The following is a 167,827-nucleotide window of genomic DNA, read 5'->3' as shown; positions in this document are numbered from 1 at the left end:
GGGTTTGGGATCCTCTCAACCCCCCCCCGGCGCCCCCCGGGCGCGGGCCCACCCCTTCCCCCGGCACGGGGGGGCCCCCAAACCCGGGAGGGGGCCCCCGCGCCGTAAACGACAAGGAGTTGACGATGGACAGCATGTCGCAACCCGCTGACGAACCGGCCGGCGACCGCCCGGCCCGGCTCAACGTCGGTGACCCAGACCTGCGCAAAACCCGCCTGCTCGCCCGCGAGTGCGCCACCTGCATCTTCAAGCCCGGCAACCCGATGCACCTCGACCCCGGCCGGCTCAAGCACATGGTGACCGCGGCGCGCGGCGACGCCGGCTACATCATCTGCCACTCGACCCTGCCGTACGCCGGCAGCCCGGTCCCGCCCGCGGTCTGCCGCGGCTTCGCCGACCGCTACCGCACCTGGCAACTCCAGGTCATGGAACGACTCTGGGGCTTCGTCGAAGTCGAACCACCTGACCCGGACCCCACCCGTAGTCCCGAGTGACCAGGAGACACCCACCATGCCCAACATCGACGACGTCCTCCGACGCCAAGAACAGATCATCGACACCATCGGCTGGGCCGTCACGCACGTCCTGCCCACCGACGACGACCTCGACACCTCCACCGCGTTCGCCTACACCGTCGGACTCACCGCCCACCACTACCCCGAACTGCTCACCGCCGGGCTACCCCCCGAGGTCGCCCACTGCCTGCTCAACGACCTCGCCCGCCGGGTCTACGACAGGGCCGAAAGGTTCAGCCACGGGCAGCGCATCAACGACCTCATCGCCGGCTACGACGCGATCATCATCGACGGGCCACCCACCCATGACCTGCTGCCCGGGATGGCGATCGCGCGCTACGGCCGTCACCAGATCCGCCTCCAGCAGCTCGTCTGGCCGGACCAGCAGGGCCGGTTCCCCTGGGACAGTGGGTACAACTTCGAACCTCAGGCACAGCCACTGATCGCCCAGATGTAGCGACCAGGCGGCACCACCCGGGCTCCGGACGCCTCAGGTGCCGGATCCCGGGCATGGCCGCACCGCTGGCCCACAAAGGTGGCAGCACCAGCGAGGGCAGCTGTCGGCGTACGGATCGGAGTACAGGGGTAATTACGCCGTTACGTACAAAGATCCACATCACGACGGAGCCCAGACGGTCGGTCCGAGTTTCCCTCGTCACTCAGGCGGAGTCACTCCGTCCGGCTACGCTTGGTTACCCCATCGCAGACGCATGCGCGCCCGGAACGCGGCATGAGCGGACGTCAGCGGCCCGCCAACTCATGGCTTGACGCTCGGCGGTTGCCGGTGCGTACCACCGTTGAACGACCGTCAAAGGTTGTGCCCATCCGGGATCTGGCGTCCGAGTCTCGCTGAAGGGCGCTATCCGGGCGCGTCCGGAGCTGCTCGGACGAACTGGGCGCCGGGACCACGCACGATCAGCTGGACGCCTCTGCGCCCGGCATCGCCGCCCGCCGGGTCCGGGACGTACAGGCCGACGGCGGCATCGGCGGCCAGCACATCGTCCACGGCCAGGCACTCCTCGTCGACGAGCAGCTCAGCTGTGGTGGCCGTACCGTCCGCGGCGGCGTCCAATGAGCGAGCGGCCTCCTCTTCGACGCCGTCGGCAAGGTGCCGCCATCTAATCGGCTCGCCCGCGAAATCATCGCCGCTACGGCCGGTCCACAGTGAGGCGACGGCGCGCGCGAGGTCGGCACATAATGCTGGCGAAACGACCCTCACGCCCGCAGCGTGAGGGCTTCCTGCCGTCGCGCCGACCCACCCGTCGCCGGTGACGACGCCGACGAGTTGTCCGGGCCCCCTGTCCCACAACAGCAGGCTGGCACCGCTGCCCGTGATGCGGGTCCGCAGCAACTCCCGGCCGCGGCGAGCGTCGGCGCCGTAACCGATGCGGTTTGCGACGGCGGTCAGGGCGGCAGGGCCCCCGTCGGTGGAGCCGACCAGCAGGTCCACGCGGACGCCCCGCGTCACGGCGTCGGCGCAGCTAGCGGCCAGCGCCTCGAACACGTCCGTCCCGTCGAGATGGGGAATGGCCAAAGCGACGCTGGTCCGTGCCGATTGGAGCGCCTGGGCCAGAGCGGAGGCGTGCGCCTGCTCGCCGCGCAGTACGTCGTCGGCGGCGAGCAGCACGGTGGTGCCGCGCCGGTGTACCCGGTCTTCGTCGGTCACGCCCAGGAAGCGGCGCCGCGCGGGAGGGGCCGCCCCGCGAGACGTTGCAAGCGCGCGGGGGGAACCGTCGGCCGCGGCGGCGGCCGCGGCCAGGGCCGGGGCTGTAAGGGCGTGGCGCCAGGGCGGCGGCAGGCCGAGCACCTGCTTGGCGTCAAAATCAACGTCGAGAGGGAGCCAGTGCGCGTCGCGGCTGATCTCCTCGATTCGGCCGATCCGGCGCACCCATTCACCGGCTTCGCGGTGCAGGAGCTTCTGGACCTGCGCCTCGTCCACAGAGTCGCGCACGACCCTCGTACCAATCCTGGGGGCGGTGTCCCAGACCTCGGTCAGGTCGTCACGGCGGTAGGACCGAGCCTCGGACTGCCGGGCGACCTGGCCGGAGTGACGCTCCATGACCACGATGCCGGGACGGGCGGTCTCGACAATCACCGACACGGGCTCACGGTCTCCGCTGACAGCCTCGTGCCCAGCCCCGGTGAGCACGAACGACGCTTGCGGCCCTCCTTGGACGGCGACCCAGCCAGCGTTGACGAGCGTCACGACGGCCTGAACGAGAAGCCTGTCGTGCACGCGAAAAGCCTCGCCCAGCGACCGCAGGGTCGCGCCGCCGTCGGCGACGGCGTTGAGCACCATGTGCTCAAGCCGGCTGTACGGCTTACCGCGGGCGAGGTCATATGGGACGCGAAACCGGCTCACTGGCAACAGGACGATCATGAAAGACCACCAAGGTCGGCGCCGAGCCGAACGGCACGGCCAGAGGCGAACCAATCGCTTAGGTCGGTGACAATCCGCTTGAGGTGCCACAGGGCGTTTGCGGTGTCGTCGAGCTCGACGGTGCGGACCTGCTCCTGGAAGAAGTCCCAGGATCCGACGAGCACGAGCAGCCGCTCGGCACGGGACAGCAGCACATTGAGCCGGCTCGCCTCGTCCAGGAAGCCCAGGCCGTGTCCCGGGTCGTGAAGGTTGTTGCGCACCAGGCTCACCGCGATGACGTCGGCCTGGTTACCCTGGAAGGAGTCGACGGTGTGGACGCCGCTGACGCCGCCGGGAGCGCCAGGGCGGGCGTTGAGGGTGGGCTTTAGCTCGATCCCCTCAGGGAGGGCCGCCTTCCTCATCCGGCGTCGCAGCAGAGACGCCTGCTGGTTGTACGGCGACAGGACGGCGAGCTCCGCGGCGCCAGGCGCCTCTCGCCGCAGCGACGCCAGGAAATTTGACAGGGCCGTGACCTCGGCATCGTTGGTGTAGCGCGGTCGGCCCTGGGCCGGCCCGGCCTCGGCGGTCCTGGGGTCGTCGCGGCACCACGGGACGTCGAGCCAGACGATCGCCTTCCCGCGGATATCGAGCGGCTCGGCAAAGCCGTGCAATACGCGGGCAATGGGCCTACCTTTTTGGACAGTTCTGTTTACGAGCCGATCGCCGTAGTACGCGCGCGAGATCAGCTCGCCGATATCGGGGTGCATGCGGTGCTGCTCGATGAGCACGCCCGCTGCGGCACCACCCGCCGAATCGTCGGTCAAGCGCTGCCCGGCGTCGCCTTGGCCAACGGCGACCTGGCAGTGCTCGAACGTACGCTTGAAGGTCTTGAGCCAGTCCTTGGCGTAGCCCTGGAAGGCGGCGCGTTCTTCGGTGGTCTTGTCCTTCCACGACGAGACCCACTCCCAGTCCAGGAAGCCAGGCCCGGTATCGGGCAGCGCTTGCAGTGCCTCAACAACCGCATCGAGGGCGTCGACGCCGCGCAGGTAGTCCTCGTACCGATACGGTGGAAGCTGGTTGTGGTCGCCGATCAGCAGCCACCGGTGGCCAGCCTGCAGGGGCAGCGCGAGGTCGAAGCCGTGCGCCTTCCCGGCTTCCTCCACGATGGACCAGTCAAAGGACTGGTCGCCGGCAATGGCCTCAAGCTCGCCGGCGCTGGTCGTGCAGTAAGTCAGGTTCGCGCCGCGCTTGACTAGTTCGACAAAGTCTGCGGCGCCGGTCCCTCGTGCCTCGTGGCTGGCAAGCTCGTCGGCCATCGCCGTGGCGTGGTCGAGCCAACCCTGCTGGGCGGGCGTGCGGTCAGACAGGTCGGCGAGGGCGCTGCTGCTATCGCGCAGGACCTGTAGGGCGACGTCCTCGACGGTGTCTTGGGCGGTGTCGTCGTCCCTGCGGGATCCGAGCCGGACCGCGAGGGGCCGGCGCTCCGGTGCGACGCCCTCGAATGCCTCAGTTACCCGTGCCCGGAGGACGTCGACGGCGCCATGTGCCTGGGCCGTGACCAAGACCTGCGCGACCGGGTCGTCGTGGAGGATCTCGCGCAGAAGCCAGGCGACCAGCGTGGTCTTCCCAGTGCCGGGCGGGCCCTGCAGAGCGTAGATGGGCCGGACCCGCAGGATGTCCTCGATCGCGCGTCGTTTGGCTTCATCGACGGTCTCTGGAGCGAGCCGGACAGGCAGGTCGGCCGCGCCGGTGTCGATGTACACCTGGCCGGGCGCGGCCAGGCTGCGCAGCAGATAGCTGTGGCGGTCGAGAGCGTCGATGGCCTGCTTGCGGCGTCGGATGAGCTTGAGTTGGCCAGGCATGCCCGCGCCGCGCAGGTATCCGCAGTCGGGCGGCGGCGGACGGTCGGGGTCGAAAGCCGGGCGCGTGAGTGTCGCGGTCCGCGCGGCGTCGTCCACGGCGTGGACGCGCCACTGGTTGTCTTTACCACCTGCGGGCAGTGCCAGGGCGTTCCCGTGCTCGCCGGACAGGATGACGCTGCCGCTGTCAGGCTTGCCGGCCTCGAGTTCGCGCTGAAGGAAACCGGCGAGGTCGTCGTTGTGCAGGAACGCGAGGACCTGCCTGTTCTCAGGGCGTAGCCGCTCACGAACGGTGATTTCCTCGAAGCCGGGGTCGTCGGCGGGGTCTGGCCCGGCGACCAGCTCGATGGGGAAGATCGTCGCGTCGAGCATAAGCAGCTCGATCTGGTGAGTGGCGCGGACGAACTGGTGGAATTGGGCGAGGTCACGCGCCATGTCGGCGCCGCGATCGATGCGGGGCAGCACCGTGTCCCATGTCGCGGACGCCAGGGCCAGGCCGCGGTCGTTGTGGGCGGCCCTTGTCGACCGGACCGCGAGGCGGCCAGCCGGCAGTCGCACGCGGGCCGACCCTCCCTCACTGTTCGTGAGCTGGGCTGGGCCTATACAGAACGCGGTCTGCCACGTGGGCGCCTCTCCGCGGTCGGAGTATTTGCGGAGCCGGACCACGGTGCGCCGGCCAACCAGTAGAACGGTCTCCTGTTTCGGCACGGCGTACAAGGATCCGCCGTCAAGGTCGCGGCGCAGAAACACCGCCAAGCCGTCGGTGTGGGCGACGTCACGCGGGTCGTAGGGCTGGCCGTCGTCTAGGCCGAGGTGCTCCCGTAGCCCTCGCTCGAGCAGGTAGTCGTAGAGCCGGGCCTGCTTTGGGTCGACGATGAGCGTAAAAGGCCGATCGTCCGCGCGGGCTGCCGGTGGGGCCGCGAGCAGCGCGACGATCCCACGAATGGAGAGCTGGACGTCGTGCGGGCGGGTCATCCGCTCGAGCGGGTTCGGGTCGATCAGGCGGAGAAGCAGTGCCCGTTCGGGCTCGGTGAGCGTGGTCGTGGCGGCCTCGATGGCCTTGACCACACGAGCGTACCGGTCGGCCGGGGCATTGTTCGCGTACCGCTCGAGGTTGAGCACCAGGCGCGCGCACAGCATGCCGAAGCCAAACCAGTCGTCGTCGGGGCGCCAGGCCGCTGTGTCGCCGGCAAGCCGCTCGGGCGGCGAGGACCAGCTGACGGGCGGGTCGGCGTCCAGCGGGCGGCCGAGCCGGACCGACCACTCAAAGCCGCCGAGCCGGATGGACTCGGTGGGCTCGTCGGGTAGGTACAGCAGGGCTGCCGCACCGACGTCACGGTGCAAGACGTCCTGGGAGTGCAGCACGGCCAGGCCGGCGGCGACGCGGCCAGCGGCTCGCCAAAGCTCCCGCCGATCGGCGGGGTCGCGGGAGGAGAGCCAGCCGTGTTCAGCTCGAGCAGCGAGGGCCTCCGCGACGCTGCCGTAGCCGGGCGCCTGCAGGACCATGACGAAGGACTTCGCGTCGCGGTCGAGACCGGCGTCCTTGAGAACGGCCAGGGTGTCATCGGCGCCCGGGCTGCTGCCGACCTTGTAGAGAGTGCGCATCTCGGCGTCCCAGAGTGCCCGCTGGACGGGGTCGGGCTCGTCGCCGTCGTAGGCCCACGTGCGAGCAAGGTATTGCAGGCCGTCCTCGTCGTAAGCGGTCCACGCTTCGGCGTCTCCGGCGGCCGACCTGCGCGTGCCTAGCTCGTAGCGTCCTCGCAGGAGGGTTGTACCCTCGTCCAGCGGCATGTGCCTCCTTCGTCGGCGCAGAAACCCTACCTACGAGCACCCGGGCAGCGCTAGATGTGGGTCAGCGGCACCGACACCGTGCACGCCGTCGAGGGCAAACTGCTCGCCCAGGTCGACGCCCACCACGAGCCGTTTACGCACCTCGCGCACGACGAGTCCGGCACCGGCCAGACAAACGCCACCCGAACGACTGGACCTTCCAGGGCGCCCCACGCACCCAAGCCGCTCATCGGCCAAAGGCGGATGCCGCGTGGAGATGTCGACTGGGAGCCCGTCACGCAACGTCATCGACCGGACATACCGGTCAGTCGCACAACCGTCAAGGCAGCCGACCATCATAAAGTCGCCTGCCCCGGTGCAGCCCTGTACGTCAAGCCGTACCTGTCTCTGCACTGGAGCCCGGTACGCCGACAGCAGCCTGATACCGCTGAGCAGCAACGAAATCCGTCGCCTGTTCGCTTACCTCGTTTCGGCCATCCCTCACAGAGGGCCACATCCTGCACTGGTCTCACGTCCGCGGTGTTAGCCCACCTGCGGGTTCTCGAGGAGGAAGTGCAGCTCTTCCCTCGTTTGTCGGGCGGGCGTGGTGCCTGTTGGCGTCACTCGCTGTGGCTCGCGTTTCGGGCGGGGTCGGGCTAGCGTCCGGTCCGTCGCCTGGCGATTCCCGGTCGGCGGGGGTAGTCCGGCGGCAGGTATCGGTAGACCGATCGCAGTGACTTGCCGATTCTCTCAGCGAGCAGTTCAGGGTCCAGGTTCGGCTCCTTGCGCAGCCAGTAGGCCACTGCCTGCGCGGTTCCCCGGGGCACTTCCGAGTCCTCGTCGTCGTTGGTGTCGTCGGCGGCTGCATCCGGATCGCCGTCGTCCGTCTCCTCGTCGGCGTTCGCGCCGAGGATGTCCTTGTCGTCCACCGCCTTGTCTGTCGGTCCCGCGTCGGCCGGGGACTGAGCTTCAGGCGTGCCGGCGTCGCGGCTCTCGGCACTCTGCTGGTGGCCGCCCGGGGCCGGCGGAGGGTTCTCCGCTGGCTCTGTAATTGGCTCCTGCCGGTCATCGCGAGGCGTGTCCGCCACCGCGGTGGGCGCTTGCGGCGCGGAGGGGGCGGGCTCAGGTGCCGGTGGTGCGTCGGCGAGGCGCATTCGCCTGAGCCAGCGACGGCGGTGACGGGAGCTGTGGGCCGTCATGATCCGCTCTGGGGCGAGGTCAGCGGCCAGGAGCGTGGTCAGCCCGTTGTAGTCGGCGGTGGCCGCGAGGCGTGCGGCGATCTCGTCCAGGTCGTAGACGTGCACGGCGATGTCGGCGGTGGTGGGGTCCACGGCGGCTTTGATCTTGCGATGGAGCACCTTGGCGATCGCGGTGTCGCGCTGTCGGCGGGCGATCGCGTCGCGGGCCGCGGTCAGAGACTCATACAGGCCGAGGCCGTCAGCTTTGGCGATGGACCGCGCTCGTAAGGTGACGGCGGGGTGGCAGATCCAGTGCCCGAACGCCTCGTAGGCGGGTGGTGTGGGCGGCAGGCCCCGGGTGACGCGCATGCGGTCGCGGCGCTGGTTGCCGGCGTGCATCAGCCAGACGAGGTATCCGAGGGCGGACATGCCCGTGTAGAAGCCGCCGGCTAGGTGGTCGGGGTGGGCGGCCCAGTTGAAGGTGACGGCTCCGGCGGCGATCGCGGCGGACAGTAGGCGTGCTCCGATTGCCCGCTCGCCGAGGCGGCGTCGCACGTCGGCGTTGGCCATCACGACCACGCCGCCCAGTTCGAGCGTCGCGACGGCCGGGACCGCGACGACCAGCGGGACGCCGAGTGTTTGGACGGCGCCGGTGACTTGTCCAACGAGGGCGACCAGCAGCACCAGGACGTAGAAGACCTGGCGTATCCAGGCGGCGTGCCGGACTGCTGTGGCCAGGTCGGCGTCCGCCGCGTCGAGGGTCGTCGGGGACGAAGCGTGCCGATGGGTCGACCCGCCCTGAGGGCTGCGGGCGGGCCCAGGGTGGCCGGTGAGGACGGCTGCTCGCAGGGGCCATTCGGTGCCGTTGCGGTCCCGGTTCGTCGCCTGCGGGCCGTCGCCACCGGAGGTTGGCTGATCGTGCGGGCTGCCACGACGTGCGTCGGGTGCCGCCGAAGGGTCCGGCGTCATGGGTGAAGTCCGCTGTTGTGAGAGTCCGTCTTCCCGGTTGGCTTCTGCCGGCGCAGGTCGGCGATGAGCCGGTCGGCGAGTCTGAGGGTGTCCTCGCTGGGTTCGGCGTCGATCTCGTCGAGCCGGCGGGTGAGGGCTCGGCGTAGGGAGCGGATCTGCTCGAGGTGTCCGAGTGCGGCGTGGGCGCGCATCGCTTGCTGGTAGGTGGCTTCGGCGTACGGGTCGTGGCGTATCGCGGCTTCGAGGACGGCCAGGGCTTGTGTCGGGTCGGTGGTCGCGGCGGCGAGGGCGAGGTGGGCGTCGAGGGCTTGGCGGCGGATGCCCTCGCGGTATGCCTCGATCCATTCGTAGTCAAAGCCGTCGGCGAGTGTGCCGTCGTAGGCGTCGACGGCGCGCTGCAGTGCGGCGGCGCGGTCGGCGTCGGTGGTGGCGAGGGCGGCATCGCGCAGCGCGGCGCGCATGCGCCACAGGTCGGTGTCGAGAACGTCCCGGTTGAGGGCGTAGCGGCGCGACGGGTGGGTTAAGTAGGTGGCGGATCCTCCGGTGAGGACAAGGGTTTTGCGTAGTGCGGATACGTAGGTGTGCATGCGGTGCGGTGCCTTCGACGTAGGGGCGTCGGGCAGCAGGTCGTCGAGGATGTTGTCCTGTGCGGCGTCGCCGTCCTGAACGACGAGGTAGACCAGCAGCTCGAAGGCTTTCGCGCGCAGCGGCGTGGTCGTGTCCATGTCCACGATGCGGGCCCCGCCGAGCACTCGAACGTCGACGCGTCCGCCGGTACGGGAAGACCGGTCGTCGCCCGCCGGAAGCGGTTCATCCCCGGCGTGATCGCGGCGCTCGGGCAGGTGTGCGGCGGCGGAATTTTCGGGTGCGGGGTTCGGCTCGTTGGCGACGCCGACCAGTCTGTCGGGGTAGCCCATATCGGTGTGATCGGGCAGGCCGGTGATGGCGCCGCTGGCTGCGGCCGGTCGTGCTCCCTGACCGGTGGCAGGGCGTGGCGGTGCGGTCGGTGCCGGTGCGCGGGGCTCGCTGGGTTGCACTTCGGCGGGAAGGTCGACTCCCTGGGCCGGAGTAAGGACGTTGAGGCGACCAGCGTTGGCGGGGCGCGGGCCGGGCTGCGGGACAGCCTCTTTGTCGCTCGGGGATGTTGGACTGCTGTTGGGGTCGAGGTGCCTGACGGTTGCGGGTAGTGGTGTGCGCTGCGCGGGGGCTGGCGGTTGAGGCTCGCCGGTATGGGACTCGGCGAGGAGCCGCAGCAGTTCGGTGGTCTCGTTGCGGTTGATGACGCTCAGGCGGCCGACGGCTGTACAGCTGTGTTGTTTCGCGTCGTGCTTAATGTTGCTGGTGGAGCCGTCTTTGGCGACGAGGATGGTGTCGCCATCGGGCCAGGCGCCGAGCAGGACGCCGTGGATGTCGAGTCGGTGCCCTTGCGTGAGCAGCGCGGCGATGCGGGTGCGCTCATGAGCAGCGGTGGGGGCGGCGATCAGCACCGTCGGCGGCACGGGCTCGGCGGTCGGGTCCCGGTCGCGCAGGTCGGCGATCGTGTCGACCTCGTAGTCGCCGCACATGCGCGCGCGGTGCAGCGTCTGCTCCTCGATCAGCGTCAGAGCGTCCCTGAGTCCGCTGGTAATGGTCATCCGCGGGGTGTCCGCTGTGGTTGTGGTGGTGCCTAACAGCGTGGCGAGGGTGTCCGAGGCGATGACAACGTGGTGGCGACTATCGGGGTCATCCGGTCCCCCGGCGGCAAGGGCGGACACCAGCACGCCTCGAGCCGCTGCCTCGGCTCCGGGCCCGATCAGACCGAGTCCCGTAGACGGCCACACCTCGATCAGCGGGCGGGTCGGCGCGGGTATAGGCGGCTGCGACTCGTGCGCCGTGAGCTTGGAGGTTTCGTCGTCGGCCGCGTCTGCCGGGTCCGAGTCAGCGTCCACGACGGGTTCGTCGGGCGGAGGTTCGAGGTCGGGGCGGGGCACAGAAATCGTCTTCGCGCTCGGTGTCAGGGCCCGTAGGCCGCGACGGATCCGGGTGACCACCGCCGGCATCGCCTCGACACTCGGGTCGTCGAGGCGTGGGCGCGCGGTGGGTCGCTGGGGGATGTAGCGGCGACGGCGGTGTGCCCAAACGAGGGCGACCGCGGCGAGGACTGCGGCGGCGAGTCCCATGTCGAGCCAGCTACCCGTACCGAGCGACACACCGGGCTGAGGTCGCGGCGTTGGGGTGGTTCGGTCGTCGGCGGTGCGAGTGGTGGGCGTGGCGGCCGGTCCCGACGCCGAAGCATGGTCGGCTGGCGCAGTTGTGGGCGCTGGGGCGGACTCCACGAGGCCGTCGTCGGTGTCCGTTCCGGTCGGGCTGCTGGGCGATGCTGACGGAGCTGATGTCATGGGCGTTGGGGCGGGCGCCGGTTGGGGCGACGGGCGTGGTGCTTTGACCGTGGGAGGTAGTCGTAGTGTCCAGCCCGGGTAGATGAGGTCAGGGTCGCGGAGTGTCCCACCGGTGTGGGTGAAGCGGGTGCCGCGGTTGGCGGTGAAGATTTCGGGCCAGCGGTCTACGTCGCCGAGGTGGTCCTGGGCGATGCGGGACAGCGTGTCGCCGCGCCGCACCGTGTAGGTGTTCTTGGCCTGGTCCCTGCCGTTGCCTGGTGAGGTGGTGTGGTCGTCGGCGTGGGGACGCGCGGTGGCTGCTGGGCCCTGCGGTGGATGGGTTGTCTCCGCGGCGGTGGTGGTGGTCGCGGTGGCGTGGGCGGGTGTCGCGGTCGCCGCCGTGCTGACGGCGGTCGCTCCCAGGACTGCCGCCGTGATGCTCCGCAGCGGCCCGGGCATGTGCAGCCGTGGCAGTCGCCGTGATATCCGGGCGGCCTGGGTGTACAGGCGGGCCGTGATGGCGGCGGCGAGCATTGCCCACAGCAGCCACGCCGCGAGGTAGGCGATGCCGGCGAGGAAGCCGCCGCTGAGGGGCTCCTCGACCCAGCCGCGGAGCAGGGTCGTCCACGAGCCCTGCGGGTGTGGCCACCTGCCGACGCGGACGAGCGTGACCGGCACAGCGACGACCAGCAGCGTGACCGCCGACGTGTGAGCGACCGTAGACCTCATCGCCCCTCCCTTGCTGCCGTGTGTGGGGCCCCGGACGCCGACCGGCACCGAGCCGGCTTGGCGGCGCCGTGAAACGTTGGCCACGAATCGACCGTAGGGCGCGCGGCAGAGGACGATGCGGTTCCGTTGGCTGACAGGACCTCACACGACCTCACACGACCTCACAACCCCAGCTCAGAGGCAGTCGATTGGAGACGAGACGGTGCGACGGGCGGCGTCTGCTGCGGCCAGGACGCGCCTTTGTCAGCAGGACGAGCTGGCTGTCTGGGACCGAGTACGGGGAAGCCGGAGGCGGAAACGGAGCCGGAAACGCAGGGGTAGCACAGTTCGGGCTTTCCCGAAGTGGGTTGCCCGTGCGCTCGGAGCGGGCGGCGTTACCGGGTGCGGATGGCGGGCTGGTCCCTGAGGGTGGCTGTCGTGAGGGCCGTGTTGGTGGGAAGGATGCCCGTTGCGGCGAGACGACGGGCGTAATCCTTCCGCAGATGGTCCGCCGCGTCGTGGTCGCCGAGGGTGATGAGTGCGGTGACCGCGCGGGTGTGCAGGTCGGCGTTGTAGGGGTCGATGCGGATGCCGGCCTGCAGCCATGCCAGGGCCTGACGGGCGTCAGGGCTGGCGCTGGCGAGAGCCGCGTGCGCGTCGATGACGTGCCGGCGGGTGGCCTCGCGGATCGGGTCGAGCCAGGGCCAGGTCCGTCGGGCGGCGAGGTCACCGGGGTAGGCGTCGATGACGGCCTTCCAGGTCTTCGGGTCGGTGGTGACGGTGGTGATGGCGTCGCGGACCGCGTGGTGGAAGTGCCACAGGTCGACGGTGACGGCGGTGGGGTCGAGGCGGTACCGGTCGTCGCTGTGTTCGAGGAGGGTCTCCCCTGCCGTGGACCGGATGGTGGCGCGGAGGTCGCTGAGGGTGGTGTAGAGGCGGCCGGTGAGAGAGCGGCGGGGCAGGCCCGGCCAGATGGCGTCGGTCAGCTGTCGGGTGTCGGCTCCGTCGGGGTGGGCAGCGAGGAACACGAGGATCTGGAGCGCGGCGGTACGCCGGATCTCCACAGGGTGGCCGTCCAGCAGCAGTGTCGGTTCGCCCAGCACGCGCAGCTGAAGGCGTCGTGTGTCGGTGCCGGAGCGGGCGGGGTGGTCCTGGATAGTGGCCTCCCACTGCGGGGACCGGCGTGCCAGGGCGGGGTTGCGCGACGGGCCGGAGGTGCCAGGCTCTGGCGGTGCCGTGTCGGGGTGGGCGATGACGGTGAGCAGGTCGGTGGTCGTGACCTGGGAAAGGACGCACATCCGTGGTCCGGCTGTCCCGCTGCCGTGCTGGTGGTGGGTGCGCCCGGACGGGTCGACTTGCCATGTCTGGCCGGCCGGCCACCGTCCGAGCACGGCCACCGCGGCGGAGGTAATGGCCAGGCTCGCCAGGGTCTCGGCGTTGTCCGTCGCGGACGCCTCGTCGACGATGAGGGTTGGTCCGGGTGGGCCGCCGCCCTCGTGCGTGTCTCGTTGTGCCGGGTCTCGTCCGCCCAGGCCACGAGCAGGGTGGTCTTCGGAGAAGAACTTCGCTGCCTGCACGAGGTTGTCGATGACGGCTAGCCCTGGCAGGCGCCGGTCCAGCGTTTCGGCGGTGGGGCCGAGCAACCTGGCCAGGACGGGTCGGGTGACGACCACGGACACTGCTGGGTGATGACGCCCAGCTAGGAGGTTGGTGACGAGCAGGCCTCGTGCCGCGTCCTGCGCCCCCAGCCCGGTGAGACCGATCCCAGCTCGGGGGATAGCCCTGCCAACGGTTGGTTGGTCGAGCAGCGACGGGCCCGCCGAGGCGGTGCCGGGTTCGCTGGGCGGTGGCGTCGAGTCGGCGAGGGCGGCTTGTACGGCAGCCACTGTCGGGGGCAGCGGCGTCAGGTCCGTGTCCTCGCGGCTCGGTGGACCGGGCGGGCGGGGCCGGTAGGAGCGGCGGCGACGGAGCCACACCAGCGCCGCCGCGGCGCTGACCTGCTCCGCCACGTCGCTTGGCAGCCAGCCACCGGCGACGCTGATCCCCGCGTCGGCCAGGACGTCGCTGTCTGGTGGCGTCGGGTTGCCGGCTTTATCCGGGGTTCCTGCCGCTACCGGTTGCGTGGGCGGCGGTGGCGGTGCGGCGATCGCGTGGGAGCTGACGCCGAGGACGGCGGCGCCGGCGATGCCACCGGCGGTGGCCTGGAGCGGTGTCGGTAGCGGCATGCGCCGCAGCCACGACACGGTCGCGCGAAGGTGGGTCAGCACCCGGATCGTGACCGTGTAGGCGAGCAGGAGCCACACCAGCCAGGCCGCGATGGTCAGCGCGGCGGTGAGGGTCTGTTCGGTCAGCGGGTTCTGCACCCACTCGCGGGCCTGCGCGGCGGTCGGCCAACCTTGTACGGGTGCTCCGACCAGTGACAGCAGCACTATCGGAGGGCCGGCCAGAAGGGTGAGGACGAACAGCAGCGACATCAGTTGCCGCGGCCACCGCATGTCACCCGCCTCCACCCGGTGACATGTTCGCCCGAACCGGGCCCGTGGGCGGTGCGGTGCGCGCGGGTGGGGTGGGGCGCAGGATTCGGCTCCAGAGCCGAGTGGCCCACCAGGTCGCGACGGCGATGGCGTAGATGACGCCGAGCATGCCGGCGGCCCGTCTACTGACGATCGCCGCGAAGATCACCGCTAGCGGGGCGGCGAGGATGAGGCGGAACATCAGGGGTGTCACCACTGCCATGACGACGGCGACGCCGAGGAGGAGGCCGCCGACGCGGCCGGCGATGTCGATCCACAGGATCCGGTCCGGCCACCGGTCGGCGGTCAGGGAGTACTGGATCAATCCCATGCCGAGGGTGGCGGCGACGATGGAGCCGGTCGGGGCGGCCAGCAACGCCGACCAGCCGCCGTGCGGGGTACGCCACTGCCGGGCGGCGACGAGCGCCATCGCCACGGCCATCACCGACACCGGCGCGATGGGCCACAGCGCCCATTTCAGGTACGGGCCGACGGGCATTCCGAAGTATTGGCTGGTGACCACCGCATACAGGCCAGCGATGGCCGCGCCGAGGGACACCGCGGCGAGGATCCCGACGCTGACCCGTCCCCCTTCGGTGCGGGTGCCGGGGGTGGGACTGCGGGCGGCGATCAGTGAGCCGAGGACCGTGCCCGCGGCCAGGCACGCCAGCAGGGCCATCACGGCCGCCATGGTGAACTCGCCCCAGTTCACACTCACCGAGTAGTACACACCGAGCACCCCGTGCTCCTCGGCGGTCAGGAGGCATTGCCAGATCAGGGCGAGCGACGCGAAGCCGGGCACTGCGATCGCCGCTGCCCGGCGCACGGGCGGCACCGGCACCTCCACCCGCTCGACCGTTCCGGTATCGACGGCGCCGGCGTCAGCGGCGCCCCGGGCCGCGACCAGCCACGGCTCGGGCACGACTATGGGTGCGGCGCCTGTGTGCTCGGCGATCGCCGCCGCTAGGTGCGGTAGCTGGGCGCTGCCGCCCACACAGTAGAGGCCGGCGAGGTCGCCGACCGTGAGTTCGGCGGCGGTGACTGTCTCCTGGGTCAACTGCGCCACGCGCCACGCCACCGGCCGGACGGCCTCGTCGAGCATCGCGCTGTTCGCGACTACCGGCGGCCGGTCCGGGAGCGGAACCGTGACTGCCGGATGGATCACCAACGCTTCCTTGGCCACCCGGACGCTGTCCCCCACCAACGCGCCCTGGGCCTCTCCCGTCGACGCGCCGAGGAGGGCGTCGGCGAGCGCGTGATCGACTGCCGTGCCGCCAGCCGCCGCGTCGGCGAGAGTCGCGAGGACCTCGAACCCGGCCGGCCCGCGGCGCAGCACCGTCACCTCCGCGCCAGCGCCGACATCACACACGACGAGGAACGCACCGACCGGCACCCGCACACCGGTGGTGAGCAGATACTCGGCGACCACCACCGGGGCCTCGACCAGACGCGGTTGCGGCAAGCCCGCCCGGTGCGCGACCTGCCGCATCCAGGTCCGCCGCCGGGGTCCCCACCCCGCCGGGACTACCACCCGCACATCCCGCACCGGCTGACCGACGACCCGCTCGGCTTCGGCGGCGACCCGGCGCAGGGGCGACGCCGCCGCCTCCAGCGCGTCGCCGCCAGCGTCACCTGCCGTCGTGTCCTCCACTGGATGGCGCGGGCCCGGAATGAACGCTGCGGTCTGCCCCGGCGCCTGTCCGCTTGGGGGCAGATACGACGCGCTGTGTAGGGGTGGGTTCCCGTCGAATGACAACACGTGGGCGCTGCCGTCGGCCCACGCCAGGACGGCTTGGGTGCCGGCGCTGCCGCAGTCGATCGACAACCGCGCTTCCCCCGACCCCATGTTCATAGTCAAACATGAGGATCACATTCACGTCACCTGTCAATCACTCACGGCCAGCAGAGGCCAGCCGAAACCGCACCAGCGTCACGAACCGCCGAAGAATCTCCTCGAGGAATCCTCGTGGTGAGGCCGTCTCCCGCCTGCGTGCCTCTTGCCAACGACACCAACACGCATTGGATGGAACCGTGAAGCCATCGAACACACCCGCGCACTCCACCGACGGCATCGCCCGCACATGGACCCGCGCAGTCCTGACAACCGAACCCGCCGACCACGACACCGCCGAAGCCGCAGCTCGCGCCGCCTACCGCACCGCAGGCAAGCCCGAGCCCACAGAGTTCATCTGGTGCCCGTCTCCCTGGGCCGCACTCGAGCTCATCAGGAGGTTCCTCGAAGAAGGGCAGGCTCCACTCGTCAATTCCGTGCGTCGCGCGGTGTTGAACCAGGCGCTGTCCGCGGCCCGCGCCCCACTCATCGATCGGGCCAGCGACACTGAGCGGTTCAGCGCCTTCGGCGAGTTCCACTACCACTTCGAACGCAAGGGGTTCTACGGCGAGCAACGCTACGACGGCATGGACGAGCGGTACGACCTGATGGAGCGCCCCTACCAGTGCCCGCCTGTCCTGCCGTCCGAGCGATCGGCGCTGCGGCCCGTGCTTCACGCCGTGCATCAGACCTACCGGCACGTCCTGAGCCCTGTGTGGTCGGCGATCGACCGCGCGATCAGCGCCGATTACACGCTCCAACCGGCCTGGTACTGGGCCGACGAGCACGGGCTCGTCGACCAGAACGATGAGGCTCGTGCCGTCGTCCGCTACAGCACACCTGAGCTCAACGACCGATTCTTCGACCCGGCCTGGTGCTTCTACCCCGACCTCATGGTCCTGGCGGCCATCGACACCTACCGCAGAGTCTTCGAAACGGACCCCGGCGCCGCCTGGCAAGGCTGCCGCGACGTCGCGCTCACCAGCGGACCCTGGTGGCCCTTCCCGGAAACCGCGGTCATGAGCGAGCGACCCACCCTGCTCACACTCAACGAGCAGGACCGTCTCCATGCCGACGACAGGCCAGCTATTCAATGGCCCGACGGTCACCACGTGTGGGCCCATGACGGCGTTCTCATCGACCCACCTCGCTCGGGGCCGGCAACGAGCAGCGCATGATCCCAGAAGCCCGCAGTGATCATCTGGTTATCCACAGGCACCTGAGTTGTCCACAGCTAATGCGATCAGGCATTGATCGGCTGGACCACCCCTGCTGAAGTACCTGCGCGGGGACGACCCCGTGTCCCATCCAATGACGAAGGAGCGCTGCCATGACCCGGGGTGGACGCAGCCGATCGCGGCGCGCGGACAGGCCGACACCACTGGAGCACCTCGCCGGTGTTACTGGCCTGATCGGCGCGACGGCCGCCCTCGTCGCCGCCGTCGCCGGGCTGCTGACAGCCGCCGCCGCGCTGACGGTGAGTCGCTGATGCCCGCCGTCGAGGCATGGCTGCTCGGCGGACCCGCCGACGGGCGCATCACCCACATTGAGGTTGACGACGACGGGTCCCTGCCGCAGGCCATCGTCCTGCCGCAGAGCGGCGCCTACCTCGGTGCCCGCGATCATCCCAGCCCGGCGGTGCAGCACCGCTACCTCCGCTGCGCCGGCGAGGTCGACCCGCCAACCTTCCGGTACAACGGCCCTGCCCCCCAGGACCAGTGACGTCGGCATGGGCTGCCCACCGGCCAAAGCCCGAGCGGCCCGTGTTCCGACCAGAGAACGACACCACCCCAGCCCGGTCACATCGCTACCCAACATCATCCGCTGATCGAACACTTGTACGATTCGCTGGTGGAGGATGTGGCGGCACGCTGGTGGAACGGGATCTGGGGTCGCCTGGGCCGCCGAGATGTGTGGCTCGTCCGCGAGGTCCGGTGGAAGGTCACCGCCCGCGCCGGCGACACCGAGACCGGCCGGGTGCTCCGGTGGGAGTTCGACACCGAGGACAAGGCTCTCGCCATGGTCAAGCGTCTGCTCGCCGCCGACGCGGGCGGCCAGTGGAGCAAGCAGTCCGGCGACAGCCAGCCGCCACAGCAGACCTAGCACCCGGCTGACGGTCCACGCCCCGAGGCGCAGACCGTCAGCCGGATCGCGCTCAGGAGCTACAGGTGTTGAGCATGCTCTGCAGGGCGGACTTCTCCGACGACTGCAGGGTGAGGCTCCAGTTGTACTTCACGGTGATCCACATCTTGCTGTAGGTGCACCGGTACGACGACAGGGACGGCTGCCAGGTCGACGGGTCCTGGTCGCCCTTGGACTGGTTGACGTTGTCGGTCACCGCGATCAGCTGCGGGCGGGTGAGGTCGTTGGCGAAGCTCTGCCGGCGGCTGGTCGTCCACGAGTTGGCCCCGGAGCGCCATGCCTCGGCCAAGGGGACGACGTGGTCGATGTCGACGTCGGACGCCGCCGTCCACGTGGCGCCGTCGTACGGGCTGTACCAGCGGCCCGAGGTGGCAGCGCAGGCGCTGTCGACGACGACGGAGGTGCCGTCGCGCTTGAGGACCTGCTCGCGGGTGTTGCAGCTCCCGCTGATCGTGATCCAGTGCGGGAACAGGTCACGCGAGTAGCCGCTGGTCGAACCCTGGGTTGCCACGGTCAGAGCGTTGAGCTGCGACTGCGCCGTCGCCTTCGACGGGATACCGGGAGGCGCGGCCGACGCCGGCTGCGCGCTGACGCCGACCAGTCCGGAGCCCGTGAGCGCGGCGAGGACGACCGCGGCGGCGTAGCGCGTGACGCGTGGAAGACGGGCTGAAACGTGGGTTACCCGCATGGGGGCCTCCTCGGCACTGGGTGGACGGCAACCGTCCCTGACGATCATGGCCATCGAAGGGCGTGTTTGTGAAGGGGTAAGGAAGTAGCTACGAAACTTCGAAGCGCTTCCCTGGGGTGCGGGCACGAGCTGGGCGCACCCGGCGGTCCCCGTCCTGCTTCTCGTTCCGCATGCCGCCATCGAGCGTTCGGTATTTTCCAGCGCCATCCCTGCGCGTCCCTCAACCATGAGAGCGGAGGTGAGCAGAATTCGGGCTCGATGTCGTGAGTCGATCCTGCGGTGACCCCGGCCCGCCGGCGTTCCGGCGCCACCACCGAAGGGCTGCTTCCGCCGCTCACGCCGATGCTGGCCAAGGCCGTCGACGCTATCCCTGGGGCATCGAACCTGGCCTACGAGCCGAAGTGGGACGGCTGGCGGGCTCTGGCCTTCCGCCGGCCCGATGGCGTGTACCTGCAGTCCAGAGCCGGCCGGGAGGTCACCACCTACTTCCCCGACATCACCCGAGCCGTCGCCGAAGCCGTCGAGCCGGGTGCCGTCCTCGACGGCGAGCTGGTGGTGTGGGAAGGCGAGCGAACCAACTTCGCCCACCTGCAGCGACGAGTCACCGCCGGCGCGCAGCTCCCGGACATCGCCCGCCGCCACCCCGCGCACTACGTCGTCTTCGACCTGCTCAGCGCCCCACCGGGCCGACCCCTGCTGGACCGTCCTCTGCACGAGCGACGTGCCCTACTCACACAACTGCTCGCCGACGCACCCGGCCAACTCACCGTGTCCCCACAGACCACCGATCTCGACCAGGCCGCCGAATGGTTGACGACCTGGACCGCCGCGGGCATTGAAGGCGTCGTGATCAAAGGGCTCGACGGACGCTACGAACCGGGCCGGCGTGGCTGGCAGAAAGTCCGGGCCTACCGCACCACCGAAGCAATCATCGGCGGCGTCACCCACAGCATGGACAACCCTGAGACCCTCTTGCTGGGTCGCTGCGACCAGCACGGACGGCTTCGCTACACCGGCCGTACCAGCTCCTTACGGCCGGCACAGCGTGCCGAACTGGCGGGCCTGCTCACGCCCGTCGACCCGGAGGGGTCACACCCGTGGCCGCAGCCTCTCCCCGCCTCGTGGACGGGGCAACTCGACCGGCCCCAACCTCTCCCGTACAGCCCCGTGCTCCCCACCATCGTCGCGGAAATCGATGTCGGCACTGCCTACGAACATCACCGGTGGCGACACCACGTCCGCTACCTACGCCTGTGGGGCCGCCCCGTACGTGAAGGACATTCCGATGTACGAGCTATACCAGCGGGTCGCGTCGCACCCGGAGAACTTCCTGCGGCTGCTCGACAAGATTCGGCGAGACGCTGGCGACTGACTTCGACTTCGCCGAGGAGGTCCGTGGGCTTCCAGGTCCCGACCCTGATCATGGCGGCCACGCCGACATGTGCCCACCGAGCCACTTCGTCGAGGTGTTCACGCTGCTCGACGGCGGTCTGCGGGACGGCGGCTGGATGGGCGAGGGGCGCCCCAAGGGTGGGCATGCCCTCGCCATCCTGCCCGGGCTCGCGCATTACAACCTGGTGGACTCGCCGCTGTTCGCGACGACCGCGCTGGCCTTCGTGGATCAGCCCGCCGACACGGACGGGGTCGGTTGATCCGGCAGTGCGCGTGACCGTATGGACCAGGTGTCTCGGCGACTGTGCCAATTGGACGCCCGGCTCTTGAAGACCTCACGGCAGCGGTATGCGATCTACGTGTGCCGATGTCAAGGATTGCCGCCGCGCTGCTGGTCGCGGTGGCCGGACTGCTCGTATCTCCGGCTCCCGCGGCCGCGGAGGAGCGCGTTCCGCCCGTGCTCCGCTCCTGGAGCCCGGCGTCCGCCCGGCCGGCCGTCTGGTCCGGCGGCACGGAGAGCCCGGTCCCAGCGATCGATCTGGGACCGGACAACACTTGTCCGGGTACCGCGCGCGGCTTCACCGACGACGTGCGGGAGCGCCTAGTCAGCCTGGTCTGGTATGCCTGCCCCGAGTCCAAGATGCGCGACTGGACCGCCCGGCTGGACGACGTCCGGTCGGAGGCGCCCATCGAGTGGCGGGCGACCACCGCAGCAGTGAAAGAGGATCACGAGGTGGTGACCCCCGCGGGAGATCGTGGCCATCACCGGTACTGGGTTCAGGGCCGCATGGTTTTGAGGCTGACCACCGTCTGCGTGGACGAAAGCCGGGCCACCTGTCTCGCGATCAGCCGCGACCTGGTCCGTGACCTCTCCGGCCAGCTGCCCGGAGAGCCGGCGAAGATCACCGGAGACCGGCAGCTCCGCATCGTGACCTGGATGCTGAGCGTGATCTTCGCGTTCCTCAGCGGTCTCGGTGTCGTCCAGGGCTGGCGGCGTCTGCGGCAGCACCACTACACGACCCCGCCGCACGCGACCGGCCGGTGGATCTCAGTGGAGCGTGACGCCGCCGGGTTTCGGCGGCGGGCGCGGTTCCGCCGGATCGGGACGTTGCTGCTCGTGCCACAGGTGGTCTTGATCGGCGTCAACCTCCCGGCCGCGATCCGCAGCGGCGTGACCATTGAGGTCGCCGGCGCCATGTTCGCGAACCTGCTGATCACTATCCCGGCCGTGATCATGCTGATCCGGTCCCGGTCGGCCTCCACCGACGCGGACTGGCGCTTGCAGCGCGCCGGTACGCTGCCGTGGCGGCGCCGCATCGGGACCGCCATGCTGTCCGCCACCGCTCTCACCGCGCTCGCTGTCGCGGTGCTGCTCTTCGCCGCCGGGGCCGGGGCGGACCACCTGTTCGTCCTGCCAGCGCAGATCGCCGAGGGCTCGATGGCTCTCCTGCTGTTCGTCGCCGCCCCGGTCACCTGGCGGCTGGCCCGCCGGCTGCACCGCCGGCAGGTCACCGACGCCTGGATCGTCCTGGGACGGCGGCCCGGGACACCGATCCTCTATGTCCGGCTCCCGGGCTCCGAGAACCTGCGGATCCGCGCCTCCCGGCTACTCAAACGCGGCCCCGTCGACACCTTCTTCGAGCTGTTCGCCGGCCAGCGGCGTACCGGGTTCGAGGAGATGTTCATGACGGTGCTGGCCGGTCACGGCCCGGTACGCAGCATCGAGCCGGAGCAGCCACGACTGCCGGCGCTCGGACCGCCAGTCACCCGGGTGGCGGCCGACGCCGGCCGGGGCGTTCTCGACGGGAGTGTCCGGGCCGCACGGTTCGTCGTGGTCAGCGGCGCCACCGCGATGCGGCCCGGGGACGCCCTCGCCACGCTCCAGGCCGTCGGCAGCGGTACCGCGGACAAACCGCTGATGGTGGTCCTGCCACCGGCCGCGCCGCAGGAGATCCAGCGGCTTCTGTCGGAGTGGCGGGCCGCGCTGTCCCCGACCGCCCCGTTCGGCGAACTGAACCAGTTGCCACTGGCCGACGGAGTCCACGTCATGCTGCACCTGCCCGGCCGCGGCTGGCATGCGTGGGGTGCGAGTATTCGGGACCAATGGACGTACCGGCGCGCGCTCCACGACGCGGTCGCGTTCACCTCCGCGCAGGCGGAGTACGACAACCGGCCCGACGGGGACACCGCCACGCCTGCCGACGCGGCGAGGCCGACCATCACTGTCCTGGTCACCGCGGGCGACCGGGACGCCGGATCCGACATCGCGGCCGGTCTCGACAGTCTCGGTGTGACGGCCCGGGTCGCGACGGCCCCGGGCGCGAGTGGCCCCGGCGAGGACCGCGCCACGGTGGTCGTCCTCTCCCCGGAGTCGATCCGCGACGAGGCGTGGCTGGCCGGTGTGAACGACCTGGAGAGCGGTGGCCGGCAGCCGGTCCCGGTGCAGATCGGTACGGTCGACGCGGCCCTAGTCCCGGCGCATCTCGCCGCCATCAACTGGATTCCCTGGCCGGGGCCGGATCGTCTCCGGTCGCTGGCCGATGTCTTCGCCGCGGTCAACGCCGACCCCAGCCGGTATCAACTCCACCGCGACCTGCTCAACCAGGCGCGTACCTGGGCCACCCACGGACGTCAGCCGGCGATGCTGATCACCGATTACGAACGGGCCGAGCAGGCGGCCCGGCACGTCGGCCTAGCGATCGCCGATGGTGTCGCCCGCCCCAATCCACTTCAGCACGAGTTCACCCAGACGTCGCTGAACGCCGCCCGTCGCCGCCGTTCGCGCCGGCGGGTGTCCACGATAACGATCACGGCCGTCGTCGCGGTCACCACCGTCGTCGCCTCCTTCGCCGTCGTGTCACTGCGGTCGCTGGGCAACACCAACCGGTTGACCGGCCTGCTCAGCAGCGTGCCCATCATCGCACCGGACCGGCCGGACTGGGCCGCGCTGCTGGCCGGCGCGGTGGTGATGCAGGGCGGGGAGTTCGAGGCCGACATCGGCCGGCGGGCGCTGCGCACGCTCCTCAACACGACGTGGCGGGAGGCGTTCCTGGGCCCCGGTCATGACGCCCTGATCGCCGACATGGTTCCGCTGGCCGACGGCCGGATCCTCACCGTGGACGCCCTCGGCTCGGTCACCGCCTGGAATCCAGAGGGCGGTCACGTTCTCTGGCGCTATCGCGTCGCGGACACCACGACCAGCATCGACGCCACACCGGACGGGTCCCGGCTGGCCGTCGGCGGCGATCAGCGGGTCACCGTCGTCGCCACGGATCCGTGGCGGGCCGTGACCGTCGATGTTCCGTCCCCGGTGGAGCGTGTCGCGATCTCTCGGGACGGCCGGACCGTCGCGGTGGCCACCGAGAAACACGAGCTCCTGACGATCGACGCGGCCTCCGGGAAGGTCCGGCGGGTGGGTGCGTACGGCGCTCTGCTGGACGTCCGGCGGACCACCGGACCGGACGGGCTCGGCGCGCTGGCCGCGGACGGCGCCGAGGAGGTCACCGTCGTCGACGTCACCACGGGGCGCCCGGTACGGTCGTGGAAGCTGGCGGTGCCGTCGTCCGATCCGGCCGGCGCCCTCGGGGCCGATGGGCGGACGGTGGCGGTGGTCCGCGCGGACCGGCAGCTCATGACGGGTGCGACCCGGCTGACCGCCACCGGGCAGACGGTGGCCGACGGATATCCGTCGCTGGTATTGCTCCCCGGTGGCCGCGTCTACGTCTCCTCCGCCCAGGAGGGCGTCCGAGCTGTCGACACCCGCGCCGGGATCACCACCGCCCGGTTGGGCACCGAGGCCGGGATCCGTCACCTCCGTGCCGCTGACGACGGGAGGACCGTACTCACCACCAGCGGGCTGGGCGTGGCGGTGTGGCACACCCGTGGTCTGACCTCGGTGTCGAGCGATGGCGAGGCGATCCGTACCCGGCCACGGACCGGCGGCCCGGCGGTGCGGCCCGACCCGGACACCGCGGGGTCGGTGCTGGTGAGCGCGTCCGGCGGTGCCGGCGAGCGCCGGCTGCTCGTGGTCGGCGGCACGGTGGTCACCACCGCCGTCAGTGACGACGGACGCAATGCGATCGTCGGCTCGGACCGCGGTGAGGTCGCCGAGATCGACCTGGCGCACGACCTGGTGGTCCGGCGCTGGACCGCACCGACGTCCGCTCCCGTCCAAGAACTCGGCTGGGTCGGCACGCCGGGCTGGCTGGCGGTCCGGACCGCGGACGGGCTCTGGTGGAACGTCCGCGCCTGTGACGGCTGCGGAGCCGACGAGAACCTGCTGGCCGACCTCCGGCAGCGGCTCCGCGGGTGTTACCGGGAGGACAACCTCCAGAACGTCGAACGGGACGCGCGAACCCGCCTGGGCGTCCGTGTCTGTTCGCCGTCTCCCGCTCCGGTGAAGGGCTGACATGCACCACGTCTTCATCTCGTACTCGCGCGCTGACCTGGCCGTCGTGGATCACATCGCGGGCGGACTCGAACGGGCCGGCATCCGGATGTGGATCGACCGGCGTGACATCCCGGTCAGCGTGCCCTGGTGGGCCGAGGTCACCACCGGCATCGGCGCCGCCGACCTGTTCGTGATCTGCGATTCGGCGAACTGGCGGGCGTCCCAGGCGTGCCTGCTGGAGTCGCGGGTCGCCGCCTCGGCGCACAAGTCGGTCCTCACCGTCGACCTGAACAGCGAACCCGCCGGGCAGATCGTCGACCGGATCGTCGCGGCGGTCCGCCACACGCCGCCGACCGTCTGGACGCACACCGAGGTCACCGTCCGCACCGACATGTGGACGCGCAGCGGGCGCGGGCGTCTGGGGCTGGCGAGCGGCGGGCTGTTGCGGCGCATGCGACAGCTCGACCGGGACGGCACGCCGCCCCTGGACGACGACGCCCACGCCTTCCTAGAGGCGAGCAGATCGCGGCACCGCCGGAGACTCGCCACCAGCTGGGGCAGCGCGGTACTGGCCGTCGTCGCGGTATTGACCTGTGGCGTCGGGACGGTTCTGCGCGGCTACGGGCCGGAGTTGCTCGGTCAGTACAACCAGGTGCTGGGCGACCTGGTGCCGGACGACGACGCCGCACCAGCCGACCCGTACCAGACACTCGCCACCCAACGCGACCGAATCCGGGACGGCGCGCTGGGTTACCTCGACCGGATGGTGATGACCCGGGCGCTGGCCGTCCCGGTGCCGGATCACGCCTTCGTCGTGCCGGGCCGGCCGGCCGGGTTTCTCGGCACGGCCACCGGCGACTCCGCCACGGTCGTCGCCGCCGACGGGCGGCGGTACCGCGGCTCGCCCGTCCCTGTCCCCGGCACCGCCGCCCGGTCCGGTCCGCCCCTGCTGGCGGTGGCGTCGGACCATACCGGCCGGGTCCAGGTACGGCGGGAGAAGTCTCGGGTGACAGTGGTCAGCGGCGACCGCACCGTGCTGACTCTGCCACCCGGAGCACCGGCCGTGGTGGCGGCCGAAGGCAGCCGCGCGGTGGCCATGGACCGCGGCCGGATCAGGCTCGCCGATCTGCGTACCGGCGGTGCGGACAGCGTCGCCGCGCCGTCCGGCTGCTGCACCGCGGTGGCGTTCACCGCGGACGCGGTCGCGCTGGGGCACCGGGACGGATCGGTGTGGAGGTGGCGGCCGGGGAGCACACCCACCCGGGTCTGGTCTTGGCCGGGCACCGTTGGCGGTGTCGACCGCATGGTGCCGAGCCCGGACGGAAGTGTCCTGGCGGTGACCCGGACCCGTGACGGGCTGATCCATCTGCTGCGCGGCACCGGCCTCGGTACCGTGCGGACCCTCGCGGTCGCGCGATCCGGGCCGCTGGCATTCAGCCCGGACGGCCGGTTGCTGGCCGCGGCCACCGGGGCGGACGTGGTCGTTTTCGACACCGGCACCGGCACTCAGGTCACCCAGCTCGCCGGGTCGGTCGGTGCCGTACGGCACCTGACGTGGTCGGCCGACAGCCGGCGGGTCTTCGCCGCCACCGAGGCGGACCGGGTGGTCAGGTGGCAGGTCAGACAGGGACGGACCTTGGTTGACGACCCCCGGCGCTGGTTCGTCGCGGTGTCCCGGCCGACGCCGGACGGACGTCTCGTCGCCGCGGACCGGGACGGTGGCCTCACCGTCCTCGACGCCGCCGCCGAGACCGTCGTGGCCGGCCACCGCACGTCCGCCCGCGGGGTCACCGGGATGTCGGTCAGTCCCGACGGCCGGCACGTCGCACTCACCTCCTTCTCGAGTGCGGTGTCGATGTCCTCGCTGGCCGGCGAACCGGAACGGATGCTCGACGCGGCCTGCACCGCGGTCCGCAGCGGCTGGTCGCCGGACAGCCGGAGCCTCTACCTGACCTGTAGTAACGGCGAGGTTCGGATGTTCGAGGCGGCGACCCGCCGCCGGGTCGCCTCAGCCACCCTGAACGGCGGAGGCGCCCCCAGCACGATCGCCGTGGCACCGACCGGAGAGGTCTACGTCGGCAACGTCTACAGCGAGGTCTACCGGTTCGACGCCGCCCTCCGTACCCACAACCGGCTCGTCGAGAGTCCGTGCGGCCTGCCGATGCGGGCGATCACGGTCAGCGCCTCCGGCGACGACGTCGTGATGGCCGGGGACGGCGCCGTCCACATGAGCTGCATGTACGAAGCCCATCGCCGGCCGGACGGCAGCTGGAACCGGGTCCTGGTCCAGCAGCCGGTCGACATCGGCGAACAGGCGCGCGCGGTCGACGTGACCCCGGACGCGACGATGGCCGTCGTCGGTCTCAGCGACGGGCGGGTCCGGCTCTGGCGCCCGGACGAGACCCTCGACCCGATCGGTTCGTTCCGGGAGGGCGGCGGGGAGATCTGGGGTGCCGCCTTCACCCGGGACTCCACGAAGGTCGTCGTGGGCAGCCGGGACGGCATGGTGATCGCGCTGCCGGCCTGCCGTTGGTGCGGCACCGGGCCCGAGCTGGCGGACCAGGCCGACGCGGTTCTCCGCCAGGCTCGTGATCTGGGACTGACTGATCGTTGATGCCATACTCACGCCCGTGAAGCCTTCGAGGATCGTCAGCCGATACCTCAGCACCGAGACCGCTGCCATCGAGGAGGTCCGGCCGTCACTGTGGGGCACGGACAAGCCGGACCGGTACGGCGGGGACGCGGAGAAGTACTACTCCATGATCCTGGAGCAGTACAAGATCTATACCGAGATGGCCGACCGGATCAGCTCCCGGCGCGGTCTCACCAACACGTTCTTCCTGACCCTGAACACCCTGGTCGTCACGACCGTCGGGATGTTCTGGAAGGACCGTCCGGCCGCGTCGGTCTGGTACCTGGCGGTGCCGTTGGCGGCGCTGCTCATCCAGTGCGCCGCCTGGTTCTGGCTGATCCGCTCGTACCGACAGCTCAACTCCGCGAAGTACATCATCATCGGCGCTCTGGAGGAGCGTCTGCCGGCGTCGCCGTACTGGCGTGCGGAGTGGACCGCGCTGGGCCGAGGCGAGAACCCGGCACGCTACTGGCCGCTCACGCACATGGAGCAGTGGGTGCCCTTCTCCTTCGCGATCATCTATCTGGCGGCGTTCCTCGTCGCTCTCGTCGCCTGACAGTCGCGGCACCGGTGTGCGCCGGTTAATAGGCCATGGGGTCTCAGGGCCTACGTGACACTCTGCCGTTCGTAGTACCCCTGAGGCCAGATGCGAAGGCACCGACGGACCTCTACGTCTTCCCGACGGGTCACCAAGGCAGGGCCGGCGGGCTCCAGGATTGGCGGCTTGCTGATAGTTGCTGCCCACTTCGGCGGGTGGACCGTATCGTCGAACTCATACGAGGGCCGATCCGTGGACAGTGGAAGCGGACGGTAGCTGTGAGGACCGCGACGTTCAACGCAAACAACCGCGAGCCACTTCCTACCCAACACCTCATCGCCCGCTCAAGGAGACCGCGCGACCCGTGACACTGCCACTATGAGCGCGTTGGAGCGGCGCATCCTAGACGGCCGACGAGACGGGGATAGCATCCCGGATCGGCCGACAGGGAGCATCTGATCCGCAGTCATAGGGTTAGGGGCGCACATCTACAACTACCGCCCTCTGGTCCTGGCACTTCGCACGATCGTCATCGACGGGCGTTGATGAAAGCGAGGGCTTCCGGCAGCCGATGATATCCGGCTACGTCCCGGTCCATCCACGCCAGTTCCCCGTCGCCCGAGCAGCCACCGATTTACCGCGGCTGGTCAACGTGAGCCAGTTGGCGATGCGCAAGCCATCTGATCGGCTCTCGCCGAGACGCACCGCCCCAGCTCATCCTGACGCGGCGGAACACCAAGCGCACGCGGGAGGTGTGGGAGTGGCTCTGCCGTCCTGATCCTGCCCGTGCTGCAACAACTGCGACTTACTGCGCCGGACACGGAACATTCTGGGCGGCGGCGGGGCCCGCGCGACGTCCACGCGTCGCTCGATGGGATGCCATCGACGCGTTAAGGTGCCCCACCAGATCACAGGCCAGGGGACCCGGAGCGTCGATATTCCCGCCAACGAGTACTAAGTTCACCCCAAATCCGTTGGTATTCATCAAACATCTCTCGGATTTTTGCCACTTCAAGGTCCTCTGGGCGATTCGAGGCGACGTAGTAGGAAAGCTCATCTCGAAGCCGATAAAAGTTGTACTGGGTCTCCTCCATCAGCACCCAGCGGGAGCGCCAGGCGAAGAACGGTTCGACCGTGTTCACGACCGTCGCCACGGCTACCAACGCGAAACCGAGCCCCGCCCAGAAGTCGAGATCCTGCAGGCCGAGGATGATGGTCGAAGCGACGGACAACGCGAGCGAGGCAAGCCGCACAGAGGATGCTCGCCCCATGAAGGCCCGCTTCCGAGTTCTGGCATAGTGATTTCCACGCTCAATCCGGACCATTAGGTCAAGCGCAAGTTCAAGGGGTTCGAGCCCAGGGCGGGGAGGGTCTGACTGTATGGGCTCCTGCGAATCTTTCGTCACGCCGGCCGATAGTAGTACCTGCCATCAATGTTCACCCCTGCCGTGACCGAGCACCAGTTCAGGCAGGCGGATATTGTCGCGCGTTGGCCGATCCCCGCATGGCTGCTCATCGACGCCGGCGGGTGGGCTCCTGCTGAACCATCCCCGTGAGATCCCGCCAAGTGCCGGCCGAGGTTTTCATCATGCGGTCGAGCATCGAGCGGGCAGGGGCGCCCGCGAGCGGGTCCTCAAGCGTGACGGCACCCCCGTCGTCGACAGCTTCTGCGCCGCCACCTCGGGCCGCTGGTACAGCCCCTATGACGGTGCGACCTGGACTGCGGCCTCCAACGTCGACATCGACCACGTCGTGCCCCTCGCGGAGGCGTGGCGCTCCGGCGCCAACTCCTGGACAACCAGCCGCCGGCAGAGCTTCGCCATCGACCTCACCCGCCCGCAGCTGATCGCGGTGACGGACAACGTCAACCAATCCAAAGGCGACCAGGACCCCTCCACCTGGCAACCGTCCCTGTCGTCGTACCGGTGCACCTACAGCAAAATGTGGATCACCGTGAAGTACAACTGGAGCCTCACCCTGCAGTCCACGGAGAAGTCCGCACTACAGAGCATGCTCAACACCTGCGCCTCCTAGCCAGCGCGACCACCGCCGTTCAGCCCGTTCTGCGCGCCGCGGTGGCGGCCTTCCTGGGCCGTCACCGTGGTCAGACTTGCGTGAAGGGACAGTAGACCCTCACTTGGGCTCAGAAGACGAGCGCGTTCTTGCGCTGCGAGGTTCCAGGAACGGCCGGGTCCGTTCCTGGAACCCTGGCTCTCGCGGCTTGCGCGCCAGGCCTTGGAGGGCCCGGCGAGTTAATCGGATCATCGGTCGCGCCGACCGTTCGGCGAGGTAGGTGCGCATAGCCAGTCCCAGCTAACGCCTGGCGCGGAAGCCGGGGCTCTGCGTGTCCGGTCCCCTAAGCTCCCGCTGCGGCTCTGTTGTCAGACGGGAGCCAGGAAACCCCATAGGTTGCCCAGCGTTCTAGTACCGGTCGGTTGATGAGGTAGATGCGGTGCTTGGTGGCGAATTCCTGGGCCGCGCTCGACGCTGTGCGGTTGGTGACGAGCCCGACGATGTCTGCTCCGTGCTCCTGACGGGCGGTGCCGTTGAGTTCGTGGAAATACCTGGGATCCACGGTGTGCCTAACCTTCGTCGAATACTTGCACTGAAGGACTACCCGCAGGCCATTGGGAGTGACCCCGATGACATCGGCTCCCTGATCGTTGGAGCCACCGCGTCTCCGCAAGATCCTGCAACCGTCGCGCTCCAGCAGATGGGCGGTCTGCTCCTCGAAGGAGTCCGGCGAGCACGAGTCGATCTGCGAGAGCGTGACGGAGCCGGGGGTTCCCGCAAAGGAGTTCCGGGCCGTGGCCTCGACCACGAGTCCATCCCTTACAGAAGCCCAGGCGGCGTCAGTTGCTTTCACCCGCCGGTCCGCCCTGATGGCAGCGGCCGGGGACAAATGACTTAACAGCGAACCTCTACACGCACCGCCAACCCCGTGTCGGTTGGCGAGTGAGGCGTCGGTAGATGGGCCCATCAGCGCGGCGATCACTTTGTCACACAAGAGGACATGGGCACGAGCGAGCAAATCTTCCTTGTCGAGTTGGTCCTGGTCGTCACGGATGTACGACAGGGCTTCATCAGCCACTGATGCCCATCCCGAATACTTCGAGATGCTTTCGGACCACTCGTCGTTGGACGCCGAGGAACCAGCGATGGACTTGACCTGCGCCAACCAGCGTTGCCGGACCTTCATCGCGACCTCTAGCTCAGCGTGCCGGAAGACGATCGCTTGCGCGTCGTCGTCCGACAGTCGGGCAACGACCGCGCCGAAGGTCTTGTTCAGTACCTTGTCGTTGAACTTGAGAGGTCGAACCGTACCGTCCATGTTGATCTTCACGGCTCGGGAGCGTAACGCGCCCAACCGACGTTGCTGATCCTGGCCTTCGAAGGTACGCAGGCTGCTCAGCCAACCTCGAACCAGAAGCTCACGACCAAACCCTTGGGGTCTTCAGGCGACGCAACACCCACGGCACAGTTGGGTCGAGCTCAGTGACTCCGCCAGACATGCGCCGTCCCAGTCACTGAAACTATTTCAGCCATGGCTTCGGCGGCGGTCGCTCTGCTCGGCCAGATTTGGACGGGCATGGGCCGCTCGTGCGGCGGGGCCAGGAGCCGTCGAATCGGTATCAATCGCATCCGAGCGGTGACACCGGTCCGAATGCAGGCCCTACGGCTGAGTGCCGTGGTCAACGCGCGGCAGGTGCGGCGAGCCGGAGGAAGACGTAGTCGCTGCCATCTGGACCGGGCCGGCGCTCGCCGTCGGGCTTCCAGCCGAGTTTGCTGTAGAAGGACTGTGCGCGGGTGTTGCGTTCCCAGACCTCGAGCAGCCCTGTCGGCAGGAAAGAGTCAGTGAGGTAGTCGACGAAGCTGGTGTGCAGGCGTGCGCCGATGCCATTGCCCCAATGGCTGGGTATTACGTGGATCTGGTAAAGCTGGCCCACCGTGCGGGCGTCTATGGTCGGCGAGTTTGGGCGTCCCATGCTCAGGATGCCGACGACCTTGCCGTCTTGAGTGGCGCACTTCACCACCCGGTCCGGTGACTGGAGGGCACGGGCCCACCCGTCATGGCGTTGCTGCGTCTGCGCCGGGTCGGCGAGGTCGTCGGCGCTGAGCTCTCCGGCGATGTAATAGGCGGTGCGCGCTTGAGTGTGCACCTCGACTATGCCCTCGACATCTACAAGCGTGGCTTGTCGGATCACCACGGGGATACCCATGCCCGCTGGTCCCATCTGCTGGTCTCGATCTACCCGGCACCGCTGTCCTACCAAAATCTTCGTATCCATCGCCCATCAGGCAGACACGGCCGCCACGAACTGCAAGATCGGGTTGAAAAGGCTCCCTGTGTGGCCCAGCGTTACCGCGGCCTGTGGCCCGTAGGTGACCCGGCGGCTGGCTCCGATTCCCCTGTTTCCGACAGGACTCTGACGCTCGTTCCCGGTGGTGTCTCTCTGGTCAGGGCGTACCAGTAAAACTGGAAGAGGGGCTGCTCCGGACCGCGACCGAGCCGCTTGGCCACCTTGTTGCGCGGGTGGGCGCGCAGCCCGTTCGGCATCTCGACCACTGCTGCGCTTTCCGCAGGATCGAACGTCCAACGGCCCCCGCCGTGACGTACAAGCAACTCGCCGAGGTAAGCCCCCATGCCCATGCTCATGCTCATGCTGTGGTGGTAATCAGGGGAGGATTGCTCGCAAGAAAGGCATCGCAGACGTCGTCCAGCCGTGACGCCTCGGCCGACTCCCACCCGAACGACACGCCGTCCCCGGCCGTTCCTCTCACGAAAGCCTCCGCCAGCCCGCGCATGGCGTCTGCCGTCTCTGCGTCAGTCGGGTCGGCGCGCTTGCGAAAACGGTTCCAGGAAGCCCACGGTGTCCCTCCTCCTCGGGGGCGCGAAGCGTACCAAGCAGGAAGGGCAGGAGGTCTCCTCGTCGGGCAGTCGTAGACCAGCCTCCCGGGACGGCGCCCAGCCGATGTCCATGGCCGCTCCGATAGACGCGCGCCGCCCCGTGACGGCGGACGAGAAGATGTGCGGTCTCGCGATCGCCGGGGGCGGCGCGTGTCACCGGTGGTTGATGCGGTGGCTTCCGCTGCCGCGCCTAGGGACGTCGCCGTCGTGGGCGCCGCGGCCAGGGACGGGGACGACGGTGCTTGGGATGGTGGCGCGCCGGTCGGGTTGGCCGGCTGGTTGCGCCGTTTGAGCGTTGCCAGGCCCGCACACCTAGTGCGTTGAGGATGGCCGACACTCGCCGGAAGCTCGCTCGGGGCTGCACTCTGTCACCGCCTTCTCGCATGATGTATAGATGGCGGGTGCTCCGCGCCAACCCGGCGCACAACCAAGCGGCGCGGAGCACCCTGACCGACCAGCCAGTCAGCAGATCGGCGCGGATCACTTTCCTCGACGCCCCTAATGTCGGGAAAGAGGTCCGGACCAACTCCCGACAACATCAACCGCTGTCGGGCCACCCGCGTGCATCAAGGAACGACCGCATGAGCACCGGCCAGCATCCCGCGCCGCGCCGTAACGCCCGCCCGTACTCCGTTGACGAAGGCACCATCCGCACGCGGTCTGCCAACCCGGACGCCGCCGACTACACCCTCTACGTGCGCGGCCTGATCAATGACTACCTGGGCGTCGGCGGACAGGCGAAGGTCCTCGAGCACGCCCGTAACCGAGGCTTGTACTACCCCGGTCTCAATCGCCAGAAGCTCTCTGAGCAGCTGAGCCGCTACCGGTTGGGTCCAACCTGGGAGATGACCGAGCTGATCATCGCCTGTCTGCCCGACAGCTGCGACACGGCCGGCATCCGGGCCCTCGCCGCCGGTTGGTACCAGTGCGCCCGTGGTCAGCTGCCCGACGGCTACAAGGGTCCGGTCAGCCGCCCTCCGGGCAAGCCCGGCCAGCGCAACGTGCCGGAGAGCGAGCCTGCCATCCCGGTGCTACAACGCCAACTCGCGCGCCTGCAGGAACGGCTTCGGGCGGAGGCCGAGCGCCATGTCAGCAACCTGCGGGCCTCCGAGAACGCCCGCAACCACGCGGTCCGCCAGGCCAACCAGCTTGAGGTTCAGTTCCATGAGGTCAGGGAGGAGCTGCTGCGGGTTCGTAGCATCGCTGCAGAGGTCGCGACGATTCGTGAGGAGTACGCGCGTCAGTGCGTCGCGCTGGAACACGTCGCCGCGCCCGGCCTGCGCACGACACCCATCATCGATTTGCCGGAGCTGCCCGCCGCCCGCCGCCGGATCCGCTTCGGGCTCCTCGTCGCCACGATCGACACGCAGGCGCCACCCGCCCGCCGGGCGCTGGCCCGCTACCTGTGCGTCTACGCCGAATTCGCCGGCATCTCTCCCGCCGAGCTAGCCACCCGGGCAGACATCGCAACCACCGTGACCATGGACATCCTCGCCGGCCGTCATGTGCCCACCGCCGCCCACGCCGCCCGCCTGGCCACCGTCCTCACCTGCGAACCGGACACCCTGCGCCACCTCATCAGCGCGGCCAGCAGCAGCACCGCCCTCGATGAAGACTTCTGGAGCATCGCCCGCTGCCTCGACCCACCACCCTCGCCGGACAGCGCGCCGGGCGCAGGCGGCGTTGTCGGGTCGGATCCCGACAACCCTGTCACGCGTCCACTCCCCGACCCGACAACTGCGCCGCCCAATCCGATCGCCGACCGGCTGCGCCAACTCACCGACGTCTACCAGCAAGGGCTGATCAGCGACGGCGAATACGACGAGCAACGCACACGTATCCTCGGCGAGCTGTAAACGGCGGACACGGCGTCGACGGGGAAGTGCGGATCTAACCCTGTTGCCGACCTGACAGCGGGGGTGGCGACGCGACCTCACGAGCTCGGTCCATCAGCACCCGGACGGCGCGCCTGACCTCATCGAGGTTCGGCCCCCCGCCGACACGCAACTGTGCGCCGACTCGCCGAGCGGCTGGCGCCTCGAACAGGATCACACTCGGCGGTCCGAATGGAATCTCATGGTCCATCTCCGCATCGTCTCCCAGGCAGGCGCGGCTGGGCTACCTTCGCATCCGATGTCGTGGATCTTCACCCCTACCCCTGCCACACTCCCCCACGATTACTGAGGTGAGGACCGTTCACGGTCGGCTCGGGCGGTGAGCCCAGCCCAGCGTCGAGTCGGGCCAGAAGCCGCGCCGGCACTGCGTCGGCCCGTGGCGCCGATGCTCGCGGCGCCCGTGGACGAGGTGCCCGAGGGCGCCGGGTTGGTGTATGAACCGAAGTGGGACGGGTGGCGGGTAATCGCGTTTCGCGATGACGACGGCGTGTACCTCCAGTCGCGGGCCGGGCGGAACCTGAGCACCTACTTCCCCGACATCACCCGGGCGATCCGGGCAGCGGTACCGGTCGGCGCGGTGCTCGACGGTGAGCTGATCGTGTTCGAGCGTGGGAGGACGAGCTTCGCGCAGTTGCAGCGGCGAATCACGGCCGGCCGGGGGCTTCTCCGCCTGGCCCGCGAATGCCCTGCCCACTACGTGCTCTTCGACCTGCTCGCCGACGCGGGCGGCCAACTCCTCTTGAACCTGCCCCTTTCGGAGCGGCGGGCCCGGCTGGAGCGGTTGCTCGTCGACGCACCGCCCCAGCTCACCCTGACGCCACAAACAACGGACATGCGAGAGGTCTGGGACTGGCTGACAAATTGGACCGTCGCCACAGGCATCGAGGGGGTGGTGACCAAACGGTCGACCAGCCGCTACGAACCTGGCAGAAGAGGCTGGTGGAAGTACCGCACCCGGATCACCACCGAGGCGGTCGCCGGTGGGGTGACGGGCAGCCTTCGCGACCCAGCCACCGTGCTGCTCGGCCGGCGCGATCGGCGGGGGCGGCTGCGGTACACCGGCCGTACGCACCCGCTCAGCGGCGCGCAGCGCGAGGAACTCGCCGGGGCGCTGTCGCCCCTGCGGGCGGCGCAACGCCGCGGTGCCCCGGTGCTGCACCCTTGGCCGGAGCCGCTGCCGGCACCCTGGTCCGGCCAGCTGGAGCGGCCGGAGCCGCTGCGATACGTGCAGGTGGAGCCGAACGTGGTCGTGGAGATTGAAGCTGACGTGTCGTTCGAGCACCAGAGGTGGCGCCACCGCGTTCGCTACGTTCGGGCGCTGCCCGGGGTGTCGGTGTACGACGTGCCGTTGCTACTCGGCGAGGAGGAGGGCTACTTCGGCGAGCCGTGAGCGGCTGCGCGATGACCGCCCTCCGAGTGGTGGTAAGGCGCCGTCAATGCGTTAGGGATCGACATGCTTCTCGTACGCGGAGTAAACCGCCAACGCCCTGTAGGGCGATGGTATGTCGATCAGGTCCGCGCTGTGCTGGTTTGGCGGCGGTCAACGGGACGGCGGCAGCAAAGCCTTGATCAACATGTCGATAAGTGTCGGAGTAACCGCCTAGAGTGACATCGACCAATGGCGCACGTCCGGCCTTGGCGGTGATCGACGAAGGTGGTGCAGCCTGTGGGCAGACCGGATCTGGATCATCATGAGGAGGCGGAGCGACTCCAGCAGGTGCTGCGTAGTAGCCACGAAGAGCTTGCCGCGACGGAGTCCGGGACGACCACGTACCGCACGCGGCGGGCGGAAGTTTTCGCCGCCACGACGCAGCTGCTGGACTTTGAGGCGCGGATCCCGGTGTTGATGGATGAGCGGCGCAGGCGGATCAGCAGCCGCGTCGTCTACGTCGGTGGCGCAGTTGCGCTTACGGCGATGCTCGTCATCGGCGGGCTCGTCGTGGACGGCCGGTTCAGTCGTTGGTACCTGGTGCCGATCATCGTGGTGTGTCTGCTGGCCGGTGTCATCACGCTGAGCGAGCCGCGCGCCCAGCGTCCTGGGCACCGTAGTCGGGCCGTCGGCGCGCTCATCTTGGTGGCCGGTGCCGCGTTGGTGGTCGTCGCAGCGCTCCGGGTGATGTCAGCGATCTGGCTGTTGGCACTGTTGCCGGTGCTGGTGGCGGCGTTGGCTTGCTGGCTGCACGACGGCACCGAGGTGGAGGCCACGAAATGACGTACTCCACCTACCCGCAGGCGGATCTGCGGACCTTGTCCGACACGGTGGAACGGCTCAGTCGCCAGGTGTCCACCACGTCCAGTGATGTCGATGAGCTGCAGGAGAAGCACGAGTCCCTCGACGGACAGGTCCGACTGCACGACGAGCGGCTCGACGGGCTCGACCAGGCCACCCAGGAAATGCGCGAGGCGCACGACGGGCTGCGTGAGGAACTGGCCGACGACGTTGCCGAGGTCAAGGCAGCGGTGAAATCGCTGACCGCCACGATCGGGTGGCTCGAACGGCGGGTCCGCGCCGAGCAGAACCTCACCCCTGTGGACATCGACCACGCCGACAGGGCCGTGCGCGACCTCGCCGAGCGCGCGCTGCGCGGCCGGCAATCCGCATCAGTACTTCTTTCGCCCCACGATCGAGCGGTCTACGAGCGCCAGGTCGAGGCACTCGGGCGGCTTAGGCAGCGCATCCGTTCCAGTGGCGAGGACGCGTTGCGACACAGCGCGACGTTGGCCACGACCGCGCGCAACAGCGCTGAGCACCGCCAGGCCGGGGTCGCCTTCCGCGCCGCTCACCAGGGGTGGAGCGCGGCCAGGGCGCAGCTGACCGCCACGACCGAAGCAGCCGAGCAGGCCCGTCAAGCGCTGCAGAAAGACGACGAGCGGCGGGAAGTGCACGGGCCGAACGTGATGACCGGCGAGGCGGCCCGCGCCTCCCTGCAGAGCAAGCTGCGGGATCGCCTGTCCACAGCGATCGCCGACGCAGCGCTTCTACCGTCATGGTTCACGATCGTGCTCGGCCATCAGCCACCCGCCACCGACACCCAGCGCTGGCTCGACACAGCAGTGTCGTTGCTGATGTACCGCATCATCTACGCGGTGAAGGACCCGGTCGTCGCCCTCGGACCCCCACCCGGCGACGACGACGATCGCAAAGCCTGGTACCGCAGCCTCACCGAGGACCTCCGCAAAACCCGGTACTAACGGGGCAATTTTCCAGTGTTGAAAATGACCACGGTGCTGCCAGCGGGTCTGAGGGCCGATCCGGAGCCGGCAAGGCCGGTCTTCCCAGCTCAGTTCGACCCGCGTTCGGCGGCCCCAACCTGACGCGGGTTGGGGGCCGAACCGCATTCGTCGCTCGCCTGACGGTGGGCTGGGCCTAAGTCGCTGCCACCACCGCGGCGGTGACCCGTGCAGTCGCTTGGCGGCTCAATCCCCTGCTAGCAGAGCTTCGGCGTCCGTTCCAAGCCGTTGTTGGCCAGCGCCTGCTGATACTTCCCGAAGCCTGTGTTGGCCCGATCAGCGTAGGCGCGGCGGATGGATGCGTTGCCGTGGAAGCCTCGGCACAGGTAGGTCAGGGCGGAGTCGGGAATGGGGTCGCTCTGGCCGGGTAGACCCTTGCCGGCACCGCACACCAGGTTCTCGAAGTCGATGAAGACTGCGACACGCTCCTGCGCCTGGTAGGTCACGAACGCTGAGACCTGCGCCACCGAGCCAGCGATGAGGACTTACCGTCCAGCTCCTGAGTCATCCCTCACCAGCGCTCCGTCACGCCGATCCCGCATGGCCGGAACCGGCGGTTCATGGGCCCCCTCGCCCGCGCATAACGCCTTGGCGCAGGCGAAGGCAGCCCAGTCCGCGGGGTTGTTCGTCGCCCACGCTCCAGCGCCGGCAGAGTTGACTGGCGCACCCGTGTCTCCGAGATGGATGGCAAGTCTGATCGCGATCGCCTCGGCCAGTACAACCGGCTGGGTAGAGGCGGCATCGCTAACGAGCCTATGAATGGCCCTGTCTCCTTCCTCTACCCCTGCATGAGGAAGCCAATCCACCGGCAGGGGCGAGTAGGTTACGGGACCGCCGACGACCTTGGCGCCGGTCCGATGCATCGCCATGCCGTGTCCATGGTCGGAGTCCTCACCGATCCAGCTCCGCTCCTTCCGCAGCCGTCCACGCCAACCACGCAGGCCGGTCCCTATGCCGATGTAAAGGGCGGCCCCCTGCATGGGATTGACCAACTCCTGCCCGAACCCGGCAGCCACCCAGCAGTACAGACCGACCTCGGTCCCAGCCTCGTCATGGTCATCGCTCTGCGCCGACCAACGGAGGCCGAGCAGCGCGAGACCGTTGCGAAGGGCGGTCGGCGTTGCGAGCCGCAGAGTCACCAGCGACGTTAACGGTGCGGACTCGGCAGCTTCGTCGGCGGCAGTTCGGGGCAGATTCACCAGAACAGTATGCATACGGTGGGCGATTTTCTTGACACAGGCAGCGATCGGTGAGGCTCCTAGTCCTGCCCCGCATCCACGACGATGTACTCGAACGACCGACGGCTGAAAGGAGCTCCGGCAGAGCGCTTGGCCCTCTGCTTGGGCCACCGGTCACGGCCGCATTGTTGGGGAGACGGCGGAGGGCTCGCGGAGTTGTCACTGTGCCGGGTTGTTGAGCCTTTCGAGGCAGGTGAGTGTGTCTGGATCGTGCGCGAAGCGGCTGGCCAGCGTCGTGGCGACGCCTCGGGCTTGCGGTGTGTTGTCGAACCGTAGGTGCAGGTCGACCCAGGCGGGAACGGTGCCTGGGTTGGTGACGTCGGGTCGCAGATGGCGGTATGACGTCCACGCCGCGTCCCACCGGTTTTGGTTGAGCTGAGCGATGATCAGCGCCCAGGCATGATCGTGATTGGTTGGTTCGTCCTTGAGTGCTGCCCGGCAGCACGCCTCTAGGCCCGCCCAGTCGTTTCGCGTGGCTCTGCGCTCAATGAGCCGGCGGTGCAGGGCTGTGCGCTGCTCGGCTGCGAGTTCGCCGGTGGCGAGTAGATCCTTGGCGCACTCGTCGGCGGCGTCGAAGTCGCCCCGGACAGCCAGGATGTTGACCTTTTCCTGGAGCGCTTTCAGCGCCCCGTATGCCGCCCAGATCTCGTCGCACACGGCGAGGGCGGCGTCGTAGCGTCCCGCCTCACGAAGGATCTCGATCAGGATCTCTCCTGCAGCGGGTGACCAGGCAGACCGAAGCAGCGTGAGCGCTCCGTCGATGTCACCGCTCCCAGCGGCGTTGCGTGCGGTGAAAACGACGCGGTCGCCGTCGTCGAGATGCGCCAACGCCTCCACCTGGTCAAGGTCGGTGGCGTCAAGTGCGCCCCTGGAGGCGAGCTGGTTCAGACAGATCCTGGCCGCGAATGCGGTGTCCGCGTTGTCGAGCGCAGTGCGCCACATGGCGACCGTAGCCGTGGCGGGTTGGCTCGGGTCCGCAGCGAGCGCGCGAATCAGTGGCTCCGCGGGTGTGCCGCGCATGGCGTCACCGAACCGAACGGCACGAATGCGGTCATCCAGGGCGATGCTGGCTTGGGCGCCCACGATCGCGACGACGGGGTCGCCCGCTTCTCGGTCGGTTGCCTGACCGCCGAATGCCGTGGGCGTGGCCAGCTCGACGACCGCCTTGAACGCGCCGACGAGCATGCGCTCCTGCACGAGAAGGCGATGCATGGTCTCGCTCGGCCCAGCCCATCGCCGTACGTCGTCGCGGACGGACATGGCGAGCGCTGTCACCTCCTGCTGGTCACGGAATGGCAAGGCCGTTGTCCCACGCAGCATGCGCTCCATGAGCGCCCGGGCCCGGCCGAGTCTGCCACCAGTGTTGGCCGGTTGCCGTTCGCAGACGCGTTCGTATAGGGCCAGAGCTTGGTCGAACTCTCCCCGGCCAAGAGCGCGCTCGGCGAGGAACAACAGGCAGGTGGGTTCCGCGTCGAGCTCGCCATCGGGCCGATCGCGTAGAAGTTTCTCCAGCAGATCCTCTCTGCCCGATTCATCGGCTTCGAGGGCGCAGACGGCGACGTCCATGAGCAGGTTCGTCGTCCCTGCCTGTTGCGGGGCATGGACCGGGCGGAGAAGGCCAGCGGCTCGGCTCCTGTCCCCCACGGTGATGGCCATGATCGCCGCGACACCGCGCAGCCGTAGCTGGTTGTCCGGGTCCCGTTCGGCCGCCAGCGCGAACGCTTCCATCGCCAGGTCCCGGTGGCCGTGGTCGTTGGCGTACGCCCCGACGGTTGCCAGCCGCGCCGCTGTCGCGTGAACCCATCCCCGGCTCGCCTGAACGAGCGGCTCCACGACCGCCCTGGGATCGTCGCGGCCCCCGCTGAGCATCCGCGCGAGACGCCGTGCGCCCTCGGGGTCGACCAGACTGAGAGCCGACAACCCCTCCACGGTGGACGGCGGCAACAGCGGCAGAACCTCCACAACAGGATCCGGGTTGGCTGAGGAAGCGGTGAGCGCGATGTCACGCAGGGTGGCATGCGATGAGGCGTCGAGTACGTTCGCGGACGGCACCTCGATCGACCAGCTGCGGTCGGTCTCGTGCACCGCGTCGGCGGTGATCTGAACCCAGTATCCGACTCGGGTCTTCGGGTCAACGATGACCAGCACCACGGGCATCAGGTTGGCCAGCCAGTACGTGAGGTGCCGAGGCTTTCCGAAAAAGCGCCACCCGTGCCGGGTCCTTCGTTTGAAGAACGTTGACCCGCATTTGATCTGGACGGCGATGTACCGGCCGGTGGGGTTTGTCAGACCGTCGAGCTCGACGTGAGCGTCGATCCCCTGATCCGCTTCGCGTTGCTCCCGAAATGCCCAGTTCAGATTGGTGAACGCGAGTTGCACCTCGGCGACGCCGCGGCGTTCCATCCCGACCGACGACGTCACCCTTTAGCCCCTTTTCACTCCGTTGCCGGCCTGCACGGCCGGCCGGCTGTCACCGTGTGCCTCGCCGACATTGCCCACCCACGTCACGCGGGCGGCCCCGTCACCGTCTCGGTCACCCGGCCACGGCGTCCATCACCGCCCGTACAAACAGCCTGCGGCACCCGGTGCGGCTGAGGTGCAAGCGCTGCAGGCGGGGGTACTGCCGCGCGGCGCGACGCTGACGAGGTATGAGCTTCTTCGGCGTAACCCGCTCCTCCCGCCACCCCTTCGACAGGCGACCGGGGCATTATCCCTGTGCGACAGGCCGAGCCGACTCCGCGACACAAGCTCTGCCGTACCCGCCTGCCTGCTGCCGGTCGCGCTCAGCCGCCCACCCGGCTACACCGGCGGGGGCCCGATCCGGGTGGCCGCCGCCGTGGTGCGCGGCGAGATCACCTGGACCACCGCGTGCACGCTCGTCGTGGCCATCGAGGTCGGCGCCGGCGGCGGCGAAGTCGCCGACCGGGATGCAGGGTGGCTGAGCAGCAGTTCCACGGGTGTGATCGGGCATCCGCTGCGAGAAGTAGTCAACTCCGGGTACACCGCTTCACGACGAATAAGTAGACCGCCACACGGCGTTGCGTGCTTCTGCGCCTGACCGGCGTGTCGTACCGTCGTGCTCGTGCCTCGTTTTTTTGGGCGGAACACTCGCCCAATTGAACGCGACAGAGAAGAGGGGCGGGAAGCAAGCTTCCCACCCCTCGGCGGACATCAGCGACTTCGAGGGCTCTCAAACCATGTCGTCGCCAACTGTCCTAGCACCGCGAGGGCCTTTGCCACCACGGCGAGGTCCTCGCGCTGTTGTTGGGCTGCCACAAAGGCGACCAGCTCCAGCGTGAGGCTCACATAACGCCAGCTCCGCGTGGGTTGCGGGGCTGGCCGCGTTGGCTCCGGCTCCTGCTCTTTGACCACCGTTCCTCCACATCCGTGCTCGCGTCCGGAGCACCCGGGTGGCGCCGGCTATGGAGCGAGCCAGCACAGTGGAGGTTGTGTAGTTGCAGCAGTGCTGGGGACTGACGGTACGGATCAGCTCTGCCACTTCCCAACGACACGCCGAGAGTGCGAGCTTCAGCGGGCCATTTTCCCCGCGTCTCTCCCAGGGACTCATACGCCGTCTCAAACGGAGACGGGAGGAGTCTCAATCGAAGATGCGTTCGACGACGGCGGCCTGTTCGGCGGTGCCGGCTCGGAAGTAGCGGGCGGTGGTGTCGAGCGAGGCGTGCCCGAGCAGCGCTTGGACCTGCGCGGAGTCAGCGCCGCCCTGGCGTAGCCGGGTGGCGTAGGTGTGGCGCAGGCGGTGTGGGCGCAGACCGGGGAGGCCGGCGGCGTCGCCGACGGTGAGCACCACCTGGGTGATGCCGGAGGTGGTGAGCCGGCCGCGTTGCCCGGTCCACAGGGGTCCCGCCTCGCTGCCGCGGTGGCGCACCCATGCGCCGAGTCGTTCGCGTGCCGGTGCGCGAACCGGAACCTGGCGGATCTCGTCGCCCTTGCCGTGCAGGCGGATCGTGCCGGTGCGGGCGGTGAGGGCGAGGTCGTCGACGTCGAGGCGGGCGCACTCTTCCGCCCGGGCGCCGGTGTAGAGCAGCACGGCGACGATGGCGGCGTCGCGGACGCCACGGCGGTCGGCGGCCCGCTCGACCGCGCCTTGTTCCTAGGGGGTGAGCGCGTCGGGTTCACCGGGGCGGGGCACGCTGGCCCGCTTGACCCGCAGCCGGAGACCGGCGCCGATCTCGTAAAGCAGGTCGACGGCGGCCAGTGTCTGGTTGACGCTGGACGGGCCGAGCTTGGTGGCGATGAGCTGCCGGCGCCAGGCGGTGACGGCGGCCTCGGCGCCGACCTGGTCGACGAAGGCGTCCGGGTGCTCGCCGGCGTGCTCGTCGAGCCAGGCGGCGTACGCGCGGGTGCGGGCCCGGTACGCCTTGGTGGTGTTGGCGGCCAGGGCGCACCGGTCGAGGTGGCGGCTCAGCGCCGCGAGGGCCCCGCCGACGACTGCGGTCGGGTCCGCGGGGCGTAACGCGATCACCTTCGCGGTCGCGGTCCGGGCCACGGTGGTCCACCGTCCTTCTTATCCACTGAGTGCCGGCCGGACTTTCGGCCAGGGCTAAACCACGTTATCCGCTGAGATGGTAGCGCTACTCAGCGGATAAGGAAGCGTATCCACTGGGATGATTCGTGGCCACCGCCATGGACCCTCTGATGAGGCCTGAGCACTGACAGGGCGCTCGTCGTGGATCTCAGGTCATGGAGGCATGGTCTAAGCCTGGCGATTCCCGGGAATCGCCAGGCGCGCGCCCTCTGGGGTCAGCCGGCCGCCGGCCGGCATTGGCCGGTGTGACCGTGCGCCGGAGCCACTTTGTTGATCGCCGAGGTCAGGAGACTGGTGTTCGCCGCCTTCGCGGCTGGCCCCAATCAGGAAACGACAGGGTGTTAGTCTGCCCGGCGACATCCTCATCCCGACTTGCGATCTTTAACCCGCCTTCTATGTAGTTGTCAGTGGCGGGGCGCAGGGAGGTCGCCATCTCGAAGATGGAGATTGGCACGCGCGCCTGAGCTGCCAGGGTTCGGGCTGGGTAACCAGCCGCTTCAAGGAGCTCAACGCTCTTCGGTAGCAGCGAAGGCAGCTCAGCGGCGGTCCCCTCGCCAGGCTCCTGGCGGCGCCAGCCGTGTGACGACAATGCCACCATGGCTTTGCGATACGTCGACTCGCTCATCACCTTCAACTGGCGGCATCGCATTAGGAGCGCCTGAAGGCTGACACCCCAGCGTTCCTTAAGCATGAACAGCTGCTGCCAGTCGATCTTCGGGGGTAGCTCATCGATGATCCCGGTCGCAGGCATCAGGAATTCGGCAGCGAAGCGGTGTGCCTGATCTTCGACGAGCTTACTGCCCGGCTCGGAATCGGCGTGCATCACGAGGTGGCCTAGCTCGTGGGCCACATCGAAGCGTTGCCGATAGTAGTCCTCCCTCACCGGGTTCAGCAGGACGATCGGCCGGGCGCCTGCCTCGATCGAGAACGCATCCACAGCGGACGTCTGCGGGAGCGAGAAGACAACCAAGACGCCCTTGTTCTCCAACAGCCGGATGAGGTGTCCGGCGGGGCCGATGCCCCTGCCCCATTCAGCTCGGACGAACGCAGCGGCAGCCTCGGCCTCGCCGGCGGCGACCTCGTCAGGCTGCACCGGCCAGCGAGGAACGTCGCGCGACGGTAGTTCAACGTACTTCTCTAGCGACGCAGCGACATCGGCCACGAGACATCCGTAGGCGTGCGCCTGATCGCGTACGAGCTGCGTCGTGGACCTCAAGGATCTGAAGTGCGGCGTCGGAACGGACGCTTCGGACGAGTCGACACCGATGAAGAACGACGGCTCGACCTTGAGAGTCAGTGCCAGCTGCGCCACCGTGGCGGTGGCAGGCCGCTTGGTGCCGTTTTCATAGCTGGCGACAGCCGTGGGCGTCTTGCCGATTCGATCGGCGAGGCCGTTCTTGCGTAGCCCGGCGACCTGTCGCGCCAAAGTCAATCGGCGGCCGCTGAACAGCCGCGCGGCGTCGGCGAGCCGCGCGGCAGCGGGCGGTGATTCGACGCTCATCGCCCCGAGGACTCCGCGCCCAGCTCCTGACCGGCGATACGGGGCCGCAGCCGCACCGGGGCGTCTGCGATTTCGACGCTATGCGCAACTCCGGTCGACTCTGGCGCACCAGTTCGAATACCCGATCCAGTGCTTCCATCGCCAGGCAATAATGAGCGCAGCCATACCCACGGCTTTCCGCCGCCGGCGTTGAGGCGGGGCCGCCCCACGAACAGCTCGGTGGCGCCGCTGTCAGGATCGAGACTATGCGCAAGCACGATGTTAAGCACCGAGTTGCGCGCGTTCGCGGCGAGCAGTTCGCGCAGGGTCAAGGCGTCCAGCCCCTCACCGACGTGGTCGCCATACGTACCAGGAAGGACGAACTGGTCCAGGCTGTCTGACGCGGTCTGCGCCGCGATCTTGCGCTTCGTGGGGCTCTTCCGTCCCCAGGCGATGTCGTGGACCTTGCCGTACTCGAACGAGCTGAGGAACCACCGGTACTGCCCGAACCGCCACGCGGGTGAGTTGTTCAGGTCCGCACGCTCCACGCCCGCGACGGTGAGCATGGAGTCCTGCTCGGGCGGAAGCAATCCGGCCAGCAGCACGTCCTGGTCGCGGGCGTCCTCGGTGGACATGTACTTTTCCAAGCGGAACGCCCGGTCCTGTCGGTCCACGAGCAGCGTGTGCGCTGCGATACCGAGCACGGTTTGGGTGTGACCCGTCTCCGGGTCGAAGTCTGCCCACGCTCGCGCATGTGCGGACGCCACAGCCCAGCGGAGCGCCCCGACAATGCCTGCCTCGGTCATCTCAGAGACAACCTTCTCGTCCTCGGTCACGCGAGAACACTACCATCTGCACGAAGTTGATGTATAAAAGTGAACCGAGCGGAGCGGTGTCCCGCGAAGTCTTGTGCTCTACATGGGAACTCGGATGGGTGACACGTCAGCCCGGACCTGCGCTCCTGCTCGGCGAACCCGTGAGCAGCGTGGACCGGAATAGGGGACATCAGCAGCCGCGGCACGGCGCTCACGGTCCCCTGTTCAGAAGAGCCATGGTCAGCTAGGGAAGTTCGAGAGCTTCCGCCGCGCTTGCGCTAGCAGTACGAAGGCCACGCAGAGCGCATAGAGCAGCAGCAGAATGCTCCGTTGCACGATCAGCCATAACATTAAGTGCCCGAAGAAGCCGCTCGCGTTCAAGCCTGAACCTTTCCTCACCGGTTCGCTCAAAGTCACTCAGCAGCTGGTCGGCTGCGCTGCAGACAACAGCTACTCTCTTAAAGACTATTCTTCTTTTCGAGGCGATGGGGCGATGTTTCCAGTGGTACAGTTCCAAGCTCTTTTCAACGCGCTCTGCGTCGACAGCCTCAGTCGAAAACTTCTCGCTAACGGAAGGGACGCCAGTTTCGTCGAAAACCAGCAGAGCAACATCGCGAGAATCCATCGGATCTAATAGCATGGGCCGCTCTGTAGCCAGAGGGTCTTCCGGTTTCAAGGCCCTTTGACTGCCAACAACCAGAGGAAAGTGGTCCTGCTTGCCTCCGTCCGAGCCGCCCTCTACATCAACGCGCCGACTGTTGCAAAAAGTGCAAGAGAATCGGTAGTTTTCGAGCACAAAAGCGAGCCACCAATATCCATGATGGGCTTGCTCCTCCGCAACACGCCCCTTTGGGCGGTAGTGATCTACGGGATTGTCCGACCGCTCTTGCCTCACCTCGCAGTACCAACACTTGCCGTCCATGACCTTGGCCAAATAGCGACCGGCCTCACGCCACAGATCAGAATTTGTCTTGATGATCCTAGCTCTCGCCTCCTCGTCCGGTTCCGCTACGAGCTGCGAAGTTATTGTCATGGCTCTGGTAATGATATGGCTCGGCAAAACGGCATCAACCCGATCAGGATCAACAAATCTCACTGATCCCTCCGTCCCTCGACCTCGATCCCGAGAATGTCATCTGCGATATTCCGTGCCGCTTCGCCAGGAGAAAAGTGAGGAATAGGGATGAGTTTGTCATCGGCACCCCCATATCGAGTACGGAGATAGCGAGCGTAATCTGGATCTTGATCCTCGATTAGATACCCTAAGTTGGAAAGCTCTCCGGCCAAGACCGCCAAGTCCGCGCTCTCCCGCTCGGTCAACGTATCCTTTGCTGCCAGAAGCCGCTTCCGGTCAATCTTTTCCAACGTCTCAATATCAAGCGGAGCTCGCAAGCCATAGACATCGCTCATCAAAAGATTGCCAACCCCCATGCCCTGAGGATCCTCTTCAGGCTCGACAGCCCTCACACGCCCGTCCGCGCCCCTCTGCAGGATCCGCACTTCATGACGTTTCAGCGCGCCCACGACGAGCGGATCATGGCTCGCAAGGACGACGTGAGACCGCTCGTCGAGACCTCCGAAACGCTCCAGGAAACGACGATATTGAGCGCTCCACGAAGGATTGAGATGGGTATCGGGCTCGTCCAGAAGAAAGAGCGACTCCTCTTCCCTCGTGAACCTCATGAGGCCGAGGACCAAGAGCAGCTGCTGTTCACCCTCACTTAGCTCGCGGAAAGTTAAGGGAGCGCCAGCCTTCCTCAGTAGGACGCGAATCCGTACATCGAAGATGAGGTCGGAAATATAAGTACTTTCCAGTGCCTTGAAGAAATCTTGATTACTTGAGTACTGTGACCTAAGGTCGCGCACCTCTTCAGCAGATGGCAAGAACAAGTAAATGTGCTCCCGCCGGACCGTACGGCGGCCCCCTGACGTAACCCGCGGAGTGAGTTTCATCGGGGCAAGCGATCGTGCATACAGCGCGTCCAGGAAAGAGGCGACCGTCCCGCGCGCGTTCCAAAAACGGGGATCGCCTGAACGGCTCTTCCATTCCGGGCGCTGCAGCTCGAAGAGAACTGAGTCAAGACTTTCGATCTCTAAGTGGTCCCTCAGGAGCCGCTTAACCTCGGGGTCGTCTTCAAGAAAAAACGCGAGAAGCACGAAGTTCGAGTGCACTGCGCGCGCATAGAAGAGTGGCCTTAGGGGGTTCTCGCGCCCGTTAACTAGTTCTTGGTAAAACCTCTCCTGGTGTTGAGCGAAATGCTGCTCGAGTCGATTGGATGGACCGGAGTAGTAGCCAAAAACAAAGTCGGGGCGCAATTGTCTTCCAGATTCGCCAACGACAACGCGTGATGGAGCAGGATCACCATCAACATTGACCTTATAGTCGCGGCTGCCCGCAGTCCCGATTACGCTGACGTGCCGTCTGCGGCATTCGTACTCGAGGTGAAAGCCTAGAGATGCTGCTTGACCGAGGTCCAAGTCGCGAAAGATTAGGGTGAGCGCCTCAAGAACGTTCGATTTTCCCGTACCGTTGCGCCCGACTAACGCAGAAACGGACGAGCTCGCACTGAAGCTGATCGAAAAGTTGTGCAAATTCTTGAACGAGTCGACTTTGAGCGAATGTAGTCTCATTCGTACACCCTTGCCAGGAGTGACCGCCCCACTCCTGTCGCCGACTCGTGCTTGACCGTTCCTGCTGTGACGGCAGCCCTCAAAGCAATGTAAAAGCTATCTATGCCGCTCTCGCTGAGGCCGAGCCTTGCGTATAAATCTTCCGGGGTGCTCTCCCCGCCTAACCCGTCGAGGGCTTCTAGCAATTCCTCCGTTGACACTACCTGCGCTCCGGAAACCGGAATTGACACGGGCACAGTCTCCTCTCGGCCTGAGGCGTCGATGTCGTCAGACCGCGGACTTCCTGCCTCGTCGTCGACTATCCCCGGTGCGAGGACGTTCGCAACATGAGAATCGGGCAGCGCTTCCGCGTTGTCAATCAGTATGGTTGGAATCCATGAAGCTGACACTGCTCGACGTTGATCCGCGACTTTAGCCGCCGCCTCGCCGTAGGCCAGCGATTGTAATGCGGCACCTTCCAAAGCCGTTGTCCAACCGCGACCGTTGGCAACTGACTGCGATAAGAGATCGGCGCTGCCGACCAGTGCATCCAAGCGGCCTGCGATCTCGCGTTGGATTTCGAGTGGCGGCAGCGGTACCGGTAGACGCCTTACATCACGAAGGTTTAGACCCGGCATATCAATACCACGCATGTGACCCTTAAGCCACGCTTGCGCACTACGGCTGGACAACCAATGTGCAAGGTAGCGCGGATCGATCTCGTCGCCGGCACGAAACCGGGCAGTTCCTTGTGTTATATTTCCACCTTCGAGTTCGGTGGGAACAACTGCAACTCGGGTGTTGCGGATAATTCCGAGCAATACGTCATCCGGCCTCAGTGACGACCGAGAGTATTTAACCGCAACAGTGGGGCTGCAACGGAGGAGGTTCTGGGTGCGGACGAACCATTGCTGGAGATCCTGGCCGCGCACGTAGGGGATTCCGTCCTCAACATGCGGACCCGGTTTGAGGATGCCGTAAACAATAGGAGCGTCAGAATGGACCACGTCACTTGCATCTCGTAGAGGCCAAGGACTCGTTCCAGACTGGCCCTCCGACCAAGTACGCGAGTGATCACCCAGTATCGCTGTGTCAGCGGCGGTTGGTACGATTGCCATTAATGTCTGCTCAACAGACCCAATGACCTCGTTTACGTGATCGAGCAGAATCTGTACGTCACCGCACGTATCAGCGATCTCTCTTTGCAGCTCGAGCGGTGGCAAGGGGAACGGCAATGCCTTAAACCGGCTCAGGCTTAAGTGCGCAATTCCAGTCGTCGCCTTCGAGGACCGGGCGAACACACCTGACTTCTGATACGAGCGAAAGACGTGAAGTGCGTACTCCGGCACTACATGTGGACCCGAACGAAATCGAATAACAGAATTTTGGATTCTTAGGGGGCGCAATTCCCCTCGATATATGGCGGCGCGCCCCACGAGCTCACGGCTCTGCCCTTCACAGAGCAATACGTCGCCATTCTCCAGAACATATCTGCTGTTGTCAGAGAACATCATCTCCTGTACGTCTGTGAGATCCAGAAAACCATCCTGCACGTTGGCGACTCGCAGGTACGGGTAAGCCGCGCCATCCTTATTTCGGGATTTTTGTTGTCCTACAATAACCTCGCCGACATCGCCTACGCGAAATGCGTTCCACCCCACCGGCATACTTGACGGTCCTAGCATCAGGATACATCCCGGTGACGTTCGTTTGATACCAGCTTTGCGATGTCACGAGCCATGGCAAGAGCGCTTTCGAGTTCATCGACCAGAAGTTCAACCATGGCTTCGGGAGTCAACTCGGCAACATTTCCTTTAGACTTAGGACTTGGAATGTCGAGCGTATCCCCCAAGGTACGAATATCCTCACGGCTCACTGAATGGAAAAGGCTCGTCGCCGTCCGGACTGATTCACCTAGCGGGCTTGCACCATATGCAGTTACAAACCCAGAGAGGTCGTGAGTACCTATCTGCCTTTTCTTAGTGAAGGAGGTTCCTCCTGAGCGGAGATCATACGTCCAGATTCTTTCTGTCGGATGCGTGTTTGCAAAGAATAGGACTGACGTCCTGACGCCAGTTGCATAGAAAATCCCTGGCGGGAGCCTGAGGACGGTATGGACGTTAAAATTGTCCAACAGGTGCGTCCTGATTAATCCTGCTATTCCAGTCTCGAATAGCACGTTGTCCGGCAATACTACTGCGGCCCGCCCCCCCTCTACCAAGGAGGCGTAAACATGTTGAAGAAAAGCAAGCTGCTTGTTGGCCGTAGGGAACCTCAAGAGCCGCTGTTGATTGGGTGCCAGTCCTCCACGCACTCCGAAAGGAGGATTGCTTAGACACAAGGTTGCCTGCAGTCGCTTGGGGTCGAGCGACAGCGTGTCGCCAAGGCCAATGTGACCGTCGAGGCCATGCAGGAGAGTGTTCATCAATGCCATCCGATGGACGCTAGGCACTAGCTCCTGCCCTTCGATCTGGGCACCCCTCCTGCCGGACTTGCTAGCGACTGCGGCGGCGATCAAAAAGCCAGCAGTTCCGGCTGCGGGGTCATAAACCAAGTCGTTCGGTGTTGGGTGAGTGACGGCCACCATCGCCTCAACCAGGGCACGTGGGGTAAAGTATTGGCCCGCACCGTATCGAGACTCGGTGGCGTTCTTCTCGATAAGACCTTCATATATGTTGCCGACGACGTTGGCTCCGTCACGATACCAAGAAATCTCAGAAACACCATCAATGAGTCGCCGTAGCGCATGATTCGATTGTATCTTCGTGGATGTCGCGGCGAAGATATGGCTCAACCGCGCGTCACTTGAGCCCTTTGCTATGTCTAGCAATTGATGGTAGTGCCGGATCAGCTCCGAGTCTGGCTGTTGCGCAAAACGCGACCATGACAATTCTTTTCCCAGTCGGGCATCGGAGGACATCTCTTCAGCCAACTTAAGAAACAGCAACGTGCTGAGTTCGTCAAGGTACTCGTGATAGGAAATCCCGTCGTCTCGTAGGGCGTTGCATAGCCCCCAAAGCCTGCGAACTACATCAGCGACGGTGTCCACCTGTCTCCCTTCAACAACTCACGCAGCCTAGTTCAAGGCGGCCGGTTGCCCGGCGCAGGCCGGCGCGGGGCAGGCTCGTCGACCTCGGCAAAGCATTAGGGTGCCTTGCCCGGAGTGGCTACACAAGATCACGTCTGGGCAGATGTCGGCCGACCCCTACGGGCTTCTTGTCTTGTGCTGAGCTCTGCTGATCAAGCTGAGAACGCCGGGCAGCACCGCGAGACAGTCAAAGCCGTCGGCGCAGCGAGCACCCGCCCGTCGTCTCGCCGGTTTCGACTGCTCCGGTGCACGCTGAACTTGCGCAGGCTGCCAACTCGACGCATCGACAGAGGCGGCCCTTGGGTACTGGGGACTATGCAAGAGAGGACTCGCCGACCAGCTTTCAACCCGGCACCGACCCGCGGGTGCTGTCATTGCGCCGGCCCCCGCCGCCCGGCCTCGCGCAACGCCGTGCAGGCGACCTGGATGGGATTCAGTTCCCTGGCCGCGACCTGCACGGCGGCTTCGAGTTCCATACCGGGCCTACCCTCTAGCCCTGACTCAGCAGGTGCAGCTCCGGCTCGTACGACGATCCACTCGCGATAGCCTGTCGGACCTTCGAGCCGGTAGCCTGCGTCGGTGGCAACCGAGGCGCAGGTACGCGGCTATCTCCTTGAGGAAGTCATCGCCTGGCTGTTACGCCGTAGCGGTTACGAGCTTCTGACCGAACAGGTGGCCGGGGACCCGGCGCTGGAGATGACCGGCGCCGGACTTGCGGTACGCGGGCGTAGCGCTCGCCACCAGGCCGACGTGCTGGGCGAGTTCCCGTGGGTTGCGTCCACAGGCGGTGCGGTGGTCGCGCCGAGTCGCCCGTGAGCAACCAGCCAGTTCGACGACCGGACACAACCAGGCCCCGAAGGCACCTGGTCGTGTCGGCGCGGCGTCGATCTGTGGTTGTACTCCATCGTGCTGTAGCCCAGCTGCCGCAGGTGACTGGTGAACGCCTACCCTCGCGCGCCCTGCCTACTTCGGCAGCAAGGGGCCCAGGGCTGGCGCGGGCCGCTGTCCTGCGATGCACCTCACAGGGCCGTCCATGGCCAGAACCGCACTGAGCCTCGCGTGGCAACTGATGTCGGGCGATGAATTCGTCTTAGCCCTGACGTATTGCTCATGCGACGGGCTAGGCACAGCTAGGCGCACCGCTTATAACGGTGCCGGCCAGAGCGACGGCTAACGACAGTGGATCCCGTGCTGCATCTGGCAGGGTCCCCCGACCCAACCCGCTCGATTCGACCAATAGGCCCAGCGACCCCTGCTGCTCAGGGCGGGCGGCTGGGTGGTTGAGGAGATCGCGCGCCGCGTAAGCATCCTCGTCGCGAATCACGTCTGCCGCGAGCCGCTCGATGAGGTCATCTGCGATGTACGGCGGCACGCCGGCGGCAAGGTCCAAAGCCGTGAGACTGAGGCGCACACGGAACACCGAAATTCCTCTGCCCGCTGCGGTGGCCGACGCTCGGTCAATCAGGCCAGCGTAATCAGTTGTGGGGGTGCCTCCGATCGTCGTTGCGTGCCAACTCTGGAGGAGGCCGTGCACCGTTCGCTCCCATGGCTGTTCGATCTTCGTTCGGCTGAGCAGGTCGGCAGCTTCGACGCCGGTGCCCTGCATCAGGTGGGCGACGATCGTGACCTGTCGCCCGTCGAGCAGGGTGGGGCCGATTCCGTCATAGTGCTTCACGTGAGCCAGTGCGTCTGCCCAGCGGCCGGACAGGGTGAGGGCGCGGGTTCCATCGGAGAGCAGGATGCCGCGTAGCCAATTGATGATCTGTTGGATTTCGCCAGGATCAGCGGTGAGCTGCTGGGGATGTATCTCCAGTTCGTCAATGACGGCGTGCCTGCCGCTGACGATCGTCCTGTAAAGGTCGGTGAGCAGGCGGTGTGCGCCGTCGCCGTCGCCGTCTCGGACGCGTAGGCGGGCGAGGTTGACGACTGGTTCGAGGGCGAAGCGGGCGGTATGCCCGTTAAGCGGCGTTCTGCTGAGGTAGAGGTTCGCATGTTGGTGGCACCAGGTGCGGGCGAGTTCGGCGTCTCCGCAGTCGGAGGCGACGAGGGCGGCTCCGTTGAAAACCATGGACGCCCTTTCCGGGTCGTGATCGCGGTGAGCGGTCTCGGCGAGTGCAGCGAGTCGGCTCACTCGTACGTCGAGTGGCTTCGCCGGCGGGCGTTTGCGGGGGACGAGGGGGAAACGGGCGGCGATGGTGGGTGCGAGGGGCAGGGTCATGGTGTCCTCACGTACGGCGGAGGGCGCGTGTTGGCATCGAGGTCTGTTCGGTGGTGCGTGGTGGTTGGCGGTGCCTTGTGCCTGGGGTGGCCGGGGCGGGGTCGGGCACCGCCCCGGCGTTACGTCAGAAGGAGATGGTGAAGATGGTGTCGGGCCGTTGGATGTCGCCGGGCTCGCCAGGTCGCATTCCTGCTGGCTGGGCGGTCACGGTGGGTTGGTTGGGGCGGCCCGCTTCGTCCCATTGGTCGAGCAGGTTGGTGAGTTCGGCGGCGAGCTTGTCGGCGTCTGGCCCGTGTGCGATGGCGCCGATTTCGTGGTGGCCTTCGCTGGTTGGTTGGAAGGCGAGGTAGGCGATGGTGCCGCCGTGGTAGATGGCGGCTCCGGCCCATCGGTAGGCGGGGGTGACCAGTCCGCTGGTGCGGGCGGTGTCGCCGACGCCGAGGCGGCCGAACGGTGTGCTGGTGTGCACGAGTAGCCATAGGTCGAGATGGCCGACGGGGTCCTCGTCGGCGACTTCGATGCCGGTCCAGCGTTCGTGCCGGGGGTGGCGCAGGGCGCGGCTGAGCGCCTGTCGGTCGGGGTGGTCGGCGGCGTCGAGTTTGAGGGCCACGTCGGTGTCGAGGCGTACGTGGTGGTCGGTGTGTTCTGCGGTACCGCGCATGGGGACGAATCCGCAGACCAGCGGTGTCGTGGTGCTGGCGAGTTGATGGGTGTTGGTGCGGTCGAAGGCGAAGCATCGGGTCAGCCCGCTCTCGTGTACGCGCAGGGGTACGACGATGCGGCCGTGGTTGGCGAGTTGGTCCCACCAGGCGGTGGAGATGTCCCATGCTCCGGCGGTGACGATGATCCGGTCGTAGGGCGCGGTGTCGGGGCGGCCGAGGGCTCCGTCGCCGTGGATGACGTCGACGGTGTCGTAGCCAGCGCGGGCGAGGCTGGCGCGGGCGCCGTCGGCGAGGTCTTGGTCGAGTTCGATGGTGACGACCTTGCCGCTGGGAGTGGTTAGCTCGGCCAGCAGGGCTGCGTTGATGCCGGTGGCCGCGCCGATCTCCAGGACGCGATGTCCGGGGTGCGGATCGAGTTGTTCGAGCATGTCCGCGACGAGGCTGGGGCTCGACGCCGAGGACAGCGCGGCACCGCTGGGGTCGCGCTTCGTGACGATCTGGCGGCGGGTGTAGACGGTCTCCACATCGACACCAGGGAGGAACTGCTCGCGGGGCACTCTGCGAAACGCCTGCTCTACGGAAGCCGAGCGGACGTGGCCGCGCTGTTTCAAGGCGCTGACGAGCTGTTCGCGAAGCACGGCTGCGCTGGGACCGTCAGACGAGTGGACCATGTGTGTGCTTCTCTCTGTTGTTTGGGCGAGTTGATGCGTGTCGTAGGCGTCCGTGGACGAGTGGTGGAAGGTGACGTGCGTGGCTGCCGTCGCAAGGAGCCAGGCGTCGGCGGCCGATATGCCGAGCCGATTGAAGAGGAACAGCAGGTGGTGGGTTAGCACCCCGCGCAGGTCGCGGGTGAGTGCGCCGTGCCGGTCGAGGAAGCCGAGGTCTGCGCCTGCCCGCTCGTGGGCTTGCGGCCATTGGGGGGTGGCTGCCAGCGGGCTACGCGGCGCGTCGTCGGCGGCGATGAGCAGCCGCTGTACGGCGGCGATCAGCTGAGGGCTTGGTTCTGGCGCGTTGGATTGGTGGCGGCGGTTAGCGAGGTGTCGCCAGACGTCGCCTTGCTCGGCGAACTCCAGTCCGGCGGCACGCATGAGGCGGGTGGCGAGCACGACACCGAGTTCGCGTCGGTGGGCGCCGCTGGCAGCGAGATGGCCGAGGATGTGGCGGCTGTCGGCGTGGAAGAGGGTATGCGCGACCGTCATTGCTTGGTCGCCGCCGAACGCGTATGTCTCGGGGCGGTAGATGGGCTCGGTGACGCCGCGGATGCGGGCGTCGTTGGTGAGGTCAGCGAGGAGGGCGTAGACCCTGGCTTGCCGGTCGCCGGGCAGGAGCCGCAACCGCCATGTCTCGGTTTTGCGGATGAACCAGAAGGCAGTGATCACACCGCTGTCCTCGGCGCTGGTTAGTGCGGGGGCGAGCCGGGTTGCGGCGTACTTCTCGGCGGTTTGCCAGTCGGCGAAGGTCAGGTTGACCTGACGCCACTGGCTTACCGAAATTGCCTGGATGGGTGGGGCGATGTCAGAGGCGAGGTCGAGGTCCATGGGTGGTCTCCTCGTCTAGTGGATTAGCAGGCTGGTTGCCCAGCGGATGTCGGCGCCGGTGGCCATGGTGTGCAGGGTGAGAGCGACTCCGGCGTGGCCGGCGATCAGGCCGGATCGCGCCGGGGTGGCGTCGACGGCGTGCTGGATTAGCAGGCGCATCACGTGGGGTATGTGGGTATGCAGACTGGTGGTGTGGGCGTCAACGGCGGCGTACCAGACCGTTGCGGCGAGTCCTGCCCAGCCGTGGCACAGCGATGGGTCGACGAGTCGGTTGAGCTGAACGGGGTCGGCCAGGCAGCGGGCCAGGGCGCCTTCCGCTGTCTCCTGCCTAACGAGGTCGCCGAGGGCAATCCCGGCGAGCTGTTGCGCGCGGGCTATGCCGGGGGTGCCGTAGCACCAGGACGGCCGCGCCGGTCCGCGTGTCGCAGGCTTGCCGGCGTGCAGCTCGGCCGCCGTGATCCTCTCTGGCCACCATGGTCCGGTTGGGCTGGTCTGCCGCCAGTCGTCCAACCAGGTGTTGATCCGGCCGATTGCTTCGGCCTGTCCCGGCACCAGGATGTTGTGGCGCATGGCGAGCGCCAGGAGCGCCAAGGGGCCGGTGATGCCGTGCGCCATGCCGAAGTTGGCGTGCCCGCCTGATGCAGGGCTGTCGGGATCGGGCGGGGCGCCACTCCACCAGCCTGGCGCGAGCCGTCCGGCCTCGTCGTCGAGGTCGATCGGGTCGGTGAGCCGCACCAGGTATGTCAGCACCTGCCGGAGCAGTTGTCCGTCTGATTCGCGGCGTAGCAGGTGGGCGCCGAGGCCGGTCAGCCCGCGTACGAGGTCGAACTCCGACAGCGTGGGACGTTCATGCCCCGCGATGCGTGCCTCAGCGGCGGCCAGCCGGCATCTGATCAAATCCGCGACGGCGTGATCGAGCGCGTCGAGGGATGCCGGGTGGGCGTGCGGCGCGGCCGTGGTCAGCGCGTGGGTGATTGCCGGCGCACCGAACCACAGTCCTGCTCCGCTGCCGTTGTTCAGGGTGTCAACGGTCGCGTGTCGCAGCCATTCGTAGGCCAGTTCCCATCCTCCGTGCCCAGTCTGGGCGCGCACGCCGTGCAGGATCGCTACCCCGGCGGCACCTCGCGATAGGGATTGGGCGTGCCAGCGGGTACTTCGTGGCCCGTAGTCATCCGCCGTGAAGTCCGGAGGGGGCGGCTGGGTGAGGGTGTCGGCGATGCACGAGGCCACCGTTTCGGCTGCCCGTAGCAGCGGACTCGCGACGGGCACGGCAGTCATCAGGGCGCTCCTGCGATACGTACACGGCGGCGTACCGTCGCCAGCGCGATGTGGCGAGCGAGCCGATGCGCGACCTGCTCGGCAGGCTCGTCCGGACCGTGAGCGCGAACGAAGTGCAGGTGTAGCAGCGAGGTGAGTACAGAGGTTGGGGTCAGTGGGCCGCGCGAGGCAGACAGTGTGTCGGCGTAGCGGGCTGCGGCCCGGGATCGCTCCTGCCATGCCTGCTGGACCTGATCCGGCAGGCGGGTCGGGTCAAGGGTGACCGCCTGGCGCAGCAGATACCGGTCGATGGTTGTCGGCCCGGCCTGCTCCGGGTGGGCGACCAGCCACTCGCATGCGTCGTTGCGGCTGCCGAGCATCGCGCCTACCAGGTCGATCATGCTCGCGGCGGTAAGGACGTGCCGGTTGACCTGACGCTCGGGTTGCACGCTGAGCTGCACCAAGGCTGCGGTGGAGTCGGCGGCGAACAACTCGTGCACGGCGACCAGCGCCTGGCCGTCTCCGTACCGGCCGGACTCGGGATGGTAGGTGTCCAGGCTCAGGTCTCCGGCAAGGCCCTGCCGCCGAAGGGCGGCGGCCCACCGGCCGACCCGTACGGCCGCGTCGCCGTAGTCGTCGGTGTGCAGCCGTAGCCGCAGGTGCGACGTGGGACGTCGGAGGCGGACGAACCATCGCAGCGGCGGCTCGGGCCAGTCGGCGAGCAGCGCTGGCAGCCCTCGGAGTAAGACCAGCTCCATCATTGGCGGCTCGACGGCCAGCGACGCGGACACGATGCCGCCTGCTCCGGGCATGATCGGCGGGGCCGGAGCAGGCGGCGGCCCCGAGCCTCGTGCGGAGACGACGGCCGGCGCCACGGCGGGCTCGGCCGTGGAGGCGACCGGTACGACGATCTCGTGAGCACGCCCGGACAGCCACCCGAAGTCCTCCGGCCCCGCCGCCTCTACCACGGTGATCGGATCGGTGCTGGCGTCCAGGTGGGCACGGAACAGGGACCGGTCCATGGCCTGATTGAGGTTGAGCCGGAGCCTCTGGTCGCCGCTGCCGACCTGCACCCACCCGGGTAGCCGCAGCCTCGCACGCATCACCTCCCAGGCTGCGAACCATTCGCTGTCGCTCGCGTCCGCAGCGGGCAGGCAGGCCGGGTCGATGCACCACCGGGCGGCCGTGAGCAGAATCCGCCCGTATCGCAGAGCAGGTCGAAAGGGCAGGCAGGAAGCCGCGCCCCAGTCCAATGGTTTCAGCCGGGCGTCCATGGCTCGGGGCAACTCCACGAGAAACCGACCGAGCAGCGGCATCGTGTGCAGGGCGGCGGCATGCGCGACCGTCGGCTCGACCACCCGCCCCCGCGACATCGACACCAACACCAGTCGGTCCCGACCGGCAGCCACACCAAGATCACCAATATTGATGACATCCTCGGTTGCCGGACGGTGCTCAGCCAACGAAATCAGCCACGGAAGGACCAGCGGGGCATTCAATATGTTCTGCGCATGCAGACGGTGTGGCGGGAAGCTCAACTGCGCCGGGATGGCCCCGTCCACCGCGACGGGTAGCCGCGCGAACTCCCTGCACATTCGCTCCCGCTCGGGAGCGGGCAGCACGTCGAGGAAGCGTCCGCTCGTCGCCATCGCCGAGCGACCCATGCCGGTCAGCGCGATCGTGAAGCGCCCTTTCGTCAGTGCGTCCAGCGACGCCGCACGAATCTCTGCCGTGACATCGACGTGAGGACTGCTGTGGCCCTCTTCAGGCGCGGAGCTGGCCAGAACTTTCACGGCAGCGTCATCGAGCTTCACTTCGTGGACACGGTCGATCACTGCCTGCTGGGCCAGTGCCAAGAGCCGTTCGTCACGGCTGGACAACGAGGCTGGGGGTGCTTCGGCCGCGCGGGTGAAGTGCTTCGGGTAGCCCAGCCCAGTCATCGGATCGAGCAGCTCAGCCAGCGGCACTATCGCCGCCATGCCGTAGCGGTTGACGAACCGGGCACGGTACGTGCGCCAATCCGGCCGACCGCCCGGATGGGACGTCAAGCGTCGGAGCACCCCCGCAGCGCTCGCGATCTCGGCAGCGATCTGGATCGGCAGGGTGACCTGATCCGCAAGCCGAAGATCCACCGCGATCGGCTGTGGATCCGCTGCCACCCGACGCATCCGGTCAGCCAGCTCACGAGGATGTGTCGTACCGGCTGCGATGCCACCCAGGTCGACGTGCAACGACCCGAGTGTGGCCGTGACGGGCTGTTGTTCGTTGAGGTGGTCATCGTGCACGGTGTCGAGCTGGTCAAGGATGTGTCGCAGCGGGTCGGTGCAGGTCGACGGCGGTCGGAGGCTGGAGATCAGCACGCCGTGGTCGACCAGATCGGCAACCAGCGCGTCCGCGGACCCACGCGGAGTTCGTGGGAACGCGGCGGTCACCTTGTCGACCAACTCCGTCCACGACACCGGCGCGGTGGCTAGCGACACGGCCAGCCGCACTGCTGCCGTGTTCCTCACCGAAGAGGTACCGTCTGCTGGTAGCGAGGCGTGTGGCCGGCGCTCTACCGCGAGCCGAAGTCCCTGTCCCACCGCCAGGTTGTTTGCCTGAACCCGCAGGTTGCGGCGCACATGCGGGTCGGCTTCGAGTTGCGCGATCAGGGACGCGAGCCAGCCCGCGTCCGGCCGTACCCGGATGGCCGAGTCCTCTGACGGTACGACCGAGGCAGCCCGGTCGAAGCGCAGTACGGCGACCCCCGAGAACAAACCGAAGGGCGTTGCCCGCCGCTGGGCACGCACCAGGTACCGCGCCAGTGCCAGAGCCATCCGCCAGCCGCGGCCGGCATCGAGTGTCCCGCCAGCGCACACCGCCTCGACCCGGGAAGCGAACTCAGGACTGGCAGTCCACACGGCTTCGGCCACACCAGGGCGCTTCCACGTCTCCCGCAGCCAACCGTCAATGCCCGTGTCATCGCCCCGCTGCGGCCACGGCAGGCCGCCGCTTCGCCACGAGTGCGCGGCGATGCGAATCGTGGCGGCATCAACATGCCGGTACAGATTGCTTCTCGCCACCGCGATCTTCTCCTCACAAATAACTTGCTCGGTTTCAGGGGTCGCCGGTTCCGGTGAACGTTCGGGTCGCTCACCGGAACCGGCAAGGACAAGCGATTAGCAGTCGCCGTTCTTCTGGGTGTCGCAGCCGTCGTCCGTGTCGGCCAACAGTGCGGCGGCGACCGGGCCCTCCGTGACGATCTGGACGTCCAGCTGGAACGGGTCGTCGCTGACGGCGAGTAGGTCGTTCATGGTTCCTCCTAGGGAGTTGGGCTGATGGGTGGGCAGGTAGCCCCCGCAGCTACCGGCACGGACTTTGCAGAGCGTCAGGCCGGGGCGGCAGGGGAACGGGGGCACCTCTGCCGCCGGCCGGCACCGGCCGGCGCGCCCACCTCGATGAGCGGCAACCGGTCCGGTAGTCGTCGCACGGCGACTACCCGGGTCGGAAAAAGCTGGTAGGAGGTGGTGGCCACCTGCCGATGGCCCAAGTTCTTGAAGTAGGAGATCGCGGTGAGTTCCGTTGTGCCTGCCACAGGCTCAGTCGGACGGATGGCACCCTGCCCGCGCCCCGCGCGGCGCATGTCATGCGGTCGCCTTACGGGCGTCGACAGCCCTGCGCTCGTAGGAGCCCAGGAGCACATTTGGGTCGGCCATGAGCGTGACGAACCGGTCGAGGTCAGCATCGGTGACCTTGGGTGTCGTCAGGACGGGACGGAGGTGGCCGACCACATCGGCGAGCAAGCTGGCATCCGGGACCGCCCCCGGTCCAAGTACCGGTGGACGCTTGGACGCACACCTGCGCCATGCCCTTGCCGAGAAGCAGGCCAGCGGTGTCGGTCGGGCCCTCCAAGTCCCGGCACCGTCGAGCCCGGCGATGGTGCGGTAGACGCGGCGCATGACGGTGTGGATCAGCCGGATGTCGTCTTCGGTTGCCCAGAAGACTCGTGGCGGGGTGTAAGTGACGTCGGCTAGGACGAGCCAGCCGCCGGGGCTGTAGTTCCCATGCCGGAAGACGACCAGCCGCCTATCTCGCAAGACGTAGCAGAGCGTCTTCTGTGTGACGACCTTTTCGGGCATGACGACCTTCCGCTCGACGTCGGGCCTCAATAGCAGGCCGCGCCCTACAGCGCTGATGCGAGGCATCACCTGCCCGCTCGAACGACGATGGATCTGTCGTCAGCGCCTTACGTCGACCATTAGACAACCATCGACGTTAGGGTTGACATAACCCCGATGCGGACAGAGCACTTGTCCGCATGACGGCCTCGATAGGAGCGACGATGACAGCGGTCGCACGGTCAACGATCCGGAAACGTGGCGCCCGGAGCGCTGGCGTCAATTCCTGGTCATGCCTTCGGCCCCAGCGGGAGGCCGTAATGATCGGCGAAGGTGCGGACAAGGTCCTCAAGTACGGCCTTGCCCTTAGCGGCGGTGGCGTGAGACGGCAGACCGATGACGCCGCTGGCGGTGTATCCACCAATGCCCCGCGTGAGCAGGTGACGTCGGTCGTCTGCGATATGGTCGGCATGCTGGAAGCCATCACGTACGACCTCCGGCGCAACATGCAGGAGTAGCGAAACCTCGAGCTCACCAGCGTGCATGTCCTGGTGGGCGGTGCTGTGCAGACCGGCGGCCAGTCGAGCGTCGTCCCAGTCGGCTCGAGCAGGGAACAGAGTCATCCGCGGTCCGGCGACGTTGGCCTCCTGAACGACGTTGGCAAGCGCGTAGTTCCCGCCGTGCCCGTTGATCACGGCAAGCTGATCGATGCCCGACTCGCGCAGGGAGGCGGCGATGTCAACGACTACGGCGGCGAGGGTGGTGGCGCTGATACTGACCGTTCCGCGCCACGCCGCGTGCTCGTGGGAGCAGGAGATCGTCACGGGCGGTAGCAGGAAGAGTTGGTAGCGCTCGGCGACTGCCTTCGCGATCGCGCATGCCACGATGGTGTCCGTCAGCAGTGGCAGGTGGGCGCCGTGCTGTTCGAAACTCCCGACTGGGAGGACCGCGACGGACGCCGCCCGCTTGGACTCGTCGGTGCTCGTTGCTGTGGTGATCAGGTCCACGGGCTAATGGTTACACGCTTCGAGAGTCGCCTGCCGATAGGCGAGCACGAAGGCCGCCGCCTCAGGAACGGCTGACTGCTGTCGAAGGGCCACCGCCGTGGGGTTCAACCAGCGCAGAGCCCGTGCCGAGGAGGTACCAGCGGCCAAGGCCAGGGCCTGGGTGGCCTCGGTCGCCGCGCGTTCGACATCGCCGCTGTTGATGTAGGCGGTGGACAGGACCGATCGCCACAGGGCCTCGTCGACGCGCCACTGAGCTGGCCAGTGCTGCAGGAGTTGCTCGTAGAGATTGGCTGCAGCCGCCGGCTGGCCGAGCAGCAGACGGCACTGCGCTTCGTGGGCAGCCACGTACACCGGGTTGCAGTGGGCGCCAACATCGACCGGCAGCTCTGCGTCCCCATCAGCGCTGCTGGCGACCCTATGCGCCTTGTCGATGCTGGCTACACAGGCGCTCTGGTCGCCTCCCATCGCGTAAGCCTGGGCTTGGCGGACCAGCAGAAGAGCGCGAATGCGGCTTGGTAGCCGGACCTCGTCCAGCGCCTGACGCGCCAGGACAGCGGCCCTACGCGGGTCGAATCGCTCGAGGGCGCGTTGGCTCTGCCTCATCAGGACGTAGCTTGCCAGCACCGGCGCGTTAGCTGCGACGGCGTGTTGCTGGGCGCGCCTCAGCCATGCGTCCGCCTCAGCGGCATCGCTCTGCTCGTCGATCCAGCTGAGGAACTCGGCCCACAGCGCCTGGGCGATGAGTACCTCTCGACGGTCGGTCGAGCTGCTCCGCCGCCCGACGGTGGCTGCGGCGCTGATCTGCGCATGGGCGGTGGACGCCATCCCCGCATATCCGATGCGATTTCCGGCAGTGGCGAGGGCGACGAGTTGCTCGTGCCACGGTGGGAGCGGGTCAATCTCCTCGAGATGATCCATGACGCCCCTGAGTAGGCCGTCCGCACTGCCAGCAGAGCGGTGGTCGAGGACGGTCAGTCGACGCTCGCGTTCTAGGTCTGGCAGGAAGCGGAGCAGCTCACCACCCGTCTGCAGGGCGGCCTCACATGACTCGACGAGGCGGGCGGACGGCCAACGTTCGGCCTTCTCCACCTTGCCGATGAGGTCCCCACTGACGTGCACCAGCCTGCCTAGAGCGCGCTGAGACAGCCCGCGGCCCTCGCGCCACTGTCGCAGCGCGGCACCGAACCCATGCAGCACTGACCGATGCGGGGTCAGCTGTCGTGGAACCTGAGCCACCGGTACTCCTGGATGCCGTTGCCCGTCGCTGCCGCAGTCAGACAGGCCTGACCATACGTGGTCGGACGCTACTCGGACAGTTGCATGCGGACAACGCCGTATGTCCGCATCACCGCTATCGACTCGTCTGGCCCGGTGCGCAATTCTCGTTGTTGAGATACCCATCCGCGCGCCAGGCGAAATATTAGCAGCGATGCAGACGCCCTTACTGGCGGGCCATTTTGCAAAGTCGTGAAATCAGCCAGGCGTCAACTATTTGAGGAGTCTAATGAGTCTCCAGAATGAGCTGTCCCGATATGGATATCGGCAGGAGTTGAGCCGACGACTGCGGTTCCGGGATCTACTTGCCTACGGCTTGGTGTACATGGTGCCGATCGCACCGATGGCGATCTTCGGCAGCGTGTACGCCGGCTCCGGTGGCATGGTCGCTCTGGCATACGCGATCGGTGTGGTGGCGCTGGTGTTCACGGCGTTCTCGTACGCGCAGATGGTGAAGGCGTTCCCGATGTCGGGCAGCGTCTACAACTACGCCGGCCGGGGCATCAGCGCGCCGGTCGGTTTCCTCGCCGGCTGGGTGATCCTCCTCGACTACGTCCTCGTCCCGGGACTGCTGTACCTGGTGGCGTCGGTTGCCATGCACTCGACGGTCACGTCGGTCCCGGTGTGGCTGTGGCTGGTCGGCTTCGTTGCCGTCAACACCGTCGTCAACTCGGTCGGGATCCGGATGACCGCCGCGGTGACCCGGGTGATGCTGATCGGCGAGCTGATCGTCTTGGCGGTGTTCCTGGCCGTTGCAGGCTGGGCCCTCGCGACCGGCAAGGGTCGGTTCAGTTGGGAGGCGTTCTACAGCGCCGACACGTTCACCTGGTCGCTGGTGGCGGGGGCGGTGTCGATCGCGGTGCTGTCCTTCCTCGGCTTCGACGGGATCGCCATGCTGGCTGAGGAGACCAAGGGCGGCTCCCGTCAGATCGGCCGCGCCATGGCCGCCGTCTTGGTCCTGGCCGGGGTGCTTTTCATCGCGCAGACGTGGCTGGCCGCGATGCTCGTCCCCGACCCCGGCACCCTCCTTGTGGAGGGTGATCCAAACGGCACTGCCTTCTACGACGCCACTGCCGTGGCTGGTGGGGGTTGGCTGGCGACAGTGTGCGCGGTCGCGACGGCGATTGCGTGGGGATTGCCGAACTCGATGGTCGCGCAGGTCGCCACCTCTCGGCTGCTGTACGCGATGGCCCGGGACCGGCAGCTGCCGGCATTCCTGGCGAAGGTGTCGATCCGCCGCAACGTGCCGATCAACGCGACGCTGCTCACCGGGGCGGTGTCCCTGGCGCTGGGCCTGTACATGGCGACCCGTGCGGATGGGATCACCCTGCTGTCGTCGCTGATCAACTTCGGGGCGATGGTCGCGTTCCTGGTCCTGCACGTCTCGGTCGTGGTGCACCACCTCATCCGGGAGCGCAGTGGTAACTGGTGGGCGCACCTGGTCATGCCCGGCATTGGCTTCGCCATTTTGGTGTGGGTGGTGGTCAACGCCAACATCGCCGCTCAGCGTCTCGGCTTGGCCTGGCTCGCCCTCGGGATGGCTGTTCTGGCTGGCCTGTACCTGTCCGGCCGCCGGCCTGCGCTGTCGGGGTTGGCGTCCGCGCAGCCGCAGGCGCGTCACGTGGAGCGGGTGTGACCGGCATGGACACGTTCACCTACCGGCCCGCCCGGGACGAGCTGGCCTACACGTTCGGCGGTCGGATGCCGGTTGCGCATGTGCGCGGCGGTGACGTGTTCACCGTCGTGACGGAGGACTGCTTCGGTGGTCTCGTGAGGGGGCCAGCGGACCTGCCGTCGCAGGTCTGCCGCATGCCGTACCTCAACCCAGTGTCCGGGCCGTTCTTCGTCGAGGACGCCGAGCCCGGCGACACCCTCGCCGTCCACCTCGCCGCCATCACCCCGGCCCGGGACTGGGGTGTGTCCTCGACGTTCCCGCACTTCGGGGCGCTGACCTCCACCTCCCACATGGCCACCCTGCAGCCGCCGCTCGAGGAGCGGGTGTGGGTGTACGGCATCGACCGGCACGCCGGGACCGTACGGTTCGAGGCCACCCGCAGCGACCACTGCGCGGACCTGCCGCTGGACCCGATGATCGGCACGATCGGTGTCGCCCCCGGCGCGTTCGAAGCCCGATCCACACTCGTGCCCGACACACACGGCGGGAACCTCGACACCCCGCACCTGCGCGCCGGCACCACCCTCTACCTAGGTGTGAACGTCCACGGGGCGATGCTGGCCCTCGGCGACGGACACGCCCGCCAGGGCGAGGGCGAGGCCTGCGGCGTCGGCGTGGAGATCGCCACGACCACCACCCTCGCCATCGACGTCATCAAAGGCGTGACCACACGGTGGCCGCGGCTGGAAACCGACCGGGACATCCTGACCATCGGCTGCGCGAGGCCCCTGGAGGATGCCTACCGCATCGCCCAGCACGACCTCGTCGGCTGGACCAGCGCCCTGACCGGCCTGGAAACCCTGGACGCCTACCAACTCGTGTCGCAGGCGGGACGAGCGCCGATCGGCAACGTGTGCGACCCCAACTACACCGTCCTCGCCACCATCGACAAGACCCTGCTCCCCGCCCCCGGACCCGCGTACCGCGGGACACACGAGCGGCTACGGCGACTCACCGCCGGGCTGCGGTAGGAACCCGCCGATGCCCGCGTCGATCCCGCGCCTGCCACTGCGCGATGACCTGTTCCTCCTCGGCCACGACGACGACACCGGACACCCCCACGTACACCAGCAGACCCTCGCCCTCGGACTCGCGGGCGCAGTCCTGATCGACCTGTACCTGGCCGGACGGGTGACCCTCGACCCGAACGACGACACCCGCGCAGCAGGACACCAACGGATACACCCGCACGTCGACCGCCCGACCGGGGACCTGATCGCCGACGCCGCAGCCGCCACCATCCGTGACGCCCACCCGCTGCTACGACGGTGGCTACGGGGGTTCTCCAACGACCTCTACGACCGCACCCGCGCCGGCCTGTTCGCCGGCGGGATCCTGCGCCAGTACACCCGACGGCGCCTCGGCGGCCTCATGCGCGACCACACCTACCTGCCCTCCGACAGCAAATGGGCGGTCATCGCCCGCTCCCGCCTGCGCTACCTCGCCGCCGGCCACGAACAACCCAACGACCACACCGCCGCCCTCGCCGGTCTCGTCGCCGACCTCGGCCTCACCCATCACCTCTACCTCGACGACGACACCCCAGCCATGACCAGCCGGCTGAAGGCCATCGCCGCGCAGCACTACCAGCCGGTGCGCGACATCATCGCCGCCGTAGACGCCGCCGTCGGTGACTTGGCCACCGCCGCCTACCGCTAGCCCTGTCCGCTCATCGCAAGGAAGCCCACCGTGACCAACCAATCCCCCGTGCGACCTCCGACCGGCAAGCCCCGCCCGGTCGGCCGGGGAGCCATGAAGGTTATGGCCGCCGTCTGTGTACTCGGTCTGCTCGCTGCCGCCACCGCTATCCCGACCTGGACGGGCACCGCCGGGCCGGCGCAATCCCCACCCTCGCTGCCAAGCACCGCCGCGTCCCGGCCGACCGTGGCACCGTGTCCGGCGCCCGCCACCCTGACCGCGGCACAGCTCAAGACTCGTGCGCAACAGAAACTCGACCAGGTGCCGACGCGTCTGTCGGCGTCGTCTCCGACCCGGCAGGGCCCCATGACGGTAGGGGCGAGACCGTCAGGCTGTGATGCCATCCCAGGCGGGTTCGCCTACGTCCATCTACTCCAATGGGCCACGGACACCGCGATCGCAGGCAACAGCACGACCACGCGGACCGTGCTGTTCGAAGAGCAACGCTGGCGCGCCGACGACGCCTCCGGACGCGTCATCCGCAGCCGCTACCCCGGCGGCAACCAGCCCACCGACGACAGCACCTACTACCCCGGCCAGCTGGACGGACCCATCGGACCGATGGCCGCCGACCCGACGGCACTCACCGCGCAGATCGACACCACGCAACCCCGATTCCTCGGACCCACCGCCGTCATCCGCGGCCTCGCGAGCCTGCTCGGCTGGCGCACCCCCAACCAAGCCGCCCGCACCGCGATCCTCACCGTCCTGCGCGACACCGCCGGAATCACCTACCACCCATCGGTGACCGACCGGGCAGGCCGAACCGGCATCGGCGTCAGCGCCACCGCCGACGACATCCGCTTCCTGCTGATCCTCAACCCCAGCACCGGCGAACTACTCGCCTACGAAAGAGCCGCACTCACACCGCCAGCCGACAGCGACCGAAACGGCACCTTCGTCGACGACTACCACCTGTTCCTCGTCCACACCCACACCACGAGCAGCGACAACTCCTGACCCCGCCAAACAACTTCAAGGGAAATGCCATGGACACTGTCCCGCGCATCCGCGCCGCCCGCTGGGCAGACAAAGACCACGTCGCCGCACTCATCTCCGACGCCCTCAATCCCAGCCCTCTCGCCACATGGCTAATCCCCGACCCAAGCCCACGGCGCCGGATCCTCACCGACGTCCTCGCCATCTGGATCGAACACGCCATGTTCTACGGCGACATCTACCTCACCGACGACGCCACCGCCGCCACCGTCGGCTTCCACCGATACCGGCCCATCCCACCCCCCGCGAACTACCCCACCCGCCTCAGCGACGCCGCAGGCCCCCACGCCGACCGCTTCGACCTCCTCGACCGACTGCTCGCCAAGGAACGACCCACCGAACCCCATTACCACCTCGCGTTCCTGGCCGTACAACCCACAGCCAGAAGCTCCGGACGCGGCACAGCCTTGCTCAACCACCACCGCAGCCGACTCGACCACGTGAACCTCCTGTCCTGGACCAGCACCACCACCGACGCCCAGAACATGCACATCCGCCACGGCTATACACCACAACCGACCATCAACCTGCCCGAAGGCCCAACCCTGCGCACCATGCGCCGAGACCCGCGCCATCACACCCCTGGCCTACCAAAACCAGTCCCACCACAAGCCAACGAACCCGCGCCATTCCATCCAGTTCCCTGAGCATGCGATCCGCAGGCCAACCGACGACAGAAAGGACGACGACTCCCCCCACCTCCCATCGTGAGCTGCCAGCCCAGTGCTTTGGTGGGAACCAGCGAGGGTTCCCGCAGCCACATCGGCCGATTGCGGAGCACGTTCACGATCGCCGCGCCTTATCGGCGGCGGCCGCCTGGTTGAGATAGTCGGCGGCGTGGTCACCATCGCTGCTGTGTGCGGCTGTCTGGCATACCGCCCTGCAGATCAGCGAGCCCTACACCGTCGCCTGGAAGGAGATCGGGGGCCACTACGTGCACCACCGGCCGATCCGGACCGAGCCTTGCAGGACGGCACCGCCATCACCTACACACTCGCGGCGCTGCACGCGACCGGCTACCGGGTCGACATGGAATTCTGGGATGGCGAGGCCGAGTCCTGCTGTCCGCCGAATCCGCCTCAGCCGGGCACCTAGCAGAGAAGAGACCCGATGCGTAGCGACTGGACCGCTCTGCCGGAGAGAGTCACGGCAGGGATCGCCGAACGGGTCGGCGGAACCTTTGACGTCACCTCGGCTTCCAGTGGCAACCACGCCGAGATCGCCTCGACGGTGACCGGACCCGCCGGGCGGATCTTCGTCAAGGCTGCCTCCGGCGAGCTGAGCGGTCGGTCGCTGCGCTACGAACTCGCGGCCACCCAAGCCATCGATCGACACCCGCCCGCGGTCCTGTGGCAGTTCGAATCCGATGGCTGGCTGGTGGTGGGGACCGAACATCTTGCCGGTCCCCACCCCGACCTGTCACCCGGCAGTAGGGACCTCGATCTGCTCCTCGCCGCGCTGCACTTCAAGAGACACCTGCGCCTGGCGAGATGTGGTTCACCCCGGCAGCCCGGCTCGGGTTCGCGCACCCGGCGATGAATGGCGAGACACTTATCCACTCCGACCTCAACCCAGCCAACTTGATCGTGACGCCACTCGGCCTACGGATCGTCGACTGGGCGTGGGCAACCAAGGCCGCCGCATGGGTCGAACTCGCGCTGCTCGTCCAGTGGCTGATCGGCAGCGGCCACAGCGCGCAACAGGCAGAAGAGTGGCTAACCCAGCTTCCCGCATGGACAGCGACTGACCGTCAAGTCCTGGACCACTTCGCGTCAAAGAACGCAACAAAGTGGGCCGTCAGGTCCCGGCAGAGCGCCGAGCTCTGGGTACACGACCTCGAAATGTGGACCGGCGCATGGGCCAACCATCGGACCTACGACCGCCAGACAACCCATGAGCCATAACCGAGGCCACCCTCTCGCCGCGCGGCACCGGCAACGGTCAGCCCAACTCCTCAACTAGCCAGCAGGCCCGCTCCGGACCGCACATCAAGTCACTCAACCGGACAGGTCCATGGCGGCCCGAACCGAGAACCAGCCGCGCTGCTCCCAATCGGGACTGGATGGAAGTGCCGCCGACATGTCTGGCGAGTACTTATCCGATGAGGGTCGCGACCTGCCGGGCGGTCAGGAACTCGGTGAGCGCCTCGATCTGTTCGGGCTGAACGGCGATCGTGATCAGGCGCTGTGCCCGGGTGACCGCGACGTACCAGCCGCGTAGGGATTCGCCGGTGTCCGGGTCGCCGTTGATCCAGCGGCTACTCGTGTCGTTGTCGGGTATGAGCAGCATGACAGCGGGATGTTCGTCGCCTTTGACCTGATGAATATTGTCGCAGCGAAACGACGCCGTTGCAGCGTCTGCGGCACGTGGCGTCGGTGATTTACCGCTGAGCCGGCCGGTGCCGCGGCTCGGTCGCGCGCCCGGCGGCTGCGGCGCGTTCTTGAGTTCGGCGTTCACGTCGGCGATCCAGCCTGCGTGCAGCTCGGGCAACCCGTACAGGAATCGGTACGCGCGCCGAATGATGCCGGTGAACTCCACACCGGCCGCAGTGCAGCGTGCTTCGACACTGCCGCGGGCGGGAGTGTCCGGGTACCAGTACCGCAGCAGCATTCTGGCGGCGAGCCGGCATGCGTCGTCGACGAGGGCCTCATCAGCGGTCCCGGAACGCACAACGTGCCGGGCGTGGCCAAGCATGGTGGCTTTGTTCCCGGACGGGCGCCGGTTCTTGGTGGGCAGGTAGGTCCGGCTGTGCGCGGTGATCAGGCAGTCCGCTGCCTCGATGCCGTTGGCCTGGGCGTGATCGAGGAACACGTCGATGGCTGGCCGACCGCTCTGGACGTGCTTCGCTGTGCCGCCTCTCGGGAACCGGGTCGGCAGCAGGATCAACGGCGGCTCGAGCTGCGGCGGCCGGACCGCGAAGTCCGGCGGGCGGGCACCGGAGCGCAGGGTCGCGGCGGCCTGGCAGACCGTCCGGGAGCTGCGCCAGTTCCCAGCTAGCTCGACGGTCTGCCCGAGCTCGGCCGCCAGAGCCCGCAGTACCCCGAGTTCGGCGTTGCGCCAGTTGTAGATCATCTGGTCTGGGTCGGCGACGATGACCAGCGGGATCCCGACGCGGTGCAGTGCCGTCATGATTTCCAGGTCGGCCACCGAGCAGTCCTGCGCCTCGTCAACGACGATCTCGGCGAACCGTGAGCGCAGCGGACCGGTGACGCTCTCCCCGTCGGCGAGGTACTTCAGCGCCAGCAGCCGGCTCTCATGCCCGGTGATGTATCCGTCCTGGTAGTGGGCGTTGCGGACGGTGAACGCCTCCTGCGCCCACCGGTCCCACCCGTAGTTGCTGCCATTGATCAGCAGGGTGTGTTCCTGGGCGAGCAGGTCTTGCCGGATGAACTCCTGGCCGGTGCGCGGGTCCCGCACGAACGTGAATCCGTTCAGCGGAATCTGCCGGTCGAGTTTCACTTCGGCCTGCACCCGGTCCCAGCTGTCGATCAGTTGCAACGGCTGGTTCGACGGCAGGTTCGGTGTCACCAGGGCATCCCAGATGAAGGCGTCCAGGGTGCCAATGTAGTGGGGGAAGGCAGTTGCGTCGGGCCGGCCGTCGCGGTGGCAGCGGCGACGCATCTGGGTCGCCGCGGCCCGGGTGAACGACAGCAGCGCCCGCCCGCGGCGCAGCGTGACCGCAGGTCCGCGCAGGTGCCGGGAGACGATCACGTAGGTTTTCCCGGCGCCGGGGCAGGCTCGGACGAACAGCGGCGACTTCGCGGTGATCGCCTGATCCTGCGCCGCGACCGCCTGCTCGAACGCCGTCGTCATTGGGCGCTCGTTGGCCAGATCGGAGGGGAAGCCTCGGCGATGTAGCGAATACCGTCGGAAAGGTTGTCGGGCACAACGAACCCGCATCCGGGAACCAGCCGGTCGGCCAGGGCGTGAGCGAACTCCGGCTTGGAGATGGCCGAGCCTTCAGCTGCCGCATTGTCGTAGCTGGAGATGAACAACATCCGAAACATCTCCGGCCGCTGGTCTACGGGAGCGGCAGCGATTGGCGCCCACCGGTGCTCGGACTTGGGCGCACACTCTAGGAACGCCTGGTGCAGCAGTTCCTCGTTTTGTGGGCACATGAGGGTCGGCTCGAGGGTGCGCGGTGCGACGAACCACTCGATGACCTCAGGCCCGGCCCCGAGTCGTGTGGCCTCCGCGCGAGCGTCGATGACCCGCTTCGGTTCGTCGTTCCCCGCCTTGTCGGAGTCGGTGATCACCGCGATCCGCTGGCCGATCCGGGCACCGTTGACGGCGGTCAGCAGCACCTTGAGGTAAGCGCCGAATCCCACGCCGTCGGCGAGGACGATTGTCGCGCCGTGGAAGCGGTCCATGGCCTCCTGCACGGCCTGGAGGTGCGGTTCGTCGGCGCTGGCTGGCGCGGCCAGCACCAGGTCGCCGAGGGCCGGTAGCAGCAGCGCCTCGGACGGGCCCTCGACCAGGATGATCCGTGCCGCGTAGAGCAGCGCGTTCTTGGTGACGTCGAGGAACCGGTCGAGCTGTTTGATCTGCTTGATCCTGAGGCCCAGGTCGGCGACCGCCACGGCCTGGGCCTGCCATCCGGTGGTTTCTGTGAGCGGGCCGCGGGTCATCACGACGAGATCCTCGACACTGACCGCCGCGGACAGCACCGGTGAGTGGGTGGTCAGCACGACCTGGATGTGCCCGGCGGGCTGGGACGGATCAGTGCCCATACGCTGCCGGGAGGCTGCCGCCCGCCGTTTGAGGTAGCGCAGCAGCAGGGTCTGCAACTGCGGGTGCAGATGGGCTTCCGGCTCCTCGATCAGCAGCAGGGTCAGGTCGGACTCGCGGGCGGTCTCGAGTTCGGCCAGGACGGTGGCGATGTACAGCGCGTTCGCGTAGCCCAGCCCGGAGTTGTCGATCGACGCGGTCAGCGGCAGTTCCGCGTCGCCGAGCAGCATCCGCAGTGCCCGCGAGATCGACGCCAGGTTGGCATCCGTCACCGTGAGACCGGCCTGCTGACGGTGTGCCCCGGAGGTGATCGCCCCGAGTGAGCCGCTGACTGCCGAACCGACGGCTTGAACCGCCTCGTCCTGTGCGAGTGCAGTGAAGTGCCCGGCGGCACGGTCGACGAAGGCGTCGACCTTGTCCTGGCCGCCGAGCAGCGCCTCCAGCATCACCCGGATCCGGGTGCCGCCGGCGACGCCGAGGTCGCGGACGGCATCGCGCAGCGCGGGCAGGTGCACGTGCCGGATCGCGGTGCGCAGCGACGGCTCGCTAGGCGATTCCTTGTCCTCGCCGACCTGCCACGTCGTCGTGCCGCGACGGCGCCCCAGCGGCGGCCGGGTGTAGGTCAAGGCCCACGCCGCCGAGCGTTTGCCGTCGGCGGTCGCGCCGGGAAGAAACGCCGACAGGTAGGCGCCGGCATGGTCCGGGTCGATGTCGGACAGAACGGCCCGCAGCTGCACTTGATCGTCCGGGCCGGCACCGTCGAACATGTCACCGTCGGTCAGTGCCGGGCCGCGCCGTCCGTCGAGAGCATCGGTCAGCTGGCGCAGACTGTCGATCACCGTCGTCTTGCCCGCGTTGTTTTCACCGGCCAGGACAGTGACCTCGGGCCGCAGCCGGACGCTGACCTGCCGGCACGACCGAAAGTTCCTGATCGTGATGTTGGAAACGAACATGACCGTCCCTACGAGTACGAACGTCCATGATCGCAGCGAGCCCGATCATGGACGTCGGACATCAGGTCCGATCCCGGCACCGGACGCACGAGCCGTACTCCGCCACCTGCCGGCAACGATCCGTCTGACGTCTCGCCGACACACAGGCAACGGCAGGCAGCCGAGCGGCGACGGCGCAGCCCGGGCCGAACCCCCGAGCGCACCTGGCAAACCGCCAAGTACAACAAGTCCGCCTCGCCATCCCGCTGGCGGGACAACACATGGACGTCGACACCCCGCCACCGGTTGAACCCTGGTGGCTCACCGCGGGCTGACTTGTGGGAACCCGGCTGCGCCGACAAGCGGTCTACGACGTCGAGGTTTGTCTTGCAACACCGTCCCCGCCCTACTTATCCACCGCGTCCGCCCAGAGTCGGCTCCCTGCTGAAGAGGTCTCGAAGTCGAGATCCGGGCCAACAGCAAGGCGTAGATCTCGGTACCGAGTCTCAAGCTTGACCTCTTTTGCAACACTGAACTCGATGGATCCGCTCAAAGACTTCGGGCGCAATGACCCCTGCTGGTGCGGCGCCCCCCGCAAGTACAAGGCCTGCCACGGATGGCAACACCCTCCGTCTGCACCCGGTCAACCGATCGTCCACCCCGACGACGAAGACCGCGTCTGGCTGTCACCGACCACCTCGATGGCTCGCGGCGCCCTGCGGCAACCGGGCGCAGGCGTCCCCCTGGTCCTGCCGCTCGGGCGGCCCCAGAGCCGCCCTATCGACATCGATGCCGCTGTTCAGGTGCTCCTCGACGCACCCAGGTTCACCACGCAACCGCTACCGGTTCTCGGTAAACACCGCTTCGAGGTTTTCGATCACACGGCGCACGACCGCGATGCCCTCGCCGATGGCGTCGCTGATATCGCCGTTGCTGTTTCTCAAGCTCTTGCTGAACTAAGCCTTCAGCCCGACCCTCCGCCGACGATCCTCTGGAACGACGAGGTCGATGCTGACCGGTTCGTGGGTCAAACTCTGCTGTTCGCCGATCATGTCTGCGTCCCCGACCGGGTCTTCGCCGCCCTCATCGCCGACCAGGACGACGACGCGGTCCGTGATGCGATTGCTGAACAGCGCCGCCTGCGTCCGCTCATAGAAGCCGGCATCGTCGTGCCCGTCCCCGAAGCGCTCGGCATCGCCGCGCGAGCCGGTGCCGTCGACGCGATGACCCAAGGCGACCTGCGGCGCCGCGATCTCACGGACTGGGTTCGCAGCCAACTCATCGTCGAAGGCCCCACCGCCCGCGAAGCCATGTTCATCAGCGCGATCGATGACTTCGACTCACCGCAGATGTGGCTTCTGTCCCGGCGTCTAGTCCTCGACGAGCAGCCCGACCGCAGGGGTGCGTTTACGGCGAGGCTCCTCGCCGCATACGACCCCGCCCACGACTACGAACCTTGGAAGCAGCAGAACCTAGACAAGGCCGTTGGCGAATACCTCAGGCACGCCAACGAACGACTCATCGCCGGTAAGGTCTTCGCCGCCGATTACCTCACCACCTCACCCTTCCGGGCTCGGCTCCTTGCCCGCAAGGGTGCACTGCCCGATCAGCCGATTCACTCCGCGGTCTGGGCTGACATCCCCATCCTGCCCGGCGCCGATCCCGCCACCCTGGCACGCGCTGCCGCTGAAGATGAAGCCGTCGAGGATCTTCGCCAGAAGGTCCGCAACGCTCTGCGCGGAGCCCGTGACCTCGGCACCGGAGCTGACGCCCTCACCGGGCTCGGCGACGAACTCGCCCACGCAAGCCGAAAACTTCAACACGCCGTCCGCACCGAGCGCCGCTGGAAAGTCATTGCCCCCACCCTCGCAGGACTCGGAGCCATCGCGCTGGGTGCGGCGGGCGGTACCGCCGCCATCGTCGGTGGTGTCCTCAGCGCAGTCGGTGGGCTTCTCCCAAACTTGGCTGACAGAGCGACGCGACGACGCGAGGCTGCCTACCTGTTCTACCTGGCCAACCGGACCACTCGACCTCGGCGGTGACCGCCCCGGCGGCGTGCAGCAACTGGTGCCCCCCTCCCCGGGCAAGCAGGTGGAACTGGCCGATGCCGTCCGTCGGCGTACCCGACAGGGCTAGACCCGTACCTGACGCTCTGGGAGGTGGATCTAACGGCACCTCTCTTTGTCAAGGCGTTGGCAGCCGAGAGGTCTCCGTGTCTTTGATCATGTTGCGGTAGACGACGTCGGACAGGCGCCGGTCCGGCAGCGCACGGCCTCCTTGTGGATGTTGCCTGCGGCTCGTTTGCGCTGGCAGTAATCCCGGCCGGGGGTCGCTCGTTTGATTTGGGCCATGGCTCGGCGGCCCGACATGCCGGGCTGCGCTAGGCATGTTGGGAGCAGCGAGAAATGACCACTTCGCACGTCGCTGGGAGGTCACGCCGCACCGCTTGACCTCATCACCGCAGTTCAAGCCCTCGTCTCTGTCCGGCGTCGATGAACACTTCGAGCGCGGTGGCCTCTTCGCCAACCTGCACCCAATCCGTTCCCAGTTGCAAGGCGGCGCCAACCAACGGCTCCTTACCGTCTTGGCCTGCGCACACTCCCCTACCAGCCCGAGCGCCGTCGACCGCTGCTCAGAACCGCGGAGCACTCTGCGGTGAACGAAGCGCTCTTCACAGCAATACTGGGCCACCCGGACGCGCAGTAAGCCGCGCCATCGTGCGCTTGCCCCATCTAAGAGACTCCCAACCGGCCTGACGACCGCAGAGACGTAACGCCCGCACTACTCAACGAGCGGCCGATGCCCGACGGCACCGGCCGCTTCTTCATGCCCGCCGGAGCAACCGGTACACGACCAACTTCCGAAGGACATCTCCCATGACAACCCACCCACCTGCCACGGCGCGAGTCACCGGCGCATCAAGCTACAGCGCCACGATCCCGCCCACCCACGAAGCCGATGCTGGCATCGCCCTACGGGCCGTCCCCTGTCACATTGAGGTGGCTGCGGCCAAGGAGCGAACAATGCACGCCCACCGCCGCAGGTCTCGGCCGGGGCGACCGCCGGACGGAGGCGCATGACGCTGCGGCCCGGCCATCAATCTCAACAACGCAAAGAGCCGAATTCGACCGCGCCCTCCGACGAGCGACTTGACCAGCCCAGCGAAGACAGCGGTTCATGGACGGTCGAGACCGTCGACGGCGGCGCAACGTCCGGGGTCACCAGCGTGGCGGCGCCCGTTCAGCCACCCGAGCTGCACCCCGGCCCCGCTGCCGCCCTACTGAAGCTACTCAGGCACGTGAACGACAGCCGCACGGACAACTCGAACCAGGAGAACCGATGACCACCGCTCAACCGAAACCCTTCGCCTTCTACGGCCGTGTGTCGACGGAGGACAACCAGGACCCCGAATCGTCCCGGAGCTGGCAACTCACCCGGGCAACCACACTCATCCAGCCCCACGGTGGACGCGTCGTCACGGAATATTTCGACGTCGGCCAGAGCCGCTCCCTCCCCTGGCAACGCAGGGTCCAGGCCAGTCTCCTTCTCGCGGCGCTGCGCGATCCACGGCGCGGGTTCTCCGCCGTCGTGGTCGGCGAACCCCACCGCGCCTTTTACGGCAATCAGTTCGGTCTCACTGTGCCGCTGTTCGCCCACTACGGCGTCGAACTTTGGGTGCCCGAGATCGGCGGCCCGATCGACCCCGACAACGAGGCCCACGAACTGGTCATGTCCGTCTTCGGCGGCATGAGCAAGGGCGAACGCAACCGGATCAAACTCCGCGTACGCACCGCCATGGCTGCCCAGACCCTCCTCGAGGGCCGATACCTCGGCGGACGCCCGCCCTACGGCTACACACTCCGCGACCTCGGACCCCACCCCAACCCTTCGAAGGCCGCCGACGGCAAACACCTCAAGGGGCTCATTCCTGACGAGCAGACCGCGCCGATCGTCCGGCAGATCTTCACCGAGTTCCTCGCCGGTATCGGCATGTTCGCCATCGCCGAGGGACTCACCGCAAATCACGTGCCCTGCCCATCAGCCCACGACCGCGCCCGCAACCGGCACCGCAGCGGCATCGCCTGGTCCAAGAGCGCCGTCCGCGTCATCCTCACCAACCCCCGCTACACCGGGCGGCAGGTGTGGAACAAGCAACGCACGGACGAAGTACTGCTCGACGTCGACGACGTGGCAATGGGTCACACCGGCGTCATGCGCTGGAACGCCCGCGACAAATGGGTGGTCTCCAAGGACATCACCCATGAGCCACTCATCGACGACGCGACCTTCGAGCAGGCCCAAGCGATACTGCAACGACGCGGACGGGGAACCGGCGGACAACACGTCCGGCAGCGCACCCGCAACCCGTACGTCTTCCGGGGCATGATCTACTGCGCCGCCTGCGACCGACGAATGCAGGGCCAGTACAACCACGGCGACGCCTACTACCGCTGCCGCTTCCCGCAGGAATACGCCCTCGCCAACCAAGTTGAGCATCCGAGCAACGTGTACCTGCGCGAGGACGCCCTCACCGACCCGATCGACACCTGGCTGGCCTCCGCCTTCGCACCCCACCACATCGAAACAACGATCACCGCGATGACCGAAGCCCAGCCCTTAGATCATCCGGCCGCAACAGGCACAGCAGCCCAGACAATCATCACCGAGTGCGACGCCAAGTTAGAGCGCTACCGGGCCGCCCTCGACGCTGGAGCCGACCCAGCCGTGGTCACCGGCTGGATCGCGCAGACCCAGGCCGAACGCGCCCGCGCGGAAGCAGATCTACGCACAATCGCGGGCACCGCCCCGCGCAGGATGAGCCGAGCAGAGATCACGACCCTGGTGACCGCGCTCGGTGACATCACCACCGTGCTCCGCGACGCCGACCCAGCCGACAAGGCCGAGGTCTACCGGCAACTCGGTCTCCGGCTGAACTACCAGCCCGAAACGCAAACGGTGCGCGCTGCAATCGATCTCAGCGCGCACCGTGGGGTAATGGTTCGTGTCCGAGGGGGGACTTGAACCCCCACACCCTATACGGGTACTAGCACCTCAAGCTAGCGCGTCTGCCATTCCGCCACCCGGACCTACACGTTCAGCCTACCTCGCCGACCAGATGATCTTTCATCCGGTGGTCGGCACAGCGGGCCGCACGGGGAGTTACTGTACACGCCGCTCGTGGATCATGCACATCGCCTTCCGGCGCCTCTCCCCCGGCGATCCTGCCGCTGCTCAAGCCGCCTCAAAACGGCCACACCGACACACCGTCGAGGCGTGTCCGGGTAGCGTCCGGCGGCCCTGTGACGGCAGCATTGCCATGTGTCCCATCCCTCCCCCCTGGCAGCCGCCCAGCACCGAGCCCTCGCCCTACGCGCCGCGGGCGACCTCAGCGCCGCCCGGCAACTGCTCGCGGAGGCCGTCGAATCCGCTCCCCCGCCGTACGGTGACGACCATCCCGAGGTGCTGCACACCGCGCACCTGCTGGCCCGGCTGCACCGGGAGGGGGACGACCCGCTCGCCGCCCGCCGGTTGTTGGAGGAGGCGTTCGCGGCGGGCGAGCGCCGCTGGGAGCACTCCGACCCGCTGATGCTCGCGCTCGCCTTCGAGCTTGCCGAGGTGGCGGAGGAGCTCGGCAACCGACACGAGGCCCGCCGCAACTACACCCGCGTCGCCACCGCCGGGCCCGCCGCACTGGGGGAGAACCACCCGGCGGTACGCGCAGCCCGCGACTACCTCGGCCCACCCCCGTCGACGCCGGGCGAGCAGCACCCCGCGCCGACGCCCGGCCCGGCCCCGGTCGGCCCGGTGACCGAGCCCGGCGCCCGGTCGGCGCTCTCCGGCCCGACCCTGTCGCTGGCGACCCTCGCCGCGATGCGGCCCTCCGCCGGTAGCCCGCCGCCCGCCGTCTCACAGTGGGCGCCGCAACCGCCGGCCACACCCCAAAAAACTTCGCCAGCGGTACGCGCACCAGCCACACCCACGTCGCCTCGCGACGTCACCCCGGCGCCGGTCCCAGCCCCTCGGGCGGCGCCCGTTCAGCCGGCAGCTTCCTCGTTCGCGCCAGCGCAGCCCGGCCCGCCGACGGCCGCACCCAGACCTGCGACGCCGCCCCGCCCGCGCGCCGACGCGCCACCGCCGGCGAATGCGATGCCACCCCGTCAACGCCTCGACGAGCAGGCGTCTGGACCGTCCCGGCCAGCGGTGGGTCCGATGCTCCGACCGAGGGATGGAGGCCCGCCGACGACGCCGACCGGGCAGCGGTCACCAGACCGACCGCCGTCCGGGCCGGTCGTGGCACCACGTCAACGGGTTGGTGGCCACGCCACCCCGCCGGCGGTCGACGTGCCGCCCACGATGTCGACCCCAACCGCCCCGGCATCGACCGCTCCGCCGGCGGTGCCGGGGGTGCCGGAACCTCACTGGGACAACCCCACCATCCAGGTACGACAGATCGAGCCGCTGCTCGCCGAGGAGGCCGCCCGAGCCGCCGCCCGACCAACCGCGCCGAGCGAATCGCACAATGTGTCCGGCGCCGAGGCGACATCATCGGGCGGGCATTCCCCGACCGTTGGCCACCCGGGGCCGGCGTACCCGGTGAGCGGCCCACCGGCCCAGCCCATCAGCGCCCCGCCGGTGACTCCGCCTCCGATCTCCGCGCCCCCCAGCCAGCCGTACCCGGTTTCGGGACCACCGGCCCAGCCATACCCGGTCTCCGGACCACCCGGCCACGGCCAACCCGTCTCCGCACCACCCGGGCACAGCTACCCGGTGTCCGGACCACCCGGCTACGGCCAACCCGTCTCCGCACCACCCGGGCACACCTACCCGGTGTCCGGACCACCCGGCTACGGCCAACCCGTCTCCGCACCACCGGGGCACAGCTACCCGGTGTCCGGACCACCCGGCTACGGCCAACCCGTGTCGGGGCCACCCGGCCACACCTACCCGGTGTCCGCGCCGCCCGGTTTCGGGCCGCCCGTCTCGGGGCCGCCCTACGGACCACCCGTCTCTGCCCCTCCGGTGAGCGCACCACCCGTACCGCCCTGGGGGTTGACCGCACCGCCCTGGAGCAGCAGTGCCCCACCGCAGCCCCTGCCAACTCCAGGTGCCGACTCCGCCGCCCAGACCACGACGCCTACGCGAACCACGACGCCTACGCAGACCACGGCGGCTGCGCAGACCACGGCGGCTGCGCAGGCCGTCACCGCTGGGAGAGACACGCCCGCCGGGCAGACCATGATGGACGCGGGTGGCACCGGTGCGGACGGTGACTCCGGGCTGGGCATCCTCGACGCCCCGGTGGTGCCGACGCAGCGGGCCCGTGGCGCGCTGTCCGACCAGACCGTGGTGTTGCCGTCCGTTCCGGCGCAGGGCGGCCGGGGTGCGGTCGAGGCCAATCTGGGCTGGCCCGCCAGCGCCCAGCCCACCCCGACGGCCCCGCAGACGAACCCCACCGCCGCGCACACGCACGTCACCGCGGCGCAGACGCACCCCGCGGCCGCCCAGACAAACCAGAGCAACACTCAGGCAAGCCCGATTACCGCGGAGCCGAGCCCCGCTGCGCAGCCGGCCTGGTCACCGGCCGTCAGCGCCGACCCGGCGCTGGCACCGCCGGCCGCACCGCCACCGGGCCAGCAGTACCACCACCAGCCGCCTCAGGCGCCGTACCCGACCCAGGACCAGCACCAGGCGCCGTACCCGGGCCAGCAGTACCACCCGGCGCCGGACGCGTACCGGCCGGCGTACGCCGATGACGGTGGGTCGACGGGCCGCAACCGGGCGGCGCTGATCGGCGCGGTAGTGGCGGCCGGGGTGGCCGTCGTGGCGGTGGCGGGCCTGGGTGCGGTGATGTTGACCCGCGACGACCCGCCGCCGACCGGGACCGCGCCGACGGCGGCGGCACCGACGGTAGCCGGGCTTCCGCCGGGCGACCTGGAGCTGCGCGACGATTCGGCCACGATCACGTTGACCTGGACCGACCCGACCGGCGGCGCGGTGCCGTTCATGGTCGCCGCGGGCAGGGCCGGGCAGGCCCTGGGCGTGATCGCCACCGTGGACCCGGGCCGGACCAGCTACACGGTCAACGGGTTGAACTCCCGAGTGGATCACTGTTTCACCGTGTTGGCGGTCTACTCCACTGACAGCTTTGCGACTTCCGGGCAGGTTTGCACCGCGCGGGAACGCGAAGCCACGTCGAGCGGGGAGCCGTCCGGCCGAGCGTCGCCGCGCTGAGCCGAGCCGAAACCACGTGGAGTCGAGCGGGAACCGGGCTGAGCTGGAGGTCCACAACGCACACTCTCGGTATCCACAGGGGTGACGGTGCGGGTTCCCCCGCCACCACCAGCGCCATATGATGGCACCCGGCTCAGGGGAGGGGTCGCCGGAAGGCGCGCCACCTGCCACGACTCAGGGAGGCAGCCGGCTGTGGCCAGCATCGACGACGCCGTACAGACCGAGGCCCCCCGCTCCCGGTCCCGGCTGCGCGGCGGGCTGGTGACCGTCGGCACGGTGGCCGCGCTGTTGGCGGCCATGGGGTTGACCGTCCTCGGGTTGGGCGCGGCGGACAACGCGGTGGCCAACTACGACGCGAGTTCCTGGCTGTGGAGCGCGGCGCGCAGCGAGCTGGCCCGGGTCAACGGGGTCACCGCCCGGGTGGACACCCGCACCGAGATCCCCGGTGCCCGGCAGCATCCGATGCAGATCACCCAGACCGACCGGCTGCTGATCCTGCGGGACCTGCAGACCGGGCAGGTCAGCTCTCTGGATCTGGCCACCCTCCAGCTCAGCGCGACCACCCGGACCACCCCCGGCCTGGGCGTGAGTGTCGCCCTGCACGAGGACGCGGCGTTCGTCGTCGACGCCGTGCAGGGCATCGTCCGGCAGCTCGACCCACGATCGTTGACCCCGGTCGGCGAGCCGGTGCGCTATCCGCCGGGCATCACCGGCGGCACCTTCGACGGTAAGGGTCGACTCTGGATCGCGGTGCCCAGCCAGGGCACCGTCTCGGCGATCACCGCCGCCAAGCTGCCGTCCGCGCCGGCGTCGGCCGCGGGTGCCGGGCTCAGCCCGCAGCGGGTCGAGTCGTACGACGTCGCCGACGCCAGCCACGAGCTGGTGGTCTCCACCCTGGACGACGGGGTGGCGGTGCTCGACCGGACGGCCGGGAAGCTGGTGCGGGTGCAGCACGGTGAGGTGCACCCGACGGCGCTGACGCTGTCCGGCCCGGCGGCGCTGCCCGCGCGCACCAGCGGCCCACGGGTGCCGGTCACGGTGACCGCCGACCGGCGGGTGCTGCTGGTGGGTGACGGTGGGCAGGAGAGCGGGTTCACCGTGCCGGGTGAGGGGGATCGGCTCAGGCCGGCGGTGGCCTGGGCGAATCGGTTCTACTGCGCCGACGAGGCCACCGGCACCATCTACTCCTTCGACGCGGCGGGTCAGCTGGTCGAGACCATCCGTGGGCGGGCCAACGGGCCGCTGGAGCTGGAGGTCCGGGAGAACCACCTGTTCATCAACTCCCCCGACTCGGCGACCGCCCGGGTGGTGGACGACAAGCACCAGGTGCGCGAGGTCAACAAGTACGCCAACGACGTGCTCGGCGGTGACCCGCCGCCGGTTCCCCCGCCGCCGCCTCCGCCGAAGAAGCCGCGGGTGGGCAAGCCGAGTGCGCCGCGCAGCGTCACCGCCGCCGCCGGTAACGCCCAGGCGCGGGTGAGTTGGCGCCCGGCCGCCGCCAACGGCGCCGAGATCATCAAGTACGTGGTGCAGGGCGCCGGGCAGCGCCTGGAGGTGGGCGCCAATCAGCGTGCGGTGGAGGTCAAGGGCCTGACCAACGGCGAGACGTACCGCTTCGCGGTGCACGCCGTCAACGCCAAGGGCGACGGCCCGCCGCGCAACAGCAACCCGGTGACCCCGACCGCCGCGGTCCCCGATCCACCGGCGAGCGTCATCGCGCAGGAGCGACCGGACGGCACGGTCCTGGTCAAGTGGCCGGCGGCGAACGGGCAGGGCAACACCATCGCGAGGTACGCGGTGACGGCCAGTTCGGCGGGGACGAACGCGCCGGCCGGCGAGTCGACCAAGACGGAGCTGGTGGTGCCCGCCGGTGAGTTGGAGTTCGGCACCCAGTACGCGTTCACAGTGGTGGCGGTCAACAGCAAGGGCGCCGGGTCGGCGGCGTCCCCGGTCAGCAACACTGTGGTGCCCTTCGCGGCGCCCGGTCGGCCGCTCAACCTGCGCGCCGGCACGGTCGCCAACCAGCCGGGCGCGGTGATGGTGCAGTGGGCGCCGGCCGAAGCCAACGGTCGGCCGGTGACGAAGTACCTGGTGGACGTCGGTGGGCGGGTCAGCGAGGTGACCGACACCCGCACGACCGTCACCGGGCTGGGCAACGGCCAGAACGTCACGGTGAAGGTGAAGGCGGTCAACGAGGCGGGGCCGGGCCCGGAGGCCACCGCCACCGCCCGCACGGTGGCCGAGCCACGGGTCACGGTGACCGGCTCGTCGTCGACGGCCACCGGGGCGACCGTCACGTTCACGGTGGACGCCGGTGGCGGTCAGGCCACCTGCACGCTGAGCAGGCCGGGCCAGACGCCGAAGGCCGGGGCGTGCTCCAGCATCACGATGACGGGCCTGACCCCGGGCACCGACTACACGTTCACGGTGACGGCGAGCAACGCCGCCGGTAAGGGCACCGCGACGCGGGCCCAGAAGACGCAGCCGCTGTACGGGATCGCGACCTGCCGCAACGGCGCGTCGGGCCCGGAGGCGAGCTACTGCACCCGGGAGATTCCCGGTGAGCGCAACGGTAACGAGATCTTCGAGGTCACTCGGCAGGACAACGACCGGCAGGCCGGCTGGGTGCCCAACGGCCGACGCTTGCAGGCGTACTGCAAGAAGTCGGGCGAAGAGGTCTACGCCTACATCTACAACAATGACAAGCGCAGCACCTGGTGGGTGCAGGTGAACTACGAGGGGAAGAACTACATCCCCTGGGCCTGGCTCAACCTGGAGGGCGGCGACAACATCAACGTCCTGCCCACCTGCTGAGGACACCAGGCGAGGAGCACCACCGACCGTGAACACCCACGAGCCGCTCACCCAGCCGGAGGTGCAGGGCTTCGCCGCCCTGGCCGCCCGGCTGGCCGAGAACGTCAACGCTGTGGTGCTCGGCAAGCCGCAGGTGGTGCGGCTGGCACTGACCGCGCTCTTCGCCCAGGGTCACGTGCTGCTGGAGGACGTGCCCGGGGTCGGTAAGACGACCCTGGCACGGGCCGTCGCCGCCACTGTGAAGGGTGAGTGGCGGCGCATCCAGTTCACCCCCGACCTGCTCCCCTCGGACGTGTCCGGCGTGACGATCTTCAACCAGGCGACCCGGGACTTCGAGTTCCATCCGGGGCCGGTCTTCGCCAACATCGTCATCGCCGACGAGATCAACCGGGCGTCGCCGAAGACCCAGTCGGCGCTGCTCGAGGTGATGGAGGAACGCACTGTCACTGTGGACGGGGTCCGGCACCCGGTGCCGTCGCCGTTCCTGGTGGTCGCCACCCAGAACCCGGTGGAGATGGACGGCACCTACCGGCTGCCTGAGGCGCAGTTGGACCGTTTCCTGGTGAAGCTCTCCGTCGGGTACCCGGACGAGGCAGTCGAGGTCGAGGTGCTGCGCGGCGCGACAGTGCGGTCCCCCGAGGCGCTCGCCCCGGTCACCGACACCGCCACCGTCGGCGAGATGGTCCGGATGGCCCTCCGGGTGCACATCGCCGAGCCGCTCTACGCGTACGCGGTCCGGTTGGCCGCGGCCACCCGCACCCACCCGCAGGTACGCGTCGGGGTCAGCCCCCGGGGCGTGATCGCGTTGACCCGTGCGGCGTGCGCGTACGCGCTGATCGACGGGCGGGGCTGGATCATGCCGGAGGATCTGAAGGCGCTCGTCGAGGCGGTGTTCGCGCACCGGCTGCTGCTCACCCCGGACGCCCAGGTGCGCGGGATGACCCCTGCGGAGGTGCTGCGTCAGGCCGTCGCCTCGGTGCCGGTGCCGCTGCCGTCGGGGCAACCCGCTCCGGTGCAGGGCTGACCGGCAGCAGCGCGATGGGGATCACCGCCCGTGGGGTCGGGCTGCTCGTCGCCGCCGTGGTGCTGTTGGGGGTGGGTTTCCGGTTCGCGTACCCCGAGTTGACGTTGCTCGGCGCGGCGGCCGGCGCGGCCGTCGGCTACGCCGCGCTGGTCGCGGCCTGGCGGCCCCGGCTGACGGTGACCCGCCGCGCCGACCCGGACCGGGTGGCGCGCGGCGAGCCGGCGAGCATGACGCTGACAGTGCGCAACACTGGGCGGCTGCGCTCGGCGAACCTGCTGGCCGAGGACCGGTGCGGGCAGCGGGCCGTGCCGGTGCCGGTGCTGCGCCTGCGGCCCGGTCGGGACACCGAGGTCCGCTACGACGTGCCGACCGACCGTCGTGGGGTGGTGCCGGTCGGTCCGCTGCGGGTGACCCGACGCGACCCGCTGGGGTTGGTGGCGCTGGCCCGCCCGTACGGCGCTGCGGTGCCGGTCTGGGTGCACCCCCGCATCCATCCGCTGACGGCGGTGCCCCGAGGCGCGGGGCGCAGCCTGGACGGCCGGGTGGACGGTGTCCCGCACGGGTCGATCACGTTCGACTCGCTGCGGGAGTACGTGGTCGGCGACGAGCTGCGCCGGGTGCACTGGCGCACCAGCGCCAGGGTGGGTGAGCTGATGGTGCGGGAGAACGTGGACACCAGCCTGCCGCGCCTGGTCGTCCTGCTGGACAACCGCGTCGCCGCGCACCCGCAGCGGGTCGGCGGGGTGGCGGAGTCGTTCGAGTCGGCCTGCGAGGCGGCCGCGTCGGTCGTCACCGCCGCGCACCGCGCCGACCTGCCCGTGCTGTTGCTGGTGGCCGCCGCGGAACCGGCGGAGCCGACAAGGCCGGCGGAGCCGGCGCAGGTCACGGGGCCCGACGGCGAGGCCGACGGCCCGCTCGGGCCGCTGGACCGGCTCGCCGCCGCCGACCTGTCCGCCGACGATGACGCGGTGCGGGCGGCCACCACCAGGCTGCGGCAGGACCGGCTCGGCGACACGTTGATCTTCCTGACCGGGCCGGGGGGCCGCGACGAGCTGGGGCACGTCGGGGCGCTGCGCGGGGCGTACCCGTCGGTGGTGGTCGGGGTGTTCGGCGCGGCCGAGCCGACGCCGCCGGGCACCGCCGGCCTGGTAATCGTCGACGCTGCGGACGGCGCTCAGTTCGCCGCCGAGTGGGACGGGGTACGCCGGTGGTGACGGTCGCCGTGCGGGTGCTGCGAGCGTCGGTCCTTCCGCTGGCGCTGATCGGGCTGACGGCGCTCGCCGGGGTGGTGCTCGGCCGGGTGTACGCCGGTGGTCTGCTGACCTGGCTGGTCGTCGGCGCGGCGGCGGGTTCGGTGCTGGTCAGCGTGGCCGCCCGGCGGCTGCCGTCCTGGCTGGTGGCGCCGGTGTCGGTGGCCGCGATGGCCGGCTGGACACTGTGGTCGCTGCGGCTGGCAGCCACCCGCGCCGAGTTGCCGGGCGACCTGCTGGAGGTCACCGCGGACGCCGCCCGCAACGGCATCCCCCGGCTGCTCACCGCGATGATCCCGGTGGAGCCCACCCCGGACACGGTGCTGGTGCCGGTCGTCGCGGCCTGGCTGGCCGGGCTGACCGGCGCGGAGGTGGCGCTGCGCACCGGCCGGGTGCTGCTGGGTTACCTGCCGGCGGCGGGGCTCTACGCCGCCGCCCTCTACGTGGTCGGCCCGAACGCCGAACCGGCACTGGGGTCGACGCTGGCGTTCGTCGCGGTCGCGGCCCTCGGCCTGGCGACCCCCACCCGGACCGCCGCAGGCGGCGGCGATCCGACCGCCGAGCTGACCCCCCGGGTACGCGCCGCGGTGCGACTGCGGCTGGCCACCAGCGCGGCGCTCGGGGTGGCACTGGTGGTCGGGCTGGTGGCGTTGCTCGGCCCGGTCGTCGCGCAGCAGGTCGACGGCCGGCCGGTGGACCCGCGCCGGTACGTGGAACCGCCGCAGGTGCAGACGCTCGACGAGAACCCGTTGATCCGGATCTCCGGCTGGGCGCTGCACCCGGAGCAGAAGCTCCTCGACGTGAGCACGCAACGCCTCGACGCGCCGCCCGCCGACGCACCGCCCGAGGCCGACCCGGCGGCGGACACCGCGCGCAGTGTGCGGATCCGGTTGGCGGTGCTCAGCGACTACGACGGGGTGACCTGGCGCGTCGGCGCGACGTACCGCAACGCCGGGCGGATCCTGCCCGCCGCGACAGCGGCCCGCGACAGCACGGTGCGGACGGTCCGGCAGCAGATCAGCGTGGCCGAGTTGAGCGGCCGGCTGCTGCCCGCAGTGGCGACACCCCGGGAGGTCAGTGGGGCTCGGGTGGCGTACGACCCGGCGAGCGGGACGCTGATCCGGCCGGAGGGACTGACGCCAGGGCTGCGGTACACGGTGACCTCCGCCGAGGAACGCCCCGACCAGAACCTGTTGGCCAGCGCGAACGTGCCCGCCGGCGACGAGGTGGCCCGGGTGCTGCGGGTCGCCGACGGGGTGCCCGACCCGATGCGCCGGCTGGCCACCCAACTCGCCGAGGAGAACGGCGCGCCGTACGCGCGGGCGTCGGCGATCGAGCAGTTCCTGGCCGAGCACTACCGGGTGGTGGCGGACGCCCCGAGCGGGCACGCGTACCCGAATCTGGGTTTCTTCCTGTTCGGGCCCCGCAACGGCGGCGGGCAGGAAGGCACCTCGGAGCAGTTCGCGGCGGCCTTCGCGGTCCTCGGCCGGCTCTCCGGGCTGCCCACGCGGGTGGTGGTGGGCTTCCGGACCAGCGGGCAGGGGCCGGTGCTGGCCGGTGACGCGTACGCCTGGCCGGAGGTGCTCTTCGACGGGCTGGGCTGGGTCGCCTTCGACCCGCTACCCCGCCCCAACGACGAGCCGCGACCGGTGGAGGAGGATTTCCGCCCGACGCCGGAGGACCCGCCGCCGTCGGAGGCGCCGGCACCAACCGCGGAGCCCAGCGCCGCACCGGAACCGGCGACCGCCGCCGACGCCCCGCCAGGCTCGGACGGGGTCTCCACCCCGGTGCTGGTCGCCGGCGGCAGCGGCGGCCTGCTGCTGGTGGTGGGGGCACTCCTGCTCACCCTGCTGGCGATGCGCCGATCCCTCACCCGCAGCCGACTCGTGCGCGGCGACCCCGGCCAGCGCATCGCCGGCGCCTGGCGGGAGGTCACCGACGCGCTCCGGCTGGCCGGAAGACCGGTCGGGGACGACCTGGCCGCCACCGAGGTCGCCGGGCACGCCCGCCAGACCCTCGCCGACGCCCGAGCGGCCACGATCGGCGACGACACGACCGCCAACTCGGACGCCGTCGCGTCCACCGGCGGCACGGCGGCGGCAGACGCGTCCAGCCCGGCCGTCGACGAGTTGGCGGCCCTGCTCAATCAGGTCGGCTTCGCCCCCGGCGCCGCCACGCCCGAACAGGCGGCTCGCGCCGCCGAAGTGGCCACCGCCTATGTGTCCACCCTGCGCTCCGCCCGCCCCTGGTGGCGCCGCCTCCTCTGGTCCGTGCACCCCACTCCCCTGCGCCGCGCCCGCCGTTCCCCGCGTTGATCAAGAGCTTTGCGTCGACTGCGGGCCCACTTCTGACGCAAACTTCTTGATCACCGACGGCAGGGCAGCGGCGCGAGGGGCGGCGAGCGGGCCGGCGCCCGACGCGGTCTTCGCCGCGGCGTTGGACCTGGCCCGGCTCTACAGCAGCGAGCAGGCGCTGATCAGTGCCAGCGCCCATCTCCTGGCCGTCGGGCACGTTCCGGAGCGGTAGCGGGTCAGGTGGTCAGCCGGCGGATGAGTTTGCGCATGCCGGCCTGCCAGCCGTCCGGGTCCTCGGCGCGGCGGCGCGCGTAGTCGGCGACCTCGGGGTGCGGCAGGATCAGGAACCGTTCCTCGGCCAGCCCGGCGATGGCCGCGTCGGCGACCTGGTCCGGGGTGAGCACCGCACCGGACGCGGCGACCACCCGGGCGCCCAGGTGACCGGCGGCGAGTCCATCGGCGAGCATCGGGGTGTCCACCCCCTGCGGGCACAGCGCGCTGACCCGGATGCCCCGGTCCCGGTAGGTGATGGCCAACCACTCGGCGAACCCCACCGAGGCGTGCTTCGTCGCGGTGTACGCGGCGTCGCCCACAGCGGTCAGCACACCGGCCGCGGAGCAGGTGTGCAGCAGGTGCCCGCCACCCCGGGCGAGCATTCCGGGCAGCACCGCGCGGGCCGAGTAGACGTGGGCCAGCACGTTGACCCGCCAGGAGCGGTCCCAGCCGGCGTCGTCGACCTCCACTCCCCCGCCGGTGGTCACCCCGGCATTGGCGCAGAACAGGTCGATCCGGCCGTACCGCTGCTCGGTGTCGGCGACCAGGTCGCGGACCTGCTCCTCGTCGGTGACGTCGAGGGCGATGGCGTGCGCGACCGGGCCGATGCCCTCGGCCACCGCGCGGGCCGCGTCGGCGTCCAGGTCGGCGACGACCACGGCGGCAGCTCCCTCGGCGGCGAACCGGCGCGACAGCGCCGCGCCGATGCCGCCGGCTCCGCCGGTGACCACCACGATCCGGTCGGTGAGGTTCACGCGGACGCCTCCACGGAGTTGGCGCCCAACCGGGCGATGAGGCCGAGCAGCGCGGTGGCGCCGCCGGCGGTGACCTCGGGGGTGGGCAGCAGCGCGACGATCGGCACGTCCACCCCGTTGTCGGCGTAGCGGCGCACCTCGGCGCGACACCGCTCCGGCGAGCCGTGCAGCACCAGCGCGTCGACCACCTCGTCGGGCACCGCCGCGCTGGCCCCGCGCCGGTCACCGGCGGCCCAGGCCGCCCACATGGGCGCGAGCGTCTCGTCGCGGCCGAGCCAACGGTGGAACTCGGCGTACGCCGGAACGGTGAGGTAGCTGGTGATGAGCCGGCGGCCCAGCGCCCGGGCGTACGCGGCGTCCTCGGTGGGGCAGACGAAGATCCGGGCGGCGACCTCGAACCCGGCGCGGCGCTCGCCCAGCTCGGCGAGGGCGCGCGGCACGTCGTCGGCGCTGAGCCAGTTGAGGATGACCCCGTCGGCTTCCGCGCCGGCCAGCCGGAGCATCCCGGGGCGCAGCGCGGCGAGCAGGATCGGTGGCGGCACCGCCGGCGGTCGTTCCAGCGTGAACCGGCGGACGGTGAACGTGTCGTATGCCTCGTCGACGGTCTCGCCGGCCAGCGCGGCGCGCAGGAAGCGCAGCACGTCGCGGGTGCGGCGGAACGGCTCGTCGAACGGCACCGCGTTCCAGTCCCGCACCAGCACGGGTGAGGACGCGCCGATGCCGAGCGAGAACCGGCCCGGCGCGGCCTCGGCCAGCGCCGCCGCGCTCATCGCCAGCAGCCCGGGGCCCCGGGTGAAGACCGGTGTGATCGCGGTGCCGAGCCGCAGCCCTGGCTGCCAGGCCGCGGCGAGCGCCAGCGGGGTGAACGCGTCGGTCCCGGCGACCTCGGACGACCAGACGTCGGTGAACCCGGCCCGGTCGAGGGCCGCGTAGGCCGCGTCGTGCTGCGCCAGCGCGATTCCGCCCAGCGGCACCGTCATGCCCCATCGATTCGTCACCGGTCGATCGTGCCCGTTGACGCGGGCCCGAGCAAGATCCCCGGGTTGGGCAGAATCGCCGGTTTCCGGCCGTGCGCGCCGGTGGGAGGTGCCGCTGCTGTACCTGCCCGGTGTGATCGCGACCGCGGTCGGAATGGTGGTGCTGGCCGCGGTCGCGGTGGTCGACGCCCGTCGCGCCCACGGCGCCGCACCGGAGGCCGCCGCGCCACCGTTCTGAGACTCGCGCGTCGATGTCGCGTCGGCGTGGACGGTTACTCTCGGCCGGTGACCTTCTCGCTCGTCGCCCGCTCCGCCGACGGCCGCCTGCACGGTGTGGCAGTCGCCAGCAAGTTCCTCGCCGCCGGGGCGTTGGTGCCGGCCGCCGCCGCCGAGGTGGGCGCGCTGGCCACCCAGGCGCACGTCAACCTGGCCTACCGCCCGCAGGGCCTCACCCTGCTGCGCACCGGGGTGGCCGCCGCCGACGTGGTGGCCGGGCTGATCGCCGCGGACCCCGAGCGGGAGCACCGCCAGCTCGGCGTCGTGGGGGCCACCGGCGCGGGCGCCACCTGGACCGGGCCGGCCTGCCACCCGTGGGCCGGCGGGCGGACCGGCGACGGCTGGGCCGCGCAGGGCAACGTGCTCACCGGCCCGGAGGTCGTCGACGCCCTTGGTGAGGCCTGGCTGGCGGGATCGGCGCTGCCGTTCGCCGAGCGGCTGGTCGCCGCGCTGCGGTCCGGTGACGAGGCCGGCGGCGACCGGCGTGGCCGGCAGAGCGCCGGCCTGCTGGTGGTCGAGCGTGGCGGCGGGTACGGCGGCACCAGCGACGTGGTGGTGGACCTGCGTGTGGACGACCACCCGGACCCCGTCGCCGAGCTGGGGCGCCTGCTCACTGTGCACACCATGCTGTTCGGACGGCCCGACCCGGCCACACTGCTCGACCTGAGCGGCGCGGTCGCCGCCGAGGTGGCGGCGTTGCTCGGCGCGCTGGGCCATCCGGTGCACGAGGACGGCACGGAAGCGGCGTTGATCTCCTGGGCCGGGTTGGAGAACCTGGAGGAGCGGCTGGTGCCGGGGCGGATCGACCCGGTGGTGCTGACGCACCTGCGCGGTGTCGCCCCGCACGTCCCCGCACCCCGCGCCGCGAGCTGACCCCGGCCGCCCTGACCCGAGGCGGCTACACCGGCTGGCTCAGCCCTTGACCCGGGGCACCAGCCGGTGCACGACGGTGAGCGCCAACGCCATCACCACCGCCATCGTGCCGGCGATCCCGGCGGCGCTGCCCGCGTACCCGACGAACAGTGGGCGGCGGGCCAGCTCCTCCGGCCCGGTGCCGCGCAGGTCGAGCAACCAGGTCAGGGAGAGTCCGCAGACCACCAGGGCGAGCACACCACCGAGCCCGAGCACGAGTGCCGCGACCCGGTGCGCGTCACCGGGGGCGATCTCGGCCTGCTCCCGCTGGGTGACCAGCAGCAGCAACCCCGCCAACGCCGCCCACACACCCACCACCAGGTACGCGGCGACGGCGTCGCTGGGCCGGTGCCAGCCGGCGGAGAGGGTGGCGACCCCGGCGACGGCGGCGTAGCCGGCACCGATGAAGGCGCCGACGGCCCGCACCTTGCGCGGCAGCACGAGCATCAGCGCGACCGCCACCGAGGCGGCCACCGTGGCGTGCCCGCTCGGGAGGCTGTTGCCCACTGCGGCGCGTTCCGGGTCGACGCCGTAGTCGGGCCGGTTCAGCCCGTACTTGAGAAGCTGGGTGGTGACGTTCGCTCCGGCGATCAGCAGGGTCGCGGTGATCGCCAGGGCGATCCGCCCCCGGATCAGCGCGATGAACCCGATCGTCGCGGTGACGGCCAGCAGCGAGACCACCGACATCGCGTTGAGGATCCGGTCGACCGGGCCGTCGATGGTGTCCTGCCCGATCCGGTTGCCGGTGAGGGCGACCGTGTCCACCCACTGACCGATCTCGAGGTGCACGGCCACCCGCCACACGGCGAGGAAGGCGGCCGCCTGGACGAGGGCCAGTACGACCAACCAGACCGCGGTCCAACCCCGTGCCGTCGCGCGCATCCGCACACCGTAGCGGCAGGTGTCGGCGGTCCGACCGGTGGCCCGCCGCCAATCGCCGGTTAGGTTGTGCCGGAGGCGAGGAGGCGGTGGTGAGTGGAACACCGGAGCGCGACAGCGGCCCGGCCGAACCCGGTCCGGAGCAGCGTGAAGGCGACAATCCGGGGCCGGTGCGGGCCGGCGCCGACGCCGGTCCGGGTGGGCCGGTGCGGGCCGAGTCGCTGACGGATCTGCTGGGCGGGCGACGCGGTGCCATCGACGCCACCCTGCCGCCGCTGGCGTTCGCGGTGGGCTGGTTGCTGGGCGGCGAGTCGCTGTGGGGCGGGGTCGGCGCGGCGCTGGCCGTGGGCGCGGTGGTGGCCGGCGTACGGCTGCGTCGGGGTGACCGGCCGCGCTCGGTGCTGATCGGGCTGCTGGCCGTCTGCGTGGCGGCGTTGATCGCGGTGCGCACCGGCCGGGCCGAGAACTTCTTCCTGATCCAGGTGTTGTCGAACGCCGCGAGTGCTCTGGCGTGGACGGTCAGCATCGTGGTGCGGTGGCCACTGCTCGGTGTGCTGGTCGGCGCGGTGCTGGGCCAACGGGCCCGGTGGCGGCGCGATCCGGCGCTGCTGCGCGGCTACGGCCGGGCCAGTTGGGTGTGGACGGCGACCTACCTGCTGCGGCTCGCCGTGTTCGTGCCGCTCTACCTGGGTGGGCAGGTGCTCGCGCTGGTGGTGGCCCGGGTGGCGCTGACCTGGCCGCTGGTCGCCGCGGCGCTGGCGCTGAGCTGGGTGGTGCTGCGTCGCTCGCTGCCGGCCGGGCACCCGGGGCTGCGTCACCCGGTGGCCCCGCCGCCTCGCTGAAACCGGCCCCGCGCGGCCGGACTCGGGGCCGGGAAGCGGCCGGACTCGGGGCAAAAAGGTGGAGAGGCCGCCACGGGGGGAGCGGCCTCTCCGGTGACGTACGTTACTCCGTCACGGACCTCGGTGTGATCCCGCGAGGGCCCGAATTTCTGGGCTTTTTCGCGGCTGGCTTCAGTCCGGGCGGTGGGGTGGGCCAGCCGATCCGCTGCGTCGGCCAGATGGCCGGCCCACCCCGGCCTGACCGTGGGTGTCAGGCCGTCCCGCCGGCCCCGGTCCGTCGTTCCCCGGACCCGGGCCGGATCCCGGGGTGGGCGGTCCACGCCACCCACCCCGGGTCGTCTCAGCCGTTCGGGAACATGCTGCCGTAGTCGGCGTACGCCATGGCGACGTCAGCCTGCGCCCAGAACCGGTGGTAGTTGAAGCTCGGCTCCGGACCACCGTCCAGGTACGCCTGCACCTTGGGCCACTCCGGGTCGTTCTTGTAGAAGGACCGGATGTCGAGGAAGCTCTTGCCGGCGGCGATGGCGTCGCCGTTCGGCATCGTCCCGGTCCAGCCCGACGGGACGTAGAGGCCCTGCCCGGTGGACGCGTTGTAGACGTCGTCGAAGCGCCGGTAGTCGCCACGCTTCTCGGTGGTGGAGACACCCTTGGCGTCGCTGGCGGCCGACAGCGCGTCGAGCAGCCCCTTGGCGGTGTCCTTCGCCGCCACGTTGCCCGACTTGGCCGCGTACGCGATCAGGATCCGGGCGTAGGCGGCCGTGACACCGACGTCCTGACCCTTGCTGATCACCTCGACGTGCAGGCCGGTGTTGGGCTGCGGGTTGGACGGGTTCCAGGTGGTCGGCTGACCGGTCCACGCCATGTCCGACGGGATCGACCAGTTGGTGCCGAGGGTGGTGTTGGCGATCGCCCAGGGCACCCACTTGTCCAGCAGCGCCTTGGCCTTCGCGTTGCCGGTCTGCTGGTACAGCTCGGCGATGCGCTGCATCGACCAGGCCTGCATACCGAACCACTGGTTCGACGGCGGGTCGTTGTAGACCGGGTCGACGTCGTAGAACATGCCGTAGAAGGTGCTGGTGCCGGCCGGCGGCTGGGCGTAGCTACCGTCCCAGCTGTTGGTGGCGCCACCGGCGATGCCGCCCTCGGCGGACTGCAACCAGGTGTAGAACTCCAGCTGCCGCTCGAAGCTCTTGGTCCAGTCGGCGACAGCTGTCGACGACTGCGGCTTCAGCTCCGGGGTGTTGGTCAGCGCCCAGGCCGCGAACGGGTTCTGGTAGCCGAAGTGGTTGTGGCTGGAGCCGATCCGCCAGGACCAGTTCTGGCTGGCGTCGTACGCGCCGCCCCAGGCGTAGTACCAGGACAGCAGGTAGTGCGCCGAGTCCTTGCCGCTGCCGGCGGGGCAGGTGCTGGCCCCGACGCAGTTGCCGATCTTCTTGAAGTACTTGTCGAACATCGCGTACCGCAGGTAGTCGCCCATCTTCGCGGCCTTGGTGATGGTGGCCGCGACGTCGGCCTGCTTGTTCTGCGCCTTGGACCAGGTCAGCGCCCAGTACGCGGCCTGCACGGCGCGGGCGTCGGCGTCCGGGGCGTTCGTGTACTTCCACTGCTTGGCGGGCGCGCCGGTGTCCTTGACGAACAGGTCGAGGTAGCCGTACTGACCGCCGTGCTCGAAGGTGTCGCAGGAGGGCTGCGGAACGGTCTCCCACACCGACTCCTGGGTGCCCCGCTGGAAGGTGTTGATGTAGGCCGGCTTGGTGGTGCCGTCACCGCAGCGGCCGAAGCCGTAGGTGTTGTCGACGTCCATCAGCCAGTGCATGCCGTAGATGTCGCCGGTGCCGTAGGTGGACTGCAACTCCGAGCGCAGCGGGTCCTGGCCGACCGAGACGTTCGGGTTCAGCGCCGACGGGTACTGGCTGGGCAGGTTGTACTCCGCGGCGTACTGCGGGGTGCCCGCGGAGCCGGCGGTCGGCTGGTCGGCGTGGGTGGGGATGATGTACTTCTCCATCACCGTCCAGGCGTTGTTGAACGGGGCCCAGTTCTGGGTGACCTTGCCGTAGTAGGCCTCCAGCCAGAGCCAGAAGCTGAACGCCTCCGACGTGGTCTCGTGACCGTGGTCGGGCGCCTCGACGATCAGCGTCTCCACCGAGTGGTACGGCACGCCCTCGGGGCTGAAGTAGCCCGAGTTCTTGATCTTGCCGTACTGCTCGAGGAACTTCGCGGTGTAGGCGTTGTCGCCGCCGGGGGTGTCGTTGTCGATCTCGGTGGCGCTGACCGCCAGCGAAGCGAGACCGGTGGCGGAGGCGGTGATGGTGGCGGCGCCGCCGACGGTGTCGGTGTCCTCCGCCGCGGCGACCGTGACGGTGACCCCGGTGTTCCAGTTGCTCGGGGTCAGCGTGGTGGTGGCCGGCGAGACCGTGACGTCGGTGTCACCGGTGCGGGTGAGGGTGACCGGCACGTTGGCCGTCGGGGCGGCGCTGAGCTTCAGGTTGAAGGTGGCGCTGCCACCCTCGGTGACGCTCACAGCGGACGGGGTGGCGACCAGTGTCGGGCCGTTGGCGGCCCCGACGGTGAACGCCTTCTCGTCGACACCGATGCCGTTGGCGTTGTCGTACGCCTTGGCCTGGACGGTGTAGCTGCCGGCCGGCAGGTCCTCCTGCGTGTACGCGTACGGAGCGGAGGTGTCGGTGTTGATCAGCAGGCCGTTGCGGTAGAACTCGACCTTGCTGATCGTCCCGTCCGGGTCGCTGGCGGTGGCCGTTAGCGGCACGTCGGCCGGCGCGGTGAACGGCCCGGCCGGCAGGCCGAGGGAGACCGTCGGCGGCTGGTTGGCCGGGGTGCCGTTGCAGGGAGTGCCGTTGAGCGTGAACGAGGTCGGCTTCGGGTTGCTGCCCGAGTGGGCGCCGTTGAAGCCGATGGTGGTGGAGGCCCCGGTGGCAAGGTTGCCGTTGTACGACTCGTTGGTGGCGGTGACCTCGCTGCCGGTCTGGCTGAATCTGGCCGACCAGCCCTGGGTGACCCGCTGACCGCTGGTCGGGAAGGTCCACTTGAGCGTCCAGTTGCTCACCGCGTCACCCAGGTTCTTGATGGTGACGTTCGCGGTGAAGCCGGTGTTCCAGTCGTTGGTCGCGTAGACCACGTCGCAGGCGGGTGCGGCCTGTGCGGCGCCGGCCGGCAGGGTCACCCCGCCGACGGCGAGCAGCGCGGCGGCGGCGAGCGCCACGCGCCGGCGTATTGCCAGTTGTCTCATGTGCGCGGTGTCTCCTCGGACCAGGCCGGGATGGTCCCCGGCGAGGCGCCTGCCCGCGAGGGTGGTGGTGGTCCGCGGGGATGTCGAGGCGCCGGGAAGGTGGTCTTCCCCGGGCCCGGCCGGGGTAGGGCGTGCGGCCCGCACGGGAAGGGGTCCCGCCGGCTGCGCTCGGGTGACCGTGACCGGAGCTGGTGCTGCCGGCTGCCCTCGGTGGACCCGCACTCACGCGATGTGGCTCCTGTCGCGTCGAATCGACAGTGTGCCATGGAAGCGCTCCCACAACAAGCGCACGGAGCGCCGGATCAGCTCCTTGTTTCGATCTCGTTTTGGGTCTTTCACAAAGGCGTGACGGGCGTTACAGTCGCAACATCGGTCGATGGGAGCGCTTCCATCGACAAGGTTCCAACAAGAAGATCGCTGGGGTCGTTCCTGACGAGCCCAGGGAACCAGACCGAGGGCCGACGACGGGCCAGCCCGGACGCCGTCGTCAGCCATCGTCCCGCCACAGGGAGGGAGGTGGAACCAGAGCCACTCGCGTGGCCCGGCTCCCGCGCGACACGCACGGCAGGACCCAAATTTTGCCCGTGTGTGTGCAGTTACGGTGGGGACGGGGGTTGCCCTCCCCCGTCCCCACACTAAACCCCCGTACACGATAGGAAAAGAGGCCGACGGGACAGGCGCGCCGCGCCGCCCGGACGGCCTCGTTCGCTGCCCGGGGCCACACACCCGCCTCCCACCCGCCAGCGCCGGCCGTCCTGACGGCCGGCAGACCGGCCGGCAGCGTCTGCCCTATCATGGGAGCGCTCCCGAATCTTTCGGCGGTGGCCCCGTATCCATGAGGAGAATCCATGTCGATACCTATCGGGCCCGCCGGCCCGCTGCGCTTCCCGGACAACTTCGGCTGGGGCGCGGCCACCTCCGCCTACCAGATCGAGGGCGCCGCCAAGGAGGACGGGCGCGGCGAATCAGTCTGGGACACCTTCAGCCGCGTCCCAGGGCGCACCCGCAACGGCGACACCGGCGACGTGGCCATCGACCACTACCACCGCTACGCCGAGGACCTCGACCTCATGCGCGACCTCGGGTTGCGCAGCTACCGCTTCTCCATCTCCTGGCCCCGGATCCAGCCCGACGGCACCGGCACGCCCAACCAACGCGGCCTCGACTTCTACCGCCGCCTCCTCGACGGCCTGCACGAGCGCGGAATCACCCCGATGGCCACCCTGTTCCACTGGGACCTCCCGCAGGCGCTCCAGGACGCCGGCGGCTGGGAGTCACGCGACACCGCCCACCGCTTCGCCGACTACGCCGACGTGGTCTTCCGCGCCCTCGGCGACCGGGTACCGGCCTGGCTCACCATCAACGAACCCAAGACCGTGGTGCAGAACGGCTACCTCACCGGCCACCACGCCCCCGGGCGGCAGGACCCGGACGCCGCCTACCTGGTCGCCCACCACCTGCAACTCGCCCACGGGTACGCCGTCGCCGCGCTGCGGGCCACCGGCAGCGACAGCCGCATCGGCCCCGCGCTCAACCTGCACCCCTGCTATCCCGCCGACGACTCCCCGCAGGCTGCCGCGGCCGCCCACCTCTACGACGCCTACGAGAACCGCCTCTACCTCGACTCCCTGCTCAAGGGCAGCTACCCGGAGGACCTGCTGGCCGACCTGGGCCCGCAGAGCCGGATGGTCCAGGGCATCCGCGACGGCGACCTGCAGACCATCTCCGCGCCGATCGACCTGCTGGCCGTGCAGTACTACACCCCGATCTACGTCACCGGCGACGGCGGCACCGCGCACCGCTGGGCGACCTCCGAGGCCGAATGGCAGCAGATCTACCCCGAGGGGATGTACGACCTGCTGACCAGGATCACCCGCGAATACGGGCCGATCCCGCTCACCATCACCGAGAACGGGCTGCCCACACCGGACACCCTCGGCGCGGACGACACCGTCCAGGACGCCGGCCGGATCAGCTTCCTACGCGACCACCTCACCGCCGCGCACCGGGCCATCGCCGACGGCGTGCCGCTGGAGAGCTTCCACGTCTGGTCACTGCTGGACAACTTCGAGTGGGACCAGGGCTACGACCAACGCTGGGGCCTGGTCTACGTGGACTACGCCACCCAGCGTCGGGTGCTCAAGAACTCCGCCACCTGGTACCGCTCCGTCATCGCCGACGGCGGCTTCTGACCGCGCCGCCACCCGGACGGCCGGGCCCGGACGGCTCGGCTCGGGTGAGCCGTGACCGTCCGGGCCTCGGCCGGCTAACTCAGCGGGGCAGCGCCTGCTGCAACTCCGCCCGCAGGGCCGGGGTGAGCATCTCCCCCGCCTGCTTGGCCAACCGGGCCATCTCGTAGCCCACCACGCCGATGTCCGCGTCACCGGCGGCCAGCGTGGCCAGAATCGAACCGTCACGGATCTGCATCACCAGGAAGTAGCCACGGCCCATCTCGACCACCGTCTGCTTGACGACATCGCCGTCGAACATCGATGCCGCGCCCGCGGTGATACTCATCAGCCCGGAGGTCACCGCGGCGAGCTTGTCCGCGTTGTCACGCGGCAGGTGATCGGAGATCGCCACCAGCAGCCCGTCAGAGGAGACCACCACCGCGTGCGCCACACCCGGCACCCGCTCCGCGAACGCGCTCACCAGCCAGCTCAGGTCACGCGCCTCCTGGCTCAACGTCGTCACTGTCGTCGTCCCCCTTCGTCGTGCCCCCCGGACGGTGGCACGGGTATCTCGGTGGTGTCCTCAGCCTCGGCGCGCCGTACTCCGCTGTAGAGCCGCGAGAGCATGCCGCCGACCGCCTCCGGGTCCGGGTCGGTGCGGGTCGGTGCCGTCATCGGTTGTGCCGAACGGGTGACCGCGCTCAACTGCGCCATGGGCACCCGCACCGGCAATCCCCGCTCATTGGTGCCGGCGGTCACCGGGATCGTCGGTGGCGCCGCCGCAGCGGGCACCACCGGCGCGGTCGGGCCCTGCCGCGAATACCAGCCCCCGCCTGTACCGCGAGCAGCGGCGGGGGTCAACACGTCCTCGGCGCGTACCGGCACCGGGCGGCCCTGACGCGGCACGCCGACGCCCGGCGGGCGGCCGGCCACCGGCAGGTCCCGCACCGCGCCGTTCGACAGCGGGCCAGGGCCCTGCCGGGCTGCCCCGGGCTGCGCAACCAGCCCTCGCGCCGCGCTCGCCGCCAGCATCCGCGCCGACGGGGGCGCGTCCAGCTCCACACTGCCCGCCGGCGCCAGCAACACGGCGGGCAGGGCGAGCCGGGCGACCAGGCCGTCCTCGCCGCCCTCCAACCGCACGCGGACGCCCAACCGGGCGGCGAGGTGACTGACCACGAAGAGCCCCATCCGCTCCACCGCCGCGACGTCAGCGGCCGGAGGGCTGGCCAGCACCTCGTTCGCCTGCACCAACGCGGTCGGGCTCATACCCAGACCCCGGTCGACGATCTCGATCAGCGCACCCCCCGCCTCGACCCGGGCGGTCACCACTACGACGGTGTCCGGGCGGGAGAAGGCAGTGGCGTTTTCCAGCAGCTCGGCCAGCAGGTGCACCAACTCGCCGACCGCGTGCCCGACCGCGTGCACATCGGCCACCGACTCGATCCGGACCCGCTGGTACTGCTCGATCTCCGCGGCGGCGGCCAGCAGCACCGCACCGAGCCCGACCGGCCGGTTCCACCGGCGGGTCGAGTCGGTGCCGGCGAGCACCAGCAGGCTCTCGTCGTTACGGCGCATCCGGGCGGCCAGGTGATCGAGCTTGAACAGGTTCTCCAGCTGGTCCGGGTCGCTCTCCTCGCGCTCCAGGTCGTCCAGCAGCTCCAGTTGACGCTCCACCAGCACCTGGCTACGGCGGGCCAGGTTGACGAACATCGCGTTGACGTTGCGCCGCATCAGCGCCTGCTCGACGGCGACGGTGACCGCGCTGCGGTGCACCGCCACGAACGCCTCGGCCAGCTCGCCGATCTCGTCGAGTGAACGGACCACCGCCGGCGCGACATCGATGCGCGGCACCCCACCGGTGACGGTCTTCAGTCGGTCCAGGGCGTCCGGCAACTCGACCTGAGCGATCCGCAGCGCCTGGCTGCGCAGCATCCTCATGGACCGCGCGACCGACCGCCCGATGAGCAACGAGATCAGCAGGGCGGCCAGCAGGACCGTGACCACCCCGCCGACGACCAGCAGGGTCGTCCTCAGCTGATCGTCGCTGGCCTCCTCGGCCTGCCGTACGGCGTCGTCGAGCACACCCGCCTCAAGCTGACGCAGCAACTCCTGACGCTGCTGGCTGGCCGACCACCACTGCTCCGACGGCAGCACCTGCGGCGACGCGGCGCCGGAGGACAGGCTGCGCTCCTCCAACCCGGTGGCGACCAGGAAACTCGGCGACACCGAGGTCTCGTCGTAGCGGCGGATCTGCGCACTGGTCGCTGCCACCCGGAACGCGCCGAGCGCGGTGAGTTGCTGACCGCGCAGGTCGGCGAGGACCACCCGGTCCTCGGTGCCGTACGCACCGGCGCGGGCGGCGGCGTAGAGCTGGCCCCGCACCCGGGAGGAGAGTTCCTTGACCCGGGCCAACTGGACGTAGCGCAGCACCGCGTCGTTCAACGCCGGCTGGTTCTGCCCCGGCGTCGGTTCGGCGAGCAGGTCGAGCAACGCCCCGACGGCCCGGTGGTAGTTGCTCAGGATGGTCTCGGTGCTGAGCACCGCCGGCGGAATCGCCGAGCGGATGTCGACCACCTGGTCGTACGCCTCCAGCGCCTCGGAGAAGGCCACCCGCCAGGACGCGTCCGCGTCCGCCAACGGCTCGGCGGCCCGGCTCAAATCCACGATGGCCTTGTCGGTGGCCGCCTGCAACGGCTTCAGGTCGTTCGCGGCGGCCTGCCGGTCACCACCCTTACGCAGCTCACCCAGCTCGCCCGCCGAACGGTCACGCTCCTGCTGGAGCTGGTGCACCGCCGCGGTGATCTGCCGGCCGATGCCGACCTGACTGGAGAAGTCGTTCAACGCCGTCGTCCGCCCCACCAGGGTGCTGGTCTGCACCCCGGCGAGCAGGAGGAACGCCATCGACGGCACCAGCAGCACGGTGGCGAGCTTCGTGCTCATCCGCCAGTCGCGCAGCCGGAACGGCGACCGCCGTCGATGCGGAACGACTCGGACATCGAAGCGGCGTCGGCGATGGTTCGACACCGCGCCGTTCGCCGGGTCGGGACCTGCCGCCACCCTGCCTCCTCCGTCCTACCGCGTCCACCGCGGTCGGGGGAGCGCAGTCCATCCAACCAGGCTCGGTACCGCTGTCAACGGCCCGGGCGAGGCCGAGGTTCAGGAAGGATACTGCGGGTGGGAACCTCCTGCCGTGGTCGGTAAAACCAGCTCGTCCGTCCGGCCGATGTCGGCGAGCTCGATCGCGTCACCGAAGCGCCCCAGCGCCACCAACGCGGCACCGGTGGCGCCGATCTCCGGGTTGCGTTGATGCGACACCGGTCTCGGTGCCAGCGCGGTCGCGAAGGCCTGCCGCCACCACACCGAGGCGGCCACCGCACCGCCCCCCAGCACCACGCCGACCGGTTTGTCGATCGTGGACTCCAGCACCCCGAGATCCTCGGCGACCAGCTCGCACAACCCCTGCATCAGCCCGGCCAGGATGTCGACCGAGGTGCTGCTGAAACTCAGACCGCGCAGCTCACCGCTGCCCGCCGGCGCCAACCCGGGCGGCCGGTCGCCACCGAAGCGGGGGTCCGCCGGTCGGCCACCACCCGCCGGCACCAGCGCCAGCGCCGCGTCCAGCTCGGCGCCCCGCGGCAACCGCAGCTCCCGGTTCGCCCAGGCGAACAGGTTGCCCCCGTTGGCGTACGCGGCCCCGGTCACCACGTGGTCGTGGTCGACCCGGTACCGCCACAACCGTTCGGGCAGGCGCGGCATCGGCTCGCCCGCCGGGATCCGCTGCATCAACCGTACGGCTGCGGAGGTGCCCACTGTGACGGCGGCCCGGCTCGGGTCGACGCAGCCCGAGCCGACGTTCGACGCCCCACCGTCGCCCACCGGCGGCGACCATCGGGCCTGCGCCAACTGCGGCCACCGACGGGCCAGGTCGGACCGGAGCCGGCCGTGCCAGTCCAGCTCGCCGAGTGGCGGCAGCTCCTCCGGTCGCGCTTCGGCCAGCGTCAGCGCCTCCTCGTCCCAGCTCAGGGTGCGCAGATCCAGCAGACCGGTCCCGGAGGCCTGGGAGATCGACATCGGCGCCGCGTCGAGCAGTTCGCCCAGCACGTACTCGGGCAGACCGACGAACCGGGCGATCTGGGTGCCGGACTGCTCACGCAACCAGGGCAACCGCATCGACCAGTACGACCGGTGCCACCAGCAGCCGGTGCGCTGGTGGAAGCCGTCCGGGTCGGCCGGCCCGGCGGTGCGCCCGACCGGGGCGGGCCGGGTGTCCAGCCAGGTGATCACCGGGCCCATGGGGGCGCCGTCGCGGCCCAGCGGGAGCACCGAGTGCCACTGGGCGGAGATCGCCACCAGGCCGACGTCGTGCAGGTGGCCCGAGTCGGCCAGCTCGTCCAGGCACTCGACCAGGCTCGCCAGATAGTCCCGGGCGGACAGCGTGCCGGTGCCGTCGTCGCCCATGGCGAGGTCGACCTTGCGGCGGGCCAGGGCACCCGGCAGCGGCTGGGTGCCCGCGTCCAGCACCAGCCCGCGTACCGAGGAGGTGCCCAGGTCGAGCGCGAGAATGTTCATCGCCGGTCAAGTTACCCCGTGCCAGCCGGCCGACGGGCGCGTAGGGTGGATCACATGCTCGCGCAGTTGACCAGTTGGTGGCCCGCCGACCCGGCGGCCATCTCCCGCGCGTAGCTCCATCCACGCGGCCGCCATCGAGGCGGTCGCCGGATCTCCCGGCTCCAGGGCCGCCCGACGGCGGCACCCAGCCCGACGGAGACTCCGATGACCCACCTGACCGACCTGCTCGCCGCCGTCGCGCACGGCGTCGACCCCGGCCCCTTCGCGCTGCTGCGCCGCGAGGGCGCGGACGAACTGGACCTGTTCACCGGCCCGATCGACACCGTCGAAGCGCTCACCGACCTCCCGCTGCCGGCGGGCCCGCCCGGGGCACGGACGCTGGCCCTGGTGCCGTACCGGCAGATCACCGAACGCGGCTTCGCCTGCGTCGACGACGGCGCCCCGCTGGAGTTCCTCCAGGTCCGCGAGCACCAACGGATCGCGCTGGCCGACGCCCTCGCCGCGCTGCCCGACGAACCGGTGCACACCACCGACGCCGGCTTCGACGTCAGCGACGAGGAGTACGCGCGGACCGTGCAGCGGGTGCTGTCCGAGGAGATCGGCCGCGGCGAGGGCGCGAACTTCGTCATCCATCGCGCCCTGCACGCCACGGTGCAGGGCCCACCGCTGGGGGCCGCGCTGGCCGCACTGCGCCGGCTGCTGATCGCCGAACGCGGCGCATACTGGACGTTCGTGGTGCACACCGGCACCCGGACGCTGGTCGGCGCCAGCCCGGAGCGCCACGTCAGCGTCGACGACGGACTGGTGATGATGAACCCGATCAGCGGCACCCTCCGCTGCCCCGGTGGCGTCGCGGACCGGGCGGCCCTGCTGCGTTTCCTCGCCGATGAGAAGGAGACCGAAGAGCTGTACATGGTGCTCGACGAGGAGCTGAAGATGATGGCCACCGTCGCCGAGCACGGTGGGCAGGTGATCGGGCCGTACCTGAAGGAGATGTCGCACCTGGCGCACACCGAGTACCTGCTCGCCGGGCGGGGCACCCGTGACGTGCGGGAGGTGCTGCGCGAGACGATGTTCGCCCCCACCGTCACCGGCAGCCCGATCGAGAACGCCTGCCGGGTGATCGCCCGCCACGAACACCGGGGCCGGGGCTACTACGGGGGCGTGCTGGCACTGCTCGGCCAGGACGACGCCGGCCGGCAGACGCTCGACGCCCCGATCCTGATCCGGACCGCCGAGATCTCCCCCACCGGCCGACTGCGGGTGCCGGTCGGCGCGACCCTGGTCCGGCACTCGACGGCGGCCGGCGAGGTGGCCGAGACGCACGCCAAGGCCGCCGGCGTGCTGGCCGCGCTCGGCCTCGGGCCGGCGGCGTCCGTCGGCGACAGCGGGCCGGTCGCGCGGCTGACCGACGACCCGGCGGTACGCGACGCGCTGGCCGCCCGCAACGCACCGCTGGCGCGGTTCTGGCTGGACCAACGCGCACCGGACGCGCCCGGACTGCCCGGACTGGTCGGCCGCCGGGTGTTGATCGTGGACGCCGAGGACACCTTCACCGGAATGCTGGCCCACCAACTGAGCGCGTTGGGTCTCGCGGTGACCACCCGTCCCTGGCACGCGAGCGGCCCGGTCGACGACTACGACCTGGTGGTCGCCGGTCCCGGACCGGGCGACCCGGGCAGCGCGGACGAGCCGAAGATGCTGGCGCTGCGCAAGCTGCTGACCGGACTGCTGACCACCGGCCGTCCCACCCTCGCGGTCTGCCTCGGCCATCAGGTGCTGGCCGGGCTGCTGGGGCTGACGCTGCACCGCCGGGACGCGCCCTACCAGGGGTTGCAGCGGGAGGTGACGCTGTTCGGCCGGGCCCGCCGGGTCGGGTTCTACTCGACGTTCACCGCCCGCGCCGAGGCCGACCGGCTGGCCACCGCGTACGGGCCGGTGGAGCTGGCCCGCGACCCGGACGACGGCGCCGTGCACGCCCTGCGGGGGCACGGCTTCGCCGGCGTGCAGTTCCACGCGGAGTCGGTGCTCAGCCCGGACGGGCTCGCCGTGCTCAGCGAGCTGTTGACCGGGCTGCTGCCCGCGCCGCGCCCGGACGAGCTGTCCGCGACGCGCGGAGGCGCATAGTCGCCCCGGCCCGGGGGTAGGGCTGAATGGACCGGTGGCGCGGACGGACCGAGAGCCTCCGCCCGCGCCGCCGGTCGCCTCGCCCCGTCAGCCGGTCAGCCGGTCAGGCCCGCCTTCAGCGCGGCACCCATCTGTACTGCGCGCCGGGCGGTCAGCGCGCAGGCCCCGAGCGCCACGGCGTCCGGGGCGATCTCCCCGTTGTTGCTGGTGTGCGAGGGGCCGTAGGGGTTACCGGCGATGAACTGACTGGTGTCGGTGTAACCGGGGGTGACCACCACACCGCCCCAGTGGTAGAAGACGTTGAACAGCGAGGTCAGCGTGGTCTCCTGACCCCCGTGCGACGTCGCCGTCGAGGTGAAGGCGGAGTAGACCTTGTTGGCCAGCGCGCCCTGGGCCCAGAGCGGGCCGGTGGTATCGATGAACTGCTTCAGCTGCGCCGCGACCATGCCGTACCGGGTCGGCGCGCCGAGGATCACCACGTCGGCCCAGGCCAGGTCGTCGACCATCGCCTCGGGCACGTCCTGGGTCTCCAGGCGGTGCGCCTGCCAGCCGGAGTTGGAGCGGATCGCCTCGTCGGGCGCCAACTCGCGCACCTTGCGCAGGCGCACGTCGGCACCGGCGTCCCCGGCGGCCTCACACACGGCCTGCGCCATCTGGTACGTGATGCCGGTGGCGCTGTAGTAGATCACCGCTACCTTGGTCTGGGCAGCCATCAGAGTGTCCCCTTCTTTTTTTCGGATCAGCTCCCGCGACTACCCGCTGCGGACGTGCTCTAACGACTGCCCCCGGCGCTGCCGGCTACCGGTCCGTCTGCTCAAGTTTTCCGCAACTTCCCGGTCGTTTCGGCCCGACGTCGCGCGCGGACCGCGATCCTGGTGCCATCGGTGCCGGCGGGATCGAGCCGCCGCCCCGCACCGGGCACCTGAACGGGGGATCGCGCTCCGCCGGCAACGGCGCTGGCGTAGCGCGATCAGGGGACGATCACCGTTCCCACGCCCCGCTCCGGCTCAGTGGACCAGGGCCGCCATCAGCCGGTCCAGCTCGGCCGCCGGGTCGACGGTGAGACCGGTGTGCACCGGCCCCGTCTGGATCATCGTGCTGCGCGGCGCGGCCAGCCAGTGGAACCGCTCACCGAGCCGCATCCGGGTCGCCGGCCCGTCACCGGAGCAGGTCCGGTCCCAGGAGTCGAGCACCGCGGCCACCGCCGGCAGGTCCACGTCGGGCGCCAGCGCGCGAACCCGGTCGGCGTCCAGGTGCGTCCGCGCGGCCAGGAAGTCGCGCTGCTGGCAGTAGAGCAACACCCCGACGTTGATCTGCTCACCGCGCTCGATTCGGGGCACGAGCCGGATCAGCGCGTACTCGAAGGGTTGCCTCATGCCCCGCTCCCCGATGGCAGCCAGTCGGCCGTGCGGGCGACCCGGCGGGACAGGTGATCCAGGTACGCGCGGCGCGCCGCGTCGGCCGTCTCGAAGTCGGCGGCGGTCAACCACTCCCCCGGCACCAGGGCCAGCACCTCGGTGAGCAGCTCCGGGGTGACCTGGGGGGCCAGCTCGGCGTCGGCCTCGGCCAGCCGCGACGCGTACGGGCCCAGCACGTGATCCTCAGCGCGGTAGGCCCGGTGCACAGCGGCCTCGGCGCGCGGCCAGTTGTGGTGGAAGTACAGGCAGGCGCCGTGGTCGATCAGCCACAGCTCCCGGTGCCAGACGAGCAGGTTCGGGTTGCGCCAACTCCGGTCGACGTTTTCCACGAACGCGTCGAACCAGAGCACCCGGGAGGCCAACGCCGGGTCGACGGGGTGCGCCACCGGGTCGAAGCCCAGCGCCCCGGGCAGGAAGTCCATCCCGAGGTTGGCGCCGCCGCTGTTGCGCAGCAGCTCCTGCACCTCCTGGTCGGGCTCGGCCCGCCCGATCACCGGGTCGATGTCGAGGATCACCAGCGGCGGCACCCGCAACCCCAGCCGGCGCGCCAACTCACCGCAGATCACCTCGGCGATCAGCGCCTTGGGCCCCTGACCGGCGCCTCGGAACTTCGCCACGTAGGTGCCCAGGTCGTCGGCCTCCACCACGCCCGGCAGCGACCCACCCTCGCGCAGCGGGGTGACGTAACGGATCGCGGTGACCTGGCGGAGCACGCCGCCCACCCTACTGTGGCCGGCCGGAACGGGTGGCGGGCCGGCCCAGACCGGCACGCGCGGGTCAGTCGAGCTTGTCGCGCAGGTTGTCGACCTGGGTCTGCAGGCGGTCCACCGCGTTCTCGTTGTTGACGAACGTGGTGATGCCCGCGGCCAGACCGAGCCCGATCAGCACGGCCAGGATGCTGAGCACCAGACCGCCGATCGACACGCCACGACCGGTCACCCCGGGTCGGCGCGCCATCTTGAGGCCGACGATGCCGAGGATGATCCCGATGATGCCGAGCACCAACCCCAGCCAGGCGAGGATCGCCGTCAGCACGCTGAACAGAGCGGCCACTCCGAACACCAGGGCGAAGGTCGCCGCGGCACTCGTCTTCGCGCGGGCGTCCCCCCGATGGCCGCGGGACCCGGCCGTTACGCCGGCGCCCCGCGCCGGCTCGCTTGCGGCAGTCATGAGATTCCCTTCCGTACGCGCGGCGCGCGCACTTCCGGCGAGCCGCATTCCCCCGACGACCGCCGTTACGCCTCCCACCAGCAGAAGTGTCGGTGGTCGGCCCTAGGCTGGCCGCCCAGCCACGAAAAGGAGCGCCCGATGCCTGTCGACCTCAGCGCTGCCGACGCGCTGGCGCTGCGGATGACCAGCCTGCTGCTGCGCCCACACCCGAGCACCCGACCCGGCACCGTCGCCGAGGTGGTCGAGTGGTTCGGCGCGATGCAGGCACAGGATCTGGCCAGCGGGCTGTGGTCGCTGGGCGCCCGGCTGCCCGGTCGCGGCGTGGCCGACGTGCAGGCGGCGTTGGAGCGGCGTGAGGCGCTGCGCACCTGGCCGATGCGGGGCACCGTGCACCTCGTCCCGCCCGCCGACGCCCGCTGGATGCTGGAGCTGACCGGCGTACGATCCCTGGCCGGCGTGGCGACCCGACGCGCGCAGCTCGGGCTCACCGAGGCCGACGCGGACCGGGCGGTGGACGTCCTCGGCACCGCGTTGGCCGGCGGCGGTCGACTCACCCGCGCGCAGTGCCTGGCCACCCTGCGGGCGGCCGGCCTGGGCACCGACGGGCAGCGCGGCTACCACCTGCTGTGGTATGCGAGCGTTCGCGGCGTGACGTGCGTGGCGCCGAACGTCGGCACCGAGCAGACCTTCGCCCTGCTCGACGAGTGGGCACCCACGTCCCACCGGCTGGAGCGGGACGAGGCGCTGGCCCTGCTCGCCCACCGCTACGTCCGCGGCCACGGCCCGGTCACCGACCGCGAGTTCGCCGGGTGGAGCGGCCTCACCCTCACCGACGCCCGACGCGGCCTGGCCGCCGCCGACGACGCACTGAGCACGGTACGCGTCGACGGCACTCCGATGTACGTCGACGCGGCAGTGGCCGACGCGCCGCGCACCGCGCCGGACGACGTGTTGGCGCTACCCGGCTTCGACGAGTATCTGCTCGGCTTCCGGGACCGCACGTTGATGCTCGACCCCGCCCACCAGGCGGCCGTCGTGCCGGGCAACAACGGCATCTTCCAGGCCACAGTGGTCCGCGCCGGTCGGGTGGTGGGCGTGTGGAAGCGCCGGATCGGCCGCACCGCGGTGACCGTGACGATCCAGCCGCTCAATACGCTCGACGTCGCGGCGCGGGCCCGGGTGGAGCGGGCGCTCGGGCGCTACGCCGACTTCCTCGGGCTGCCGGCCCGCTTCGACTGGCTGACCTGAGCGGGCCGCGTCACTCGTCGGCGGCCGGCGTCGGGGCCGCCGGTCGTGGGCGGGCGGCGCTGAGCAGGCCGACGATGCGGGCCACCCGGGGGTCGGCGCGGATCTGCGCCACGCTGGCCGGCAGCGGCAGCCGCCAGTTCGGGTACTCGTCCACAGTGCCCGGCATGTTGGGTTGGCGCACCTCGCCCAGCACGTCGTAGAGGGAGACACCGAGCAGCCGGGTTGGGCTGGCCGCGAGCGCGGCGTGCATGGCCACCACCACCTCGCCGTCGTCGGGCGTCGCCGTCGCCTCAGGCAACGCCGGATCGGCATCCGTCCTTTGCTCTGCACCCGCGGAGGCGACAGTCACGGTCGGTAGCTGCGGTGTCGGCTCGGGCAGCAGGTTCTCAGCCCGCAACATCGTGAGCAGCCGGTCCCGGTCGGCGGCGGCGCGGGCCCGCTCCACCGCCACATCGGTGTCGAGCAGCTTCAGCTCGTCGCGCACCCGCACGTGCTCACCGGTCAGGAAGCCCGGCGCGGTGGGCAGGTCGTGGGTGGAGATGGTGGCGAGGGCGTTGCGCGGCCACCGGGCCGGCGGGACGAAGTCACCGGCCTCGTCGCGCGCGAACCACAGCACTGTCGAGCCGAGCATGTTGCGCCCCCGCAACCCTCGGGTCACCGCCGGTTGGACAGTGCCGAGGTCCTCACCGACCACCACCGCGCCGGCCCGGTGCGCCTCCAACGCGAGGATGCCGAGCATCGCCTCGGCGTCGTAGCGCACGTAGGTGCCCTCGGCCGCGCCGCCGCCCGGCGGCACCCACCACAGCCGCCACAGGCCGGCGACGTGGTCGACCCGCAGACCACCGGCGTGCCGCAGGGTGCGGCGCAGCATGTCCCGGTACGCGGCGTAGCCGGTGGCGGCGAGCCGGTCTGGACGCCACGCGGCGAGCCCCCAGTCCTGGCCGAGCTGGTTGAAGTCGTCCGGCGGCGCGCCGACCCGCACACCCTGGGCCAGCACGTCGGCGAGCTGCCACCCGTCCGCGCCGCCCGGGTCGATGCCGACGGCCAGGTCGTGCACGACGCCGACCGGCATCCCGGCCGAGCGGGCCGCCGCCGTGACGGCGTCGAGTTGCTCGTCGCAGAGGTGTTGCAACCAGGCGTGGAAGGCGACCCGGTCGGCGAGGCGCCGACGCTGCTCGGCGACCGCCGGGGCGTCGGGGTGGTGCAGCTCCGCCGGCCAGGCACGCCAGTCATTGCCGTGCCGCTCGGCGAGCGCGCACCAGGTGGCGAAGCTGGCCAGCGCCGGGTCCGCGGCAAGATCCACCGGCTGGGCGTACGGGTGCAGCAACTCCAGGGCGCGCCGCTTGGCGGCCCACACCTCGTCGTAGTCGATCAGCGGCCCCCGGTCGGGACGCAACGCGTCTACCACCGCACGGGTCGCCGGGTCCGCCGCCCGGTACGCGGCGGTGTCGCTGACCCGCAGGTAGAGCGGATTGACGAAGCGTCGACTGGCCGGCGAATACGGTGAGGTGGCCACCGGGTGCGCCGGCCCGACCGCGTGCAGCGGGTTGAGCAGCACCAGCCCCGCCCCGTTGGCACCCGCCCATTCGGTGAACTCGGCGAGGTCACCGAGGTCACCCATGCCCCAGGAGCGCTCCGAGGTGAGCGCGTAGAGCTGGAGCATCCACCCCCAGCTCGACGGCGGCACCGGCAGTCGGCGCGGCACCACCACCACTGTCACCTCGCGGTCGGCGCAGGCCAGCCGGTGCCACCCCAGCGGCAGGTCCGCTGGCAGCTCACCGTCGACCGCGCGACGGCGACCGTCCTCCAGTGTCACCACCCCCGGGCCGGGCAGCGCCCGGCTGCGGCCGTGGGTGAGCACGACCGTCTCCGGCAGGGCGCTCCGGTCGACAGCACGGGCGGCGGCGAGTGCGGCGGCGATCGCCGACGGGCTGGTGGCGTCCACGCCGAGCAACCCCAGCACACCCACCACGGTCTGCGGTGCGACAGCGACGCGGCGGTGCCGCCAATCCTCGTACCAGGTGGAAACACCGTGCGCGTTTGCCAGCGCGGCCAACCGTCGGTTCATCCCGCCCCCGCTCCACGACGAAACCTGCAACCACCCTGCCACGCCCACCCCCACCCCGCAGGACACGGCGGGCCGCTCCGAACCCCCAGCGCCGATCTTGCACTTTCTGTCCCGACAGAAGGGGCAGTCCACCCCATGTCGACAACCGAAAGTGCAAGATCGGCGCGAAATGGACCGTCAGTCGGCGAGCGCTCCGGCGGCCCGGCCCTCGTGCAGGGTCAGGTTGCGGCCGTTTGCCGGGTCGAACAGGTGGATCTTCTCCAGGTTGAACCAGACCCGCCGGGACTGCCCCTCGGCGACGCCGGACTCGGCGGACAGCCGGGTCACCAGGTTGCCGCCGGCGCCGGCGAAGTCGGCGGCGCCGGCGTCGGCGGCCAGCTCCTCCAACTCGGCGGCGCTGGCCTTCTCCCCCTCGACGGTGAAGTAGACGTACTTGTCCGAGCCCATCGACTCGACGATGTCCACCGGCGCCTCGAACTCCATGCCCCGCCGACGGGTGTCGTCGTCGACCAGTTCGGCGTCCTCGAAGTGCTCGGGTCGGATCCCGAGGATCAGCTCGCGGGGCGCGTCGGCCGACTCCAGCTCCCGGCGGACCCGGTCACCGATCGGCACCTTGCCCAGGGCGGTGTGCAGCTCGCCGTCCTGCACCGCGGCGTGCAGGAAGTTCATCGACGGCGAGCCGATGAAGCCGGCCACGAAGAGGTTCTTCGGGTGGTCGTACAGCTCCTGCGGCGGCCCGACCTGCTGCACCGCGCCGCCGCGCATGATCACCACGCGGTCGCCGAGGGTCATCGCCTCGGTCTGGTCGTGGGTGACGTAGACGGTGGTGGTGCCGAGCTGCTTCTGCAGGCGGGACACCACGGTGCGCATCTGCACCCGCAGCTTGGCGTCGAGGTTGGACAGCGGCTCGTCCATCAGGAACGCCTTCGGCTGGCGGACGATCGCCCGGCCCATCGCCACCCGCTGACGCTGGCCACCGGAGAGGTTGGCCGGTTTGCGGTCCAGCAGCGAGGTCAGCTCCAGCACCTTCGCCGCCTCGTCGACCTTGCGGTCGATGGTCTCCTTGTCGAGCTTCGCCAGCCGCAGCGGGAACGCCATGTTCTCCCGCACTGTCATGTTCGGGTACAGCGCGTACGACTGGAACACCATGGCGATGTCCCGGTCCCGGGGTGCCTTGTCGTTGACCCGCTGCCCGGCGATGCGCAGCTCACCGGAGCTGATGTCCTCCAGCCCGGCGATCATGTTGAGGGTGGTGGACTTCCCGCAGCCCGAGGGCCCGACCAGGATCACGAACTCGCCGTCGGCGATCTCCAGGTCGACGTCCTGCACGGCGACGGTCCCGTCCGGGAAGCTCTTGCTCACCTTGTCCAGCACGATGTCAGCCATGACTACCCACCTATCCCTTGACCGCGCCGGAGGTCAGACCGGACACGATGCGACGCTGGAAGAAGAGAACGAACAGGATGATCGGAACGGTGATCACCACGGCGGCGGCGCAGATCGCCCCGGTGGGGTCCTCGAACTGGGACGCGCCGGTGAAGAACGACAACGCGGCCGGCACCGTGCGGGACCGCTCGGTCGAGGTGAGCGAGATGGCGAACAGGAAGTCGTTCCAGCAGAAGATGAAGACCAGGATCGCCGTGGTGAACAGCCCGGGCGCGGCCAGTGGCGCGATCACCCGCCGGAACGCCTGCGCCTGGGTGGCGCCGTCCATCTTCGCTGCCTTCTCCAGGTCCCACGGGATCTGCTTGAAGAACGCCGACAGCGTGTAGATCGCCAGCGGTAGCGCGAAGGTGATGTACGGCAGGATCAGCCCCAGCCAGGTGTCGAAGATCTTGAGCTGACGCTCGATCTCGAACAGCGGCGACACCAGTGACACCTGCGGGAACATCGCGATCAGCAGGGAGACGCCGACCAGCAGCTTCTTACCGGGGAAGTCCAGCCGGCTGATCGCGTACGCGGCCATCGCGCCGAGCACCACAGCGATCAGCGTGGCGATCAGCGCGATGCCGATGGAGTTGACCAGCGCCCGGACGAACTGGTCGGTGTCGAAGATGGTCCGGTAGTTGTCCAGCGTCCACTCCCGGGGGATGAAGTTCCCGTCGGTGAGGGTGGCCGGCGTCTTGAACGACAGCGACGCGATCCACAGCACCGGGACCAGCGCGAAGACGACCACGAGGACGTCGAGCAGGCCCCAGCGCAGCTTTGCCCTGGTAGTGGTTTCGACAGCCATGTCAGCGCCTCTCTCCGTCGTCGCTGCCCGGAGCAGCGGTGCCGAACAGCTTCACGAAGACGAAGGCGATGATCGCCACGGTGATGAAGATCAGCACCGACATCGTCGAACCGATGCCGAGGTTGAGGCCCCGGATCAGGTTGTTGTAGGCGAGCATCGACACCGACGACGTCTCGTTGCCTCCGGCGGTCAACACGAAAATGTTGTCGAAGACCCGGAACGCGTCCAGGGTGCGGAACAGCAACGCGACCAGGATCGCCGGCTTCATCACCGGCAGCATCACCTTGGTGAACTTCTGCCAGGCGGTCGCGCCGTCGGTGGAGGCCGCCTTGAGCAGGTCCTCCGGGACCAGCGCCAGGCCGGCCATCAGCAGCAGCGCCATGAACGGGGTGGTCTTCCAGATCTCCGCCAGCATGATGATCGCCAGGGAGCTGGCCCGTTCGGTGAGCGGCGCGCCGTCGCTGAACAGGTCGGCCAGGTAGCCGGTGCCGGGCGTCCAGGCGTACCGCCAGGAGAACGCGGCGACCACTGTGACGATCCCGTACGGGATCAGCGCCGAGGTCCGGACCAGGCCGCGCCCGACCAGGGTGCGGTGCATGATGATCGCCAGGCCCATGCCGAGCACCAGCTCGACGGCGACGGTGACCACCGTGATCAGCATGGTCACCCCGAACGCGGTCCACCAGAACTCGTTGGTGAGCACAGTGACGTAGTTCTCCAGCCCGATGAACTCACGCTGGTCGGGGAAGCGCAGGTCGAAGCGCTGCAACGACAGCCAGACCGAGTAGATGATCGGGTACGCGGTCACCGCGATCATGACCAGCGCGGCTGGCGCGCAGAGCAGCAGACCGAGCCGGCGTTCGGCCTTCTTGTTCTCGCTCAACGGGGGCTTGCGACGGCCGCCGCGTTGCTTCGGTACGGCGGCGGGCCGGCGGGTCTCCTCAGCGGCGACGTCGGCGCCGGTCGGCGTGGCGTTGACACTCACGGCAGGACCCCCTTGGACTGGAGGGCGTCGGCGATGGCGCCGCGCAGCTCGTCGGCGGTCTGCTGCGGGCTGATCCCGGACGGCGGCGACAGGATCGCCGACATCACTGTGGAGATGCTCTGGTAGGCGGGGGTCAGCGGACGCGTCGCGGGCTCCTTCAGCTCCTCCAGGATGGTGTCCTTCATCGGGTACGCCTCGGTCATCTCCGGGTCGTCGAAGACGGCCTCGATGGTCGGCGGCACACCGTCGTTGATGGCGGAGAACTTCTGATGCTCGGCGCTGCGGATGCACCGGGCCGCCTCGAAGGACTGCTCCGGGTGATTGGAGTAGGAGCTGACCGCCAGGTTGACCCCACCGATGGTGACCTTGCTGGGGGTGCCCTCGTCGATGCCCGGGATCCGAGCCCAGCCGACCTGCTTGGCCAGCTCCGGGTTCGCCTCCTGAAGAGCGGGGTAGACGAACGGCCAGTTCACCTGGAACGCGCCCGCGCCGGACTGGAACTCCAGCCGAACCGGGTCCTCGGTGGCGTTGCTGAACGACGGCGAGGTCACGCCCGACGTGGCGAACGTCTTCAGCTGCTCCAACGCCCGGACCGTGCCCTCGTCCATCACGGCCTTCGTACCGTCGTCGTTGAGGATCTTCCCGCCGGCGCTTTCGGCGAGGGTGTTGTAGAGGACGACCAGACCCTCGTACTGCGCGCCCATGGTGAGCACCTGGTACGGCTTGCCCTGGTCCTTGAGCTGCTGGGCCGCGCTGATCATCTGGTCCCAGGTGGTCGGCGGCTGCGGCACCAGGTCCTTGCGGTACCAGAGCAACTGGACATTGGTGTTCTTCGGCGCCGCGTACAACTTGTCCTCGTACCGGGCGGTGTCCAACGGCCCGGCGAGGGTGCCCTGCTCGACCTCGGCCTTGTCCTGGCCGGTCCACTCGCGGATCCAGTCGGCGCTGGCGAACTCCTGGGTCCACGTGACGTCGAGCCCGAGCAGATCCATCCCGCTGTCCTCGGCGGCCAGCCGGCGCACCATCTGCACCCGCTGGTCGTCGGCCTGCCGGGGCAGCACCCGATAGGCGATCTCGTACCGTCCCTGAGCCTGCGCGTTGCAGTCGTCGACGACCTTCTGCAGGTTCTGCTCCGGCGGGTAGTACAGGTTGATCGTCGGTGGGCCACCGGCGTCGTCCGCGCCACACGCGGCCAGCGGCGCCACGAGTGCCAGCGCGGCAGCCGCCGCGCCCAGCCGAACAACCGGCCGGCGTTGGTGTCGAGCCGTTTCGGGGTCCGTCATCGCCCTCCCCCTCTCCTCGGCGAAAGACCGGGGAGGGCATCCGTGCCCCGGCGCACGGCGAGCCGATTCCGAGTCGGCAAGCTGCGGAAACTCCGGCCCGGATGCTCTGTAGCGGCTACTCTGCCCCACCCGCGAAGTCGCGAAACCTGGCTGTCACACCGAGAGTGCACACAGCGACCGGCCCTCGGTGCCCTGCGCCCCGACCGCGCGTGATCGCGCTGGCAGCGGAGGGTTCGGCAGTAACCGACGGGCGGTGTGAGCATGATCGGCGCGCGGGCGGGTAGCGGCAGCGCACCGACTCCTCGCCAAGTTTGGAAGGCACCCATGCGAACACCGCTGTGTCGAGGTTCGAGACCTACCCGAAGTCGGTCAACCTCGGCCGGGCGGGATCAGGCCGATAGGCACGAGCATTGCCGCTGGCACCCCGACTCGCCGCGCCGCGCCGCACAGGCCCGCTCAGGTGACGTGCAAGACATCGGCGACCCTAGACGCCGATACCCCCCGGGGGTATGTTGGGAGCGAGGAGGCGATCGTGATGTCGCACGACCACCAGCACCACCAGATGAACATCTCCACCCAGGCGATAGACCGGATGAACGGACACGGTGACCACGCCGGTCACTCGAAGGAACCCGGCGGGCGCGATGCCCCCGCAGGAAAGCACGACGCGCACGCCGGGCATGACAAGCACGCCGGGCATGACCCGGAGGCGTTTCGGCGCAAGTTTTGGCTGAGTCTGGCGTTGACGGTGCCGATCGTGGTGACCAGTCACATGGTGATGGACTGGTTCGGCTATCAGTTGGACTTCCCGGGCATCGGGTGGGTGGGTCCGGTGCTGGGCACTGTGGTGTTTGCCTACGGCGGGTGGCCGTTCCTGCAGGGCGCGGTGCGGGAGTTCCGCGACCGGGCGCCGGGAATGATGCTGCTGATCGCGATGGCGATCACCGTCGCTTACGTCGCTTCTCTGGCGACGGCGGTGGGCGCGTTCGACCTGGACTTCTGGTGGGAGCTGGCTGCCCTGGTCACGATCATGCTGCTCGGGCACTGGCAGGAGATGAAGGCCATCGGCCAGGCCCAGGGCGCGCTGTCCGCTTTGGCGGCGCTGCTGCCCGACGACGCCGAACGTCTCGGTGGCGACGGTCAGCCCGAGCAGGTGCGCGTCAGTGACCTGGACGTCGGCGATGTGGTGCTCGTGCGACCAGGCGGGCGGGTGCCGGCCGACGGGCGGATCTCCGACGGCCGGGCGGAGCTTGACGAGTCGATGATCACCGGTGAGTCCCGTCCGGTGCCGCGCGAGGCGGGGGATCGGGTGGTGGCCGGCACGGTGGCCACCGACGCGGCTATCCGGGTCCGGGTCGAGGCCGTCGGTGAGGGCACCGCCCTGGCCGGGATCCAGCGCCTGGTCGCGCAGGCGCAGCAGTCCAGCGGCCGGGCGCAGGTGCTGGCCGACCGGTTCGCCGCCTGGCTGTTCTACATCGCCACCGCCACAGCCGTGGTGACGCTGCTGGCCTGGACGGTGTTCGGCAACCTCGACGAGGCGGTCGTGCGCACGGTGACGGTGCTGGTGATCGCCTGCCCGCACGCGCTCGGCCTGGCCATACCTCTGGTGATCGCTCTGTCCACCGCCGTCGCCGCCAAGGGCGGCATCCTGATCAAGGACCGCCTCGCCCTGGAACGGATGCGCACGGTCGACGCGGTGTTGTTCGACAAGACCGGCACCCTCACCCGCGGCGAACACGCCGTCACCGGCGTCGCCGCCGCCACCGGAAGCAGCGACGCCGACGTCCTGGCGATCGCGGCGGCGGTGGAAGCCGACAGCGAGCATCCCCTCGCCCGGGCCATCGTCACTGCCGCCGCCCAGCAGGGGGCCCGGCGCACCGCGACGGGGTTCCGGTCACTGACCGGGCGCGGGGTACGCGCCGAGGTCGACGGCGTCAGCTACGCCGTCGGCGGGCCCGCGCTGCTGCGCGAACTGCACGCCACGGCGCCGGATGACCTGCGCCGCCAGCACGACGAGTGGTCGGGCCGGGGAGCCGCGGTGCTGCACCTGCTGCGCCTCGACGACGATCAGGCCAGCGTGATCGGCGCCCTCGCCCTCGAAGACCAGGTCCGCCCCGAAGCGCGGCAAGCCATCGCCGAACTACGCCAGCAGGGCATCCGCAAGATCGCCATGATCACCGGTGACGCCCGTCCGGTCGCCGAGGCGGTCGCCGCGGACCTGGGCTTCCGCCCGGGCGAGGATGAGGTGTTCGCCGAGGTGCTGCCGGCGGACAAGGACGACGCCGTGGCCGAACTACAGAAACGCGGACTACGAGTGGCGATGGTCGGCGACGGCGTCAACGACGCCCCCGCGCTGGCCCGCGCCGACGTCGGGATCGCGATCGGCGCCGGCACCGACGTCGCCATCGAGTCCGCCGGGGTGGTCCTCGCCTCCTCCGACCCGCGCGCAGTCGCAGGGGTGATCCGACTGTCGCGCGCCTCCTACCGAAAGATGATCCAGAACCTGGCCTGGGCCGCCGGTTACAACGTGATCGCCCTCCCGTTGGCCGCCGGCGTGCTCGCCTGGGCTGGGGTGACCCTCAGCCCCGCGGTCGGGGCGGTGTTGATGTCCGCCTCCACCATCGTGGTCGCCCTCAACGCCCAACTCCTGCGCCGCGTGCACCTACGCCCCGCCGATGACTGAGGCACGGCGATCGCGGGATCGGCGGGAATGAGCGCCCGGCGGCACGCTAGCGTGGAGCGCATGACCCAGCCAGCAGCACGAACCAGACATCTGGTCCGGTTCGTGCTGCTGGCCTGCACCCTCATCGGGCTGGCCGCCATGCACAGCCTCGGCCACGACCCGTCCTCGATGCAATCCGACGGTGGGCACAGCGGGCACAGCAGCCCCACCACCGCCGTACTGGCCCCGCCCGCCGCCCAAGACGGATGCACCAGCGACACCTGCGACCAGCAAACGGTCACACCGGCCGGCCACGGCAACGGGCACATGCCCGGCTGGCAGGTGTGCCTGGCCGTGGTCACCGCTCTCAGCCTCGCGGTTGTCCTCGGTCTCCTGCTGTTCACGCGCACCAGCCGCGCCCACATTCGCATCCGCTCTGCCTGCCGTGCCACAAGTTGCCGGGCACCGCCCGCGCGCAGGCTCGGACTACACCTGGCCTCGGTGTCGGTGCTGCGCACATAGGGGCACCCGCGTCGCCCGGCGGGTACCTCCGTCGGCTGCGTCGCGCGCCTGTCCCATGCACGCAGTTTTCCTTGACACCGAAAGGCACAACCCGCGATGACTCGCACTCGCCTGCGCCGCGCCGTCATGGCCGCGCTCACCTTCACCGCCGCCGTCATCCTCACCGGATGCGGCGCCGGCGACCACAGCTCCGCCGCGGGCGGGCACAGCTCCACCATGGCCAGCCCGACCGCCACCAGCGGCCAGAACACCAGCCCTGGGGCCGGCCCGGCTGACGTCATGTTCGCCCAGATGATGATCCCGCACCACCAGCAGGCCGTGCAGATGGCCGACCTCGCCGCCACCCGCGCCACCGGCCCCGAGGTCAAGCAACTCGCCGCCCAGATCAAGGCCGCCCAAGGGCCAGAGATCGACACCATGACCCAGTGGCTGGCCGCCTGGGGCACGCCCACACCGACGGCCAACAACACCGGCACGCACCACGGCACGAGCCCCAGCGCCATGCCCGGCATGGACCACAGCATGCCCGGCATGATGACCGACGCCGACATGGCCAAACTCGCCGCCGCCACCGGCACCAAGTTCGACAAGCAGTTCCTCACCATGATGATCGCCCACCACCAGGGCGCTATCACCATGGCCAAGGACGAGACCACAAACGGCGCCAACGCCGACGCCAAGGCCCTCGCCCAGCAGATCATCGATGACCAGCAGGCCGAGATCGCCACCATGAACAAGATCCTCGCCCGGATCTAACGATCGGTTGCCCGGGCGTCTCACGACGCCCGGGCACTCGCCACCTTCTCGCTGGCAGGGCAGGTTGCGCCTGGCCGTGCGCACTTCGACGGCGAGCCGTCGAAGTCGCCCTTCAGAAAACATGCAATCTACGTAAAGACACAGATCAGGGTCATCTCTGAAGCGCTGGCGGTCGGCAGAAGCAACGTCGTTCAGAAAGCCAACGTCGCCGGACCGAGGATGACTCTGTTCCCGCTCGGGCCGACTGGGACGACGCTCGACTGCCCGCCGGCCTGCACAGCCGAGCACACCAGGACATGCACGCTGGTGAACTCGAGGTTTCGCTGCTTCTGCACGTTGCGCCCGAGGTGGTGCGTGATGGCCGCCAGGATGCCGACCACCCGGGTAGCGAGCGCTCCGCGGCATGTCAGTGGACGTGATCTTCGGTTGGCCGATCTGATTCCCGTAGTCGGGACTTTGGTCGGCAGCCCTTCGGAAGCCGACCAAAGACTTCGAGGTCAGGCGGTCAGTTGCCGAAGCATCTCGGCTGAATCGTGCAGGTTCGTCATCTGCACGAATCGACCGTCACTGACTTTGTAAATCGCGTATTCGACGATTTCGAACGAGGCACCGGAAGGAGGAACACCCAGCCACTCCTTCGCCGGAGTGCCGGTGTTGATCGCGCGTACGGCGATTCCGTCGCGGTCGAAGAGCAGTTCCTTTACCTCCCAGTGAATGTCGGGAACGGCATCGACGATTCCCTTCAGGACCGTGACGACGTCGTCCCGGGTGCCAGGCTCGCCGTTCAGCAGGACCTGGTCGTTGATGAACTCGTCCATGCCGTCGAACTCATGGGCGTTGAGCGCTGCGGCGTACCGCATGTACCAGCTACGTAGCTCGTCTTCAGCCATCGGATTGCCCCTTTCGTTGGTGCCGCTCGATGCGAAGCATCTGCGCTCCACAGATTTCGGCACCGATCGGTGCCGAACCTGACACTAGCAGTTCAGCACCGATCGGTGCACAAGCAGTAGAATGCTGTGATGGAGGAGACACGAATGGGCCGGCCGCGAGCGTTCGACGCCGACGCCGCGCTCGAAAAGGCAATGGTGATCTTCTGGGAGCAAGGCTACGAGGGAGCCAGCCTCACTGACCTGACCGAAGCCATGGGCATCTCCCGCAAGAGCATGTACGCGGCCTTCGGCAACAAGGAGCAGCTCTTCCGAAAGGCGTTGCAGCGATACACCGAAGGCCCCGGCGCCTACGTCAGCCAGGCGCTACAAGCACCCACCGCCCGCGAGGTGGCCACGATGTTCCTCGCCGGCTCCATTCGGGCCAACACCCTGCCCGGATGGCCCACCGGATGCCTGGGCGTGCAGGGCGCGCTGGCCGTCGGCAAGACCGGGCGAATCGCGCACGACACCCTGACCGAGTGGCGCGCCCACGGCCAGGCGCACCTACGCGAGCGGTTCCAGCGGGCCGTCGAGGAGAGCGACCTGCCCGCCGACGCCGACCCAGACCTGATCGCCCGCTTCGTCATGACGATCGCGAACGGCATGGCCGTGCAAGCGGCGGGTGGTGCGGAACGCGAGGACCTCCGACGCGTCGCCGACACCGCTCTGCGATGCTGGCCGCCAGCCTGACAAATGCCGCTCACACGATTAGGCGTGGAAGCCGAGTGGCCCTCGGAGCGGTTCGAGGCGGAGCACGCCAAGATCAACACCGCCGTGGAAGCCGAAATGAACGGCGACGACGCCGCTCCCCGCGCCGATGCCGCATGACCTCGGAGCCGCAGCCACCAGGCCGACTGATCCTGGACCGGTCGCCCCTGCTGGGATACGCCGTCCTTCTGCGGGAGTCGGCCTTCTGGCAGCGCAGGACCCGCCGCTTCGACCTGGCGGCGGCCGCCGTGGCGGGCCTGATCCACGACGCCGCGGTGCTCACCGGCGAGGGGCCCTGATACTCCGACGGGGTGCCGCTGATCCACTTTCCGGGATGAACGACGGCGGGCCGAGCGTCAGCTTCGGGCCCTGGCCCAGGAGAGGAAACGCTCGGTCATCCTAGTCGGTGGATGATCCGGGTGGAGTTGGGTGAGCTGGTTCGTCGCCTCGTGCATCAGAGTGCCGAGGTAGATCAGCAGTGCGGTCCGGCTGGTCCGGTACTCCGTCAGCAGGGCGAGCTTGGCCGGTTGGCAGGGCCACTCGGTGCCACAGTTCCGGCACCGCCACAGCGGACGCATGGCGACGTGCGGGACGGGCGGCCGGACCACCATCACCGCCACCGCGCCGAGGGCTGCTGGGTTGTCGGGGTGAGCACATCGACCTCCTCGGGGACGGGCAAGGGGCCGCTCCCGCAAGGGGGAGACGGGAGCGACCCCGGAGGGCAGGGCCCGCCGCCGCCATTCCGGCCACCAGCGGACCCGCCACTGGTGACAGTGTGGTGATGAGGCGACTACCGTCGATACGTGCTCGCGCCGTTTGTGCAGCTCAGCGGTCCAGGTGAGCACCCACGAGGGACGCGCCGGGCCAGACTGAGCGAAGGTTGGGGAATCAATGGGGACCGTCACCGACTACGTGCTGGAGGAACTGCGTCTGTTCCGGGCGGGGTCCGGGCTCAGTCAGGACGACTTCGGCAGGGGCATCGGCTATTCGGGTTCGCACGTCAGCTCGGTGGAGACCGGCGGACGACCGCCCACGAAGGAGTACATGAGGGCGGTCGACAACCACCACCAGACCGGCGGACGCTTCCTCCGCATGCTGGACGGGTTGGCCCGGCTCGACGCCGAGCCGGCCTGGCTGCGCGAGTGGATCGAGTTCGAGCGGGAGGCGACCACGCTGCGCTGGTTCGAGTTGGCGTACGTGCCGGGCCTGCTCCAGACCGAGCGGTACGCCCGCGCGACGCTGGCCGGTGGCCGGTTCGACGCCGAGGATGTGGACCGAATCGTCGCCTCCCGGCTGGAGCGCCAGGCGATCCTGCACCGCCCGCGCCCGCCGCAGCTCATCGCCGTACTGGACGAGGCGGTGCTGCGCCGGCCGGTGCTCGACCAGCCGGGTCTCATGGTCGAGCAGTGCGAGCACCTGGCCCAGTTGGCGACGGCGGAGCATATCCAGGTGCACATCGTGCCGGTGGATGCTGGGATGTATATGGGATTGGCCGGTCAGTTCATCATCGCCGAGATGCCGGACGGTGAGCGGGTGGCTCACGCCGACAACCAGCTCACCGCGCAGTTCGTCGATGCACCGACCGACGTCGCTAAGCTGGCGAAGACGTGGGAGATCGTGCGGAACGAGGCGCTCCCCCGCCGGCAGTCAATCGAGCTGATCAAGGAAGTGGCGAAGTCATGGGCATGCTGACCCCACAGTGGCGGAAGTCGACCCGGTCCGGCGGCAACGGCGGGTCCTGCGTCGAGGTCGCCGACAACCTGCCGAGCGTGGTGCTGGTGCGCGACACCAAGGACCGCGACGGCGGCACCCTGCACGTCGACCCGACCGCCTGGAAGACGTTCGTCGCGTACGCCAAGCAGCACTGAACACGAAACTCGGAGAAGACCCCTCTACCTAGGGCACTCTGAGATCTTGGACAGTTTCCGTTATGACAGAACGGAAACTGTCCAAGATCTACCCTGAAAAGTCCCGCGACCGCCGGCAGTCAGTTCGATGACGAACTACCGCCCCGGCCATCGGACAGCAGCGGCCTGAGCCTCAGCTTGCTATCGCTGCTTCCTGCGTTTCCGGCTGGGTGCCCGGACGGGCGAGCCGGGTCGTGGCACCCGCGAGCACGGCACCGGCGATGGTCAGGGCGAGAATCTGCCAGGCCGGTCCGAACGGGTAGTAGGGGCCGGGTGTGAATGCGCTGTGCACGGTGAAGACCGGACCGACGTCGCCGTGATCTCGGAATGTCCGCAACACGTTGCCGTACAGGGCTACTGCCGGCAGAGCGAGCGCGATCAGAGCGACGGCCCAGAGCCCGGCGGAGGCGCGTCGCCGTTCGGCCGACGCCTCCACGATCCGGTAGGCGAGTGCCGCTGCGAACAGCCACCCGACGACAAGTCCGATCAGGATGCCCATCACGATCAGAGGTAGGAACATGGGCCTGCTCTGCGCCCAACCGTCGAGGTGGACAGAACCGTGGTCGGCGGTGAGGTAGCCCCGCACCTGGAGTGTCAGCCCGTTCGACGTGGCGGTGAACGTTGAGTTGCGCATCGGCAGGTCGACGAAGGATTTGGTGTCGGGATTGAACGCGACCGCTTTGCCGCCGAGCGGCGTGATGTCGGAAACGGACCAGCCGTCAGCGGCGAACCGCTGCCGGGCCTTCTCAGCGTCCCAGGCGCCATCGACTTCGGTAGTCGTCGAGATCGACTCCTCCACCCACGGTGACGCGACACGCAGCTGGCTGGAATCGCTGGCGGCACCGCTGGCCCGCTGGGCCAGGCTGGCGATCGTGGCGTCGTCGGGTAGGTCCGCGAACGTCTGGGAACCTGCCCACGACCCTGCGGCCCCACCGAAAGCGCCCATCGTCAGGGCGAGGAGGACCGCCGCGACAACCGCAAACGGCCGGCGTGCGGGGAGCCGGAGCCGGTGGCGCACGCCGCTGGCGAGCAGGTGCAGGGCTTCCCCGGGCCGAGGGCGGCGCTGCCCGGGGGCCGCCATCTCGAGGAGCGTCGTGATCATCTCGTTGCCGTACCGCTGCCGGTGCCGGCCCGGGTATGCCAGCAGCAGCGTGCGGTAGTGGCGTTCGAGACTGTGGTCGTCGGTCGACCAGGCGGCGGCGGTCATGCGATCACCGTCCCGAAGCCCGGGGCACCACCGAGGCGCTTGCTCAACTGGGTATCGGCCGCCGTGGCGTGCCGACGCAACCGCTCGGCCTGGGTTTGCAGGGCGGCCGCTCCCGCCTCGTTGAGCCGGTAGTAGCGACGCAGCCTCCCGTCGACGACCTCCTCCCGGTCAACCTCGATCAGGTCCTGCTCGACCAGGCGGTCGAGCGCGCCGTAGAGCGTGCCAGGCCGCAGCTTGACGTCACCCGCCGACAACTCCTCCACCGCTTGCACGACTCCATAGCCATGCAACGGCTGCGCGGCCAGAGCGGTGAGGATGAGGAAGGTAGATTCATGCATGAGCGCATAGTACGTGCGGCGTTATATAACGGCAAGGATTCTATTTGGGATCGCTCCGGCCCAGAACCTCTGCCCGGACACGTTCGCCCGGACCAGGCATGCTGGGACGATGATCGCGCGCTTCAAGGACCTCTGTCTCGACGCCACCGACCCGCTCACGCTCGGCGCCTTCTGGGCCCGGATGCTCGACGGTGACGTGGCCGATGCCGGTGACGACGACACCCGGGTGGACCCCCGCTCGGCGCGCTCGAACGCCGAGTCCATCTGGGTGAACAAGGTGCCCGAGCCTCGGGTCGGCAAGACCCGCGTACACCTGGATCTGCGGTTGGCCGGGGCGGACCCGGCGGCGTTGGTCGCGGATGGCGCCCGGCTGGTCCGCGAACCGGGCGGCGAGGCGACCTGGTGGGTGCTCGACGACCCGGAGGGCAACGAGTTCTGCGCGTTCCCGGCCCGCGACGGCACCCGACCGGGCCCCTTCGAGCTGGTCGTCGATTCGACCGACCCGGCGGCGCAGGCGACCTGGTGGGCCGGGGTGGTCGGCGGCACCGTCGAGCACGAGCCGAGCACCTCGTCGGTGGTCGGCGCGTCCGGTTTCCCCTGGGACTACTGGGTGTTCGTCGGGGTGCCCGAGCCCAAGACGGTCAAGAACCGGCTGCACTGGGACGTCGACCTGGTCGACCCGGAGCCGATGGCGCTGATCGCGGCGGGCGCGACGCTGCTGAGTGAGCCGCTCGACGAGGCGCACTGGTGGTGGGTGCTGGCCGACCCGGAGGGCAACGAGTTCTGCGCCTTCACCCCACGCCCCACCGGGTGAACGACCGACTACCGAGCGCGGGCGTCGTCGGCTAGCGTTTTCCTAGCGCCGTAGCCAGCGCGTTCGCCGCCGCCGTCGACACGCCTCCGGCCGACCCATGCCTGCCCGATCGGTTGGTAATCGCGGGAACGTCCCACCGCCGCTCCCCCGGTTCGGCAGGATCGTCCCAACGAGGAGGTGCCGTCGTGCAGGACACCCGCGCTCTCGCCCTGACGTTCGAGGTGAGCGGCCTGCCACCGGTCAAGACCGAAGCGTTGTCCATCTTCGCCGCCGGGCACCGGCAGGCGACGAGGGTCCGCACCCTGCTCCAGGCCGCCCTCGCCGCGGCCCAGCGCACCGGCTGGACGCCGTTGCCCGGGCCGATCGAGGTGGACCTGGTGTTGCGCTGCCCGCCAGGGCACCGTACGTCCGACGCCAGCACCCTTCTCGGCGGCGTCTGTGCGGTGTTGCAGGACAAGAAGCGGGTGTCGAACATCGGCCTCGCCCACCTCGGCGTGCTGGTGGACGTCGCCCTCTACGACGACGACCGGCAGATCCGCCGGCTGTCGTACCACGAGGAGCCGGCGGAGGAGTTCTCGTACCAGGTGCGGGTCGCCGCCGTACCGACCGGGGTTTGACCGACGTCCGCGGTGGGGTATCGCGGACGCCGACGAAGGGAGCACCGATGTCGGAGCCACATGTCACGCTCGACCCCCGCGGGCTCGATCCCGTGCAGCAGAAGCTGCGCGGCCCGCTGGAGGAGCAGCTGACCTCGGCGCTTCAGGCGGCCACCGAGCGGGTCCGCTCCGGCTACGCCGGTGAACCGGTAGAGCAGGTCTGCCAGCGGCTGTTGGAGGAGACCCGCTCCGGGTTGCATCCCGACATCGCTGCCGGGTTCAACCCGGACATGGACGAGTTCTGCCGGGTGGCGGTGGCGATCGTCCGCCGCGAGGCCGGCTGAGCCGCAGCGGCTCTCAGTATCGGCTGAGCTGAGGAGAGATCTGCGCTTCATGCCGCCGTCCTGACAGTCGAACCGGCGCGCGGTCTGCCCCGCTCGCAACGGTCGAACGATTCGCGGGCGGGTCAGGACCGGGTCCGCAACTACCCGGCCCTGACCCTCGGCCGTCCGACAGGGAAGCGGACAGCTCCGGCACCCCGCCGCGCGGGCGTGGCACGACGCCGCGCGCCAGAACGGGGTGAGCCAGCCACTTCGCACTCAGCTCCACGGTGCTCACCCGCCGAACGCCGACGCGCCCCGACACACCCCGAAGGGCCGTGAGCGCCGGACCAGGTTAGGCGCGCTCCGACCGGCCGGACAAGCCGCGTCGGACGACCGGCGGCAGGACTTCTTCCACGCTGAAAATCGGGCAGGTCGGCGTAACGCGACCATGATCCCCGACGCTGTTCGGCGTCGGTACGGTCAGAAGTGGCGCAGCAGGTCCCGGAACGCGGCGAGCCGCAGCACCCCACCGTCTGTCGGGTCCAGCTCGTCGTCCTCCAGCACCCAGGTGTTCGCGTTCGGAATGAACACCGCGTTCAACCCGGCGGCCCGCGCCGGCAGGATGTCGGACTTCGGGGAGTTGCCGATCATCCACGCGCCGTCCGGCGCGAAGCCGTGCTCCCGAGTGAGCCACCGGTACGTGTCGACGTTCTTCTCGGCGACGATGTGCGCGGCGCCGAAGTGGTGCAGCAGACCGCAGGCGTCCAGCTTGCGCTGCTGCTCCTCCCGATCGCCCTTGGTGAGCAGCAGCAACTCGTGCCGGCCGCCCAACTCGTCGAGCGCGTCGGCCACCCCGGGCATCAGCTCCACCTGGTGCTCGACGAGGGCCACCGCCAGCCGGTCGATCTCCTGACGTTCGGAGTCGGTGGCCGGCCGCTCGCGCAGCCGCTCCAGGCACTCCGCCAGGCTGCGCAGAAAGACCTTGCTGCCGTACCCGTGCGCCACCGCGTTGGCCCGCTCGATGTCGTCGAGGACGGCCCGCAGCGCGGCCCGGTCCAGGGTGGGATGGTCCAGCCAGCCCAGGAAGTCGTCGATCACCCGCTCGAAGACGACGTTGTTCTCCCACAACGTGTCGTCCGCATCGAAGATCAACACCTGTGCCTGTCGTCGCGCCGCCACGCCGACCGTCATGCCATCCCCTCCCCGTGCCACCGCCCCCAAGGCCGAGAGACAGGATAGGCGGGAGATCGATTTGAGATCTTCCGGATTTTCGTGAACCGTTCCGGCACGGCCGTCGTCATGCGGAGGCGACATCAGGTTCGGGACGGCTCTTGAGGAGTGCGGCATGTTCACCACGAAGTGGGTCACCGGGGCGGCGATGCTGGCCTGCGCCAGCGCGCTGGTGGCGTGCCAGGGCGGTGCGGCCAAGGCGCCGGGCGCCGCGGCGGGCACGCCGACGCCGTCGGGCGCCGTGACAGGCGCGCCGACACCGACGGCAGCGGGGCCGACCACGTCGTCGGCAGCGGCGACCGACCCACTGCTGTCCGGCAAGCGCGAGGTCACGATCACCCGCGTGCAGGGTTCGGGGCAGCCGTTGGAGATCAGCGGGCGACTCGAGGAGGGCGGCGACACCGGCGGTCGCATCCTGTTCGTGCCGACACCGATCGGCGGCGACCGGTACGTGATCAGGGCATTCGGCACCAGGGACGACCACCCCGTCAATGACGACCCGTCCTGCTGGCAGGTGAACGGCCTGGACATCGAGCCCGAACTGACCATCGGGGCCGTCGTCTGCGACCAGGACGACCCGATCCAGCGGTTCACCATCGTCGCCAAGGGCGACGGCACGTACGCGATCGGCAGCGAGACCCGATTCCTGCAGCACCTCCCCGGCAACGGTCTCGTCCTCAAGGAGTTGGGCAACGCCAAGCTGAACACCACGTTCCGGTTCACCGACAAGGGCCCGGCCGACCGCCAGCCCATCAACTGACCACGATCGGGGGCGTCGGCGGCGGCCCGGTCAGGGCCACCGCAGCAACCGTTGCGCGATCAACGCCTCGCGGTCCTCCTGCCCCTCGGGTCGCAGCCGGCCACCGCGGGTGAGCATCACCACGCCGTGCAGCAGGCTCCAACCCACCTCGGCCAGGGTGTCCGGGTCCCGCCCCTCGGCCAGCGGGGTCAGGGCCGCCCGCAACTCGGCGAAGACCGACCGCGGCGCGGCCGGCACACCATCCACGCCGAGGGCCAGGTCGGGGGTCAGCGCGAGCATGGCGTCATAGACCTCAGGATTCGTGTACGCGAAGTCGAGGTACGCGGTCGCGACCGCCGGCCAAGCCCCGTCGGGGCTGCCGGCGGTCTCCGCGTGCGCCTCGGCGAGGTCGGCGGCCAGATCGGCGAAGGCGCACACCGCGACGGCGGCGATCAGCGCCTCCAGATCGGCGAAGTGCCGATAGATGTCGCCCATGTCGATCTCGGTGCGTTCGGCGAGCCGTCGGGTGGTCACGCCCGCCCAGCCCTCCGTCTCGGCCAGCTCTCGCGCGACGGTGACGATGAGGTCACGCCGGTCCTGTTCAGTGGCCTTCTCGGCAGGTCCGGGCACGCCCACGAGCGTAGAGGCGTACACCTGCCGTAGCGGTCGGGTGACGGATTGGTGACTGTTGTGGTGGGCCGGTTCCCTCGCTCCACGTGCCACAGCCGCCCCCTGGCTCGTTAGGCGAGGAGATCACCGCGACGGGAGGGGCACGTGATCGTGCGGCGACACCGGCGCGTGGCGAGCCCATGAGGAACACCCCCGACAGACTGTTGCGCAGCGAGGCATCCCGCCAGCGGGCCACCTTTCTGGAGCTCTTCCTCGACCTGGTCTTCGTCTTCGCCCTCACCCGGATCTCGGCGCGGCTGATCGCCGACTTCACCGACGGCCAACGGGGCGTGTACGCGGGCCTCGGCCAGGCTCTGCTGCTGTTCCTGGCGCTGTGGGCGGTCTGGTCGGTGACGGTCTGGTCGACCAGTTGGCTTGACCCGGACGCCCCGATCGTCCAGACCGTCATCGTCATGACGCTGGTGGGTGCCATGACGATGGCCGTCGCCGTGCCGCACGGCTTCGGCGCACGGGCCTCCCTCTTCGCCATCACCCTGGTGACCCTCCAGATCGGCCGAGTGGTGTTCTTCCACGTCGCCGGGCACGGCCGGCCGGACCCACACCAGTCGATCCGGATCCTGTTCTGGTTCGGCTTGAGCGCACCGCTCTGGGTCGTCGGCGGGCTGGTCGACGACGGCACGGTTCGTGGGTCACTCTGGACCTTCGCCGTGCTGATCGACTACACCGGGCTGTTCCTCGGCTGGCCGACCCCCCGACTCGGCGCGCAACGGCTCGGCGTGCAGATGATCGCCGCCGAGCACCTGGCCGAGCGGTACCAACAGTTCCTCCTCATCGCTCTCGGCGAGGCGATCTTCGTCATCGGTCTCGCCTTCAGCGGCAGCGAGTTCCACATCGACCAGACGGGTGGGTTCGTCCTGGCGCTGGCGAGCACAGTCCTGCTCTGGCGGATCTACTTCCACGTCGCGGGAGGAATGCTGGGCACCGCCGTCGATCATTCTCGTAACCCGGCCCGACTCGCTACCGACATGGCGTTCGCCCACATGGTCATGATCGCGGGGATCGTGCTCACCGGCGTCGGCTTCGAGCTGTTCATCGCCGAGCCGCTCGGGCACCTCCCGGCGACCTGGCTCATCGCCATCTTCGGCGGCCCGGTGCTCTTCCTCGCCGGACGATCGGCGCTGGAATACCAGGTCTTCGGTCGGGTGTCCCGGTCCCGGCTGGCCGGCCTGCTGGCCTTCGGCCTGCTGATCCCGGCAGCACTGCACCTCCAGCCCTTCACCGCCGGCGCCGTCGCCGCCGTGGTGCTGCTCGGCGTCGCCAGCGCGGACGCGCGACGCTCCCGTCGACACCCATCAGAGACACCCACGCCCCCGTACTAGGCAGTCAACGGCGCAGCGTGGTCTCCCGCCGCATGTGGGACAACTTCTCAGGGTTGCGCACCGCGTAGACCCCACTGATGAGACCGCCGTCGATACGCAACGCGAGGACCGTGTCGACAGCGCCGTCGAGCCGCAGAACCAGCGCCGGGTGACCGTTGACCTGAGCGGGGTGCAGCGACATGGTCGCGACCCTGGCGTGTCTGCTGCACAGCAGGCGGGCCACCTTGTCGGCCCCGGCGACAGGCCGCAGCACGGCCTGCTTGATGCCGCCGCCGTCGCCGAGGAGCACGACATCCGGCGCGAGGACGTCGAGCAAGCCCTGCACGTCGCCGGTCTCGACCGCCAGCCGGAACGCGTCCAACGCCCGCCGGGTGTCCGCCGGGGAGACCATCCCGCGCGGCCGGCGCGCGGCGACATGCGCCCGCGCACGGTGGGCGATCTGACGGACCGCTGCCGAACTCTTGTCGACCGCCTCGGCGATCTCGTCGTATCCAATGTCGAAGACCTCACGGAGGACGAACACCGCCCGCTCGGTCGGCGCCAGCGTCTCCAGCACCAGCAGCATCGCCATCGAGACGCTCTCGGCGAGTTCGACGTCGTCGGCGACGTCGGGCGCTGTCAGCAACGGCTCGGGTAGCCAGGAGCCGACGTAGGACTCCCTGCGCCGGCCGACCGCACGCAGCCGGTTGAGCGACTGGCGGGTGGTGATCCGGACCAGGTAGGCACGCTGGTCCCGAACCGTCGCGTGATCCGCGTCCGCCCACCGCAGCCAGGTCTCCTGGAGTACGTCCTCCGCGTCGGCAGCCGAACCGAGCATCTCGTACGCGACGGTGAAGAGGAGGTTTCTGTGGTTGACGAACGCGTCGACGGTGCCGTCCCCCCGGCCGTCCGCACTCACGATTCCGCCTCCCGCATCCATACGTCCTCCAGTCTCGCCGAACTCGACCGCGTCGCTCACCAGACACCGGCCTCCCGACTTCTGTGACACCGGGCGTCGGTGCTCCTCGTCACTTCACGAGCTGTCACAGCGCACCGGCCGGCGGTGTCTCCTGTGCGACCCGATACGGAGGCAAATCATGAACCTGGCACTGTGGATCGCGGCCGGCCTGTTGGCCACAATTGCCCTGGCCGGCGGCATCACCAAGACGTTCGTACCCAAGCAGAAGTTGTCCGCCGCCAACGGCGGCGGGTGGACCGGCGACGCCAGCGTGGGCTTCGTCAAGACCCTCGGGGTCCTCGAACTCCTGGCCGCTGTCGGCTTCATCCTGCCCGCCGTGCTCGACATCGCACCGGTGCTCGTGCCGGTGACCGCGATCTGCTGGGTTCTGCTGATGGTCGGCGCGATGATCACCCACCTGCGCTACGGCGAGGCGAGGTTCATGGTGCTGAATCTGATCTATCTCGCGCTGGCCGCGTTCGTGGCCTGGGGCCGCCTCGGACCCGAGCCCTTCACCGGCTGAGTTGAGCCCGCTCCCGCCCCGGCTGACCGACGGTGCCCCGCTGTTCTCCGCAGGGTGGCGGCGCGGCCCGCGCGGGGCGGCGCGGCGCTCAGGAGGGTGCGGCGGCGGGGAAACCGTCGGTGAGCGCGCCGATCACCCGCTGGATCCGGTGATCCGCTGACGAGTCGGTGTGGCCGGTCAACGCGACGTGGTGCAGGACGCTGACCACCGCCAGAGCCAGTGCCTCGGCGTCGGCGCCGGCAGGCACCCGCCCACGGGTCTGCTCGGCGGCCAGATAGTCGGCGACCGCGCGTTCGATCCCCCGCAGCCCCGACATCCCACTGCCCAGGACCGCCTCGACGTTCGCCGTCAACTCCGGGCGGAAGGCGGTCAGCCGGGTCAACGCCGTCAGCGTGCCCAACGGCGTGGCCAGGACGGCCCGACGCAGGTTGTCGGCGACAGTGCCGGACCCGGCGCGCTCCGGCAGGCCGGCCACCTCGCCGGAGATCTGGAAGACGCGGTCGACAGCGAACCCGGTCAGGAAGTCGTCGAAGTTCGCGAAGTGCGCGTAGAGCAGGCCGGTCGCGACGCCGGCCTCGCGCGTCACGGCCCGGCCGGTGAGCCTGCTCGGCCCCTCTTCCACTATCAACCGCTCGACGGCAGCGAAGAGCTGCTGTCTGAGCGCTGGGATGGCGACTCCGCGCGGCATGGCTGAAGTCTAGGCGGTGCCGCCGCCGCCGTTTGCGCCGGTATGAACAGTCGCTCATACTGGTTTGAGCAGATGCTCATTCCAGGTGACGGAGGTGCCGGATGAAACGTGCGGTGATCGTGGGTGCGGGGATAGCCGGGCTGGCCACAGCCCTGCGACTCCACCAGGACGGGTGGCAGGTCCTCGCGGCCGAACGAGCCCCGGCCCGGCGCAGCAGCGGCTACATGGTGAACCTGATCGGGCCGGGCTACGACGCCGCCGAACGCCTCGGCCTGCTCCCCGCGCTGACCGCCGCCGACCTCGGGCTGTTCACCACAGTGCTGGTCCACGCCGACGGACGCCCCAAGTTCACAGTGCCGACCGCCATCGCCGAGGCCGCACTCGGCAAGCGGGCCCTCTCGGTGTTCCGCGGCGACCTGGAAGCCAGCCTCTTCGAAGCGGTGCGGGACCGGGTCGACATCCGCTTCGGCACCACCGTCACGTCCATCGACCAGGACACCGATCACGTACGCGTGAAGTTGAGCGACGGCACCATCGAGCAGGCCGACCTGCTGGTCGGTGCCGACGGGGTGCACTCGGCCACCCGTACCGCCGTGTTCGGCCCCGACTTCCGGGTGGACCTCCCGTACCTCGTGGCCGCCTTCCCCGTGACCCACCCGGTGCCCGGCGTGCCCGAGTCGTCAGCCACCACGCACATCGGCCCCGGGCGCACCGCGGCGATGGTCAACCTGGGCCCGGACCGGTCGTCGGCGTTCTTCACCTATCGCAGCGCGCAGCCCGCCGCAGACCTGAGGCGCGGGCCGGTCGACGCGCTGCGGGCCGCGTTCGGAGATCTGGCGGGCGGCGTGCCCGACGCGATCGACCATCTTGCGAAGGACCCGGCCAGCGCCTACTTCGACGCCGTCAGCCAGGTGGTCATGCCGCGCTGGAGCGCCGGTCGCGTCGTCCTGCTCGGAGACGCGGCGTGGTGCGTGACGCTCTTCGCCGGACACGGCGCGGCCCTCGCCCTGGCCGGCGCCGACCACCTCGGCGCCGCCCTGCGACGGCACGCCGACGACCTCCCGGCAGCACTCGCCGAGTGGGAGACCGGACTACGCCCGGAGGTCAACAAACGGCAGGCACTCGCCCGCCGGGGAATGGCCCAGTACGCGCCACCCAGCCGATTCCACGTCTGGATGAGCGATCTGACCATCCGGGCGATCACCCTGCCCGGCGTCAGCGGCCTCGTCCGACGAGGTATCGAACGGGCAAATCGTTGAGCGGTGCCCCGCGTCACATCGGTTGACTTGAAGCGCTTGAAGTTGGGGACGCTTCATCCATGGCAGCGACGAGGGAAGGCCGGGAGCAGGCCGAATGGCCCCTGACCATCCAGGAGATGGCGCAGCGGTCGGGCTTCAGCGAGCCGACTCTGCGCTACTACGAGAAGGTCGGCCTGCTCGGTGCGGTGCCCCGCGACGACAGCAGCGGCCACCGCCGCTACGACACCCCACTCGCCGAGCGGGTCGACGCCCTGGCCTGCCTGCGGTCGTCCGGGATGAGCGTCGCGGACATGCGCCGGTATCTGACGCTGCTCGACGAGGGCGACCGGGCGGCCGCCGCCGAACAACGCGACCTCTTCGCCCGGCACGCCGACCGACTGTCCGCCGAGATCGAGCGGCTACGGGTACGCCAGGCGTACCTGCGCGCCAAGGCAGACATGTGGGATGCCCGGCACCGAGACGACGCCGCTGCCGAAACCCGCGCGGTCGAGCAGGTGGAGCGCGCTCTTCAGGATTTCTGACCAACGATGGGACACACCATGTCAACCGATCTTCAACTTCGCTGCACCGACGACGCCCTGGTGCTGGTGACCGGCGCGACCGGTCACCTCGGCGGGCACTCCGTCGCCCGACTGCTCGACGAGGGCTACCGGGTGCGGATCACCGTCCGTGAGCCGGGCCAGGGCGACGAGGTGCTCGACCGGGTCCGGCAGGCGGGCACGAACCCGGATGGCCGGGTCGAGTTCCGCACCGCAGCCCTCTCCGCCGACGAGGGCTGGGCCGAGGCGGTCGCCGGGGCGCGCTACGTGCTGCACCACGCGTCGCCGTTCCCGTTCACCCCGCCCACTGACGACGACGAGGTGATCCGGCCAGCCCGCGACGGAGCGCTGCGCGTCCTGCGCGCCGCCCGCGAGGCCGGCGTACGGCGGGTGGTGCTGACCTCGTCGTACGCGGCGGTGGGCTACACCGTCAAGCCCGACGGCCAGTACACCGAGGCGGACTGGACGAACGTGGACGACGACATCCCGGCGTACCACCGGTCGAAGACGCTCGCCGAACGCGCCTCCTGGGACTACGTCCGGAACAACGGTGGGGTCGAGCTGAGCGTCGTCAACCCGACCGGCATCTTCGGGCCGCTGCTCGGGTCGCGGGTGTCCGCCTCGACCGGCCTGGTGCAGGCATTCCTGCAGGGGGCGATGCCGGTCGTACCCCGGATGCACTTCGGGGTGGTCGACGTCCGGGACGTGGTCGACCTGCACCTGCGCGCGATGCTGCACCCGGACGCCGCCGGTGAGCGGTTCATCGGGGTCAGTGGCCGGTCGATCAGCTTCCTCGACCTGGCGAAGATGCTCGCCCGACACCTGCCGAGCCTGGCCGACCGGGTGCCGGCCCGCGAGTTGAGCGACGACGAGGTCCGGGAGGCCGCGAAGACCGAGCCGGCGCTCCGTGAGGCCGCCGCCCTCGGTGGTCAGGTCCCGGTGATCAGCAACGACAAGGCCCGCACCGTCCTCGGCTGGCGGCCCCGCCCGGTGGAGACGACCATCACCGACACCGCCGACAGCCTCATCAAGCTCGGCGTGGTCACCACCTGACCGCTGCAGCGTGCTCGGGCTGGTTACGGAGGATCGCACCAAGGCTCGCCGCCGCAGCTACCGGTGCGCCGGTAGCGGGCACGCGCGGCGGCAACACACCACAGCGGCTGCCGGGCGAAGGGGCCCACCCCCAGCGCGAATCATCGAGGCCAAGCAGCAGGCGAGGCCCGGTTCGCCACCACGACACAGGCAGCATAGACAAGTCGACATCAACTGATACCCTCCCCTCGCCTTACCCGCAGAGGAGAGACACCGAATTGAAGAAACTATCGAGCGTCGCGACCGTGCTCGCACTCTCAGTTGGAATCGCTATCGTCCCAGCGGCATCTGCCTACGCTGCTACGGACAGGAGCGGGGCGGAACGGCTGAACATCCCGAACAGCAGTGCGTGCAAGGACGGTCGCACGGTCATGCAAGGCATGGTGGCAGGGCCAGGCGGCCAGCTTTACATCATTTTCACCAAGGCGGCCGGCGCGGAGCCCGTCCTGTCCAGGTGGTTGCGCGACGGCTCAACCTGGGACGGCACCAGCTGGGTCTGCGCCGGGGCACCAAGGTCCATACCCACACTCGGCCACGGTAACGACCTCGCCTACAACGCGAACTATCTGGGCCAGGGCCCGGCCCTGATTGCTACCCAGGGGAGCCAATCCGCGTTTCTGAGCGACAAGGTGACAATCGTGCGCCTGAACGCCGACGGATCTGTTGGCACAACCGGGGAAGTGCGTCTACCGATAGGCAACATCAGCGGTCTCTGCTACAGCGCCACGGCCGCCGGTGGAGCCGGCAAATATGCTGCCCGACGGTTGGGTAGCCTGTGGACACATCCCGGCGCCGGCGCGCTTACGAGCGGATGGACGCTGGTGAAGAGCAACCTGACGAGTCACGATAATCGTTCCGACCAAGGCATTGACTGCTCAGAGAACTATATCTGGAACACCAAGTCGATCAACACCTCAACGCCCGCTACCGGGTGGAATTGGGTGTACCAGTACAACTGGTCTGGAGGCGATGTGGAGAGTGACATCGGAATTCCGGGGAACAACTTGGTCGATGAGATCGAAGATGTCACCCACGTGGGGAGCGAATTCTTCGTCGGCATCAACCGGAACGACGGACTAGCAGACACCGTGAAGGTGCTCACCGAATAGTTCGAGCAGCCCGAGGGTGGTGCTGCCTCCGTCGACCGACATGATCGTGCTCGATCCAGGATCGAGTGGCCTCCCGACGCCGGCGATGCCACTACAACCTGGATCGAGCGCGATCATGCCGACGAGGCGCAGAGGCGGGCGGACTCGGACCCGACCGCAAGGGCGGGGCGAGGGCGGGCGGGGTCAGCGGCGCAGGGTGAGGATCAGGTCGGCTACCAGGGCCGTCCAGCCGGTCTGGTGCCAGGCGCCCAGGCCGGCCCCGTTGTCGCCGTGGAAGTACTCGGGGAAGGCGATCAGGTCGCGCCAGTCCGGGTGGGTCTGGAACATCTGAGCGGCACCGTAGATCGGCCGTCGACCCCAGTCGTCCTGGGTGAAGAGCGAGATCAGCCGGGCGGAGAGGTCGTCGGCGATCTCGTCCAGGGTGTGCTTCACCCCGGAGCGGGTCGGGTACTCCACCTGGAGGTCGTCGCCGAAGAACGCCGCGTAGTCGCGCAGCGCGCTGATCAGCAGGAAGTTCGTCGGCATCCAGATCGGACCGCGCCAGTTCGAGTTGCCCCCGAACAGCCCACTGGTCGACTCGGCCGGCTCGTAGCCGACGGAGAACTCCTGCCCGCCGAGGGTGACCGAGAACGGTTTGTCCAGGTGGGCGCGGGACAGCGTACGAAGACCGAAGTCGGAGAGGAACTCGTCCGGGTCGAGCATCCGGGCGAGCAGGCGGACCACCTGCTCCGGGCCGACCATGGACAGCAGTCGCTGCTGCCGGCCGTCGGGGCCGAGGCGGCGGGTGCCGATCACCTGGGCGTACTCCGGGCGGTTGGTGAGGAACCAACGCAGCCGGGCGCCCAGCTCCGGCAGGCGGTGCAGGGTCCGGGCGGTGAGCCGGGTGGTGGCGGCCAACGGCAGCAGCCCGACGACGGAGCGGACCTTCAGCGGCACCTTCGTGCCGTCGGCGAGGCGCAGCACGTCGTAGAAGAACGCGTCCTCGTCGTCCCACAACCCCTGCTCGTACGCGGCGGCGGCGATGTAGGCGAAGTGCTCGAAGAACTTGGTAGCGGTGTCCACCCAGGTCCGGTCGTGTTCGGCGAGCACGATCGCCATGTCCAGCAGGTTGAGCGCGTACATGCCCATCCAGCCGGTGCCGTCGGACTGCTCCAGCACCCCGGCGACCGGCAGCGCCGCCGAGCGGTCGAACGGCCCGACGTTGTCCAGCCCGAGGAAGCCACCCTCGAAGACGTTGTTGCCGCCGGTGTCCTTGCGGTTGACCCACCAGGTGAAGTTGAGCAGCAGCTTGTGCATCACCCGGGCCAGGAACTCGTAGTCCCGGCCGCCGTCGATCTCGAACACCTTCAGCGCCGCCCACGCGTGCACCGGCGGGTTCACGTCACCGAACGCCCACTCGTACGCCGGGATCTGCCCGTTGGGGTGCAGGTACCACTCGCGGAGCAGGAGCAGGATCTGCTCCTTGGCGAAGCCCGGGTCGACCCGGGCGATACTCACGCAGTGGAAGGCCAGGTCCCAGGCCGCATACCAGGGGTATTCCCACGGGTCGGGCATGGAGATGACGTCGAAGCTGGTCATGTGCCACCAGGCGCTGTTGCGCCCGTGCCGACGCCCGGCCGGCGGCGGTGTCGAGCCCGGGTCGCCTTCGAGCCAGCGCTTGACGTCGAAGTGGTAGAACTGCTTGCCCCACATCAGCCCGGCGATGGCCTGCCGGGCGACCAGCGCCTCGTCGGCTGTGGCGGCCGGTGGGATCACTCCGGCGAAGAACCGGTTCGCCTCGGCCCGCCGCGCCCACACCACGGCCTCGAAGCCGTCGCTGAGGTCGGCCGGGGGCGGCGGCGCGGCGGCCGGCGGCGACGCGGTACGGGTCAGCCGCAGCCGGATCTGGCGCTGCCCGCCGGCCGGCACGTCGAGCACGTAGTGCAGCGCGCCCTTGGTGCCCTCCCGGGCGGGGTTGACGGTGGCCGCGCCGTTGACGACGTGGTCGTTGATGCCGTCCTTCGGGTACGGGGAGCGACCGGGTAGGCCCCAGAGCCGTTCGGCGTTGGTGTCGTTGTCGCAGAGCAGCGGCACCGGGCCGCCGTCGCCTTCCAGCAGCAGTTGGCCGAGCACCCGGTGCTCGCCGACGAGCCGGGTGCCCTGGCCGGTCAGCCGGGGGATCCGGTCGCCGCCGGGCAGGCCCCAGGACCAGGTGTTACGGAACCACAGGGTGGGCAGGACGTGCAGGGTGGCCGCCTGGTCGCCCCGGTTGGCGACTGTCACCACCATGCAGAGGTCGGTCGGGGAGGCCTTGGCGTAGTCGACTGTCACCGCCCAGTACCGGTCGTCGTCGAAGATCCCGGTGTCCACCAGCTCGTACTCGGTGTCGTCGCGGCCGCGCAACGCGTTCACCGCGACGAGTTCGTCGTACGGGAAGGCAGCCTGCGGGTAGTGGTAGCGCCAGCGCATCCAGGAGTGGGTGGGTGTGGAGTCCTCGTACCACCAGTACTCCTTGACGTCCTCGCCGTGGTTCCCGCCGTCGCCGCCGAGGCCGAACATCCGCTCCTTGAGGATCGGGTCCTTGCCGTTCCAGAGGGCCAGGGCGAACGCGAAGGTCTGTCGTTCGTCGCAGACGCCGGCCATCCCGTCTTCATTCCACCGGTAGGCTCTGGACCGCGCGTGGTCATGCGGGAAGTAGTCCCAGGCCGTACCGTGCTCGCTGTAGTCCTCCCGCACCGTCCCCCACGCCCGTTCGGACAGATAGGGACCCCATGCACGCCAGTCCTGCTCCCCCGCGTCAGCCTGGGCGAGCCGGAGCCGCTCAGCGTCGGGTGGCGAGGCGTCGGAGGACGATCGGTCAGTGATCACGTGCACATCTTTGACGTCGCCGCGGTACTTGACCACAGCGGCCATTCTCGTCGTGGCGTGTTACACCCCGCCGCCGGTGGAGGAAAGTTGATCGACATTCACTTCGGCCCGCAGATCTGCGGCGACCTGACCAGCGCGGCCAGCCGGGAGTGGCTGGTCCCCGACGGCCTCGGCGGCTACGCGATGGGCACTGTCGGCGGGCTGCGGACACGTCGCTACCACGGTCTGTTGGTGGTTCCCGGCGAAACGCCGGCGTCCCGCCAGGTGGGACTGGTCAGCCTCGATCCGGCGGTCACCCTGCCGTCCGGCGCGCGGGTGCGCCTCGGCGCGCACGAGTGGGCCTCCGGCGACGTGGACCCGCGAGGCTTCGAGCTGTTGGAGCGCTTCGACCTGGTCGACGGGCTGCCCCGGTGGCGGTGGCGGATCGGCCCTGTGGTGATCGAACGGGAGCTGGCCATGCTGCCCGGCCGCTCCTGCGTCGCGGTGGTGCACCGGCTGGTCGCCGGTGGTCCGGTCCGGCTGGAGCTGTCGGCCGCCTGCACCTGGCGGGACGCGCACGGCGAACGGCGGGCCGACGGCCCGATCCCGCAGGTCGAGGCGGTGGCCGACGGCGCGGTGGTCGAGGGCGCGTACCGGCTCGCCGGCCCGGGTTGGTCGCCCGAGGGGCAGTGGTGGCTGGGCGTGCACCACCGCGAGGAGGCCAACCGGGGCCTCAACGCCGACGAGGACCTCTGGTACGCGGGCCGCTTCTCCGGTGAGTTGGAACGGCCCGGCGACACGGTGTCGGTGCGGGCCTGGGCCGGTCGACTCGACGACGAGCCGCCGCCGGCGGAGGAGATCGTGGCGACCGCGAGGCGGCGCAACCGGCGGGTGGTGGCGACGGCGAAGCCGGCCGACGACGTGGACGCCACCCTGGCGCTGGCCGCCGACGCGTTCGTGGTGCGCACGAACCAGGCGGCGGTGGACGTGGTGGCCGGCTACCCGTGGTTCGGGGCGTGGTCGCGGGACACGATGATCTCGTACGAGGGATTGTTCCTCTGCACGGGTCGCGCCGACGAGGGTCGGGAGCTGCTGCGGGCGTACGCGGCGACGCTGTCCGAGGGAATGCTCGCCAACACGGCCGACACCGGTCGGGTGGAGTACAACACCGTCGACGGCACGCTGTGGTTCCTGCACGCGGTGAGCCGGCACGTAACAGTCACCGGCGACACCGACCTCGGCGACGAACTGCTGCCCGCGCTGCGCGCGGTGATCGACGCCCACACCGCCGGCACCCGCTACGGGATCCGGGTCGACCCGGCCGACGGGCTGCTCACCCAGGGCGCCGCCGGCACCGCGCTGACCTGGATGGACGCCCGGGTGTACGGGGTGCCGGTCACCCCGCGGACCGGCAAGCCGGTCGAGGTCAACGCGTTGTGGATCAACGCGCTGGCCGGGCTCGCGGAGCTGACCGAGCTGGCCGGGCAGGACGCCGACGAGCTGTGGCGACGCCACCGGCAGGCCACCGCCTCGTTCCGGGAGCGGTTCCCGGCCCCGACCGGCTGGCTGCACGACGTGCTGGACGCGCCCGCGCCGGCGTACCCGTTGGGTGGCGCCGCCCTGCACGACGACGACGCGTTGCGCCCCAACCAGTTGCTGGCGTGGTCGCTGCCGTACGCGCCGATGGAGCCGGACGAGGCGACGCTGCGCCGGGTCGGGGGCGGGCTGCTCACCCCGCTCGGGCCGCGCAGTCTGGCCCCGGATTCCGCGGAGTTCGTGGGCCGGCACCGGGGCGGCCCGGCCGACCGGGACGGGGGCTACCACCAGGGCACGGTCTGGCCGTGGTTGCTCGGCCCGTACGTGGACGCCGCACGCCGGGGAAAGATGTCCGTCGATGACGTATTCGTTGGCATTGAGGCTCATTTGGTGGAATATGGGTTAGGCTCGGTGAGCGAGACGGCCGATGGCCTCGCGCCGCACACCGCTACCGGGTGCCCGTTCCAGGCATGGTCGGTGGCCGAGCTGCTGCGGGTGCGGCGAAAGAGCCAGTAGCGCTTTACACGACCGCAACGGTGGTGTCGCCGCTGGTTATCGCGATCCCGGCAGGATTGGCCCCGATCCAGACGCGACGGCGACATCGATTCGGTGTCGGTCGGCGCGCGCCCGGGGACAACTCAAAGGGGGCCGCATGTCACTCGATGCCCACGTGATCGACATCAACCCCGCCCGACAGCTGCGGGTGCTGATGCTCTCCTGGGAGTACCCGCCGGTGCTCGTCGGCGGTCTCGGTCGACACGTGCACGCCCTCTCCGTCGCCCTCGCCGCCGCCGGCCACGAGGTCACCGTCGTCACCCGCCACTCCGACGGCGCACCCCTGGAGGAATACGCCGACGGCGTACGCATCCTGCGCGCCCCCGAGGACCCGGTCACCTTCCCCCTCGCCACCGGCTCCCTGCTGGCCTGGACCATGGCCTTCAACCACACCCTCACCCGCACCGCCCTGCGCGCCACCCAGGCCGGCTCCTACGACGTCATCCACGCCCACGACTGGCTCGTCGCCCACACGGCCGTCACCCTGGCCGAGCACCTGGACCTCCCCCTGGTCACCACCATGCACGCCACCGAGGCCGGACGGCACCAGGGCTGGCTGCCGGAGGAGATGAACCGCACCATCCACGGCGTCGAGCACTGGCTCAGCAGCTCCTCCATCCGGGTGATCACCTGCTCCGGCTACATGCGCGACCAGGTGACCGCGCTGTTCGACGTACCGGCCGCCCAGGTCGACGTGGTGCCCAACGGGGTCGACGACCGGGCCTGGCGGGCCCGCCCAAGAGCGGTCGCGTCGGCCCGGGCACGGTTCGCCGGAGACGGCCCGTTGGTCGGGTACGCCGGGCGGCTGGTCTACGAGAAGGGCGTCCAGCACCTGGTGCACGCCGTGCCCCGGCTGCGCGAACGACACCCGGGGCTGCGCGTGGTGATCGCCGGCGACGGCCCGTACCGCACCGAGTTGGAGGCAGAGGCCCGGCGACTGGCCCTCAGCTCGACCGTCCGGTTCACCGGGTTCCTCGACTCCACCCAACTACCGGCGATGCTCGGCGCCACCGACGCGACAGTGGTGCCCAGCCTCTACGAGCCGTTCGGCATGGTGGCGCTGGAGGCGGCGGCCGCCGGGGCGCCCCTCGCCGTGGCCCGTACCGGCGGCCTCGCCGAGATCGTCGAACCCGGCGTGACCGGGGTGACGTTCCCGCACAGCGACCCGGACGCGCTCGCCGGCGCGGTCGGCCAGCTGCTCGGCGACGAGGTCTTCGCCCGGCGGCTGGCCCGCCGGGCCCGCACGATGGTCGGCGAGCGGTACGGCTGGGCCACCATCGCGGCCCGCACCGCCGCCAGCTACGCCACCGCTCGTCGCGAACACGGCCCCGTGCAGGCCCGACGCGCCGCCGCCCGCCTGAGCGGCGGGCGGACCCGGATCGCCATCCCGGAAGGGAACCTGCTCGCTGCCGCCGCCGACCACGCCGCCTGCTGAGCCGAGTCGGACGACCGATAGGTGACTTCCGATCCGCTGGTTAGGGTGTAGCCCGGACAGCGGCTGAGGAGGAGCGTGCACAGGTGCTGATCGCCGGTCGGTACCGGCTGCTCGACCTGGTGGGTCGCGGGGGCATGGGTCGGGTGTGGCGCGCCCGCGACGAGATGCTGCACCGCGAGGTGGCGGTCAAGGAGATCGTTCCACCGAGTTGGTTGGCCGATCACGAACGGGCCGAGCTGCGCTCACGCACCATGCGGGAGGCGCGCGCCGCGGCCCGGCTCAACCACCCCGCCGTGGTCCGGCTCTACGACGTCGTCGCGGTCGAGGGCAGCCCATGGATCGTCATGGAGTACGTCCCGTCCCGCACCCTGCAGGACGTCGTGGACTCCGAGGGGCCGCTGGAACCGGCCCGCGCGGCCCGGATCGGGCTGGCCGTGCTCGACGCGCTGCAGGCCGCGCACACCGCCGGGGTGCTGCACCGCGACATCAAACCGCAGAACGTGCTCGTGGCGCACGACGGGCGGGTGATGCTCACCGACTTCGGGCTGGCCACCTTCGACGGCGGCGACGGCGCGATGACCCGCCCCGGCATGGTCTTCGGCTCCCCGCAGTACGTGGCCCCCGAGCGGGCCGCCGAGGGGGTGTCCACAGTGGCCGCCGATCTGTGGTCGCTCGGGGCGACCCTGCACGCCGCGGTGGAGGGGCAGTCCCCGTACGCCCGCAGCACCGCGATGGCCACCCTGAGCGCGCTGGCCGCCGGCCCGCCCGACCCTGCCCCGCACGCCGGGGCGCTCGCCCCGGTGCTGGACGGGTTGCTGCGCCGCGACCCGCGCGAGCGCCTCGACCACGACACCGCCCGCCGGTTGCTCAGGACGGCCGCGACCGGCCGCGCCGACCCGCTGTCGGCGACCGACCGCCCCTCGGCCGACCGACCGGCGCCAGGGCTGGTTGGCCAGCCCGCCACGGCGGACGACCCCGACGACCAGGACCCCACAGTTCCACTGCCCGACCCGGCCGTCCCGGCCGCAGCCGGTGACGCCTCCCCCACGCCGGCCCCGGATCGGGCGACCGCCGGACGTACCGCGCGTCGGGTGGCGGTGGTCGCCGTGGCGCTGCTGGTGGCCGTCGTAGCCGGCGTCGGCACCGCGCTGACCCTCGTTGGCGACAAGCCCAGCGACCCCACCGGCTGGTCCTCGCCGCCGCCGAACCGGCCGCCCAACGGCGGGCCGTTCGGCCCCGGCCCGCCACCGAACGGGCGGAACGTCCCCCCGCCCCCGTTCGCCTGTGTCCGCCCGGACGTCGTCGGATCGCCTGTGCGGGCCGGCACGCCGACCTCTGGCGAAGAACTCCGGCCGCCGCCCGGATGGGTCTGGCACGCCGACACCGCCGGCTTCCGGGTCTCCGTACCGGCGACGTGGCTGACCTCCCGCGACGGCACTGTGGCGTGCTTCCAGGACCCGGCGACCGGCCGGGCCTTCAGCGTCGCCGAAGGCGGCGCCGTCGACCCCCTGGAACTCCTGCGGACCGCCCGCGGAACGGCGGCCGGGGCGGGGGCTTTGCCGGGGTACGACGAGATCCGGCTCGCCGCGGGCGACGGCGGAGCCGAGTGGGAGTTGCGCTGGCAGACGCCGCACGGCTCATGGCTGCACGCCCGACAACAGGTCCTCGGCACCGACCGCTGGACGCTGGGTTGGATCACCCGGGACGAGGACTGGGCCGGGGCCGCAGCGGACTGGGAACTGGTCCGAAAGAGTTTCCGACCACCCCGCTGACCTGCACCGTATGGCCATGATCCGAACCACCGTCCGTCGTGGATCGAGGCCGCTCAGTGGATGAGAAAGCCGGCATTGGTGGCTATCGTGGAACCCGGGGTGACCGAGGGGGAGCGACCGTGCATCAGTTGCTGATCGCGGGTCGGTACCGGCTGCTCGACCTGGTCGGCACCGGCGGAATGGGCCGGGTGTGGCTTGCTCGCGACGAGATGCTGCACCGCGACGTGGCGGTGAAGGAGGTCGTGCCGCCGTCCTGGCTGGCCGAGACCGAGCGCGCGGAGTTGCGGCTCCGAACCCTGCGCGAGGCACGCACCGCCGCCCGGCTCAACCACCCCAACGTGGTCCGCATCTACGACGTGGTGCACGACCGGGAGAGCCCCTGGATCGTGATGGAGTACGTGCCGTCGCGATCGGTGCAGCAGATCATCGGCGCCGAGGGGCCGCTGAGCCCGCAGCGCACCGCCCGGATCGGGCTGGCGGTGCTCGCCGCGTTGCGGGCCGCGCACGCCGCCGGGGTGCTGCACCGCGACGTGAAGCCGCCCAACGTGCTGGTGGCCGACGACGGGCGGGTGGTGCTCACCGACTTCGGGCTGGCCACCTTCGACGGCGGCGACGGTGTGATGACCGGGCCCGGCACGGTGCTCGGCTCACCACAGTTCGTCGCCCCCGAGCGGGCCCGCGAAGGGGTGTCCGACGCGCGCACCGACATGTGGTCGCTGGGCGCGACGCTCTACGCGACGGTCGAGGGGCAGTCACCGTACGCACGGTCGAGCGCGATGGCGACGCTCAGCGCGCTGGCCACCGAACCACCGGACCCGATGCGTCGGGCCGGCCCGTTGCGTCCCGTCCTCATCGGCCTGTTGCAGCGCGACCCCTGGCGGCGGTTGACCGCCGCCGAGGCGGAGCCGCTGTTGCGCAGCGCCGCGGCGAGCGACGACGAGCCCGCCGGGTCGGTCCGCTCCTCGGCGGTCGTGGCGGTCCTCAGCGCCGGGCGGGCCATCGCGCCGCACCCCGTCGAACCGGTGGCCCCGTCGGGCGAGCCGGCCACGCCAGCCCCGAGCGCGCGCCCGCGGCGCCCACCCGGCCGGCGACGGCGTCTGATCGCCCTGGGAGGTGTGGCCACCGCTGTGCTCGTCGCGGGTGGCGTCACGCTGGCGCTGGTAAACCGGCACGATGACGGGACCACACCGTCCGGCTCGGGCGGTGGTGCGCCGACCTCCCGGCCGGCGGCGTTCGCCTGCACGTCGTCCCCGCCACCGTCGGCGACCCCGGTGGTGGCGGTGTCACCGCCACCCGGCGTGAAGTACGGGCTGCGCGAGGGCTGGACCTGGTACGACGACCCGACCGGGTTCCGGATCGCCGCGCCGGTCGGGTGGGCGCGCTGGACCGAGGGCTCGGTGACCTGCTTCCGGAAATCCGGCGGGTCGCGGGTGCTCAGCGTCGAGGCGGGGCCGGCCCGCCCGGATCCGGTGGCGCACTGGAAGGCCGAGGAGGCTCGGCTGACCGCGAGTGCCGCGCTGCCGGGCTATCGCAGGGTGGACATCTCCGCGATGGACATCTTCAAGGGCGGCGCGGTGTGGGAGTGCGGCTGGCAGAACGCCCTCGGCGTTCCGGTGCACAGCTTCCGGCTGTTGGCGAACACCTCGGCCGACCGCTCCTACACCGTCTCGTGGTTGACAGAAGAGTTCGACTGGCAGGTCAACGCGGCATACTTGCCGATGATCCGGCAGAGCTTCACCCCCACCCTGTGACACAGTCCGATGTGGACCTTCCGGGTGATGCCCCTGCGGCGCCGACGCTGACTACAGTGGCGTAGTTTTGGGCGCTCAAGATCCCTGGGGAGGGTGAGCCGAGATGATGGGACCGCAACACGCGCTGTCCGGCGCGGCGGTGTGGCTGGCTGGCTCCTGGGCGCTGGAGCAGTTCGCCGACTACCACCAGTCGCCGCTCGCGTTGGCGGTGGGCACCGCTGTGTGCGCCGGTGGCGCGCTCTTTCCCGACCTCGACATGTCGGGCAAGGTGACCAAGAACCAGGGTGGGGCCACCGTGGCCCGTACCTTCGGAGTCTTCTCGCTCTTCGCCGCCGAGGTGATGGAGAAGATCTCTCTCGGGGTCTACTACGCCACCAAGCTCAGCAAGGACCCCCGCCGCAGCAACGGGCACCGGACGCTGACCCACACGCTGCCGTTCACACTGCTGGTCGGCTGGGGCACCACAGCGCTCTGCGCCGCGTACGGCAAGTGGGCGGTCATCACCATCCTGTTCTTCATGTTCGGCCTGGCGCTGCGCGGGCTATTCGACGAGTGGGCCGAGCGGGCCGGGTGGGTGATCATCACTCTCGCGTCGGCCGGGGCGGCCTGGTTCACCTTCGCCCACCTGCCGGGCGGACGCGGCTATCCGCTGATCGGCACCGCGCTGGGCGTGGGCTGCTTCGTGCACATCCTCGGCGACATGATCACCAGAGCGGGCGTGCCGATCCTCTGGCCGATCCCGATCAAGCGGCGCATGTGGATGATGATCGGCCTGCCGAACAGCATCGCCCTGCGCGTCGGCAGCAAGGCCGAAGTGGTCGGCATGCGCATCGCACTGACCGTCGTCTCCGCGCTCGCCACCGTCGGCCTGATCGCGCCCTCGGTGCTGAGCCGTTTCGACATCGACATATGATCGATCCGGCGCCGGCGATCCCACCGGCCGAGGACGAACGCGTACCGGAGTTCTGCCGCGCCCTGGGGTTGCCCGGCCTCGCCGACGTGCACGTGCACTTCCTGCCGCCGCGCCTGCTGCGGCGGGTGTGGGCCTACTTCGACGCCGCCGGGCCGTTGGTCGGCACCGAGTGGCCGATCCGCTACCGGTGGAGCGACGCCGACCGGGTCGCGCACCTGCGCCGGCTCGGTGTGCTGGCGTTCAGCGCCCTGGCGTACGCGCACCGGCCGGGCATGGCGGCGGAACTCAACCGCTGGACGCTGGACTTCGCCCGCGACACCCCCGGGTGCCTGGCCTCGGCCACGTTCTACCCCGAGCCGGAGGCCCCCGGGTACGTCGAGGCGGCCCTCGCCGAAGGCGCCCGAGTGTTCAAGCTGCACCTACAGGTCGGCGGCTTCGCACCGACCGATCCGGCGCTGGACCCGGTCTGGGGGATGCTGTCCGACGCGGATGTGCCGGTGGTGGTGCACGCCGGGCACGCCCCGGTGGGGACCGCCAACACCGGCCCGGAACCGTTCGCCGCCCTGCTCGCGCGCCACCCTCGGCTGACCGCGGTGGTGGCGCACATGGGCGCCCCGGACTACCGGGCCTTCCTGGACCTCGCCGAGACGTACGAGCGGGTCCGGCTGGACACCACAATGGCGTTCACGCCCTTCTTCGACCAGTTCGTGCCCTTCCCCGGCGAGGAGTTGCCCCGGCTGCGCGAGTTGGGGCTGGCCGGCAAGGTGCTGCTGGGCAGCGACTTCCCGAACATCCCGTACCCGTACGCCGACCAGGTGACCGGGCTGGCCCGGCTGGGCCTGGGCGACGACTGGCTACGCGCGGTCTGCTGGACCAGCGCCGCCACCCTCTTCAACCTGCCCTGACCCGCACCGCACCGCACCCGGCCCCTCGGCTCCGCGATCTTGCACTTTCTGCCCCGACAAAAGGTGCGTATCCCTCCATATCGGCAACAGGAACCGCAAGATCGGCGCGGGCCGCTCATGATGCGGGCCCCCTGAATTCTTTTCGACATCGGCTATTGACGTCGCCGTAACAGGTGGCCTAGCGTCCTGTCGAACCGCTTCGTCGAAACGCTTCGACGAAGTTCGGGAGCGGTCCCACCCCAGGCCGGAGGAGGTACGCGGTGGCCACCATGCACGACGTCGCCCGCCTCGCACAGGTCTCGGTGAGCACCGTCTCGTACGTGCTCACCGGCACCCGGCCGATCTCGCAGGCCACCCGCAACAAGGTGCTCGCCGCGATGGCGCAGCTCGACTACCAGCCCAACGCGATGGCCCGCGGGCTGGCCAGTCGCCGCAGCCGAATCCTCGGCCTGCTGATGCCGATGGACGAACGCGGCCTCGGCGCCACCGAGACCGCCTTCGTCACCGGTGCCGCCGCCGCGGCCAGCGTCGCCGGCTACCACCTGGTGCTCTCGCCGGTCGGCGGGGGCAACCTCGACGACCTGCGTCGGCTGGCCAGTCAGCGGATGCTCGACGGGGTCGTGCTGATGGAGGTCCAGCTGGCCGACGAGCGGGTCACGGTGCTCCAGGAGGCGGGGGTGCCGCTGGTGCTGATCGGCCGCACCGGCGACACCAGCACGCTTTCCTACGTCGACATCGACTTCGACCAGACCGTCCGGGAGGCCGTCGCGCACCTGGTCGGCCTCGGGCACCGGCAGATCGTCTACGTCAACCACTCGGCCGCCACGTTGGCCAGCGGCTACGGGCCCGCGCTGCGTACCCGTGACGCCTTCACCGCGGCGATGACCGGGCACGGCCTGGAGCCGGTGATGATCGCGGCCGAGGACAGCGCGGCCGGCGGGCGGGCCGCCCTGGCCGCCGCGTTCGCGCAGGCCCCGGAGCTGACCGCGGTGTTGGCCATGAACGAGACGGCGATCTTCGGCATCCTCGGCGAGCTGACCGGCCGAGGGTTGTCGGTGCCCGACGACGTCTCCGTCGTCTCGATGGTCACCTCGCCGCAGGTCGCCGAACTGGCCACCCCGGCGCTGACCGCTATGACGTCACCCGGTTCGGCGCTCGGCCGGATCGCGATCGAGGCGCTCACGCGCCACCTGGACGGCCCCGCTGACCTTCGTCACCAGCAACTGCTGCCGTGCGCGTTGGAGATCCGGGGGTCGACCGCCGCACCTCGAAGCCGCCAGCCAATGGGGGCCGATCAGTAAATGGCCCGCCGCCGCGCTGCAACGCGACGACGGGCCTCGTGAAGTACCGGCTAGATACTCAACGAGGAGGATGCTAATGCAGCGATTCCGCCGGCTCGTCGCCGCGCTCGCCCTGGCGGCGACCGCGACGACCACCGTGGCCGCCTGCGGCGGTGGTGACAGCGGGGACAACAGCGACGCCAAGACCCTCAAGCTCTGGCACTACGAGAGCGAGAACAGCGCCATGGGGATCGGCTGGGACCGGGCGATCGAGATCTTCAAGTCCGAACACCCGGGCGTCGAGGTGCGCTTCGAGCGCAAGGCGTTCGAGCAGATCCAGCAGAACGCGGGCATGATCATCAACTCGTCCGAAGGCCCGGACATCATGGAGTACAACAAGGGCAACGCGACCGCCGGGCTGCTCTCCTCCCAGGGCCTGCTGGCCGACCTGAGCAGCGAGGCCGACAAGCGCGGCTGGGCCGGCAAGCTCAGCCCCAGCCTGCAGACCACCGCCCGGTACAGCGACAAGGGCGTGATGGGCTCCGGCAAGTGGTTCGGTGTGCCGAACTACGGCGAGTACGTCACTGTCTACTACAACAAGGACCTGTTCCAGAGCAACGGCGTCAAGGTCCCGACCACGATGGCCGAGATGACCGCCGCGATGGACACCTTCGTCGGCAAGGGCATCACCCCGCTGGGCATGGCCGGCGCCGAGTACCCGGCCGGGCAGCTCTTCTACCAGCTCGCCCTCTCCAAGGGCGACCGGCAGTTCGTCGACAACTACCAGCTCTACAAGAACCCTGTCGACTTCAAGGCCGACCCGCTCAAGTACGGCGCGGACACCTTCGCCCAGTGGGTGCAGAAGGGCTACGTCGCGAAGAACTCGGCAAGCCTCAAGGCCGAGGACATGGGCACCGCCTTCATCGGCGGCAAGGTTCCGATGATCGTCTCGGGCAGCTGGTGGTACGGCCGGTTCAAGACCGAGATGAAGGCCAACTGGGACACCTTCCTCTTCCCCGGCAACACCCTGCAGGCCGGCTCCTCCGGCAACCTCTGGGTCGTCCCGGAGAACAGCAAGGCCAAGAGCCTGGCGTACGACTTCATCGACATCACCCTGCGTCCGGAGATCCAGGACCTGATCGGCAACAACGGTGGTGTTCCGGTCGCCGCTGACGCGTCGAAGATCAGCGACCCGAAGGACCGCAAGCTGATCGAGGACTTCAACACGGTCAGCAAGTCCGACGGGCTCGCCTTCTACCCGGACTGGCCGGTCCCCGGCTACTACGACGTGCTGGTCTCCGGCTTCCAGGGCCTGATCAACGGCTCGAAGTCGCCCGACCAGGTTCTCGACACGATCGCCAAGCCGTACGCCGATGGCGTCAAGGAGATCACCGGCAAGTGACACGGCGAGCGGCGGGCGCGACCGGCACGACCGGCGCGCCCGCCCGCCCCGCCGGGAAGGATCTTCCATGGCTGTCTCCGAGACGGTCGCCGCCACACCGCCGGCCGCGACCCCCACCCCGCCCGCGCCCAGCCGCAGACGCCGCGGCCGCAACGCGGCGTACTGGCTCTACCTGCTCCCCGGAGCGGTGCTCTTTCTCCTCGTCATCGGCGCGCCGCTGGTCGGCACCCTCTACCTGTCGCTGACCAAGTGGTCCGGCATCGGCGACCCCCGGTGGGTCGGCCTGGACAACTACCAGCAGTTGCTGCAGGACGACGTGTTCTGGGCGTCGTTCCGCAACACCGTCTGGATGCTCGTCGCGATGGTGGTGGTGCCCACAGTGCTCGGGCTGCTGCTCGCCGCGGTGCTCTTCGACGTCATCGGCCGCCGGTTCAAGCCCCGCACCGCCGCCGCGCTGCGGGCCGCGTTCTACCTCCCGCAGGTGCTGCCCGTCGTGGTGGCCGGCATCGTCTGGGGCTGGATCCTGCGCCCCGACGGCGCGTTCAACAGCCTCCTCGACGCGGTCGGTCTCGGCGCGTTACGCCATGACTGGCTCGGCGACCCGGGCACCGCCCTGCCGGCCGTGATGGCAGTGATGATCTGGGTGCAGATCGGCTACCCGGTGGTCGTCTTCATGGCGGCGTTGCAGCGGGTCGACCCCGAGCTGTACGAGGCGGCCGAGGTCGACGGCGCGAACTGGCTGCACCGGTTCCGGGCGATCACCCTTCCGCAGATCCGCCCGGAGACCTTCGTGGTGGCCCTGACCTGCACGATCGCCGCGTTGAAGGTGTTCGGGCCGATCTTCGCCCTGACCCGGGGTGGTCCGGACAATGCCACGAACGTGCCGTCGTACTTCGCCTACTACACGTTCTTCAAGAAGCTGCAGGTCGGCTACGGCTCCGCGATCTCCATGGTGCTGACACTGATCATCGTGGTGGTGGCCGGGATCTTCATCTGGATGCAGGCCCGCAGCGAGCGCCGGGACCGGGGGTTCTGACATGGCCGTCACGCTCACACCGAGCGCCGCGCCGGTGCCGCCGGCCCGGCCCGTACGCGATCGACACCACCGCGGCGTCAGCCGCTGGGTGGTGCTCGCCCTGCTCACCCTCGGCGCGCTCGTCATGCTGGTGCCGTTCGCGTTCATGCTGCTCAACGCGTTCAAGTCGCCCGGCGACTACTCCTCGGGCGGCCCGCTGAGCTGGCCGACGGAGTTCTACACAAAGGGTCTGCGCACGTACTGGACCACTGTGAACTTCCCGCTGAAGTTCTGGAACTCGGCCGTCATCGCCGGCTCGGTGGCAGTGCTCGGCGTCGCCGTGTCGCTGCTCAACGCGTACGCGCTGGGCATCGGCCGGGTCCGGGGCCGGCTGTGGATCGTCGGTCTCTTCCTGCTGGCCAACATGCTGCCGCAGGAGGCGCTGATCTACCCGCTGTACTACGTGGCGAAGCAGGTCGGCCTCTACAACACCCAGCTCTCCGTGATCATCATCTTCACCGTGATCCAGAGCGCGTTCGGCACGTACCTGCTCGCCTCGGTGATGGGCACGTTCCCGCGCTCGCTGCTGGAGGCAGCCGCGCTGGACGGCGCCGGCAAGTGGACGGTGCTGTGGCGGGTGGTCTTCCCCAACCTGCGGCCCACCCTCGCGGTGCTGCTCATCTTCTTCTTCATCTGGACGTGGAACGAGTTCCTCATCCCACTGGTCATGCTGATCGACAACCAGACGCAGACCATTCCGGTCGCGCTCGCGTCGTTGCAGGGCGACCGGCTGATGGACGCTCCGACCACAAACGCCGGCGCGCTGATCAGCCTCGTGCCGGCCATCCTCTTCTTCCTCATCTTCCAGCGCACTCTGGCGCGCGGCATCACGGCAGGAGCCGAGAAGTGAAGTTCACCGACGGGTACTGGCAGCTGCGCCCCGGCGTCAGCGTCCTGCGGCCCCGCACCGTGGAGTCGATCGAGCCGGACGAGCGCGGCTTCACCGTCTTCGCACCGACCGGTCAGATCACCGGCCGCGGCGACACCCTCAACCGCCCCCTGGTCACGGTCCGCTTCTTCTCCCCCGCCCCCGGCGTCATCGGGGTGACCATCGCCCACCACACCGGAGGGCTGCCCCGCGAGCCGCACTTCGGGCTGAGCACCGACGAGACGCACCCGGTCACCGTCGACGTCACCGGGCTCAGCGCGACGCTGACCACCGGCGAGCTGACCGCGCGGGTCGCGCTCATCGACGAGTGGCGGGTCGACTTCCTGCACGGCGACCGGCTGGTCACCGCGTCCACCGCACGCAGCATCGGCGTCGTCACCGACGCCGAGGGCCGCCGGCACGTACACGAACGGCTCGCCCTCGGCGTCGGTGAGACGGTGTACGGGTTGGGCGAGCGCTTCGGCCCGTTCGTGAAGAACGGGCAGACCGTCGACATCTGGAACGCCGACGGGGGCACCGCCAGCGAGCAGGCGTACAAGAACGTGCCGTTCTACCTGAGCAGCGCCGGCTACGGGGTCTTCGTGGACCACCCGGAGCACGTGTCGTTCGAGGTCGGCTCCGAGGTCGTCGCCCAGACCCAGTTCAGCGTCGAGGGCCAGTCGCTCACCTACTACGTCATCGACGGGCCCCAACCGAAGGACGTGCTGCGCCGGTACACCGCCCTCACCGGCCGTCCGGCCCGGGTCCCCGCCTGGTCGTACGGCCTCTGGTTGTCCACCTCGTTCACCACCTCGTACGACGAGAAGACGGTGACCGAGTTCGTCGACGGGATGGCCGAGCGCGGGCTGCCGCTGTCGGTGTTCCACTTCGACTGTTTCTGGATGCGTCAGTTCCACTGGGTCGACTTCGTCTGGGACCCGGCGACCTTCCCCGACCCGGACGGGATGCTGCGCCGGCTGCACGAACGCGACCTGAAGGTGTGCGTCTGGATCAACCCGTACATCGCGCAGCGCTCGTACCTCTTCGAGGAGGGCCGCGAGGCCGGTTACCTGGTGCGCAACCCGGACGGTTCGGTCTGGCAGTGGGACAAGTGGCAGGCCGGCATGGCGCTCGTCGACTTCACCAACCCGGACGCGGTCCGCTGGTTCACCGGCAAGCTCAAGGCCCTGCTGGACATGGGCGTCGACTGCTTCAAGACCGACTTCGGCGAGCGCATCCCGACCGACGTGGTGTGGCACGACGGCTCGGACCCGCAGCGGATGCACAACTACTACTCGTACCTCTACAACAAGGCGGTCTTCGAGCTGCTGGAGACCGAGCGCGGCGAGGGCGAGGCGGTGCTGTTCGCCCGCTCGGCCACCGCCGGCGGGCAGCAGTTCCCGGTGCACTGGGGCGGCGACTGCGAGTCGACGTTCGTCGCGATGGCCGAGTCGCTGCGCGGTGGGTTGTCCCTGGCGGCGTCCGGCTTCGGCTACTGGAGCCACGACATCGGCGGCTTCGAGGGCACTCCCGACCCGGCGGTGTTCAAGCGGTGGGTCGCCTTCGGGCTGCTCTCCTCGCACTCCCGACTGCACGGGTCCGGCTCGTACCGGGTGCCGTGGGCGTACGACGAGGAGGCCGTGGACGTGCTGCGGCACTTCACCCACCTCAAGCTCGGCCTGATGCCGTACCTGGCGGCCGCCGCCCAGGAGGCACACCGCGACGGGACGCCGGTGATGCGGCCGATGTTCCTGGAGTTCCCGGACGACCCGGCGACGGCGCACCTGGACCGGCAGTACATGCTCGGCCCGGACGTGCTGGTCGCCCCGGTGCTCAGCGCCGACGGCGACGTCACGTACTACGTCCCCGCGGGCACCTGGACGCACCTGGTCACCGGCGCGCAGGTCACCGGCCCGGCCTGGCTGACCGAGAAGCACGACGTCGACAGCCTGCCGGTGCTGGCCCGACCGGGCGCGGTCATCCCGTTCGGCTCGCGCACCGACCGACCGGACTACGAGTGGGCCGACGATGTGCGGCTGCGGGTGTACGCACCGACCGAGGGGCAGCGGACCCGGGTACGGGTACCGTCACCCGGCAACGGTCCGGGCGCCGAGTTCGACGTGCGCTACGAGGGTGGGACGGCCAGCGCCGAACTGGTGGCCGGCACCTCGACGGGCTACATCTGCGAGATCCAGGGGACGGAACGATGACGCAACACCACTTCCCGGAGAGCTTCGTCTGGGGCTCGGCGACCGCCGCGTACCAGATCGAGGGCGCGGCGACCGAGGACGGGCGCGGACCGTCCATCTGGGACACCTACAGCCACACACCGGGTCGGACCCTCAACGGCGACACCGGTGACGTGGCCGCCGACCACTACCACCGGTGGGCCGACGACCTCGGCCACATCGCCGACCTGGGGCTCGGCGCGTACCGGTTCTCCATCTCCTGGCCCCGGGTGCAGCCGGGCGGCTCCGGCCGGTTCAACCAGGCCGGCATCGACTTCTACTCGCGGCTGGTGGACGGGCTGCTGGAGCGGGGCGTCCGCCCGGTGGCCACCATGTACCACTGGGACCTGCCGCAGGAGTTGGAGGACGCTGGCGGGTGGGCGGCGCGGGAGACCGCGTTGCGCTTCCAGGAGTACGCGGCGGGCATCGTCGGCGCGCTGGGTGACCGGGTGCACACCTGGACGACGCTCAACGAGCCGTGGTGCTCCGCGTACCTGGGCTACGCCTCCGGCGTGCACGCGCCGGGTCGGACCGAGCCGGCGGCGGCGCTGGCCGCGGTGCACCACCTCAACCTCGCGCACGGCCTGGCCGGTCGGGTGGTCCGGGAGCTTGCCCCGTCCGCCGAGCTGTCGGTGACGCTGAACCTGCACGTCATCCGGGGCGCGTCCGACTCGGCCGCCGACCAGGACGCGGTCCGGCGGATCGACGCGTTGGCGAACCGGGCGTTCCTCGGCCCGATGCTGGACGGGGAGTACCCGGCCGACCTGCTGGCCGACACCGCCTCCGTCACCGACTGGTCGTTCGTCCGGGAGGGCGACGAGAAGCTGATAGCGGTGCCGCTGGACGTGCTAGGGGTCAACTACTACTCCAGCACCCTGGTCCGGGCCTGGGACGGGGTGTCGGCCCGCTCCGACGCCGACGGGCACGGTGCGTCGACGTCGACGCCGTGGGTCGCCGCGGAGAACGTCGACTTCCTGCCGCAGCCCGGCCCGTACACGGCGATGGGTTGGAACATCGACCCGCCGGCGCTGACCGAGCTGCTGCTGCGCCTCCAGCGTGAATACCCCAGCCAGCCCATGATGATCACCGAGAATGGCGCGGCGTTCGACGATGTGGTGTCGGCCGACGGCCGGATCCACGACGACCGGCGGATCGACTACCTGCGTCGGCACATCGGCGCGATGGCCGACGCCCGCGCGCAGGGCGCGGATGTGCGCGGCTACTTTGTCTGGTCGTTGCTGGACAACTTCGAGTGGGGCTACGGCTACGACCGTCGCTTCGGCATCATCCGGGTCGACTACGACACCCAGGTACGCACCTGGAAGGACAGCGCCCACTGGTACCAGCGCCTCGCCGCCACCGGGCAGCTGGACCAGGCCGCAAAGTAGGCGCACCGCCGGGCGGCCTCGGTAACGGGGCTGCCCGGCGCACATCCACCCTCCCGCGATCTTGCACTTACTGCCCCGACATTCAGGGCATGCCACACGTATCGGCGACAGAAACTGCAAGATCGCGCGGAGCGGCGCTAGACGCCGACGCGCTGTGGCGGGACCGTGAGCCCGTAGAGCTCCATCAGCTCCGGGGTGTCGATCCGGCTGCCGTCGGCAACCGAGTCGCAGGCGATGTCGACGATCTGGTCCTTGTGCGCCAACAGGTACGGCCGGGCGCCCACGTCGGCGCTGGCCAGGGTGGCGATACCGGGCCAGTGCCGGCGACCGAACAGCATCGGATAGCCGCGCAACCCGTCGTAGGTGGCGCAGACCAGCACGTCCGGGTACGGCAGCGCGGCCACCCGGCTGACCGCCGTGGCGGTCAGGCCCGGCATGTCGACCGGGACCACCACCACCGCCTCGATCCCCTCGTCGTCCATGGCGGCCAGGCCGGCCCGGATGGACGAGCCAACTCCGGTGCCCCACGCCTTGTTGATCACAACGGTGGCCTTGCCCAGGTCGGCGGTCTCCCGGACCTGCTCGGCGGCAGCGCCCAGGACGACCACGATCTGCTCGCAGCCCGCCTCGGTCATCGTGTCGATCATCTGATTCACCAGGGGCTTGTCGCCCTGGTGCAGCAGCGCCTCGGGACCACCGATCCGTCGTCCCCCGCCTGCGGCGATGATCATTCCTGCGATCCGGTTCAGCTGCGCCCCCTCCAGCACGGGACGGACCGTGACAGTTCCGTCCCCTCCTACGGACACTGCAACGAGGAGGGCCAGCCGGGGGTGGCGGGGCGAAAAGGAGAAATAGCACAACCGTTACACGACCGGCATCCGCCGACACGCCTACCGGATGATCATCGAGAAGAGTCAGCCATCAACCCGACTCCCCGGACATTGCGACCGCGGTGCCGCCCCAACGCTGGGGCACCCATCGCGCCACCCAGCCGAGGCCGCGTGCGGTGAGCGCGTACAGGACCACCGGAGCAACGATCAGCAGCACGGCGATTCCCGCGACCAGAGGCACGTAGCCGGCGGACACCCCGCTGGCAATCGCCCCGGCCACGGCGTACCCGGCGGCCAGGACGACCGCGACGAGCGCGGCCAGCACCACCACCCGGCCGGTCCCCCGATGCCGGCCGACGGCCTCCCCGACCGCCACAGCCGGCAGGAAGAGCAGGGGAATCAAGACCACGCCGAGCACCGCGGCGATCAAGACGAGCATCGGCCCGGCCAGCGGGCCACCCACACCCGAGCCGGTGGCCAACGCGTACGCGAGCAGACCGAGGTAGCCCAGGACCGCCTCGGCGACGAGGGCCAGGCAGGCGGCGACCATCCCGGCCAGATGACGGATGACTCCGACGACCATGGGGCACCCTCCCATTCCGACGGCGGCACGACCGCATGAGACTAACCGGGGCACCGCCCCGGGGTGTCTCCCGCTTGAGTTGGCCCGCAGGTCAGGCCGCGTCGGCGTAGCAGTCGACGATGGACAGGTCCAGTGGGAACCGGACCGGCGTCGCACCGAAGAGCAACGCGGATGCGCGCTCGCCCGACCGATTGACGGCCTCGGCGACTGCGTCCGCCTGATCGGCGGGCGCGTGCACGACCACCTCGTCGTGCTGGAAGAAGACCAGCTCGGCGTCCGTGCCGGACAGCTCCGTCCGCAGCGTGGCCAGCAACGTGGAGGCCCACTCCGCAGCAGTGGCCTGGATGACGAAGTTGCGGGTGAAGCGCCCCCGGGACCGGGCGGCACGCGCCCTCGGACTGTGCGGGTCACCCGCCCCCTCCGGGTCGGAGGGCTCGTCGTCGAGATCACCGAACCCGGCCGAGCCGGGCGGACAGGTCCGCCCCAACCACGACCGCACCAGCCCACCGTTCTCACCGGTCCGCGCCGCCGCCTCGACGTACCCGAACGCCGTCGGGTAGCTGCGCTTCAGCACCGCCAACGCGGGCACCGCGGCCCCGCCGGTCTGCCCGTACATCGCGCCGAGCAGGGCCACCTTGGCCTTGGCCCGGTCACCGCCGAACGAATCCCGGGCCAGGGCCGCGTAGAGGTCACCGGCACCGCCCGCCGCCGCCAACCGCGCGTCGCCGGAGACCGCGGCCAGCACCCGAGGCTCCAATTGGCCGGCGTCGGCGACCACCAACCGCCAGCCCGGATCGGCCACCACCGCCCGCCGGATCACCTTGGGGATCTGCAACGCGCCACCACCCCGGGTGGCCCATCGGCCGGAGACGACGCCGGCCGGCACGTACTCCGGTTGGAACCGGCCGCCCCGCGCCCACTGATCGAGCCAGGACCAGCCGTGCGCCGTCCAGATCCGGTAGAGCTCCTTGTATTCCAGCACCAGCGGCACCGCCGGATGGTCCACCCCGCGCAGCACCCAGGCCCGGGTGTTGGGCAGCTCCACCCCGACCCGGGCGAACGCCTTCAGCAGCTCCGCCGGAGAGTCGGTGTGCAGGCCGCGTACGCCGAGCGCGTCGGCGATCCGGGCGGCCAGCTCGGCGAGTCGGCGTGGCGGACCACCGACCGGGGACGCCTCGCCCAGCAGCTCGTGCAGGATCTCGTTGTGCACGTCGGCACGCCAGGGCAGCCCGGCGACGCCCATCTCCGCCGCGATCAGCGCGCCGGCCGACTCCGCGGCCACCAGCAACCGGAAGCGGCCGGGGTGCTCGGTCGCGGCGACGCGGGTGAGCTGGTCGGCGTACACCTGGGTCAGTGCCTCGATGCCCGGGCCCGGCGGACCGGGCACCGTGTCGAAGAGCGCGCCCTGCCCGTGCCCGGGCGGTGCGGCGGCGCGCGGCGGCGGGTCGGGCGGCACCGCCGCGCCGGTCAGCCGGGCCCAGGCGGCGGCCAGCGAGCGGGGCTCACCCCAGCGGCCCACGTGCCCGAGCAGCAACGCCTCGGTCAACTCCACGTCGTGACACCGATCGACCCGGACGCCGGCGCGCAGCAGCGTCGGGTAGACCGCCGTGGCGGTCGACCAGACCCAGCGCGGGTGCTCGGCGGCCTCGCGGGCGGCGACCGCGGCGACCAGATCGGTGACGACCTCGGGCGGCCCGGTCGGCCGGCCGGTGGCGTCCAGCGGGCACAGCACTCCCCCACCCCGTTCGTCGGACACCACCGCCACCAGCACGAACGTGATTCTGCCTCTCCCGTCCGACAGAAACGGAGGCGCACCTCACCATGATCGGGTCGGTGGGGTGTCGGGGCCGGTCGGTAGCGTGATCGGGTGCCTCCGCAGATCCCGCATCCCGATCCTGGCACCCCCGACGCCCGCGGTCCGATGCGCTACCTCTGGTGGCTGGTCCGCTGCCAACCCTGGCGGGTGCTGCGCGGCAGCCTGATCGGCACGGCCTGGATGATCGGGCTCTCGGTGCGGCCATACCTGATCGCCCGCGCCGTCGACGACGGGCTGCGCGGACGCGACACCCAGGCCCTGGCGCTCTGGGTCGCGGCGATCGTCGTCGCCGGCGTGGGCCTGTCCTACCTGGGCATCATGCGGCACCGCACGATGACCTTCCTCCGGGAGGACGCCAAGGCTCGCTCGGCGGAGGTTCTGCTGCGCCATCTGTCCCGCATCGGCGCGGTGCTGCCCCGCCGGGTCGGGGCGGGCGAGGTGTCCACCATCGGCGGCTCCGACATCGACTGGACGGCGCAGGTGCTGACGCTGACCGGGCCGGGCGTCGGCGCGGTTGTCGCGTACGGGGTGATCGCCGTGGTGCTCTGGTCGATCTCCCCGATGCTCGCGTTCTGCGTGCTGGTGGGGGTGCCGGTCGTCGGTCTGATCGTGGGGCCGCTGCTGCGCCGCCTGGAGCAGGTCGAGTCGGTCTACCGCCGGCAACAGGGCGCGCTCACCGCCCGCTCCGGTGACATCGTGGCCGGGCTGCGGGTGCTCGCCGGGGTGGGCGGCCGGGACCTGTTCGCCCGGCGGTACGCGGCCCGGTCCCAGGAGCTACGCGCCGAGGGCTACCGGGTCGCCGCTGTCAACAGCTGGATCGACGCGGCGACGGTCGCCATCCCCGGGTTGTTCCTGGCGGCGGTGGTGTGGCTGACGGCCCGGATGGCGGTGACCGGTGACGTCACGATCGGCGAGTTGGTGGCCGTCTACGGCTACGTGGCGACCCTGATCGTGCCGGTCTGGTTTCTGCTGGAGGGCAGTTACCAGCTCATCCGCGGTCGGGTCGCCGCCCGACGGATCACCGACCTGCTCAACGTGACACCGGACGACGTCGGTGGCCCGGGCCGCCGGTGGCCGGGCGCCGTACCCGAGGCACGCCGGCCGGACGAGCTGGCCGCGCCGGACGGCCCGGCCGACCTGCACGACCCGGTGACCGGCCTGACCGTGCGCGCCGGCCAGCTGACCGCGGTGGCGGCAGACGACCCGGCGGCGGCCGTGGCGTTGGCCGACCGGCTCGGCCGGTACGTCGCCAGCGACGTCACCTGGGGCGGCGTGCCGCTGCGCGAGGTCGCCCTGGACGAGGTCCGCGCGCGGATCCTCGTCGCCGACCACGACTCCTACCTCTTCGCCGGCACGCTGCGCGACATCCTGCGCGCCGGCGCCGACGACGACGAACGGATCGACGCCGCCCTGCGGACCGCCTCGGCGCAGGACGTCGTCGACGCCCTGCCCTCCGGGCTGGACACCCCGATCGACGCCCGAGCCCGCACGCTCTCCGGCGGTCAACGCCAACGGCTGCGCCTGGCCCGGGCGCTGAGCAGCGAACCGGAGGTGCTGATCCTCGTCGACCCGACGTCGGCGGTGGACGCGCACACCGAGGCACGGATCGCCGAGCGGCTGCGGGCCGCGCGGGCCGGGCGGACCACAGTGGTGATCGCCACGTCGCCGCTGCTGCTCGGCCGGGCCGACCTGGTCACGCTTCTGAGCGCCGGCCGGATCACCGCCACCGGCAGCCACGCCGACCTGCTCGACGACGACCCGGCCTACCGGCACCTGGTGGCCCGCGGCAGCGAGGAGGCGTACCGGTGAGCCGGCTGCCGGTCGCCGACCGCGGCACCGTACGCCGGGCCCTGCGGGACATGATCAGCCGGCACCGGCGCGCCGTCGGGGTCGTGCTGGCGCTGCACAGCGCCGCCGCGGTCGCCGGGCTCGCCCCGCCGTGGCTGCTGGGCACCATCGTCGACCGGGTCACCGCGGGAGCGGGCGTGGCCACGGTCGACCGACTGGCACTGGCCATCGCCGGCTGCGTCCTGGTCAGCGCCCTGCTCTCCCGGTACGCCCAGTACGCCGGCCACCGATTCGGCGAACGGGCCGTCGCCGAGCTGCGCGAGGAGTTCGTGTCCCGGACTCTCGGGCTGCCCGTCTCGGTCGTCGAGCGTGCCGGCTCCGGGGACCTGGCCACCCGCAGCTCGGTCGACGTGTCGACGGTCGGCACCACCGTCCGGGACGTGGTGCCCACCATCGTCATCGCCGGGGTGCAGTTGACGTTGCTGTTCGGGGCCGTCTTCCTGCTGCACCCGCTGCTCGGGTTGGCCGCGCTGGCCGGGCTCCCGTCGATAGTGGCGGTGACCCGCTGGTACCTGCGCCGGGCCAGCTCCGCGTACCTCACCGAGGGCGCGGCGGCGGCCGAGCTGACCGAGACGCTGACCACCACCGCCGAGGGCGCGCGCACCGTGGAGGCGCTGCGGCTGGCCGACGACCGGATCCGGCACGGCACCACCCGCGTCACAGCGGTCTGGCGGGCCCGTCGGGCGACCCTCGCGCTGCGTACCGTGTTCTTCTCGGTCGTCGAGGCCAGCTATCCGCTGCCGGTCGCCATGGTCCTGCTCGTCGGGGGTTACCTGCTCTCCCGGGACATGGTGTCGCTCGGCGCTGTGGTCGCCGCCGCGCTCTACCTGCAACAGGCGATCGACCCGTTGGACCGGCTGTTGCAGTGGACCGAGCAGGCGCAACGCGGCTTCGCGTCGTACGCGCGGCTGCTCGGCGTCGGCATGGTCCCGCCGGAAGCACCCGGCACTACCGCCTCGTCACGGGGCGAGCGGCTCGTCGTCAGTGGCGCCCGGTTCTCCTACTCCGACGGGCCGGACGTGCTGCACGGCATCGACCTGGAGGTGCAGCCCGGTGAGCGGCTGGCCGTCGTCGGCCCGTCCGGCGCCGGCAAGTCCACCCTGGCCCGGCTACTGGCCGGGATCGACGCGCCGCGCCACGGCGTCGTCAGCATCGGCGGCTGCCCGGTCACCGACCTCGACCCGGCCGAGCGACGCCGACGGATCGCCCTGGTCACCCAGGAGCACCACGTCTTCATCGGCTCGGTACGCGACAACCTCTCCTTCGCCGCGCCCGACGCCTCCGACGAACAGATGCGCGCCGCGCTGCTCACAGTGGGCGCCGATTGGTTTGCCGAGCTACCCGACGACCTGGACACCCAGCTCGGCGACGGGGCCCGTCAACTCGGTGCGGCCGAGGCCCAACAGGTCGCGCTGGCCCGGTTGGTGCTCGCCGACCCGCACACGCTGATCCTGGACGAGGCGACCGCCGCGCTCGATCCGTCCACCGCCCGCCGGACCGAACGCGCGCTGGCCGCCGTGCTGGTCGGGCGGACCGTCATCGCGATCGCGCACCGGCTCAACACCGCCCACGACGCCGACCGGGTCGCCGTGCTCGCCGACGGTCGGATCACCGAGATCGGCAGCCACGACGAGCTGGTCGCGGCCGGCGGGGCGTACGCAGCGCTGTGGCGCTCCTGGCACACCCGCGTCGACGAGCGGTGAGGCGTCCTACTTCACCGCGCCGGAGGTGAGACCGGCCTGGATCTGACGCTGGAACACCGCGTACACGAGGATCATCGGGAGGATGGCGATGGTCAGCGCGGCGAACAGCCCGGACCAGTCCGCCTCGTAGCCGGCGTTGACGGAGATGTCGGCGATGCCCTGGGTGAGCACCCATTTGTCCTTGGCGTTGGAGAGCAGCACCAACGGGAGTTGGTACTGCGCCCACTGACCGATGATGTTGAAGATCGCGACGCTGATCAGGCCCGGCTTCGCCATCGGCATCATCACCTGGAAGAACAGCCGGCTGTGCCCGCAGCCGTCGATCATCCCCGCCTCGGCCACCGACGACGGCAGCGTCTTGAAGAACGCGGCCAGGAAGAACACGGTGAACGGCAACGAGTACGCGGTGTAGACCAGCACCACGCCGGTGTGGGTGTCCAGCAGACCGAGGTTCTTCACCACGAAGAAGAGCGGCACCAGTGCCAGGAAGACGGGGAAGGCCAACCCCGAGACGAAGAGGAAGTAGACCGCCCGGTTGCCCCAGAACTTGTAGCGGGCCAGCACGTACGCGGCCATCGAGCCGAGCAGCATGGTGAGGAACGTGCTGCACGACACGACGATCACGCTGTTGAGGAAGTACCGCCCGACGTGCGCCTTGGTCCAGGCCCGCCCGAAGTTCTCCCAGCGCAGCTCGGCCGGCAGCGTCCAGGGGCTGCTGAAGATCTCGCTGGTGTTCTTGAACGCGGCGAGGAAGGTCCAGAGGATCGGCACGATCACGATCACCGCCCACACGGCGAGCGCGACGTGCCCCAGGCCGGCGAACAGCTTTACCTCCGAGCGGGGGCCCTCGTGCCCCGACCCGCCGGGGGCGGACGGGTCACCGGTCTTCGGCGGCAGCGCCGCCGGCGTCGGCGGCAGCGTCGACTGCGGATTCATCAGTACTCCACGCTTTCCCGCTTGGTGAACCGCAGCGTCAGCGCCGCGAACGTGAGGGTGAGGAAGAACAGCGCCACGCCCATCGCCGAGGCGTAGCCGTACTTCGAGTAGACGAACGCGTTGCGGTAGATCTCCATGGCGAGAACTGTGGTGGCGCCGTCCGGGCCGCCACCGTCCACCGAGAGCACCGCCACGATGGCGAACGCGTCGAACGCCGCGATCCCGAGGTACACCCAGGCCACCTGGAGGGTGTCCCACAGCAGCGGCAGCGTGACCCGGAAGAACAGGGTCACCTTCGTCGCCCCGTCCATCTCGGCGGCCTCGTAGATCTCACCGGGGATGGAGGCCATCCCCGCCGAGAAGAGCACCACGTAGAAGCCGACCGCCTGCCAGACCAGCACCGCGATAATCGACCAGAGGGCCAGGTTCGGCTTGACCAGGAAGAGGATCGGCTCGATGCCGAGCTTCATCAACACGCCGTTGATCAGGCCGGACTCGTTCGGCCGGTACACCATCTGGAACAACACGGCGATGATGGCCACCGCCAGGACCTGGGGGAAGAAGAACACCACCCGGTAGAACTTCGCCCCCCAGACCCCCTGGCGTTGACCACCGCTGCTCTTGCCGCCCACGTTGAGCAGAAAGGCGAAGAACAGGGCGATGGCAATGGTGATCAGCGGCAGGGCAAGCAGCAGTACGCCGTGGTGCTGGACCGCTTTCCAGAAGGCCCCGTCGTCGAGCAACCTCCGGTAGTTGTCGAAGCCCACCCACTGCGGGGCCGACAGCCCCCGCCAGTTGGTCATCGAGATCTGGAACGCCTGCGCGTACGGCCAGATCACGAATGTCACGTACAGCGCGACCGGGGCGAACAGGAACCCGATCACGAATGGATACTTGCCGTGCCGCATGACCCTAGCTCCGATCGATCAGCGCTTGAACTTGGTGACGGAGCTGTCCTTCTTGATGGCGTCGGCGCGCTTCTGGATCCGCTCCACGAAGGCGTCCGCGTTGATCCGGCCGAACATCAGCTCGTTGGTGGCGGTACGCGCCTCCGTGTCGAGCTCCTTGTACCAACCGTCGAAGTACAGGTTGAACACGTCCTGACCGGCCGCCTTGAGCGCAGCCTGCGAGCTGGCCACACCGGGCGGGAAGGCGAAGCCCTCCGAGCCGGCGGTGACCACGGTCGGGGCCTTGACCACCTCGGTGAAGCCCTTCGCGCCCGCCGTCGAGAGCATCTGACGCATGTACTCCAGCCCGCCCTTGGGGTTCTTGCTCTTCGCCGAGACAAAGTAGCCCTCACCGGCGGTGGCGCGCAGCGCGGTGGCCGGCAGCTTGTCCGAGGCGGACAGGCTCGGCACCGGCATGAGCTGGTAGTCGAAGCCGGCCGGCGTGTCCTTCTTCTGCTCGCCCTCCAGCCAGTCACCGCTGGGGTACATGGCCACCTTGTACTGGTTCTGCCGCAGCTGCACGTCGGTGTGCTTGAGCCCCTCGAAGCTCTTGTCGCTGAACTTCGCGCCGACCTCGGCCCACGCCGCGGCGGCCTGCTTGACGGCGTCCTGCTTCCAGGCACCGTCCTCCAGGTTGTCGATGTTCTTCAGCACGTCCGTGCCGCCGATCTTGGCGGCGTGGGTGAGGATCACGTTCCACTGGTAGTAGGCAGCGTTCGCCCCGGCGTAGCCGTACGGGGTGATGCCCTTGGCCTTGATGTTCGTGAGCAGGGCGATAAACTCGTCCCAGTTCTTCGCCGGCGCCCAGCCGTTGTCCTTGAACAGCTTGCCCGAGTACCAGATGCCGAAGACGGTGGAGACGTAGTACAGGACGAACGGCTTGCCGTTGAACGAACCGGCCTCGATGGTGCCCGGCACCACTGTGTCGCGGACCTTCTTGGACGGGTCGTCGACCGACGGCGCGTCCCACAGCTCGGTGAGGTCCTGGAGCTGACCGTCGGCCACGAGCGCGCCGAAGTCCATCAGCTTCTCGCCCGAGTTGTTCACGAACTCCGGCGGGTTACCGGAGGCGAACCGCGGCTGGAGCACTGTGGAGACGGCCTGGGTGGCCTGGTGCTTGACCTCGGCCTTGGGGAACGCCTTCTTGTACAGCGGCTCGTGCACGTCGGTGGCGTACTTCTCGCCGTAGCCACCGTTGAAGATGACCACCTCGATCCCGGCGTCCTCCTTGACGCCCAGCGGGTTCTTCTCGCTCTTGGTGCCGCCGGCAACCTGCTCGTTGTCACCGTCGCTGCCGCTGGTGGCGCAGGCGCCGAGCAGGCCGATGGCCGGAGTGGCGAGCATGCCCACGGCGGCGGCGCGACGCAGCACCGTGCGACGGTCGAGTGCGGCCGGGTGTTCGGGGGTAATCGACATCGTCGTCTCTCCTTGTGGAATTCGGGTCATGCGGTACGCCGGAGACGTCCGGCGGAACCCCCCGCCACGGGGAGGGTTTGGTGGTCCCCCCCCGGGGCCGTTGGGGGGTGGTGTTTATTGGGTTCCACAACCGCCTGGTGG

General features: G+C 69.6%; 131 protein-coding genes, 1 tRNA gene and 5 pseudogenes. 72 read left to right on the top strand and 65 right to left on the bottom strand.

All coding sequences use genetic code 11. The features are described from left to right. The first annotated feature begins 125 nt into the window (after nt 1-125). Nucleotides 126-494: a hypothetical protein gene (locus tag ABZ794_RS00755; RefSeq protein ID WP_357513540.1), complete on the top strand. Its 369-nt coding sequence runs from the start codon at nt 126-128 to the stop codon at nt 492-494. Nucleotides 495-510: 16 nt separating this feature from the next. Then, nucleotides 511-972: a DUF4262 domain-containing protein gene (locus ABZ794_RS00750; protein ID WP_357513538.1), complete on the top strand. Its 462-nt coding sequence runs from the start codon at nt 511-513 to the stop codon at nt 970-972. Nucleotides 973-1,374: 402 nt separating this feature from the next. Here the strand turns inward: ABZ794_RS00750 and ABZ794_RS00745 are convergent, their stop codons facing one another. From ABZ794_RS00745 to ABZ794_RS00715, 7 genes and pseudogenes are all read right to left on the bottom strand, one after another. Continuing rightward, nucleotides 1,375-2,895 carry a hypothetical protein gene (locus ABZ794_RS00745; RefSeq protein ID WP_357513536.1) on the bottom strand — a complete coding sequence of 507 codons (1,521 nt, stop codon included), beginning with the start codon at nt 2,893-2,895 and terminating at the stop codon, nt 1,375-1,377. Further along, nucleotides 2,892-6,524, bottom strand: a complete 3,633-nt coding sequence (locus ABZ794_RS00740) for an AAA domain-containing protein (RefSeq protein WP_357513534.1) — start codon at nt 6,522-6,524, stop codon at nt 2,892-2,894. Before ABZ794_RS00740 ends, ABZ794_RS00745 begins: the two co-directional genes overlap by 4 nt. A 635-nt stretch (nt 6,525-7,159) precedes the next feature. Continuing rightward, nucleotides 7,160-8,650 (bottom strand): hypothetical protein, encoded by a 1,491-nt coding sequence (locus tag ABZ794_RS00735; RefSeq protein ID WP_357513533.1) that lies wholly within the window; start codon nt 8,648-8,650, stop codon nt 7,160-7,162. Next, nucleotides 8,647-10,689, bottom strand: coding sequence for a BTAD domain-containing putative transcriptional regulator (locus ABZ794_RS00730; RefSeq protein WP_357514188.1), 2,043 nt, complete (start codon nt 10,687-10,689; stop codon nt 8,647-8,649). Before ABZ794_RS00730 ends, ABZ794_RS00735 begins: the two co-directional genes overlap by 4 nt. A 405-nt stretch (nt 10,690-11,094) precedes the next feature. Continuing rightward, a pseudogene (locus ABZ794_RS00725) lies at nt 11,095-11,466 on the bottom strand (LysM peptidoglycan-binding domain-containing protein); the annotation flags it as partial. 644 nt (nt 11,467-12,110) lie between these two features. Next, nucleotides 12,111-14,210, bottom strand: coding sequence for a hypothetical protein (locus ABZ794_RS00720; protein WP_357513531.1), 2,100 nt, complete (start codon nt 14,208-14,210; stop codon nt 12,111-12,113). A 1-nt stretch (nt 14,211) separates the two neighbouring features. Next, the gene (locus tag ABZ794_RS00715; RefSeq protein ID WP_357513529.1) at nt 14,212-15,879 is read right to left on the bottom strand and encodes an Hsp70 family protein; all 1,668 of its coding nucleotides are present in this window, start codon (nt 15,877-15,879) and stop codon (nt 14,212-14,214) included. Between the two features lie 380 nt (nt 15,880-16,259). Between ABZ794_RS00715 and ABZ794_RS00710 the strand changes: the two genes are divergently transcribed. The 4 genes from ABZ794_RS00710 to ABZ794_RS00695 all read left to right on the top strand — a co-directional run bounded on the left by ABZ794_RS00710 (nt 16,260) and on the right by ABZ794_RS00695 (nt 18,162). Beyond that, nucleotides 16,260-17,237, top strand: coding sequence for a DUF6745 domain-containing protein (locus tag ABZ794_RS00710; protein ID WP_357513527.1), 978 nt, complete (start codon nt 16,260-16,262; stop codon nt 17,235-17,237). A 152-nt stretch (nt 17,238-17,389) separates the two neighbouring features. After that, complete coding sequence (locus ABZ794_RS00705; RefSeq protein ID WP_357513525.1) at nt 17,390-17,548, top strand: hypothetical protein; 159 nt, start codon at nt 17,390-17,392, stop codon at nt 17,546-17,548. Next, nucleotides 17,548-17,781, top strand: a complete 234-nt coding sequence (locus ABZ794_RS00700; RefSeq protein ID WP_357513523.1) for a hypothetical protein — start codon at nt 17,548-17,550, stop codon at nt 17,779-17,781. Before ABZ794_RS00705 ends, ABZ794_RS00700 begins: the two co-directional genes overlap by 1 nt. A 129-nt stretch (nt 17,782-17,910) precedes the next feature. Next, entirely contained in the window at nt 17,911-18,162 is a 252-nt protein-coding gene (locus tag ABZ794_RS00695; protein ID WP_357513521.1) for a hypothetical protein, read from the top strand. A gap of 52 nt (nt 18,163-18,214) precedes the next feature. Here the strand turns inward: ABZ794_RS00695 and ABZ794_RS00690 are convergent, their stop codons facing one another. Next, nucleotides 18,215-18,889, bottom strand: a complete 675-nt coding sequence (locus tag ABZ794_RS00690) for a DUF1524 domain-containing protein (RefSeq protein ID WP_357513519.1) — start codon at nt 18,887-18,889, stop codon at nt 18,215-18,217. A gap of 342 nt (nt 18,890-19,231) precedes the next feature. Between ABZ794_RS00690 and ABZ794_RS00685 the strand changes: the two are divergent. The 6 genes and pseudogenes from ABZ794_RS00685 to ABZ794_RS00660 all read left to right on the top strand — a co-directional run. Next, nucleotides 19,232-19,780 (top strand): annotated as a pseudogene (locus tag ABZ794_RS00685) (ATP-dependent DNA ligase); the annotation flags it as partial. A gap of 304 nt (nt 19,781-20,084) precedes the next feature. Beyond that, nucleotides 20,085-20,261: a hypothetical protein gene (locus ABZ794_RS00680; RefSeq protein ID WP_357514215.1), complete on the top strand. Its 177-nt coding sequence runs from the start codon at nt 20,085-20,087 to the stop codon at nt 20,259-20,261. 67 nt (nt 20,262-20,328) lie between these two features. Next, nucleotides 20,329-20,541 (top strand): hypothetical protein, encoded by a 213-nt coding sequence (locus tag ABZ794_RS00675; RefSeq protein ID WP_357514213.1) that lies wholly within the window; start codon nt 20,329-20,331, stop codon nt 20,539-20,541. Nucleotides 20,542-20,648: 107 nt separating this feature from the next. Continuing rightward, nucleotides 20,649-24,689, top strand: coding sequence for a PQQ-binding-like beta-propeller repeat protein (locus ABZ794_RS00670; protein WP_357513517.1), 4,041 nt, complete (start codon nt 20,649-20,651; stop codon nt 24,687-24,689). A 1-nt stretch (nt 24,690) separates the two neighbouring features. Continuing rightward, nucleotides 24,691-27,285 (top strand): toll/interleukin-1 receptor domain-containing protein, encoded by a 2,595-nt coding sequence (locus ABZ794_RS00665; protein ID WP_357513515.1) that lies wholly within the window; start codon nt 24,691-24,693, stop codon nt 27,283-27,285. A 16-nt stretch (nt 27,286-27,301) separates the two neighbouring features. Then, nucleotides 27,302-27,859 (top strand): hypothetical protein, encoded by a 558-nt coding sequence (locus tag ABZ794_RS00660; RefSeq protein ID WP_357513513.1) that lies wholly within the window; start codon nt 27,302-27,304, stop codon nt 27,857-27,859. Nucleotides 27,860-28,749: 890 nt separating this feature from the next. Here ABZ794_RS00660 and ABZ794_RS00655 read toward each other — a convergent pair. Continuing rightward, entirely contained in the window at nt 28,750-29,166 is a 417-nt protein-coding gene (locus ABZ794_RS00655) for an SLATT domain-containing protein (RefSeq protein WP_124770902.1), read from the bottom strand. A 295-nt stretch (nt 29,167-29,461) separates the two neighbouring features. Here ABZ794_RS00655 and ABZ794_RS00650 point away from each other — a divergent pair. Next, nucleotides 29,462-29,875: pseudogene (locus ABZ794_RS00650) on the top strand (DUF1524 domain-containing protein); the annotation flags it as partial. Nucleotides 29,876-30,197: 322 nt separating this feature from the next. On the opposite strand, the gene ABZ794_RS00645 reads toward ABZ794_RS00650, so the two are convergent. Beyond that, the gene (locus ABZ794_RS00645; RefSeq protein WP_357513510.1) at nt 30,198-31,184 is read right to left on the bottom strand and encodes a restriction endonuclease; all 987 of its coding nucleotides are present in this window, start codon (nt 31,182-31,184) and stop codon (nt 30,198-30,200) included. Nucleotides 31,185-31,533: 349 nt separating this feature from the next. Then, nucleotides 31,534-32,061: a GNAT family N-acetyltransferase gene (locus ABZ794_RS00640; protein ID WP_357513509.1), complete on the bottom strand. Its 528-nt coding sequence runs from the start codon at nt 32,059-32,061 to the stop codon at nt 31,534-31,536. Between the two features lie 1,270 nt (nt 32,062-33,331). On the opposite strand from ABZ794_RS00640, the gene ABZ794_RS00635 reads away from it, so the two are divergent. From ABZ794_RS00635 to ABZ794_RS00620, 4 genes are all read left to right on the top strand, one after another. Next, complete coding sequence (locus ABZ794_RS00635; RefSeq protein WP_357513507.1) at nt 33,332-34,606, top strand: hypothetical protein; 1,275 nt, start codon at nt 33,332-33,334, stop codon at nt 34,604-34,606. 424 nt (nt 34,607-35,030) lie between these two features. After that, nucleotides 35,031-36,035, top strand: a complete 1,005-nt coding sequence (locus tag ABZ794_RS00630) for an ATP-dependent DNA ligase (protein ID WP_357513505.1) — start codon at nt 35,031-35,033, stop codon at nt 36,033-36,035. A gap of 276 nt (nt 36,036-36,311) precedes the next feature. Beyond that, nucleotides 36,312-36,857, top strand: coding sequence for a hypothetical protein (locus tag ABZ794_RS00625; protein WP_357513503.1), 546 nt, complete (start codon nt 36,312-36,314; stop codon nt 36,855-36,857). After that, nucleotides 36,854-37,837 carry a hypothetical protein gene (locus ABZ794_RS00620; RefSeq protein WP_357513501.1) on the top strand — a complete coding sequence of 328 codons (984 nt, stop codon included), beginning with the start codon at nt 36,854-36,856 and terminating at the stop codon, nt 37,835-37,837. Before ABZ794_RS00625 ends, ABZ794_RS00620 begins: the two co-directional genes overlap by 4 nt. Nucleotides 37,838-38,073: 236 nt before the next feature. Here ABZ794_RS00620 and ABZ794_RS00615 read toward each other — a convergent pair whose 3' ends face one another. The 12 genes and pseudogenes from ABZ794_RS00615 to ABZ794_RS00560 form a co-directional block, all read right to left on the bottom strand. Then, nucleotides 38,074-38,343, bottom strand: a complete 270-nt coding sequence (locus ABZ794_RS00615) for an NYN domain-containing protein (RefSeq protein ID WP_357513499.1) — start codon at nt 38,341-38,343, stop codon at nt 38,074-38,076. Between the two features lie 18 nt (nt 38,344-38,361). Continuing rightward, complete coding sequence (locus ABZ794_RS00610) at nt 38,362-39,075, bottom strand: hypothetical protein (RefSeq protein WP_357513497.1); 714 nt, start codon at nt 39,073-39,075, stop codon at nt 38,362-38,364. Between the two features lie 198 nt (nt 39,076-39,273). Next, nucleotides 39,274-41,535: a DUF4365 domain-containing protein gene (locus ABZ794_RS00605; RefSeq protein WP_357513495.1), complete on the bottom strand. Its 2,262-nt coding sequence runs from the start codon at nt 41,533-41,535 to the stop codon at nt 39,274-39,276. Nucleotides 41,536-41,913: 378 nt separating this feature from the next. After that, nucleotides 41,914-42,069, bottom strand: a complete 156-nt coding sequence (locus ABZ794_RS00600; RefSeq protein WP_357513493.1) for a hypothetical protein — start codon at nt 42,067-42,069, stop codon at nt 41,914-41,916. Nucleotides 42,070-42,712: 643 nt separating this feature from the next. Further along, nucleotides 42,713-43,183 (bottom strand): annotated as a pseudogene (locus ABZ794_RS00595) (tyrosine-type recombinase/integrase); the annotation flags it as partial. A gap of 42 nt (nt 43,184-43,225) precedes the next feature. Continuing rightward, nucleotides 43,226-43,621: a hypothetical protein gene (locus ABZ794_RS00590; RefSeq protein WP_357513491.1), complete on the bottom strand. Its 396-nt coding sequence runs from the start codon at nt 43,619-43,621 to the stop codon at nt 43,226-43,228. A gap of 322 nt (nt 43,622-43,943) precedes the next feature. Continuing rightward, nucleotides 43,944-45,161, bottom strand: coding sequence for an XRE family transcriptional regulator (locus tag ABZ794_RS00585; protein ID WP_357513489.1), 1,218 nt, complete (start codon nt 45,159-45,161; stop codon nt 43,944-43,946). Next, nucleotides 45,158-45,976, bottom strand: coding sequence for a hypothetical protein (locus ABZ794_RS00580; protein WP_357513487.1), 819 nt, complete (start codon nt 45,974-45,976; stop codon nt 45,158-45,160). The genes ABZ794_RS00585 and ABZ794_RS00580 overlap by 4 nt, the downstream gene beginning before the upstream one ends. Before the next feature lie 223 nt (nt 45,977-46,199). Beyond that, nucleotides 46,200-47,051, bottom strand: coding sequence for a hypothetical protein (locus ABZ794_RS00575; RefSeq protein ID WP_357513485.1), 852 nt, complete (start codon nt 47,049-47,051; stop codon nt 46,200-46,202). Further along, on the bottom strand, nt 47,048-48,586 hold the full coding sequence (locus ABZ794_RS00570) for an ATP-binding protein (protein WP_357513483.1): 1,539 nt from the start codon (nt 48,584-48,586) through the stop codon (nt 47,048-47,050). Before ABZ794_RS00570 ends, ABZ794_RS00575 begins: the two co-directional genes overlap by 4 nt. Continuing rightward, nucleotides 48,583-50,226, bottom strand: a complete 1,644-nt coding sequence (locus ABZ794_RS00565) for a restriction endonuclease subunit S (protein WP_357513481.1) — start codon at nt 50,224-50,226, stop codon at nt 48,583-48,585. The genes ABZ794_RS00570 and ABZ794_RS00565 overlap by 4 nt, the downstream gene beginning before the upstream one ends. 23 nt (nt 50,227-50,249) lie before the next feature. Beyond that, nucleotides 50,250-51,614 (bottom strand): N-6 DNA methylase, encoded by a 1,365-nt coding sequence (locus tag ABZ794_RS00560; RefSeq protein ID WP_357513479.1) that lies wholly within the window; start codon nt 51,612-51,614, stop codon nt 50,250-50,252. Nucleotides 51,615-52,232: 618 nt separating this feature from the next. On the opposite strand from ABZ794_RS00560, the gene ABZ794_RS00555 reads away from it, so the two are divergent. Then, on the top strand, nt 52,233-52,469 hold the full coding sequence (locus tag ABZ794_RS00555; protein WP_357513477.1) for a hypothetical protein: 237 nt from the start codon (nt 52,233-52,235) through the stop codon (nt 52,467-52,469). 304 nt (nt 52,470-52,773) lie between these two features. Here ABZ794_RS00555 and ABZ794_RS00550 read toward each other — a convergent pair whose 3' ends face one another. The 8 genes from ABZ794_RS00550 to ABZ794_RS00515 form a co-directional block, all read right to left on the bottom strand. Beyond that, on the bottom strand, nt 52,774-53,871 hold the full coding sequence (locus ABZ794_RS00550) for a hypothetical protein (RefSeq protein ID WP_357513476.1): 1,098 nt from the start codon (nt 53,869-53,871) through the stop codon (nt 52,774-52,776). Between the two features lie 124 nt (nt 53,872-53,995). Next, nucleotides 53,996-56,071, bottom strand: coding sequence for a methyltransferase, FxLD system (fxlM, locus tag ABZ794_RS00545; protein ID WP_357513474.1), 2,076 nt, complete (start codon nt 56,069-56,071; stop codon nt 53,996-53,998). Between the two features lie 15 nt (nt 56,072-56,086). Next, a complete protein-coding gene (locus ABZ794_RS00540) occupies nt 56,087-57,349 on the bottom strand; it encodes a lanthionine synthetase C family protein (protein ID WP_357513472.1) in 1,263 nt (420 codons plus the stop codon). Beyond that, nucleotides 57,349-60,390, bottom strand: coding sequence for a lantibiotic dehydratase (locus ABZ794_RS00535; RefSeq protein WP_357513470.1), 3,042 nt, complete (start codon nt 60,388-60,390; stop codon nt 57,349-57,351). Before ABZ794_RS00535 ends, ABZ794_RS00540 begins: the two co-directional genes overlap by 1 nt. A 96-nt stretch (nt 60,391-60,486) precedes the next feature. Further along, complete coding sequence (locus ABZ794_RS00530) at nt 60,487-60,621, bottom strand: FxLD family lanthipeptide (RefSeq protein ID WP_112584316.1); 135 nt, start codon at nt 60,619-60,621, stop codon at nt 60,487-60,489. A gap of 330 nt (nt 60,622-60,951) precedes the next feature. Further along, on the bottom strand, nt 60,952-61,446 hold the full coding sequence (locus ABZ794_RS00525) for a hypothetical protein (RefSeq protein WP_357513468.1): 495 nt from the start codon (nt 61,444-61,446) through the stop codon (nt 60,952-60,954). Nucleotides 61,447-61,715: 269 nt separating this feature from the next. After that, nucleotides 61,716-62,432, bottom strand: coding sequence for a creatininase family protein (locus ABZ794_RS00520; RefSeq protein WP_357513466.1), 717 nt, complete (start codon nt 62,430-62,432; stop codon nt 61,716-61,718). Nucleotides 62,433-62,435: 3 nt separating this feature from the next. Continuing rightward, the gene (locus ABZ794_RS00515; protein WP_357513464.1) at nt 62,436-63,668 is read right to left on the bottom strand and encodes a helix-turn-helix domain-containing protein; all 1,233 of its coding nucleotides are present in this window, start codon (nt 63,666-63,668) and stop codon (nt 62,436-62,438) included. Nucleotides 63,669-63,936: 268 nt separating this feature from the next. Here ABZ794_RS00515 and ABZ794_RS00510 point away from each other — a divergent pair, with 268 nt between their 5' ends. The 7 genes from ABZ794_RS00510 to ABZ794_RS00480 all read left to right on the top strand — a co-directional run bounded on the left by ABZ794_RS00510 (nt 63,937) and on the right by ABZ794_RS00480 (nt 69,983). Next, nucleotides 63,937-65,343 carry an APC family permease gene (locus ABZ794_RS00510; RefSeq protein ID WP_357513463.1) on the top strand — a complete coding sequence of 469 codons (1,407 nt, stop codon included), beginning with the start codon at nt 63,937-63,939 and terminating at the stop codon, nt 65,341-65,343. Further along, nucleotides 65,340-66,353, top strand: a complete 1,014-nt coding sequence (locus ABZ794_RS00505; RefSeq protein WP_357513461.1) for an acetamidase/formamidase family protein — start codon at nt 65,340-65,342, stop codon at nt 66,351-66,353. The genes ABZ794_RS00510 and ABZ794_RS00505 overlap by 4 nt, the downstream gene beginning before the upstream one ends. 10 nt (nt 66,354-66,363) lie before the next feature. Beyond that, nucleotides 66,364-67,041, top strand: a complete 678-nt coding sequence (locus tag ABZ794_RS00500; RefSeq protein ID WP_357513459.1) for a GPP34 family phosphoprotein — start codon at nt 66,364-66,366, stop codon at nt 67,039-67,041. A 465-nt stretch (nt 67,042-67,506) separates the two neighbouring features. After that, on the top strand, nt 67,507-68,040 hold the full coding sequence (locus tag ABZ794_RS00495) for a hypothetical protein (protein ID WP_357513457.1): 534 nt from the start codon (nt 67,507-67,509) through the stop codon (nt 68,038-68,040). A 29-nt stretch (nt 68,041-68,069) separates the two neighbouring features. Continuing rightward, entirely contained in the window at nt 68,070-68,726 is a 657-nt protein-coding gene (locus ABZ794_RS00490) for a GNAT family N-acetyltransferase (protein ID WP_357513456.1), read from the top strand. Between the two features lie 463 nt (nt 68,727-69,189). Then, on the top strand, nt 69,190-69,618 hold the full coding sequence (locus ABZ794_RS00485; RefSeq protein WP_357513455.1) for a hypothetical protein: 429 nt from the start codon (nt 69,190-69,192) through the stop codon (nt 69,616-69,618). Continuing rightward, on the top strand, nt 69,615-69,983 hold the full coding sequence (locus tag ABZ794_RS00480; RefSeq protein ID WP_357513453.1) for a phosphotransferase: 369 nt from the start codon (nt 69,615-69,617) through the stop codon (nt 69,981-69,983). Before ABZ794_RS00485 ends, ABZ794_RS00480 begins: the two co-directional genes overlap by 4 nt. A 190-nt stretch (nt 69,984-70,173) precedes the next feature. On the opposite strand, the gene ABZ794_RS00475 is transcribed toward ABZ794_RS00480, so the two are convergent. Then, nucleotides 70,174-71,892, bottom strand: coding sequence for a UvrD-helicase domain-containing protein (locus ABZ794_RS00475; protein ID WP_357513451.1), 1,719 nt, complete (start codon nt 71,890-71,892; stop codon nt 70,174-70,176). After that, a complete protein-coding gene (locus ABZ794_RS00470; RefSeq protein WP_357513449.1) occupies nt 71,889-73,760 on the bottom strand; it encodes an AAA family ATPase in 1,872 nt (623 codons plus the stop codon). Before ABZ794_RS00470 ends, ABZ794_RS00475 begins: the two co-directional genes overlap by 4 nt. A 518-nt stretch (nt 73,761-74,278) precedes the next feature. Here ABZ794_RS00470 and ABZ794_RS00465 point away from each other — a divergent pair. The 3 genes from ABZ794_RS00465 to ABZ794_RS00455 all read left to right on the top strand — a co-directional run bounded on the left by ABZ794_RS00465 (nt 74,279) and on the right by ABZ794_RS00455 (nt 78,761). After that, on the top strand, nt 74,279-75,781 hold the full coding sequence (locus ABZ794_RS00465) for an SEC-C domain-containing protein (protein ID WP_357513447.1): 1,503 nt from the start codon (nt 74,279-74,281) through the stop codon (nt 75,779-75,781). Nucleotides 75,782-76,815: 1,034 nt separating this feature from the next. Continuing rightward, a complete protein-coding gene (locus ABZ794_RS00460; protein WP_357513445.1) occupies nt 76,816-77,082 on the top strand; it encodes a hypothetical protein in 267 nt (88 codons plus the stop codon). Further along, complete coding sequence (locus ABZ794_RS00455) at nt 77,079-78,761, top strand: recombinase family protein (protein ID WP_357513443.1); 1,683 nt, start codon at nt 77,079-77,081, stop codon at nt 78,759-78,761. The genes ABZ794_RS00460 and ABZ794_RS00455 overlap by 4 nt, the downstream gene beginning before the upstream one ends. Here the strand turns inward: ABZ794_RS00455 and ABZ794_RS00450 are convergent. After that, a tRNA-Leu gene (locus ABZ794_RS00450) sits at nt 78,743-78,826 on the bottom strand. The genes ABZ794_RS00455 and ABZ794_RS00450 overlap by 19 nt on opposite strands. A 232-nt stretch (nt 78,827-79,058) precedes the next feature. Here ABZ794_RS00450 and ABZ794_RS00445 point away from each other — a divergent pair. From ABZ794_RS00445 to ABZ794_RS00420, 6 genes are all read left to right on the top strand, one after another. After that, nucleotides 79,059-81,971, top strand: coding sequence for a tetratricopeptide repeat protein (locus ABZ794_RS00445; protein WP_357513441.1), 2,913 nt, complete (start codon nt 79,059-79,061; stop codon nt 81,969-81,971). A gap of 192 nt (nt 81,972-82,163) precedes the next feature. Next, nucleotides 82,164-84,785 carry a fibronectin type III domain-containing protein gene (locus tag ABZ794_RS00440; protein WP_357513439.1) on the top strand — a complete coding sequence of 874 codons (2,622 nt, stop codon included), beginning with the start codon at nt 82,164-82,166 and terminating at the stop codon, nt 84,783-84,785. A gap of 28 nt (nt 84,786-84,813) precedes the next feature. Continuing rightward, on the top strand, nt 84,814-85,809 hold the full coding sequence (locus tag ABZ794_RS00435; protein ID WP_357513437.1) for a MoxR family ATPase: 996 nt from the start codon (nt 84,814-84,816) through the stop codon (nt 85,807-85,809). 14 nt (nt 85,810-85,823) lie between these two features. Further along, nucleotides 85,824-87,023, top strand: coding sequence for a DUF58 domain-containing protein (locus ABZ794_RS00430; RefSeq protein ID WP_238688266.1), 1,200 nt, complete (start codon nt 85,824-85,826; stop codon nt 87,021-87,023). Next, the gene (locus ABZ794_RS00425; protein WP_238688265.1) at nt 87,017-89,374 is read left to right on the top strand and encodes a transglutaminase domain-containing protein; all 2,358 of its coding nucleotides are present in this window, start codon (nt 87,017-87,019) and stop codon (nt 89,372-89,374) included. The genes ABZ794_RS00430 and ABZ794_RS00425 overlap by 7 nt, the downstream gene beginning before the upstream one ends. 46 nt (nt 89,375-89,420) lie before the next feature. Continuing rightward, nucleotides 89,421-89,585 (top strand): hypothetical protein, encoded by a 165-nt coding sequence (locus ABZ794_RS00420; protein WP_238688264.1) that lies wholly within the window; start codon nt 89,421-89,423, stop codon nt 89,583-89,585. Between the two features lie 4 nt (nt 89,586-89,589). On the opposite strand, the gene ABZ794_RS00415 is transcribed toward ABZ794_RS00420, so the two are convergent. Together ABZ794_RS00415 and ABZ794_RS00410 are read right to left on the bottom strand one after the other, a co-directional pair. Continuing rightward, nucleotides 89,590-90,381: an SDR family oxidoreductase gene (locus tag ABZ794_RS00415; RefSeq protein WP_238688263.1), complete on the bottom strand. Its 792-nt coding sequence runs from the start codon at nt 90,379-90,381 to the stop codon at nt 89,590-89,592. Further along, nucleotides 90,378-91,361, bottom strand: a complete 984-nt coding sequence (locus tag ABZ794_RS00410; protein WP_238688442.1) for an LLM class F420-dependent oxidoreductase — start codon at nt 91,359-91,361, stop codon at nt 90,378-90,380. The genes ABZ794_RS00415 and ABZ794_RS00410 overlap by 4 nt, the downstream gene beginning before the upstream one ends. A gap of 106 nt (nt 91,362-91,467) precedes the next feature. Here ABZ794_RS00410 and ABZ794_RS00405 point away from each other — a divergent pair, with 106 nt between their 5' ends. Further along, nucleotides 91,468-91,596 (top strand): hypothetical protein, encoded by a 129-nt coding sequence (locus ABZ794_RS00405; protein ID WP_255750003.1) that lies wholly within the window; start codon nt 91,468-91,470, stop codon nt 91,594-91,596. 47 nt (nt 91,597-91,643) lie between these two features. After that, nucleotides 91,644-92,507 (top strand): DUF1028 domain-containing protein, encoded by an 864-nt coding sequence (locus ABZ794_RS00400; RefSeq protein ID WP_238688262.1) that lies wholly within the window; start codon nt 91,644-91,646, stop codon nt 92,505-92,507. Between the two features lie 39 nt (nt 92,508-92,546). Here the strand turns inward: ABZ794_RS00400 and ABZ794_RS00395 are convergent, their stop codons facing one another. After that, a complete protein-coding gene (locus tag ABZ794_RS00395; protein ID WP_210781888.1) occupies nt 92,547-93,434 on the bottom strand; it encodes a phosphatase PAP2 family protein in 888 nt (295 codons plus the stop codon). A gap of 197 nt (nt 93,435-93,631) precedes the next feature. Here ABZ794_RS00395 and ABZ794_RS00390 point away from each other — a divergent pair, with 197 nt between their 5' ends. After that, the gene (locus ABZ794_RS00390; protein WP_210782008.1) at nt 93,632-94,267 is read left to right on the top strand and encodes a DUF3159 domain-containing protein; all 636 of its coding nucleotides are present in this window, start codon (nt 93,632-93,634) and stop codon (nt 94,265-94,267) included. A 340-nt stretch (nt 94,268-94,607) separates the two neighbouring features. Here ABZ794_RS00390 and ABZ794_RS00385 read toward each other — a convergent pair whose 3' ends face one another. Continuing rightward, entirely contained in the window at nt 94,608-97,514 is a 2,907-nt protein-coding gene (locus ABZ794_RS00385) for a glycoside hydrolase family 48 protein (RefSeq protein ID WP_210781889.1), read from the bottom strand. A gap of 848 nt (nt 97,515-98,362) precedes the next feature. Between ABZ794_RS00385 and ABZ794_RS00380 the strand changes: the two genes are divergently transcribed. Continuing rightward, nucleotides 98,363-99,706: a GH1 family beta-glucosidase gene (locus ABZ794_RS00380; RefSeq protein ID WP_210781890.1), complete on the top strand. Its 1,344-nt coding sequence runs from the start codon at nt 98,363-98,365 to the stop codon at nt 99,704-99,706. Between the two features lie 79 nt (nt 99,707-99,785). Here ABZ794_RS00380 and ABZ794_RS00375 read toward each other — a convergent pair whose 3' ends face one another. The 3 genes from ABZ794_RS00375 to ABZ794_RS00365 form a co-directional block, all read right to left on the bottom strand. After that, nucleotides 99,786-100,199 (bottom strand): roadblock/LC7 domain-containing protein, encoded by a 414-nt coding sequence (locus ABZ794_RS00375; protein ID WP_196925059.1) that lies wholly within the window; start codon nt 100,197-100,199, stop codon nt 99,786-99,788. A 5-nt stretch (nt 100,200-100,204) separates the two neighbouring features. Then, nucleotides 100,205-102,742, bottom strand: coding sequence for a nitrate- and nitrite sensing domain-containing protein (locus ABZ794_RS00370; RefSeq protein WP_238688261.1), 2,538 nt, complete (start codon nt 102,740-102,742; stop codon nt 100,205-100,207). A gap of 99 nt (nt 102,743-102,841) precedes the next feature. Further along, the gene (locus ABZ794_RS00365) at nt 102,842-104,254 is read right to left on the bottom strand and encodes an FGGY family carbohydrate kinase (protein WP_238688260.1); all 1,413 of its coding nucleotides are present in this window, start codon (nt 104,252-104,254) and stop codon (nt 102,842-102,844) included. A gap of 204 nt (nt 104,255-104,458) precedes the next feature. On the opposite strand from ABZ794_RS00365, the gene ABZ794_RS00360 reads away from it, so the two are divergent. After that, nucleotides 104,459-106,381, top strand: a complete 1,923-nt coding sequence (locus ABZ794_RS00360) for an anthranilate synthase family protein (RefSeq protein ID WP_210781893.1) — start codon at nt 104,459-104,461, stop codon at nt 106,379-106,381. A gap of 95 nt (nt 106,382-106,476) precedes the next feature. Here the strand turns inward: ABZ794_RS00360 and wrbA are convergent, their stop codons facing one another. The 4 genes from wrbA to ABZ794_RS00340 all read right to left on the bottom strand — a co-directional run bounded on the left by wrbA (nt 106,477) and on the right by ABZ794_RS00340 (nt 108,969). Beyond that, the gene (wrbA, locus tag ABZ794_RS00355) at nt 106,477-107,094 is read right to left on the bottom strand and encodes an NAD(P)H:quinone oxidoreductase (RefSeq protein ID WP_238688259.1); all 618 of its coding nucleotides are present in this window, start codon (nt 107,092-107,094) and stop codon (nt 106,477-106,479) included. A gap of 294 nt (nt 107,095-107,388) precedes the next feature. Further along, a complete protein-coding gene (locus tag ABZ794_RS00350) occupies nt 107,389-107,757 on the bottom strand; it encodes a DUF3037 domain-containing protein (protein ID WP_210781894.1) in 369 nt (122 codons plus the stop codon). Further along, the gene (locus tag ABZ794_RS00345; protein ID WP_238688258.1) at nt 107,754-108,512 is read right to left on the bottom strand and encodes a HipA family kinase; all 759 of its coding nucleotides are present in this window, start codon (nt 108,510-108,512) and stop codon (nt 107,754-107,756) included. The genes ABZ794_RS00350 and ABZ794_RS00345 overlap by 4 nt, the downstream gene beginning before the upstream one ends. A gap of 64 nt (nt 108,513-108,576) precedes the next feature. After that, on the bottom strand, nt 108,577-108,969 hold the full coding sequence (locus tag ABZ794_RS00340) for a hypothetical protein (protein WP_238688257.1): 393 nt from the start codon (nt 108,967-108,969) through the stop codon (nt 108,577-108,579). Between the two features lie 138 nt (nt 108,970-109,107). Between ABZ794_RS00340 and ABZ794_RS00335 the strand changes: the two genes are divergently transcribed. Continuing rightward, nucleotides 109,108-110,217: a winged helix DNA-binding domain-containing protein gene (locus ABZ794_RS00335; RefSeq protein ID WP_238688256.1), complete on the top strand. Its 1,110-nt coding sequence runs from the start codon at nt 109,108-109,110 to the stop codon at nt 110,215-110,217. 10 nt (nt 110,218-110,227) lie between these two features. Here ABZ794_RS00335 and malQ read toward each other — a convergent pair whose 3' ends face one another. The 5 genes from malQ to ABZ794_RS00310 all read right to left on the bottom strand — a co-directional run bounded on the left by malQ (nt 110,228) and on the right by ABZ794_RS00310 (nt 116,786). Next, a complete protein-coding gene (gene malQ / locus ABZ794_RS00330; protein WP_238688255.1) occupies nt 110,228-112,285 on the bottom strand; it encodes a 4-alpha-glucanotransferase in 2,058 nt (685 codons plus the stop codon). A gap of 177 nt (nt 112,286-112,462) precedes the next feature. Continuing rightward, nucleotides 112,463-113,671: a sn-glycerol-3-phosphate ABC transporter ATP-binding protein UgpC gene (gene ugpC / locus ABZ794_RS00325; protein WP_210781905.1), complete on the bottom strand. Its 1,209-nt coding sequence runs from the start codon at nt 113,669-113,671 to the stop codon at nt 112,463-112,465. A 10-nt stretch (nt 113,672-113,681) separates the two neighbouring features. Next, nucleotides 113,682-114,518: a carbohydrate ABC transporter permease gene (locus tag ABZ794_RS00320; protein ID WP_124858597.1), complete on the bottom strand. Its 837-nt coding sequence runs from the start codon at nt 114,516-114,518 to the stop codon at nt 113,682-113,684. 1 nt (nt 114,519) lies between these two features. Beyond that, entirely contained in the window at nt 114,520-115,503 is a 984-nt protein-coding gene (locus tag ABZ794_RS00315; protein WP_308194345.1) for a sugar ABC transporter permease, read from the bottom strand. Next, on the bottom strand, nt 115,500-116,786 hold the full coding sequence (locus tag ABZ794_RS00310; protein ID WP_238688254.1) for an ABC transporter substrate-binding protein: 1,287 nt from the start codon (nt 116,784-116,786) through the stop codon (nt 115,500-115,502). Before ABZ794_RS00310 ends, ABZ794_RS00315 begins: the two co-directional genes overlap by 4 nt. Before the next feature lie 592 nt (nt 116,787-117,378). On the opposite strand from ABZ794_RS00310, the gene ABZ794_RS00305 reads away from it, so the two are divergent. The 4 genes and pseudogenes from ABZ794_RS00305 to ABZ794_RS00290 all read left to right on the top strand — a co-directional run. Then, nucleotides 117,379-119,469 carry a heavy metal translocating P-type ATPase gene (locus ABZ794_RS00305; RefSeq protein ID WP_210782011.1) on the top strand — a complete coding sequence of 697 codons (2,091 nt, stop codon included), beginning with the start codon at nt 117,379-117,381 and terminating at the stop codon, nt 119,467-119,469. Nucleotides 119,470-119,529: 60 nt separating this feature from the next. Beyond that, on the top strand, nt 119,530-119,970 hold the full coding sequence (locus tag ABZ794_RS00300) for a DUF6153 family protein (RefSeq protein ID WP_238688253.1): 441 nt from the start codon (nt 119,530-119,532) through the stop codon (nt 119,968-119,970). 96 nt (nt 119,971-120,066) lie between these two features. Then, nucleotides 120,067-120,726: a DUF305 domain-containing protein gene (locus ABZ794_RS00295; protein WP_238688252.1), complete on the top strand. Its 660-nt coding sequence runs from the start codon at nt 120,067-120,069 to the stop codon at nt 120,724-120,726. A 180-nt stretch (nt 120,727-120,906) separates the two neighbouring features. Then, a pseudogene (locus ABZ794_RS00290) lies at nt 120,907-121,134 on the top strand (creatininase family protein); the annotation flags it as partial. Between the two features lie 89 nt (nt 121,135-121,223). On the opposite strand, the gene ABZ794_RS00285 reads toward ABZ794_RS00290, so the two are convergent. Continuing rightward, nucleotides 121,224-121,616: an ester cyclase gene (locus ABZ794_RS00285; protein ID WP_210781913.1), complete on the bottom strand. Its 393-nt coding sequence runs from the start codon at nt 121,614-121,616 to the stop codon at nt 121,224-121,226. Between the two features lie 129 nt (nt 121,617-121,745). Between ABZ794_RS00285 and ABZ794_RS00280 the strand changes: the two genes are divergently transcribed. Both ABZ794_RS00280 and ABZ794_RS00275 read left to right on the top strand, forming a co-directional pair. After that, complete coding sequence (locus ABZ794_RS00280) at nt 121,746-122,345, top strand: TetR/AcrR family transcriptional regulator (RefSeq protein ID WP_238688251.1); 600 nt, start codon at nt 121,746-121,748, stop codon at nt 122,343-122,345. Between the two features lie 134 nt (nt 122,346-122,479). After that, nucleotides 122,480-122,662, top strand: a complete 183-nt coding sequence (locus ABZ794_RS00275; protein ID WP_210781916.1) for a hypothetical protein — start codon at nt 122,480-122,482, stop codon at nt 122,660-122,662. Between the two features lie 57 nt (nt 122,663-122,719). Here the strand turns inward: ABZ794_RS00275 and ABZ794_RS00270 are convergent, their stop codons facing one another. Beyond that, a complete protein-coding gene (locus ABZ794_RS00270) occupies nt 122,720-122,974 on the bottom strand; it encodes a flavin reductase (protein WP_112602373.1) in 255 nt (84 codons plus the stop codon). A gap of 280 nt (nt 122,975-123,254) precedes the next feature. Between ABZ794_RS00270 and ABZ794_RS00265 the strand changes: the two genes are divergently transcribed. Next, complete coding sequence (locus ABZ794_RS00265; protein ID WP_210781920.1) at nt 123,255-124,055, top strand: helix-turn-helix transcriptional regulator; 801 nt, start codon at nt 123,255-123,257, stop codon at nt 124,053-124,055. Beyond that, nucleotides 124,049-124,231 (top strand): DUF397 domain-containing protein, encoded by a 183-nt coding sequence (locus ABZ794_RS00260; protein ID WP_210782013.1) that lies wholly within the window; start codon nt 124,049-124,051, stop codon nt 124,229-124,231. The genes ABZ794_RS00265 and ABZ794_RS00260 overlap by 7 nt, the downstream gene beginning before the upstream one ends. A gap of 172 nt (nt 124,232-124,403) precedes the next feature. On the opposite strand, the gene ABZ794_RS00255 is transcribed toward ABZ794_RS00260, so the two are convergent. Both ABZ794_RS00255 and ABZ794_RS00250 read right to left on the bottom strand, forming a co-directional pair. Further along, a complete protein-coding gene (locus ABZ794_RS00255; protein WP_238688250.1) occupies nt 124,404-125,477 on the bottom strand; it encodes a hypothetical protein in 1,074 nt (357 codons plus the stop codon). After that, entirely contained in the window at nt 125,474-125,815 is a 342-nt protein-coding gene (locus ABZ794_RS00250) for a PadR family transcriptional regulator (RefSeq protein ID WP_210781926.1), read from the bottom strand. Before ABZ794_RS00250 ends, ABZ794_RS00255 begins: the two co-directional genes overlap by 4 nt. A 109-nt stretch (nt 125,816-125,924) precedes the next feature. Here ABZ794_RS00250 and ABZ794_RS00245 point away from each other — a divergent pair, with 109 nt between their 5' ends. The 3 genes from ABZ794_RS00245 (at nt 125,925) to ABZ794_RS00235 (ending at nt 127,569) form a co-directional block, all read left to right on the top strand. Continuing rightward, nucleotides 125,925-126,629 carry a VOC family protein gene (locus ABZ794_RS00245; RefSeq protein WP_238688249.1) on the top strand — a complete coding sequence of 235 codons (705 nt, stop codon included), beginning with the start codon at nt 125,925-125,927 and terminating at the stop codon, nt 126,627-126,629. Nucleotides 126,630-126,814: 185 nt separating this feature from the next. Further along, nucleotides 126,815-127,246, top strand: coding sequence for a hypothetical protein (locus ABZ794_RS00240; protein WP_210781928.1), 432 nt, complete (start codon nt 126,815-126,817; stop codon nt 127,244-127,246). Between the two features lie 47 nt (nt 127,247-127,293). After that, entirely contained in the window at nt 127,294-127,569 is a 276-nt protein-coding gene (locus ABZ794_RS00235; RefSeq protein WP_210781930.1) for a hypothetical protein, read from the top strand. 459 nt (nt 127,570-128,028) lie between these two features. Here the strand turns inward: ABZ794_RS00235 and ABZ794_RS00230 are convergent, their stop codons facing one another. After that, complete coding sequence (locus ABZ794_RS00230) at nt 128,029-128,739, bottom strand: HAD family hydrolase (protein ID WP_210781932.1); 711 nt, start codon at nt 128,737-128,739, stop codon at nt 128,029-128,031. A 154-nt stretch (nt 128,740-128,893) separates the two neighbouring features. Here ABZ794_RS00230 and ABZ794_RS00225 point away from each other — a divergent pair, with 154 nt between their 5' ends. Further along, nucleotides 128,894-129,538: a hypothetical protein gene (locus tag ABZ794_RS00225; RefSeq protein WP_238688248.1), complete on the top strand. Its 645-nt coding sequence runs from the start codon at nt 128,894-128,896 to the stop codon at nt 129,536-129,538. Between the two features lie 30 nt (nt 129,539-129,568). Here ABZ794_RS00225 and ABZ794_RS00220 read toward each other — a convergent pair whose 3' ends face one another. After that, on the bottom strand, nt 129,569-130,147 hold the full coding sequence (locus ABZ794_RS00220; protein ID WP_238688247.1) for a TetR/AcrR family transcriptional regulator: 579 nt from the start codon (nt 130,145-130,147) through the stop codon (nt 129,569-129,571). 179 nt (nt 130,148-130,326) lie between these two features. Here ABZ794_RS00220 and ABZ794_RS00215 point away from each other — a divergent pair, with 179 nt between their 5' ends. Continuing rightward, nucleotides 130,327-131,526, top strand: coding sequence for a low temperature requirement protein A (locus tag ABZ794_RS00215; RefSeq protein ID WP_238688246.1), 1,200 nt, complete (start codon nt 130,327-130,329; stop codon nt 131,524-131,526). Between the two features lie 4 nt (nt 131,527-131,530). Here ABZ794_RS00215 and ABZ794_RS00210 read toward each other — a convergent pair whose 3' ends face one another. After that, nucleotides 131,531-132,424, bottom strand: a complete 894-nt coding sequence (locus ABZ794_RS00210; RefSeq protein ID WP_238688245.1) for an RNA polymerase sigma-70 factor — start codon at nt 132,422-132,424, stop codon at nt 131,531-131,533. 178 nt (nt 132,425-132,602) lie between these two features. Between ABZ794_RS00210 and ABZ794_RS00205 the strand changes: the two genes are divergently transcribed. Further along, nucleotides 132,603-132,986: a DoxX family protein gene (locus ABZ794_RS00205; protein ID WP_210781942.1), complete on the top strand. Its 384-nt coding sequence runs from the start codon at nt 132,603-132,605 to the stop codon at nt 132,984-132,986. A gap of 88 nt (nt 132,987-133,074) precedes the next feature. On the opposite strand, the gene ABZ794_RS00200 is transcribed toward ABZ794_RS00205, so the two are convergent. After that, nucleotides 133,075-133,674 (bottom strand): TetR/AcrR family transcriptional regulator, encoded by a 600-nt coding sequence (locus ABZ794_RS00200; protein ID WP_210781944.1) that lies wholly within the window; start codon nt 133,672-133,674, stop codon nt 133,075-133,077. Between the two features lie 101 nt (nt 133,675-133,775). Here ABZ794_RS00200 and ABZ794_RS00195 point away from each other — a divergent pair, with 101 nt between their 5' ends. The 4 genes from ABZ794_RS00195 to ABZ794_RS00180 all read left to right on the top strand — a co-directional run bounded on the left by ABZ794_RS00195 (nt 133,776) and on the right by ABZ794_RS00180 (nt 137,673). Beyond that, entirely contained in the window at nt 133,776-134,933 is a 1,158-nt protein-coding gene (locus ABZ794_RS00195) for an FAD-dependent oxidoreductase (protein WP_210781946.1), read from the top strand. A gap of 59 nt (nt 134,934-134,992) precedes the next feature. Further along, entirely contained in the window at nt 134,993-135,454 is a 462-nt protein-coding gene (locus ABZ794_RS00190; protein WP_210781948.1) for a MerR family transcriptional regulator, read from the top strand. Nucleotides 135,455-135,472: 18 nt separating this feature from the next. After that, on the top strand, nt 135,473-136,525 hold the full coding sequence (locus ABZ794_RS00185; RefSeq protein ID WP_238688244.1) for an NAD-dependent epimerase/dehydratase family protein: 1,053 nt from the start codon (nt 135,473-135,475) through the stop codon (nt 136,523-136,525). 410 nt (nt 136,526-136,935) lie between these two features. Next, nucleotides 136,936-137,673 carry a hypothetical protein gene (locus ABZ794_RS00180; RefSeq protein ID WP_238688243.1) on the top strand — a complete coding sequence of 246 codons (738 nt, stop codon included), beginning with the start codon at nt 136,936-136,938 and terminating at the stop codon, nt 137,671-137,673. Nucleotides 137,674-137,856: 183 nt separating this feature from the next. Here the strand turns inward: ABZ794_RS00180 and ABZ794_RS00175 are convergent, their stop codons facing one another. Next, nucleotides 137,857-140,565 carry a glucosidase gene (locus ABZ794_RS00175; protein ID WP_210781954.1) on the bottom strand — a complete coding sequence of 903 codons (2,709 nt, stop codon included), beginning with the start codon at nt 140,563-140,565 and terminating at the stop codon, nt 137,857-137,859. A 42-nt stretch (nt 140,566-140,607) separates the two neighbouring features. On the opposite strand from ABZ794_RS00175, the gene ABZ794_RS00170 reads away from it, so the two are divergent. From ABZ794_RS00170 to ABZ794_RS00115, 12 genes are all read left to right on the top strand, one after another. Continuing rightward, nucleotides 140,608-142,551, top strand: a complete 1,944-nt coding sequence (locus ABZ794_RS00170; protein ID WP_238688242.1) for an amylo-alpha-1,6-glucosidase — start codon at nt 140,608-140,610, stop codon at nt 142,549-142,551. A 136-nt stretch (nt 142,552-142,687) separates the two neighbouring features. Further along, a complete protein-coding gene (locus ABZ794_RS00165) occupies nt 142,688-144,025 on the top strand; it encodes a glycosyltransferase family 4 protein (protein ID WP_210781958.1) in 1,338 nt (445 codons plus the stop codon). A gap of 83 nt (nt 144,026-144,108) precedes the next feature. After that, nucleotides 144,109-145,797, top strand: coding sequence for a protein kinase (locus ABZ794_RS00160; protein WP_308194344.1), 1,689 nt, complete (start codon nt 144,109-144,111; stop codon nt 145,795-145,797). Between the two features lie 119 nt (nt 145,798-145,916). Further along, nucleotides 145,917-147,548, top strand: a complete 1,632-nt coding sequence (locus ABZ794_RS00155) for a serine/threonine-protein kinase (protein WP_238688241.1) — start codon at nt 145,917-145,919, stop codon at nt 147,546-147,548. A gap of 103 nt (nt 147,549-147,651) precedes the next feature. Continuing rightward, on the top strand, nt 147,652-148,461 hold the full coding sequence (locus ABZ794_RS00150) for a metal-dependent hydrolase (protein ID WP_210781960.1): 810 nt from the start codon (nt 147,652-147,654) through the stop codon (nt 148,459-148,461). Beyond that, nucleotides 148,458-149,366, top strand: a complete 909-nt coding sequence (locus tag ABZ794_RS00145; protein ID WP_357513419.1) for an amidohydrolase family protein — start codon at nt 148,458-148,460, stop codon at nt 149,364-149,366. The genes ABZ794_RS00150 and ABZ794_RS00145 overlap by 4 nt, the downstream gene beginning before the upstream one ends. Nucleotides 149,367-149,635: 269 nt before the next feature. Further along, nucleotides 149,636-150,667: a LacI family DNA-binding transcriptional regulator gene (locus tag ABZ794_RS00140; protein ID WP_357514184.1), complete on the top strand. Its 1,032-nt coding sequence runs from the start codon at nt 149,636-149,638 to the stop codon at nt 150,665-150,667. A 76-nt stretch (nt 150,668-150,743) separates the two neighbouring features. Continuing rightward, nucleotides 150,744-152,048, top strand: coding sequence for an extracellular solute-binding protein (locus tag ABZ794_RS00135; RefSeq protein WP_210781966.1), 1,305 nt, complete (start codon nt 150,744-150,746; stop codon nt 152,046-152,048). A 67-nt stretch (nt 152,049-152,115) separates the two neighbouring features. Next, nucleotides 152,116-153,084, top strand: coding sequence for a sugar ABC transporter permease (locus tag ABZ794_RS00130; protein WP_112583000.1), 969 nt, complete (start codon nt 152,116-152,118; stop codon nt 153,082-153,084). 1 nt (nt 153,085) lies between these two features. Continuing rightward, entirely contained in the window at nt 153,086-153,973 is an 888-nt protein-coding gene (locus tag ABZ794_RS00125) for a carbohydrate ABC transporter permease (RefSeq protein ID WP_238688239.1), read from the top strand. After that, complete coding sequence (gene yicI, locus ABZ794_RS00120; RefSeq protein WP_357513415.1) at nt 153,970-156,201, top strand: alpha-xylosidase; 2,232 nt, start codon at nt 153,970-153,972, stop codon at nt 156,199-156,201. The genes ABZ794_RS00125 and yicI overlap by 4 nt, the downstream gene beginning before the upstream one ends. Beyond that, nucleotides 156,198-157,607 (top strand): GH1 family beta-glucosidase, encoded by a 1,410-nt coding sequence (locus tag ABZ794_RS00115; protein WP_238688237.1) that lies wholly within the window; start codon nt 156,198-156,200, stop codon nt 157,605-157,607. The genes yicI and ABZ794_RS00115 overlap by 4 nt, the downstream gene beginning before the upstream one ends. Before the next feature lie 137 nt (nt 157,608-157,744). Here the strand turns inward: ABZ794_RS00115 and ABZ794_RS00110 are convergent, their stop codons facing one another. The 3 genes from ABZ794_RS00110 to ABZ794_RS00100 all read right to left on the bottom strand — a co-directional run bounded on the left by ABZ794_RS00110 (nt 157,745) and on the right by ABZ794_RS00100 (nt 160,821). After that, entirely contained in the window at nt 157,745-158,338 is a 594-nt protein-coding gene (locus tag ABZ794_RS00110) for a nucleotidyltransferase family protein (RefSeq protein WP_210782020.1), read from the bottom strand. Between the two features lie 190 nt (nt 158,339-158,528). Further along, entirely contained in the window at nt 158,529-159,020 is a 492-nt protein-coding gene (locus tag ABZ794_RS00105) for a hypothetical protein (RefSeq protein WP_210781974.1), read from the bottom strand. Between the two features lie 91 nt (nt 159,021-159,111). Next, nucleotides 159,112-160,821, bottom strand: a complete 1,710-nt coding sequence (locus ABZ794_RS00100) for a bifunctional 3'-5' exonuclease/DNA polymerase (RefSeq protein ID WP_210782022.1) — start codon at nt 160,819-160,821, stop codon at nt 159,112-159,114. Between the two features lie 120 nt (nt 160,822-160,941). On the opposite strand from ABZ794_RS00100, the gene ABZ794_RS00095 reads away from it, so the two are divergent. Then, on the top strand, nt 160,942-162,645 hold the full coding sequence (locus ABZ794_RS00095; protein ID WP_357514182.1) for an ABC transporter ATP-binding protein: 1,704 nt from the start codon (nt 160,942-160,944) through the stop codon (nt 162,643-162,645). A 50-nt stretch (nt 162,646-162,695) separates the two neighbouring features. Then, complete coding sequence (locus tag ABZ794_RS00090) at nt 162,696-164,387, top strand: ABC transporter ATP-binding protein (RefSeq protein ID WP_247669065.1); 1,692 nt, start codon at nt 162,696-162,698, stop codon at nt 164,385-164,387. Between the two features lie 6 nt (nt 164,388-164,393). Here ABZ794_RS00090 and ABZ794_RS00085 read toward each other — a convergent pair whose 3' ends face one another. From ABZ794_RS00085 to ngcE, 3 genes are read right to left on the bottom strand one after another with little or no spacing between them, the layout of a single operon-like run. Further along, nucleotides 164,394-165,323: a carbohydrate ABC transporter permease gene (locus ABZ794_RS00085; protein ID WP_210781978.1), complete on the bottom strand. Its 930-nt coding sequence runs from the start codon at nt 165,321-165,323 to the stop codon at nt 164,394-164,396. After that, a complete protein-coding gene (locus ABZ794_RS00080; RefSeq protein ID WP_357513412.1) occupies nt 165,323-166,231 on the bottom strand; it encodes a sugar ABC transporter permease in 909 nt (302 codons plus the stop codon). The genes ABZ794_RS00085 and ABZ794_RS00080 overlap by 1 nt, the downstream gene beginning before the upstream one ends. 18 nt (nt 166,232-166,249) lie before the next feature. Next, nucleotides 166,250-167,686, bottom strand: coding sequence for an N-acetylglucosamine/diacetylchitobiose ABC transporter substrate-binding protein (gene ngcE / locus ABZ794_RS00075; protein WP_210781980.1), 1,437 nt, complete (start codon nt 167,684-167,686; stop codon nt 166,250-166,252). Between the last annotated feature and the right edge of the window lie 141 nt (nt 167,687-167,827).

Origin of the sequence: Micromonospora sp. NPDC047187 (genome assembly GCF_040643355.1) — a bacterium.
Classification (GTDB): Bacteria; Actinomycetota; Actinomycetes; order Mycobacteriales; family Micromonosporaceae; genus Micromonospora; species Micromonospora salmantinae.
Note: the sequence above shows the minus strand (reverse complement) of the source record. Positions and strands in the feature narration are given on the sequence as shown.

What these genes read in the sequence shown, in the direction of transcription:
- ABZ794_RS00380 (WP_210781890.1), top strand. Translation starts at nt 98,363, where the DNA reads ATGTCGATACCTATCGGGCCCGCCGGCCCGCTGCGCTTCCCGGACAAC.
- ABZ794_RS00135 (WP_210781966.1), top strand. Translation starts at nt 150,744, where the DNA reads ATGCAGCGATTCCGCCGGCTCGTCGCCGCGCTCGCCCTGGCGGCGACC.
- ABZ794_RS00465 (WP_357513447.1), top strand. Translation starts at nt 74,279, where the DNA reads ATGGATCCGCTCAAAGACTTCGGGCGCAATGACCCCTGCTGGTGCGGC.
- ABZ794_RS00125 (WP_238688239.1), top strand. Translation starts at nt 153,086, where the DNA reads ATGGCCGTCACGCTCACACCGAGCGCCGCGCCGGTGCCGCCGGCCCGG.
- ABZ794_RS00525 (WP_357513468.1), bottom strand. Translation starts at nt 61,446, where the DNA reads ATGCCCGAAAAGGTCGTCACACAGAAGACGCTCTGCTACGTCTTGCGA.
- ABZ794_RS00150 (WP_210781960.1), top strand. Translation starts at nt 147,652, where the DNA reads ATGATGGGACCGCAACACGCGCTGTCCGGCGCGGCGGTGTGGCTGGCT.
- ABZ794_RS00200 (WP_210781944.1), bottom strand. Translation starts at nt 133,674, where the DNA reads ATGCCGCGCGGAGTCGCCATCCCAGCGCTCAGACAGCAGCTCTTCGCT.
- ABZ794_RS00140 (WP_357514184.1), top strand. Translation starts at nt 149,636, where the DNA reads ATGCACGACGTCGCCCGCCTCGCACAGGTCTCGGTGAGCACCGTCTCG.
- ABZ794_RS00080 (WP_357513412.1), bottom strand. Translation starts at nt 166,231, where the DNA reads ATGCGGCACGGCAAGTATCCATTCGTGATCGGGTTCCTGTTCGCCCCG.
- ABZ794_RS00165 (WP_210781958.1), top strand. Translation starts at nt 142,688, where the DNA reads ATGTCACTCGATGCCCACGTGATCGACATCAACCCCGCCCGACAGCTG.
- ABZ794_RS00350 (WP_210781894.1), bottom strand. Translation starts at nt 107,757, where the DNA reads ATGAGGCAACCCTTCGAGTACGCGCTGATCCGGCTCGTGCCCCGAATC.
- ABZ794_RS00225 (WP_238688248.1), top strand. Translation starts at nt 128,894, where the DNA reads ATGTTCACCACGAAGTGGGTCACCGGGGCGGCGATGCTGGCCTGCGCC.
- ABZ794_RS00730 (WP_357514188.1), bottom strand. Translation starts at nt 10,689, where the DNA reads ATGCCGGCGGTGGTCACCCGGATCCGTCGCGGCCTACGGGCCCTGACA.
- ABZ794_RS00570 (WP_357513483.1), bottom strand. Translation starts at nt 48,586, where the DNA reads ATGAGACTACATTCGCTCAAAGTCGACTCGTTCAAGAATTTGCACAAC.
- ABZ794_RS00095 (WP_357514182.1), top strand. Translation starts at nt 160,942, where the DNA reads ATGCGCTACCTCTGGTGGCTGGTCCGCTGCCAACCCTGGCGGGTGCTG.
- ABZ794_RS00245 (WP_238688249.1), top strand. Translation starts at nt 125,925, where the DNA reads ATGATCGCGCGCTTCAAGGACCTCTGTCTCGACGCCACCGACCCGCTC.
- ABZ794_RS00635 (WP_357513507.1), top strand. Translation starts at nt 33,332, where the DNA reads ATGAGCACCGGCCAGCATCCCGCGCCGCGCCGTAACGCCCGCCCGTAC.
- malQ (WP_238688255.1), bottom strand. Translation starts at nt 112,285, where the DNA reads ATGAACCGACGGTTGGCCGCGCTGGCAAACGCGCACGGTGTTTCCACC.
- ABZ794_RS00475 (WP_357513451.1), bottom strand. Translation starts at nt 71,892, where the DNA reads ATGACGACGGCGTTCGAGCAGGCGGTCGCGGCGCAGGATCAGGCGATC.
- ABZ794_RS00195 (WP_210781946.1), top strand. Translation starts at nt 133,776, where the DNA reads ATGAAACGTGCGGTGATCGTGGGTGCGGGGATAGCCGGGCTGGCCACA.
- ABZ794_RS00410 (WP_238688442.1), bottom strand. Translation starts at nt 91,361, where the DNA reads ATGACGGTGCCGCTGGGCGGAATCGCGCTGGCGCAGCACGACGCGGCC.
- ABZ794_RS00310 (WP_238688254.1), bottom strand. Translation starts at nt 116,786, where the DNA reads ATGACGGACCCCGAAACGGCTCGACACCAACGCCGGCCGGTTGTTCGG.
- ABZ794_RS00265 (WP_210781920.1), top strand. Translation starts at nt 123,255, where the DNA reads ATGGGGACCGTCACCGACTACGTGCTGGAGGAACTGCGTCTGTTCCGG.
- ABZ794_RS00655 (WP_124770902.1), bottom strand. Translation starts at nt 29,166, where the DNA reads ATGGTCCGGATTGAGCGTGGAAATCACTATGCCAGAACTCGGAAGCGG.
- ABZ794_RS00705 (WP_357513525.1), top strand. Translation starts at nt 17,390, where the DNA reads ATGACCCGGGGTGGACGCAGCCGATCGCGGCGCGCGGACAGGCCGACA.
- ABZ794_RS00295 (WP_238688252.1), top strand. Translation starts at nt 120,067, where the DNA reads ATGACTCGCACTCGCCTGCGCCGCGCCGTCATGGCCGCGCTCACCTTC.
- ABZ794_RS00620 (WP_357513501.1), top strand. Translation starts at nt 36,854, where the DNA reads ATGACGTACTCCACCTACCCGCAGGCGGATCTGCGGACCTTGTCCGAC.
- ABZ794_RS00640 (WP_357513509.1), bottom strand. Translation starts at nt 32,061, where the DNA reads ATGGGTATCCCCGTGGTGATCCGACAAGCCACGCTTGTAGATGTCGAG.
- ABZ794_RS00205 (WP_210781942.1), top strand. Translation starts at nt 132,603, where the DNA reads ATGAACCTGGCACTGTGGATCGCGGCCGGCCTGTTGGCCACAATTGCC.
- ABZ794_RS00690 (WP_357513519.1), bottom strand. Translation starts at nt 18,889, where the DNA reads ATGCGGGTAACCCACGTTTCAGCCCGTCTTCCACGCGTCACGCGCTAC.
- ABZ794_RS00130 (WP_112583000.1), top strand. Translation starts at nt 152,116, where the DNA reads ATGGCTGTCTCCGAGACGGTCGCCGCCACACCGCCGGCCGCGACCCCC.
- ABZ794_RS00275 (WP_210781916.1), top strand. Translation starts at nt 122,480, where the DNA reads ATGACCTCGGAGCCGCAGCCACCAGGCCGACTGATCCTGGACCGGTCG.
- ABZ794_RS00260 (WP_210782013.1), top strand. Translation starts at nt 124,049, where the DNA reads ATGCTGACCCCACAGTGGCGGAAGTCGACCCGGTCCGGCGGCAACGGC.
- ABZ794_RS00360 (WP_210781893.1), top strand. Translation starts at nt 104,459, where the DNA reads ATGACCCACCTGACCGACCTGCTCGCCGCCGTCGCGCACGGCGTCGAC.
- ABZ794_RS00180 (WP_238688243.1), top strand. Translation starts at nt 136,936, where the DNA reads ATGCAAGGCATGGTGGCAGGGCCAGGCGGCCAGCTTTACATCATTTTC.
- ngcE (WP_210781980.1), bottom strand. Translation starts at nt 167,686, where the DNA reads ATGTCGATTACCCCCGAACACCCGGCCGCACTCGACCGTCGCACGGTG.
- ABZ794_RS00665 (WP_357513515.1), top strand. Translation starts at nt 24,691, where the DNA reads ATGCACCACGTCTTCATCTCGTACTCGCGCGCTGACCTGGCCGTCGTG.
- ABZ794_RS00215 (WP_238688246.1), top strand. Translation starts at nt 130,327, where the DNA reads ATGAGGAACACCCCCGACAGACTGTTGCGCAGCGAGGCATCCCGCCAG.
- ABZ794_RS00750 (WP_357513538.1), top strand. Translation starts at nt 511, where the DNA reads ATGCCCAACATCGACGACGTCCTCCGACGCCAAGAACAGATCATCGAC.
- ABZ794_RS00085 (WP_210781978.1), bottom strand. Translation starts at nt 165,323, where the DNA reads ATGAATCCGCAGTCGACGCTGCCGCCGACGCCGGCGGCGCTGCCGCCG.
- ABZ794_RS00720 (WP_357513531.1), bottom strand. Translation starts at nt 14,210, where the DNA reads ATGCGGTGGCCGCGGCAACTGATGTCGCTGCTGTTCGTCCTCACCCTT.
- ABZ794_RS00185 (WP_238688244.1), top strand. Translation starts at nt 135,473, where the DNA reads ATGTCAACCGATCTTCAACTTCGCTGCACCGACGACGCCCTGGTGCTG.
- ABZ794_RS00455 (WP_357513443.1), top strand. Translation starts at nt 77,079, where the DNA reads ATGACCACCGCTCAACCGAAACCCTTCGCCTTCTACGGCCGTGTGTCG.
- ABZ794_RS00250 (WP_210781926.1), bottom strand. Translation starts at nt 125,815, where the DNA reads ATGCATGAATCTACCTTCCTCATCCTCACCGCTCTGGCCGCGCAGCCG.
- wrbA (WP_238688259.1), bottom strand. Translation starts at nt 107,094, where the DNA reads ATGGCTGCCCAGACCAAGGTAGCGGTGATCTACTACAGCGCCACCGGC.
- ABZ794_RS00490 (WP_357513456.1), top strand. Translation starts at nt 68,070, where the DNA reads ATGGACACTGTCCCGCGCATCCGCGCCGCCCGCTGGGCAGACAAAGAC.
- ABZ794_RS00335 (WP_238688256.1), top strand. Translation starts at nt 109,108, where the DNA reads ATGCCTGTCGACCTCAGCGCTGCCGACGCGCTGGCGCTGCGGATGACC.
- ABZ794_RS00530 (WP_112584316.1), bottom strand. Translation starts at nt 60,621, where the DNA reads ATGAACGACCTACTCGCCGTCAGCGACGACCCGTTCCAGCTGGACGTC.
- ABZ794_RS00735 (WP_357513533.1), bottom strand. Translation starts at nt 8,650, where the DNA reads ATGACGCCGGACCCTTCGGCGGCACCCGACGCACGTCGTGGCAGCCCG.
- ABZ794_RS00540 (WP_357513472.1), bottom strand. Translation starts at nt 57,349, where the DNA reads ATGACTGCCGTGCCCGTCGCGAGTCCGCTGCTACGGGCAGCCGAAACG.
- ABZ794_RS00175 (WP_210781954.1), bottom strand. Translation starts at nt 140,565, where the DNA reads ATGGCCGCTGTGGTCAAGTACCGCGGCGACGTCAAAGATGTGCACGTG.
- ABZ794_RS00285 (WP_210781913.1), bottom strand. Translation starts at nt 121,616, where the DNA reads ATGGCTGAAGACGAGCTACGTAGCTGGTACATGCGGTACGCCGCAGCG.
- ABZ794_RS00300 (WP_238688253.1), top strand. Translation starts at nt 119,530, where the DNA reads ATGACCCAGCCAGCAGCACGAACCAGACATCTGGTCCGGTTCGTGCTG.
- ABZ794_RS00755 (WP_357513540.1), top strand. Translation starts at nt 126, where the DNA reads ATGGACAGCATGTCGCAACCCGCTGACGAACCGGCCGGCGACCGCCCG.
- ABZ794_RS00745 (WP_357513536.1), bottom strand. Translation starts at nt 2,895, where the DNA reads ATGATCGTCCTGTTGCCAGTGAGCCGGTTTCGCGTCCCATATGACCTC.
- ABZ794_RS00680 (WP_357514215.1), top strand. Translation starts at nt 20,085, where the DNA reads ATGTCGGCACTGCCTACGAACATCACCGGTGGCGACACCACGTCCGCT.
- ABZ794_RS00340 (WP_238688257.1), bottom strand. Translation starts at nt 108,969, where the DNA reads ATGACTGCCGCAAGCGAGCCGGCGCGGGGCGCCGGCGTAACGGCCGGG.
- ABZ794_RS00480 (WP_357513453.1), top strand. Translation starts at nt 69,615, where the DNA reads ATGAATGGCGAGACACTTATCCACTCCGACCTCAACCCAGCCAACTTG.
- ABZ794_RS00630 (WP_357513505.1), top strand. Translation starts at nt 35,031, where the DNA reads ATGCTCGCGGCGCCCGTGGACGAGGTGCCCGAGGGCGCCGGGTTGGTG.
- ABZ794_RS00470 (WP_357513449.1), bottom strand. Translation starts at nt 73,760, where the DNA reads ATGTTCGTTTCCAACATCACGATCAGGAACTTTCGGTCGTGCCGGCAG.
- ABZ794_RS00230 (WP_210781932.1), bottom strand. Translation starts at nt 128,739, where the DNA reads ATGACGGTCGGCGTGGCGGCGCGACGACAGGCACAGGTGTTGATCTTC.
- ugpC (WP_210781905.1), bottom strand. Translation starts at nt 113,671, where the DNA reads ATGGCTGACATCGTGCTGGACAAGGTGAGCAAGAGCTTCCCGGACGGG.
- ABZ794_RS00510 (WP_357513463.1), top strand. Translation starts at nt 63,937, where the DNA reads ATGAGTCTCCAGAATGAGCTGTCCCGATATGGATATCGGCAGGAGTTG.
- ABZ794_RS00430 (WP_238688266.1), top strand. Translation starts at nt 85,824, where the DNA reads ATGGGGATCACCGCCCGTGGGGTCGGGCTGCTCGTCGCCGCCGTGGTG.
- ABZ794_RS00090 (WP_247669065.1), top strand. Translation starts at nt 162,696, where the DNA reads ATGATCAGCCGGCACCGGCGCGCCGTCGGGGTCGTGCTGGCGCTGCAC.
- ABZ794_RS00485 (WP_357513455.1), top strand. Translation starts at nt 69,190, where the DNA reads ATGCGTAGCGACTGGACCGCTCTGCCGGAGAGAGTCACGGCAGGGATC.
- ABZ794_RS00280 (WP_238688251.1), top strand. Translation starts at nt 121,746, where the DNA reads ATGGAGGAGACACGAATGGGCCGGCCGCGAGCGTTCGACGCCGACGCC.
- ABZ794_RS00110 (WP_210782020.1), bottom strand. Translation starts at nt 158,338, where the DNA reads ATGATCATCGCCGCAGGCGGGGGACGACGGATCGGTGGTCCCGAGGCG.
- ABZ794_RS00500 (WP_357513459.1), top strand. Translation starts at nt 66,364, where the DNA reads ATGCCCGCGTCGATCCCGCGCCTGCCACTGCGCGATGACCTGTTCCTC.
- ABZ794_RS00740 (WP_357513534.1), bottom strand. Translation starts at nt 6,524, where the DNA reads ATGCCGCTGGACGAGGGTACAACCCTCCTGCGAGGACGCTACGAGCTA.
- ABZ794_RS00235 (WP_210781930.1), top strand. Translation starts at nt 127,294, where the DNA reads ATGTCGGAGCCACATGTCACGCTCGACCCCCGCGGGCTCGATCCCGTG.
- ABZ794_RS00105 (WP_210781974.1), bottom strand. Translation starts at nt 159,020, where the DNA reads ATGGTCGTCGGAGTCATCCGTCATCTGGCCGGGATGGTCGCCGCCTGC.
- ABZ794_RS00385 (WP_210781889.1), bottom strand. Translation starts at nt 97,514, where the DNA reads ATGAGACAACTGGCAATACGCCGGCGCGTGGCGCTCGCCGCCGCCGCG.
- ABZ794_RS00550 (WP_357513476.1), bottom strand. Translation starts at nt 53,871, where the DNA reads ATGACCCTGCCCCTCGCACCCACCATCGCCGCCCGTTTCCCCCTCGTC.
- ABZ794_RS00305 (WP_210782011.1), top strand. Translation starts at nt 117,379, where the DNA reads ATGAACGGACACGGTGACCACGCCGGTCACTCGAAGGAACCCGGCGGG.
- fxlM (WP_357513474.1), bottom strand. Translation starts at nt 56,071, where the DNA reads ATGGACCTCGACCTCGCCTCTGACATCGCCCCACCCATCCAGGCAATT.
- ABZ794_RS00585 (WP_357513489.1), bottom strand. Translation starts at nt 45,161, where the DNA reads ATGAGCGTCGAATCACCGCCCGCTGCCGCGCGGCTCGCCGACGCCGCG.
- ABZ794_RS00270 (WP_112602373.1), bottom strand. Translation starts at nt 122,974, where the DNA reads ATGGTGGTCCGGCCGCCCGTCCCGCACGTCGCCATGCGTCCGCTGTGG.
- ABZ794_RS00700 (WP_357513523.1), top strand. Translation starts at nt 17,548, where the DNA reads ATGCCCGCCGTCGAGGCATGGCTGCTCGGCGGACCCGCCGACGGGCGC.
- ABZ794_RS00320 (WP_124858597.1), bottom strand. Translation starts at nt 114,518, where the DNA reads ATGGCTGTCGAAACCACTACCAGGGCAAAGCTGCGCTGGGGCCTGCTC.
- ABZ794_RS00255 (WP_238688250.1), bottom strand. Translation starts at nt 125,477, where the DNA reads ATGACCGCCGCCGCCTGGTCGACCGACGACCACAGTCTCGAACGCCAC.
- ABZ794_RS00460 (WP_357513445.1), top strand. Translation starts at nt 76,816, where the DNA reads ATGACGCTGCGGCCCGGCCATCAATCTCAACAACGCAAAGAGCCGAAT.
- ABZ794_RS00115 (WP_238688237.1), top strand. Translation starts at nt 156,198, where the DNA reads ATGACGCAACACCACTTCCCGGAGAGCTTCGTCTGGGGCTCGGCGACC.
- ABZ794_RS00365 (WP_238688260.1), bottom strand. Translation starts at nt 104,254, where the DNA reads ATGAACATTCTCGCGCTCGACCTGGGCACCTCCTCGGTACGCGGGCTG.
- ABZ794_RS00675 (WP_357514213.1), top strand. Translation starts at nt 20,329, where the DNA reads ATGTGCCCACCGAGCCACTTCGTCGAGGTGTTCACGCTGCTCGACGGC.
- ABZ794_RS00145 (WP_357513419.1), top strand. Translation starts at nt 148,458, where the DNA reads ATGATCGATCCGGCGCCGGCGATCCCACCGGCCGAGGACGAACGCGTA.
- ABZ794_RS00190 (WP_210781948.1), top strand. Translation starts at nt 134,993, where the DNA reads ATGGCAGCGACGAGGGAAGGCCGGGAGCAGGCCGAATGGCCCCTGACC.
- ABZ794_RS00670 (WP_357513517.1), top strand. Translation starts at nt 20,649, where the DNA reads ATGTCAAGGATTGCCGCCGCGCTGCTGGTCGCGGTGGCCGGACTGCTC.